The organism is Shewanella phaeophyticola (assembly GCF_025398315.1).
Lineage (GTDB): Bacteria > Pseudomonadota > Gammaproteobacteria > Enterobacterales > Shewanellaceae > Shewanella > Shewanella phaeophyticola.
The window spans coordinates 1211100-1441785 of record NZ_JAODOQ010000001.1; the positions used below are offsets into that span (position 1 = coordinate 1211100).

General features: G+C 42.2%; 184 protein-coding genes, 8 tRNA genes, 39 pseudogenes, 1 riboswitch and 1 other annotated feature (2 of these 233 only partly in view). Of the genes and pseudogenes, 139 read left to right on the forward strand and 92 right to left on the reverse strand.

Features of this window, described 5'->3' with window-relative positions; all coding sequences use genetic code 11:
- Positions 1-1596, forward strand: partial view of a type I DNA topoisomerase gene (topA, locus tag N4T56_RS05655; protein WP_261732527.1) — the 3' portion only. It extends 1044 nt beyond the left edge of the window; the window shows 1596 of its 2640 coding nt (coding positions 1045-2640); its start codon lies off the left edge, out of view; its stop codon occupies positions 1594-1596.
- 334 nt (positions 1597-1930) lie between these two features.
- Here the strand turns inward: topA and N4T56_RS05660 are convergent, their stop codons facing one another.
- From N4T56_RS05660 to N4T56_RS05670, 3 genes are all read right to left on the reverse strand, one after another.
- Positions 1931-3187, reverse strand: a complete 1257-nt coding sequence (locus N4T56_RS05660; protein ID WP_261732528.1) for a Y-family DNA polymerase — start codon at positions 3185-3187, stop codon at positions 1931-1933.
- On the reverse strand, positions 3175-3582 hold the full coding sequence (locus tag N4T56_RS05665; RefSeq protein WP_261732529.1) for a LexA family protein: 408 nt from the start codon (positions 3580-3582) through the stop codon (positions 3175-3177). The genes N4T56_RS05660 and N4T56_RS05665 overlap by 13 nt, the downstream gene beginning before the upstream one ends.
- A gap of 216 nt (positions 3583-3798) precedes the next feature.
- Positions 3799-4578 (reverse strand): hypothetical protein, encoded by a 780-nt coding sequence (locus N4T56_RS05670; RefSeq protein ID WP_188920454.1) that lies wholly within the window; start codon positions 4576-4578, stop codon positions 3799-3801.
- 383 nt (positions 4579-4961) lie between these two features.
- Here N4T56_RS05670 and cysB point away from each other — a divergent pair, with 383 nt between their 5' ends.
- Positions 4962-5936: an HTH-type transcriptional regulator CysB gene (cysB, locus tag N4T56_RS05675; RefSeq protein WP_261732530.1), complete on the forward strand. Its 975-nt coding sequence runs from the start codon at positions 4962-4964 to the stop codon at positions 5934-5936.
- A gap of 68 nt (positions 5937-6004) precedes the next feature.
- Here the strand turns inward: cysB and purN are convergent, their stop codons facing one another.
- Complete coding sequence (gene purN / locus N4T56_RS05680; RefSeq protein WP_261732531.1) at positions 6005-6649, reverse strand: phosphoribosylglycinamide formyltransferase; 645 nt, start codon at positions 6647-6649, stop codon at positions 6005-6007.
- Positions 6649-7692 carry a phosphoribosylformylglycinamidine cyclo-ligase gene (gene purM, locus N4T56_RS05685; RefSeq protein WP_261734753.1) on the reverse strand — a complete coding sequence of 348 codons (1044 nt, stop codon included), beginning with the start codon at positions 7690-7692 and terminating at the stop codon, positions 6649-6651. Before purM ends, purN begins: the two co-directional genes overlap by 1 nt.
- Before the next feature lie 233 nt (positions 7693-7925).
- On the opposite strand from purM, the gene upp reads away from it, so the two are divergent.
- Positions 7926-8552 carry a uracil phosphoribosyltransferase gene (gene upp, locus N4T56_RS05690; RefSeq protein WP_188920446.1) on the forward strand — a complete coding sequence of 209 codons (627 nt, stop codon included), beginning with the start codon at positions 7926-7928 and terminating at the stop codon, positions 8550-8552.
- A 75-nt stretch (positions 8553-8627) separates the two neighbouring features.
- On the opposite strand, the gene N4T56_RS05695 is transcribed toward upp, so the two are convergent.
- Complete coding sequence (locus tag N4T56_RS05695; protein ID WP_261732532.1) at positions 8628-9950, reverse strand: Na+/H+ antiporter family protein; 1323 nt, start codon at positions 9948-9950, stop codon at positions 8628-8630.
- Positions 9951-10390: 440 nt separating this feature from the next.
- Here N4T56_RS05695 and N4T56_RS05700 point away from each other — a divergent pair, with 440 nt between their 5' ends.
- Positions 10391-10996: a peroxiredoxin gene (locus tag N4T56_RS05700; RefSeq protein WP_188923326.1), complete on the forward strand. Its 606-nt coding sequence runs from the start codon at positions 10391-10393 to the stop codon at positions 10994-10996.
- 167 nt (positions 10997-11163) lie between these two features.
- Here N4T56_RS05700 and rnt read toward each other — a convergent pair whose 3' ends face one another.
- Positions 11164-11826: a ribonuclease T gene (gene rnt / locus N4T56_RS05705; protein WP_261732533.1), complete on the reverse strand. Its 663-nt coding sequence runs from the start codon at positions 11824-11826 to the stop codon at positions 11164-11166.
- A gap of 184 nt (positions 11827-12010) precedes the next feature.
- Between rnt and N4T56_RS05710 the strand changes: the two genes are divergently transcribed.
- From N4T56_RS05710 to N4T56_RS05790, 17 genes and pseudogenes are all read left to right on the forward strand, one after another.
- Positions 12011-12880, forward strand: a complete 870-nt coding sequence (locus N4T56_RS05710; RefSeq protein ID WP_188923259.1) for a flagellar protein MotY — start codon at positions 12011-12013, stop codon at positions 12878-12880.
- A 1763-nt stretch (positions 12881-14643) separates the two neighbouring features.
- Positions 14644-15044, forward strand: a pseudogene (gene ybgC, locus N4T56_RS05715) (tol-pal system-associated acyl-CoA thioesterase).
- Positions 15034-15723: a protein TolQ gene (tolQ, locus tag N4T56_RS05720; protein WP_261732534.1), complete on the forward strand. Its 690-nt coding sequence runs from the start codon at positions 15034-15036 to the stop codon at positions 15721-15723. Before ybgC ends, tolQ begins: the two are co-directional and overlap by 11 nt.
- A complete protein-coding gene (gene tolR, locus N4T56_RS05725; protein WP_261732535.1) occupies positions 15723-16151 on the forward strand; it encodes a protein TolR in 429 nt (142 codons plus the stop codon). Before tolQ ends, tolR begins: the two co-directional genes overlap by 1 nt.
- Entirely contained in the window at positions 16152-17132 is a 981-nt protein-coding gene (gene tolA, locus N4T56_RS05730; protein WP_261732536.1) for a cell envelope integrity protein TolA, read from the forward strand.
- A gap of 42 nt (positions 17133-17174) precedes the next feature.
- Positions 17175-18506, forward strand: coding sequence for a Tol-Pal system beta propeller repeat protein TolB (gene tolB / locus N4T56_RS05735; protein WP_261732537.1), 1332 nt, complete (start codon positions 17175-17177; stop codon positions 18504-18506).
- Between the two features lie 23 nt (positions 18507-18529).
- The gene (gene pal, locus N4T56_RS05740) at positions 18530-19066 is read left to right on the forward strand and encodes a peptidoglycan-associated lipoprotein Pal (RefSeq protein ID WP_188923264.1); all 537 of its coding nucleotides are present in this window, start codon (positions 18530-18532) and stop codon (positions 19064-19066) included.
- 56 nt (positions 19067-19122) lie between these two features.
- Positions 19123-19866: a tol-pal system protein YbgF gene (gene ybgF, locus N4T56_RS05745; RefSeq protein ID WP_261732538.1), complete on the forward strand. Its 744-nt coding sequence runs from the start codon at positions 19123-19125 to the stop codon at positions 19864-19866.
- Between the two features lie 277 nt (positions 19867-20143).
- Positions 20144-20219: transfer RNA gene (locus tag N4T56_RS05750), tRNA-Lys, on the forward strand.
- A 43-nt stretch (positions 20220-20262) separates the two neighbouring features.
- A tRNA-Lys gene (locus N4T56_RS05755) sits at positions 20263-20338 on the forward strand.
- Between the two features lie 123 nt (positions 20339-20461).
- Positions 20462-20537, forward strand: a tRNA-Lys gene (locus N4T56_RS05760).
- A gap of 203 nt (positions 20538-20740) precedes the next feature.
- Positions 20741-20816, forward strand: a tRNA-Lys gene (locus tag N4T56_RS05765).
- 283 nt (positions 20817-21099) lie between these two features.
- Positions 21100-21175, forward strand: a tRNA-Lys gene (locus N4T56_RS05770).
- 123 nt (positions 21176-21298) lie between these two features.
- A tRNA-Lys gene (locus tag N4T56_RS05775) sits at positions 21299-21374 on the forward strand.
- An 89-nt stretch (positions 21375-21463) separates the two neighbouring features.
- A tRNA-Lys gene (locus tag N4T56_RS05780) sits at positions 21464-21555 on the forward strand.
- A gap of 89 nt (positions 21556-21644) precedes the next feature.
- Positions 21645-21736: transfer RNA gene (locus N4T56_RS05785), tRNA-Lys, on the forward strand.
- A gap of 194 nt (positions 21737-21930) precedes the next feature.
- Entirely contained in the window at positions 21931-23082 is a 1152-nt protein-coding gene (locus tag N4T56_RS05790; protein WP_261732539.1) for a DcaP family trimeric outer membrane transporter, read from the forward strand.
- Between the two features lie 65 nt (positions 23083-23147).
- On the opposite strand, the gene N4T56_RS05795 is transcribed toward N4T56_RS05790, so the two are convergent.
- Positions 23148-23408, reverse strand: coding sequence for a GrxA family glutaredoxin (locus N4T56_RS05795; RefSeq protein WP_261732540.1), 261 nt, complete (start codon positions 23406-23408; stop codon positions 23148-23150).
- A 78-nt stretch (positions 23409-23486) separates the two neighbouring features.
- Positions 23487-25214, reverse strand: a complete 1728-nt coding sequence (locus N4T56_RS05800) for a DEAD/DEAH box helicase (RefSeq protein WP_261732541.1) — start codon at positions 25212-25214, stop codon at positions 23487-23489.
- A gap of 262 nt (positions 25215-25476) precedes the next feature.
- Here N4T56_RS05800 and N4T56_RS05805 point away from each other — a divergent pair, with 262 nt between their 5' ends.
- Entirely contained in the window at positions 25477-25872 is a 396-nt protein-coding gene (locus N4T56_RS05805) for a hypothetical protein (protein WP_261732542.1), read from the forward strand.
- A 123-nt stretch (positions 25873-25995) separates the two neighbouring features.
- Here the strand turns inward: N4T56_RS05805 and acs are convergent, their stop codons facing one another.
- The gene (acs, locus tag N4T56_RS05810) at positions 25996-27948 is read right to left on the reverse strand and encodes an acetate--CoA ligase (protein WP_261732543.1); all 1953 of its coding nucleotides are present in this window, start codon (positions 27946-27948) and stop codon (positions 25996-25998) included.
- A gap of 256 nt (positions 27949-28204) precedes the next feature.
- On the opposite strand from acs, the gene N4T56_RS05815 reads away from it, so the two are divergent.
- The 3 genes from N4T56_RS05815 to N4T56_RS05825 all read left to right on the forward strand — a co-directional run bounded on the left by N4T56_RS05815 (position 28205) and on the right by N4T56_RS05825 (position 32163).
- Positions 28205-31624 (forward strand): hybrid sensor histidine kinase/response regulator, encoded by a 3420-nt coding sequence (locus N4T56_RS05815; protein ID WP_261732544.1) that lies wholly within the window; start codon positions 28205-28207, stop codon positions 31622-31624.
- 24 nt (positions 31625-31648) lie between these two features.
- Entirely contained in the window at positions 31649-31846 is a 198-nt protein-coding gene (locus N4T56_RS05820; protein WP_261732545.1) for a glutathione S-transferase N-terminal domain-containing protein, read from the forward strand.
- A gap of 74 nt (positions 31847-31920) precedes the next feature.
- The gene (locus N4T56_RS05825; RefSeq protein WP_261732546.1) at positions 31921-32163 is read left to right on the forward strand and encodes a glutathione binding-like protein; all 243 of its coding nucleotides are present in this window, start codon (positions 31921-31923) and stop codon (positions 32161-32163) included.
- 386 nt (positions 32164-32549) lie between these two features.
- On the opposite strand, the gene N4T56_RS05830 is transcribed toward N4T56_RS05825, so the two are convergent.
- From N4T56_RS05830 to N4T56_RS05840, 3 genes are all read right to left on the reverse strand, one after another.
- Positions 32550-33683, reverse strand: a complete 1134-nt coding sequence (locus N4T56_RS05830; RefSeq protein ID WP_261732547.1) for a DUF917 domain-containing protein — start codon at positions 33681-33683, stop codon at positions 32550-32552.
- Between the two features lie 54 nt (positions 33684-33737).
- On the reverse strand, positions 33738-35054 hold the full coding sequence (locus N4T56_RS05835; protein ID WP_261732548.1) for a cytosine permease: 1317 nt from the start codon (positions 35052-35054) through the stop codon (positions 33738-33740).
- A gap of 209 nt (positions 35055-35263) precedes the next feature.
- Positions 35264-37270 carry a TonB-dependent receptor gene (locus N4T56_RS05840; RefSeq protein WP_261732549.1) on the reverse strand — a complete coding sequence of 669 codons (2007 nt, stop codon included), beginning with the start codon at positions 37268-37270 and terminating at the stop codon, positions 35264-35266.
- A gap of 221 nt (positions 37271-37491) precedes the next feature.
- On the opposite strand from N4T56_RS05840, the gene N4T56_RS05845 reads away from it, so the two are divergent.
- On the forward strand, positions 37492-38031 hold the full coding sequence (locus N4T56_RS05845; RefSeq protein ID WP_261732550.1) for an Lrp/AsnC family transcriptional regulator: 540 nt from the start codon (positions 37492-37494) through the stop codon (positions 38029-38031).
- A 78-nt stretch (positions 38032-38109) separates the two neighbouring features.
- Here the strand turns inward: N4T56_RS05845 and N4T56_RS05850 are convergent, their stop codons facing one another.
- Positions 38110-38748, reverse strand: a complete 639-nt coding sequence (locus tag N4T56_RS05850; protein ID WP_261732551.1) for a LysE/ArgO family amino acid transporter — start codon at positions 38746-38748, stop codon at positions 38110-38112.
- A gap of 157 nt (positions 38749-38905) precedes the next feature.
- Here N4T56_RS05850 and N4T56_RS05855 point away from each other — a divergent pair, with 157 nt between their 5' ends.
- The gene (locus N4T56_RS05855; protein ID WP_261732552.1) at positions 38906-39808 is read left to right on the forward strand and encodes a LysR family transcriptional regulator ArgP; all 903 of its coding nucleotides are present in this window, start codon (positions 38906-38908) and stop codon (positions 39806-39808) included.
- Here the strand turns inward: N4T56_RS05855 and bioA are convergent.
- On the reverse strand, positions 39795-41129 hold the full coding sequence (bioA, locus tag N4T56_RS05860) for an adenosylmethionine--8-amino-7-oxononanoate transaminase (RefSeq protein ID WP_261732553.1): 1335 nt from the start codon (positions 41127-41129) through the stop codon (positions 39795-39797). The genes N4T56_RS05855 and bioA overlap by 14 nt on opposite strands.
- Positions 41130-41243: 114 nt before the next feature.
- Here bioA and bioB point away from each other — a divergent pair.
- From bioB to bioD, 5 genes and pseudogenes are all read left to right on the forward strand, one after another.
- A pseudogene (bioB, locus tag N4T56_RS05865) lies at positions 41244-42294 on the forward strand (biotin synthase BioB).
- Positions 42295-42300: 6 nt separating this feature from the next.
- Positions 42301-43467 (forward strand): aminotransferase class I/II-fold pyridoxal phosphate-dependent enzyme, encoded by a 1167-nt coding sequence (locus tag N4T56_RS05870; protein ID WP_261732554.1) that lies wholly within the window; start codon positions 42301-42303, stop codon positions 43465-43467.
- A 51-nt stretch (positions 43468-43518) separates the two neighbouring features.
- Positions 43519-43689 carry a hypothetical protein gene (locus N4T56_RS05875; RefSeq protein ID WP_261732555.1) on the forward strand — a complete coding sequence of 57 codons (171 nt, stop codon included), beginning with the start codon at positions 43519-43521 and terminating at the stop codon, positions 43687-43689.
- On the forward strand, positions 43655-44278 hold the full coding sequence (locus N4T56_RS05880; RefSeq protein ID WP_261732556.1) for a methyltransferase domain-containing protein: 624 nt from the start codon (positions 43655-43657) through the stop codon (positions 44276-44278). Before N4T56_RS05875 ends, N4T56_RS05880 begins: the two co-directional genes overlap by 35 nt.
- 7 nt (positions 44279-44285) lie before the next feature.
- Entirely contained in the window at positions 44286-45017 is a 732-nt protein-coding gene (gene bioD / locus N4T56_RS05885; protein WP_261734754.1) for a dethiobiotin synthase, read from the forward strand.
- A gap of 100 nt (positions 45018-45117) precedes the next feature.
- Here the strand turns inward: bioD and N4T56_RS05890 are convergent, their stop codons facing one another.
- From N4T56_RS05890 to N4T56_RS05900, 3 genes are all read right to left on the reverse strand, one after another.
- Positions 45118-46143, reverse strand: a complete 1026-nt coding sequence (locus N4T56_RS05890; RefSeq protein ID WP_261732557.1) for a GGDEF domain-containing protein — start codon at positions 46141-46143, stop codon at positions 45118-45120.
- 166 nt (positions 46144-46309) lie between these two features.
- The gene (locus N4T56_RS05895; protein WP_261732558.1) at positions 46310-47191 is read right to left on the reverse strand and encodes a DUF481 domain-containing protein; all 882 of its coding nucleotides are present in this window, start codon (positions 47189-47191) and stop codon (positions 46310-46312) included.
- Positions 47192-47638: 447 nt separating this feature from the next.
- Entirely contained in the window at positions 47639-48067 is a 429-nt protein-coding gene (locus tag N4T56_RS05900) for a DUF413 domain-containing protein (RefSeq protein WP_261732559.1), read from the reverse strand.
- 108 nt (positions 48068-48175) lie between these two features.
- Here N4T56_RS05900 and hdfR point away from each other — a divergent pair.
- The 4 genes and pseudogenes from hdfR (at position 48176) to N4T56_RS05920 (ending at position 50798) form a co-directional block, all read left to right on the forward strand.
- Positions 48176-49034: pseudogene (hdfR, locus tag N4T56_RS05905) on the forward strand (HTH-type transcriptional regulator HdfR).
- Positions 49035-49367: 333 nt separating this feature from the next.
- Positions 49368-49661, forward strand: a complete 294-nt coding sequence (locus N4T56_RS05910; RefSeq protein ID WP_261732560.1) for a hypothetical protein — start codon at positions 49368-49370, stop codon at positions 49659-49661.
- A gap of 4 nt (positions 49662-49665) precedes the next feature.
- Positions 49666-50217 carry a DNA ligase gene (locus N4T56_RS05915; RefSeq protein WP_261734755.1) on the forward strand — a complete coding sequence of 184 codons (552 nt, stop codon included), beginning with the start codon at positions 49666-49668 and terminating at the stop codon, positions 50215-50217.
- A gap of 86 nt (positions 50218-50303) precedes the next feature.
- Positions 50304-50798 (forward strand): low molecular weight protein-tyrosine-phosphatase, encoded by a 495-nt coding sequence (locus N4T56_RS05920; RefSeq protein ID WP_261732561.1) that lies wholly within the window; start codon positions 50304-50306, stop codon positions 50796-50798.
- Between the two features lie 41 nt (positions 50799-50839).
- Here N4T56_RS05920 and ylqF read toward each other — a convergent pair whose 3' ends face one another.
- Both ylqF and N4T56_RS05930 read right to left on the reverse strand, forming a co-directional pair.
- Positions 50840-51781, reverse strand: a complete 942-nt coding sequence (gene ylqF / locus N4T56_RS05925; RefSeq protein ID WP_261732562.1) for a ribosome biogenesis GTPase YlqF — start codon at positions 51779-51781, stop codon at positions 50840-50842.
- 140 nt (positions 51782-51921) lie between these two features.
- Positions 51922-52761, reverse strand: a pseudogene (locus N4T56_RS05930) (isopenicillin N synthase family dioxygenase).
- A 157-nt stretch (positions 52762-52918) separates the two neighbouring features.
- On the opposite strand from N4T56_RS05930, the gene N4T56_RS05935 reads away from it, so the two are divergent.
- On the forward strand, positions 52919-53830 hold the full coding sequence (locus N4T56_RS05935; protein WP_261732563.1) for a bifunctional methionine sulfoxide reductase B/A protein: 912 nt from the start codon (positions 52919-52921) through the stop codon (positions 53828-53830).
- A 244-nt stretch (positions 53831-54074) separates the two neighbouring features.
- Here the strand turns inward: N4T56_RS05935 and rne are convergent.
- Positions 54075-57523, reverse strand: a pseudogene (rne, locus tag N4T56_RS05940) (ribonuclease E).
- Between the two features lie 626 nt (positions 57524-58149).
- Here rne and rluC point away from each other — a divergent pair.
- Together rluC and N4T56_RS05950 are read left to right on the forward strand one after the other, a co-directional pair.
- Positions 58150-59106: a 23S rRNA pseudouridine(955/2504/2580) synthase RluC gene (gene rluC / locus N4T56_RS05945; RefSeq protein ID WP_261732564.1), complete on the forward strand. Its 957-nt coding sequence runs from the start codon at positions 58150-58152 to the stop codon at positions 59104-59106.
- Positions 59107-59154: 48 nt separating this feature from the next.
- Positions 59155-59808: an HAD-IA family hydrolase gene (locus tag N4T56_RS05950; protein WP_261732565.1), complete on the forward strand. Its 654-nt coding sequence runs from the start codon at positions 59155-59157 to the stop codon at positions 59806-59808.
- 53 nt (positions 59809-59861) lie between these two features.
- Here N4T56_RS05950 and N4T56_RS05955 read toward each other — a convergent pair whose 3' ends face one another.
- Positions 59862-60464 (reverse strand): Maf family protein, encoded by a 603-nt coding sequence (locus N4T56_RS05955; RefSeq protein WP_261732566.1) that lies wholly within the window; start codon positions 60462-60464, stop codon positions 59862-59864.
- 249 nt (positions 60465-60713) lie between these two features.
- Here N4T56_RS05955 and yceD point away from each other — a divergent pair, with 249 nt between their 5' ends.
- The 27 genes and pseudogenes from yceD (at position 60714) to N4T56_RS06090 (ending at position 86584) form a co-directional block, all read left to right on the forward strand.
- On the forward strand, positions 60714-61238 hold the full coding sequence (gene yceD, locus N4T56_RS05960) for a 23S rRNA accumulation protein YceD (protein WP_261732567.1): 525 nt from the start codon (positions 60714-60716) through the stop codon (positions 61236-61238).
- An 18-nt stretch (positions 61239-61256) separates the two neighbouring features.
- Positions 61257-61427: a 50S ribosomal protein L32 gene (gene rpmF, locus N4T56_RS05965; protein ID WP_011496728.1), complete on the forward strand. Its 171-nt coding sequence runs from the start codon at positions 61257-61259 to the stop codon at positions 61425-61427.
- 15 nt (positions 61428-61442) lie between these two features.
- A pseudogene (gene plsX / locus N4T56_RS05970) lies at positions 61443-62473 on the forward strand (phosphate acyltransferase PlsX).
- An 8-nt stretch (positions 62474-62481) separates the two neighbouring features.
- Complete coding sequence (locus N4T56_RS05975) at positions 62482-63441, forward strand: beta-ketoacyl-ACP synthase III (RefSeq protein ID WP_261732568.1); 960 nt, start codon at positions 62482-62484, stop codon at positions 63439-63441.
- A 30-nt stretch (positions 63442-63471) separates the two neighbouring features.
- Positions 63472-64400: pseudogene (gene fabD, locus N4T56_RS05980) on the forward strand (ACP S-malonyltransferase).
- Positions 64401-64410: 10 nt separating this feature from the next.
- Positions 64411-65157: a 3-oxoacyl-ACP reductase FabG gene (gene fabG / locus N4T56_RS05985; protein ID WP_261732569.1), complete on the forward strand. Its 747-nt coding sequence runs from the start codon at positions 64411-64413 to the stop codon at positions 65155-65157.
- Between the two features lie 163 nt (positions 65158-65320).
- Entirely contained in the window at positions 65321-65554 is a 234-nt protein-coding gene (acpP, locus tag N4T56_RS05990; RefSeq protein ID WP_011496723.1) for an acyl carrier protein, read from the forward strand.
- 165 nt (positions 65555-65719) lie between these two features.
- A pseudogene (gene fabF, locus N4T56_RS05995) lies at positions 65720-66962 on the forward strand (beta-ketoacyl-ACP synthase II).
- 111 nt (positions 66963-67073) lie between these two features.
- Positions 67074-67562: an acyl-CoA thioesterase gene (locus tag N4T56_RS06000; protein ID WP_188920384.1), complete on the forward strand. Its 489-nt coding sequence runs from the start codon at positions 67074-67076 to the stop codon at positions 67560-67562.
- A 14-nt stretch (positions 67563-67576) separates the two neighbouring features.
- Positions 67577-68452: pseudogene (locus tag N4T56_RS06005) on the forward strand (NAD(P)-dependent oxidoreductase).
- Between the two features lie 420 nt (positions 68453-68872).
- Positions 68873-69205, forward strand: coding sequence for a tetraheme c-type cytochrome CctA (cctA, locus tag N4T56_RS06010; RefSeq protein WP_261732570.1), 333 nt, complete (start codon positions 68873-68875; stop codon positions 69203-69205).
- Positions 69206-69506: 301 nt separating this feature from the next.
- Positions 69507-71189 (forward strand): molybdopterin-dependent oxidoreductase, encoded by a 1683-nt coding sequence (locus tag N4T56_RS06015; RefSeq protein ID WP_261732571.1) that lies wholly within the window; start codon positions 69507-69509, stop codon positions 71187-71189.
- A 7-nt stretch (positions 71190-71196) separates the two neighbouring features.
- Complete coding sequence (locus N4T56_RS06020; protein WP_261732572.1) at positions 71197-71577, forward strand: molybdopterin dinucleotide binding domain-containing protein; 381 nt, start codon at positions 71197-71199, stop codon at positions 71575-71577.
- A complete protein-coding gene (locus N4T56_RS06025) occupies positions 71570-72286 on the forward strand; it encodes a (2Fe-2S)-binding protein (protein ID WP_261732573.1) in 717 nt (238 codons plus the stop codon). Before N4T56_RS06020 ends, N4T56_RS06025 begins: the two co-directional genes overlap by 8 nt.
- The gene (gene cobA, locus N4T56_RS06030; protein WP_261732574.1) at positions 72286-73143 is read left to right on the forward strand and encodes a uroporphyrinogen-III C-methyltransferase; all 858 of its coding nucleotides are present in this window, start codon (positions 72286-72288) and stop codon (positions 73141-73143) included. The genes N4T56_RS06025 and cobA overlap by 1 nt, the downstream gene beginning before the upstream one ends.
- Complete coding sequence (locus N4T56_RS06035) at positions 73136-74299, forward strand: glycosyl transferase (RefSeq protein WP_261732575.1); 1164 nt, start codon at positions 73136-73138, stop codon at positions 74297-74299. The genes cobA and N4T56_RS06035 overlap by 8 nt, the downstream gene beginning before the upstream one ends.
- Entirely contained in the window at positions 74287-74988 is a 702-nt protein-coding gene (locus N4T56_RS06040) for an ANTAR domain-containing response regulator (protein ID WP_261732576.1), read from the forward strand. The genes N4T56_RS06035 and N4T56_RS06040 overlap by 13 nt, the downstream gene beginning before the upstream one ends.
- 218 nt (positions 74989-75206) lie before the next feature.
- Positions 75207-77823, forward strand: a pseudogene (gene nirB / locus N4T56_RS06045) (nitrite reductase large subunit NirB).
- Positions 77820-78146, forward strand: a complete 327-nt coding sequence (gene nirD / locus N4T56_RS06050) for a nitrite reductase small subunit NirD (RefSeq protein ID WP_261732577.1) — start codon at positions 77820-77822, stop codon at positions 78144-78146. The pseudogene nirB and the gene nirD overlap by 4 nt, the downstream one beginning before the upstream one ends.
- Positions 78147-78157: 11 nt before the next feature.
- A complete protein-coding gene (locus N4T56_RS06055) occupies positions 78158-79624 on the forward strand; it encodes a NarK family nitrate/nitrite MFS transporter (RefSeq protein WP_261732578.1) in 1467 nt (488 codons plus the stop codon).
- 41 nt (positions 79625-79665) lie between these two features.
- Entirely contained in the window at positions 79666-81453 is a 1788-nt protein-coding gene (locus tag N4T56_RS06060; RefSeq protein ID WP_261732579.1) for a bifunctional protein-serine/threonine kinase/phosphatase, read from the forward strand.
- Positions 81454-81743: 290 nt separating this feature from the next.
- Positions 81744-82280 (forward strand): curlin, encoded by a 537-nt coding sequence (locus tag N4T56_RS06065; RefSeq protein WP_261732580.1) that lies wholly within the window; start codon positions 81744-81746, stop codon positions 82278-82280.
- A 20-nt stretch (positions 82281-82300) separates the two neighbouring features.
- Positions 82301-83974 (forward strand): curlin, encoded by a 1674-nt coding sequence (locus N4T56_RS06070; protein ID WP_261732581.1) that lies wholly within the window; start codon positions 82301-82303, stop codon positions 83972-83974.
- A gap of 131 nt (positions 83975-84105) precedes the next feature.
- Positions 84106-84738 carry a LuxR C-terminal-related transcriptional regulator gene (locus N4T56_RS06075; protein WP_261732582.1) on the forward strand — a complete coding sequence of 211 codons (633 nt, stop codon included), beginning with the start codon at positions 84106-84108 and terminating at the stop codon, positions 84736-84738.
- Complete coding sequence (locus N4T56_RS06080) at positions 84735-85316, forward strand: curli production assembly/transport protein CsgE (RefSeq protein ID WP_261732583.1); 582 nt, start codon at positions 84735-84737, stop codon at positions 85314-85316. Before N4T56_RS06075 ends, N4T56_RS06080 begins: the two co-directional genes overlap by 4 nt.
- 12 nt (positions 85317-85328) lie before the next feature.
- Positions 85329-85730: a curli assembly protein CsgF gene (locus N4T56_RS06085; RefSeq protein WP_188920411.1), complete on the forward strand. Its 402-nt coding sequence runs from the start codon at positions 85329-85331 to the stop codon at positions 85728-85730.
- A gap of 2 nt (positions 85731-85732) precedes the next feature.
- Entirely contained in the window at positions 85733-86584 is an 852-nt protein-coding gene (locus N4T56_RS06090) for a CsgG/HfaB family protein (RefSeq protein WP_261732584.1), read from the forward strand.
- A 109-nt stretch (positions 86585-86693) separates the two neighbouring features.
- Here N4T56_RS06090 and N4T56_RS06095 read toward each other — a convergent pair whose 3' ends face one another.
- A complete protein-coding gene (locus N4T56_RS06095; protein WP_261732585.1) occupies positions 86694-88448 on the reverse strand; it encodes a M61 family metallopeptidase in 1755 nt (584 codons plus the stop codon).
- Between the two features lie 202 nt (positions 88449-88650).
- On the opposite strand from N4T56_RS06095, the pseudogene hinT reads away from it, so the two are divergent.
- From hinT to N4T56_RS06185, 19 genes and pseudogenes are all read left to right on the forward strand, one after another.
- Positions 88651-89008: pseudogene (hinT, locus tag N4T56_RS06100) on the forward strand (purine nucleoside phosphoramidase).
- Positions 89005-89517, forward strand: a complete 513-nt coding sequence (locus tag N4T56_RS06105; RefSeq protein WP_261734756.1) for a PaaI family thioesterase — start codon at positions 89005-89007, stop codon at positions 89515-89517. Before hinT ends, N4T56_RS06105 begins: the two are co-directional and overlap by 4 nt.
- Positions 89510-89978: pseudogene (locus N4T56_RS06110) on the forward strand (PaaI family thioesterase). The gene N4T56_RS06105 and the pseudogene N4T56_RS06110 overlap by 8 nt, the downstream one beginning before the upstream one ends.
- Before the next feature lie 37 nt (positions 89979-90015).
- Positions 90016-90408 (forward strand): YcfL family protein, encoded by a 393-nt coding sequence (locus N4T56_RS06115; protein ID WP_390904018.1) that lies wholly within the window; start codon positions 90016-90018, stop codon positions 90406-90408.
- 147 nt (positions 90409-90555) lie between these two features.
- Positions 90556-90661, forward strand: a riboswitch (TPP riboswitch).
- A gap of 56 nt (positions 90662-90717) precedes the next feature.
- Positions 90718-92920 (forward strand): annotated as a pseudogene (locus tag N4T56_RS06120) (TonB-dependent receptor).
- A gap of 49 nt (positions 92921-92969) precedes the next feature.
- Positions 92970-93230, forward strand: a complete 261-nt coding sequence (locus N4T56_RS06125) for a hypothetical protein (RefSeq protein WP_261732586.1) — start codon at positions 92970-92972, stop codon at positions 93228-93230.
- A 5-nt stretch (positions 93231-93235) separates the two neighbouring features.
- Positions 93236-93913 (forward strand): nicotinamide riboside transporter PnuC, encoded by a 678-nt coding sequence (gene pnuC, locus N4T56_RS06130; protein WP_261732587.1) that lies wholly within the window; start codon positions 93236-93238, stop codon positions 93911-93913.
- A gap of 36 nt (positions 93914-93949) precedes the next feature.
- On the forward strand, positions 93950-94978 hold the full coding sequence (locus tag N4T56_RS06135) for an aminoglycoside phosphotransferase family protein (RefSeq protein WP_261732588.1): 1029 nt from the start codon (positions 93950-93952) through the stop codon (positions 94976-94978).
- A gap of 137 nt (positions 94979-95115) precedes the next feature.
- The gene (locus N4T56_RS06140; protein WP_315903083.1) at positions 95116-95871 is read left to right on the forward strand and encodes a DUF6279 family lipoprotein; all 756 of its coding nucleotides are present in this window, start codon (positions 95116-95118) and stop codon (positions 95869-95871) included.
- A gap of 68 nt (positions 95872-95939) precedes the next feature.
- A complete protein-coding gene (locus tag N4T56_RS06145) occupies positions 95940-96533 on the forward strand; it encodes an HvfX family Cu-binding RiPP maturation protein (RefSeq protein WP_261732589.1) in 594 nt (197 codons plus the stop codon).
- Positions 96534-96632: 99 nt separating this feature from the next.
- Positions 96633-97181 (forward strand): NAD(P)H nitroreductase, encoded by a 549-nt coding sequence (locus N4T56_RS06150; protein WP_261732590.1) that lies wholly within the window; start codon positions 96633-96635, stop codon positions 97179-97181.
- 496 nt (positions 97182-97677) lie between these two features.
- Positions 97678-97983 (forward strand): hypothetical protein, encoded by a 306-nt coding sequence (locus tag N4T56_RS06155; RefSeq protein ID WP_261732591.1) that lies wholly within the window; start codon positions 97678-97680, stop codon positions 97981-97983.
- Between the two features lie 70 nt (positions 97984-98053).
- A complete protein-coding gene (locus N4T56_RS06160; RefSeq protein WP_261732592.1) occupies positions 98054-98395 on the forward strand; it encodes a hypothetical protein in 342 nt (113 codons plus the stop codon).
- Between the two features lie 95 nt (positions 98396-98490).
- A complete protein-coding gene (locus N4T56_RS06165; RefSeq protein WP_182683224.1) occupies positions 98491-98727 on the forward strand; it encodes an ECs_2282 family putative zinc-binding protein in 237 nt (78 codons plus the stop codon).
- Positions 98724-99194 carry a hypothetical protein gene (locus tag N4T56_RS06170; protein WP_261732593.1) on the forward strand — a complete coding sequence of 157 codons (471 nt, stop codon included), beginning with the start codon at positions 98724-98726 and terminating at the stop codon, positions 99192-99194. The genes N4T56_RS06165 and N4T56_RS06170 overlap by 4 nt, the downstream gene beginning before the upstream one ends.
- 146 nt (positions 99195-99340) lie before the next feature.
- A pseudogene (locus N4T56_RS22925) lies at positions 99341-99541 on the forward strand (IS91 family transposase); the annotation flags it as partial.
- Positions 99542-99885: 344 nt separating this feature from the next.
- Entirely contained in the window at positions 99886-100593 is a 708-nt protein-coding gene (locus tag N4T56_RS06175) for a hypothetical protein (protein ID WP_261732594.1), read from the forward strand.
- Between the two features lie 399 nt (positions 100594-100992).
- The gene (locus N4T56_RS06180; RefSeq protein WP_261732595.1) at positions 100993-101997 is read left to right on the forward strand and encodes an MFS transporter; all 1005 of its coding nucleotides are present in this window, start codon (positions 100993-100995) and stop codon (positions 101995-101997) included.
- A 213-nt stretch (positions 101998-102210) separates the two neighbouring features.
- Positions 102211-102582 carry a VOC family protein gene (locus N4T56_RS06185; RefSeq protein ID WP_261732596.1) on the forward strand — a complete coding sequence of 124 codons (372 nt, stop codon included), beginning with the start codon at positions 102211-102213 and terminating at the stop codon, positions 102580-102582.
- Between the two features lie 788 nt (positions 102583-103370).
- On the opposite strand, the gene N4T56_RS06190 is transcribed toward N4T56_RS06185, so the two are convergent.
- On the reverse strand, positions 103371-104060 hold the full coding sequence (locus tag N4T56_RS06190) for a glutathione S-transferase (protein WP_261732597.1): 690 nt from the start codon (positions 104058-104060) through the stop codon (positions 103371-103373).
- A gap of 228 nt (positions 104061-104288) precedes the next feature.
- Between N4T56_RS06190 and trhO the strand changes: the two genes are divergently transcribed.
- Positions 104289-105302, forward strand: a complete 1014-nt coding sequence (gene trhO, locus N4T56_RS06195) for an oxygen-dependent tRNA uridine(34) hydroxylase TrhO (RefSeq protein WP_261732598.1) — start codon at positions 104289-104291, stop codon at positions 105300-105302.
- 58 nt (positions 105303-105360) lie between these two features.
- On the opposite strand, the gene N4T56_RS06200 is transcribed toward trhO, so the two are convergent.
- The 3 genes from N4T56_RS06200 to ppk1 are packed head-to-tail and all read right to left on the reverse strand — an operon-like array spanning position 105361 to position 109007.
- Positions 105361-105945: a hypothetical protein gene (locus N4T56_RS06200; protein ID WP_261732599.1), complete on the reverse strand. Its 585-nt coding sequence runs from the start codon at positions 105943-105945 to the stop codon at positions 105361-105363.
- Positions 105900-106850 (reverse strand): Ppx/GppA family phosphatase, encoded by a 951-nt coding sequence (locus N4T56_RS06205; protein ID WP_261732600.1) that lies wholly within the window; start codon positions 106848-106850, stop codon positions 105900-105902. Before N4T56_RS06205 ends, N4T56_RS06200 begins: the two co-directional genes overlap by 46 nt.
- A gap of 6 nt (positions 106851-106856) precedes the next feature.
- Positions 106857-109007 (reverse strand): polyphosphate kinase 1, encoded by a 2151-nt coding sequence (gene ppk1 / locus N4T56_RS06210; RefSeq protein WP_261732601.1) that lies wholly within the window; start codon positions 109005-109007, stop codon positions 106857-106859.
- Between the two features lie 228 nt (positions 109008-109235).
- Here ppk1 and yegD point away from each other — a divergent pair, with 228 nt between their 5' ends.
- Together yegD and N4T56_RS06220 are read left to right on the forward strand one after the other, a co-directional pair.
- The gene (yegD, locus tag N4T56_RS06215) at positions 109236-110642 is read left to right on the forward strand and encodes a molecular chaperone (protein ID WP_261732602.1); all 1407 of its coding nucleotides are present in this window, start codon (positions 109236-109238) and stop codon (positions 110640-110642) included.
- Positions 110643-110687: 45 nt separating this feature from the next.
- On the forward strand, positions 110688-111170 hold the full coding sequence (locus N4T56_RS06220; protein WP_261734758.1) for a CreA family protein: 483 nt from the start codon (positions 110688-110690) through the stop codon (positions 111168-111170).
- Between the two features lie 58 nt (positions 111171-111228).
- Here the strand turns inward: N4T56_RS06220 and N4T56_RS06225 are convergent, their stop codons facing one another.
- The 4 genes and pseudogenes from N4T56_RS06225 to pdsR all read right to left on the reverse strand — a co-directional run bounded on the left by N4T56_RS06225 (position 111229) and on the right by pdsR (position 115911).
- The gene (locus tag N4T56_RS06225) at positions 111229-111654 is read right to left on the reverse strand and encodes a hypothetical protein (RefSeq protein ID WP_261732603.1); all 426 of its coding nucleotides are present in this window, start codon (positions 111652-111654) and stop codon (positions 111229-111231) included.
- 30 nt (positions 111655-111684) lie between these two features.
- A complete protein-coding gene (locus N4T56_RS06230; protein ID WP_261732604.1) occupies positions 111685-112875 on the reverse strand; it encodes a cystathionine beta-lyase in 1191 nt (396 codons plus the stop codon).
- A gap of 170 nt (positions 112876-113045) precedes the next feature.
- Positions 113046-115218, reverse strand: a pseudogene (pdsS, locus tag N4T56_RS06235) (proteobacterial dedicated sortase system histidine kinase).
- Positions 115219-115221: 3 nt separating this feature from the next.
- On the reverse strand, positions 115222-115911 hold the full coding sequence (gene pdsR / locus N4T56_RS06240) for a proteobacterial dedicated sortase system response regulator (protein WP_261732605.1): 690 nt from the start codon (positions 115909-115911) through the stop codon (positions 115222-115224).
- A 239-nt stretch (positions 115912-116150) separates the two neighbouring features.
- Here pdsR and pdsO point away from each other — a divergent pair, with 239 nt between their 5' ends.
- The 4 genes from pdsO (at position 116151) to N4T56_RS06260 (ending at position 119784) form a co-directional block, all read left to right on the forward strand.
- Positions 116151-116912, forward strand: a complete 762-nt coding sequence (pdsO, locus tag N4T56_RS06245) for a sortase-associated OmpA-like protein PdsO (protein ID WP_261732606.1) — start codon at positions 116151-116153, stop codon at positions 116910-116912.
- Between the two features lie 86 nt (positions 116913-116998).
- Positions 116999-118168, forward strand: a complete 1170-nt coding sequence (locus tag N4T56_RS06250; RefSeq protein WP_261732607.1) for a VIT domain-containing protein — start codon at positions 116999-117001, stop codon at positions 118166-118168.
- The gene (locus N4T56_RS06255; protein WP_261732608.1) at positions 118081-119163 is read left to right on the forward strand and encodes a hypothetical protein; all 1083 of its coding nucleotides are present in this window, start codon (positions 118081-118083) and stop codon (positions 119161-119163) included. Before N4T56_RS06250 ends, N4T56_RS06255 begins: the two co-directional genes overlap by 88 nt.
- Positions 119164-119265: 102 nt before the next feature.
- Positions 119266-119784, forward strand: coding sequence for a class GN sortase (locus N4T56_RS06260; protein ID WP_261732609.1), 519 nt, complete (start codon positions 119266-119268; stop codon positions 119782-119784).
- Between the two features lie 60 nt (positions 119785-119844).
- Here N4T56_RS06260 and N4T56_RS06265 read toward each other — a convergent pair.
- The 3 genes and pseudogenes from N4T56_RS06265 to N4T56_RS06275 all read right to left on the reverse strand — a co-directional run bounded on the left by N4T56_RS06265 (position 119845) and on the right by N4T56_RS06275 (position 123262).
- Positions 119845-120739, reverse strand: a pseudogene (locus tag N4T56_RS06265) (LysR family transcriptional regulator).
- Positions 120740-120775: 36 nt separating this feature from the next.
- A complete protein-coding gene (locus N4T56_RS06270) occupies positions 120776-122131 on the reverse strand; it encodes an MATE family efflux transporter (protein ID WP_261732610.1) in 1356 nt (451 codons plus the stop codon).
- 141 nt (positions 122132-122272) lie between these two features.
- Entirely contained in the window at positions 122273-123262 is a 990-nt protein-coding gene (locus tag N4T56_RS06275; RefSeq protein ID WP_261732611.1) for a zinc-dependent alcohol dehydrogenase family protein, read from the reverse strand.
- 323 nt (positions 123263-123585) lie between these two features.
- Between N4T56_RS06275 and N4T56_RS06280 the strand changes: the two are divergent.
- The 6 genes and pseudogenes from N4T56_RS06280 to N4T56_RS06305 all read left to right on the forward strand — a co-directional run bounded on the left by N4T56_RS06280 (position 123586) and on the right by N4T56_RS06305 (position 129190).
- Positions 123586-124430, forward strand: a pseudogene (locus tag N4T56_RS06280) (enoyl-CoA hydratase/isomerase family protein).
- 80 nt (positions 124431-124510) lie between these two features.
- Positions 124511-125327: pseudogene (locus tag N4T56_RS06285) on the forward strand (SDR family NAD(P)-dependent oxidoreductase).
- A 10-nt stretch (positions 125328-125337) separates the two neighbouring features.
- The gene (locus N4T56_RS06290) at positions 125338-125586 is read left to right on the forward strand and encodes a YdcH family protein (protein WP_261732613.1); all 249 of its coding nucleotides are present in this window, start codon (positions 125338-125340) and stop codon (positions 125584-125586) included.
- A gap of 240 nt (positions 125587-125826) precedes the next feature.
- Positions 125827-126702, forward strand: a complete 876-nt coding sequence (locus N4T56_RS06295) for a radical SAM protein (protein WP_261732614.1) — start codon at positions 125827-125829, stop codon at positions 126700-126702.
- 106 nt (positions 126703-126808) lie between these two features.
- Positions 126809-127333 carry an NAD(P)H-dependent oxidoreductase gene (locus N4T56_RS06300; protein ID WP_390904112.1) on the forward strand — a complete coding sequence of 175 codons (525 nt, stop codon included), beginning with the start codon at positions 126809-126811 and terminating at the stop codon, positions 127331-127333.
- 3 nt (positions 127334-127336) lie between these two features.
- Complete coding sequence (locus tag N4T56_RS06305) at positions 127337-129190, forward strand: monovalent cation:proton antiporter-2 (CPA2) family protein (protein WP_261732616.1); 1854 nt, start codon at positions 127337-127339, stop codon at positions 129188-129190.
- A 75-nt stretch (positions 129191-129265) separates the two neighbouring features.
- Here the strand turns inward: N4T56_RS06305 and ilvN are convergent, their stop codons facing one another.
- The 3 genes and pseudogenes from ilvN to N4T56_RS06320 all read right to left on the reverse strand — a co-directional run bounded on the left by ilvN (position 129266) and on the right by N4T56_RS06320 (position 133010).
- Entirely contained in the window at positions 129266-129760 is a 495-nt protein-coding gene (gene ilvN, locus N4T56_RS06310; protein WP_261732617.1) for an acetolactate synthase small subunit, read from the reverse strand.
- Positions 129760-131482: pseudogene (locus N4T56_RS06315) on the reverse strand (acetolactate synthase 3 large subunit). Before N4T56_RS06315 ends, ilvN begins: the two are co-directional and overlap by 1 nt.
- Before the next feature lie 349 nt (positions 131483-131831).
- A pseudogene (locus N4T56_RS06320) lies at positions 131832-133010 on the reverse strand (multidrug effflux MFS transporter).
- 594 nt (positions 133011-133604) lie between these two features.
- Here N4T56_RS06320 and N4T56_RS22390 point away from each other — a divergent pair.
- The 4 genes and pseudogenes from N4T56_RS22390 (at position 133605) to N4T56_RS06350 (ending at position 139049) form a co-directional block, all read left to right on the forward strand.
- A pseudogene (locus N4T56_RS22390) lies at positions 133605-135528 on the forward strand (choice-of-anchor I family protein).
- A 187-nt stretch (positions 135529-135715) separates the two neighbouring features.
- Positions 135716-137453 (forward strand): annotated as a pseudogene (locus tag N4T56_RS06340) (SulP family inorganic anion transporter).
- A gap of 207 nt (positions 137454-137660) precedes the next feature.
- Positions 137661-138284 (forward strand): 2OG-Fe(II) oxygenase, encoded by a 624-nt coding sequence (locus N4T56_RS06345; protein WP_261732621.1) that lies wholly within the window; start codon positions 137661-137663, stop codon positions 138282-138284.
- Positions 138285-138644: 360 nt separating this feature from the next.
- Positions 138645-139049: a hypothetical protein gene (locus N4T56_RS06350; RefSeq protein WP_261732622.1), complete on the forward strand. Its 405-nt coding sequence runs from the start codon at positions 138645-138647 to the stop codon at positions 139047-139049.
- An 81-nt stretch (positions 139050-139130) separates the two neighbouring features.
- On the opposite strand, the gene N4T56_RS06355 is transcribed toward N4T56_RS06350, so the two are convergent.
- The 6 genes from N4T56_RS06355 to sbcB form a co-directional block, all read right to left on the reverse strand.
- The gene (locus tag N4T56_RS06355; RefSeq protein WP_315903010.1) at positions 139131-139463 is read right to left on the reverse strand and encodes a YdbL family protein; all 333 of its coding nucleotides are present in this window, start codon (positions 139461-139463) and stop codon (positions 139131-139133) included.
- Between the two features lie 9 nt (positions 139464-139472).
- Positions 139473-139673, reverse strand: coding sequence for a YnbE family lipoprotein (locus N4T56_RS06360; protein ID WP_390904019.1), 201 nt, complete (start codon positions 139671-139673; stop codon positions 139473-139475).
- A 47-nt stretch (positions 139674-139720) separates the two neighbouring features.
- Positions 139721-141010, reverse strand: a complete 1290-nt coding sequence (locus N4T56_RS06365) for a YdbH domain-containing protein (protein WP_261732623.1) — start codon at positions 141008-141010, stop codon at positions 139721-139723.
- A gap of 92 nt (positions 141011-141102) precedes the next feature.
- Positions 141103-142749 carry a hypothetical protein gene (locus N4T56_RS06370; RefSeq protein WP_261732624.1) on the reverse strand — a complete coding sequence of 549 codons (1647 nt, stop codon included), beginning with the start codon at positions 142747-142749 and terminating at the stop codon, positions 141103-141105.
- Between the two features lie 330 nt (positions 142750-143079).
- Positions 143080-143976: a cytidine deaminase gene (gene cdd / locus N4T56_RS06375; RefSeq protein WP_261732625.1), complete on the reverse strand. Its 897-nt coding sequence runs from the start codon at positions 143974-143976 to the stop codon at positions 143080-143082.
- Positions 143977-144020: 44 nt separating this feature from the next.
- Positions 144021-145436: an exodeoxyribonuclease I gene (gene sbcB / locus N4T56_RS06380; protein WP_261732626.1), complete on the reverse strand. Its 1416-nt coding sequence runs from the start codon at positions 145434-145436 to the stop codon at positions 144021-144023.
- Positions 145437-145634: 198 nt separating this feature from the next.
- On the opposite strand from sbcB, the gene N4T56_RS06385 reads away from it, so the two are divergent.
- The 3 genes and pseudogenes from N4T56_RS06385 (at position 145635) to N4T56_RS06395 (ending at position 147755) form a co-directional block, all read left to right on the forward strand.
- Positions 145635-146441: a hypothetical protein gene (locus N4T56_RS06385; RefSeq protein ID WP_261732627.1), complete on the forward strand. Its 807-nt coding sequence runs from the start codon at positions 145635-145637 to the stop codon at positions 146439-146441.
- Between the two features lie 21 nt (positions 146442-146462).
- Positions 146463-147297: pseudogene (gene rlmA / locus N4T56_RS06390) on the forward strand (23S rRNA (guanine(745)-N(1))-methyltransferase).
- 248 nt (positions 147298-147545) lie between these two features.
- On the forward strand, positions 147546-147755 hold the full coding sequence (locus N4T56_RS06395; RefSeq protein ID WP_011496716.1) for a cold-shock protein: 210 nt from the start codon (positions 147546-147548) through the stop codon (positions 147753-147755).
- Between the two features lie 576 nt (positions 147756-148331).
- Here the strand turns inward: N4T56_RS06395 and N4T56_RS06400 are convergent.
- From N4T56_RS06400 to N4T56_RS06420, 5 genes and pseudogenes are all read right to left on the reverse strand, one after another.
- Positions 148332-149351: an IS110 family transposase gene (locus N4T56_RS06400; RefSeq protein ID WP_261732628.1), complete on the reverse strand. Its 1020-nt coding sequence runs from the start codon at positions 149349-149351 to the stop codon at positions 148332-148334.
- A 554-nt stretch (positions 149352-149905) separates the two neighbouring features.
- Positions 149906-150805 carry an ABC transporter ATP-binding protein gene (locus tag N4T56_RS06405; protein WP_261732629.1) on the reverse strand — a complete coding sequence of 300 codons (900 nt, stop codon included), beginning with the start codon at positions 150803-150805 and terminating at the stop codon, positions 149906-149908.
- A pseudogene (locus tag N4T56_RS06410) lies at positions 150802-151634 on the reverse strand (ABC transporter permease). The gene N4T56_RS06405 and the pseudogene N4T56_RS06410 overlap by 4 nt, the downstream one beginning before the upstream one ends.
- A 93-nt stretch (positions 151635-151727) precedes the next feature.
- Positions 151728-152382 (reverse strand): annotated as a pseudogene (locus N4T56_RS06415) (YceH family protein).
- A gap of 117 nt (positions 152383-152499) precedes the next feature.
- Positions 152500-153334 (reverse strand): annotated as a pseudogene (locus N4T56_RS06420) (CvfB family protein).
- A 569-nt stretch (positions 153335-153903) separates the two neighbouring features.
- Here N4T56_RS06420 and speA point away from each other — a divergent pair.
- The 13 genes and pseudogenes from speA (at position 153904) to N4T56_RS06485 (ending at position 167016) form a co-directional block, all read left to right on the forward strand.
- On the forward strand, positions 153904-155814 hold the full coding sequence (speA, locus tag N4T56_RS06425; protein ID WP_261732630.1) for a biosynthetic arginine decarboxylase: 1911 nt from the start codon (positions 153904-153906) through the stop codon (positions 155812-155814).
- Between the two features lie 187 nt (positions 155815-156001).
- The gene (locus tag N4T56_RS06430) at positions 156002-156871 is read left to right on the forward strand and encodes an adenosylmethionine decarboxylase (protein ID WP_315903011.1); all 870 of its coding nucleotides are present in this window, start codon (positions 156002-156004) and stop codon (positions 156869-156871) included.
- 175 nt (positions 156872-157046) lie between these two features.
- Positions 157047-157685, forward strand: coding sequence for a pyridoxamine 5'-phosphate oxidase (pdxH, locus tag N4T56_RS06435; RefSeq protein ID WP_261732631.1), 639 nt, complete (start codon positions 157047-157049; stop codon positions 157683-157685).
- A gap of 29 nt (positions 157686-157714) precedes the next feature.
- The gene (locus N4T56_RS06440) at positions 157715-158170 is read left to right on the forward strand and encodes a YaiI/YqxD family protein (RefSeq protein ID WP_261732632.1); all 456 of its coding nucleotides are present in this window, start codon (positions 157715-157717) and stop codon (positions 158168-158170) included.
- Between the two features lie 87 nt (positions 158171-158257).
- A complete protein-coding gene (locus tag N4T56_RS06445; RefSeq protein ID WP_261732633.1) occupies positions 158258-158833 on the forward strand; it encodes a YceI family protein in 576 nt (191 codons plus the stop codon).
- Between the two features lie 81 nt (positions 158834-158914).
- Positions 158915-159265, forward strand: coding sequence for a DUF3802 family protein (locus N4T56_RS06450; RefSeq protein ID WP_188919796.1), 351 nt, complete (start codon positions 158915-158917; stop codon positions 159263-159265).
- A 50-nt stretch (positions 159266-159315) separates the two neighbouring features.
- Positions 159316-160203 (forward strand): putative ATP-dependent zinc protease, encoded by an 888-nt coding sequence (locus tag N4T56_RS06455; RefSeq protein WP_261732634.1) that lies wholly within the window; start codon positions 159316-159318, stop codon positions 160201-160203.
- Between the two features lie 642 nt (positions 160204-160845).
- A complete protein-coding gene (pheS, locus tag N4T56_RS06460; RefSeq protein WP_188923747.1) occupies positions 160846-161829 on the forward strand; it encodes a phenylalanine--tRNA ligase subunit alpha in 984 nt (327 codons plus the stop codon).
- A gap of 15 nt (positions 161830-161844) precedes the next feature.
- Positions 161845-164232: a phenylalanine--tRNA ligase subunit beta gene (gene pheT / locus N4T56_RS06465; RefSeq protein ID WP_261732635.1), complete on the forward strand. Its 2388-nt coding sequence runs from the start codon at positions 161845-161847 to the stop codon at positions 164230-164232.
- Positions 164233-164235: 3 nt separating this feature from the next.
- Complete coding sequence (ihfA, locus tag N4T56_RS06470; RefSeq protein WP_160052251.1) at positions 164236-164535, forward strand: integration host factor subunit alpha; 300 nt, start codon at positions 164236-164238, stop codon at positions 164533-164535.
- Between the two features lie 331 nt (positions 164536-164866).
- Complete coding sequence (lpxM, locus tag N4T56_RS06475) at positions 164867-165802, forward strand: lauroyl-Kdo(2)-lipid IV(A) myristoyltransferase (RefSeq protein ID WP_261732636.1); 936 nt, start codon at positions 164867-164869, stop codon at positions 165800-165802.
- A gap of 87 nt (positions 165803-165889) precedes the next feature.
- Positions 165890-166105: pseudogene (locus N4T56_RS22700) on the forward strand (hypothetical protein); the annotation flags it as partial.
- Positions 166106-166143: 38 nt separating this feature from the next.
- Positions 166144-167016 carry a mechanosensitive ion channel family protein gene (locus N4T56_RS06485; RefSeq protein ID WP_261732637.1) on the forward strand — a complete coding sequence of 291 codons (873 nt, stop codon included), beginning with the start codon at positions 166144-166146 and terminating at the stop codon, positions 167014-167016.
- Between the two features lie 76 nt (positions 167017-167092).
- Here the strand turns inward: N4T56_RS06485 and hisIE are convergent.
- From hisIE to N4T56_RS06530, 9 genes and pseudogenes are all read right to left on the reverse strand, one after another.
- Positions 167093-167718: pseudogene (gene hisIE / locus N4T56_RS06490) on the reverse strand (bifunctional phosphoribosyl-AMP cyclohydrolase/phosphoribosyl-ATP diphosphatase HisIE).
- Between the two features lie 23 nt (positions 167719-167741).
- Entirely contained in the window at positions 167742-168515 is a 774-nt protein-coding gene (gene hisF, locus N4T56_RS06495) for an imidazole glycerol phosphate synthase subunit HisF (protein WP_261732638.1), read from the reverse strand.
- Positions 168497-169234 (reverse strand): 1-(5-phosphoribosyl)-5-[(5-phosphoribosylamino)methylideneamino]imidazole-4-carboxamide isomerase, encoded by a 738-nt coding sequence (hisA, locus tag N4T56_RS06500; protein ID WP_261732639.1) that lies wholly within the window; start codon positions 169232-169234, stop codon positions 168497-168499. Before hisA ends, hisF begins: the two co-directional genes overlap by 19 nt.
- Positions 169231-169893, reverse strand: a complete 663-nt coding sequence (gene hisH / locus N4T56_RS06505) for an imidazole glycerol phosphate synthase subunit HisH (RefSeq protein ID WP_261732640.1) — start codon at positions 169891-169893, stop codon at positions 169231-169233. Before hisH ends, hisA begins: the two co-directional genes overlap by 4 nt.
- A 9-nt stretch (positions 169894-169902) precedes the next feature.
- Positions 169903-170970: a bifunctional histidinol-phosphatase/imidazoleglycerol-phosphate dehydratase HisB gene (gene hisB, locus N4T56_RS06510; RefSeq protein ID WP_261732641.1), complete on the reverse strand. Its 1068-nt coding sequence runs from the start codon at positions 170968-170970 to the stop codon at positions 169903-169905.
- A 61-nt stretch (positions 170971-171031) separates the two neighbouring features.
- Positions 171032-172093 (reverse strand): histidinol-phosphate transaminase, encoded by a 1062-nt coding sequence (hisC, locus tag N4T56_RS06515; RefSeq protein ID WP_261732642.1) that lies wholly within the window; start codon positions 172091-172093, stop codon positions 171032-171034.
- 60 nt (positions 172094-172153) lie between these two features.
- Positions 172154-173443, reverse strand: coding sequence for a histidinol dehydrogenase (hisD, locus tag N4T56_RS06520; protein WP_261732643.1), 1290 nt, complete (start codon positions 173441-173443; stop codon positions 172154-172156).
- A 5-nt stretch (positions 173444-173448) separates the two neighbouring features.
- A complete protein-coding gene (gene hisG, locus N4T56_RS06525; RefSeq protein WP_261732644.1) occupies positions 173449-174348 on the reverse strand; it encodes an ATP phosphoribosyltransferase in 900 nt (299 codons plus the stop codon).
- 87 nt (positions 174349-174435) lie between these two features.
- Positions 174436-174551 (reverse strand) — a sequence feature (His leader region).
- A gap of 255 nt (positions 174552-174806) precedes the next feature.
- Positions 174807-176150 (reverse strand): hypothetical protein, encoded by a 1344-nt coding sequence (locus N4T56_RS06530; protein WP_261732645.1) that lies wholly within the window; start codon positions 176148-176150, stop codon positions 174807-174809.
- Positions 176151-176341: 191 nt separating this feature from the next.
- Between N4T56_RS06530 and N4T56_RS06535 the strand changes: the two genes are divergently transcribed.
- On the forward strand, positions 176342-176707 hold the full coding sequence (locus N4T56_RS06535; RefSeq protein WP_261732646.1) for a Fis family transcriptional regulator: 366 nt from the start codon (positions 176342-176344) through the stop codon (positions 176705-176707).
- Between the two features lie 13 nt (positions 176708-176720).
- Here N4T56_RS06535 and N4T56_RS06540 read toward each other — a convergent pair whose 3' ends face one another.
- Together N4T56_RS06540 and N4T56_RS06545 are read right to left on the reverse strand one after the other, a co-directional pair.
- Positions 176721-177272, reverse strand: a complete 552-nt coding sequence (locus N4T56_RS06540) for a DUF1569 domain-containing protein (RefSeq protein WP_261732647.1) — start codon at positions 177270-177272, stop codon at positions 176721-176723.
- On the reverse strand, positions 177272-177742 hold the full coding sequence (locus N4T56_RS06545; protein ID WP_261732648.1) for a DUF6265 family protein: 471 nt from the start codon (positions 177740-177742) through the stop codon (positions 177272-177274). Before N4T56_RS06545 ends, N4T56_RS06540 begins: the two co-directional genes overlap by 1 nt.
- Before the next feature lie 168 nt (positions 177743-177910).
- On the opposite strand from N4T56_RS06545, the gene N4T56_RS06550 reads away from it, so the two are divergent.
- From N4T56_RS06550 to rnd, 8 genes and pseudogenes are all read left to right on the forward strand, one after another.
- Positions 177911-179836, forward strand: coding sequence for an ATP-dependent DNA helicase (locus N4T56_RS06550; RefSeq protein WP_261732649.1), 1926 nt, complete (start codon positions 177911-177913; stop codon positions 179834-179836).
- A gap of 73 nt (positions 179837-179909) precedes the next feature.
- Positions 179910-180611, forward strand: a complete 702-nt coding sequence (tsaB, locus tag N4T56_RS06555; RefSeq protein WP_261732650.1) for a tRNA (adenosine(37)-N6)-threonylcarbamoyltransferase complex dimerization subunit type 1 TsaB — start codon at positions 179910-179912, stop codon at positions 180609-180611.
- A 119-nt stretch (positions 180612-180730) separates the two neighbouring features.
- Positions 180731-181012: a hypothetical protein gene (locus tag N4T56_RS06560; protein ID WP_261732651.1), complete on the forward strand. Its 282-nt coding sequence runs from the start codon at positions 180731-180733 to the stop codon at positions 181010-181012.
- A 34-nt stretch (positions 181013-181046) separates the two neighbouring features.
- Positions 181047-181579 (forward strand): annotated as a pseudogene (locus N4T56_RS06565) (M50 family metallopeptidase); the annotation flags it as partial.
- 95 nt (positions 181580-181674) lie between these two features.
- Entirely contained in the window at positions 181675-182538 is an 864-nt protein-coding gene (locus N4T56_RS06570) for a class I SAM-dependent methyltransferase (protein WP_390904020.1), read from the forward strand.
- 434 nt (positions 182539-182972) lie between these two features.
- Entirely contained in the window at positions 182973-183860 is an 888-nt protein-coding gene (locus N4T56_RS06575) for an alpha/beta hydrolase (protein WP_261732652.1), read from the forward strand.
- Between the two features lie 214 nt (positions 183861-184074).
- Positions 184075-185747, forward strand: a pseudogene (gene fadD / locus N4T56_RS06580) (long-chain-fatty-acid--CoA ligase FadD).
- Positions 185748-185819: 72 nt separating this feature from the next.
- Positions 185820-186932, forward strand: coding sequence for a ribonuclease D (gene rnd / locus N4T56_RS06585; protein ID WP_261732653.1), 1113 nt, complete (start codon positions 185820-185822; stop codon positions 186930-186932).
- Between the two features lie 112 nt (positions 186933-187044).
- Here rnd and minE read toward each other — a convergent pair whose 3' ends face one another.
- The 3 genes and pseudogenes from minE to minC form a co-directional block, all read right to left on the reverse strand.
- On the reverse strand, positions 187045-187305 hold the full coding sequence (gene minE / locus N4T56_RS06590) for a cell division topological specificity factor MinE (RefSeq protein WP_188919744.1): 261 nt from the start codon (positions 187303-187305) through the stop codon (positions 187045-187047).
- A 2-nt stretch (positions 187306-187307) separates the two neighbouring features.
- A pseudogene (gene minD / locus N4T56_RS06595) lies at positions 187308-188116 on the reverse strand (septum site-determining protein MinD).
- Positions 188117-188143: 27 nt separating this feature from the next.
- Positions 188144-188809: a septum site-determining protein MinC gene (gene minC, locus N4T56_RS06600; protein WP_261732654.1), complete on the reverse strand. Its 666-nt coding sequence runs from the start codon at positions 188807-188809 to the stop codon at positions 188144-188146.
- A 119-nt stretch (positions 188810-188928) separates the two neighbouring features.
- Between minC and N4T56_RS06605 the strand changes: the two genes are divergently transcribed.
- The 3 genes from N4T56_RS06605 (at position 188929) to N4T56_RS06615 (ending at position 190711) form a co-directional block, all read left to right on the forward strand.
- Positions 188929-189207 (forward strand): YcgL domain-containing protein, encoded by a 279-nt coding sequence (locus tag N4T56_RS06605; RefSeq protein ID WP_261734762.1) that lies wholly within the window; start codon positions 188929-188931, stop codon positions 189205-189207.
- Between the two features lie 32 nt (positions 189208-189239).
- The gene (locus N4T56_RS06610; RefSeq protein WP_261732655.1) at positions 189240-190118 is read left to right on the forward strand and encodes a lytic murein transglycosylase; all 879 of its coding nucleotides are present in this window, start codon (positions 189240-189242) and stop codon (positions 190116-190118) included.
- Positions 190119-190264: 146 nt separating this feature from the next.
- The gene (locus N4T56_RS06615; RefSeq protein WP_261732656.1) at positions 190265-190711 is read left to right on the forward strand and encodes a YcgN family cysteine cluster protein; all 447 of its coding nucleotides are present in this window, start codon (positions 190265-190267) and stop codon (positions 190709-190711) included.
- A gap of 68 nt (positions 190712-190779) precedes the next feature.
- Here the strand turns inward: N4T56_RS06615 and dsbB are convergent.
- Together dsbB and nhaB are read right to left on the reverse strand one after the other, a co-directional pair.
- Positions 190780-191288 (reverse strand): annotated as a pseudogene (gene dsbB, locus N4T56_RS06620) (disulfide bond formation protein DsbB).
- A gap of 122 nt (positions 191289-191410) precedes the next feature.
- Positions 191411-193003 (reverse strand): sodium/proton antiporter NhaB, encoded by a 1593-nt coding sequence (nhaB, locus tag N4T56_RS06625; RefSeq protein ID WP_261732657.1) that lies wholly within the window; start codon positions 193001-193003, stop codon positions 191411-191413.
- A 589-nt stretch (positions 193004-193592) separates the two neighbouring features.
- Here nhaB and fadR point away from each other — a divergent pair.
- Positions 193593-194312, forward strand: coding sequence for a fatty acid metabolism transcriptional regulator FadR (fadR, locus tag N4T56_RS06630; RefSeq protein WP_261732658.1), 720 nt, complete (start codon positions 193593-193595; stop codon positions 194310-194312).
- Positions 194313-194396: 84 nt separating this feature from the next.
- On the opposite strand, the gene N4T56_RS06635 is transcribed toward fadR, so the two are convergent.
- The 4 genes and pseudogenes from N4T56_RS06635 to sodB form a co-directional block, all read right to left on the reverse strand.
- Entirely contained in the window at positions 194397-195944 is a 1548-nt protein-coding gene (locus N4T56_RS06635; RefSeq protein WP_261732659.1) for a SpoVR family protein, read from the reverse strand.
- Between the two features lie 9 nt (positions 195945-195953).
- Positions 195954-197219 (reverse strand): annotated as a pseudogene (locus tag N4T56_RS06640) (YeaH/YhbH family protein).
- 56 nt (positions 197220-197275) lie between these two features.
- Positions 197276-199210 carry a PrkA family serine protein kinase gene (locus N4T56_RS06645; RefSeq protein WP_261732660.1) on the reverse strand — a complete coding sequence of 645 codons (1935 nt, stop codon included), beginning with the start codon at positions 199208-199210 and terminating at the stop codon, positions 197276-197278.
- 297 nt (positions 199211-199507) lie between these two features.
- A complete protein-coding gene (sodB, locus tag N4T56_RS06650; RefSeq protein ID WP_188739133.1) occupies positions 199508-200092 on the reverse strand; it encodes a superoxide dismutase [Fe] in 585 nt (194 codons plus the stop codon).
- Positions 200093-200513: 421 nt separating this feature from the next.
- Here sodB and grxD point away from each other — a divergent pair, with 421 nt between their 5' ends.
- Positions 200514-200855 (forward strand): Grx4 family monothiol glutaredoxin, encoded by a 342-nt coding sequence (gene grxD / locus N4T56_RS06655; RefSeq protein WP_261732661.1) that lies wholly within the window; start codon positions 200514-200516, stop codon positions 200853-200855.
- Positions 200856-200952: 97 nt separating this feature from the next.
- On the opposite strand, the gene N4T56_RS06660 is transcribed toward grxD, so the two are convergent.
- Positions 200953-202182, reverse strand: a complete 1230-nt coding sequence (locus N4T56_RS06660) for a uracil-xanthine permease family protein (RefSeq protein ID WP_261732662.1) — start codon at positions 202180-202182, stop codon at positions 200953-200955.
- A 233-nt stretch (positions 202183-202415) separates the two neighbouring features.
- On the opposite strand from N4T56_RS06660, the gene N4T56_RS06665 reads away from it, so the two are divergent.
- Both N4T56_RS06665 and hda read left to right on the forward strand, forming a co-directional pair.
- On the forward strand, positions 202416-203513 hold the full coding sequence (locus N4T56_RS06665; RefSeq protein ID WP_261732663.1) for a DUF2066 domain-containing protein: 1098 nt from the start codon (positions 202416-202418) through the stop codon (positions 203511-203513).
- Positions 203514-203599: 86 nt separating this feature from the next.
- The gene (gene hda / locus N4T56_RS06670) at positions 203600-204310 is read left to right on the forward strand and encodes a DnaA inactivator Hda (protein ID WP_261732664.1); all 711 of its coding nucleotides are present in this window, start codon (positions 203600-203602) and stop codon (positions 204308-204310) included.
- 460 nt (positions 204311-204770) lie between these two features.
- On the opposite strand, the gene N4T56_RS06675 is transcribed toward hda, so the two are convergent.
- From N4T56_RS06675 to bepA, 7 genes and pseudogenes are all read right to left on the reverse strand, one after another.
- Positions 204771-204941 carry a hypothetical protein gene (locus N4T56_RS06675; protein ID WP_261732665.1) on the reverse strand — a complete coding sequence of 57 codons (171 nt, stop codon included), beginning with the start codon at positions 204939-204941 and terminating at the stop codon, positions 204771-204773.
- Complete coding sequence (locus N4T56_RS06680; protein ID WP_261732666.1) at positions 204911-205336, reverse strand: hypothetical protein; 426 nt, start codon at positions 205334-205336, stop codon at positions 204911-204913. The genes N4T56_RS06675 and N4T56_RS06680 overlap by 31 nt, the downstream gene beginning before the upstream one ends.
- A 42-nt stretch (positions 205337-205378) precedes the next feature.
- Entirely contained in the window at positions 205379-206413 is a 1035-nt protein-coding gene (locus tag N4T56_RS06685; RefSeq protein WP_261732667.1) for a hypothetical protein, read from the reverse strand.
- Between the two features lie 16 nt (positions 206414-206429).
- Positions 206430-206717, reverse strand: coding sequence for a hypothetical protein (locus N4T56_RS06690; protein WP_261732668.1), 288 nt, complete (start codon positions 206715-206717; stop codon positions 206430-206432).
- Positions 206718-206876: 159 nt separating this feature from the next.
- Positions 206877-207255 (reverse strand): annotated as a pseudogene (locus N4T56_RS06695) (DUF2069 domain-containing protein).
- A gap of 11 nt (positions 207256-207266) precedes the next feature.
- Positions 207267-207623 carry an arsenate reductase (glutaredoxin) gene (arsC, locus tag N4T56_RS06700; RefSeq protein WP_261732669.1) on the reverse strand — a complete coding sequence of 119 codons (357 nt, stop codon included), beginning with the start codon at positions 207621-207623 and terminating at the stop codon, positions 207267-207269.
- Between the two features lie 84 nt (positions 207624-207707).
- A complete protein-coding gene (bepA, locus tag N4T56_RS06705; RefSeq protein ID WP_261732670.1) occupies positions 207708-209177 on the reverse strand; it encodes a beta-barrel assembly-enhancing protease in 1470 nt (489 codons plus the stop codon).
- Positions 209178-209304: 127 nt separating this feature from the next.
- On the opposite strand from bepA, the gene N4T56_RS06710 reads away from it, so the two are divergent.
- A complete protein-coding gene (locus tag N4T56_RS06710) occupies positions 209305-209526 on the forward strand; it encodes a sulfurtransferase TusA family protein (RefSeq protein WP_188921610.1) in 222 nt (73 codons plus the stop codon).
- Positions 209527-209554: 28 nt separating this feature from the next.
- Positions 209555-210634, forward strand: a complete 1080-nt coding sequence (locus N4T56_RS06715) for an AI-2E family transporter (RefSeq protein ID WP_261732671.1) — start codon at positions 209555-209557, stop codon at positions 210632-210634.
- Between the two features lie 120 nt (positions 210635-210754).
- On the opposite strand, the gene N4T56_RS06720 is transcribed toward N4T56_RS06715, so the two are convergent.
- The 12 genes and pseudogenes from N4T56_RS06720 to N4T56_RS06775 form a co-directional block, all read right to left on the reverse strand.
- On the reverse strand, positions 210755-211006 hold the full coding sequence (locus N4T56_RS06720; RefSeq protein ID WP_261732672.1) for a DUF2897 family protein: 252 nt from the start codon (positions 211004-211006) through the stop codon (positions 210755-210757).
- 57 nt (positions 211007-211063) lie between these two features.
- Entirely contained in the window at positions 211064-211801 is a 738-nt protein-coding gene (gene kdsB, locus N4T56_RS06725; RefSeq protein WP_261732673.1) for a 3-deoxy-manno-octulosonate cytidylyltransferase, read from the reverse strand.
- Positions 211802-212116: 315 nt separating this feature from the next.
- On the reverse strand, positions 212117-212731 hold the full coding sequence (can, locus tag N4T56_RS06730; protein ID WP_261732674.1) for a carbonate dehydratase: 615 nt from the start codon (positions 212729-212731) through the stop codon (positions 212117-212119).
- A gap of 109 nt (positions 212732-212840) precedes the next feature.
- The gene (locus N4T56_RS06735) at positions 212841-213689 is read right to left on the reverse strand and encodes an alpha/beta fold hydrolase (protein WP_261732675.1); all 849 of its coding nucleotides are present in this window, start codon (positions 213687-213689) and stop codon (positions 212841-212843) included.
- A 37-nt stretch (positions 213690-213726) separates the two neighbouring features.
- On the reverse strand, positions 213727-213984 hold the full coding sequence (locus N4T56_RS06740) for a D-alanyl-D-alanine carboxypeptidase family protein (protein WP_261732676.1): 258 nt from the start codon (positions 213982-213984) through the stop codon (positions 213727-213729).
- The gene (locus tag N4T56_RS06745) at positions 213909-214433 is read right to left on the reverse strand and encodes a M15 family metallopeptidase (RefSeq protein WP_261732677.1); all 525 of its coding nucleotides are present in this window, start codon (positions 214431-214433) and stop codon (positions 213909-213911) included. Before N4T56_RS06745 ends, N4T56_RS06740 begins: the two co-directional genes overlap by 76 nt.
- Positions 214424-215556, reverse strand: a pseudogene (dapE, locus tag N4T56_RS06750) (succinyl-diaminopimelate desuccinylase). Before dapE ends, N4T56_RS06745 begins: the two are co-directional and overlap by 10 nt.
- Positions 215556-216044, reverse strand: coding sequence for an ArsC family reductase (locus N4T56_RS06755; RefSeq protein ID WP_315903012.1), 489 nt, complete (start codon positions 216042-216044; stop codon positions 215556-215558). The pseudogene dapE and the gene N4T56_RS06755 overlap by 1 nt, the downstream one beginning before the upstream one ends.
- A gap of 64 nt (positions 216045-216108) precedes the next feature.
- Positions 216109-216618 (reverse strand): PTS glucose transporter subunit IIA, encoded by a 510-nt coding sequence (gene crr / locus N4T56_RS06760; RefSeq protein WP_188921628.1) that lies wholly within the window; start codon positions 216616-216618, stop codon positions 216109-216111.
- Positions 216619-216687: 69 nt separating this feature from the next.
- Positions 216688-218403, reverse strand: a complete 1716-nt coding sequence (gene ptsP / locus N4T56_RS06765; protein ID WP_261732678.1) for a phosphoenolpyruvate--protein phosphotransferase — start codon at positions 218401-218403, stop codon at positions 216688-216690.
- Between the two features lie 11 nt (positions 218404-218414).
- On the reverse strand, positions 218415-218672 hold the full coding sequence (locus N4T56_RS06770) for an HPr family phosphocarrier protein (RefSeq protein ID WP_188921632.1): 258 nt from the start codon (positions 218670-218672) through the stop codon (positions 218415-218417).
- Positions 218673-218939: 267 nt separating this feature from the next.
- Entirely contained in the window at positions 218940-220544 is a 1605-nt protein-coding gene (locus tag N4T56_RS06775; RefSeq protein WP_261732679.1) for a methyl-accepting chemotaxis protein, read from the reverse strand.
- Between the two features lie 274 nt (positions 220545-220818).
- Here N4T56_RS06775 and N4T56_RS06780 point away from each other — a divergent pair, with 274 nt between their 5' ends.
- From N4T56_RS06780 to N4T56_RS06790, 3 genes and pseudogenes are all read left to right on the forward strand, one after another.
- Positions 220819-221526, forward strand: a complete 708-nt coding sequence (locus N4T56_RS06780) for a DUF3334 family protein (RefSeq protein WP_261732680.1) — start codon at positions 220819-220821, stop codon at positions 221524-221526.
- 101 nt (positions 221527-221627) lie between these two features.
- Entirely contained in the window at positions 221628-222659 is a 1032-nt protein-coding gene (locus N4T56_RS06785; protein WP_261732681.1) for a LacI family DNA-binding transcriptional regulator, read from the forward strand.
- A 163-nt stretch (positions 222660-222822) separates the two neighbouring features.
- Positions 222823-223756 (forward strand): annotated as a pseudogene (locus N4T56_RS06790) (DUF808 domain-containing protein).
- A 113-nt stretch (positions 223757-223869) separates the two neighbouring features.
- On the opposite strand, the gene N4T56_RS06795 reads toward N4T56_RS06790, so the two are convergent.
- The 4 genes and pseudogenes from N4T56_RS06795 to N4T56_RS06810 all read right to left on the reverse strand — a co-directional run.
- Positions 223870-224265 (reverse strand): DUF805 domain-containing protein, encoded by a 396-nt coding sequence (locus tag N4T56_RS06795; protein ID WP_261732682.1) that lies wholly within the window; start codon positions 224263-224265, stop codon positions 223870-223872.
- A 184-nt stretch (positions 224266-224449) separates the two neighbouring features.
- A pseudogene (locus N4T56_RS06800) lies at positions 224450-226926 on the reverse strand (glycoside hydrolase family 15 protein).
- A gap of 65 nt (positions 226927-226991) precedes the next feature.
- Positions 226992-228533: pseudogene (locus N4T56_RS06805) on the reverse strand (MFS transporter).
- A 398-nt stretch (positions 228534-228931) separates the two neighbouring features.
- Positions 228932-230686, reverse strand: a pseudogene (locus tag N4T56_RS06810) (glycoside hydrolase family 97 protein); it runs 230 nt beyond the window's last position.

A 230686-nucleotide genomic window follows, 5' to 3' on the forward strand; every position in this document is an offset into this window, starting at 1 on the left:
TCTGAGTTTGGTGCTAAGTATTTGCCTGCCGATCCTATTCGTTATGGCAGCAAAGAAGGTGCGCAAGAGGCGCACGAAGCGATTAGACCGTCAAACGTTGCGGTGCATTCTGCATCACTGACCGATATGGAACGTGACGCTCAGCGCCTATATGAGCTGATTTGGCGTCAGTTTGTTGCTTGTCAAATGACACCAGCACAATACGATGCGACGCGATTAACGGTTACCGCAGGTGATTATGAGTTAAAAGCCAGTGGCCGTACGTTACGTTTTGATGGTTGGACTCGTGTGCAGCCACCAATGGGTAAGAAAAACGATGATGATAACACCTTGCCAGTGGTTGAAAAGGGCGACAAGCTAACACTTGATAAGTTACTGCCAAAGCAGCACTTTACCAAGCCGCCAGCACGTTACAGCGAAGCCTCATTAGTTAAAGAGCTTGAAAAACGTGGCATTGGTCGTCCATCAACTTATGCAACAATTATTTCGACCATTCAAGACCGTGGCTATGTGAAAGTGGATAACCGTCGCTTCTTCGCCGAGAAAATGGGTGAGATTGTCAGTGAACGTTTAGTTGACAGCTTTAAAGATTTAATGAGCTACGACTTTACCGCCAGCATGGAGCAAACATTAGATGATGTTGCTCAAGGTAAGTTGGATTGGAAAAAAGTACTCGACGGTTTTTACGGTGACTTTACCAAACAACTGTTGTTGGCTGAGTTAGACCCAAGTGAAGGCGGTATGCGCCCGAATGAGATGGTACTAACAGAAGACATTAAATGCCCAACATGTGGTCGTCCAATGGGGATCCGCACCGGTTCTACAGGGGTATTCTTAGGCTGTTCAGGTTATGCATTGCCGCCTAAAGAGCGTTGTAAAACCACGCTTAACTTAACCCCAGGTGAAGAAGCAGTTAGCGATAACGAAGATGGTGAAACAGAAGCATTACGCGCTAAACATCGTTGTGGCAAATGTGGTACAGCAATGGACAGTTACCTCATTGATGAGTCTCGTAAATTGCATGTGTGTGGTAATAACCCATCATGTGACGGTTACGAAGTCGAAGCTGGCCAGTTTAAGATTAAAGGCTATGAAGGCTCTATCATTGAGTGCGATCGTTGCGGCAATGATATGGAACTTAAAAATGGCCGTTTTGGTAAGTATTTTGGTTGCACGAATAGCGAGTGTAAAAACACCCGCAAACTGTTGAAAAACGGTGAAGCTGCGCCTCCAAAAGAAGATCCTATTTACCTGCCAGAATTAAAATGTACTAAATCAGATGCCCATTTTGTGTTAAGAGATGGTGCAGCAGGTATATTTTTAGCGGCAAGTACTTTCCCCAAATCACGCGAAACACGTGCGCCATTAGTGGAAGAGCTGGTTAAGTATCGCGAACTGTTATGGCCTAAGTACGCTTACCTTGCAGATGCACCTGTTGAAGATGATGACGGTAACAAAGCCGCTGTTAAATTCAGCCGTAAAACTAAAGAGCAATATGTTGCGACAGAAGTTGATGGCAAAGCGACAGGCTGGTCTTCTAAGTTTGTTAATGGCAAATGGGTGAGTGAAACGACCAAGAAAAAAGCCAAGAAGTAATTTTTACTTCAATCAAAATAGCGTTACCTGCGGGTAGCGCTTTTTTATGCCTGCTATTTAATACCATTTCCATTAATTATGTGACCAATCAGAGTCGCTCAGACTGTTCAGTTTGAGGCGCATTGTTGAAATAATGGTTATTCCCTTCTAAGGCAATGCAACAAAGAAATGGACTGTCTGAGCGTCTCCTGCAAGGCGGGTTTCTGTACCTTCTATGCTGCTTAATAGTATTTTGACGTAGAGCAACTATGCCTACAATCCTATTACTTGCCTAGAAGGTACAGAATTCCCGCTGAATGACCAGATAATTAGTGGAATTGGTATAATCAATTAACTAACAACGAATAATTGGAATATGGCGCCAATCAGTGGTGTACTGTGGCGTTAAAAAATCGCGATGCATTGCCCATTTCTGTTGTGTTCCTTGCGCACCTAAAAATAAGGTGTTGCTGCCATAGCGGTGATTGATGTTATCGAGTACCTGCATCAATTGTGGTTTGGCTTTGCTGACATTGAATAAGTCGAGTTGTTGATGTTGACTGTTGACTAAATCAAGTAAGCCGACGCCCACTTTGTAATAATGAACACCGGGACGGTATAGCTGTTGGATTACTGTTGATGCGGCATGGGTCATTTCAGCGCTACAGTGCGTGGCACAGGTAAAGTTAACATTCACTTTAAAACTTTGCGGGTAGCTATCGTGAGGAGAGTTATGCGCGAATAACATCATTACCTTGCATAATGATTGCTGTTTTCTGGCTTTGGCTGCCGCGATAGAGATATGCATACATAAGGCTTGGTGTAAGCTGTCGATATCGGTAATGCGCTCGCCGACGCTGCGGGTTGAAAATATTTGCTGTTTGTCGGCCTTTGCTTCATCCCATTGTTTACATACTATGCCATTAAGCTCACGAATGGTACGCTCTATTTCAATGCTAAATTGTTTGCGCATTATCGACGGTGAGGTGTTTGCTAGCTCCCAGGCTGTATGAATATTCATTAGATCTAACTTGGCCGCTGTTTTACGGCCAATTCCCCACACATCGCTTACAGATTGCGAGGCTAGTGTTGCTTGGCGCACGACGTCATTATCGATAACGCAAACCCCACCCGATGAGGCTGATAATTTAGCGGCTTTGTTGGCGATTTTTGCGAGGGTTAATGTTGGCTCTATGCCCACACACACCGGCAGCCGAGTATATTGCCAAACCGTTTGCCTAATTAGTCTTGCATGAGTGGCCAAGCAGGGAATAGCTTGTTGGCAATGTTGAAAAGATAAAAAGGACTCATCAATACTATAAATATGTTGCTCTGGGGCAAAGCGGCCAATCACTTGCATCATTTTGGCGGATAGGTCAGCGTACAACTCATAATTGCTGGATAGCACGACCACTTGATGCTGGCGACAAAGATTGGCAATTTGAAAATAAGGCGTAAATTTGGGTATTCCTAACTCAATTGCGAGGCGATTTGCGGCTACAACGCAACCATCATTGTTAGACAATACAATCACCGGACGATGACGCCATTCAGGCCTAAATACCTGTTCTGCACTGCAATAGTATGAGGTTGCATCGACTAGCGCGAACATAAGTTAATAGCCTCATCATGGCACCGTATAGAGTAAATGACGCTGCCTTCGATACTAAAATCATCATATTGATTAATCACAACATCGGGGTAAGCATCGTTTGAGGAGAGCAATAATCGCCGCTTAAGGTCGATCATTTTACACACGAATTCGCCATTAAGATTGGCGACAATCACTTGGCCATTTTTAACAGAGCAACTGCGGTCAACAATCACTAAGTCACCATCAAAAATACCAACCCCTATCATCGAATCGCCCTGAACCTTGCCAATAAACGTTGCACTTGGGTGCGTAATCAGTAGCTCATCTAGGCTTAATGGTCGCTGTTGATACTCTGCTGCAGGCGACTCAAAACCGCTAATGCCGCCAGCTATGTATATCGGGATCACTTTCATATCTGCACCAAGCCATCACATAATTGCATTGTGTAAATAAACTGAACTGTACAAATAAATAGTACTGTTTAAATATACAGTATTCTAGCAGTGAAACAGAAATGATCAAATAATGATTGCGAAAGATTGTTGTGAAGGACGATGAACGCGAACAGTGGACACAAAAAAAGCCTCTTGACGAGGCTTTTTGTGATCAACAGATTAAGACGAACAGTACTACCATTTCTTTTTAGGCTGAAACAGCATGTCGATATCATCACCTTCTTTTTTCGGTGCTGGCGTACTTGGTTCTGTACGACGTTGTGCGCCCATAATTTCATCGAGCAATTGCTTTGCTTCATCAACTTTACGGGCAATAAATGGATCGTTTGGGGTTTGCGCTTTAATGGTGTGTAAGGTGTTTAATGCTTTGGTCACCATTTGTTTACTCGAGCCATATTGCTTCATAAAGCAGGCGGCTCGAGCACGGCTTATCATTGACTCAACGTTAATTCGTAGTTGCAAATTATCGATGCGCATTTCTTCTTCGGCAAACACCGTAGGGTCAACTTTTCCTTTATTATGCTCAGCACGCAATATTGCTTTCAGCTTTTTAAGCGTTTTGACTAATTCAAGGATTTGTCTGTCGTTATCGGGCAAGCGAAAGTTTTCGACTGCTGGAACTTGGCTTGGTGAATTTGACACTGTGGTGACTTGTGCTTTGATATCACCTAGGCGACGTTCATAGTCTGATTTTAATTGACCGCTAGCATGAGTTAATGATTGTTCCAGTGCGTCTTGAATGCGGCGGTAAAGTACTAACATGATATGGCTGGAGCAAGGTGCCATACCTGTGTTAGACAAGACAGCGTCGGTTTCGTCAATAATGGCACGTTGACGAGATACTTCAATACGGCGTTCAGCTTCTGCACGCTCTTTTTGTTGTTGGACAATACTAAAACCAATGATGAGTAATAGCAGTGCACCAATAAGAATTAATACTACAATTAAGGACATAAAGGTTCCATTCTATCTTTCATATCACATTGTAAAAACAGCCAATAATCATGGCTAAAAAGGCATTTTAATGGGTAATCAGATTGATTAGCAAATGCCATCAAAATTACCCTATATCTTAGCGTATGTAATTACAGCTGTCGTTGAATAATAAGTCGTTTTGGTGATAATTCATTAAACAGATCAATTAAACCTTTTATCTAATATCGATATCGCATTTTTGCACGGCTTTTTACTTGCTCGTTATTACTGTTTATATTATATTTCACATTAAGTATAACGTTTCGTCATAGTTGAACAGTGGTTCTACTTTGGTGAACCCGAACGATTGAATACTATTCCAATATTGTGTGAATAGCTAAAGGTCAATCAAGGATAAAACCATGAAGCTGCAGCAGCTAAGATATATTGCAGAAGTCGTTAAACATAATCTTAATGTATCTACGACCGCTGAAAACCTTTATACCTCACAACCTGGTATAAGCAAGCAAGTGCGTATGTTGGAAGATGAGCTCGGGATCCAGATATTTGGTCGAAGTGGCAAACATTTAACCCATGTGACACCTGCAGGTCAGCAAGTTATTGATATAGCAAATGACATATTAAGCAAAGTTGACAGTATTAAAAAGGTATCTGAAGAGTACACCAAGCCAAATCAAGGCGAGTTGAATATTGCTACTACAGATACACAAGCGCGTTACGCATTGCCGCAAATCATTCGTGAATTTATTAAGCGTTATCCCAAAGTCAATTTACATATGCATCAGGGTACGCCGTCGCAGATCAGCGAGCAAGCAGCCAGAGGGGATGCAGACTTTGCGATTGCAACAGAAGCGATGCATCTGTATACCGATTTAATTATGCTGCCTTGTTATCACTGGAATCGCTCTATTGTGGTTAAGCGCGATCACCCGCTTGCAAGCAGAACAACAATCAGCATAGAAGATTTAGCTGAACACCCGTTAGTGACGTATGTATTTGGTTTTGACAAAGCCTCTGAAATTGAAAAGTCATTTAATCGCGCAAATTTAGATCCTCGAGTGGTGTTTAGTGCGACTAGCGCAGATGTTCTTAAAACCTATGTCAGACTAGGACTTGGAGTCGGGGTGATTGCTTCTATGGCGATTGATCCCGCCGTTGATACAGATTTAGTTGCGATTGATGCCAGTCATTTATTTGCTCACAGTACCACTAAGATTGGTTTTAGGCGGGGCAGTTTTTTACGCAGTTACATGTATGACTTTATGCTGCATTTTGCGCCTCATTTAACCCGTGATGTAGTCGAAAAGGCGGTCGCATTGCGCGATCAGCAATTGATTGACGAGATGTTTGCCGATATCACTTTGCCAGTACGTTAATCCTGACGTAATAAAAAACCTCGCCGCGGCGAGGTTTTTTATGTCTGAGTCGTGCTGGTTAATTAAAGTTAGTCAGGTGCAAAGCCTGAAGGATCAATTAACTCACCATCTAAAAACGCGTTACCGTCAGTCATTGTTAATCGACCTAAGCTGAACCACTTTACCACTAGTGGGTATATAGCGTGTTCTTGCTCGTGCACACGTTCCGCTAATACAGAAGCATCTTCACCAGGGTAAACAGGGACTTTAGCCTGTAATATCACAGAGCCTGAGTCTAACTCTGGGATCACAAAATGCACACTGGCACCGTGTTCACTATCACCAGCATCAATGGCGCGTTGATGGGTATTTAATCCGGTGTATTTTGGTAATAATGATGGATGGATATTGATCATCTTACCAAGAAAACGGCTGACAAACTCATCAGTTAAAATACGCATAAATCCAGCGAGTACAATTAAATCTGGCTGGTATTTGTCTATCGCCGCCAACAAACGAGCATCGTATTCGCTACGTGACTCGTTTTTGTAAGCAATAACGCAGCTGGTATCAATTTCGCTATGGTGAGCGCGAATTAAACCATAAGCATCCGGTTTGTTACTGATCACTCCGACAACATCAGCGTTTACGTTATCGTCACAGCCATCAATAATGGCTTGAAGATTACCGCCAGCGCCAGAAATAAGCACAACAACACGACAGCTTTGGCTCATTAGATGATCTCCACTTGCTCTTCGTCATCTTGACGAGTCGCAATTTCACCAATTAACCATGCGTTTTCACCTTCAGCTTTAAGCAATGCTAATGCCGCATCAACTTTGTCTGCTGGCAGCGCGATTATCATGCCAACACCACAGTTAAAGGTTAGGTACATTTCGTGTTGAGCGATGTTACCGTTTTGCATTAACCAGTCAAATACTACAGGCCATTTCCAAGAATCACCTTTGACGATTGCTTTACAATTTTCTGGTAATACGCGAGGGATGTTTTCCCAAAAGCCACCGCCAGTGATGTGCGCCATGGCATGGATTTCTGATTGCTCAATCAGTTTTAATAATGGCTTAACATAAATTTTTGTTGGCTCAAGTAAGTGGTCAATTAGTGGCTTACCCGCAAGATCTTGTTTAGGATCAGCTTGGCTAACTTCTAACACTTTACGAATTAACGAGTAACCGTTTGAGTGAGGATCACTAGAACCTAGTGCAATTAGCGCATCGCCCGCGTTTACTTTAGTGCCATCGATAATGTCTGCTTTTTCAGCGACACCAACACAAAAACCTGCCAGATCGTAATCTTCGCCTTCGTACATGCCTGGCATTTCAGCGGTTTCACCACCAATTAATGCACAACCAGACTGGAAACAACCTTCAGCAATACCATTAACCACAGAGGTTGCTGTATCAACGTCAAGTTTGCCTGTGGCGTAGTAGTCAAGGAAGAACAATGGCTCTGCACCAGATACGATTAAGTCATTAACGCACATAGCAACTAAATCAACACCAACTGTGTCGTGCTTTTTATAATCAATGGCTAAACGTAACTTAGTACCAACACCATCAGTACCAGAAACTAATACAGGGTGTTTGTATTTAGTAGGTAATTCGCAGAGTGCGCCAAAACCGCCTAAATTGCCCATAACTTCTGGACGGCGAGTGCGTTTTACCGCAGATTTAATGTTGCTGACTAACGCATTACCTGCATTGATATCAACGCCGGCGTCTTTGTAACTTAGGGGGTAGGAGTGCTCACGGAGGATCCTCTAGGGTACATCGTTTTATGGAATTTTATGCGGCAGTATTCTATCAGTTTGTCTCATTGGTCGAAAGCCATGTTTTTACTTTATCCTCAAAAGAAAACGATGAATTGCCTATTTTTTATTGGTTTAGCTCACGATTTACTGCAATTTTGAAACTTTATGTTTTATAGATGGGATAAATCGACTAACATTTGTCAAATTTGCCTGAAAAGTCGGAAATCTAGGAGAAAGAAATGAAAGTCGTTGAAGTTAAGCATCCTCTGGTTCGTCATAAAGTCGGTTTGATGCGTGAAGCGGATATCAGCACCAAACGATTTCGTGAATTGGCCACAGAAGTGGGCAGTTTATTAACCTATGAAGCAACAGCTGATTTTGAAACTGAAACAGTAACCATTGATGGTTGGAATGGTCCAGTCAGTATTGAGCAACTAAAAGGTAAAAAAGTCACTGTAGTGCCTATTTTACGTGCGGGTCTCGGCATGATGGACGGCGTATTAGAGCATATTCCGAGTGCACGTATTTCAGTTGTAGGTATTTACCGTGACGAAGAAACACTGCAACCTGTGCCTTACTTTGAAAAAATCGTTAGTAATGTAGAAGAGCGTATCGCATTAGTGGTTGATCCAATGCTTGCCACTGGGGGGTCAATGATTGCGACTATTGATTTGTTGAAAAAGCGCGGTTGTACTTCAATTAAAGCATTAGTGCTTGTCGCTGCTCCTGAAGGGATTAAAGCGTTAGAAGAGGCGCACCCTGATATTGAGCTTTACACAGCAGCAATCGATGAATGCCTTAACGAACAAGGTTATATTTTACCTGGTTTAGGTGATGCGGGTGATAAGATATTTGGTACTAAATAGCACCATTACGATGCGGTAAAAAAATGGGAGCCAGTTGGCTCCCATTTTTTATGAGTGAAAGTTATGAGTGAGTGGTTACAACACCATTGCGGCTATCCAGCCAAATACAAGTAACGGGATGTTGTAATGCACAAATGTAGGGATAACACTGTCGCGAATATGATCATGTTGGCCATCAGCATTAAGACCCGCAGTCGACCCTAAGGTCGAGTCTGATGCTGGCGAGCCGGCGTCACCCAATGCTGCAGCTGTTCCTACCAACGCAATCGTTGCTGCAACCGAAAACCCAAAGTTGAGCGCTAATGGCACGTAAATAGTCGCAATAATCGGAATCGTCGAAAACGAAGAACCAATGCCCATGGTAATCAGTAAGCCCACAATCAACATTAGCAGAGCAGCTAAGGCTTTATTGTCGCCAATAATGTCACCTAAAGATGTCACTAAGGTGCTGACTTCACCGGTAGATTTCACCACTGCGGCAAACCCTGCAGCGGCAATCATAATAAAGCCAATGCTAGCCATCATATGAACGCCTTGATTAAACAAGTCTTTACTAATGTCTTGTTTAATAATGCCTGAAAAACGAAAGATGATAAATCCGCTTAAGGCACCAAAAATCATTGAGTCGGTTTGCAGTTGAACAATTAAGGTCACTACAATGGCCGATATTGAAATGATAATACTTTTGCGGCTAATAACCGGTGTTTCTGTGTCACTCATCACCGGCTGCTCAATCATGTATTGTCTTGGTTTACGGTAACTAATAAATATGGCCGTTAATAAACCACATACCATGCCTAATGCCGGGAGTAACATGGCTTGGGGGATCTGTGAGTTGACAGCATTTAAGCCGTTGGTATTTAAGTTAGCCAACAAGATATCGTTTAAGAAAATACCACCAAAACCTATTGGTAAAATCATGTAGGTAGTAACCAAACCAAAGGTTAAAATGCACGCAATAAGACGACGGTCGATATTGAGTTTAGAAATAACGTGCAATAACGGTGGAATGAGAATGGGTATAAAAGCGATATGGATCGGTAAAATATTTTGCGAAGACACCGCCATCGCTAAAATCGCCACCAATAATAGCCAACGTACCATTTGGGTATTGTTATTATTAGGCTCTTTACCCAGTTTTTTAATAATAGAATGCGAGATTAACGTCGTTAAACCTGAGTGTGACAGTGCGGCAGCAAAAGCGCCTAATAATGCGTAACTTAACGCGATTTGTGCACCGCCCCCTAAACCATCATTAAAGGCTGCAATGGTTTGATGGATATCTAATCCACCGACTAAACCCGCAACAACTGCACTGATGGTTAATGCTACCACCACATTGATGCGAATAAAGCTTAAAAACAACATTAAGCAAACCGCGATAACAACCGCATTCATAATCGTAATTCTTTAAAGTAAATGAGACGGCTATTTTTGACCGCTCGATAGTATTTGTCCAGCGCAGATGAAATTTTTAATCGTTGGTGCAGGTTTTTAATGAATAGCTGAATGTTTTTAATACAACTGAGTCAGTAATCAATGATGATTATTGGGCGTTATCAGTAGAATGTCGCACTTGTGTATTAATAGGTCTACATAGATTTTGAAGCTCTTGATAATGATTTTGTCACACGGCACTATTATATTAGTGACTCTGCATGTTTCATTTTTCAGCAGGTAAACTATTTTCAGATGAAATAGCTTATAAGTCTGTGAAATTAACTGTATGGTATATGACTGAATAAGTACCAAAGGTATAAATATTTGAGTAATGGATGACTATGAAAGAATCTTTGTGCCTTTGTAGCATGTAAAAAGCCATTAAATGGAGATTGATAATGAGCGTATTAGTAGGCCGTCCAGCCCCAGATTTTACAGCCGCAGCCGTTCTTGGTTCTGGTGAAATTGTTGACACATTTAACCTCGCTACCGCAATTAAAGGTAAGCCAGCGGTTATTTTCTTCTATCCACTTGATTTTACTTTTGTATGCCCATCAGAGCTTATTGCTTTTGATCACCGCATGGAAGAGTTCACTAAGCGTGGCGTAGAAGTGATTGGTGTTTCTATTGATTCCCAGTTTACTCATAACGCATGGCGTAACACTCCAGTAGACAAAGGTGGTATTGGCCAAGTTAAATACACCCTAGTTGCTGACGTTAAGCATGAAATCTGTAAAGCGTACGATGTTGAACATCCAGAAGCGGGTGTTGCTTTCCGTGGTTCTTTCTTAGTAGATAAAGAAGGCCAAGTACGTCACCAAGTGATTAACGATTTGCCATTAGGTCGTAACGTTGATGAAATGATCCGTATGATCGACGCGCTTCAATTCCATGAAGAGCACGGTGAAGTTTGTCCAGCAGGCTGGTCAAAAGGCGAAGAAGGTATGACTGCAAGCACTGAAGGTGTTGCTGCATACTTAAAAGATAACTCTGCAAAGCTGTAATGTTAAGAGTTTGAGCCAATAAAAAAAGCTGCTTCGGCAGCTTTTTTATTGGGTGTATATTTCAATTCTACTCATTTTAATACAGGCCGTAATAAACATTGGCTGAAATCGATGGATACCCATTTTAAAATTGGTTGGTATAGGTATTTTTCTTGAGTTCAGGCTGTTTACTCTGTTTCAGTATTTTCGGCATCAGCACCGATAAGTGGCCAGCCACCCAGCGCTTTCCAACGATTAACGATATGACAAAATAACTCTGCAGTACGTTCGGTATCGTAAAGGGCAGAGTGGGCTTCTTTATTATCAAAATCAATACCCGCCATCTTACAGGCTTTGGCCAGTACGGTATGGCCAATAGCTAGTCCTGCTAATGTTGCGGTATCAAAGCTTGCAAATGGGTGGAACGGTGAACGTTTTAAGTTATTACGCTCAATTGCCTGGTTCACAAAACCCAAATCAAATGCAGCGTTATGAGCCACGATAATACTGCGATGGCAATCAGCGGCTTTTTGGGCTTTTTTGACTTCTTTAAATATTTCTAAAAAAGCCACTTTTTCACCAACAGCCCCCCGAAGCGGGTTAGTAGGATCGATACCGTTGAACGCTAAGGCTTCGGGCTCTAGGTTTGCACCTTCAAAAGGCTCAATATGAAAATGTAAGGTTTTGTCGAGTTCAATAACCCCATCACTGTTCATTCTCAACATTGTGACGGCAATTTCGAGCAACGCATCGGTTTTGGCGTTAAAACCTGCGGTTTCAACATCAATAACCACAGGGAAGTAACCACGAAAGCGGTGTTTAAACTTGTTAGCGTCACAAATATCAGTCATTACAGTCTTTATCCTCAATTGATATCATTTTCAGAGCAAATGATATAAGCCGAGTATTATGCGCAAACTGACGCGCAGTGTCATGTTTGATTGTGTTTTTTATCGGCGATTAACATGATTGTTTGCTAAAGAAAGCCTTAAACAGGCCGATAGTTACTATGTAATCGGTATAAAGGGTGTTTTTATGTGGCGAAAACTGATGGTTCTCACAAGTTTGTGTCTTTGCTCAACGGCTCATGCCGATTTGAGACATTATGTTGCGTCTCTTGAAAACTCAGCATGGCGTGTGGGTGAAAATAACCCAATCGAATGTCGTTTAGAGCATGACATTCCTGATTACGGTCGCGCCGTGTTTACCAGCATTGCAGGAAAAGAACTCAATTTACAATTTACTTTAGATATGTGGTTAAAGCCTGATTCTGTGACTAATGCAACGCTAATCAGTCGAGCGCCTAGTTGGCGACCTGGGCATAATTCTAAAGAAATTACTCAATTAGCTTACCAGAAGCAATTTAATGGTGAAGTACCAAAAAAGGCTGCGTGGTCAATGTTGACAGAGTTAAGCCAAGGTATGGAGCCAACATTTTATTATGCCGATTGGTACAACCCTAATTCTAAAATTGCGGTGGGGCTGTCATCTGCCAACTTTGGTGGCAAGTATCGTGAGTTTCGTTCTTGTTTAGCTAATTTATTACCCTACAGTTTTGATGATATTGCGTTTACGGTACTTAATTACCAAGAGGGGGGCGTGGAGTTAACTCGCTTCTCAAAAATGCAATTACAAAAAGTACAGCGTTACTTGTCATTTGACCCTGAAGTGGAACTTGTCCTGATTGATGCTTACACCGATAGTTATGGTGGCCGCTCAGTAAACCAAAGGGTGTCAGATAAGCGTGCTGACTCCGTTAAAGATATTCTTATTGCCAGTGGTATTCCTCAAGAGCGTATTCACACCGAAGGCCATGGTGAAAAACGCCATGTGGCGGCCAACGATCTCGAGCAGGAACGCCAAATAAACCGTCGTGTGGTGATTAAGATAACGAAACCGATATAGCTACGCTTAACGGCAGATGTAAAAGCGATATACATAAACCCAAGCAGTTTACTGCTTGGGTATTATTTTGCCTGTTGACCAAGGTGTTATACCAACACGCATTATACCATTTCCATTAATTATGTGACCAATCAGAGTCGCTCAGACTGTTCAGTTTGAGGCGCATTGCTGAAATAATGGTTATTCCCTTCTAAGGCAATGCAACAAAGAAATGGACTGTCTGAGCGCCTCCTGCAAGGCGGGTTTCTGTGCCTTCTATGCTGCTTAATAGTATTTTGACGTAGAGCAACTATGCCTACAATCCTATTACTTGCCTAGAAGGCACAGAATTACCGCTGAATGACCAGATAATTAGTGGAATTGGTATTAAAATTTGCTCTTTTAGCGAAAATGATCAGTGAGGTATTCGAGGCAGCCTTTTGAAGACATAGTCGTTCTCGGCAACTGCTCCTGCGTTGCTCTATCTCCTGCATCCATGCAGTCGTCGGCAACTGCTCCTGCGTTGCTCTATCTCCTGCATCCATGCAAGTCGTACGTTAAGAAAGGCAAACAAAGAAGACCACTCTGATAAATTCGCCCTTTGGGGCTGTGTCACTCCCCCATTACTGCTTCAAATGACTTTGATGTAGAGGACTACACCTACAGTCATTTTCATTGTACAGACCCTCTGTAACCATCCCTTATGTAGATCATATTCTAATAAGGATTAATGGAATGCACCCTCTCTATCTAATCGGCTTCAAATTAGCCATGTTGGTTGATGATAAAGTAACCAACAACAGTACAACCAATAACAGTAAGAGAGAGTATTAAATGGAGGGCGACAAAAAAAAGACAAAAAAAACCCACTTAATCCAAGTGGGCTAAATAATTTGCAATCAACAAATTTAAGGAAGGAAGTCAAGCATAAGAACTAGGGTAAACTGAGGTATTGGGTTACATCAGTTTGGCGTTCTTGGTTTTCAACATCTGAATCGGATGTGTCCTGAAAACAAGGCTATATTAGAATTAAAAAGTGGATTCAACAAACTAGAAAAATTATGACTTAGCATTAGTAAAACTAATGCTTGTTGTGGGGTGGTAGTTTAGTGAATCATGCTTAATCGCTTGTTATAGTGGTTTGTTAGATTGTTATACATATCTTGTGCATAATTAGTCGGATTAATAAATTGAGGTTAGTGATAATATTTAACAATTGACGAGTTAGCTATTTGTGGTTGCGCTATTTTATTTAAAATACACTCTGAAAAGCCAACGTCCTTGTTGTATTGCTCTATAAAAAATGGGATAGAATTGATTAATATCTCATTGATGCATTGATGCTGTTATTACTGCAGGTTTATCTATTGTGAACGGTTAAACTGTCGCTGTACGATTAACTGAGGTTGATTGTCATTAGTATGAAAAAAGAAATGAGGAATATAGGAGGATATTGGCCATTAGCATGCGGAATGAATTGCCTTATATCGCCTTAGTGTTGGCTTACCCCAATCGATGATGAAAATGGCAATTACACCCAAATATTGTTACTGAGTTATTGGTTATAACATGAGGTTTAATCGTACTTTTTTGTGTAAACTTTTGTTAATGGTTTGGGGGAATACATTAATAAAGCTTCATCTATTACCGTTCCTGAGGTTTTTTGTGTGTTTTAGCGCATTTTGAGCAAAATAAAGTCCTTTTTTCCCCTTAGGCATTATTCACAAGCGTACATCTACTCGGTATAGTAAGCCAACTTTTGTCTGTTAAGAATTCGTATTCTGATTATGTTTGTTTTACCCATATCAATTTACTATGAAGATACCGATGCCGGTGGTGTTGTGTACCATTCAAACTACTTGAACTTTTTGAAAGGGCACGGACACAATGGTTAAAAGCGATGGGTATTCGCCAAGCGCAATTGTTGGTGGAAGATATTGCTTTTGTCGTTAAACATGCCGATATCGATTTTCGTAAAGCAGCAAAATTTGAACAAGACTTATTGGTTGAATCCAAAGTCGTCGAATTAAAAAAAGCGTCTTTGGTGTTTCACCAACGCTTAGTTGATCATCAAGGTGATTGCTATTGTGAAGCGACAGTCGTTGTCGCGTGTATATCTTTGTCACGAATGCGTCCCCGCGCTATTCCCCTAAATATCGTTCAGGAGTTTGACAGTGCACGCTGAAATTTCATTTATTGGTTTGTTTTTAGAAGCCAGTGTGTTGGTAAAATTGGTCATGTTGACCTTGTTGGCATTATCAATTGCCTCTTGGGCTGTCATTATCCAACGCAACAAATTGCTCAGCTCAGCAAGAGTTAAAGCATTACGCTTTGAAGATACCTTTTGGTCTGGTGTTGATTTAAACCGTCTTTATAAAGAACTCATTGCCCGTGGTAATGCAATATCAGGCTTAGAGGCGATGTTTGTTGCTGGGTTTAAAGAATATACCCGCTTGAGTAAAGTTAACAGCAAATCACCAGAAGCGGTGATGGACGGTACTTCGCGTGCTATGCGTGTGAGCTTGTCACGTGAGATGGAAAAATTAGAACATCATTTACCTTTATTGGCCACGATTGGCTCAACCAGCCCATATATTGGTTTATTTGGAACGGTATGGGGGATCATGAATTCGTTTATCGCATTAGGTGCAGTTGAAAACGCGACGCTAGCAATGGTTGCTCCTGGTATTGCAGAGGCGCTAATTGCCACAGCAATGGGCTTGTTTGCGGCCATTCCTGCCGTTATTGGTTACAACAGATTCTCGACTCAAGTTGAAAAGCTTGAGAGCTCATACGCCAACTTTATGGAAGAATTCTCAAACATATTGCAACGTCAAGCGTATAGCGAGAAGGAAGCTGTTTAATGTATCAGCGTAAACGTCGTCGTCCGGTTGCAGAAATCAACGTGGTGCCTTATATCGACGTGATGTTGGTGTTGTTAATTATTTTTATGGTTACAGCGCCAATCGTATCGCAAGGTGTCAAAGTAGAGTTGCCGCAAGGTAATGCAGAAACCCTGCCACCAGACAGTAAGCCGCCTATTGTTGCCTCTATTGATGCTGCAGGTGAATACTTTTTAAACGTAGGCAGTAGCTCAAACTCTGTCGCGATGGATTTAGAGCAAGTGTCTACTGAAGTTGGTGCGCTTATCATGCTGGAACCGCAAAGGCCGGTAGTGGTAAAAGCGGATCGATCTATACCATATGAAAGCGTGATCCAATTAATGATAAGCCTACAAGGTGCTGGCGTCCCTGCGGTTGGGCTTATGACCGATTCACCGAAGGAGAAATAGGTGGCTGGAAAATCAGATTTAACCGTACCAGTCTCTATTTCTGCTGGTATTCATATTGGCTTTATTGTCATTCTTGCCTTAGGGGTAAGCTTTGATGATAAACCTAAACAAATGCAAACGGCAGCCAGCGCACCTGCCGTTCAAGCTATTGTGATTGATCAACAAAAAGTAAATGAGCGAGTTGAGCAATTAAAGAAACAAAAGCAAGATGCATTGCAGCAAGAAAAAACTCGCCAGGCAGAGCTCGAGCGTAAAGCCTTAGAAGCAAAGCGAGAGCGTGAACGTGAACAAGAGAAAATTAAAACATTAGAGATCCAGCGCAAACAGAAAGAAGCTGAAACTCAAAAAGCGAATGATGCCGCTAAAGCCGCACAGGTAAAACAGCAACAAGAGAAAGAACGTGCTTTAAAAGCTGAAGAAGTGCGTAAGCAAAAAGAGCGAGAACAAAAAGCGTCTGAAGAAGCCGCCAAACAAGCCGCTGAAAAACGTAAGCAAGAAGAAGCTGCGGCTAAAAAAGCACAAGAAGAGCGCCAACGTGCTGAAGATGAGCGTAAGCGTAAAGAGGAAGCCGAGCGTAAACTACGCGAAGAAGCGGAGAAAAAACGCCAAGCAGCTGAAACCAAAGCACGCCAAGAGCGTGAAATGGCCGAAGCCATGGCTGCAGAACAAGACTCGTTGTCAAAAACACGTAATAGACAAGTGTTGTCTGAAGTTGATAAATACAAAGCGATGATCATTGCCACGATTCAACGTAACTTAGTGGTTGATGAATCAATGCGTGGTAAAAGTTGCCGAGTCTTTATTCGCTTAGCCGCAGACGGGTTTGTGACCACGGCGCAGACACTAGAAGGTGACCAGGTCGTTTGCCGCGCGGCAAAAGTGTCGATAAATAAAGCGAGCCGTTTACCTGTTTCACCGGAACCTGCTGTTTATCAACAATTAAAAGAAATTAATTTAACGGTTTCACCAGAATTTAATTAGTATTAAACGTAATGAGTGATGGAATTGAGTAAAAGGAGTCGCATGAAGAATTTGGCTAAATGGTTAACACTAGTACTTATTGTGTTAACGGCACCTGCTCGCGCAGCGTTAGATATTGTGATTACAGAAGGTGTGGATGCCGCAAGACCCATTGCTGTAGTGCCTTTTGTTTGGCAAGGTGCAAGGCCTGCTCCTGCGTCTATTTCTGATGTAGTGACCTCTGACCTTGCTCGCAGCGGTACTTTTAAGTCGTTAGACGTAAGAGCATTGCCACAAACGAGTTTGTCATCAGTGAACGGTTTTGCTGCGCAAGATTGGGCTAATGTCGAAGCGGAAGCGGTTGTTGTGGGGGCTGTAAAGCCTTATGGGACAGACCAGTATTTAGTGAGCTTTGAACTGATTGATTTAGTGAAAGCGCAGAATGTGATCACTAAAGGCACTTCCGTCAATAACAGTGAACTTCTACTCGAAAGCCGTGAAACGGTCATTAGTGCTAACCAATTTAGACAATACGGTCATCGTATTAGCGATATTGTTTATGAAAAATTGACGGGCATTCGTGGTGCATTTTTAACTCGCATTGCTTATGTTGTTGTTAAGCAAGGTCAAAAAGCGCCTTATCATTTGATGATTGCTGATTATGACGGTTACAATGAGCAAATGTTATTACGTTCGCCAGAACCATTAATGTCACCAACATGGTCGCCGGACGGTCGTCGTTTAGCGTATGTCAGTTTTGAGAACAGAAAAGCTGAAATTTTTGTACAAGACATCTACAGTCAAACGCGTACTATGGTGAGTAGCTTCAATGGGATTAATGGTGCCCCGTCATTTTCTCCTGATGGAAAAAAGTTAGCCATCACGTTATCTAAAGACGGTCAACCTGAAGTTTATGTGGTCGATATTGCGAGCAAAAGTTCACAACGCATCACAGATCATTATGCGATTGATACTGAGCCTTCATGGTTCCCAGATGGTAAATCATTGTTATTTACCTCTGAGCGTGGTGGTCGACCACAGTTATATCGCGTGAGTTTAGATACAAAAAAAGTCTCTCGTATGACATTTGAAGGCGAATGGAACCTTGGTGGTTCAATTACTCCTGACGGTCGTAGTATGATTTTTGTAAACCGTACTAATGGTAAGTTCCACATTGCTAGAATGGATTTAGCGACACGCTTTATGCAGGTGCTTTCATCAACTCAGCTTGATGAATCGCCAAGTGTTGCTCCCAATGGCACTATGGTTATCTATGGTACAACCCATCAAGGTAAACAAGTATTAGCTGCTGTTTCTATGGACGGCAGATTTAAAGCAAGATTGCCTGTCGGCCAGGGCGAGGTGAAATCACCAGCATGGTCTCCGTTTCTCTAAATAGATATTGATAAGGATTTAAAATGGATCTGAATAAGTTGTTTAAAGCTATGCTGGTTGCAGTTCCGCTTATGGCACTGGGTGCCTGTAGCTCAACTTCAGACTCTGAAACAGACGCTAGCGGTTCTATGAGTGGTACTGGTAGTGAATATGGTACTGGTGGTATTGAAACTGGTGGTGCTGGCGCAGTGTTAAGCCCGGTTGAACAGCAGCGTTTAAAAGAACAAGAATTACGTCGTCAAAACATTATTTACTTTGATTTTGACCGCAGTGAAGTTCAAAGCGAAAACGCTGAAATTCTTCAAGCTCACGGTAACTATTTAGTAGAAAACCCAAATGTTCGCGTATTGATTGAAGGTCATGCTGACGAACGTGGTACGCCAGAGTACAACATTGCACTAGGTGAACGTCGTGCTAAAGCGATCGCTAAGTACTTACAAGGTATGGGTGTACAACCTAGCCAAATGAGTATCGTAAGTTATGGTGAAGAGAAACCATTAGATTATTCTCGCACAGACACTGGTTTCGGTTTAAACCGTCGTGGCGTGTTAGTTTACTAAGCGTTAAAAATGTAAGGCCAACCGCCAGCGGTTGGCCTTTTTTAGGAGTGGACAAAATGAAACGAGCCATTTTAATTGCGGCTATGTTCTTTACTACTGCGAGTGCTTTTGCAGCCCCAGCCCCTGTGTCAGATGTGTCTGGTGGTTCGAATGATGATCGAATTGCAAAACTAGAGCGTATTATTAAAGCCAAGCAACAAGTTGAGTTTGACATGCAACGCCGTATGGATGCACTACAAAATGAAGTGCTGGATTTACGTGGCATTACTGAGCAACAAAATTATCAAATGAATCAAATGTTGCAGCGTCAGCGTCAACTGTATGAGGAAATTGCTAATCTTACTGCTAAGTCATCAACACCTGCTGCGCCAACAGAAACTCAAGTTGACCCAACTACCGTTGCTGCGACAAGTTCAACGTTAGGTGAAACTGGCAGCTACGAAGCTGCGGTCAATTTAGTGTTGAAAGAGCGTAAATATGACGATGCTATCCCTGCATTTCGTGACTTTATTACTCAATACCCAGATTCTAGCTACGCAGCCAATGCCAATTATTGGTTAGGGCAACTGCTATACAATAAGGGTGATAATACTGCAGCGAAGCAAGCCTTTAGCACTGTTGTAAGTAAATTTACCGATTCTAATAAGCGTGGTGATAGCTTGGTTAAACTCGGCATGATCGCTGAGAAAGAAAACGACTCGGCAGGTGCTAGAGCGCTTTATAACAAAGTACTGAAAGAATATGCTGATAGTGCCTCTGCGCGCCTAGCACAGCAGCAATTATCAGCATTGAAAGGCTAATTAAGCCAAAAAACAGCCTCTTAGTCTGTTTTTCATGCAAACAACAAGAAATTATAAATTTGCGCTTGCATGAGAAATTGAAAAAGGTATTATAGGCGCCCTCAGAACGGCACAGCCTTCTGAGGGGTTTAAAGCGTCAATCATCTCTATGTAGTTTCTGCATCACTAGTGATTAAAGTTTTCAAACTTAACAAGATGGGTCGTTAGCTCAGTCGGTCTTGAAACATAGACAGTTGGCTTTTGTTCCAGTAAGCAATAAAGCTTATAAAACCCAGATGGGTCGTTAGCTCAGTCGGTAGAGCAGTTGGCTTTTAACCAATTGGTCGAAGGTTCGAATCCTTCACGACCCACCACTTTCTAAATCGTGGCTAAAGAATTTAAGTGTTTTATCCAGATGGGTCGTTAGCTCAGTCGGTAGAGCAGTTGGCTTTTAACCAATTGGTCGAAGGTTCGAATCCTTCACGACCCACCACTTTCTAAATCGTGGCTAAAGAATTTAAGTGTTTTATCCAGATGGGTCGTTAGCTCAGCGGGTCTTGAAACATAGACAGTTGGCTTTTGTTCCAGTAAGCAATAAAGCTTATAAAACCCAGATGGGTCGTTAGCTCAGTCGGTAGAGCAGTTGGCTTTTAACCAATTGGTCGAAGGTTCGAATCCTTCACGACCCACCACTTTCTAAATCGTGGCTAAAGAATTTAAGTGTTTTATCCAGATGGGTCGTTAGCTCAGCGGGTCTTGAAACATAGACAGTTGGCTTTTGTTCCAGTAAGCAATAAAGCTTATAAAACCAAAATGGGTCGTTAGCTCAGTCGGTCTTGAAACATAGACAGTTGGCTTTTGTTCCAGTAAGCAATAAAGCTTATAAAACCCAGATGGGTCGTTAGCTCAGTCGGTAGAGCAGTTGGCTTTTAACCAATTGGTCGAAGGTTCGAATCCTTCACGACCCACCACTTTCTAAATCGTGGCTAAAGAATTTAAGTGTTTTATCCAGATGGGACGTTAGCTCAGCGGGTCTTGAAACATAGACAGTTGGCTTTTGCTCCAGTAAGCAATAAAGCTTATAAAACCAAAATGGGTCGTTAGCTCAGTCGGTCTTGAAACATAGACAGTTGGCTTTTGTTCCAGTAAGCAATAAAGCTTATAAAACCAAGATGGGTCGTTAGTTCAGCGGGTCTTGAAACATAGACAGTTGGCTTTTGTTCCAGTAAGCAATAAAGCTTATAAAACCCAGATGGGTCGTTAGCTCAGTCGGTAGAGCAGTTGGCTTTTAACCAATTGGTCGAAGGTTCGAATCCTTCACGACCCACCACTTTCTAAATCGTGGCTAAAGAATTTAAGTGTTTTATCAAGATGGGTCGCTAGCTCAGTCGGTCTTGAAACATAGACAGTTGGCTTTTGTTCCAGTAAGCAATAAAGCTTATAAAACCCAGATGGGTCGTTAGCTCAGTCGGTAGAGCAGTTGGCTTTTAACCAATTGGTCGAAGGTTCGAATCCTTCACGACCCACCACTTCTTGATTTCTCTTCATATTTATTTTTCGTTAGTTTAAATTTCTGTCAGTTTTATAATCACTTTTTCGTTTATACCTAAACCAAGATGGGTTGTTAGCTCAGTCACTTTGGTTTAAATCAACCACTGCAGTTGGCTTTTAACCCATTGGTCGAAGGTTCGAATCCTTCACGACCCACCAGTTCTTGACTTCTCTTCATATTTATTTTTCGTTAGTTTAAATTTCTGTCAGTTTTATAATCACTTTTTCGTTTATACCTAAACCAAGATGGGTCGTTAGCTCAGTCACTTTGGTTTAGATCAATAACAGCAGTTGGCTTTTAACCCATTGGTCGAAGGTTCGAATCCTTCACGACCCACCACTTCTTGATTTCTCCTCATTATTTACCTCCGTTTATCCATTACTGTTTACCTGCAATGTTCAAATGCAATGTACAAACCAAGTATTAGCTTTTGCTTGTATACTTTTGTCTCATAGACTTATTGCTAATGTTACTTGATTGTTAATTGTTCGATATTGCATAGGATTAGAAAAAAAATGATAAGGGAGAAAGCAATGAAACAAGCAAAACTGAGTTTATATGTTGCAGGTGCGATATTAGCGATGAGTGGGGGAGCTCAAGCTGCAACGGATATGACATTTGGTGGCTACATTAAAGCTGATGTTATGTTTAGTGATTATGGCAATGGCGCACCAGATTCTGGAGCGCTTTCAAGGCAGTTTTATGTACCTGGTACTATCTATGGTAGTGAAGGTAATGGCGAGCAAGTTGTTGATTTTCAGGCAAGAGAATCACGCTTTAATTTTAAAACTGTCACTGATTTAGATGGCCATACATTAACGGGGTTCATTGAGTTAGATTTTATGACTCATGCTGATGGTAATGAGCGTGTCTCAAATAGTTACTCACCACGTATTCGTCATGCGTTTGTAAGCTATGATGAATGGACTATTGGTCAAACGTGGACTACGTTTCAAAACCCGGGAGCATTACCTGAGAATCTAGATTTTGTTGGCGCAGCAGAAGGCACGCCATTTGTGAGACAGTCGCAAATTCGTTATAGCACAGGCAATTGGCAATTTTCGATAGAAAACCCTGAAACCACAGTGACGCCTTATGGTGGTGGTTCTCGGATAACTAGTGGTAGCGGTGTCGTACCTGATTTTGTAGGTCGCTATAACTTTAAGACTTCAAATGGCTCGTCGTTTTCTGCTGCGGCCATTGTACGCCAATTGAATGTAGAGCAAACCATTGGTGGTACAGCTTATGACACCTCTGAGATGGGTTACGGCGCAAGTTTTGCGGGTGTGATCCCTGTCGGTAAAGATGATTTTAAATTTACCGCGACTTATGGTGAAGGTCTGGGGCGTTACATGGCATTAAATTATGCCAATGCGGGTGTTATTGATGCTAATGGCGATATTGAAGCGATTAAATCATTTGGCGGCTTTGTGTCATATCGTCATTGGTGGACAGAGCAGTGGCGTTCAAGTGTGACTTTCTCTGGATTTTCAGCTGACAACGATGTTGCATTGACGGGGGAAGCGGTGAACAAGTCTGCTTATTCAGCTTACGTTAATTTATTGTACTCACCATCAAAACCCGTCACTTTTGGTGTTGAATTTATGCATGCATTAAATGAGCTTGAAAATGGTTTTGAAGGCGATTTAAATCGCGTGATTTTTTCAGCCAAATATGTACTGTAGTTTGCTGTCGTAAAACAAAAGGCAACCATCTGGTTGCCTTTTTTGTGAGCATCAAATTTAGTAAGTTACTTTAATAAATTGTTTTGACGAACATAAGCTTCAAATTCAGTACAACCACCGATTGGCTTCTCATCAATAAAGATTTGAGGCACAGTTTCTACGGTTTTACCCACACTCTTAGAAAGATCCGCTTTAGAAATCCCTTCTGCGTGAATATCAATATACTTAAATTTAAAATCTTCACTTTGAGCGGCTAATTTCTCAGACAGTTCAACAGCGCGAACGCAAAATGGGCAAGCTGGGCGGCCAAAAATAACTACAAACATGGTGACTCCTGTTTAATGATATGGGCAATTTATACCATATGCGCTTTTTTTTCATAATGCATCGCGATTAATTTTGTTTTAACTCATATCGATTTTATATTTGCCTTGATAATCAAAAAATGAATCAACTAAATCCCAACGGTGTTTGTTTTTCTTTAACAGCAATAAATCGGGCTGCCTAAAGCGGGCTTTATCGGCTAAGACATCGTTGGCTCGGTTATATTTGGGGGGTAATAAACCTGGCGTACGAGTGTGACTTAACACAAACACAGCATAAAATGCTCGGCGTTGAGCCGGTGTAGAAAATTGGAAAGTTTGTTTGAAGTCGTTACCTTCAATGTCAATGTATTGAACGACTAGCTTTTCATCTTGGCAAAGTAACAACATTTCTTGGCATTTAAATAAATGGTGATGCTGGGCATTTAACACTTGTTTAAGGCGTTTATCTGGATCAATTAAGGTTGACTGACAGGTTTGGCAGATACGCGCTGCTATGTCATTTTCAACGCCGCAGTCAGGACACGACTTTGAACGAAATCGAAAATCACATTGTTTAGTGTCATCAATCAATCCTTGGCAGCGTCGGCCAAAGTGTTCGATGATGTCGCCATCAGCATCAACGAGCCCCCAAAAGGTGTTGGCGAATTGGCAAACAGGGCAGTGCACTTGCACTGGAACTGATTTACTGTTTGGTTTAGCCTGGCCAACTTCGGGGTAAAATAAGTCGTAACCATTGGCAGCATAGTCGATCACTAAGCAATCGGTTTTGTTGGGGGAGAGCCGTAAGCCCCGGCCAATCATTTGTTGAAATAGGCTGACAGATGCTGTGAGTCGTAATATCGCAATTAAATCGACATGAGGAGCATCGAAGCCTGTGGTTAATACCGCAACGTTAACAATAAACTTAAGTTGCTTTGATTTAAAATGGTCAATAATTTCATCACGTTCACCATGGGGGGTTTTTGCGGTAATCAATGCGGCATCATCGTCCATTAATGCCATTATTTCATTAGCATGGCGTACGGTAGCCGCAAAAATGAGCACACCTTGCCGATGTTGAGCAAGCTGTTTTACTTGTTTAATAATGGCTGTGGTTGCGCGGCCTTGATGATGGAGTAAGTTGTCCACTTCAGCTTGCGAATATTCATCGCTTTGTGGTGTCGCTAAGTTGCTAAAATCATATTGCGCACTCAGTCCATCAAAAATAGTGGGTTGGGTTAAATAGCCTTTTTTGATTAATGGCCGCATGGGTAACTCGAAAATGCATTTTTCGAATATGGGTTTATCTGTATTGCCCACTTTTCCATGATAATGAAGGCGATATATCCAGCCTAATCCAAGCCGATAAGGCGTTGCTGTAAGCCCAAGTAACTTGATATTAGGATTGTTAGTACGCAGGTGAGTCAGCAGTTGTTGATATTGGCTGGTTGACTCAGTACTAACGCGATGACACTCATCAATAATTACCAGTGAAAATGCTTGATCAAATTGATTGAGCGCGCGAGAAGCAGACTGAACACTGGCGACAACGGTTTTACCATTGGCTTTTTTTTGCTTAAGCCCAGCAGAATAAATATTGGCTTCTTGGGTCAACAATCCGACTTTTTCGGCATTTTGTGCCACTAACTCTTTTACATGGGTGAGCACTAAAACATTACCATTGGCGATCCTTGCAAGCTCTGCAATCACAATGCTTTTGCCTGCACCGGTAGGAAGCACTAGCACTGCTGATTGCTGGCTGAGTTTAAAATGCGTTACAGCGGCGTCTACGGCTTGTTGTTGGTAGTCGCGAAGATTAATGAGCATACAATTGGCCGTTGGAGTTTACTGTTTTCAATGGGGTTCTGAGTTTGATTGCTCGGTTATATTCAGTCACATTTATTGATAGGGCATTATCACTATCTGATTTTATTTAAAGCCGTATCATTTATCGTTAATCGCAAGCTAACCACTGTTTTTTATTTTGACTTAGTGTAGATTTGATCTCAAAAATAGTAGGTTAAAGTTTGTTTTTGCTTGGACAGGTTAGCCATTAAAAATAAAAAACGTAATATTAGGAGTATCAACCATGAAGTATTTATCATTACTTGCCTTGTTTGTTGTCAGTCATTTTGCCATGGCAGAACAAGGATTGGTAGTCGGGTTTTCAATTGAAGAATATGTCACTGACTCTCAAGATACGACCTCATCAACGTCGAATATCCTTATGGGGTTAAATGACACTATTTCCATTGAGGTCGAAGGTGATTATGGAGTGACGATGACGTCAAAGCAGCTGCAGGCTGAAAATATTCAACTCACAGTGAGTTTGAGTGATTTGTCTGACGGCGCACCTAATATCGTCGATAAAGACAGAATATTAAATTTAGCTGTTGGTCAGGCAACCCGTTATAAATTAGCCCAAGCAGAACATGTTTATCAGGTGAGTATCGACACCGTCTATGGCGAGCTGCCAGCACACTAAGTTAACGATGAGTAGTTTGAGCCCTAGCACTAATTAAGACAAAAAAAGCCCCTCAAATGAGGGGCCGAAAGAGAAATTGGTCAGGATTTCTCATGGGTGGATAGAACACTAACTTGAGTATCGTTATTCCGTTTTATTTAAACGGGTTTCGATTAAGGTGTCGATTACTGCTGGATCTGCTAGCGTTGAAGAATCCCCTAAGTTGGTAACTTCATTGGCAGCAATTTTACGTAAGAAACGACGCATAATTTTACCTGAACGCGTTTTAGGTAGTCCGCTAGCCCATTGAATAAGATCTGGTGTCGCTAACGCGCCAATTTCTTTACGTACCCATTGGCGTAATTCTAGGCGTAACTCTTCAGTTGGTTCTGTTCCACGAGTTAAGGTTACATAAGCATAAATGCCTTGTCCTTTAATATCATGAGGGTAACCAACTACAGCTGCTTCAGCGACGAGATCATGCGACACTAACGCACTTTCTACTTCTGCTGTGCCTAAACGGTGGCCTGATACGTTAATCACATCGTCAACTCGACCTGTAATCCAGTAATAACCATCTTCATCACGACGGGCACCGTCACCGGTAAAGTACATGCCACGGAACGTTTTAAAGTAGGTTAGGGCAAATCTGTCATGGTCGCCGTATACCGTTCGCATTTGGCCAGGCCAAGAGTCAAGGATCACCAGGTTACCTTCTGTGGCGCCGTCAACGATATTGCCCATGTTGTCAACTAATGCAGGTTGTACACCAAAAAATGGACGGGTTGCAGAACCGGGTTTAGTGTCTGTTGCGCCCGGTAATGGACTAATGAGAATACCGCCGGTTTCGGTTTGCCACCAGGTATCTACAATCGGGCAGTTTTCATGACCGATCACCTCATGGTACCAACGCCAAGCTTCAGGGTTAATAGGTTCGCCAACTGAGCCCATAATGCGCAGAGAGTCACCTTTATAGCTGCTAAATTGTTCTTTACCTTCAGCCATTAATGCTCGGATTAATGTTGGCGCAGTATAAAGAATATTGACATTATGACGGTCAATCATTTCGCCAAGACGCGCAGGCGACGGATGATTTGGCACACCTTCATGTATTAATACCGTAGCAGCGTTAGCAAATGATCCATACACCATGTACGAGTGGCCGGTAATCCAACCAACGTCAGCAGTACACCAGTAAACTTCATCTGCTTTATAATCAAACACATATTCATGTGTCATCGAGGCATAAACCATGTATCCGCCAGTGGTATGTAACACACCTTTAGGGTTACCGGTTGAGCCTGAGGTATAGAGTAAAAATAATGGGTCTTCAGCATTCATCTCAACAGGTTGGCAATACTCAGAAGCGACTTCCATTAATGAATGCCACCACACATCACGACCTTCAACCCAATCAATATCGCCACCGGTACGCTTTAGAACAATGACTTTTTCAACCGAGGTGACATCAGGGTTGGCAATCGCTTCATCAACACTGCGTTTTAACGGAATTTTACGTCCACCACGTACGCCTTCATCAGAGGTAATTAGTACTTTAGATTTACCGTCAATGACTCTTGCTGCAATCGAATCTGGCGAGAAACCACCAAATACTACAGAGTGAACAGCACCAATTCGGGCGCAAGCAAGCATCGCTACAGCGGCTTCTGGCACCATAGGCATGTAAATTGTGACGATATCACCCTTGCCAACACCTTGGCCGCGTAATGCATTGGCAAATTTACAAACGTCAGCGTGTAATTCTGCATAGGTAATTTTACGCTGTTCATTTGCGTCATCACCTTCCCAAATAATGGCCAGTTTATCGCCGTGCTGTTCTAAATGACGGTCTAAACAGTTTGCTGAGGCATTTAATGTGCCGTCATAAAACCAGTTGATTGATAAATTGTGATCATCAAATGAGGTTTTTTTAATTTTAGTGTAAGGTTTAATCCAATCGATACGTTTGCCGTGTTCTCTCCAAAAACCTTCTGGATTAACGATGGACTCCTGGTACATTTTCTTATATTGATCGTTATTAACCAGTGCGTTGTCTGCAATGTCACTAGGAACTTTGTAAAGAGACTGCGAGCTCATAGGGGCTTCCCTTTCTAAAAAATGGCGTAGCTAAAGTATCATCTGCAACCGACTATCAAAACTATTAGACCTTGGTCTAGTTTTAAAATATCCTTAATATTTAGTCTGTTGCACGTGTTAAAGTGAGTGAAAAGTACAGCTGATAACAAGTAAAATCTCAAATTTAGCTAGGGTCGATTGTTTTATGTTCAACCTGCTTTGTTGGAGTAAGAATAAAATTGACTGTAAATAACAATGAAATGATAGCGGATGTCTGATGAATTTAACTCTTATTGTGGCCGTAATTGCGGTGTGCTATGTGTCACTTCTGTTTATTTTGGCATGGGGCGCTGAGCGCTGGTTTAGTAAAATTAGCCAAAAACTGCAAGTGTGGATTTACGGCTTAAGTTTGGCGGTGTATTGCTCTTCATGGAGCTTTTTGGGCACGGTTGGACAATCTGCCACTGATTTATGGTCTTTTTTACCTATTTTTGTTGGCTCCATTTTAGTGTTTACCCTTGGTTTTGGTATGTTGCGCAAAATGGTGGTGGTATCTAAAGCTCAAAATATCACCTCGGTGGCTGACTTTATTGCTGCCCGTTATGGCAAGTCACAATTATTAGCCGCAATTGTTACCCTTATTGCGCTCTTTGGCATCATGCCGTACATCGCGCTGCAATTAAAAGCGATGGTGTTTAGCCTTAATTTATTTCAGCCCGACGACAACCCGTTAAGCCCGGTGGCTGTGCCGCTGTTAATCACCATGTTATTAGCCGTATTTGCGATTTTATTTGGTACTCGAAAACTTGATGCCACCGAACATAATCCCGGAATGATGGTCGCTATTGCGTTTGAGTCTTTAGTTAAATTAGCCGCCTTTATTGTTGTTGGGGTTGTGATTAGCTTTGGTTTTTTTGATGGTTTTGGCGATATTTGGCAGCAAGCTTCAGCGAAGGGGTTAATAGAAAATAGCCACTTGCGTTTGGAATCATTTTTACCTGAGTTATTTGTGGGTATGGCGGCATTTTTATGTATGCCAAGGCAATTTCACGTCATGGTGGTGGAATGTGGCGGCGAGCATATATTAAAAAAATCACGTTGGATTTTTCCTATTTATTTGGCTTTATTCGGCATGTTTGTCGCCCCTTTAGCATTGGCTGGCAAAGTATTATTGGGTGACTCTGTTACCGCTGATACCTATGTCATCAACTTACCGCTGGCACTTGACCAACCCTTTTTAGCCGTGATTGCTTTACTTGGCACTTTGTCAGCAGCAACAGGCATGGTGATTGTTGCTGTTGTTACCATCAGTGTGATGGTAAGTAACGAATGGCTCGTGCCATTTTTATTGCGCACAGGACAAATTAAAGAAAAGAACTTTAGCCAGTTTTCGCAGTTATTACTTAATGTACGACGTTTAGCTATTGTGGTGATTTTAGGTTTTGGCTATTTAAGTTATTTAACGTTGGCTGACAGCGATTCGTTATCGCAATTGGGTATGTTGTCGTTTGGCGCGTTTTCACAATTGGCGCCAGCATTGGTGGGTGGATTGTATTGGAAACACGGTAATCGTACTGGGGTTTATCTTGGTCTCGCGGTGGGCTTTAGCTTATGGTGTTTTATATTGCTTCAAGGGGCTGGTGCACGCTTAATTGGTGGTGAATTTGACTTACTGAATTCGATAACGCCGAATGTCAGTGACACGTTAGTCGCGTTACTGGCTAATGTCGTGTGTTACGTATTGGGGTCTATTTGGTTTAGGGCAGGGGTTGCTGAGCGTATTCAAGCGAGTAACTTTGTTAAGCCTTGGTCATTAAAGCAAGACACAAATAAGCGCCAGAAGCGCATTTCACAACAAGATTTATTGATCCTTGCTAGTCGATTTGTCAGCCCGACTCGTGCCTATGAAAGTTTTAGTCGTTTTTCACCCGAGGCTGTAAAAAGTGACAGTTGGTATAAGGCTGCGCCAGAGGAGCTCATAGCCCATACTGAGCATATGTTGTCAGGAGTACTTGGAGCGTCTAGTGCTTCGCTGGTGATGGACTCGGTGCTGCAAGGTCGTGATTTAGCACTCGATGAAGTGTTCAGCTTGGTCGATGAAGCATCATCCAAAATCATTTTAAGCCAAGACATGTTGCGCGGCGCAATTGAGCATGCCTATGAAGGGATGAGCGTGGTGGATAAAGACCTGAATTTAGTCGCTTGGAATTATCGTTATGCCGATTTATATCAATATCCAGATGGTTTTTTACAGCAAGGCATGCCAATTGCTGACGTGATCCGCTTCAATGCCTCACGTGGATTTTGTGGTAAAGGTGATGTTGAGCAAAAAGTGGCCATTAGGGTGCAGCATATGCGCAACGGCACGCCGCATACTTCAGAGCGAGAACGTCGTGACGGTAAAGTGATTAAAATCCAGGGTAACCCAATGCCCGATGGCGGTTTTGTGATGACCTTTACTGATATCACTCAATATCGTTTACAAGAAAAAGCCTTACTTGAAGCCAATGAAACCCTAGAAAGTCGAGTGCAAGAACGTACTTATGAATTGGCGATGCTCAACAGCGAGTTACTTGAAGCCAAATCGCAAGAGGAGCTGGCTAATGCCTCTAAAACCCGATTTCTTGCTGCAGTCGGCCATGATTTAATGCAGCCGCTCAATGCCGCTAGGTTATTTACCGCGTCATTATCACAATACCCAAATTTAGATTTAGAAGCGCGCACCACATTAACCCACGTGAATAGCTCATTAAAAATTGCCGGTGAACTGCTGACCGACTTATTAGATATTTCTAAGCTTGATTCAGGCATGGTCGATGTTAATCGCCGCGACTTTTCAATTTCTGAGGTGATTAATGGCTTAGCCATTGAGTTTGAGGCTATGGCAGGTGATAACCAAATATCATTTGCGATGGTGCCATGTTCAGCAACCGTAAACTCTGATCCGTCTTTGCTTAGACGTATTTTACAAAATTTCTTAACCAATGCGTATCGATATGCCCGCGGCGGCGGGGTGTTATTAGGTTGTCGTCATCGTGGTGAGTTTATTGAAATCCAAGTACTTGATACTGGTTGCGGTATCGATGAGCACGAAACCCAAGAGATTTTTAAAGAGTTTAAACGCTTAAACCATCCTAGCAGCCGTAATGTGAGTGGTTTAGGCCTTGGTTTGGCCATTGCTGACCGAATAAGCAAAGTCCTTGATCATCCTATTCAAGTTCAGTCAGTGTTAGGCCAAGGCTCTATGTTTTCTATCATGGTGCCTTTAGGGGAAACGGTAAGCCAAGTCGTGACTAAACCGATATCTTCGCTAATGCAGCCTCTTGCTGGCGTCAAAGTGTTATGCATAGACAACGAAGAGGCGATTTTAGCAGGGCTTGATTCCCTTTTAAGCCGTTGGCAATGTGAGGTTATTTGTGCGACCGATATCGCTGATGCACGCATTAAGTTGGGGCTTAAGGGCGTTGCGCCAGACATTATTTTGGCTGATTATCATTTAGATGATGATAAAAATGGCGTTGATGCCATGGATGATATTCGCTCACGTTATGGTGCACACGTGCCCGGGATTTTAATCACCGCTAACACCAATAAAGATCTCGTTGATGACATTGAACGACGCGGTTATCACTATATGGCAAAAATGGTAAAACCTGCGGCGTTGCGCGCCCTGATCTCGAGTTTAGTTAAAAAATAGTGGCTACATTGGAGTTGACATAACATGTTAAAAGCATACGGCGACAGTGTGTCAGGCAATTGCTACAAGGTGCAACTGGTGTTACATATGCTCAATATTGAGCACCAATGGCAAGAGATGAGTATTGCTAAAGGTGACACACAGACCGCAGCCTATTTAGCTAAAAACCCGACAGGAAAAATACCGTTAATTGAACTTGATGATGGGGTATTTGGCGGCTAATTCTTCGCTCATTCCTGACGATCAGTTTAGCAAAGCGAAGATGTATCAGTGGTTGTTCTTTGAGCAATACAGTCATGAGCCTTATATTGCCGTGGCTTCGTTATATTCAACTGTATTTAGGCTTACCGGATGATCGTATAGCCGAGTACCATGCTTTACATGCTAAAGGCTATAAAGCGCTCAGCGTCATGGAATTTACACTTTCACAGCAGCCTTTTTTGTGTGGCGAGCAATTTACCTTAGCCGATATTGCGCTTTATGCTTATACCAATTCCACTAATTATCTGGTCATTCAGCGGGAATTCTGTACCTTCTAGGCAAGTAATAGGATTGTAGGCATAGTTGCTCTCGGCAACTGCTCCTGCGTTGCTCTACCTCCTGCATCCATGCAGTCGTACGTCAAAATACTATTAAGCAGCATAGAAGGCACAGAAACCCGCCTTGCAGGAGACGCTCAGACAGTCCATTTCTTTGTTGCATTGCCTTAGAAGGGAATAACCATTATTTCAACAATGCGCCTCAAACTGAACAGTCTGAGCGACTCTGATTGGTCACATAATTAATGGAAATGGTATTATACCCATGTGGCGCATCAAGGTGGTTTTGATTTAGTTGATTACCCACAGATAAGAGCTTGGTTAACCCGCATTACACAAATACCAGGCTTTGTTGCAATGCGGGCTTAGTACTTACATTGTGTTGTTTAAGCGGTTTGTTTACCCAGTTTGGCAAAATGTTTTGCTACAGCAGGCTCATAGGGCGTTGATAAGCCAACATAAGCTGGATCAAATGCTTGCAAGCCGCGCTGGGTAACAAACTCTTTTGGCGCCGGTAAAATCACAATAGCGACATTTAAGCCAACATGGTGATTCGGAGTCGTAATTGCAACTTGGTTGTCCATATCAATACAGCAAATCAAATCAGGGATAGTGACATCAACTTCACCATTACGTCGTGCTACAAGATGCTCATTTTTGATTTCTAATTGGTATTGCTCTTGCTGGTACTCACCACTGCCATCAATGGTGACAGTGCCAATGGTAAAGCCTTTTTCGGTGCTAAATTGTGAGTGTGAAACCTGACCTCTAAATGCAACATAGCCCTCACCGTGAATTGCTATGGTCTGTGCAATATCTTGACCTTGCTCTTTTGCAAGACGATAAGCTTTACCAATGGCCAGCGCCTTAGAAATTGTGCCTTTAATTACCGCACCTTTGACTTGTTCAATTGGCATCGCGTGATCGATAGCGGCAATATCATTACGGCTGATCACCGATAAAGCACGTACAACCGTTTCGGCGCGTAAATCATCAATAATATTTTCACAAATAAAACATTCGCCAAATTCATTCGCGGCCACAACTGGCGCTGCGGGGATATCATTAAAATAATAGGTAGAGTGGGTGATTTCAGGCACGGCGCGCCCTGCAACATCGGCATCAATAATATAGCCATCGGCCATCGCGGCCACATAAAAAGAAATTGCCGTATTTGAGCCGCCGAGTTCACAACAAATGGTGCCGTAAAACTTCTCTTTGGTGTATTGCTCAAGGCGTTTAAATGCGGTCATCATGGATGACATATCACTTTTAGGTAATCTGGCATAAACGGCTTCTTCGGCTTCAGATAGCGCCGATAATGCACCAAGCATATAAGGTGTGCAGATTTTTCTCCCCTCAGGGACCTCGTCGACATCCACAAGGGTAAAGGTTTTTCCTGCGGCCAATGCAGCATCAATGTAGGCAATACCTTCATCCATTTCGCCACCGCCACCTGTACCTAAAATAACACATCCGTGCAAAATATCTGTTAACTCTAAACGCGTTAATGACTTCATATGACTCTCTGGTATATATAATTTAAAATCAAAGGTTTAATTTTTTTGTTGGTTTTATAAGTTGTGTGTTGAACTTTGAAGCTTACTGTTTGCCATAAATTTTTTGAGGACAAAGTAAAGTGGGGCTGTGATTAACATGGCGTCGCATACTTCAATACCTGTCAGCGTTAGCCAGCCGTTATTGGCCATCATGGCAAACCCAATCCCGCCAACCCAAGCCACTAATGCGTGAAAATTAAACGTAGCAGTTTGATTTAAATGTTCAATTTGATAAATTTTTTGCTGTTGAATAAATAAGAAATCGACAATGTAAATTGAGGCAACAGGGCTAAAAAGAATCGATAAACTAAAAATGAATCCGGTAAAGTTATCGAGTAAATTGAGTGATGCCATCACGGCACCTAACACTCCGCCAGCAATGATGATTTTCCATTCTGACCAATGCGGTGTAATGGCATTAAAACCTAATGCGGCACTATAAAGGTTGACCACATTGGTCACGGCACTTGACGCAATTAATAACACAAAGGCAAACATCCCTAAGCCAAGGGTTAACATCACTACAAGTATGTCAGCGTTCACTACTGCTAAACCGGCAATTGCTGCTGCGATATAGACAAAATTGCTGATAAACATAAAAGGTAAAAAAGAGGCGATGACCGTGTCTTTTGGCTTGGCTGCAAAGCGGCTAAAATCTGGCATTAATACCACGCTTACAATAAAGCTGCCGACAACCGCTGATACCGCTTCACCAAAGGTGAAATCTATCCCTGTTAGGCTACCGGTAGAGGGCGTGTCGTTCACCACATAGCCCAAGCTTTGATAAAGCATGTAGGCCACCAGCAAAAACAAAATGGGCACAAAAAGGCTTGAGACGCGCTCAATAAACTTAAAGCCCCATAAGGTAGTTAAGGTGATCACTATGCTGGCAGCAATATCGAATATCCAAATAGGTGGCGCATAATCAAAAAGCTGCATTGAAAACTGAGCTGCCACCTCGCTAAACAAATTGATGTTAACACCGTACCAACCAAGTAATGACAATACAAAGGCCAAACTGACAATATTGGCACCTTGCAAGCCAAAGACAAATTTCATCGTCATACACGAGCTTAAGCGGTTTTTCATACCCACATAGCCTGTAATCGTGCCTAACACCGACAAGATAAACCCGCCGATTAAAAAGGCATATATGCTTTGCTCTAATCCTAACGCGGAGCCGATTTCTAGGCCGGTAATGAGTCCTGGTACCGCAAAGGCTAGGCCACCATTGACCATGCCAATACGCCAACCATTATGGGTTTTATTTTGCGGCACAGGTGTGGTTGCGTAGTCTTCTAGCAAGTCATCGATTGTGTGGGGCTCAGCCATATTGATTCCTAGTAAAGGCGCAGGTATTCGCGCCATTAACACCATGTTAAATTGCTTAGAAGTTGTAAATCGCTTCGATACCGAAGCTACGAGGTTTATTGGGTTGGCGTGCAAGATCGGTCACTCCGTCAGCCACAATAAACAAGTCTTCTATGCTTCGCTCATCAGTTAGGTTGTCAACATAAGCTTGAATTGTCCATTGCTCAGATTTAACCCCAACACCTAGATTTAATGTGGTTGAAGATGATGAACGAATGTCTGCGATATCGATTGAAAATGATTGTGGCTCCAACAACTTGCACGTCAGCACGTGACAATAACGCCCATTCGCCATTGAGTTGATAGTGGTGATTCATCGACAGTGCATAGTTGTAATCGGCGACATAAAATTGCGTGTAGCCGACCAATTCTGGCTGACGGTCAAACTCTTTGATTTCAGAATCGACAATCCCAGCACTGAAACGCAGATCTAAGTCATCGGTGATTGCAAGGTCGGCTTCAAGTTCAAGCCCTTTTGTTTCAACTTTGTCGATAGACAGGTTTTCTAGGGTATAGGTATCAATATTAAATTGAGTGATTTGTGCATTTGACTGATCTATCCAAAACAATGCGCCATTTAGGGTTAAGCGGTTATCAAATAAGCTCGATTTAAACCCTGTTTCATAACTGTCTGACACTTCTTGGTCAAATGAGCGGCTAATGCCTTCAGCGGGTTCATTAAAGCCGCCGCTTCTAAACCCTTTTGAGTAACCAGCATATAGCAATAAGTCGTTTGTTGCTTGATAGGCGAGCGTGGCTTTTGGTTGCCATTGGCTAAATGTTTTTTGAGCAAAAGTCTCTTCACGTGCACCAGGGTCATAGGATTCACGCTTGTCTTCGTCGTAACGTAATGCGGTGGTTAATTCAAGTTTGTCAGTAATATCGTAGTTTGTTTGCCCTGACAGTGCCCAGGCTTTACTGCTATTTTTATCGGCAATAGTAAAATAGAGGCTGTCGTCATTAAAGTCCGATCGAGATTGCGCCGTATCACCGGCAAAGTCATCAAAAAAGTTAATGGTGTTGTCACGTTGTTTATCTTGATAAAAAGCAGAAACAGCCCATCTTAATGCTTGATCGCCTCGCGAGGTAAAGCGTGACTCGAGGGTGAATGATTCAATGTCATAAAGCCCTTCTGTAGCAAATGGCGCTCTAAAAAAGCCGTCCTCATCAATGAATGTGGCATCAGCGGAGTAATCACCATCATAAAAGTGTTCGTTTTCAGAATTGCTATATGCAGTGATGAAGTCAAATATACCTAGTTCATACTCTTGGGTTAATTTGGCGCTTAACTCATAAACATCGCGTTGGTCATTGTTATCAATGTTTTGTGAAGTCTCTAGGTCATAGTCTTCTTTGCTGTCTTCTGATACGTTCTGGTAATAGGCAAAACCCGCATCTGAGGTGGTATAACGTCCTTTGAGGTTTAAGCTTGTCTCTTCAAACAAATCAAATTGAAGCTGTGCAAACGCTGAGTCTTCAGATAGATAGTCAGCCTCATCATTTAAAAAGACGTTATCAATTAATCCGTCGCTATGTTTGGTATACCCGCCGACACGGAAAAACGCGCTATCTTGTTCATTTAACGAGCCCGATACCACGCCACTGAAATTATAGGTGTTGCCATTGCCATAAGAGCCTTTGACTGAGCCTTCAATATCTTCGGTCGGTTTTTTGGTGGTAACAATTACGGCACCGCCAATCGCCCCTTTACCGTATAACGCACCTTGAGCCCCCCGCATCACTTCAATACGCTCAATGTCGACCAAATCTTGGTTGATAAATTCTAAATCTGGGGCGGTAACGCCATCAACCACAAAGGCCAGCGGTGCATCACCCACTTGAGGGGTAATTAATCCTCGGATAGTAATGCGAGCCAGTCCTGGGCGAAAGTTATCTAATTGGCTCAGGTTAGGCGTCATATCAGCGACATCACGAAAATTAGTAATGCGCTGGGTTTCAATCATATCTGCACTAAAAGCGGTAACGGAATCGGGCACGTTTTGTAAGGTTTCGACACGACCACGGGCGGTAATAGAGATCCTTTCTACGCCATTAGTATCAATTGCTTCTGCTTGGCTTTGGTTTTCCTCTGCTAATAATGGGGAACTTATCGCCATCGAAATCGCTGCAGCAACAAAAGATTTTTTTGTAAATAGAGTCTGGGTATATGGGGTCATGGCGTTCCCTCTTGAAGTTATATTAGTAGTGGGTAATCGTAATCAATTTGTTAAATAAATCGCTTGTAGTCATTTTGCGGCTTTGCCTGCAAAATAATATTTTGTAATTAGGGCTAAATTCGAAAAATTTGTAGCGCTTTTGCACAAAATTGTCTTGTTTTTGCAAATTAACGAACGATGATTCAATATAGAAAGTTGCATAAGCACGGTGGGTAGAGGCAATGAAGAAGAAATTGAAGATTGACAGTTACAATAAAAAAATATTATCCACATTGCACCTAGAGGGTGCGGTCACCAATATCGAATTAGCTGAAAAAGTAAACTTATCGCCCAGTGCTTGCTTTCAACGGGTCAAAGCATTAAAAGAAGCGGGTTACTTTCGTAATTTACATGCCGATATCAATCTGGATCAGCTGTGTGAACATGTGTTGGCTTACATTGAATTTACCTTAGAAGATAATAGTGCACCTTCTCAGCGTCGTTTTGTTAACCGGATTAATGACATCCCCGAAATAATGGACTGCATGCAGTTAAGTGGTGATGTGGACTATATTTCGTTAAGTTGCTTTCCTAACATTAAAGCATTAAATGAAGTATGCGCATATTTAAGCGATCAACCGGATTTAAGAATCAAACGCATTAACACCCGGATTGTCCTTGAGCGTACTAAATGGTTTTTAGGTTATCCATTAGCCAAATTAAAATGGTTAGACGATGAAGAATTTTCAGGGGCGATGGTGTCAGAGCGAATCGGGATGTGATTATTATACCTATTTGAAGCGGCTAAATATGCTCACCATAGTGTGCTTGTTTAGCCGTGACCGACTCTAATATCGAGGCTAATGTGGTAGGGTGGCACCATTATTGAGTAAGGTGTTAAATACTGAATAAGCAATGAATAGCATAATAGCGCCGACTAAAGCATCGACCATACGTTGTATTTGGGGTTTACCTAACCAGGGAGCCAATTTAGCGGCACCAAAAGCAAGGCTGTAAAACCATAAAACTGATGCCAATACTGTGCCTATGGCAAATGCCCATCGTTCATTACCCTCAAACATGCCGCCCACACTGCCTAAAATCATCACGGTATCGAGGTAAACGTGAGGATTAAGTAAAGTTACCGCTAATGTGGTGCCAATAATGTGTTTACGGCTATTAGTTGCGGCCTCATGAGTTGTAGTTTGATAATGATTTTTCCATACTTTAGTAAAAGAGATAGCGGCATAAACAATCAGAAAACTGATCCCTCCCCAAGCAATAATTAACATTAACCATTCGCTACTGGCGATGAGCTTACCGCCGCCAAAAATTCCTAAACCAATTAGAATAACATCACAAAGCATGCAAATGGTTGCTGCTAAAAAGTGATGATTACGTTTAATTCCTTGACTGAGTAAATAGGCGTTCTGTGCCCCAATGGGAATGATCATCCCTACGCCGAGAATTAAACCTTGCAGTAATGCTGAGATAGCCATAAGTGTCCTTATGATGAGCTTGTTTGTTAATAAGCCGCTAAAGTACTCATTGTTTGTGTATAAGTTAAATTAATAGTTTTACTTACTCATAAGTAAAATTAATGAAGATGCTAGATCGATCCGTTAAGATGACAGATTGAACCAAAAGGTGATTGCCATGAGTAAACTCGACTACAAATTACTGCAAGCATTGAGTTGTGTGATAAAAGAGCAAAGCTTTGAACGAGCTGCCAATGTATTGTGTTTGTCGCAATCAGCGGTGTCACAAAGGATTAAGCAGTTAGAACAGCAGCTGGCTCAATCTGTTGTAATCCGAAGTCATCCAATTCGCGCTACGGCGTTAGGTCAGCAACTTTTAAGGCATTATTATCAAGTCGTACAGCTTGAGGCAGAATTATTGCCAAGTGTAATGCCTAATGCGCCATTAACCCCGTTAACATTGCATATTGCCACCAATGCGGATTCTCTGGCGACCTGGCTTATTCCGGCGATTGCCCCTTTAATTAAAAAGCATCTATTAGAAGTCAATTTATTGATTGAAGATGAGGAACGCACTCTTGAACGGCTCAAAGATGGCCAATCATTTGGAGCGATAGCCGTACAAGATGTGGCGATAAAAGGGTGCCAGTTAACGCGATTAGGCAAGGTTAATTATATTGTTGTTGCGACGCCAGAGTTTGTTGAACGTTACTTTTATGATGGGATAAATGCGCAAACGTTAATGCGGGCACCAGGGATAGCCTTTGATCATAAAGACAATATGCACACCCGTTTTATTGAGCAACATTTTGGTTTAGAAGATGGCCAATACCCACTCCATGCCGTGCGGTCATCAGAAGCCTTCATTAATATGGCTAAACACGGCGCTGCTTATTGTTTAGCCCCACAGTTACAAGTGAGCAATGAGCTAGCCAGTGGAGAGTTAGTACAGATCTTGCCAGACAAAATCATTGAAGAGACACTGTATTGGCACCATTGGATTTTACTCAAGGGAGTTTATAAAGAAGTCTCTGACGCGATCATATCCTATGCCCAGCAAGTATTGGCTAACCATGACTAATAAATTGCTGTTTGTTGCCGCTATTTGCAATGCTGCCTGCAACGCTCACCATTGCTGAGGTGAGTTGCGTCAGTTGCGCTGCGCTAATCGTGTAAGGCGGCATAATATAAATGTATTTATTAAACGGCCTTACCCATACCCCAAGGTCAACAAATGCTTGTTGTAATTGTGCGGTATTGACACTGTTTATCATTTCTATCACCCCAACGGCGCCCAATACACGTACATCGTTAACTTGGGCTAAATCAATGACACTGGCGAGCTCTTGTTTTAGTTGGGCTTCAATGGCGTTGACTTGTTGTTTCCAGTCACCTTGAAGCAATAAATCTAAACTGGCAGTGGCAGCAGCGCAAGCCAAGGGGTTGCCCATGAATGTAGAGTCGTGCATAAACACGCCTGCAGGAGAGTCGCTAATGCCATTAGCGACTTCATCACTGCACAAGGTGGCGGCTAAACTGATGTAACCGCCTGTCAACGCCTTACCTACACATAAAATATCCGCTTCAATATTAGCGTGCTCATAAGCAAAACATGTTCCGGTGCGGCCAAAGCCGGTGGCAATTTCATCAAGTATTAATAGCACTTGGTATTCATCGCATAGGGCTCGCAGCTTAGCTAAATAGGCTGGCGAGTAAAAACGCATTGCGCCTGCACCTTGCATAATCGGCTCTATGATCACCGCGGCAATATCTTGGTGGTGTTGGCTAAATGCATATTCTAGAGCATCGCTATCGGTTTGATTGAGTGCTTCATTAAATTTCGATGTTGGCGCAGGGATAAACACCTGTTTAGTGACGTTATTGCCAAACATAGTGTGCATGCCGCCGTCTGGATCGCACACACTCATGGCGGCAAAAGTATCGCCGTGATAACCACTTTTTACCGTCATAATCCGCTGTTTCTGTGGTTTATTGAGGCCTTGCCAATACTGCAGCGCCATTTTTAGAGCCACTTCAACGGAAATAGAACCTGAGTCGGCCAAAAATACTTTGGTTAAATTGGCGCTGGTCATTTGCACTAGGCGTTTTGACACTTCAATAGCTGGCTGGTGGGTGATGCCGCCAAACATCACATGGCTTAGGCTTGAAAGTTGCTGTTGCATGGCCGCTAAAATGGTCGGATGACTATAACCATGCACACATGACCACCATGAACTGGTGCCATCAATTAACACTTCTCCACTGTCTAACGTCAGCTCGCAACCTTGAGCGGAAACCACACCATACACAGGCAGTGACTGGGTCATAGAGGTATAAGGATGCCAAATATGTTGCTGATCAAAAGTATAATCGATAGTGGTATTTGTGTTTGAAAGTGTCATAATTATAGGTGCTCGCTTTTTGACCGCTTGTAAAGGGCGAAGTGTTCGCTGCGTTGACAGTTTACGGGCTCAGGGTATCCTAGCCAACAGAAAGTCAAAATAAAGGAAAGATCCATGTCGTTAGCTGAAGTTCGTCACGATTGGCAAAAAGCAGAAATTGAAGCATTGTTTGCATTGCCGATGAATGATTTATTGTTTAAAGCACACAGTATTCATCGTGAAACGTTTGATCCTAACGAAGTGCAGATCAGTCGTCTTTTATCGATTAAAACCGGTGCATGCCCTGAGGATTGTAAATACTGTCCTCAAAGCGCGCGTTATGACACCGGGCTTGAGAAAGAACGTTTACTTGAAATTGAAAAAGTATTAACAGAGGCTAAAAGTGCTAAAGCTGCTGGCGCATCACGGTTTTGTATGGGTGCCGCTTGGCGTAACCCGCGCGATAAAGACATGCCGTATTTAACTCAAATGGTTAAAGATGTGCGTGCTTTAGGCATGGAAACCTGCATGACCTTAGGTATGTTGTCATCTGAACAAGCCGATCAACTTGCCGATGCGGGTTTAGACTATTACAACCACAACCTCGATACCTCGCCAGAATACTATGGCGATGTCATTACCACTCGTACCTACCAAAGCCGCTTAGATACCTTATCGAATGTACGCGCCTCAGGTATGAAAGTATGCTCTGGTGGTATAGTAGGTATGGGCGAGCAAGCCACTGATCGTGCCGGTTTGCTACAACAGTTAGCCAATTTAGAGCATCATCCAGATTCAGTGCCTATCAATATGTTAGTGAAAGTGGCAGGTACACCGTTTGAAAAGTTAGATGATCTTGACCCACTTGAGTTTGTGCGCACCATTGCGGTTGCACGTATTTTGATGCCTAAGTCGCGGGTACGTTTATCTGCTGGGCGTGAGAATATGAGCGATGAATTACAATCAATGTGTTTCTTTGCCGGTGCCAATTCAATTTTCTACGGTTGTAAGTTACTGACTACGCCAAACCCAGAAGAAAACGATGACATGAGCCTGTTCCGTCGTTTGGGCTTACACCCTGAGCAAGGCGCAAGCCAATATTGAATCCGACAGTGCATTACTTGCCAAAGCCAGTGCTAAGCAAGATAAGTCTACCAAGCAATTTTACGATGCCGCGGCACTGTAATTAGCCATGGCAAAATCAGATCTGTCAGTAACGGATAACCATCCACTCGCTCAGCGGATAAATACTACCTTGGAGCAATTACACACGACGGGTCTTTTGCGTCAAAGGCAGGTTAATGGGCTTGTTTCGCAAGCCAAGGTTATTGATTTTAGTCACAATGATTACCTTGGCTTATCTCAAGAGCCTGCGTTAGCTCAAGCCCTTTACCAAGGGGCGCAAACATACGGTGTAGGCAGTAGGGCATCGCCATTAGTCAGTGGTTACAGTGTTGCCCATCAACAACTTGAGCAACGCTTATGTGAGCTAACGGGTCACCAGGCGTGTATGCTATTTAGCTCAGGTTTTAGTGCCAATAGCGCCTTGATGAAAACACTATTTAATGCTGATGACACAGTGATTGCAGATAAGTTAGTCCATGCGTCGGTGATTGATGGTTTGAAAGACAGCCAATGCAAAATTAGCCGTTTTTTACATAATGATCTCAGTAGCGCTGCGCGGGCGATTGAGCGCAACCTAGGCAGCGCAGTGGTGACTGAAAGCGTATTCAGTATGGACGGTGATATCGCCCCCATCACTGAACTTTCAAGTTTATGTCGCGAGCATCACTGTTGGTTGATTGTTGATGATGCTCATGGCTTTGGTGTGTTACCCAGAGACTTGGTTAACGCAGACAAGGTCGATATTCAAGTGGTCACCTTTGGCAAAGCATTAGGTTGCCAGGGCGCGGCCATTTTAGCCTCTCAAAATGTCATTGATTATCTGGTGGCGACAACGCGGGAATATATCTACTCAACGGCGTTATCTCCTGCTAATGCTCATTTAGCATTAGCGGCGATTAATTGGCAATATTCGCATCCGCAATTGTTAACCCAACTGTTGGCCAATATCGCGCTGTTTAGACAGGTCGCTACACAAAATCAATTACCGTTAACTGAATCGTTAACGGCTATCCAACCGATTATGGTTGGTGATAATCAACGTGTGATTGCCATTGCAAAGCAGTTAACTCAACAAGGTTTTTTGGTGGGGGCAATACGCTCACCTACTGTGCCTAAGGGGCAAGCTCGATTACGGATCACCCTCAATGCACAGCATCAGGCTGACGATATTCGTGCCTTGGTGGCTGCACTCGCATCGCTGATGAATCACAATGATGCAGACACAAATACATGAGCACTTTTACACACATTGTAACGACATCAATTTGGATCACTGAGCAACCTCATGACGTTAGATAATCCACTGGCCAATAAGTTTTCAACTGCGGCAAGCCAATACAAACAGCATGATGTATTGCAACGCTTAAGTGCGCAAAAATTGTTACAGCAAGCAAATTTAACCGGTACGTTATTGGATGTGGGTGCTGGTGCAGGGTACCGATTTTGGTGCATTTAGTGCGGTTAATCAGGTTGTGGCAGTCGATATTGCCCATGGGATGCTCACTGAGTTAACCCAACAATTCACAGAGTATTTGCCTTTGTGTAGTGATGCCCAGTCCTTGGGGTTACAGCCTGCGTCTGTTGACAGTATTTATTCTAATTTGGCATTGCAGTGGTGCGCCAAATTGCCGCAAGCGTTTTGTGAATTTCAGCGCGTGTTACGCCCAAATGGTGAGTGCCATTTGAGTATTGTGGCAGATGGCAGTTTAGCCGAGTTGAAAACCTTAGGTTTTCATGTCAATCAATTCAACTCCGTTTCGGCGTTAAAACAAGCATTTATGTCATCGCAAACTCAAAATAATACATGGCAAAGTATTGATATCAAACTTGAAAGTATTCAAGTCTATTTTGATGATTTACGTAGCTTGCTGTACTCCATTAAAGGGGTTGGGGCGTCATTTGCTCAGCATCAACATAACCCGAACAGACCGTTGTTAACAAAGCAGCAATGGCAACAGCGTGTTGAATTATCCAACACGCTGCGTACAGAAAAAGGCATTCCTTTAACATATCAAATCGCGTTTATCCGCGCTAAACGGGGCTAACAGTATGTTGTATTTTGTCACCGGAACCGACACCGATAGCGGTAAAACCTTAATCTCCGCCGCATTGCTGGCCAAAGCACAAGGGCATAAATGCGGTTTTAAACCCATCGCGTCTGGCTGTGAGATGAGTGACAGTGGTTTACGCAACAGCGATGCCTTGATGTTAATGGCGCAATCAAACATGGGCTTAGCGTATCATGAGATTAATCCAATCAGTTTTGCCCCCGCAATTGCGCCTCATATTGCAGCATTGCAGGTCAGTACTGCGTTAAGTGCACAAGGTGTGCTTGAAGCTATGTTCCATCCGGCAATGGTCAATGCCGACTTTGCTTTGATTGAAGGGGCTGGTGGCTGGCGTTTACCGTTAGGCAATGGCGAGTACCTATCTGATACGGTTAAATTATTGCAGACTCAGCTTCAACAAGAGACATCCACTTATGGCAATAGTGTTCAGTTAAGTCCTGCTGTAACGAAAAACACTAAAATTGAAGTCGTTCTGGTGGTGGGGATGAAACTCGGCTGCTTAAATCATGCGTTGTTAACACAAGAGGCGCTGCTAGCCGATGGTTTGAGTATTGCTGGTTGGGTGGCCAATCAGGTTGATGCCGACATGGCGTTTATTGACGAAAACTTGCAAAGTTTACAACAGATGATGCAAGCGCCATTTTTAGGCTATGTGCCACATCTTGCCCATCCTAGCGCCGAAAATGCGGCAGCTTATGTGCAATTACCTCAATAATGATTAAGTTAATAAAAAAGCTCAGCGTTGTCATCATAATGATTGATAACAACGCGGAGCTTTGAGCGTTAAAGAAGACTGTAACCGTCATCTTTATTGTTTAACTGGAAATTGGCATGACACGGTTCCGGCCAAGGCGTTTTGCCTCATACAATAATTTGTCAGTCGCTTCAATTAATTGAGCCACATTTTGTTTGGGTTTCCACTCTGCCACACCAAATGAAGCCGTAATCGAATCAATCACTTTGTCGCTACGACGGTCTTTCACACTGAGTTTTTCCAGTGCTCTGCGGATCCCTTCTGCTAGCTGCCTTGCCACCCTCAATTGGCTACTTGGCACAATAATGGCGAACTCTTCACCACCGAAACGATACAGCTTAATTCCATCGCGACAAGCTTCCTGGATTCTTTTGGCAACCGTTTTTAAGACCAAGTCTCCCAGCTGATGACCAAAGGTATCGTTAAAGACTTTAAAGTGATCTATATCGATGATAATCAAGCATGTGCCTGTTGGCGATAAATCAATTTGTGCTTCAATATCGTGATTAAATGCGCGTCGATTCAATACATTGGTTAAGGCATCAAATAACATGTCTTTTTCAGACTCTGCTAAACGAGTTTTTAATGTGTCAATTTCAGACTGAGCTTTAAGGAGTTGTTCTGTAAAGCTTTCAGTGCTTGAACGGATACTAGAAGATTCTTTTACAATACTTCTAACAACCCCAATAACTTGCTCAAGCGAAAAGCCTTTGGTTTCCAAATCACTTAATTTTTTAAAATCTTTGTCTATTTGGGTTTGAAATGTTTCAGTGTCTAAATTGGTGTCTATTAATGATTGAGACAGTTCACATACCATGGCATCTAAATTTTTACGCATTTCGCGTACATCTAACTCGACCGGATCTGCCACATGTTTTCGATATAACAATTCACTGGTAACAGGCGAGCATGTTTGATTCTGTTTTATAGCTGTATCGAGTTCTTGATTTAACAATGGGTTTTGCTCGCCAACATATGCATACCAAAGTGCGTAGTTTGTTGGCGTGGTCGGGATTTTATACTTGAGCATTAACGGAACCGCTCTTTTCAGATTGGCAGCAGCGGTTTGTAATAACGTATTAGACATTAAGTGCCTCATGAGCAGGGCTATGAACAGACATTAAAGTGATGGGGGTATAATAAAATGTATAGTAGGACATTATCATTTAACTGATCACAAAAAAAGCATTACAAGATGCTCATTAGTGCTAAAAGTGGGTGATTAGAATGCGTAAGAGACCGCAAACATAGGATCAGGTGAAACTGTAGTTGATATTATGATCAAAGGTTCTTAATTCGGCGTCGTTCAGTTTACGTTTTTTTTCAATGCTAATGTCGACATCATAATAATTATAGGCAAATTTTAATGACCAATTTTCACAAAATTTAGCTTGTACCCCTAAACGCACGTCAAGCAATGAACCGTCTACATCATCATACTCAATGGCAAAATATTGTGTATGGGCATAAAGCTCCCAACCAGAATACAACTCATAGGCAGCATACATTCCAATATTGGGAAGCGGGGCGGTAAAGCTATCGTCAACAACCTCAGGGGTGTCAGCAACATTACTGCATAAGCTGGTTAAGTCGGTGCCAGGAATACATGTACCAATCGTGCCTTTAAACGAGGCTTCGATGAACATTGTGTGTATCCCAACTGAAAACCCTACAGAGTAGTTGGTTCCTTGCCAAACATCATAGCCATAGCCAATACGTAAAATATCGATATTTAATTCGGTATTTAATTTGGCACCGACTTCTATTAGATAGTCTTTACCGTCAATATCTTCAAGAATAAAGTCTTGGCTGATGGAGTTGTTATCTGCTTGTCGATCTAACGATTTCCAATCAATGTATAGATTATGGCGTTGGTTAAAGGCATATTTGAATTCAAAATAAGGTAAGTATTGTTCTTCTGCGAGTAAAAATTCATCTTCAAAATCAATGGGGAAGGTGCCGCCATTTTGAGGGTTAGTGACAATAATGTTTGAATCGGAATTAGCATAAAATACACCTATGTCGAAGGTGTATGTATCGGTTTCTGTTGATGTATGGTTATTGTAGTTACTGGCTGCGTATGCAACCGGACTCCACAAAACCAACATAACAAAATAAAAAAAGGGTCTAATCATTGAAACTCCGCATTTAATTTTTATGTCACAAGATATGCGTCTTCATATGATGCTGCTACCGTATTTGAGACTGAATGTATCTATTTGCAACAATAGCCAAAGGGTGGTAGCCATCAAATTGTGTTGTCATAAACATCAAGCAAAATAAACACGGTAATCTGTTCAGCCAACATATTAGCAGTTTGTCATTAAATGTGAAGTAATTGTGTCTAAACATTGCGTTAAATCATACTTTACCGTAATAGTTTGACCTTAAGGGTTTAAAAGTAACATTTATCGACTGAAAGTAGAGAGAATGAGGGTGTCAGAGCATTGGCGGATTGAGTCTCATAGACGGTTTTATGACAAAAATAAAAAAGTAGAGCAAAAATGACTCTACTTTTTCATTTTAGATGTTAAGGTTATGTTGCAACTTGTAAGAGGTTGTTTTAGACAGTTAAATCCAATTTATTCTGATTCATCGTTGTCAGCTGAATCGTCTTCTACATCGTCAAATTCAATTTCAACCTTTGGGCTTGTTGGAGTATGTACCGTCCCGACTACAGCATAAAAGGGCTTACCTTTGGCTAGGCGACAGTATTTAGCCCATAACAATTCCATCGGGGTTGATGGTGCCATTTTACCTTGTAAAACCTGTACAAATTGGTCTTCATCTACATTACAAGGCAACTGAGTAGCGTCAGCTAAATTTTTCATTGCTTGACCGTGTTGTTCAAGCAAGTCGGCTTCCTTACTGGTAAAATCACCGCAGCGCTTAAAGCCTTTAGGGAAATTAGCGTCATCATAGAAGCGTTTAGTCGATCGGAAACTGTCGCTTGATCCATTGGCTTGAGCTTCAATAGCTTGTTTAGCATTGACAAATGATTGCTGAGACATGGCTAATACCTTCTAGATTATGAGATATAAAGATTTTCAACTGGAGTATTGGCTAGTATTATCATTTTTAAAATCAAAATATTTTGCCCTTAATGGTGAACAATTTTTATGGATACGGATTTATTAAAAACTTTTTTAGAAGTCTCCCGCACGCGCCACTTTGGCAAAGCGGCAGAAAATCTCTATCTCACCCGCAGCGCCGTTAGCTTTCGAATTAAGCAACTAGAGGGTATTTTGGGCGTCGAGTTATTTGAAAGGTTACGCAACAATATTCAACCAACTCCCGCAGGTGAAAGGATGTTAGGCCATGCTGAGGCAGTACTGAATGCGTGGGAAAGGGCAAAACAAGATATTATTTTAAACCAACAGCACAGTACTCAGTTGACTATTTCAGCAGGTTACAACATTTGGGATGCGTACTTACAACCTTATCTACAACCGTTGCATTTGGGGTTGGATGGTGTGTCATTAAGGACCGAAGTCTTATCTGAGTCTGTAATGACCAGGCAATTGATTGAACGCAGTTTAGATATTGCCATTACCTTTGATCCACCAAAACTAGACGAAATTGAGTTAGTTAAATTGGCGCAAATTAGATTATTTTTAGTCAGCAAGCAACAAGGGCTTAATATAGAGCAAGCATCAAATCAGGCTTACATTAAAGTCGATTGGGGCACGGCGTTTAACATTACCCATGCCCAAGCATTTACCATGTTGCCTGTGCCAATATTGCATACCAGTTCAGCAATAATGGCGTTAGACTTTTTGCTCAATAATGGGGGTGTGCTTTTTTACCCCAAGTGTTGATAGAACCTTATATTGCTAATAACACATTACATTATGTTGAAAATGCGCTGCCAATCACGCGTAATGTTTACGGCGCATATTGGTCGAGAATGAGAGGCTTGCCAATGTAGAACAAGCCATGGCCATTTTATCAGCAGGGTTTGCCAACGCCGTTGAATAGCACCTTGTGCTGCGCGGACGATAACAGTAATTAAATGGCATTTACCAGTATTAAATAGGCAGTATTAACAAAGCTAAACCGCTTCTTACCTACTTGCTGCTTCGTTTTTTTAGGCGGCTTTAATCCTTTAATTGAGAAGCCAATGGCTCTGGGTGTAAGTTTAAGGTTTTGTTTTTTTATGGTTTTTGTTGAAATTATTTATCTGTGTTAATGATATATTGATTGCAGCATTAGCCTTTCTGGCTTGCCGGATGTTAACTGAAATGCACGAGTAGCAACTTTATACTAGGCTTACCTTTGCCATGAGGCACACGTTATTGCCAAGGATTGACTATGTTGCGTTTACCCAGTGTTGTGTTTTTTATCTTTTTTATACTCTACAGTTCCCCTAGTGTTAGTGAGCGCCTACCGATCCCCGAAATACAGCTCGCCAGTCAGTATTCTGATGATCTAGCACTCGCTGATTATTTGGTCAGTGAAAAGCTTGATGGTGTAAGAGGTTACTGGGACGGTCAACAAATGCTGACTCGAAGCGGCCGTAAAATCGATTTACCTGTCTGGTTTACTCAACACTTTCCGCGTTATGCCCTAGACGGCGAATTGTGGATGAAGCTATGGTTTATTTGAACAAATTTCTGCACTCGTTCGCACCAAACATACTGAAGATGATGAATGGCAGCAGGTGAAATACATGTTGTTCGATTTACCTTCGCACAAAGGGACGTTTGAAGCCCGTTATCAGGCCATGCAACAACTTGTTGCACAGTTAAACGTAAAACAGTTGCAGGTGATTAAGCAGCAAACGATACCCAGCACCGAAGCATTATTTGCCGAGCGAGATAAGGTGGTTGCCGCTGGCGGTGAGGGGCTAATGTTACATTATCGACAAGCGTTTTATACGGTAGGACGAAGCCCATTTATTGTAAAACTTAAGCCTAAGTATGATGCTGAGGCGGTGGTTATTGGCCATAGTGCTGGTAAAGGCAAGTATCATGGTATGGTGGGGGCGCTAACGGTAAAAAACCAACAAGGGATTATTTTTAAGATTGGCAGTGGTTTAACTGATAAACAAAGACAGGATCCGCCAGTCATTGGCTCGATTATCACTTATCAGTATTTAGGTTATACCCAAAAAGGCACGCCACGATTTGCCACATTTTTACGTGAGCGTCCGCCGCAATAAATTGAGGTCACAATTAGCTCAAACTGTCATTCTTTTTAACAACAAACCGTTTAAACAACAAGAACATCTAATAATAGGTAAGCGACATGATTGATAATGCATATTTAGCTAAGGTTTCTTCGGTATTATTTGTGTGTATGGGTAATATTTGCCGTTCACCTACAGCTGAGGCAGTATTTAAACAACAAGTTAAGTTGCACGGATTGTCGTTAAGGGTCGATTCAGCTGGCACTATTGCTTACCATAAAGGTAACCCGCCAGACGGTCGTAGTGTTGCTGCAGGTACTCAGCGAGGCCTAGATTTTTCAGGGATGAAAGCAAGACAAGTGCGAGAAGATGATTTCGAACAGTTTGATCTTATATTGGCAGCTGATAACGATAATGTGCACGATTTACGTGAGCGCTGCCCAGCCAAATACCGTTATAAAATACACTTAATACTCGATTTTACACCAGGTGATGTGACAGAAGTTCCCGATCCCTATTATGGTGGAGAGCGAGGATTTGAACAGGTAATTGATTTGCTTGAAACCAGTCTTGCTGTATTAGCAACCCAACTGGTTTCAGCCAGAGTCAATTAATCATCGAACTTTTCTCAGCGAAAGGATTAACCTTAAATGGGTTAGTCGTTATGACGTTTACCAGAGCGTTTGAGTTTTTCCTGGGCGATTTTTTGCTGTTTAAGGGCTTCTTTTTCAGCAAGGAGTCGCGCGACTTCAACTTTTTCAATCTCAGCCATTTCTGGGGTTTCTAGGCTTAATAAGCCTATGCGTCCTGAGCGGTAATCGTGTAACAACAACTCTGATACTTTGTGGTAATCAATACGTCCGCCAGGACGAAGTGCGCCGCGAGAGCCCGCGATAGCTTCAAGCAAACCGATGTCGGTATCGGGTAATGAACTCAGCTTATAACGTTCAAGCATGGCTTCTGGATAGGCTTTTAAAAAGTATTCGGCGGCAAACATTGCAACATCTTCATATTCCATTGCCGTGTCTTTAATTGCGCCAGTAACGGCTAGGCGGTAGCTACTGGCTTCGTTGTCTACTTTTGGCCACAAAATACCTGGAGTGTCTGAAAGCACGATCCCATTTCGTAAATTAATCCGTTGTTGGGTTTTAGTCACCGCCGGTTCGTTGCCGGTTTTGGCAATGGTGCGCCCTGCAAGGGTGTTGATGATGGTCGATTTACCCACGTTCGGGATCCCCATAATCATGGTGCGGATGTCTTTTTCCATCACATCACGATGAGGAACTAATTTACGGCAAATATCAGGAATGCTTTTGACCATGCCTGGCTGTAAGGTGGTAATTGCAGAGGCCTTGACGCCTTGCTCACGTTCAAGGTATTCAATCCAACGCTCAGTTACCACAGGATCGGCTAAATCAGATTTATTCAGTAATTTAATACAAGGTTTATCGCCACGAAGTTGTGACACCATTGGGTTTTCACTGCTGTAGGGAATGCGAGCATCGAGCACTTCAATAACCAAATCGACCTGAGGCATGGCCTCTTCAATCTCTTTGCGTGCTTTATGCATGTGTCCTGGATACCACTGAATTGCCATGATGTTGCCTTATAACCGAATGCTTATTCGATTGATTAACTGAATAAACAATCGAATGTGATCAAAAGCGTTATTGTACCTTGTTAGTTTACTAAAAGCATAAAAAAAGCGCCCTAAGGCGCTTATCAAAAACTAATCGGTTAGATAACACCTAACTCACGTAGTCTTTCCATCAAGTAGCTGTCAGCGGTATAACGTTCAGACAAGACCACTTCAGGATTAGGGTGTAAAAATAATGGCAATGAGATACGCGACTTGGTTTTGTCGGTACCTTCAGGGTTAATGACCCGATGAGAGGTTGATGGGAAATAACCGCCCGAGGCTTCCTGGAGCATATCCCCGATATTGATAATAATGCTGCCGAAATCACTTGGCACATCAATCCATTCACCTGCTTTAGTTTTCACTTGTAAGCCAGGTTCATTGGCTGCAGGCAATAAAGTAATCAGATTAATATCTTCATGTGCAGCAGCACGGATAGCGCCCATTTCTTCATCCCCCTTCATTGGTGGGTAATGCAAAATACGCAGTAAGGTTTTTTCACTTTGAGCAATCATATCTGGCAGCGGGATTGAATATTTTGCTGCCACATCTGCTGGTGTGTATTGTTCAATCCAGCTCAGCAGTTCTGAAGCTAATGCATTTGCGTGCTCATAATACGCTAGGATATTCGCGCGCAGAGCATCAGGAATTCTACCCTAAGGATACACATGATAATATTCTTTGATATCTTTGACTGTGTTGCCTTTGGCGGTTTCTGATACTGATGCAGGGAAAAAGCCATCATGAGTTTCAGCTTTAAACAAAAAGTCATGCTTTTCTTCAGATTGAAAGAACGCGTACCATTCTTGGTAAATGTCTTCGACAAGTTGTTTCTGGATAGGGTGGTTAGATAATACCCCAAACCCCGTTTCTCGCAGTGACTCGACAAAACGTTCAGCACTATCGGGTGCTAAGTAATCAATTGTATTTAGTTTCATTATATATTTCTTATTAGTGTGTTGACCCGCGCTAATGGTAACCTTAGTCACACTTTGTCGCAATTATTTGCGCGTGTTCAAATGATGTGGGGTGAACTTGTGCCATCTATCACGCGTATTGTTTATTGATGAGGCAAAAAAATCAGTGAGAGTAGTAATGAATAACTTAACCGAATTTGAAAAATACGTGATTGAACAAAAAGGCACCGAGCGACCATTTAGTGGTGAGTATGTAGACTACGATGCTCAAGGGGTGTATTGCTGTAAAAAGTGCCTTGCACCTTTATATAAAAGTGAACATAAATTTAATGCACATTGCGGTTGGCCTGCCTTTGACGACGAAATCGCTGGCGCGGTAAAACGCACCCCTGATGCAGACGGACGCCGGGTCGAGATCACCTGTGATCAATGCGGTGGCCATTTAGGTCATGTGTTTGAAGGGGAGATGTTAACCGATAAAAATATCCGTCACTGTGTTAATTCAGTCTCTATGGTGTTTAAACCCGTGGAAGAACTAAATCAAGTAGCGAGTCAGACAAGCCCCCAGAAAGCCACTTTTGGGGCTGGATGTTTTTGGTGTGTTGAAGCTATTTTTGCTCAGCTAAACGGTGTGTTGAGTGTTCAGTCTGGTTATTGTGGCGGTGATGCCAGTGATGCTAATTACGATGCTGTATGCTCTGGTAGAACGGCTCATGCCGAAGTTGTACACATCACATTTGACCCAAACATCATTAGTTACGAGACATTATTAACGGTACTGTTTGAAAGCCACGATCCGACCACATTAAACCAGCAAGGCAATGACAAAGATTCACAATATCGTTCAGTGATTTTTGCTCACAATAGTCAGCAAGTCGATGCGGCAAATACGTTTATTGAATACTTAACTGCCCAGCGTATTTGGCCTAATCCGATCGTGACTCAAATAACAGCTTTTGATACTTTTTATGCTGCTGAAAGTTATCATGATGATTACTTTGCTAAACATGGTGAACAGCCTTATTGTCAGTTAGTGGTTAAACCCAAGTTTGACAAAGTCATGGCGAAGTTTGCAGATAAACGTAAGTAATCTGAGTTCGGGGTAATGGCTAATTTTTTGATTTTAAATAGTATAAGTTCATCTCTTATCCTGAGTTCAGGTTAAGCAGTAATACATGTCATTAGATGACACAAAAAGGGGCGATTGAATATCAATTGCCCCTTTTTTATTCAGCGATAATGTCCAACGTGTGACATTTTGCGAAAACACCCCATAAAAAAGCCATGCTAAGCATGGCTTTTTAAATCAACAAGTGTCATCACTTTTAGTGATATTACTTACCTGGGCGAGCCATACCTGATGATGCGCTGTTAGACATCACTGATTTTGGCGCACTGGTTTCAGCTTGTGCTTCATAAGCTCTACCTTGCGGTACAGCTTGCTGTTCACGAACTTCTACTGTCGGTTTAGTCATATCAGACGACACCATTGAACCAAAACGACTGGTTTTAGCTGGCGCTTTAGGAGCCGGCTCAACAGGGGCAACAGTATCGGCTGTCGTTTCAACTGAGCTTTGAACTACAGTTTCAGTTTTAACTTGGCGTGCAATTGGTGCAGGCTTTGCCATTGGCGCAGAAGCATTTGAGCCAGCCGCTTTAGGCGCTTCAACAGCTTGTTCAACAACCGCAGGCTCAGCCGCTTTAGGCGCTTCAACAGCTTGTTCAGCAACCGCCGGCTCAGCAACTTTAGGCGCTTCAACAGCTTGTTCTGCAACTGGCTCAGCGGCTTTAGGGGCTTCAACTGCTTGTTCTGCAACAGGCTCTGCAGCTTTAGGCGCTTCAACAGCTTGCTCAACAACAGGCTCAGCAGTTTTATGCGCTTCAACAGCTTGTTCAACAACAGGCTCTGCAGCTTTAGGGGCTTCAACGGCTTGTTCAACAACAGGCTCAGCGGCTTTAGGCGCTTCAACCGCTTGTTCTACAACAGGCTCAGCAGCTTTAGGCGCTTCAACAGATTGTTGTTCTGATTTTGCTTCAGTTGTTGTAACAGGTGCATCATCTTTAGACTGCTCAGCATTTAACTGTTTCTCTAATTCATCAACAGAGGTAAATACTGCTTGTTGAGTCGTGTCATTGTCATCACGGCGACGACGTTGACCTGCAGCTCGAAGGTGACGCGGGCTGCGACGACTACGACGTTGACCTTCACGGCCTTCACCTTTTGCGTCATCAGAAGCTTCGCTGTCGCTGTTTTCTGCTGATTCATCGTTCATTGCATCTTGTGTGGCAATCACTGCTTCATCTGTTGTTTCTGTTGCGGCTTCGTTTGGCGTTGAGTTTGTTTGCTCAGTGTTAACGGTTTCTGCTTCAGTTTCAACTTTAACATCTTTAGTTACAGCGTCAGTGGCTTCTTCAACCACTTTAGCTGGTGCAGTGCTTTCAGAGTCAACAGCAGATTTCTTCACTTGCTTGTCTGTTTGTTCACTTCTGTCTTTACGTGGCTGGCGACGACCGCGTGCAGGTCTCGTATCTACTTTTTCTTCAGTAGCTTTAGGTGCAGCGGTTTTAACTTCAGGCGCATCAACTACTACAGGTTTGTTAGTTGCAGTGATATTGGTTGCATCAGTGTCTTCAGCTTTAGCGACAACAGCTTCGGTTTGCTCGTTTTCAATACGAACTTTACGACGTAAATTGCGACGTTGACGACGCTCACGAGCGGCTTCTTGCTTTGGAGACTTCTCAGTGCTTGTTTTGGCCTCTGCAGCTTTTGGCTCATTGGTCTGTTGTAGCGCTTTGTCAGTCTTCTCATTACGTGGCTTGTTTTTAGCGTTGTCGTCTTGTGCATTGTTTTTGCTGTTACGATCATTACGCTTATTACGAGTACGCGGCTCGTTGCTGTCTTTCGCTTTGTCGCTGTCATTACGCTGACGACGGTTGTCGTTTCGGCTTGAATTGCGATTGCTGTTTTCGTTGCGGTTGTCATTACGACGAGGACGACGATTATTAGTCTGTGACGTCTGTTTGGCTGGTGCCGCTGGTTTAGTTTCTTTCGTTTCGCTATCGCTAGATGAAAATAATGCACTAATTGCCGACACGATACGGGCAAAAAATCCTGGTTGAGACGGCGTTGCCGCAACAGGAGTTTTAGCCGCAGGCACTGTGTTGGAGCTGCTTCAACTGGTGTGGCTTTTTGTGGTGCGGCAAAGCCTTTTAATGCTGGCTCTGGAGCGGCAGCACGTTCAAGTTTACGAGGTTCGTATAACTTTGACGATGGCTTTTCAACGCGCTTGTAGCTTGACTCGCTGACTTCATCATCGCTCTTACGACGAACAACACGATACTCAGGTGTTTGCATGTGAGCATCAGGAATGATGTAGACTTCAACGTCATGACGTTCTTCAGTTATACGGATAGCTTTACGTTTTTCGTTTAATAAGAATGCCGCTACATCGACCGGTACAATCGCTTCGATTTGGGTGGTATTTTCTTTAATCGATTCTTCTTCAATTAGACGCAAAATTGATAATGCTAAAGATTCGGTACTACGGATTGTGCCTTGACCATGACAGCGTGGGCATAAATGCGCGGCCGATTCTTCTAATGAAGGACGCAGACGTTGACGTGACATTTCCATTAAGCCAAAACGAGAAATACGGCCTAATTGTACACGTGCACGATCATGATGTACTGCATCACGCATACGGTTTTCAACTTCACGTTGATGACGAACAGGCGTCATGTCAATAAAGTCGATAACCACTAATCCACCTAAATCGCGAAGACGTAATTGACGGGCAATTTCATCAGCGGCTTCTAGGTTCGTGTTTAATGCGGTTTCCTCGATGTCGCCACCTTTTGTGGCGCGCGCCGAGTTAATATCAATCGAGGTTAATGCTTCTGTAGGGTCGATAACAATTGAGCCCCCAGAAGGTAAGCGCACTTCACGTTGGAAGGCCGATTCGATTTGTGATTCGATTTGGAAGTGAGTAAATAGCGGTACTTCAGATTCGTATTGTTTTACACGTTCAACAAAATCTGGACGAACGAGGCCAATGTGTTGCTTAGCATCTTCGTAAATACGTGGGTGGTCGATAAGGATTTCACCCACATCACGGCGTAAGTAATCACGGATAGCACGGACAATCACGTTGCTTTCTTGATGAATTAAGAAAGGTGCAGCTTTACTTTGAGCCGCTTCTTGAATGGCGTCCCAGTGGTGTTGTAGAACTTTTAAGTCCCACTTTAACTCAGCAGACTCTTTACCCACACCAGCAGTACGCACGATTAAGCCCATGCCATTTGGCACTTGAAGCTCAGACATTGCTTCTTTTAATTCTGTACGCTCATCACCTTCGATACGGCGAGAAATACCACCTGCACGAGGGTTGTTAGGCATTAAAACTAAGTAAGAACCGGCAAGGCTGATAAAGGTAGTTAGTGCAGCCCCTTTGTTGCCACGTTCTTCTTTATCAATCTGCACGATAACTTCTTGGCCTTCCTGCACCACTTCTTTGATGTTAGGGCGACCTTGGAATGAATACCCTTTAGGGAAGTATTCACGGGCGATTTCTTTAAGGGGTAAAAAACCATGGCGATCAGCGCCATAATCAACAAAGGCCGCTTCGAGTGAGGGCTCTACGCGAGTGATTTTACCTTTATAGATGTTTGATTTTTTTTGTTCATGACCAGGACTTTCGATATCTAGATCATACAGTTGTTGCCCATCTACTAGGGCAACACGCAACTCTTCTGATTGAGTTGCATTAATTAACATACGTTTCATGATGACGTGATTCTTCTAAATGAGGTCATCAAACAACACGATCTTTTTGCATTACGAGCCTGAATTAATCGGTATAACCTCACGGTTAGATCCAGGCAATAAGGTGCTCATTGCTGTAAAACGCAGTCGCTGCGTGTCGCATCCTATTTATGGCTTATTTTCTAATATTTACAAAAACAAGGAATTCGTTGAATTACAACCAACCCCATAAATTATGGTATTTAATCCGTTAATGCCCAAGTCGAATCGGTTTGTTTGATAACAAGCTAAAATATTGTTCGAATTTGGGGCGATTTACTGCAGTTAAATTGAAATCTTTACTGAAAACTTACGGTTTAATTGTCGAAACGTTTTTTGTCGTTTTTTATTTAAATACAATTTGCAAATCAATGGTTTGCTACCGATAAAGCTCATTTTCTTAATTGCAGTTTATTCGCTTTTGGTGAAAGTTGTGAACACTTTATCCACTGTTTACTCTCATCCTGAGCGCAAATATAGCAACAAACGCTATTTTCATCAATCAAAAGCCCATATTCTTTATTGTATTTATTTCAAGTCAGTGATGGCAATAGCCAATCATTTGCAAGATAAGGTACACTATTACGGTTACTACTATATGGCGCATCATGAAAACAGAAACTACCCCTCAAGTTGAATACGTGACTATCGACGAAGATCATTTTGAACAACGAATCGATAATTTTTTGCTGACAAAATTAAAAGGTGTCCCTAAAAGTATGATCTACCGGATCGTACGTAAGGGAGAGGTGCGGGTTAATAAAAAACGCATTAAGCCTGAATACAAATTACAAATCGGTGACATTGTGCGTGTGCCACCGGTTCGTATCGCTGAAAAAGACTATCGCACAGCGCCATCGGCAAATTTATCGCGAGTATCACAGCTCGAAGCTAGGATTATCCATGAAGACACTCATCTTATCGTGTTAAATAAACCCGCAGGTATTGCTGTGCATGGTGGCAGTGGTGTTGATTACGGTGTGATTGAAGGATTACGCTCTTTACGTCCTCAACAAAAGTTTTTAGAGCTAGTACATCGCCTCGATAAAGATACCTCGGGTGTGTTGTTGGTGGCTAAAAAGCGCAGTGCACTAAAACATTTACATGAGCAATTACGCAGCAAAACTATGCAAAAAGATTATTTAGCCTTGGTGCGTGGTGATTGGCAAGCCAGCGATAAAGTGGTTAAAGCACCTTTGCTTAAAATTACCCTAAAGTCGGGTGAGCGCATGGTACGAGTAAATAAAGAAGGCAAAGAGTCTGAGACTCGCTATAAAATCATGCAGCGCTATCAAGGTTGCACCTTAGTTAAAGCAAGCCCGGTAACAGGGCGTACCCATCAAATTCGTGTGCATTGTCAATATACTGGCCATGCGATTGCGTGCGATGACAAATATAGCGAACAGCAATTTGATGACAGTATGCGGGCATTAGGTTTAGACCGCCTGTTTTTACACGCGGCGGAGCTGAAATTTACCCATCCTGAAAACAATGAAATCATGCAAGTTAAAGCACCATTAGATGATGTATTGCTTAATACATTAAATAAGCTAAAAAGAGCTTAGGTTTGTGCAACTTGACATTGATTTAGGTTAAATTTGATAAACTAGGGCATGAGTGTGAACACAAACGATAAAGCATTTGAGTTAGTTATTTTTGATTGGGATGGCACCTTAATGGATACCGTAGGCAAAATTGTCTCTTGTATGCAAGGTGTCGCTCATGAACTCAATTTACCCGTGCCAACAGAGCAGCAGGTACGCGATGTTATTGGGTTGTCCTTGCCTAACATCATGCCTATTTTGTTTAACGAGCATCAAAACCCACAACAGATTATTGATTGTTATCGCCGCCATCATTTAGCCAGTGATCACCCAACACCGCTTTTTGATGGTGTGGAGTTATTGGTTAAACAACTTCATGAGGCTGGCTATCTATTAGCCATTGCTACAGGTAAAGCTCGCGAAGGGTTAGATAAAGTGCTTGAACTGACCGGATTGGATCAGTATTTTCATGCTTCTCGTTGTGCCAGTGACGCACAAAGTAAACCGCATCCAGAAATGCTCAATGCTTTGCTAAGTCATTTTGATGTGAGTGCGGATAAAGCCATAATGATTGGTGATTCCATTCATGACTTAACCATGGCTAATAATGCTCAGATGGCCAGTATTGGGGTGAGTTATGGCGCCCATGATGAATCGCGCTTACTCGGTTTAAAGCCTTTAGCTGTTGTTGATCAACCTAGCGCAATTCGTCATTATTTGTAAAACGTTCTGAGCCTTCTCTATCACAACTTGAAGGCGCTTATTTACCCTTGTGATTATGTTATCTCTAACACATCCATTCCGTGTTGCTGCAATAAATCAATCAGCTTAATAAGGGGTAATCCAATCAGTGTATTGGGGTCATCACCTTCTAAACGGCTAAACAGGGCTATGCCTAATCCTTCGCTTTTAAAACTGCCAGAGCAATATAAAGGTTGCTCTTTGTCGATGTAACTGCGGATCTGCGCTTGCGACAAGGTTTTAAAATGGACAGTAAAGGGCTCAATACACGACAGCATTTGTTGATTTGCGCTGTTGTAAACCGCAAGGCCAGTATAAAAAGTAATGGCTTGACCCGATGCCGCAGTGAGTTGTGCAATGGCGTTTTCTACTGTGTGAGGTTTACCTATTATTGCGCCATTGATCATCGCTACCTGATCTGAGCCTATAATCAGTTGGCTTGTCTTTGTGTCAGCGGTTAATTTAGCCCCAGCCAATGCTTTTTGCTCAGCTAAACGTAGTACTAATTGTTGAGCGCTTTCATTGTTGAGTGGCGATTCATCAATATCGGGACTGACGCAGTCAAAAGGGCACATTAGTTTTTGCATTAATTGTTGTCGAAAAGGCGATGTCGAAGCGAGTATAAGTTTGTATTTCATCAGGTTTATTTATTTTTACTGTTTGTCATGAGCGATTATCTGTCAGTTTACTGTAATCAGTGAATCAAATGGAGTATTTTTCACCGAGTAATGCTTGTGTGATGGGGTTGGGTTCGGTAAAATTTGCCAACTTTCAAATTCAATGCCGGATAAAAGAGTACCTAAATTTTCAATGTTAGGTGAGGTTGCCGTATTTTTACGGAAATTTTCTTTGACTCCAGCGTTTTCAAACTATAATATGCGCGCCTTATGCAAACAGTAAAGATACCGGTTTCAATTGATCCTATACGCGCTGCCTCAAGCGGCCTTCGTTATGAAGGTTATGTGCCAGGTAAGCAACTAAAGCGATTAAGCGAGTTATGTGCCGGCGACTGTTCCGACGTAGTTGTGTCGTTGGAATGTGGCGTCGATTTACAGGGGATAGTCTACCTTCGCGGGAAGGCTGTGACGGAGCTCACTCTGCTATGTCAACGTTGCATGACACAATTTACTACTGAGGTTACGGTCGACTTTTGTTTTAGTCCTTGTCGGACTGAGGCAGAAATCGATGAGCTCCCGGATGCGTATGATCCAATTGAGTGTAATGATATTGGTGAAGTACGTCTGCATCAATTGATTGAAGATGAATTGATAGTCGCTATGCCTATCATCCCTATGCATGAAGATACTGATTGCAGCCAGGGATCGAAAGATGTAGTTGTAGGCGAGATCGACCCCGCTCAAGAGGAGCGTCCAAATCCGTTTGCAGTGTTAGAAAAACTGAAGAGCAAGTAATCGTAGGAGACAGGTCAAATGGCTGTACAACAGAATAAAAAATCACGTTCAAAGCGCGGCATGCGTCGTTCACATGATGCATTGAGCACTGCTCAATTATCAGTTGACGCAACTAGCGGTGAATTACATCTACGTCACAACGTGACTGCTGATGGTTTCTACCGCGGTAAAAAGGTTATCAACAAGTAATTTGTTGCTGATCTGATGATAAATCTGACGCTTGCGTTAGATGCGATGGGGGGCGATCATGAGTCCACACGTGACAGTGCCTGCAGCAATGCAGGCATTGAAATTTCATAGCACCCTCAAAATTATTTTGGTTGGTAATCAAACCGAAATACAAAAATATCTACCTGAAACTCCTTCTACTTATCTTGATCGTATCGAAATAATCCACACTACCGAAGTTGTCACCATGTGTGATCGGCTCCATTCATGCTTTGCGTTCGCGTAAAAATAGCTCAATGAGACTTGCGCTTGAATTAGTACGTGACGGAAAAGCGGCCGCCTGTGTGAGTGCAGGGAACACTGGCGCGTTAATGGCAATGGCTAAGGTGTTATTAAAAACCTTACCAGGCATTGATAGACCTGCATTAGTGTCTTGTTTACCCGCAATGACGGGGAAGCCGGTTTATTTACTTGATTTAGGCGCAAATGTGTCTTGCGATTCAGAAGCCTTATTTCAATTTGCCATTATGGGATCAGTATTGTGTGAAGCTGTCCATAAAAAAGCCCGTCCTAAAGTGGCATTATTAAATGTGGGCATTGAAGAGGTAAAAGGTAACGATCAAGTTCAACAAGCAGGTCAGTTGCTTCAGCATACTGATCAAATCAATTACATTGGTTTTGTTGAAGGTGATGAAATTTATACCGGTAACGTGGATGTGATTGTCTGTGATGGTTTTGTGGGCAACATTACCCTAAAAACCTCTGAAGGCATTGCCAAGTTATTAGTGCATCAATTAAAGCGCGGTTTAAAAGACGGCTTTTTTGTTCGTTTACTCTCCAAACTCATCTCTCCACACATACAAGCTGTTCTCAGTAAGATGAACCCCGACCACTATAATGGTGCAAGTCTGATAGGATTGCGCGGAATAGTAGTAAAGAGTCATGGTAACGCGGATGAAGCTGCATTTTTACAAGCATTAAATTTAGCAGCAACAGAAGCAAAACGTCGTCTTCCTGAAATGATTAAAGATCGTTTGGAGTCGATTCTTTTAGACATCAATAGCTGATCTCATATATGCACACAAAAATTCTCGGAACAGGCAGCTACCTGCCTGTGCAAGTACGTAGCAATCAAGATCTCGAAAAAATGGTTGAAACCAGTGACCAATGGATTGTTGATAGAACCGGTATTTCTGAGCGGCGCATTGCTGCAACAGATGAATCGGTGTCAACAATGGGCTATCAGGCTGCATTAAAAGCACTTGAAATGGCCGGCATTGACGCGAGCGAGCTCGATATGATTGTTTGCGGCACAACAAGTGCAACCAACGCATTCCCTGCCGCTGCCTGCGAAATCCAAGCTTTACTAGGCGTTAAGAACATTCCAGCCTTTGATATTGCTGCTGCGTGTTCTGGTTTTGTCTATGCATTGTCAGTTGCAGACCAGTTTGTGAAAAACGGTGCAGCCAAAAAAGTATTAGTCATAGGTGCAGATGTGCTGTCGCGTATGTGCGACCCCGCCGATAGAACAACCGTTATATTATTTGGTGATGGTGCAGGTGCAGCAGTGATTGGCGCAAGTGATAGCCCTGGTATTATTGCAACTCACATTTATGCCGATGGCAGTCAAGGCGACTTATTAAAGTGCGCTTTTCCTCCTCGCTCAAGTGAAAGCTCTGAAGCAGTCAGTTTTATGACGATGAAAGGCAATGACGTATTTAAAGTGGCGGTGACGCAATTATCGAATGTAGTCACTGAAACGTTACGCCTTAATAATGTCGATAAATCTGAAATTGATTGGTTAGTGCCACACCAAGCCAATTTCCGTATTATTAATGCCACCGCTAAAAAACTCAGCATGAGTTTAGATAAAGTCGTGCTTACTCTTGCTAAGCACGGTAATACCTCAGCAGCTTCAGTGCCTATCGCGCTTGATGAAGCTGTACGAGATGGTCGTATTCAACGCGGACAACTATTATTACTCGAAGCCTTTGGTGGCGGTTTTGCCTGGGGCAGTGCGTTAATTCGTTTTTAATTATTCATTTATTTATACAGGTAAGCGTTTATGGAAAATGTTGCTTTTGTATTTCCAGGTCAAGGTTCTCAGGCCGTAGGAATGTTAGCTGAACTGGCACAATCTCACGAGATTATTGGGCAAACTTTTGCAGAGGCGAGTGACGCACTAGGCTACAGTTTATGGGATCTTGTGGCAAATGGCACCAGTAGAAACCTTAAATGAAACAGACAAAACTCAACCAGCGTTGTTAACGGCAAGTGTTGCTATTTGGCGCGCTTATCAAGCATCAAACAAACCGATGCCTTCATTACTTGCAGGTCACAGCTTAGGTGAATACTCAGCGTTAGTGTGTGCGGGTGTGATTGAGTTTACTGACGCGGTTAAATTAGTTGAACTACGCGGTAAATTAATGCAACAAGCTGTGCCAGCTGGCTCTGGTGCGATGTTTGCCATTATTGGCCTTGCGGATGATGCCATAGCAGCCGCATGTGAAGAAGCTGCTGAAGGTGCCGTTGTTAGCCCTGTAAATTACAACAGCCCTGGACAAGTCGTGATTGCTGGTGAAAAAGCCGCAGTAGAACGCGCTGCCGCAGCGTGTAAAGCCGCTGGCGCTAAAATGGCTGTTGCCTTGCCTGTTAGTGTGCCGTCTCACTGTGCGTTAATGAAGCCCGCTGCTGATGAATTAGCCAAAGCGTTAACTGAAGTGACCTTCTCAACACCTAAAATTAACGTGATTAATAATGTTGATGTGGCAATGCCAACAGAAGGCGAGGAGATTAAAGACGCTTTAGTACGCCAATTATATTGTCCTGTGCGCTGGAGTGAGACGGTTGAGTTCATGGCGACACAAGGTGTTACAAATTTAGTTGAGTGTAGCTACAGGTAAAGTGTTAACGGGTTTAACAAAAAGAATTAATAAATCAATATCCGCTCAAGCAGTCAATGATGTTGCTTCATTTGCAGCATTAACCGAATAAAGGAGTTTTTATGAGCTTTAGCATCAATTTAGACGGTAAGGTAGCGCTTGTTACCGGCGCCAGTCGTGGCATTGGCCGTGCAATTGCTGAATCGCTACAACAAGCTGGCGCAGTCGTCATTGGTACCGCTACCAGTGAAAAGGGTGCAGCTGCAATTCAACAATACTTAGGTGACAAAGGCTTTGGGATGGTGTTAAATGTCACTGATACTCAATCGGTTGCCGATTTATATAGCCAGATCAAAGAAAAAACGGGTGATGTTGATATTCTCATCAACAACGCAGGTATTACCCGCGACAATTTATTGATGCGAATGAAAGACGATGAATGGCAAGACATTATCGACACAAACTTGACGTCGTTATTTAAATTGTCTAAACCAGTAATGCGATCTATGATGAAAAAACGTTTCGGACGTATTATCAGTATCGGTTCAGTAGTGGGTACAATGGGTAATGCTGGCCAAGTAAATTACTCGGCAGCAAAAGCTGGTTTGATTGGATTTACAAAATCTCTTGCAAGAGAGGTTGCATCTCGTCAAATAACAGTGAATGCTATTGCGCCTGGATTTATTCAGACAGATATGACAGATGAGCTGACACCGGAGCAGCAACAAGCTATTATGTCGCAAGTTCCGATGGAACGTTTAGGGCAAGCACAAGAAATTGCCAATGCAGTATTGTTTTTGGCCTCAGATTCAGCCGCTTACATCACAGGCGAGACATTGCATGTGAATGGCGGTATGTACATGGTTTAAGGGCGATAGGTAGGAAACTACCTTCATTTGAGTCAGGGTTAGTGATAATTCAATGTTAATTTTTGTGGTTAGACCACAAAATCTATGCTTGCATTGTTATCTAATTCGAATAAACTACTCGCAATCTTACGCAAGTGCGTAATTTGAATAGGAAAGAAAACTAATGAGCAACATCGAAGAACGTGTAAAGAAAATCATCATCGAACAACTTGGCGTTAAAGAAGAAGACGTTAAATCAGCTGCTTCTTTTGTAGACGATTTAGGCGCTGATTCTCTAGACACGGTTGAATTGGTTATGGCTCTAGAAGAAGAGTTTGATACCGAGATCCCTGACGAAGAAGCTGAAAAGATCACTACTGTTCAAGCAGCGATCGATTACGTTTCTAAGAATCAGTAATCAAGAATTCACATTAACAGGCGGCATTTATGCCGCCTGTTTTTTGTTTAAAGCATTTGTAAACGCTCGTTCCATTTAATTGCACTAGAATATCCCCCCTTATATCTCTTTTTAGCGTTATCGCAATAATGGCATCGTGGCAGATTTTATTTAAAGGTGAATATCATGTCTAAACGTCGTGTCGTCATCACAGGTCTTGGGCTTGTGACTCCAGTAGGTAATGATGTCGAGTCTTCTTGGAATGCCTTATTGGCAGGTCAGAGTGGTATTGCGCCAATCACTAAGTTTGATGCCAGCGAATTTGGCACCCGTTTCAGTGGTTCGGTGAAAGATTTTGACGTCGAACAATATTTGTCAAAAAAAGATGCCCGTAAAATGGATTTATTTATCCAATACGGTATGGCAGCAGGCATTCAAGCCGTTAAAGACTCAGGTCTTGATATGAGCCAAGAAAACCCAGCTCGTGTTGGCACTGCAATTGGTGCTGGCATGGGCGGTATGTGGTTAATTGAACAAGGCCACTCAGCGTTACTTAATGGTGAATCACGTAAAGTGTCTCCCTTCTTTGTACCAAGCACCATTATTAACATGATTGCCGGGCATTTATCGATTATGTATGGCATGACAGGCACCTAACTTTGCTGTGACCACTGCTTGTACTACCGGTGTGCATAATATTGGTTTTGCTGCCCGCACAATTGCTTACGGCGATGCCGATGTGATGGTTGCTGGTGGTGCAGAAGATGTGACCAGTCCGTTGGGTGTAGCTGGTTTTAGTGCCGCTAAAGCATTGTCGACACGCAATGATGATCCAACTGCGGCAAGTCGTCCATGGGACAAAGACCGTGACGGCTTTGTGATTGGCGATGGCGCGGGTGTGATTGTGATGGAAGAGTACGAACGTGCTAAAGCGCGTGGTGCCAAAATTTACGGTGAATTAGTTGGCTTTGGCATGAGTGGCGATGCATTTCACATGACCTCGCCGCCAAGTGATGGCGCAGGTGCTGCCGCGGCAATGGTTAACGCGATTAACGATGCACAAATTCAAAAAGAGCAAGTGGGTTATATTAATGCCCATGGCACTTCAACTAATGCAGGTGATAAAGCAGAAGCAGCCGCGGTTAAAGCGGTCTTTGGTCCTCACGCTTATGACTTGTTAGTGAGCTCAACTAAGTCAATGACCGGACATTTACTGGGCGCGGCTGGTGCAATTGAAGCCATCATTACCTTGCTTGCGCTGCGTGACCAACATGTGCCGCCAACGATTAACTTAGATAATCCTGATGAAGGTTGCGATTTAGACTTTGTTGCGCACACCTCTCGTCGTCATCAATTTGATTACGCTTTATGTAACTCATTTGGATTTGGTGGCACAAACGGCTCATTATTGTTCAAAAAAGTTGACTAATGTACGTCCTTCAAAAAAAGCGCCTAGTGCGCTTTTTTTGTAAAAGTACTCAGTGTATCGTTAATCGATTTGAATGACGTGCGGTACACCATCGAATGAATTGGAGGCTTTATGGCCGGTAAAGATAGACAGCTTACATTGCGTTTTTTGGCCGAACCTGCAGATGTTAATTTCGGCGGTAAGGTGCACGGTGGTGCGGTGATGAAATGGATCGATTTAGCGGCCTATGCCGCCGCCGCAGGTTGGAGTGGTAAGTATTGTATTACTGTTTATGCTGGCGGTATTCGTTTTGTTAAACCCATCCATGTAGGTAATATTGTTGAAGTGACAGGTAAAGTTATTTATACCGGCACAACATCGATGCATATTGGCATCGATGTTAAAGCGGGCGATCCTAAAGATTCAGAGCGTCATTTAACCACTCATTGTATTGTGATTATGGTCGCTGTCGATGATGATGGTAAACCGACGTCAGTACCTGAATGGATCCCAGCTAATGCCGATGACATTCGCTTACGCGATAGTGCATTGCGCTTGATGGATATGCGCAAGCGTATTGGCGCAGAAATGGAAGCTCACGTTAAACCTTCAGTTGAATAAATAAGGAAAACATCATGGCCAAGGTTGCATTTATTGGTTTAGGCGTTATGGGATACCCGATGGCGGGGCATTTAGTTAACAGTGGTCATGAGGTCACCGTTTACAACCGTACTGCGGCAAAAGCTGCTAAGTGGGTTGAGCAATATGGTGGTCAATCTGCCGCTACACCAAAAGATGCAGCCAAAGGCCAGGATATTGTGTTTACCTGTGTCGGTAATGATGATGATCTTCGCCAAGTGGTGTTGGGGGAGCAAGGTGTTATTCACGGCATGCATGGTGGCTCAGTATTGGTTGATCACACAACGGCTTCTGCGGATGTTGCTCGTGAGATAGCTGCGCGTATTAAGCCGCTTAATATTGCTTTTTTAGATGCGCCAGTGTCTGGTGGTCAAGCCGGGGCAGAAAATGGTGTGTTAACGGTGATGATGGGCGGCGAACCGGCTGACTTTGATGCCGTTAAACCTGTAATCGCAGCGTATAGCCGCTGCGCTGAGCTTTAGGTGCCGGTGGGCTCAGGGCAATTGACCAAAATGGTTAATCAAATTTGTATTGCTGGTGTGGTTCAAGGTTTAGCTGAAGGGCTCCACTTTGCAAAAAGTGCCGGTTTAGATGGTCTTAAAGTGATTGAGGTTATCAGTAAAGGTGCAGCGCAAAGCTGGCAGATGGAAAACCGCTATCAAACCATGTGGCAAGGTAAATACGATTTTGGTTTTGCGATTGATTGGATGCGCAAAGATTTAGGCATTGCATTAGATGAAGCGCGCCGAAATGGCAGTCATTTACCCGTAGCGGCATTAGTTGATCAATTCTACTCGGAAGTGCAAGCGATGAAAGGTAACCGTTGGGACACATCGAGCTTACTCGCCCGCCTCGAAAAGACACGCGATTAATACCAGCTATATTTATAATCATGACTTTAGCCCCAATATTTTGGGGCTTTTTATTGTGCTAATTTTGATGCAGGACAAATGTATTAAATCGATATATTTCACGCATCGTAGTCGTGTTTGATCGAGTGTTAACGGCACAACGCAACTAGTTTGATTGTGGTTAACTTGAATTTATTGAATAAAAACCATCGAGTTACATGATGTAGCGCACATATTCTAATGGATAATGCTGCTATTATTACTTAATCTAAATTAATTTTGCTTAAAGCTAATTGGTTAACTACTTTTATATAGTCTAAAGATTTGGATTGATGTTACCTAAAGAGTTGGGCTTTTTTTAAGTGAAGTATCGTGCTGCTGTGTTTGTTCCGCATCGATTAAAAAGAATGCGAATATGCACACATAATGGAGGAATATAAGATGAGCAATAAGCTACTTAGTGCGTTGTTTGCCGCTGGTTTTGCTGTAATGATGTCTTCAGCGTCATTCGCTGCTGATGAAACTCTTGCTGAGTTTCACGTTGAAATGGGTGGCTGTGAAAACTGTCACGCAGATGGCGAGCCATCAGCTGATGGAGAGTTTGAATTTGAACAATGTCAAAGTTGTCACGGTTCTCTTGAAGAAATGGACGAGACTCACCAAGCGCATGATGGCATGTTAATGTGTGCTGATTGTCACGCGCCTCACGAAGCTACTGTAGGTGAAAAACCAACTTGTGATACATGTCACGATGATGGTCGTACTGCAGAATAAGCCGTTCGAATAAATTAAAAATACCGACATTCGTGTCGGTATTTTTGTTTCTGCCTCCCCCTTTAATACCATATATGAACCCCTTGCAGATGACTGGTATACCTCTTTGTAGGTATATAAAATCTATTGTTTTCAAATAGATACGCACTTTAATTGTGCCGCCTTGCACTTTTGTTGCGCAAATGTTGGGGTAAACATCATATTATAATTTCTAATTCTACGTTAAATCAGTAAGTTAATTTTTTGGCACAGCTTTCGCAGTACTAACATCAATAAATGATGAATGCGAAAGGGTCAAAGTATGTCAGCTATCCTATCAAGTTGTGCTTATTGTGGTGTCGGATGCGGAATTAGTGTGTCCTCAACTCAAGCTGATTGGGAAAATGTTGATCGCTCAAATTTAACACTTACTGGTGACATTAATCATCCTGCCAACCATGGACATTTATGTGCTAAAGGTGAGCGACTCCTCGATAGTTTAGCCCAACCTAATGTGCTTCGGTATCCGATATTACGCTCTGGAAAGCCAATAAACTGGGATGACGCAAGCAGCTTAATTGCCGATAAGTTTGCTAATACCATTGCCGAATTTGGCCCAGATTCAGTCGCACTGTACCTTTCTGGTCAGTTACTCACCGAAGATTATTATGTCGCAAACAAATTTGCTAAAGGCTATTTAAAGACCGCTAATGTTGACACTAATTCACGCCTTTGTATGTCATCTGCGGTGAGCGCTATGCAGGGGAGCTTTGGTGAGGATGTGGTGCCAGGTTGTTACGATGATATTGAACATGCGGACGTTATAGTATTGATTGGTGCAAATACAGCATGGACCCACCCAGTATTGTTTCAACGCATTTTAGCGGCCAAAAAGGCTAATCACAGCCAATTAGTGGTTATCGATCCCATTGCAACAGCTACAGCAAAACAAGCGGATATTCATTTAGCCATTAAACCAGGTGCTGATTTAGCCTTGTTTCATGGTTTGCTCGGTTTTTTAGCCGACAGTAACAGTGTAAATCATGATTATATTACTGCACACACTCAGGGCTATGACGACATTATTGAAAGCGCCCAGCAATTAAGTTGCAATCTAGCAAGCCTTGCTAAAATAGTTGGCGTGTCTTTAGCAACATTAACTCAATTTTATCAGCTGTTTATTGATGGCAATAAAGTGCTTAGCGCCTCATGCCAGGGAGTGAATCAGTCGGTTATTGGTACTGAAATAACCCAGGCGATTATTCATTGTCATCTTGCACTAGGCCACATCGGCCAAGCAGGATGCGGTTTTTTCTCATTGACAGGGCAGCCCAATGCTATGGGCGGTCGTGAGGTGGGCGGCTTAGCAACGCAATTAGCTTGCCATATGGGGTTTTCTGCGCCAGAACAACAATTGTTAACTAACTTCTGGCAAGTCGATGGCGTAGCAAACAAAAAAGGGTTAGCCGCTGTTGATATGTTTGATGCGCTTGCTGAAGGTAAAATAAAAGCTATCTGGATCATGGGGACTAATCCTGTGGTGTCGTTGCCAAACAGTAATAAAGTTGCCCTGGCTTTGGCTGATTGCCCCTTTGTGGTGGTGTCAGAAATCAGCCCCGATTCAGATACTGCAAAACTTGCTGATGTATTATTACCTGCACAAGGTTGGTCGGAAAAGTGTGGCACAGTAACCAATAGTGAACGCACAATAAGCCGCCAACGTGGTTTTATGATGCCTAAAGGCCAAAGCAAACCTGATTGGTGGGCGATAAGCCAGGTTGCACAAAAAATGGGTTTTCAGGGATTTGAATTTAAAACTAATGCCAGTGTGTTTAATGAATTTGCCCGTTTGTCTGCTCAAGTTAAGCAAACTTTTGCCGGTAAAGTATTCGACATCAGTGGATTAGCGAATTTAACTCAGCAAGAATATGACCATTTAGCTCCGACTCAACTGACCTATCGCTTCAGCAGAGCACATTGGCCAAAGCGGTTTACGTTTATTTAGCCAAGGTGTGTTTGCCACGCCAAGTGCTAAAGCGCAATTTATTGTGCCTAAGGGGATCAATAATGCACATACGGCCAATTCAGCTGAAACACAGGTTTTACTCAACAGTGGCCGCAGTCGCGATCAATGGCATACCATGACGCGCACTGGTCATATTGCCAGCTTACGTGCGAGTATCCCTGAACCAATAATCCAGCTTCACCCAAACAAACTAGCTTCTTTGTCACTAAATGACGGTGATTTAGTCCGTATTAATGTCCTTGATGATATGCAGGCCGATAGCGCAGCGCAGAATAAGGCAATGGCTAGAGTCGTCTCCGATGAAGATATGCCTGCGAATATCGCTTTTATGTCAATGCATTGGTCTGCACCAGTTTTCATTGGGTAAAGGAGTTAACCAGGCTATTGATAACCGTGTCGATCCTTTATCACAACAACCTGGCTTTAAATGCCAACCGGTGAGCTTAACGCGAATCGAACTGGCATTGCAGGGCGTGGTATTTGGGTTGCATGATCCTGCTGCAGATGGCCTATGCTGGCAAGTTGCACAAACCTTGTCGAGTGGTGTTTGTCATCATGTGGGCTTTAGTTACTCTGAAAAAAGCTTTACATATCAGGCAACACCTCACTCATTGTCATGGTCATTTACCTACAATAATCAATGTTTTTATATTCAATGTAACATGGTTGAAAACAGTGTTACCGCGCTTAAAATCCTGTCTTCAAGCCAAATCGCATTGGCTTTAGAGCCGCTAAATGGATTTATTGGTAAGCAACTAGACTCTGCATTTATCAAGCAGTTACACCAACAAATTCAAGCGGGTAATAGTCCACTCGTCTGTGCTTGTACTGGGGTGACTCAAGCACAAATTGCAGATGAGATTAACGCGCAATTTGATCAACAAATGTTTAATGGCGGCCTGCAAAATATGAGCTTTGCCAACGCTTTGGATATTACTCAATCCACACTGGGTTGTGGTCGTCAATGCGGCAGCTGCAATAGTGAAGTAAAGCAATGTGCGCAAGCACATTGGCAACAGGCTTTATCGTATACCGAGTTTCAATACCCTACCGTAACAGAAGAGGATGTTGCCTAATGAATACTGTTGATCGATTAATCCAAAGTGTTGAGCCTATTGGCGGCGATTCTGTTACTGAGTTAGAGGCAGGGGAGGTTGCCATTGTTGGCGCTGGGTGTGGTCAGCTCGATTTAATGACGATTAAGGCGGCGCGCATTGTCGCACAAGCTGATGCATTAGTTTACGACAGCTTAGTGAGCAGTGACATTTTGACCTTAGTTAGTGTCAACTGTCAGCGCCATTTTGTTGGTAAACGTTGCGGCCAACCGAGCATTAAACAAGAAGATATTAACGCGTTATTACTTAAGCTTGCTAAGCAAGGGCGTAAAGTGGTGCGCTTAAAAGGTGGTGACCCACATATTTTCGGCCGTGGAGCTGAAGAGGCACTGTATTTAGCTGAGCACAATGTACGATCGCAATTTATTGCTGGAGTAACAGCGGCGCTTGGGAGTGCATCGAGCACAGGGATCCCGCTGACATATCGTGGTATCGCGCGCAGCGTCACTTTAATTACTGGCACAAAAATGACGGATGACGACAACGCAGGTATTGCGACGCAATGGCATGCATTGTTAGCCGCGCAATCGACTTTAGTGTTTTATATGGGTAAAGAACAAGCCAATCGCATCGCAATGGGATTGCTCGAGGCCAATTGTCAGGGCTCATTGCCGGTCGCATTTGTAACTAACGGCGGTCGTACGAATCAAATCATCACGTATGCAACGGTATCGACAATGTCTCAAGCTGCGATGTCGATACACGATGCGGGGCCAACATTGATTATTATTGGTGAGGTTGTCAGCGTCGGACAACAATTAGCCACATTATTGGCTGATATTGATGACTCTACTCAGTATGAGGCTATGTATGCCTAAAATTGGTGAGTTAGCATTAACCTCAGTGGCTGAATTTGACTTTAGATTACTGATCAAAGCCTTAGGTAAAGGTGAAAAAGGTTCACGCAGTTTAACGTACGCCGAGGCAAGTTTGCTGATACAAGGCTTTGCGCAAGCGAAAGTGACGCCGGTGCAAATGGCCAGTGCGATGATGTTAATGCGGGTACGCGGCGAAACAGTGGCAGAAGTTGCGGGTGTGGTCGCTGGACTACGTCACACCATCGATATGAGGTGGAGCCAATTAAACGTTGAAATTGACTGGCCAGTCTATGCCGGTAAACGTGAGCAATTACCCTGGTTATTACTGGTGGCAAAATTACTGGCTAATCATGGTGTCCGAGTCTTACTGCACGGAGATAGCCAAGCGCTACCGCATCGTCGGCATGTTGAGTCATGCATTGATTCACTTGATATTGTGCGCTGTAAAGATCCATTAACCGCTAAATCTGAATTAGACCGTTCAGGCATAGTGTATGTGCGAGCAGGTGATATAGCGCCTGTGCTTGATGAATGTCGTCAATTACATCAAGAGCTTGGATTACGCAGTTTAATTCAAACTGCTGTTCGTTGTATTAATCCAGCTAATGCGCCACTGAGTTTACGCAGTTATTTTCATCCTGGAATCGATAAAATTCATCAAGGCGTGAGCCAAATACTATTTGAGCAACACAGTTATCAACCAGGTGTTATAGCCATTTTTAAAGGCTTGCAAGGCGAAACCGAACTGAATCCACGTGTAGAAACTTCAATCAGTATTATTAATGGTTTGCAAAGTGATATCGCGATGTCGAATGTCGATATTGCCACATTCTTAACGGCTTTTTCTGGTGCAAAAGTCGGCCAGGCAGAGCTGTCTTCGCAAGCACTTGCACTGTTGTGGCGCGAAACGGCGCCTTTTGACAGTAAAGCGATGAAGGCATTGATGTCATGTTCGATGATTGAGCAAGCCTTGAGCAGCGTACAAGCGACTTTGATGGCTATTTTATATTTATTACATTACAAATCAGAAGATTACATATCTGATTTAACAGCCGAACAATTAAAAAAATTGAGTCTACAATATTGGTCGACGCGATTAATCGTCACAGATAAAACTGATTCAATGGTTAATAAGGAGTGGTTATGCGCAGTTTAATTTTTTGTGACACTAGTTTTACGGCAGTGCCGGTTGCCGATTGCGACATAGCACAATATCAAGCTTGTTTAACCGCCTTTGGCTCTGTCACAGTATTGAATTCAGTCACAAAAATTGAACAGCGTTTGCAGCAGCAACATTTTGATACCTTATTGGTGCTCACGGATTCTTTACAAGGTCATATTTTAGGACTGATCCAACGTATTTTAGCCATTAAGCCTTTAGTGATAATTGTTAACGCTAAAACATGGCAACAAACCGAACTGACTCATTTACTTGACTGTGGACGCATCACATTTATACCTGAAATGTTAACGGTTAACCGGTTAACCAGCGTGGTGAGTTTAGCGCAAGCCCGTTTTAGTGCGGCAAGCAAAACGATTGCAGAATTCAAAAAACTAGATGAAGAAATTCGCGGTATAAAATTACTCAGTCAAGCAAAGTTAATTGTAATGCAACAAGGTTTTGATGAAACAAAAGCACATCAAATTATTCAACAACAAGCAATGCAAAAAGGCGTCACATTGGCGCAAATGTCAGCACAAATTATTGCTGTTGTGAGTGGTGCTACACCATCAACAACCCAAGTAAAACAAGCTAATTCAGCAGTGAGAAAAAGTGGTGCACCTCATTATGGTGCGGCTGCGTCTAAGGTGGACATGTCGATCATGCCACATAAAGGTTGTTGATTAATTTTTATATATAAATCAGGTTATTATGTTTTATCTGTTGTTGGCATGGTGCCTGCAACAGCTTATTAAGATACTGAGTAAGGATAGGGTTAACAGCCGTATATTCTTAAGCAGTGTAATTTAACATTCGGATTGTAACTGGCAATGGCGCCAACTCTTTAAGTGGAGTTGGCGCCTTTTGTTTTTTTACAGGATAAGGCGTGAAGGAGTTAGATATGGCAGTCTCAAAACCCAAATTAATGGTTGTTGGTAATGGCATGGTAGGTCATCACTTTATTGAGCAGGTGTGTAGTTTAGGGCTTAATAAAATATTTGATGTACATGTGTTTGGTGAAGAGCCTCGTCCTGCATATGACCGGGTGCAGTTATCTAAATATTTTGAGACTGGCAGTGCCGATCCGTTAATGCTAACCAGTGCGCAGGATTATCAAGATTGGGGGATTACCCTGCATTTAAATACGCTGATCACAGCGATTGATACGGCGAATAAAACCCTCACGAGCGCAAAAGGGCAACGCTACGTATACGAACAATTGGTGTTGGCAACGGGTTCATTTCCTTTTGTGCCGCCGATTAACGGCAACGAACGCGATCAATGTTTGGTTTATCGTACCATTGAAGATTTACAGGCCATTCAAGCCGCTGCAGCAAACAGTAAAGTTGGAGTCGTTGTTGGTGGTGGATTGCTGGGACTAGAAGCCGCCAATGCGATGAAACAACTGGGTGTTAAAACCCATGTTGTTGAGTTTGCGCCACAATTGATGCCCGTTCAGCTAAATGATAAAGCCGGTGAATTGCTGTGCAGTAAAATAGAACAATTAGGCGTCAGTGTTCATACTTCTAAAGCCACAACGGCCATTATTGATGGCGAAGCCGCATTGCACCGCATGACATTTAATGATGAGTCGTTTCTTGAAACTGACATGATTGTCTTTTCCGCCGGTATTCGCCCACAAGATCAGCTTGCAAGAGTGTCAAACATTAACATTGGAGAACGGGGAGGGATTGAAATTGACAATTGGTGTTTAACCTCGGCACCCGATGTGTATGCCATTGGTGAATGTGCGTTATGGCAACAAAAAATATTTGGTTTAGTGGCGCCTGGTTATCAAATGGCTCGTGTGGCGGCATCTCACATCGCATCAAGCGTGTCAGATACCAAAGCCCAAACATTTACAGGTGCTGATATGAGCACCAAATTAAAGCTATTGGGTGTTGATGTGGCCGCAATTGGCGCAAGCAGAGGTTTTGATAACGCCCAATTTGTTGAATTGTCTGATAACCAAACCGGCATTTACAAAAAGCTTTGGCTAGATGAAAGTGGTACGTTATTAAAGGGGGCGGTGCTGATTGGCGACAACAGTGATTACAGCCGACTACTTGATTTGTATTTATCTCAGGATGAAATTGCAGGCACGGCAGTTGAACTATTGCTTGCTGGTGCTGAAGATGAGGCTGATTTAAAAGACACTTCTATTGTGTGTTCTTGTCATCAAGTGACTAAAGGTGACATTGTTGATGCGGTTAAAGCAGGCAGCCACAAAATGGCAGAAATTAAGTCCTGTACTCGAGCCGCTTCTGGATGTGGTGGTTGTGCGCCTGTCGTGCAAAAAATTATTGATCAAACATTACAAGCTGCTGGGCTTGATTTTAATGCCGGGATTTGTGCCCACTTTGAGCATGACAGACAAGCTTTGTACCACCTATGCCAAGTGGAAGGTATTAATGATTTTGACTCCTTAATGCGTCAACACGGCAAGCCTTCAGCAAGTGGCCACACGTATGGGTGCGATATTTGTAAACCTGCAGCCGCCTCGATTTTTGCCAGCTTACAAAACCAATATGTATTAAACCAAGACAGCGGCCATGTGCAGCTGCAAGACACCAATGATGCGTATTTAGGCAATATCCAAAAGGACGGCACTTACTCAGTTGTGCCAAGGGTTGCGGGTGGCGAAATTACTCCTGCCAAGTTAATTGCAATGGGCCAAATTGCTCAGGATTATGATTTATATACCAAGATCACTGGTGGTCAACGTATCGATATGTTTGGTGCAACCTTGTCACAATTACCTGAAATTTGGAAAAAGCTCATTGATGCAGGCTTTGAAACAGGCCATGCCTACGGTAAGTCATTGCGAACGGTAAAATCGTGTGTTGGTAGTACTTGGTGTCGCTACGGAGTGCAAGATGCGGTGGGTTTCGCTATTGATTTAGAGAATCGTTACAAAGGTTTACGTAGCCCTCACAAATTAAAATTTGCCGTATCGGGATGTACCCGCAGAATGTGCAGAAGCACAAAGTAAGGATATTGGCATTATCGCAACCGACAAAGGTTGGAACCTCTATGTAGCAGGCAACGGTGGCATGCGTCCACGCCATGGTGATTTGTTTGCTACCGATTTATCGATCGAAACGCTTTATAAATACATAGATCGTATTTTGATGTTTTATGTCAAAACGGCAGATAAGTTACAGCGGACATCAACCTGGATGGAGTCGTTAGACGGTGGCTTAGCCTACTTAAAATCAGTGGTCATTGACGATGCCCTAGGGATCAATTCAACCTTAGAACAACAAATGGATTTGATTGCTGCAACATATCAGTGTGAATGGAAAACCAGTCTTGAGAAACCAGAGTTTCTCGCGCGATTTAATGAGTTTGTGAACCCAAATGAGGCGCCAGGAACTGATAACAATGCCTATCAACGCGTTCGCGAACAGCGTTTCCCTAATATCAAAGATGTCGGTGCAGGCACCATTGCCATTAAAGACATTACCGAGCAACAAACTACTGAGCAACAAACAACAGCAGATGAGGTAGTAGCATGAGTTGGATTAATGTGTGTGAAGAAACAAGCTTACCCATAGGCACAGGTGTTGCAGCTTGGGTATCCGGAAAAGCCGTGGCTATTTTTAACCTAGGTAAAGACGGCTTGTATGCCATAGATAATGTCGACCCTGCTACAGGTGTTGGCTTGTTGGCCCGCGGATTAATTTGCGAAATGGATGGAGAGCTGTGCGTCGCATCGCCGTTATACAAACAACATTATCGATTAACGACAGGCGTGTGCATTGAAGATACATCATTAGTTGCCAGTCCATTTGATATCAAAACTGAGCAGGGACATGTCCTTGTATTCGCTAAAGCATAAGGAGTATTGTCATGAGCGCTGAAAAATTTAAGCTATTTTCTTTCAACGGCAAAATGAAAATTATGCATTTAAGCTGGATGGCCTTTTTTATCACCTTCGTTGTGTGGTTTAACGCAGCCCCGCTGGTCAGTGTGATTGCTGATAGCTTGGGACTGACTACTGCGCAAATTAAAACCTTGCTGATCCTCAATGTGGCATTAACGATTCCGGCTCGAATCATCATTGGGATGGTGACCGATAAATATAGCTCGCGTATTACGTATTCTGCATTATTGGCGATTTGTTCAATCCCGTGCTTTATGTTTGCCGTTGCCGATTCATTTGAGCAACTCGCATTAGCCCGTTTTTTAATTGGTTTTATTGGTGCTGGCTTTGTGATTGGTATCCGTATGGTCAGTGAATGGTTTCCTGCCAAAGAGTTAGGCACCGCAGAGGGCATTTACGGTGGGTGGGGTAACTTTGGCTCTGCCGCTGCAGCTTTTTCGTTACCGGCCATCGCACTGGCATTTGGTGGCGCTGATGGTTGGCGCTATGCTATTGGGTTAACAGGTTTAATGAGCTTAATATTTGCTTTTGTTTATTATTTTAACGTAACAGATACTCCAAAGGGGTCGACCTATTTTAAGCCAAAAAAAGGCGGTGGTTTAGAAGTCACCAGTAAAAGTGATTTAGTGTTATTAATTGTGATGAAAGTGCCTATGTACGCAACGTTAGCGCTATTGGGCTGGAAGCTGTCGCCAGCGGGTGTCAGCATGTTTACTCAAGATGTCACAAACTTGATTTATGCAGCTTTAGTGTTTGTATTTTTGATTGATTTTTATCAAACATATCAAGTTAATAAGCATCTTTTTTCTGTTGAAGTACCAGCGTTTGAGCGCTACGAGTTTAAACAGGTGGCGGTATTAAATGTGCTGTACTTTACAACGTTTGGTTCTGAGCTGGCTGTGGTGTCAATGTTGCCATTATTTTTTGCCGAAACCTTTGCTCTAGGTATGGCGCAAGCGGGTATGGTTGCGTCCAGTTATGCCTTTATGAACCTGATGTCTCGACCTGGTGGTGGCTGGTTAAGTGATAAATTTGGCCGTAAAACCACATTGCTGATTTTAACCGCAGGTTTGGCGATTGGGTATTTATCGGTAGCACAAATAGACTCAAGTTGGTCATTACCTCTTGCTGTAGTGGTTGTGATGGCGTGTTCTTTCTTTGTTCAAGGTGGTGAGGGCGCAGTATTTGCCGCCGTTCCACTCATTAAACGCCGCTTAACTGGCCAAATTGCGGGTATGACAGGCGCTTACGGTAATGTCGGTGCGGTATTCTTTTTAACAGTATATTCTATGGTGACGACACAAACGTTCTTCTATGTCATTGCTGTCAGTGCTGTATTTGGCTTTATTACCTTATTCTTTATGAATGAACCTAAAGGTCATATCGCTGAAGTGAATGAAGACGGTGAAGTCACCTTGATCAGTGTCAGCTAGGCAATCTCTATGAGTGAGATTGTTATTACAGCAGGAACCCTATGCCTCCAAAGTTAGAAACCAATGTAAGCCCTGTGATAGATGACACACTACCTTTTGCAACAAGTTTGCAATTGGTAGTAGGGCAAGCCTCTGAAAAAGGTCATAAATCGCAAAACGAAGATGCGATAGGCATACGTATCCCTAGCGGTGTATCGCTCATGACCAAAGGCATAGTTAGTGTGATTAGTGATGGTGTCAGTACGGCAGAGGGAGGCGCACAAGCTTCAGCCATTAGCGTGAGTAATTTTTTAGCTGATTATTATTCCACCCCTGATAGCTGGAGTGTTCAAACTTCAAGTGCCAAAGTATTAACTGCATTAAACCGTTGGCTTTATGGGTTAGGGCAAGATTATCGTGATGCACGGCGAGGTTATGTGTGTACCTTTAGTGCATTAGTATTTAAGTCATGCACTGTGCACATGTTACATGTGGGTGATTCACGTATTTATCGTTTTCGCCGCGCAGAATTAAGCCAATTAACCCATGACCACAGCACAAAAATAAACTCATCACATCAATATCTTACCCGAGCATTGGGGATGGACGTTAAACTCGATGTTGATTACAAAGCGCTAAGTGTAGAGCTAGACGATCTGTATTTATTAACCACAGACGGTATACACGATCAATTGACAGAGTTTGAATTACAACAAAAATTAGCCGCTTTTTGTCAGCAACACCCCAAATTATCAGATGAACTGTGCGAACAGTTTTGCCAATTATTAATAAAAAAAGCTTATGATTTAGGCAGTAAAGACAACCTCAGTGCGCAACTTTTGTGTGTTAGTCACTTACCTAAGCAAGCAATCGATGATGTGTACTTAAGTTTGTCTCAGCGGCCATTTCCGCCTCCCCTGAGTGTAGGGATGAAGCTTGATGGTTACACGGTCACGCATATTATTCATCAGTCGCAACGAAGCCAGGTTTATCGTGTTGTTAATGAGCAAGAGCAGTCTTTTTGCATGAAAACCCCCTCAGTAAATTACATTGATGATGCCGCTTACATTGAACGTTTTATGCTTGAAAGCTGGATTGGCCAACGGATCAATAGTGCCCATGTGGTTAACGTGGTTGAACAACATAAACCTAAATCGGCATTGTATTATTTGACTGAATTCCTTCCTGGGGTGAGCATAGCGCAATGGTTGGTTCAGCATAAAAGAGCCCCGGTAGAAGAGGTGTTATTATTGCTTAAACAAATCGAATTAGGCGTAAGGGCATTTCATCGCCGAGAAACACTTCATCAAGATTTAAAACCGGATAATATTTTTATTACCCGTGATGGCGTGGTTAAAATTATCGATTTTGGTTCATGCTTTATCAAAGGTGTTGCTGAAATTAGTACCCCATTAACCCGAGATCATATTTTAGGTACCGCCGATTACACCGCTCCCGAAGTGATATTAGGGTATCAAGCTGACGGTAGAGCCGACTTATTTTCTTTGGCGGTGATTGCCTATGAAATGTTAGCCGGGGAGTTACCTTTTAACGGTAAATTGGCTAAATGTAATACGAGACAAGCTTTTTTACGCCTAGAGTATGTTAATGCTCATAAACTTAATCCCATGGTGCCCACCTGGATTGATGATGTCTTAAAAAAAGCCTTAAACATTGAACCTAATCTTCGCCAAGCTGACACGTGTGAACTTATCCACCAATTAACCACGCCAAGCGCTCATCAACGCCCACAACATTTTGTCCCCCTTATTAGCCGCAACCCAGTTAGGTTTTGGCAAATTACGTCGATAGTCCTACTCTTGGCATTAATGACGAGCTTATTGGTTTAATACAATTTCCTATGAGCCAAGATTAAAATCATTCCTTTTGTCTTTAAAACCCAAAATCATTAAGGGTCTATATTGTTAGTTTTATTTAACACGTTGTTAAGTAAGGCTATTTTATGGTCGTAGTAAAAAGGTAGGGGGGGCTACGCTTTTAGCCAGAATGTCTATTATCGTTTAATACTGTGGAGTGACGTTTTATTGCTATTGAAGTGTCATAGTTTTGATAATGTCAAAGGAAAGAGGTTTTGAAAAACTATTGTTGATAGTGATTTCAAAACACAAGGGGTTTATGCATGATCTTCAAAAAGCGCACAAAGCAAAATCATTTTTCGGTTAAGGCAGCCATAATTGCGTTAACAGTGTGCGCTTTATCCTTTCCAAGTTTGAGCCAAGATATAAGTGAAATTGATGAATTAATGGTTGTTGGCAATACTGCAAACATTAATCAATCTGGTGATGCACTCTTGCTCAGCTTAACGCAACAAGGTGTCAATAATCATTATATCTCGACTCAATCAGGTTTTAATAATCAAATTTCCGCGATACAGCAAGGCACAAATAATTCTGTAATTGCTAATCAATCGGGGAGTGATATTGAAGCCAATATTCTTCAAGCTGGTTTTAATAATGTTCTGCTAATGAATCAATTAGGTTCAAGTTTGATGGTTGATGTCGATCAAATTGGATTTGATAACTTGGCTGTTGTAAATCAGACCGGTAATGAGAATGCGATTTGGATCCAGCAGTACGGTTCCGGAAATGCTGTAGGCGTGACCCAATGGGGTGTATCACAACATGTTGTTGTGACCCAGGGAAACTTATCTAACTAAGAGTAAAGGGAAATACGAAGATGAAATATTCTAAATTAGCGTTATTAGTCGCTTCAACAATATTTGCAACAGCAAATGTTTATGCAAGTGATGAAAATTTAGCAACGGTAAACCAAACCGGTGAAGAAAACAAAACAACTATCACTCAACAAGTTAATAGTTCTAACAACAATGCAATGGTAAACCAGAATCAAAATTTAAATGAAGCAACCATTGAACAGTCGAACACATCTAATACAAGTGCATATATTGACCAAGATGGGACTCACAACATTGCTGGTATTAGTCAACATGACGCAACTGAAACTTCTTTAGCTACAATCAACACCGTAGGTTCAGAAAATATGGCAAATATTGAGCAAAGGTTAAATAATCGAGCCAGTGCAAATGCAGCAGTTAATCAATTTGGTAATAATAATGAAGCGCAAATGCTTCAAGATAATGCCGATGGTGCTATGTCTGTAATTAATCAAAATGGTAATAGTGATTTTGCTAGAGTTCGGAATTATTTGTCTGACTTTGCAAATGCTGAAATAAATCAGAATGGTGGCTCTGGAGATAACAATGCTTTTATCAATCAGAACCACTCAGATGGTGCAACTGCAGCAATTAACCAGTTTGGGGAATTAAATGATGCTGATATTGAGCAAAATACTCAAAACCTTGGCTATTCAGCTACGGCAAGCACTACAATAGCGACAATGAATCAAGAAGGTATAAGTAATACCGGTTATATTAGGCAGATAGCTGATTCTAATACTGCGGACTTATTTCAATTAGGTAACGATAACTACGCGAAAATACAACAAAAAGATGTTAATAATACTGCCGATGTTGATCAATTAGGTAATAGTGATAAAGCCGTAGTGGAACAAACCGGACAAGATGGCTCGGCGACAATTATGCAAAATGGCAATACTAATAACGAGTCTTATGTATACCAAGGTGGTTTTTCCAATGTTGTAACAGTTGATCAAGTTGGTTCTGGGTTAATTGCAACGGTTACCCAATCTGATTTTGAAAACTTTGCCGATGTAGATCAAGTCGGTATTAACAATACCGCTGATGTTAATCAGAGCGGCTCAGCATCTGGCTCAGCCAATAGTGCAATTGTTGATCAAGCTGGTGATGGGGATAGCGCGACGATAGTTCAAGTTGGTAACTTGAATAATGCTATTGTTGAACAAGATTCAGGTAGTTATGGCAACATAATATCCATTTCACAGACTGGTTATAATAACTATGCGGGCGCATCAACAGAGGTTGGAGATAATAGTTCTATTACAGTCGTCCAGCAAGGTGACAATAACTCTGTAGGTAATTTATCCGGGGCGGCTAATTATTATGGTGCTAATGTTGGCGCGGGTACATTTGGTTCAGATAACATACTTACTATCGATCAGATTGGTAATGATAATAAAGCTTACGCTGACTCTTCAGATACTTCATCCGTGGTTGATATTGATCAAAATGGCGATATCAATACCGCGGTTGCAGAATCTTGGCTTGGTACGGATAATGATATTATGATTTCTCAAACTGGCACATTACATAATGCAGATGTTTTTGTGAATGGTGCTGGTGGTAATATGGTCTCAATTACCCAAACAGATATGAGTAATACTGCTAACGTTACCTCGATAGGCTCAGGTAATACAGCCACAATTGTACAAGGAACTGTCCTTTTACCATAGTACAAAAGTATACCAAAGGGTGCCTAAGCACCCTTTTGGCTAATTGTCATGCAAAAGTCGTCTTGCTAAGCTGAATACATCACTTGCAGTTTATTTCAACTTGGTTAAAACAAATCACATGGAGTGTAATTATGTTTAAAGTCGTAAATTGGATGATTGTATCCCGTTCTCAAATGCTGACGGATTTACTTGAGTGTCGCTGGCCACAGGAGTTTTTAGTTAAACTCACCAATGCACACCCTTGCGAAATGGCCAAGCTACTTTCAACATCACCCAATTCCATGGTCATTTTTGATTTAGCCACTGTTGATGTTCAACAAGCTTATCAGTTACAACGTATCGTTGAGCGCGAACATTGCGGAGTAAGAACCGTATTTGTAAATTTTCCAAAACAAGTTGATGCAAAGTTTCTTATTCATCCTTCCACCACAGCAGGTGTTTTTTACGTTGATGCCAGCTTAAAGGACATTGGGATTGGGTTAAATGAGATTTTAAAAGGCAGAAGTGCGATTCCTCAAATATTGTATCAGTCGTTGATGAATGTAGACAATGACGATGACAGTGATCAACTGACCATTCGTGAGCGAGAAGTGTTACACGCATTATTAGCTGGAAGTACTAACCTTGATATTGCTAACCAGTTATTTGTTAGTGAATCAACTATTAAAACTCATCTCTACCGAGCATTTCGTAAGATCGGTGTATCTAGTCGCGGGCAGGCTATTGCATGGGCGCAAACACATATGCATGAGGTTAGAGTGTGAAACTCTCAACAGCGTTATTAGCTTATTTATTGTTAAGTTCGGTGACGTTCGTTGCTGAAGTTATTGCAGTAGAACAACAAAACACAGATGTGAATATTGAAAAGTTTAATAAAGCAGACATTCCTATATCAACAGATAACGTAAAACTTGAGTCAAGTAAATCTAAAGCTCAAGAAAGCGCATTACAAAATTCCAAACAACAAAAGGTCGATGTCAGTGATGCTAAGCCAAAGCGGGAAGATGATTTAATTGATGGTTTAATATTAAACAGGGCAATGACAAGGTTTGGTCATCGTTTTTATCGGGAGTTTGTAAGTGCATATCGTGATATTAACGGTATGAATAATCACAATGGTTTGACTGTAGTTGAGCAAGCGACTGCAAGAAGTGGTAGTAAAATTTTAGTTTTACATAATAGAAAGCCAATATTTATTACTTTTGTTTCTCCAGCATCACGAAGTTTGGATGCACAGGCCGATGTGGCAGCTAGAAGAGTTAATGATTTATTGCTGCAATATCAACAACAGTCAAAGTGGAGTGCATTTTCAGATCCAGATCTTGCCTCCGATGAGTTTTAGCAGGATAAGCATATGAAAAAAATAATAGCTGTAATGTCTATCTCATTTATAAGTTTACCGATTTTTGCTACTGAATTGGTATATACCCCTGTTAACCCTTCTTTTGGAGGCAGTTACCTTAATGGAAGTTATTTACTTTCCAATGCAGCGGCTCAAAATAAATACCAGGGAGGGTCTTCTTATGTCGCTCCTACAGCACTTGATCGGCTTGCTAGTTCATTAGAGTCTAGATTAATGAGCCAATTGTTTAATGATGCAGCTAATGGTGCTGAAGGATACTTAAAAACCGATGATTTTGAAATTAATGTTGTTAATGAAGACGGCTCATTATTAGTCCATATTACCGATTTATTAACCGGTGAGACGACCATTATTGAAGTGGGTGGCATTGTCGGTTCTTCAACTGGGGGCTAATTATGAATAAACTACTACTTAGTTTTATATTGGTATTATTAACAGCATGTACCTCAGTGAAAAGCGAATTTGATGGCATAGAAGCATCTACCAGCTTAATGCCAAAAAGTGAGACTTATTACGATCTCGTTAGCTTACCTTCACCGCAAGGAAGTATGGTTGCTGCTGTTTACGATTTTCGCGATCAAACTGGTCAGTATAAGCCTATTCCTTCAAGCAACTTTTCGACAGCAGTTCCGCAATCTGGTACTGCATTTTTAGCCCAGGCATTGAATGATTCAGCTTGGTTTGTACCTGTTGAGCGTGAAGGCTTGCAAAATCTACTGACGGAACGAAAAATTGTTCGTGCGGGTTTAAATGGTGAGTCAAGCAAGTTACCTCAATTAAGCAGCGCGCAGATTTTAATGGAAGGTGGCATAGTTGCGTATGATACCAATATTAAAACCGGTGGTGCTGGTGCTAGATATCTTGGAATTGGTGCATCTGGGCAGTATCGCGTAGACAGCATAACTGTTAATTTACGAGCAGTTGATATCCGAACTGGTCGGTTACTCAGTAGCGTTACAACAACAAAATCCGTTATCTCAAAAGAGATGACTGCCGGTGTATTTAAATTTATCGATGCACAAGAGTTATTAGAAGCTGAAGCAGGATATACTTCTAATGAACCGGTAAGCTTATGTATTGCTGCTGCGATTGAAAGTGCAGTTGTCCACATGATTGCTGATGGAATTTGGAAACGCGCATGGAATTTACGAGACCCTGTATCAGGAGTCAATAGTCCGGTATTACAAAAATATTGGCTTGAAGCTCATACCGTCAATCAAGTAAAAGAGCGTATTTCTCAAAGTTAATTGCTGCTCTAACTAAACAAAATAAAAATGGGTATCAGTTGATACCCATTTTTGTGTCAGCTGGTCGTGATTAACCACAATTAATAAGACACTATATGTTAAGCCGCTGTTAGTTAAACCAAAGTGCGGTTTTACTGGCATCGCTAATGGTTAATGAAATCGTGTCAGCAACAGCTTCTCGCACTGGCAATTGGCCTTGCATCAATTCATCGCGTCTAAACCAATGTAGATTTAGTTTTTTGCCTACGCTGTAGCTTTGTAACTGTTGTTCAAATTGAGCGGTAACTTGTAACTTATCAGCGGCAATCAGCAAATCACCAGCACTTAATCCCGCTTGATGCGCAGGGCTGTTTTGGCTAACCGTTAACACTTTTAACCCAAGCGATTCAGGTTTTGTTTTTGCACCAAAAGCAATTCTATAACCTTTAGCCTCTCCCCCTAAATCATTGGCTCCTTCGCTTGGGCGCACAGTCATGTTAATGCCGACCTGTTCAAGTAAGCTGCTTAATGGTAAGTCTTGGGTGTTGTCTAAATAAGCAAAAATATCATCGCAGGGGCGTTTTAGCAGTTTTTCAACAATCTGTTGGTGGCTCATGTTATTGGTGCCAATTTGCGTTAGGCCATACTGTTGCCATAACGTGCGCATTACATCATCAAGGCTGTGCTTGCCTTGGGTTTCTATGCGGATGGTTAAGTCTAGATACAACGCAAATAAGGCACCTTTGGTGTAATAACTGACAATGGCATTAGCCGCATTTTCATCTTGCTTGTAAAACTTAGTCCAAGCATTAAAGCTCGATTGTTTTAGGGTTTGTTTAAATCGGCCTTCACCGCGATACACTCGAGTCATAATTTGACTCAGCAGGGTTAAATAACCTTTTTCATCGATACATTTTGATTTAAAGGTAATTAAATCATCGTAGTATGAGGTAATCCCTTCATAAGCCCATAACTGCTCAGTGTACGACTCTTGCGATAAATCAAACGGGGTAAACTCAGCGGGTTTAATACGTTTGACGTTCCATGAATGGAAGTATTCGTGGCTGCACAGCGACAAATAGGTGCGATAGCCTTTATCGACAGGCCCATCGAGTGACAAGGGGAGGTCGTTACGTGAGCACATTAACGCGGTTGAGGCTTTATGTTCTAATCCACCAAAGCCGTTATCTAAAACCGTGGTCATAAACACATAACGCTCAAACGGTGCTGGCGTGCCAAATAAGTTAATTTGATATTCGCAAATGGCGGTTAAATCCTTAGCCAAGCGAGCCATATTGGCGCGGTGCTTACCACTGAGTACGATGTCGTGTGGCACGCCTGCGGCGTAAAATGTTTCAATGCTGAGCTCGCCCATTTCAACGGGATGATCGATTAAGTCGTCGTAGTTTGGAGCATTAAAGTCGCCAAAGCCAAATGGCTCACCTGCGGTTCTGTGCATGCTGGTGGCCAGAGTCCAGTGGCTTAACTCGGCTAAAGCGGGTTTGGCAATGGTGACCTGATGCGAGTGTGACTCAAGCCCTTTGGCGGCTAAAAAGACACTACTGCCGTTAAAGAAACCGTGGTTTGTATCAAGGTGGGCGGTACGTACTGATAAATCCCAGGCGTAAATTTGATAGCACAATACGATGTCGCTACCCTGGTTATTTACCTGCCAGGTTTGCTTATCGAGTTGGGTGACAGTTAGTGCTTGTTGATTTTCTGTGGCATCAATTTCAATAATGTTTTTGGCAAAATCACGGATCATATAACTGCCAGGTAACCAAGCGGGTAAACAAAATACTTGTGATGGTGAAGCTTGGCTGACGGTGAGAGTGACTTCAAATAAGTGCGCTTTAGGATCGATCGCATGGATATGATAATGCATAAAGAATTCCAAATAGTAGAAGCGTTGCAATCAAAAGGATTGAGCTATAATCGACAATGCTGCCAAAATTGACTCAGTTAAGCAAACGAATCGCATTTTCTGTAAAAGATTGATGATTAAATGCGTTTTTTCTGGAGTCAGAGATCAAAGACTTGTTACTATTATCAGTAGCAAAATGCTGTCATTCATTGAGGATCGTAAAATGGCCGAAGAAACCATATTCAGTAAAATTATTCGTCGTGAAATTCCAGCCGATATTTTATATCAAGATGAACTTGTCACTGCATTTCGTGATATTGCTCCTCAAGCGCCAACGCACATACTTATTATTCCTAATCATTTAATTGCGACTGCAAATGATGTCAAAGCATCAGATGAAAAAGCGCTAGGGCGTATGATGACCGTTGCAGCAAAATTAGCCGATGAAGCAGGTATTGCAGACGATGGTTATCGATTAATTATGAATTGTAATAAACATGGTGGCCAAGAGGTATACCATATTCATATGCATCTTTTAGGCGGTAAGCCATTAGGTACCAATGCTGAGCCGCGACGAATGATAATTAACAGTGATTATTTCCCATTAACTGAAGTGGCTACACGCTTTGTCAACCAGCTTGCTCAGTGTCGCCGTTTAGGGTTAAGTGTTAAAGAAGCCAGTGAGCATCACGTATTAATTGAGTTGCCATACAGCCAAGATATTATTGGTTACCCTGACACGAGTGTGATCCATGGTGGGGTAATTACCACATTAATTGACACCGCCTGTGGCACCGCAGTGGTGTGCGCTATTTTAAAAAAATATCAATCGCTTGAGTTATCGCCAACGTTAGATTTACGGGTTGATTACATGAAGCCCGCCGAACCGCTCAAACCGGTCTATGCCTTTGCAGAGTGTTACCGTTTATCGTCAAGTGTTGCCTTTACCCGTGCGATTGCTTATCAAGAAAGTATTGATGAGCCTATTGCCCATGCGGTAGGTTCGTTTATGCGTATTAGCCCAGAAATGGTTGGTGAAGAGTTTCGTCAAGCATTAATGGGTAATTTGCCGGAGAGTCAGCATGACTGAGCAAACAACCCCAGAGGTATCAAATGAGTTGGATGTTCAAGATGTGGTAAAGCGTGCCATTGAGTTAAATGATTACAGTTATTTACTCGAAAAAGTGCCGTACTCACAATTTATAGGTATGTCAGTAGCTCGTTTCGGCGATGAAATGGTATTTAGATTACCCGCAAAAGATGACAATATCGGTAATCCAATTTTACCGGCCATTCATGGCGGGGTGATTGCAGGTTTTATGGAAATGTCGGCTATTGTGCAATTAATGGTGTTTATGCAAGCTAAAAAGGTGCCTAAAATAGTTGATTTTTCAATTGACTATTTACGTGCAGGCTTACATCAAGACTCGTTTGCGGAATGTAAAATTACCCGTCAAGGGCGCCGCGTGGCCAATGTCAGCATTAATTGTTGGCAAACTAACCGTAAACAATTGATTGCGACAGCTAGTGTCACACTTTTTGCTAGATTAATAACCCAAAACCGCCAGTAACATTTAAGGAAAAGATTATGAAACTCGCATCGATTATCGTATTCACATCAACGTTGTTACTTGGCGCTTGTGCTCACAATACCGCGGGTATTGCCGTTGACTCTAATGGGCAAGTGCGAGTGGATAGCAGCTCTTTTGCCAGTGATGTCAATGTCACCGATATAACCTCAATGATGGTGGGTGACTTAGTGAAAGCCTCGGCGTTAATTCAAAGTAAATCGAGCTATGACCAACGCGTGCAATACAAATTCAACTGGTTTGATGCCAACGGCTATACCATTGAAGATGAAGCAACAAGTTGGAAGTCGCTTAAATTACATGGCATGCAACAACTGCAAGTGAGTGCAGTAGCGCCTAATACTCAAGTCAGTCATTTTGAAATATACGTGCGCGAAACCTACTCTGATTAATCGCTGTTGATATGTGATAACTCAATACAGAGCAAGGCTTTGTTGACTTGAATGCAACGAAACCTACAGGTTGATATCGACTGGCTATTTTTGTGTTATCAAATTGTATGAAGGATCGTGTAATCAAATTTTAGATAGTTTATACTCGTGATCGCCAAGGGGTGTTCAGCACGACTGAACTGAGATGTCTTAAGACGAACCCTTAGAACCTGATCCGGCTTATACCGGCGTAGGAATGGCTACACTATCTATAAGTGCACCTCTTATTCGCTACTCTTGCCGGATCTCAAAATAACTATTTGAGGTCCTATGTTCACGAAAAAATCTATCGGGTTATCCCACACGCCAATTGCTTTAGCGGTTATTACAGCATTGAGCTCGCCTATTGTCATGGCTAAAACTGCTGATGTTGAGCAGGTCACGCCAGAATATGAAAAAATGGAAGTGATTGTTGTTAATGCTGACTTTAGTAATATCAGCCTTGATAAAATGCCATCAAGTGTCACTGTTATTGATGTGCAGCAATTAGAAGATGAAGGCGCACAACATTTTGAAGACGTGCTTAATTCCATCGCCAATTTTAACTGGTCAGGTGGCAGCTCACGTCCTAAGTATTTCCAAATTCGCGGTGTCGGTGAGCAAGAACAATACCAAGGCGCACCAAACTCATCAGTTGGCTTTGTGGTCGATGACATTGATTTATCAGGGCTTGGCATGGTGTCGAGCATGTATGATATGCAGCAAGTTGAAGTGCTGCGTGAATCGCAAGGGACGCAATACGGTGCCAATGCACTAGCTGGGTTAATTTACCTCAAAAGTAATGATCCGACTGATTCTTTTGAGCATGGCATTAAAGTCAGCTTGGGCGATGACGACTTACGCACTTTTTCAGGTTTTAGCTCTGGAGCCATTAAATGATACAGGCAAGTTGTTATATCGCGTGTCTATAGAGCAACATAATCAAAATGGTTACCGTGATAATGTATACCTAAACAGCGACGACACCAATCAACGTGATGAACTAAGCGCCCGTGCTAAATTACGTTGGTATGCCAGCGACGATTTACAAATTGATTTAACCTTACTACATGCCAATTTTGATAATGGCTACGATGCCTGGACACTCGATAACAACAGCAGTAATACTTTAACCGACCAACCGGGTATCGACACTCAAGAAACCACCGGCGCAGGGCTTAAATTTATTTATACTGGCGCAAAGGGATTTGACCTTACCTCGCTAACATCAATAGCACAAACAGACCATCATCATGCTTATGACGGTGACTGGGCAAATCCAGATTACTGGGCAAGCAAAGAATGTACAGCCTATGACGATGATTATAATGTCACTGGCAGCGAACCGTGTGAATATGATTATATCTGGGATAAAGAAGGCGATCGTCAAACGCTTACCCAAGAGTTTCGTTTATCGTCAAAAGATGCTGGGCGGATTTTTGCAGGCTCAACGGATTGGTTAGTTGGGGTATATATGATGAACCTCAATGAAGATAATGACTTGTATTCAGAGTACAACACTTGGCCAGACGAAGTGTTGCAGTCGAGCTACGAAGCTACAAATTATGCCGTCTTTGCTCAGTTAGACAGCCAGTTAGGCAATGACTATTTGTTATCTACCGGTTTGCGATTTGAGCGCCGTGACAGCGAGTACCGCGACAGCAATAACGACGATTTTGACCCGTCAGAAAACATGTGGGGAGGCCATGTTGCTTTATCAAAAGCGATGAATAGCAACCATAATGCTTATGCCCGTATTGCGCGAGGTTATAAAGCGGGTGGCTTTAATATGACGTTGCCCACTGAGCTTGCCAACAAAAAAGAGTTTGATACTGAGATTTTGTATAACTATGAAATCGGCATGAAGTCGACTTGGTTAAACGGTCAGGTTGATTCTACGCTAGCGATATTCTTTATGGATCGTGAAGATCAACAAGTGTCTGCGTCTTTACAAGATCCTGATAACCCACAACGATTTATTTTATTTACTGAAAATGCCGGTAGTTCGCAAAATTACGGTGCAGAGCTGGATGCTAAGTGGTACGTTACAGAAAACATCGAGTTTTATGGCAGTGTAGGTTGGTTAGAAACCGAATACGGTCAGTATGAATACAGCGACAAATACGGCTCAGTTGTGGATTTATCTGGCCGCGAACTCGCTCATTCGCCGCAATTTACCTACAGTGCTGGCGTGACTTATGTTGCCGACTCAGGTTGGTTTGCTAACCTTAATGCCAGTGGTAAAAGTGAGTTTTATTACTCAGACAGCAATGAATCAACCTCAGACGCCTACACCATTTATAATGCTCGTATCGGCTATGAAACCGTAACGTGGTCTGCTTATTTATGGGGCAGAAACTTATTTGATAAAGAATACGGTGTGCGCGGGTTCTACTTTGGTAACGAACCCGATTTAGATTGGGCCGACAAGCAATACATACGTTATGGCGATCCTCGTCAGGTGGGCGTTACATTCGATTATAAGTTTATGTAAGTTCAACAGCGGTACCACCCGGTGCCGCATACTTTTTAGGATATGAGCAATGAAATTAACCGCTGAAATTAGTATGTATCCCTTTAATGAAAACTATCTTGACCCGATAAAATGGTTTATTGGTCGTGTTGATAGTTACAACAATATTGAGCGTGTCACCAACGCCATGGCAACACAAATATGTGGTGAATACGCTGATGTGATGTCAATGCTGGCCATTGAAATGCAAGCTGCTCACGATAAGTGGGGCAAAGCCGTGTTTGTATGCAAATTTATTGGCGGCGAACTTAACCTAAGCCATAGCGAATAACCCTAATGAACGAGATGATTTTAGCCTTTCAGCAAGCTTTTAACGAAGCATCGGTAATGACCTTCTGGGAGGCTATCGCGGTCATGCTTGCGTTGGCTTATCTTATTTTGGCAATGCGCACTAATATTTGGTGTTGGTCGGCCGCTTTTCTGAGCACAGCAATTTATACCGTTCTATTTTGGAATGTGTCGTTACTGATGGAGTCGGTGCTCAATATTTATTATATGGGCATGGCCGTTTATGGTTATTGGTTGTGGTTGCATGTGCCGACTACGCAACAATCTCAGCAATACAGCGTTAGTTCTCAACTTATGATTACCAGTTGGTCACTTAAAACCCATAGCATCGTCATTGCCGTGACATCCTTGGTGTCTGTTATTGTTGGCTACGCAATGGCAAATTATACTTCTGCGGCTTTTCCTTATATTGACGCAGCAACAACCTGTTTTGCAGTGGTCACTACCTATTTAGTCGCCAAAAAGGTGCTCGAGAACTGGCTCTATTGGGTGATTATCGATGTAGTATCCATCTACCTTTACTTCCAAAAAGGGTTAATGTTAACTTCAGGTTTGTTTATTTTATATGTCGCGATGGCCGTAGCAGGTTACCTGATGTGGCGTAAAAAATACCAACACACGGTGGTAGAGCAAGATAAGGTTTCTCAACAAGCAATTAGTGTATAATCACAGCATTATCAGATTGTTATTTCGGTTAAGTTTATGCCATCACCCTTACTCACGTTACCGAGTGAGTTAATTAATACTTTGCAGCAGGCCATGCCCGCTGCAAAGTATCACTCATTATTAACCCAATGCCGCGCTGTTAGCTTATTAAATACTGGGTTAAGTAACCAAAACTATCTACTGTCTTACCTCACTGGCGACAAGGTGTTACGGGTTAATCAACGCCACAGTCATTGGTGTAATAGGGTGTTAGAAGTTGAATGTTGGCGTTCTGCTATCGCGGCAAAAATCGCGCCGAAATTAGAATGGGTGAGTGACGACCACCAATTTTACTTAAGCGAATTTGTCGCTCAACCACAAGGTGATTGGAGCCAATTCTCATCAATGTTTGGCCACTCATCTGCTCGGCCATTGGCAGCGATGTCTCACCCCGATGTGGATGCGGTTACTTTGCTGACACAATTGTTTGCCTCGCTGAGTCAATTACCTGTACCGTCTAAAAGTATCACCGTTAGCGCCCAATGGCAGGAGTATGCCCTGCAACTTGCGCAATACAGTGCAGAACAAACTCAACCGCAGTGGCAACAAGCATGGCAACAACTGCAACGATTAAATGCCCGCGTAAGGCAGTGGTTATCACAACTAGAGTCTTGCATGTTATTGCCTATATTCTGTCATCGTGACGTAACACCGCACAATTTACTATTAAGCTCTCCGTTGAGCTCGCAAAATAATCCAGGCCATATTGGCCAAGCTAAATTGTATTGTATTGATTACGAATACGCAGTTGCTAGCCATCCGTTATTTGATTTAGCCAGTGCCATAGCAACACATCAGTTAACAAATGAACAAGTAAATCAATTGACCCACAAGGTTATTGTGCAATATTGTCAGATGGCGAGCTTAACTGACGTGGCAGCAGCCAAGGCGGCATTACCCGCAGCAATCAATTGTTTTTGGTTGTTTTCGGCAATGTGGGCGTTATTAATGGCGGCGCAAGACACTGAACAGTCAACCCAATATATAGACTATTTTAATGATTATTTGGGGTATATTACCTTTTAAGGTTCACTCTGCTACTAACTGGATTAGATTTTATTGAGGGATTCAATGTGACCAAAAAGTTGCTTTTAGTACTGCTCTGTTCGCTGTTTTTTGTGGGGTGTTCAACAAAAGTCAGTTACTTCTTCTTAGACTGAGCCATCGAATGGGAAGTCGAAGAATATGTCGATTTAAATGCTGCTCAACAAGATAAATTCGACGAGGTAATAGAGCATTTTTTAGTGTGGCATAGAGAGCAAGAGCTACCACGCTATCGCGATCAATTGCAGTTGTTATCAGTACAAGCCAAGCAAAATACCTTAACGCCTGAGCTTTGGCAGCAACAAGTGACAATGGCTAAATCTCATTGGTATCGGATTTTTGATTTTGTCATGCCAGAACTGTTACCCATTATTGCCAGTTTTGATGATGACCAAGTGCAGCAAGTACTTAGTCAGCTTAAAAAAGAGCAACAAGAATTAGTGGATGAATATGCCGGTAAAGATCAGGCTGAGCTTATAAAAGACTCAAATAAGCGAATTGAAAAACAACTCAAAGAGTGGACTGGCAGTGTTAGTGAAGTACAAAAAAACATTATTCATCAAGCCACTACTGAACGACTCGCCACACTTGATATGTGGTTAGAATATCGTCATGAATGGCAACGCCAATTTGAACAAGCTTTGTTGCGACGCAGCGAAACCGAGTTCTTTACTGCGCAAATGACTCGTTTAATGACCGCTCCAGACGAACTTAAGTCCCTCGTTTACCGCGACAAAGTCAATGAAAATACCCATAAGTTTGGTTCCATGCTCATTGCACTAAATCAAACATTCACTGATAAGCAACGCCAACACTTTGATAAAAAATTAACCGAGCTTGTTGACGACCTCACCGAGCTTCACCTAGATAAATAGCCCTACTTGAAATGTTTTATTGATTTAGCGGGTCTTTTAAGACACTAGACAATCAAAATGGGATATTTATGCAGACGTTAATTGGGCTTTATCAACAATTTCTACAAGTGGTTAAGCATTCAGAAGGCTTAGCCGCTTTGGCGTTAAGGCTGTATCTCGCACCCGTATTAATGCAAGCAGGATACAATAAATTGTCGCATTTCGAAGACACTGCTGCTTGGTTTGGTAACCCTGATTGGGGTTTAGGTTTACCTATGCCAGAGGTGATGACGGCATTGGCCGCAGGCACAGAGCTCTTTGGTGGAGCCCTGTTATTAATTGGTCTTGCAACAAGATTAGTGGCTTTACCTATGATGATCACCATGCTGGTGGCTGCATTTGCGGTGCATTTACCTAATGGCTGGTTAGCGATTGCCGATGCTAGTTCATGGTTAGCGAACGAGAACGTGATTGCCTCAGCAGAAAAGTTAGCCGCGGCTAAATCTATTTTACAACAACACGGTAATTACGAATGGCTTACTAGTTCAGGTAATTTTGTCATTTTAAATAATGGGATTGAGTTTGCCATTACCTACTTATTTATGTTGTTAGCATTATTCGTAATAGGTGGTGGGCGTTACACCAGTGTGGATTATTTTTTTAGCCGTCGCTTACTTAAGTAATTTTATTAACTCGGTTGATTAAATCGCTTCAATTAATCCCACCAAACTGGTGGGATTTTTGTTAATATCGGTCACATCATTTTTTAAAGGATTGTGATCTTGGACGCAAAAGAATTGTTATTGACCCGTCAATCGACCCCACGTCTTGTCGCCCCAGCGCCAAATGCAGAACAACTGGCTTTTTTACTTGATGCTGGCGCAAGAGTGCCCGATCACGGCGCGCTAACTCCCTGGGAATTTATCATTGCGGTCGATGAGGGTTTAGCAAAACTGGCCGATATTTTTGTTGCCGCCGCCAAAGCACAGGGTGCAGATGAGGCCATGATAACTAAAGCTGGTAACATGCCATATCGTGCTCCTATGGTGATTACCGTTGTGGCCAAAACGCAACAGCATGACAAAGTGCCGGCCATTGAGCAGCACATCGCAGCAGGTTGCGCCACCATGGCCATGCAACAAGCCGCATTCGCTTTAGGCATTGGTGCTGTGTGGCGCAGTGGTGATTTTGCTTTTAATGCTAATGTGAATGCCGCATTAGGATTAACTGAAATTGATCAAATTGTGGGCTTTTTATATGTCGGCACCCCAGCGGTGGTCGCACCCACTAAACCGCTTAAAAGTGGCCAGCAATTTTCGCGTTATTTGTAAGCTATGTAAGGTCATTTCCGCTCGACGTTAGGAGCCTTGGTCATCTTCATGTTGATGGCCTGCGGCCAATAACGTCGTGGCGCTTCGTCTCGTTTCAAACAGCATCTTAACTGGCTACAAATGTCGAGTAGATATCCAGTTGCGGCTATGTCTCCCACCTTTATGCCGTTATAATTCCTTTGTGTAAAAAAGCCAGTCTTGGTCTCGTTATGTAATCACCAAAATTCTCGTTTTTATCCCAAGAACAAACTTAGTTTATTGAATTGGTTTATTTTTGTTCGAAAGTCATCTTTACATAAAGAGACCCAATCGTTCTCGGTTATTAACATTCTCGGTTTCACCTAGCCAAAAGGATGATTGATTCATGAAGGGTAAACTGATAAGTTGCTAAAATTATTAATAATTAAAGCTGTATGGATGTTGGGTTTTGGTGAGCTTCTCAGGATGTTTATCGGAATTCTCGCTAAAACGCTGTTAAAAGTCATTTGAGGTAAATATGGAAATCAAACTCGAAGAAGAATATGAGAATCTAGCTACGGAATGGCAATATCAGATGATCCTGCTTCTTAAAGAAAAGCTGAAGAAGAATGGTGTCAGCGATGAATCTGCAAAAGAAATAATTGGCGAATTTACTTTTGATTTATCCATGCTTCATGATCAAGGGGAAATAAGGGTAGACGGTAAATCGTTTAACCCTAGAATCTGCTTTGACGATTTCGCAGGGAATTTGATAGGACCTGACGAAGAAACGAATCTCCATGAATACGCTTTCGGTAGTATTAGTGAAGCATTTGGCGAGTAAACAGATTTTAACAAGTAAAGGTATTGGACGCGAAAAAGCCGCGCCCATGCTTTAAGCGTTAAGTGTCTAAATGAATTACGACGAATATATTGAAGAGGCGAGGAAATATTCAAGTGACGAAATAGTTGCTCGTCTAGAGTCGCATCTCATTAATTGGAAGTCTGATAATACGAATGCGGTAGAGCTAGCTGATTCAATCGAAAGGTTCTTCGGCAACTTTTGGATAACCAGTGAAGAAACTCATAGACGCCTTTATAAGCTCTGGTTTAGTTTCAAAGCAGAGGCAATTTCTTGCATCGGTGGCATGACTATGAACGAGAGGCTCTATTGGTTTGGGCTATTCGAGCGTTATGAAAGCGCCTCCGAAGCAGAACAACAGGTAATTTATGCAAAACTGTGTGCAAACACTTAACTAGTCAAGGCAGCAACGCCACTTCGTGGCTGGACGCGCTAACGCGCGCCGCTGCTTGAGGCGTTACACGTACAGGGAATATCGAGGTACACATCATGATCAAAACAACACATATATCAATCCAATGTCCAGAATGTGGTCATACTGAATTTGAGCAACCAGATAATGTTCAAGATGATGACTTCGTAAAGTGTGATGGTTGCGGATTTCAGATTATGCTTGCAGACTTAAAAGAAGTCGGTGTTGAGCAAGCAAAAGAAACCGTGATACCTGAAGCAAAGAAAGAAATTGAAAAAATGCTTAAAAAAGCATTCAAAGGCCGCTTGAAATGAGCAAGTATGAAATTCTAAGCTTATTTATCTCGATTTTAGCTGTCGTTGTATCAGCTGTTTCTCTTGTCAGAACCAGAAAAATAGCCAAAGAACAGCTTGAACTGGAAAAAGTTACAGCGGAATTATCACGATTACAAATTGATTCTCTCAACGAAGAAAAGTCTAATAAGGAAAGGCCAAGCTTCAATGTCACACTGACCAAGCTAGGTAAATCATATAATTTCTATATCTCCAACACAGGTCAAGGTAGTGCATATAACGTAAACTTCGAGTTAATTGATTGCGAAGATAGCCCTCTTTGTAGTGACGTTACAGACAAGTTTCCACATCCTGAAATGAAGCCAAACTCACGAGTTAAACTAATTGCTGCAATACACATGGGTAGCTCTCTGAAATATCAAGTAAGGGTTTCTTGGCAAAATAAAGAAGGTGAGAACTTCAATGAAATCCATTGGGTCACCATTTAATGTACGTATCAAGGCATTTAAGAGTGATTCCCAACGCTTGGCATTTTGGCTTCGCTCAAGTATAGCCAAGCGTTACTCACTCCTTAATGCGGCGTTGAACTAAATAACATGGCAACTAATAACATGGCCACCCACTCCAGCTGGTTTTAGCTAATAGTTGTCGACGTAAAAAGCTAAGCCAAATTCGACAACAAATACCAACCAAAACCCTTAAAGACATTAAAATCACTGAGCAGTTAGGGCACTGGTGTTGTCCACAATGTGCCAATGGACGGCTAATGTTTATGGGGCTGGTGCCACTGCTCACCATGTTAGCGCGTGAGGTAAAATTGAGTTTGTCAGGTTAATCCCAATCTGTGTGGGAGTGTCAGCAAATAAAGCGGGCTTAGCTAATATTAAATTAGGTGAGGCGACACCCCATAACCTGATAGTGGAAAATCAGTAAATAAGGCAATAATTGAGAAATAGAAAGGATGAAAACCAACAAAACCTACCTTAAAAGGTGTAATCAGAACAGACAATTAGCCGAAAGGTTGTACAAAATACCACTACCGCAAAAAAGCAAATTCCTATAGCATAAACTATACCGATTAATATGGATGTGGCATCGGCCAAGTCCAACAAGCGATTTATGCCTTGCAAACTGCGCAACGCATAAATACTAAAACGTTAGCAATACAAGGAGAGTCTGTTGAAGTATTTGATATTTATTCTATTCCTATATTCTTTTTCACTATCTGCGAATATCTTTCAAGATATTTCGTGTGGGGAATATGATGCTTCAATCTATCCTAGCAAAACAGAATTTAAAGGAAGTGTAGAAAGCGAAATAACAGAAATTGGGATTAAAGAGTTTTTTGATGAGGTAGACAAATTTGATCCATCAGAACCCCAATGGATATTCACATTAGTTGATCGAGAAACAGGAAAATATAAAAAATCATTTCCTAGAAAGCCACCAAACAATGATAGTGGTGTTGTGATTGAGCACCAAATTATTCAGCCTCATCTTATTTATCGCGTGGGAGATAATATTCTTGCTGGTAGTAATAATGGTGAGTTTGGTGGTTCATTGGTTTTAATCGACAAAAATAATAAAGTTACACTCATTGAAGAAATGAATATCGAAGATATTTATGAAATGCCTTTTGGTTTAGTCATTACATCCGGCTTAGCACATATGTCGTGGAATTACGGTGATATTCATTTAGTAAATAAAAACTTTAAACTTGAAAAGTTGTATAGCTTAGTCGGTATGCCACAGTCCTCTTGGTTATTAGAAAATGGTGATTTACTTATTAATAGTTACCCTTCAGGCTCTCAGGTTTTAACTAAAAGTGGTTATATGAAGCGTGTGCAATGTATTGCTAACACATATGAGCCTTCCGCCAGTCAATAGGCGCGCCCTTTTGCTACGGGAAAGTATTTGACTGCTTTTGCAGTCAAATACCTTTAGTATCCAAGATGGTCAATCAACAAATTCATTTACTTCGTCTGTCATTTAGCTGTCAAATCATCGTGCTCTTAGCAATAAAAGAATGCTGCCTGACGCTTTTCAATCCGTTGAAATATCAGGGGCACTACGACTAAATGGATTTAGGTGGTAGAGCGACGCAGGATGCTAAAGCCGAGACATTTATCGGCTAACCCTAAACTTTTTTACTGCTGAGCCGATTTTATCTATACATAAATCGTATTGATTCAAGGTTAAAATACTATTTTTGTTATTGATTGGTTCGCCCTACAATTTGTTTATCTACTCAGGCACCGAAATGATAAACAAAATTAAGGCGGGATTATGTCAACAACCCACAATGAAACATTAAGTCAAGGGCGCTTGTTACTGATGTCGAGCGCGGTCTCGGCAACGGCGGCAAACCTTTATTATAATCAACCCATTTTACCCAATATTGGAGCAGAGCTTGGGTTAACCGGTGGACAATTAGGCGTGGTGCCTGCGGCTGGACAAATTGGTTATGCCGCTGCGTTATTGTTTTTATCTCCTTTAGGTGACACCCTGCCACGCAAACGGCTCATTGCCATTTTATCCGTATTGTTAGTGCTATCATCACTGGTTGCGTTTTCTTCATCGGGTTTTATTGCTTTGGTTATTGCCTGTTTTATCATTGGCTTAAGTGCCAATATAACCCAGCAGTTGATCCCATTTGCTGCGTCGTTAAGCACGCCCGAAAACAAAGGTCGGGTCATAGGTACATTGATGACAGGTCTGACGGTGGGCATTTTACTTTCTCGAACACTCAGTGGTTTTGTGGGTGAGCAGTTTGGCTGGCGGGCTGTATTTCTTATGTCAGCTTGTATTGCAACCTTGTTTGGTGTGTTGTTAACCGTTTTTTTACCAACCAATACACCGACAATTAAGATCCCTTATTTTAAGCTTGTTGCGAGCATGGCAACATTATTTAAACAGCATGCCACACTGCGAACTTCGGCTTTTACTGGCGCACTTTGGTTTGCGTCCTTCAATGCGCTCTGGGCAACGTTAGCCTTACACGTTAGCGAGTCTCCCTTTCATTATAATGCTCAGCAAGCAGGGCTGTTTGGGGTGATTGCTCTTGCAGGTGTTATTGGTGCCAAAGTATCTGGCTCGTTAGTTAGTCGATTTGGTTCTCGTAACATGATAAGTATGGCATTGGTGATCATTGCGATTGGTTTTGTTATTTCTGGTCTATTTGCCGACACATTATTGGGGTTAATTGCCGGTATTATACTTATCGACCTTGGGGTGTTCAGTGCTCAGGTGTCTAATCAGGTACGAGTATTTTCAATCGATCCACAGGCCTAAAGCCGCATAAACGGTATTTATATGCTTGGTTATTATCTTGGTGGGGCACTGGGGTCATTTGTGGGCATTCAAGCGTTTGATCTGGCAGGATGGTTTGGTGTTGTTTGTCTGAGTATCACCTTGGTTGCATTGAGTTTTATTGTTAACAGAGCCAATAAACAGTAATGTTAATAAAGTCGTATTTGTTTTTATCAATCACCAAGGAGCAAGATAATGAAATTGGGCTGTTTTTCAATTAGCTTAGCGGTAAAAGACTTGAAAAAATCGAAAGCATTTTACGAGAAATTAGGCTTCGAAGTCTTCGCCGGCGAAGAGTCCCATGGTTTTTTAATTATGAAGCATGGGGACACCAATATCGGTTTGTTTCAGGGGATGTTTGAAAAAAATATACTGACCTTTAATCCTGGCTGGGATCAAAATGCTAAAAGTGTAGACGCATTTGATGATGTACGTCAGTTACTTGAGCAGTTTGAATCTAAAGGTATCGAAATAGTTGAAAATTCAATAACTGGAGACAGAGGCGCATCGAGTTTTGCAATTATTGATCCTGATGGAAACCCGATACTCATCGATCAGCATGTTTAAAAACAAGTGTCGGGTGCACCTATTTGAACTCTCTGCCAAGCAATGACAAGATTTGTTACAGGTTCAAATAATGGCATGGTTTCATTTAAGTACAATAAGCTGTAAGTGAAAAATTTCAGGGATCAGTGCTCGGGAAAGTCAGTTGAATCCATGCACTGAAGTACCTCTTGAAGGTTAACCACCATAACGAGCCCATAGCTCATTGTGGTGGACAGCCCAACGGATCTTGTACCAACATGTTCTACAAAGTTGGGTTTTCAAGTGTAGTGCGTACACAATGGATACGCTCGCCTGTTTATACCGTAAAGCCTTTTTAACCAAAGAGTTAACAATATATAGCCATTGGTATTACACCTAAACGTGTTGTCGCAATCTATTCGTAAAACTCAAGTGGTATAAGGTTTTGGTAGACGTAATACCCTAGTGGTCCATTAATAAACTGAGCATTGACCATAAGATGCGTTGGGAATTTTTGATATGTGCTTTCGAGGTAAATGCCCGATAGCAAAAGTGAATATGCAACATCAATAATGCGATAAGCATAAAGACTAATGTAATATCCATATTGTTCATGTCATGTTCCTTTGCATTACAGCAATGACGTTAATTTAAGTGTAAGCTTAAATTTAAAAGTTGCAGGTAAATTATCGAAAATCCGCTTTCAATACTGCTATTCATTCTTACACCCATAATTTACTGTAAAACTAAACAGAATAATAGTTAGTAAACTACTAAATATTCATAATTTTTTCATTTTTACACAAAGGTATGACTTTTACATTTTGTTATTATGAATATTTGAGCTTCATCATGTTTCTCTCTGGTAACCACAAAGAATACTTTTGCATGACAGCTAAAAAGAGTGGGCTATTGATTAAGTTGTTCAACCACTGGCTCACATTTGGGTAGGGTAATGCGTTAAACCATTGAGGTTCAACATTGGCAAACTGGCGAATAAACGGAAAAATGGCAAAGTCCGCTAACGTTGGAGTATGAGTGCACAAGTATCTATATTCAGAAGGTTGTTTCTGTAGCTCTTGTTCCAATAGTTGAATAAACTGCTCAGCCTGTTGTCTGTACCATGTCTGGCTTTGCTCGGGAAATCTATCTGCATATTTATACTTGTCTAACCACGGTTTAAAGTCATGATCGTTTGCATTTATGAGCGCAGTAGTTTGGGAGCTCGACATCCAGTCAAGTAATGTTTGGTAGGCATTTGGACTTAACCAAGGGGAGGTTAGATCTGGATGTTGTGTTAGCGCAAACTGCATAATTTCAATGCTCTCAGCTATTACATTTCCATCTGCCGTGATTAAAACCGGTACAGTGCCTTTTGCTGATACAGCAAGCATCTCTTGCGGTTTATTTTTAAGTTCAATTTCACGCACGGTAGGGTTTAACTGGCTTAAATGCAAGCCGATGCGAGCACGCATGGCATAAGGACAACGACGAAATGTATACAAAATAGCTGAATTCATAAAGCAACTTCTATAAGTAACGAAAACATTGAGTAAGGAATGAATGAGGTCATACTGCGGCTGCATTGTGCAGACAGTTTAAGGCTAAATTGGTGACAGATCGAATTTATGAGTGTGTTTTAATTGTGATTTAGGTATACTTTCCGCCGTTTTTTTGACTTGGCGCATAGTGTGCTGTGTCTATATATGCACTGGAAATTAAGTTCCAGCCAGCGGAGTTGTAATTGTATGCAAGACATTAATGTAGACCAAACATCCTCAGTTCAAGTGGTTGTGTGTGCCCTTTATAAGTTTGTTGCCTTACCGAATTTTGAGTCTATCCGTCAGCCGTTATTGTCGGTAATGGAACAAAACGAAGTGAAAGGCACATTGTTACTTGCTCAAGAAGGTATTAACGGTACGGTTGCGAGTACACAACAAGGTATCGATAACTTACTCGCTTGGTTAGGCACGCAACCAGGGTTAGATCATATTGTGACTAAAGTGTCGTTTGACACTGAAATGCCATTTTATCGCACCAAGGTGAAGCTGAAAAAAGAAATCGTCACTATGGGCGTTGAAGGCGTTAACCCTCGCGAAGTGGTTGGCACTTATGTTAAGCCTAAAGATTGGAATGCGCTGATTTCAGATCCTGATGTCATTTTGGTTGATACCCGTAATGATTACGAAGTGAAAATTGGTACCTTTAAAAATGCCGTTAACCCAGTGACAGAAACCTTCCGTGAGTTTCCTGAATACGTAAAACAAAACTTAGATCCTGCCAAACATAAAAAAGTGGCGATGTTTTGTACTGGCGGTATTCGCTGCGAAAAATCGACCGCATATTTAAAAGAGCAGGGCTTTGATGAGGTGTATCACCTTGAAGGCGGTATTTTAAAGTACCTTGAAGAAGTTGACCAAGAGCAAAGCTTGTGGGAAGGCGAGTGTTTTGTGTTTGATAATCGCGTGGCGGTTAATCATAACCTAGAGAAAGGTCAATATGACCAATGTAACGCATGTCGTATGCCGATCACCGAAGCTGAAAAACAATCTGAGGCTTATCTACAAGGTGTGAGTTGTCCGCATTGTATTGATAAAATCCCTGAAGAGCAGCGCCAACGTTTTATTGAGCGTGAACGCCAGGTGCAATTAGCTAAGCAACGCGGTGAAGCGCACATAGGTAGTGACGTTAACCAAGTGATTGCCGCACGTCGCCAACAAAAAGAAGCGCAGCGTAAAGCACAAGAAGAAATGAAAAAGTAAGCAGACTATCTATTAACTGCTGATGTTAGCAGCCCAGTAAAACTGGGCTGCTAACAGATTAAAAACGTAAACATATCCCTAGTAACGCCAGTTTTTTCTGCTCTTGAGCTAAATCTCGGCAAAGCAAATCATTTTGTAAACGTTGACCTTGTATTAACGATAATGTCACGGTTTGTTCATCTACTGTTATGCTAACCGGTTCGATACTGTTGCTTATCCGCCCCAGGTTCATGACCATTGCCAGTCTAAAAATAACTAATAATCGAATTAATATTATCTGTTCGTCGTCATCCAGTTCGTTAATGCCCTCGACATCAATGCGTTTACGTTGATTGGCTACGAGCAAGGCGAGTAGGTGCTGTTGTAATTGACTAAACCCTGGCAAGTCACTATTTTGAATAATGTAGCCGCCGTGTCGTTGATGAGCACGTGAATTGATTTGAATCCCGATTTCATGCAGCTTGGCGGCATCGTGAAGCAGCCATTGGTACTCACTAATGTGCCATTGCGAGGCCACTTGCGAAAATAAATGGTCGATAGTTGCTGTTACATTTGCAGCTTGATCAGGGTCGATATGATAAAGCTGCGCCAGGCTACTTACTGTACGTTGTTTGACGCCCTCAAGCTGCTCAATTTGAGGCACAGCTCATATAACACTCCCTCACGTAATGCACCTTGTGCTACTTGCATTTCATTGATAGATAAGCGTTTAAAAAAACTGATTAAAATACTGAGTCCAGGAGCCAGTAGGGGAATTCGTTTTGGGTCGAGGTTGTCTAGCTTAATGTTGTCGATGTGGCCAACACCAACAAGATAGTGCTTTAAGGATTTTAAATTTTCTAAGGTTAAACTTTGCTGGAGATCGGTTATGCATTGCAAGGCTTCTGAGATGGCTTTAACGGTACCTGAGCTACCTAATACCAGTGGCCACGACGATTTAAAATAAGCGTTGCTGAGTTGAGAAAATTGTTTGTCAGCGGCACTTTGCGCAGCTTTGAAGTTATCTTTAGTCAGTGCCCCATCATAAAAAAAACGCTGCTGATAACTAACACAACCACATTTTAAACTGGCTAAATGTGAGGTTGAGGTAGCTTTACCTACGATGACTTCGGTTGAGCCACCTCCAATATCAATCACCAGGTTTTGCTCGGTTAAGGTTTGGCTGTGCATGATGCCATTGTAGATTAGGCGTGCTTCTTCGTGGCCAGAAACGATTTCTATTGGATAAGGAATGATTTTCAACGCGGCTTTAATAAATTGATGACAATTAGTTGCTACGCGCAAAGTATGTGTGGCAACCAATCGTACGCGAGTTTGTTCTAAATCTGAAAACCGTTGATTAAACTCGGTTAAGCATGCCAAGCCACGCTCAATAGCATCATTGTCTAATGAGCTGTTAGCTCGTAATCCTTTGGCTAGTTGCACTTGACGTTTTTCTTTATGCAGTATTTGAATGCTGCCATGTTGCTCACGAGCAATAACTAAATGAAAGCTATTTGACCCCATGTCAATGGCGACAAAATGTAATGAGTGTTCAGTAGATGACACGTGATATTAAGCCTTTTTTTGTTGTGGTTGCTCAAGCCTATCTGTTGCGATTTCTGCTGTTTTATCAGCACTTGCATCGATTATTCGTTGAGCCTGCTTGGATTCATATTGGGATAAATAATGATGAATAGCAATCTGGCTGCGTACTTTTCGTTTATTACCTCTGGATTTGTAATGGTTTTGTTGTAAAGGGTCAATAATGCGCGACTTAGTATTGTCATTGAATTGGAGCTGTAAAATATCAGTGATCACTTTTTTCAGCTCACTATCATAAATTGGCGTACAGACCTCAATACGTTCATCTAAATTTCGTGACATCCAATCAGATGAGCCAATATAGATTTTGTCGGCGCCGTTAGCGTAAAATTGCATTACCCGAGAATGCTCTAAAAAACGGTCAATAATACTGAGCACTTCAATGTTATCGCTCATGCCTTTTACTTGCGGTAATAAGCTGCACATGCCGCGGATCAGCAATTTAATCTTTACGCCCGCTTGTGATGCTTCGTAGAGCTTGTTAACCATAATATCATCAACAAGATTGTTAATTTTAAGGGTTATGGCTGCAGGCTTTTTTTGCTTGGCGGCAATGATTTCATCATCGATAAGCGCTAACCAACGTTGACGAGAATTAAAGGGCGAAACAATAAGGTGTTCAAAGTTGTCTTTATGGTAAGGGCGCTTTAATAGTTCAAATACTTGTTTAACTTCTTGGGTGATGTTTTGGTCGGCAGTAAACAATGAAAAGTCGGTATAAAAGCGTGCGGTACCTTCATTAAAATTCCCTGAGCCGATATGCGCATACAATACTGTTTCATTGCTTTCTTTGCGGCTAATGAGGCATAGCTTAGAGTGGACTTTTAAACTAGGAATACCATGATGCACTTTTACGCCCGCCTCGGTTAAGCGTACGGTCCAGTCGATATTTGATTGCTCGTCAAAGCGTGCCAGCAGTTCAATAACGGCGGTGACTCGTTTACCGTTTTTAACTGCATCGATTAACGATTGCATAATGTGACTATTTTTAGCCACGCGGTATAAATTGATTTTTATCGCTGTAACCGCTGGGTCGTATGCCGCTTGACGGACTAACTCGGTAAAATGAGAAAACTTATGGTATGGATAATTTAATAAAATATCGTGCTGATGGATGGCTTCAAAGTTGTTGACGCAAGCGTTAAATTTCACACTACTTAATGCGGGTATTTTATCGTTTAACAGCTTTTTACGCCCAAGATTCGGGAAATTTATAAAGTCTTTAAAGCTATGATAACGCCCACCCGGAATAAGACATTCTGTTGAGCTAATGTTTAACTGTTTTTTCAATGTGTTGAGCATGTGCTTTGGCATTTCACGGTCAAACACCAGCCTAACAGGCTGTGCTCGTAAACGCTTTTTAAGGCCGTTAGACATTTGTTCTAGCTGGGTTTTGTCTAGCTCAACATCAATATCAAACTCAGCATCTCGAGTCATTTTCATTGAAAAGACTTCTATGTGATCATATTCAAAAAATGGTTTAAACAACTGGTCGATACAATGCCTAATAATATTGTCTAATAATATCAGATGTTTAATCTTTGTTTTGCGTTGTGATGGTAGTTCAATAAAGCGGGGTATATTAGCTGTTGGTACTTCGACAAAGGCGTATTGCTTATTCTCCCCCTGATGTAAACAAACACATAAATAAGTGGCATCGTCATTGATGTTTTTAATTAACTCACTGTGTTTTGTTAGCACAAAAGGGGCAATGTGGCGCATTAAGTTGTCATTAAAGTATTTACGTAACCAGTGACTATGAAACTCATGCAGTTGTAACTCATTGACTAAAAATATATTACAACGAACGAGTTCTTTCATCAGTTCAAGGTAAATGGCATCAAATCGTTCTTGTAAATCAATGACTTTTTGTTGAATTTGTCTCAGTAAAACACGGCTTGTACATGGTGCATCAGATAAACTCGACAGTAAGGTTGCTCTTCGGACTGAGGCAACTCGGACTTTAAAAAACTCATCCATATTGCTCGAAAAAATGCCTAAAAACCGGACTCGTTCAATTAATGGTACGTGTTTGTCATAGGCTTCTTGTAGCACTCGTTCATTAAAAGATAACCATGATAATTCTTTATCGATAAATAGCGCATTATTAACAGATGACATTGCTTGTCCTATCAACGAAATAGGCTGTTACAGATCCGAGACAACCTAGTTTATGCTTTATCTCGTTAGAGATAATTTAAGTTGCCGAACATATTATGTGATTGTTGTGACAGATTTATTTATTCGGCTTGAGCAAAACAGTGATAAAAGCCGTATAAATGGTTTAGCAAGCGCCACAAGTGTGTTATTTTGAGCGCTTTTTTCGATTAGACGACTGAAGGTAAGCCAATGTTTGTTGGATTTGATTATGGCAGTGCCAACTGTGCAATAGGGGTAATGATTGACGATGCGGTAACCTTACTGCCTTTATCGACGCACTCGGATTTTATGCCTTCAACCTTATATGCCATGGATCGAGAGTTAATTGTTGAAGCGGTATACCAAGGATTACCTGAAAGCTTAAAAGCGGAATATTCTCATATTCGCAGTTCACAATTAATGCGCGCTAAGCAAATGCGCCATGAATTAGATTTATTACCCAATGAGCAAGCCGTATTTGTCGGTCAAGCCGCCATTGATGCATACCTAGAAATGCCCGAAGAAGGGTTTTATGTTCGTTCGCCAAAATCATTTTTAGGCGCCAACGGCCTGCGTCCAGATCAGATAGGCTTGTTTGAAGACATCGTCACTTTAATGATGCAACACGTGAAAACGTTGGCGGATAAAGCACTTCAACAAAAATCATTGCCTGCATCGACTCATGCTGTAATAGGCCGACCGGTTAACTTTCAAGGCATAGGCGGTGAAGACAGTAACCAACAAGCAGAAACCATCTTGCGCCTTGCCGCATCACGCGCAGGCTTTACTGAAGTGACATTCTTGTTTGAACCGCTTGCGGCAGGAATGGATTTTGAGTCAACCTTAGACAGCGATAATACCGTATTAGTTGTTGATGTGGGCGGTGGTACAACGGATTGTTCTGTGGTGACCATGGGGCCTTCGCACAGTAACAATACCGATCGCACTCAAGATTGTTTAGGCCATTCTGGCCAACGTATTGGCGGTAATGATTTAGATATCGCCTTGGCCATGACAGGCTTAATGCCGAGTTTTGGCGCAGATAGCTTAATGACTAACGGTAAACCTATGCCCAGAGCACCTTTTTGGAATGCCGTGTCGGTGAACGACATTAGTGCCCAGCGCGATTTTGTTAGTTTAGCATCGCGTAAATTGGTTGAGTCAATGATAAAAGAGGCGGAACAGCCACAACTACTCAAACGCTTACAAACGGTGCAAAAAAATCAAATGAGTTACCAAGTGGTACGCCAGGCTGAAACGGCTAAAATCAGTTTGTCTGACGTTGAGACCACTCAGTGCTTACTTGATTTTATTGAAAAAGACTTATTTGTCACTCTCACGGCCGCTCAGTTTGAACAAGCTATTAGTGATCCACTCGCCAAAGTTGAAGCGTTAATGAAACAAGCGATGAAAACGGCAATTACAATTGCTCAACAACAAGATTGCGCAATGCCAAGCAGCCCTGATATTGTTTATGTTACGGGTGGTACAGCGCGTAGCCCAGCGATATATCAAAAAATTGCCAGTGTTTATCCTGCTGCAAAAGTGGTGGTTGGCGATCACTTTGGTTCGGTCACGGCTGGGTTAACCCGTTGTGCCCAACATGCTTTTAACTAAAAAAGAGTCAATACTATGCTGAGTCAATTAAGCTTTAAGTTTGCAATGGATGCGTCTAAAACGGCATCACTGTTATTAGCCACATTGCTAGGCAGTGTAGTACTGAGCGGCTGTAGCGATGATGTGGGTAAAGTCAGCTTAGGGTTGTTTACCACTAAAGATGTCATTATTGATGCTAAACACGATCCTAAAATCCCCGGAGTGACTTGTCATATTAGCCGTATTGAGGCTAATTTGGACTTAGCCGACCCATCGGATATGAGCATCAGTTGCCGTCAAACCGGCCCAATAAGCCATGCTGAATTAGCCGATATTGATAAGTCGAAAAATGGTGAAGTGGTGTTTAAAGAGTCTTTGAGTATTTTATTTAAAAGCTTAAAAGTGCGTCGTATTTTTGATGCTGAAAATCAAACCTTATTGTATTTATCGTATTCTACCAAAGAAACCAACGGCAGCCATAAACATGCGTTATCAACGGTGCCTTTATACGGTACAGGTGCGTGGCAAAAGCCATTAACCACAAAATAAACGCATAATAAAAAAGGCAATCAAAATAGATTGCCTTTTTTAATGATGAGCTAGCGAGTTATACCCGTGCCGCACGTTTTAATATCAATATCCACAATACGGGCAGTACGGTGATATAGAAAAACATCACAGTAGCGCCGATATCGCCCGACAACAAAGTGCTAAAAATAAACCTGACAATGCCCATCGGGTCCCACGGCATGTAATGCAGATTACCGTGTAATAACATGGTCGCTAAAATAACCACTGTTATTGCTAACCATTGTTTGCTTGGCTCATAGCTTTTAATCACAAATGCCGGAATAAACGTCACTAAACCTATCCCGACAAAGTGTTGAGCTAAATGGGTAATGGTAGGATAGCCACTTAAGTTAAACCACCAAAATACATTACCCGCAGCAGACTGTCCTATCGCTGCGATGCTTAACGCAAAATAAGTCACCCCAATACATAAGCTGAGTATGATTAATCTGATAAAGTTCATTTGTGTCCTTTTAAATGATTGTTAAAAAGCTTACTTGTTTAACACGGCATTGTAGCGTTCAAAAGCCGCGTCAAGATCGGCAATTAAATCATCGGTATCTTCTAAACCGATGTGCAATCTAATCAGTGGTTTACTGCTATCCCATTGGGTGGCAGTGCGAATATTATTAATACCAAATACGCCTAAGATCAAGCTTTCAAAGCCGCCCCATGAAAAACCCATTTTAAAGTGTGCCATGTTTTCAACAAATGCGGTAACAGATGCTAAGTCACCTTGCTTTAATACAAATGAAAACAGGCCGTTGCCACTGCTAAAGTCACGCTTAAAGTACTCATGGCCGGGGCAGGTTTCAAATGCAGGATGACGCACATGGTCGACTTCTGGGCGACTTGCTAACCAGTTAGCCACTTTGAGGGCATTTTTATTATGTTGCGCCATACGCACACCTAAAGTGCGTAAACCTCGGGCTGCAAGATAGACATCGTCTGGTGAGGTGGTTTGCCCCATTAAATAACTATTTTCGCGCAGTTGCTCCCAACATTTTTCATTGGCGGTTGCTGTGCCCATCATCACATCAGAATGGCCGACAATGTACTTGGTCGCGGCTTGGATCGATATATCGACTCCCATATCAAATGGACGCGAGTTAATCGGTGATGCCCAGGTATTATCGAGCATGACAATCATGTCGTGCTCGTGTGCGATGCGGCTTAATGTCGGTACATCTTGCACTTCCATGGTGATGGAACCAGGAGATTCTAAAAACAGCACCTTGGTATTGGGGCGAATAAGTTCTCGAATGCCTGCACCTATCATTGGATCATAATAGGTGGTTTCGATACCAAATCCGGCGAGCATTTTATTGCATAAATCGCGTGTGGGTTCATAAGCCGTGTCGACCATGAGCAAATGATCGCCACTTTTTAAAAACGATAATAATGCACTGCTAATCGCACCTGCTCCTGATGGGTATAATGCTGTGCCCACGCCACCTTCCAATTCACTAATGGCTTGTTGAAATGAAAAGTGGGTTGGGGTGCCACGGCGGCCATAAAACATCTCACCATTGGTTTTGTTTTTAATCGCAAAACGCATCTCATCCATGGTGTCGAACACCACTGTTGAGGCTCTAAATACTGGCGGGTTAATAATGCCTTTGGTGAACTTTTTCTCGCGGCCAACGCTGACGATTTGAGTCGCTAATTTGTCGTTTTTGCTCATGTTAATTTTTCCAGTTAAGGGCAGTGTTCATACTATTAATATAAGCGCTTACTAACACAATATAAGCGCTTACTAACACTATGACGAAATGCGCTGCAATAAATGATGTAATTCTTGTGCCATCCTAGCACCAAGTGGTTTAAATAAAAGCGCCTAATTGACAAGCTTGACTATTTTTCATCGATTAACGGTAGGCTCAAGCAGATCTCAACGCCGCTCATGTTGTTTTCGGTGATGTTACTGGCTTTAATGCTGCCGTGATGAAAGTCTGTGACTAATCGAGCAATGTATAACCCTAGGCCTAAATGGGGTTTGCCATTAACACCCTGTGGGCGAATAGATACCATTGACTCAAAAATTTGGCTGTTCATGTCTTTTGGCAATAATGGCTTCAATATTACTGACTTTAAGTATTGCTTGCTTGTTAAACTGTATCAGGCTGACGGTAACAGCTGTGCCTTTATCACTAAACTCGATAGCATTATTAATCAGCTTATCCATTAATTGGGCGATGTATTCCGGTACGCCTTGGCATTGCATGGCTTTGTCTTCTATATGCACATTAAAGGCCTGTTCGGGGAAGGTAATTTGATAACCTTGCATGCAGCCACTAATCACTTTTTTAAGCGAAAAACGACAACTTTCTGCTTGGGTTAAACTCGCTTCTAATCGTGTAGCTTCGCTTAAATTATTTAAGATTAAGTGCAGGCGATTCACCCCTTCTTGGGCGCGATTAACGTATTTTTGCGATGGCTCGTCAAGTTGTTGTAAACCTAAATGTTCAAGCGAGCTGCGTACCACTGCGACAGGCGTGCGTAACTCGTGCGACAAACGCGACGACATGTTTTCAAGGTAATGAGTGTATTGGCCTAAGCGACTGACAATATTTGAAAAACTACGTGATAAGTCACCAATCTCATCACGATTTTTAGACGCCTCAATTTGTTGGCGCACACGCCCCTGGCTGTCGATGGCTAGCTCTGCTTGATCGCGTAAACGGCGTATACGGCTCGAGATGCTCGAGGCAAAGATAAACAGCGCCAGTGTGCCCATACTCATAATGGTTAAAATTACGTTGAACAGCTTTTCAAGCGCGCGGTTTCGTAAACTGCGAATACCATGAGTGGTTTCTTCGGCAATAACAACGCCCATGACTTTATCGTCAATCCAAATGGGGCTGGCTGCGGCTAATACTACTGCTTTATTGTCGGGGGTTAAGCGCCAAGTGGAACCTTGTTTGCCGCGTAAGGCTTTTTCAATGTGGCTACCGGTCAGCTCGGTTGAGTCTTGCAATGAATCGATAAAGTCTTGCGGTGGGCGGGTGAGTATTTTGTAGTACAAGGGCAATATGTAGTTTTGCTTAACGCCTTGCCAAAATGAACTTGGCTGACTTACGTCTAAATCATCTGCCCAGGTGTTGGATGAAGTACGAATATCGCCCGATTTTGCTAATACACGACCATGATTATCGACTACCCAAATACGTGAACTGTTGTGGCTCATGCCTTTAATAATGCTTTCTATTTCAGGCGAGGGCACTAATACCGTGCCTAAACTGGCAACGGAATCGGTGGCAGAAGTGCCTATCACGTTAACCAGTTGACGGTTATTGACATCATTGACGTTATGAATGGCAAAGCCCAATTTACTGCCCACCATGGTCAGCGGCAGTCTAAATTCAATATTGTAACCCTGATCTGTTTTGAGCCATTGCCCCTGAATCCGCGATTCTGGCTCTACTGGCGTGGATTGCGTGGGATCGGTAGGCAGTTCAAATGCACTTAACCAACCACTTTTGGTATTGGCAATAATGTAACGCCTGAATTGACCATCAGGGGATTGAGTGGCCATCACCAAATGATCGTTTCTGTCTACGCGCAAACTTTTACGGCTACGAAACACCAATTGTGGGTCTTTAACCTTGAAATAACCATACAAGTAACCGCCATACTTACCCACCATATGCGTAAAACTGATATTGATTGGGTCTGACTCATTACGTTGATAAATCAGATGGTTATCTGCATAGCTTAACGTGCGATGTTGGTATAAATGCCAATCAGTTAACTTGCCGTCTAATTGAATAGAGCCTGCAATGGGATAGGCGTATAAGTCGCGGCCTTTTTCAACCTGCTTTAAAAAACTGGCCTGATTATCAAACAGTTTTGGCCGTTCGTGTAATGCGGTGGCTAATGCTTGGGTGGTGCCCTCAAGGGTTTTTTCTTGACCATGACGCAGGTATTTTTCCATTTCCCACACGTATTCGTACCCAAGCCAAGGCAGGCAGAGTAAAAATAATGACAAGATAACGACTTTGGCTCGCAGCCCTAAAGGTAAATACATAAATTAAATATTGTCCCAGCGATAACCCATGCCATAAACCGTGTCGATACAATCAAATTCATTATCGATGGCAATAAACTTTTTACGAATACGTTTTACGTGGGAGGTAATGGTACTGTCGTCGACGTAGATTTTGGCTTCTTGCATTAAATCTTGGCGGCTGCGCACATGTCCCGGGTGCTTGGCCATGGCATGGATCATCCAAAACTCGGTAACGGTGAGTTCAATCGGCTGGGTTTTCCAATACACCTGAATGCGGTTGCCATCGATGGTTAAATGGCCGCGTTCGAGTAGGTTGTCTTCAATGGGGCTTGAACCAATCAGCTCTGAACGACGAAACAATGCGGCAATCCGCGCAAGTAAATGCGGAAAACTCACATCTTTGGTTAAGTAATCATCGGCGCCTAAACGCAAGCCACACACAGTGTCGAAGTCACTGTCACGTGCGGTTAAAAAGATAATCGGTAAACTGCTCGACATGGCCCGAAGTGCTTGGCACAGGGTAAATCCACCATCAATTTCATGCTCTAAACCAATATCAATAATGGCTAAATCGGGCAGGCGTGCATTAAAGGCTAACATCGCAGCAGGGCGATTGGGATAAGCCTGGACACTGTAACCTTGTTGTTGCAATACATCTTTGTAGTTTTCGCGGATAGCCGCTTCGTCTTCAACAATGGCAATTCGTTTCATGGCGTGACTTCAATTAATAGGGATATAAATGGATACCATGCTGACTATACAGGATTTTATCCACCAAAAAAGCCGCCACCGCCAATTGCCATATTGTTGCCACATTTGATCGCAACATTGCCATTTTTGCTCCCCAATAAAGCCATTTATATTTTGTTTAATAACGGCATAAAGTTATTTGGTTGCACGTTAACTCAATGACTTTCACTTCACACATTATTGTTAAAAAGGGACTCATTATGAAAAAGCAACTTATCGCCGCCACTGTTATCAGCGCAATGTTATTACCACACACTGCTTGGGCTAATGCCGTTGAGCCACAAAATGAACGTGAACATACTGAAGAATTAGTCGGTTTAAGTTCGGGCATTTTACTTGGTGCTGTTGTCGCTGGCTCGGTAGGCGCCATCATTGGAGCGTTCACTGGCACCATTATTGGTAAAACAGTGGCTGATGAAGCTGAAATTGCCGATAAAAACCAACAACTCGTAAAACAAGAACATGAATTGGTTGAAACGCAGCAGCAACTCATTGCAATGGATCTGCAACAACAAGAGTTAGTGCAGGTGTCTGAGAAGTATTATGAATTACAAACTAACCTCGCAGAGTTACACGCTAACCAGCAGCAAACCCTCAATGAACTCACTATTGGTATGAACGTGCAATTTAAAACAGGCTCAAGCCAAATAGAGCCTTTATTTAAGCAGCAGTTAGACAATGTGGCGTACATGATGACCTTATCGCCAGAATTAACCATTGATTTAACGGGCTATGCTGACCGCCGTGGTGATGACCAATATAACCAGGCGTTATCTGAGCAGCGATTGGCTGAGGTTAGCCAGTATTTAGTCAATCAGGGTATTGATAAACAACGCTTACATGGCCAAGCCTACGGTGCGACATTGCCATTACATACAGAGCAAAATCATGAAAATGACTTTTTCGACCGCCGTGTGACATTGACCTTAATGTCAGCAGATGCCGAACTCGCAGCAAACTAATTTCTCGTTACTTCTTTTATGATTTGTTAAACAGTTACCCTGTTACGCTAGATGGCAGCATCAACGTAACAGGGTAAGGAGCTGCTATGTTTTGGTTATTTCGGTTTTCGTTTTTACCCGTACGTTTGAACCATCAAAATGGGGTTGTGGGTGTGTTGTTCTTGTTGATGCTGTCGGCTTCAGTGCAAGCGTCACCATCAACTATGACAAACGATGATATTACTCAAGGGACTTTGGTGTATTTTGCTAAAGACCAAGTGATACAAGCCTTTGCGATGGATACGAAAGTGAGTATGGATGTGTCAGGCTTACTTAACCGGGTCACCGTTAAGCAAGTGTTTATTAATGACTCAGACCAGTGGCTCAATGGTCGTTATGTGTTTCCGTTACCTGAAAATGCTGCAGTGGATAGCATGCAACTGCGTATTGGAGACAAGATTATTGCAGGGCAAATTCAACCTAAAAAGCAAGCAATTAAAACCTTTGAAACAGCCAAAAAGCAAGGTAAGCAAGCCAGCTTATTACAACAACAGCGCCGCAATATCTTTACCTCTGAAGTGGCCAACTTAGGCACACATGATCAGCTCGTGGTGGAGTTAAGTTACCAACAAACGGTTGAGTTTAATGATGGCCTGTTTAGTCTGCGCTTTCCCATGGCTATTACGCCGCGTTATCACCCTGAGCAAAGCAGCGACAAAGACAAGCAGGCTTTGGCGATTGCTTATATCGATCCAACGATTATTCCCAATCAACTGAGTGAAATCAGCAGTGCTCAGGGGATTAATGTCAGCATGAAAGTGAATATCGATGCGGGCTTTGCCCTTAATTCACTTGACAGTTTATACCACCCCATTAAGCAAAGTGTGAACGGCCAGCGCTACACAGTTAGCTTTAACGGTAAACAAATAGCCGACCGCGACTTTGTATTGCAATGGCAGGCAGATGTAGGCGCATTGCCGCAAGCGGCGACTTTTTATCAAACAGGTAAAACCCATAGTGCTGCGGATAATTCAACTGACAATATAAATTCGCCAATGATTGATCAAAGTGTGTATTCATTGGTGATGTTAATGCCGCCCAGTGTTGAAGTGAGCGAGCAGCATTTAATTGGCCGTGAATTAATTCTAGTGATTGATACCTCAGGCTCTATGTCTGAGTACAATCGATTGTGCAAGCCAAGCAGGCATTACAATTTGCCATTGCTGGGCTGCGTGATATCGATACCTTTAATATTATTGAGTTTAACCAACAAATAAGCATGTTATCGCCCGTGCCATTAACTGCCACTAGCCGTAATCTGGGCGTAGCGAACCGTTTTATAGCTTCACTTGAGGCGAATGGCGGCACTGAAATGGCGCCAGCGATTACCGCTGCATTGGTTGATACTCTTCAGGCCAATGCGGTTAATGTACGTGGTGAATCTATGTTACGCCAGGTGATTTTTATGACCGATGGCGCTGTAGGCAATGAGCAACAATTGTATCAGTTAATTAGCGATCAGCTCGGTGATAGCCGTTTATTTACTGTTGGCATTGGTTCGGCGCCCAATTCAGACTTTATGCGCCGTGCAGCCACTATGGTACGTGGCACTTTTACCAACATTGGCAAACAATCTGAGGTAAAAGATAAGGTTGAGCAACTGCTGACTAAAATAGAGCAACCGGTACTGACCAATATTGGCTTGTATTATCTTGATGGCAGTGTGCCTGATTACTGGCCATCAACCATTAGCGATTTATATCAAAACGAGCCATTGTGGGTCAGTATTAAATCTCCAAGCCAGTTACTTCAGCCCATTATTGTATCTGGCAATATTAATGGCCAATACTGGCAGCAACAACTTGATTTTACCGATAACCAACCCGCTAGAGGCATTGATTTGTTGTGGGCGAATGCGCAAATTACTGCACTTGAATTATATAAAAATGCCGCCAGTGGTCCAAGAGTCAATAAGCAGGTTGAGGCCTTAGGCATGCAGTATCACCTGGTTACCAGCCAAACCAGTTTAGTGGCGGTCGATGTGACGCCCGTAAACCCAATGAGTGATAAAACCATTGATGCCAATGTGCAATCGCATTTACCTCATGGCTTGCAGGTGGGTAATCAGGCACAAATTTTACCACAAACAGCCACCTCAAGCCGCTTATGGTTATTGATTGGATTTAGCTTACTTGGCTTGGGCATTTTGCACTATTTGTGGTTACGTCAACGTTTACCTGGGCAGGTATTGGTGCTTAAAGCCGATGCCTAAGGAGTTAAGAGATGAAGCCATCTGTATATACCACAACCCATTTATGGATTATGGCGCTGATAATATTGTTGGTGCCTTGGGCTCATTGTTCAAGGAGGATATATGCAAGCTAAAGCCCATTTTGCCCAGTTTTTAATTGAGCGAGCGTTTGAACAAACGCTGGTGGACAATCAGCCTCATAAGCCTTGGTCATGGGCTGACACGCATCCGGTAGCCAAAATGCGTTTGCTGCAAACCCATGCGCAAGGCACACAAGCATTAGGCTCAGATTTATATGTGCTGGCAGGGGCATCGGGTCGTAATCTTGCTTTTGGCTATAGTTTAATGCTCGGCGGCGCTGGCGTAGGTGAGCAGGGCAATACGATTATTGCTGGTCACCGCGACAGCCATTTTATGCGTTTACAGTATGTTAATGTCGGCGATATGATTGAGCTTTACAGTGCCACGGGAAAGTTACAGGTATACCAAATTACCGCCACGCAAGTGGTACACGAAACCGCCACCGAGGTGCTTAATCAAACCGAAAACAGCCAACTAACCTTAATTACCTGCTATCCATTTGATCAGCTTAGCGGTAATGCCGAATACCGCTATATTGTTGAGGCCAAACCTATGGTGTAGCCTTTGCTGCTAAAAGAAACAGCCCAAACTAGGTAAGTTTGGGCTGTGTTATTTAATGGGTTATTTATCCCAATAGGGCGGGCTGCCGTAATAATTGGAAAAGTAATCAATAAAAGCCCTGACTTTAGGAGCTAACAAGCGCGAGCTTGGGTAAACCGCCCAAATGGCTGCGTCATCGATTAAAGGAAACTCTTCAAGCACTTGTACCATTTCACCACGTTTTAAATGCTCATAAGCTATCCAAGTGGCGCATTTTGCAATGCCCATACCATTGGCACAAGCATCGCGAACAGCTTCTCCATGGTCGATACGAATTGAGCCTTTTATTTTCATGCTCAATGGTAGCATCTGGCGTGCTAAATATCCAGTTTTCAAGTCCTGCTTGATTAATACATTGATGATGATGTAAATCTTGCGGTGTTTCGGGTTTACCATATTGGGCGACATAATCAGCAGAGGCGCACATAATGCGTTTATCTACGGCCAACTTTTTAGCAATTAAACTCGAGTCTTGTAATTGTGCGTTACGAATGGCGACATCAAACCCGCCTTCAACTAAATCGACAATCGAATCGGTTAAGCGAATGTCGATATACAGAGCGGGGTATTGGGCAACAAATGCTTTAAAGGCTGGCATCAAATGCATACGGCCAAATGATGCCGGCGCCGTGATCCTTAATGTCCCCTGAGGCTGGGCATCGCCACTACCGACCGCCGCACGGGCGACCACTACACTTTGAATGATTTCTTCTGCATGGGGTAAAAAAGCCATGCCTTCTTCGGTTAATGAGACTTTACGTGTGGTTCGGTGAATTAAGCGCACCCCTAGGCTTTCTTCTAAACGGTTGATATGCATGCTGGCAACCGGAGGCGATAAGCCCAACTCTTGTCCTGCTTGGCTGATGTTGTGGGTTGACGCGACTCGGACAAACAGCTTTAGGTGTTCAAAATTCATCTTTTTAGCCTGTATTAAGTTAACGTCATAGTGTGTTTAAGTGCTTGCAACACAAGGTTGCACATGTTCTAGGGTGCTTTTTAGGTGATCTTTAAGCTTAAACCATGCAAAGGTGCCTGCCAATACATTCGCGATTGTGGCAGCGATGACAGTATTTAACATATCACCCGTTGCGGTGCCAATGGCAATGGCAGGAATATACAAGATAAACAGCCTGGTAAACGACACCATTAATGCTGTTTTTGGCGTACCTAATGCGTTAAATGCCGATACCACCACCATGCATAATCCTAGTGGCTCATAACTGATGGGCATAATCCATAGCGCTGCAGTTAACCACACACTTAATGACGGATCTTGGGTGATAAATGACAACATTAAATCAGCGCTCAGTGCTAATAGCACTGCGAGAACGGCGGTAAAACCAAGTAATAGTTTTGCCGTGGTGGTTAATAAATTGTCTATGGCATGGTATTGGCGCGTCCCGACATAATGGCCAACCATAGGTGGAATAGACATGGTGAGGGCTAAAGTGAATACCAGTAAAAAACTCTCAATACGCGCCAATAAACTCCAAAATGCAATGGCATCTGTACCCAGCTTAGCAATAAGCATCATGGCTAAAAATGCGCTAGCAGCCGGTAAAAATTGATTGGTAATGGTTGCAGAGGTGACATTGACCAGTTCGATACCATATTTAAAGGTACCGATATGACGCTGTAATCCAATAAACCATTGTTTTGGTGTAACATCAAACAGTACATAGATGGTGGCAATACCATAACCTAGGCTAGAGGCAATGGCTGCGCCTTTGATGCCCAAATCAAAATAGAATATTAATAGAGGGTCTAATATTAGGTTAATCATACTGGCTGTGACAAACATCGCTCCAGTGGTTTTGGTGTCGCCATGGGCACGGTAAACACTGGTGAGCAAGTACAGCACGGCCACGCTCAAGGCGCTAAATAACCAATATGGCCAGTAATTGATAAATAAACTGACTAATAAAAAATAGTGTGGGCTATCGGTATCTGAGCTGACAAACACATGCAATACAAACGTGTCGAGCTGCCATAACAGTAAGCAAACCAATGCCATAAATACAATTCCACCGTTGACTGATAACGTGGCAATAGCACGGGCTTTGTAATGTTTTTTGGCTTTAATCGCTTGAGATATAATTGCCGTTGCGCCAACGCCAATACCCACCTGAATGCCAATTAACAGCGTTTGAAACGGTAATGTCATACCATGTGCAGCAAGCTCATTTACGCCTAATAAGCCGATAAACACCGAATCAACTAATTGCACTGACATGATGGCAAATAAACCAATGCATAAAGGCAATGTTTTACTGATAAGGGTACGAAGTGTTGAGGATACAGCGAACATATACTTTCCGTACGATATGAGGGCGATGGTAATGATTAAGCCAAGATGAAACGCGGCTTAATATCGGATCAATTTGGGTAGTGTGACAACATCATGGTGAAAGGTTAGGGCTCACATAACCAATGTGAACCCTAAAGTGGTTTAGTTAATATCAATCACCACTTTACCAATGGCTTTACCGCTAGCTAAATGCTGATGTGCAGCAGTCACTTGTTCTAGGCTAAAGCGTTGTTCATCAACAACAGGTACTAATGCGCCAGCTTCAACAATGTTAGCCAGTTCAGCTAGAATATTGCCATGAACTTCACGACCTATGTTGTGCATCATTGGGATTAACATAAAGACCACATGCAATGACAACCCTTTCATGTGTACCATTGATAAATCTAATTCAATGAACGATAAGGTTGTGGCTATTTGTCCGTTTAATTTAGCGGCTTCAATCGAGTTGGTGAGGTTTGCACCGCCAACCGTATCTAAAATAACATCAAAGCCAGCACCGTCAGTGTGTTTAGCAACGTAATCGGCAACTGTTTCTGTCTTAAAGTTAATGGCTTTAGCGCCTAACTTTTCAATGAGCTCAGCTTGAGTGCCTTCAGCGCCAGTCGCAAAAACGTTGGCACCAAAATGTTTTGCAAGTTGTACTGCAACGTGACCCACACCACCGGCGCCACCATGGATAAGTACACTTTTACCTTCTGCAATACCTGCACGCGTTAAGCCTTCGTATGCGGTAATCCCCACCAAAGGCAATGCAGCCGCTTCACGCATAGAAAGGTTTTTAGGTTTACGAGCAATAAGCTTAGCGTCAGCCAACATGTATTGAGCAAGAGTACCTGGTAAGTCACCTAAACCGCCTGCGCAACCATAAATTTCATCGCCAACGTTAAATTCAGTGACGCCTTCACCGACGGCTTCAATGGTACCGGCAAAGTCCATTCCTAATACTGCAGGGGCTTTAGGTGAGAAAGGCAATGCTTCGCCCATTTCACGGATCATCATGTCAATGGTATTAACACTGGTTGCTGCTAAGCGGACTAATACATTACCCGCGCTTACTGTTGGCTTAAGAATGTCTGCTGACTCGAAAACATCAGCTGCACCAAATTCGCGAATTATCATAGCTTTCATTGTGTAAAACCTCGTTGTGTTTGTGTGAAGCTAGTATAGAGGCTTGAGGGGTAATGATAATGGCCAATAAACAACAATGTGTTTTAAGTTTTTATTAATAATCAGTGTCAAGGTGAATAAAAAACATCCAGAAGGCACGATAATTATTAATAAAAAATTAACCGAGAAGCATAAGAGACTGCTAATTATTAATAATTAATTAAAACTATTTATGTTGTAACGGCAATTATCAAATGTAGGCTTGCTTGTTAATCTGTTTATCGAAATTGACACATTATGCTAATAGCACTTCACAAAAAATACCAATAACAAGGAACAACCTAATGAAATATCAAGGTTATACAACATTTAAAGCAAGCCAAGAGGGCGCGATTTTAACGGTCACATTCGATTTTGGTACAGTGAATGTACAAGGCCAAGAGATGTTAGCGGATTTAAATGGCTTAGCCATGCGGCTTGAGCGTGATCGCGACGTTAAAGTGGTGGTGTTTCAATCTGCCAATCCTGAAGTGTGGGTATCGCACTACGACACCAACCTGTTAAAAGACATGTCAACAGAAGCCGTGTCTCGTGATGATGTTAAGTTGCTTGATTTACAAGTGATCCTTGAACGAATTAGCAAGTTACCGCAAGCGACCATCGCTAAATTAGAAGGTTTTGCGCGTGGCGGTGGGCATGAGTTTGCTTTAGCGTGCGACATGCGTTTTGCTGCTCGCGGTAAATATAAGTTTATGCAAATGGAAGTGGGCATGGGCATCTTACCTTGTGGTGGCGGAGCTTCTCGTATGGCACGTCAAACCGGTTTAGGCCGTGCATTAGAAATTATTTTAAGTGCTCGTGACTTTAGCGCCGATGAAGCAGAAGCTTACGGCACCATCAATAAAGCATTAGATCCTGACGAAATTGGCTTTATGTCGATGCATTAGCACAACGCATTGCTCAATTTCCTGCTGAATCAATTAATGCCTGTAAACAAGCCGTCTATGAGTCTACCGACAAACCGATTGAAGAAGCATTAAAAGCAGAAGCCTATTGGTTATATCAAGCAACCAGCAAAACCCCAGCCATTAAACGTTTTACCATTGCCGATGAGCAAGGGCTTGAGCATGACATCGACAATCAACGTCATTGGAATGAGCTAGTGATGAAGGTGCAAGAAATAAACTAACCTTAATCGCGTGCCATCATCAACGCTGATGCAGTTTGTCAGCGTGAATGACCCACTCAATTAAACGAGACAATATTATTATGAAAAAAATTATTTTAGTCACAGGTGCTACCGACGGTATTGGTTTAGCCACAGCCAAAATGTTGGTTGCACAAGGGCATCATGTCCTTATTCACGGGCGTAATGCACAAAAACTAAACCAGGTTGAGGCCGAGCTCAAAGCCATACCGGGTGCCGGCGAAATACAAAGCTACCGCGCTGATTTATCGAGCCTAGTTGATGTTGCTGCATTGGCTGATGCCATTAGTGCTCAGCACAATAAGCTTGATGTGATTATTAATAATGGCGGTGTGTACAAAGTGCCTCAAATTACCAGCATTGATAATTTAGATGTGCGTTTTGTGGTTAATACCATTGCGCCTTATCTATTAACTCAGCGCTTATTGCCCTTGCTAGACAGCACTGGTCGCGTGGTTAACTTATCTTCTACGGCTCAAGCTAGTGTTAATTTAGCTGCATTAGCCAGCGCCAATGCTGAAGCCTGCTGATGGTGCCGTCTACGCACAAAGCAAACTGGCAATCACTATGTGGTCAGTGCATTTAGCGACGACATTACAACATAGTGGACCGGCTTTTATTGCCGTTAATCCAGCGTCATTTTTGGGCAGCAAATTAGTCAAAGAAGCCTACGGAATGGCCGGTGCTGATTTAAATATTGGTGCAGATATTCTTTGCCGCGCGGCATTGTCTGATGAGTTTGCTCAAGCATCAGGACGTTATTTTGATAATGACCAGGGGCAATTTACTCAGCCCCATGCTGACGCGTTAAATAAGACAAAAAATCAACAGTTAGTGGCGGCGATTGAGTCAATTATTGCCCAAGTCAATGTAGGATAAAGAGGTTGTTATGTTAGGTGAAAACCATTGTTTAATTCTTGATTTCCCAGAATTTACCCAGCGTATTACTGAGCTAAATGCAGCCGACAGTCAATTTGCTGCAGATGCCAATCAGTATCATGAACTTGATCTAGAAATTCGCACCTTAGAGTTAGACGGTGCGCCAATTAATGACGAAGATATGCACCAGTTAAAGCATCGTCGTTCATTATTAAAAGATTCTTTATATCAGCGTATTACTAACGCGGTTAAACGTTAATTATCTTAGCAGGATTGACGTGCCCTCATAGGATGTTGAGGACCATCTTGCTCAATATTTTATGACTATTGATGTGTCAGGTGAAATTGTCAGTCGCTGACGATTTAGTTTGGCACAACAGCTTTGAGCTACATGGAAGGTAGAAAGGGTCATTATGTTGGTGACAGACCTAATCACTTAATGAGGCCTGTTGTCATCGCGACATTATAAACCGTCTAAAGAATGGTTAAGGATAGATCTATGCAATACCAGGGTAAAGTGTATCGTCCGTGGATGGAAGCAAACAGTTTGCTGATCCAAGCCACATTAGGTTGCAGTACTAATCATTGTACATTTTGCACCATGTTTGATGATAAGCGTTTTAAAATAAGAGATCTTGACGATATTTTTCGTGATATTGAGCAGGCAAGGCGTGTAAACCCTAGGGTTGAGTCGATATTTTTAATCGATGGAAATGTCATGGCGATCCGCACCGAAATACTGCTTAAAATTATCAATAAAGTGACTGCCACTTTCCCTGAGCTAACCCATTTAGCCTTGTATTCTGGCTTTAATGATTTTAGACGCAAGAGCATTGCAGATCTTAAGGCAATTAAAGACGCTGGAGTCACCACGGCTTATTCGGGTTTAGAGTCCGGCGATCCGCAGGTGCTCAAACAGGTGGATAAACGGATGACTCGCGAGCAAGCCATTGAAGGCATGGCTATGGCAAAAGAGGCGGGAATTAAAGTATTAGCCTCGTTTATTTTTGGCCTGGGCGGCCGTGACCGTTCTGTCGAGCATGCAATTAATACCACGAGTTTACTCAATATTATGCAGCCAGATGCCATTGCCCCTATGGTATTGGCTGTGCAACCCGGCTCGCAGCTTGAGCAACAAGTTAATCGCGGTGAGTTTATCTTGCCGACTCAGTTACAAGTATTGCAAGAAGAGAAGTACCTACTGGAAAACCTTGAAGATTTTGACTGCTATTACTGGGGCGACCATGGCAACAATGTGTCGCCGATGCGAGGTGAGTGGCCTGCTGTTCGTCAACCATTTTTACAACGAATAAATCAACATATTGAACATAATAACGCAGCCAATCAGAACATCATTCAAAGTTTTGCTTGGTAATTGAGTTTGCTCGGGAGCAAGACATGAAAAAAATATTGATAAATTTTGCCCATCCAGCGAAAGGGCGATCGAACATTAATGCCCAGTTGAGGCCGCGGTAGAAAACATTGAAGGCGTGACTATTAATGATTTGTACGCCAATTACCCTGATTTTTTAATTGATGTCGCTCGCGAGCAACAGCTGTGTGAAAGCCACGATGTGATTATATTTCAGCATCCATTTTACTGGTATTCAACGCCTGCAATTGTTAAAGAATGGCTAGATTTAGTGCTAGAGCACGGCTGGGCTTATGGTAAAACGGGCACGGCGTTAAAAGATAAATGGTGCTTTCAAGCTATTAGCGCGGGGGGCGATGCGACAACTTACCGACTTGATGGCGCCAATCAATTTACCATTGCCGAATTAACCTCGCCAATGCGTGCCACCGCCAATTTATGCTTAATGGAGTGGCTACCGCCATTTGCGGTGATGGGCGTGCACCGTGGCTTGCCTTTAGCGCAAGTTACAGGCCACGCAGAAGCGTATCGACGCCTTATTATCGCTATTCGTGATGGCGTATTAGATAAAGACAAAGCCCAACAAGCTGAGTTTTTAAACGCAAATCTTGACGACATCATGTTAAGGGCATAAACAATGGAATATTTTTTACTGCAGTTATTTATTTTCTTAGCCGCGTCAGCCATTGCCGTGCCAATAGCCAAACGTTTAGGCCTAGGTTCGGTGCTCGGTTACCTTATTGCCGGGATGATCATTGGTCCGTTTGGGATTTCACTGATTGGCGATGTTGAAGTCGTGATGCATTTGACTGAGTTTGGCGTTGTGATGATGCTATTTTTAGTGGGCTTAGAGTTAAGGCCTTCCATGTTATGGCAAATGCGTACCCCCATTTTAGGCATGGGCGGTATGCAAGTGGTGTTATCGAGTCTTGTCATGGCGGCTATTGCGCTATGGGCTTTGCCTTGGCAACAAGCGCTGGCGGTTGGGTTAATTTTGTCATTATCCTCAACGGCGATTGTGCTACAAACCCTCAAAGAAAAAGCCTTAATGAATACTGCGCCAGGCCGCTCGGTGTTTTCAGTGTTGTTATTTCAAGATTTAGCCGTGATCCCCATGTTAGCGTTTATGCCACTACTGGCCACGTTAACCTTAGGCGATGATGGACATCATGGCTCGGTGTTATTTGATATCAATACCTTACCAGCGTATTTACAAGTGATTGCGACCCTGCTGGCGGTTGTGGGGATTTTAGTCTTAGGGCGTTATGCCAGTAGACCCATATTTAGAGCTATTGCAGCCACTGGCGTTCGAGAAATTTTTGTCGCGGCGGCATTAGCGCTGGTGGTGGGAATTTCATTATTAATGACCGTAGTGGGCTTGTCGCCTGCGTTAGGGACATTTTTAGCCGGTGTGGTGTTAGCTGACAGTGAATACCGTCATGAACTTGAAAGCGATATTGAACCCTTTAAAGGCTTATTACTTGGGGTGTTCTTTATTTCAATTGGTGCCAGCCTTAACTTCAGTTTAATTGGCGATAATGTGGCGCTTATTGCAGGCTTAACCGCGGGCTTAATTGTGATTAAGTGGTTAATATTAGTCATTACAGGCAAGGTCTTTAAGGGGGCAAAAAAAGACAGAGCGTTATTTGCTGTTGCATTAGCACAAGGCGGCGAATTTGCGTTTGTGTTATTTCAATTTGCCAAGGTCAATGGCGTACTCGGCGCTGAGACAGTAGAGCCGTTAATCTCTGCGGTAGCGATTTCGATGTTTTTAACCCCATTGATGTTTATGGCCTATGAAAAACTCGCGATATCAAAAGACGATACTCAATTAAATACTCGAGAAGATGACAACATTGAGCACAGTGGTCATGAGGTGATTTTAGCTGGCTTTGGCCGTTTAGGTACTGATTTAGGCCGTTTTCTAATCTCTGCTGGGGTTAAGCCAGTGATTATTGACCATGACTCAACTAACGTTGATGTACTGCGTAAACTGGGTTATGAGGTGTATTATGGCGACATTACCCGCTTAGACTTGCTTGAAGCTGCTGGTGCTAAAGAAGCGAAATTATTAGTGATAACCATTGGTGACATTGAAAAATCAACGACCTTAATTGAGCTGGTAAGAAAGCATTATCCACACCTCAAAATTGTGGTTAATGCCGATGACCGTCAGGCAAGCTTTAAATTGATGGAATTAAATATTGAGCATATACGCCGTGAAACCTTTGGCAGTGCACTGGCATTAGGCCAAGATGCTTTGCAGCAATTAGGTGTTGACCCGTATGAGGCTTACCGTTTAGCGCGTATTTTCCGTAAGAAAGATGAAGAAATGATGCCAGATCTCTACAAGTGGCATTGTGAAGAAGAGCATTATATTTCTCACTATCAACAAAAGCATGCTGAGTTAGAAGCCTTAATGACGCGCGACTTACATGCCGACAATGATGAGCTAGACAAAGCCTGGATCGCTAAAAACCCGACGTTATGATGAGTTCTAATAAACAGTGATAAAAAAAACGCCTAGATATTACACTAGGCGGTTTTTATTTGTTCGGTTTAACGACTAAGCTTTCATTGCTTTTTCGCCGCGAGCTAAGCCGACAACACCTGAGCGAGAGATTTCGACCACTTTGGTCATGTCGCCTAATGCATGAATAAACGCATCGATTTTGTCGCTAGTTCCCACCATTTGTATGGTGTACAAATGGGTTGTAACATCGACAATCTGACCACGGAAAATATCCGTAATGCGTTTGACTTCTTCTCGTTGTTCACCCTGAGCTTTCACTTTCACTAATGCAATTTCACGCTCAATATGTGCCGCTTCAGTGATGTTAGCCACTTTTAAAATATCGATAAGCTTATGCAATTGCTTTTCGATTTGCTCTAAGACCGATTCGTCTGCGATAACCGTAATGTTAAGCCTTGAAAGCGTGGTGTCTTCTGTGGGAGCCACGGTTAAGCTTTCAATGTTATAACCACGCTGAGAAAACAGACCCACAACTCGTGACAATGCGCCTGGTTGGTTTTCAAGTAATACAGAAATAATACGACGCATTAGCTTTTCTCCGTTTTGCTTAACCACATTTCGTTCATCGCGCCGCCGCGGATGAGCATAGGGTAAACGTGTTCAGTTTCGTCTACGCTGATGTCCACAAACACTAACTTATCTTTCATTGCTAGGGCTTCAGCAAGTTTAGACTCAAGTTCATCGGGATGATTGATGTTCATGCCGACATGGCCATAAGCCTCAGCGATTTTGGCAAAATTAGGCACAGAATCCATATAAGATTGTGAATGGCGACCTGAGTAAATCATGTCTTGCCATTGTTTAACCATGCCAAGGAAACGGTTGTTTAAGTTAATAATTTTTACCGGAGTATCATATTGTAAAGCCGTTGATAGCTCTTGAATATTCATCTGAATCGAACCGTCACCCGTTACACAGACCACGGTTTCATCAGGAAACGCCATCTTAACGCCCATAGCCGCAGGTAAACCAAAGCCCATGGTGCCTAGACCACCAGAGTTAATCCAGCGGCGTGGCTTATCAAATGGATAATACAGGGCGGCAAACATTTGATGTTGCTACCACATCAGATGCAACATAGGCATCGCCATTGGTCAGCTTATGTAATGTTTCAATCACTTGTTGTGGTTTGATGCGGTCAGTAGTGCGATCAAATTCAAGGCTTTTACGTGAGCGCCAAATATCAATTTCACGCCACCAGTGGTTTAACGCTTCAGCGTCATTGGTGTCGCCGCTCTCATCTAACAACTCTAACATGCTGTCTAGAATATTATCGGCCGAACCGACAATCGGGATATCAACACGAACTGTTTTAGAGATAGAAGAAGGGTCGATGTCGATGTGTAAAATGGTTGCGTTAGGGCAGTATTTTTCAACATTGTTGGTGGTACGGTCGTCGAAACGTACCCCAATGCCAAAAATTAAATCGGTATTATGCATGGCCATATTGGCTTCATATTGCCCGTGCATTCCAAGCATACCTAAGCTTTGTGAATGGGTGCCAGGAAATGCACCAAGACTCCATTAACGTACTGATCACAGGAATATTCAAGCGTTCTGCTAGTTTAAGGATTTGTGCATCGCAACCCGATATTACCGCACCACCACCCACATACAAAACAGGTTTTTTTGCGGCTAGTAAGGTTTGTAATCCTCGGCGGATTTGGCCTTTATGCCCGGTAGTCGTCGGATTATAAGAACGCATTTTAACTGTTTTTGGATACACATAATCATGAAGCACATCTGGGCTTAGGCAATCTTTAGGAATATCGATAACCACGGTAGCCAGGGCGGCCTGATGCCGCAATATAAAATGCTTTTTTAACGATTTCAGGAATATCTTTTGCGTCTTTCACTAAAAAACTGTGTTTAACAACAGGGCGTGAAATACCAATCATGTCGCATTCTTGGAATGCGTCATTACCAATAAGGTTACTCGGTACCTGACCTGATAAAACAACTAACGGGATTGAATCCATGTAAGCGGTGGCAATACCGGTAATGGCGTTAGTTGCGCCTGTAGCCAGATGTGACAAGTACGACACCGACTTTACCCGTAGCGCGAGCGTATCCGTCTGCCATGTGCACAGCGGCTTGCTCGTGGCGCACAAGAATGTGCTCCATGCCGGGAATTTTATGAAGAGAATCATAGATGTCTAAAACTGAACCACCGGGATAACCGAATATGTGGCTTACGCCTTCATCGATTAGAGAGCGCACGATCATACTCGCGCCAGAAAGCTTTTCCATGAAATGAGTCCTTTTTAAGTTACCGTATGGTAAACAGTATCTTGTTATACAACGACGGTAATCGCTTTAAAAAATAAGTTTGAATGGTAATTCAAACCCGACGATTGAAATTAACAGTAGCTAAATTCAATGACTTGTTCACTCAGTGACTCAGCTGAATCACTGACCTCCATCTTATGTAAATTTATTTTTACTGCAAGTTCTTTCTCTAAATATTTTTCGAGGTTGAAATCATTTCATGTTTGTGATTTTTAAATTTCTATAGTAGGACGATTTATCACCAACACAAACACAATCAGGCCATCAATATTGATGGCCTGATTGTTTAATTTTAAGTATTTCTTACGGTTTAAGGTTGTGCCTCGATACTGGGTGTTTTCGGCAGTCGAGACTGTAAAAACTGACACACACCGACCAACAGTATTGAACTTAGCATCAGCATTGAAAAGGGCACAGCACTGCCATCATAAAAGTAGGCTAGTAATGGCCCTGCGGTTGCCCCAAAGCCAAAACGCAAGGTGCCGATTACCGCTGTAGCAGTACCAGTTTCTTGTTTAAATTTTAATAATACGATGGCATCGGCGTTAACAGACATGATCCCAAGTGACCCCATTAAGGGAATAAGCATCAACACAGTAAAGTGGTAACTCAAATCCAATAGGTTAACCAACAATAAACCACAAGCGGCGAGGGAGCCAAAAAACGTGGCAACATGGAGCATTCGTTTAGAACCATAACGCTCCACAATTCGTGAGTTAACAATATTAGCGAGCATTAATGCGCCCACGTTTGTGCTAAATAAAATGGCAAATAATGATTTGTCTAAGTTAAACACTTCCATATAAATAAACGGCGAAGCAGTTAAATAACAGAAAAAAGCGAATGAGGTTAATACTCCACTTGTGATGTTGAGTTTGACTCCACTGCGCGAAAATACCGTGTAATAAGCCCGAAAAAAGATTTTTGACTGCGACTATCGGCATCTTTATCACTGGGCATTTTTAATTTAAACAGCACGAGTGCTAATAAGGTAATGGCGTAACAACTTTGGCTTAAAAAGATCAGGTGCCAGTCACCAATTTCCATAATTAAGCTGCCAAGGGTGGGAGCTAACAATGGCGCTAACATCATAATTAGGCTGACATAAGACATACCTTTAGCGGTGTTATCACCATAAACTTCTTTGATATAGCCGGGCACCACAACCGTAGCAGCAGCACCAATAAATGCCTGGGCAAATCGCAACAGCAAAAACTGTTCAATACTACCACTTAGCGCAATAAGTAAACTGATGAGAGTAAAACCTGAAAGTCCAAAAATGACTAAAGGGCGGCGGCCAATTTTGTCGGCTAATGCTACCAAACGTCAGCATGCCAACGGCATAACCTGCCAAGTAAATACTTAATGATTGCTGCACCATGGTGATGTCGGTATCAAACCCTAGTGCCAGCACTGACATTGCCGGTAAATACATATCGATAGCTAAAGGGGTAATAGCCACAATCGCTGCCAGCATTGGGATTAACATTGCTAAATTAGGAATGCCTGCTGCCACGGTTGATGATGTTGATTTTACAGGCGTTACCACATAAACCTCGTGTACTTAATTAGACTTGAGCAGCTCATCGCTCAAAAGAACGCATAGTTTAGCATGTATTAATGGAAAGATTATCATACCACTTCCATTAATTATGTGACCAATCAGAGTCGCTCAGACTGTTCAGTTTGAGGCGCATTGTTGAAATAATGGTTATTCCCTTCTAAGGCAATGCAACAAAGAAATGGACTGTCTGAGCGCCTCTACAAGGCGGGTTTCTGTGCCTTCTATGCTGCTTAATAGTATTTTGACGTACGACTGCATGGATGCAGGAGGTAGAGCAACGCAGGAGCAGTTGCCGAGAGCAACTATGCCTACAATCCTATTACTTGCCTAGAATGCACAGAATTCCCGCTGAATGACCAGATAATTAGTGGAATTGGTATCATGGAATTGTTAGCGGATTTTACAACAAAACGCAGCACAGACTTGTTCATGTTTTATGCAACATTTTTATCATCAAATATTAACACTCACGCATTAGTTTATGGGTTTTAATCTGATGAAATGAATCCATTCAAAATGATGAAGTTTGCAAAATGTAAAGCCCCGCTATTAATTTCAGTACTCCTTTCTACTGTGTTACTTTCTGGTTGTGATGGCGATGATGGTCACGACGGCATCAATGGCATTGATGGTACAAATGGGGTAGATGGAACAAATGGCACGGATGGATCTAATGGTGTTTCTGCATTAGTTAATATTACTGAACTGTTGGCTGGTAATGCACAATGTCCATTTGGCGGTCAGCAAATTGAGACCGGTTTAGATACTAACAATAACAATGTGCTCGACGTTGCAGAAGTCGATGCTTCGCAAACGCAGGTGATTTGTAATGTGTCACAACGGCAATTGAGTGTTGAACTTGTCGGGCGCTATCAGTCAGATGTGTATGGATTAAGTGCTGCTGAAATTGTCGATTATCATGCGGCTAGCCAAACGGCATTTGTGGTTAATGCCCAAAGTGGCAAAGTGGATTTGCTCGACTTATCAACACTCACTCAAACACCTGTTATGGGGGAGGCGGGTTACACGCTAAACAATATCACCAAATTAGCCGAACTTGACCTTAATGCCGACACTGGACTTGCCCTGCTTGGCGCCGTTAATAGTGTTAGTGTGTCGGGTGATTTACTCGCGGCAGCGGTTGAGCGTGCCGATGCGAATGGTAATGCTACGCAAGGTAATGGCATTGTGGCATTTTATCGTTTATCTGCATCGTCTTTGCCACAGTATTTATCATCTGTAGATGTGGGGGCGCTACCCGATAATGTCACATTTAGCCCAGATGGCAGCGTGTTGTTAGTGGCTAATGAGGGTGAGCCTAATAGCGATTATTCAGTTGATCCAGAAGGTTCTGTTGCCATTATCGATATCATCAATAATTCGCCAGCAAACGTTGCAACGCTGGTGGGGTTTAGTGATTTTAACGTCGGGGCGGCGCGAGCTAGTGAGTTAAGTGTCGACATTAACATTACTGACCCGGTGCTACAGTCGCCCAAGATTTAGAACCCGAATACATAGCGGTGTCACCAGACAGCCAGTTTGCTTATGTCAGCCTGCAAGAAAATAACGCCATTGCCGTCATCGATATACAAGCAAAAACGGTCACGCGCATTAATGCCTTGGGAGTCAAAGACTTTGGTTTGGCAGACAACAAAATCGATGCCAGTGATAAAGACGATATGGTAAACCTGCAATCTTACGCTGGTGTTTATGGAATGTATCAACCCGATACTATCGTGAGTTACCGTTGGAATAACACTGACTTTATTGTGAGTGCCAATGAAGGTGATGCTCGTGATTATGATGGTTTTTCTGAAGAAGCGCGCGCCGAAGACTTAACCCTTGATACAAACCATCCGCAATTTGCATCTATTCAAGATGACACTCAACTGGCGCGTTTAAAAGTGACCACAAGCATAGGTGACGACAACAACGATGGCCTAGTTGATCGCATTATGGCGTACGGTGGACGTTCATTTTCGATTTGGACCGCACAAGGCCAACAAGTATATGACAGTGGTAGTGATTTTGAGCAGATCACCAGTGCGTTATTAGGGATGAATTTTAATAACAATAACGATGAAAACAAGGGGGATAGTCGCAGCGATGACAAAGGCCAGAGCCTGAGGCGTTAACCATTGGGCAACTTGGTGACAGTACTTATGCATTTATTGGTTTAGAGCGCACTTCAGGCTTTATGATTTATGATATTAGTAATCCTTTTGCAGTATCGTTTGTAGATTACGTGCATAACCGAGACTTTGCTGCAGACTTTGCTATTGATGACGGTGATATTGAAGGACAGGCAGCCCAAGCCGGTGACTTATGGCCAGAGGGAATGAAATTTATTACTGCAACCAATAGCCCAACTGGGTTGCCTTTATTGGTCATTGGCAATGAAGTTAGCGGCACCACAACCGTATACCAATTATCATTTAACTAATTGATATAATTTGAATTTTGTCAACAAAGCGCCAAGGCTAATATCCTTGGCTTTTTGATGTTAACCGACAAAAAAAATTATGATGACAACGATTGAATATGTCGTAATTAATTTGAAATAAAACTATGATAACCACCAAAGTAATTGCGGTGGAGTTGTTGTGATTTTAAGTCGATTGTATTCGTTTATGCCTGGTTTAGAGACCTTTGCTCGATATGAGAGAAGTTGGCTTAAAGACGATGTGACCGCAGCCTTATCTGTTGCGGCCGTGGCATTACCCGTTGCCATTGCGTATGCGCAACTCACTGGCGTGAACGCCGCTGTTGGTTTGTATTCTTGTGTGCTCCCCATGTTGGTTTACGCCTTGTTTGGCACCTCAAGACAACTTATTGTTGCACTTGATGCTGCCACCTGTGCTGTGATTGCTGCGGTTGTTACACCATTGGCTGCTGGTGATAGCTTAATGCATTGGCAGTTAGTGATGACCATGACGGTGATGACGGGTTTTTGGTGCTTAATTGCCAGTCGATTTAAATTAGGCGTGCTGGCTGATTTTTTGTCTAAACCCATTTTAATGGGGCTGTTAAACGGGGTTGCTGTTACCATTATTGTAGGGCAATTCTCCAAAATATTTGGTTTTACCTTTGATGAAAAATACCTTCTTGAGCGCTTAAGTGGTGCGCCGAGTTACTTGTCACAAACCCACATTCCCACGTTTTCGATGGCAGTATTAACCGTGATTGTTTATTTTGTGATGAAACGAATTAAACCCACTTGGCCAGCATCAATGTTTGCCATTGCAGTGGGGGCGTTGTTGGTGTGGGGATTTAAACTCACCGAGTACGATATTGCTGTGATTGGCTCTGTGGCTGGCGGTTTACCTTCGTTTCAAGCGCCTGCGTTTAATATTGGTATTGCCCGTGAGCTGGTGATGCCTGCACTAAACTTAGCCATGGTGAGCTTTGTGAGTATGATGCTCACAGCGCGCAGTTTTGCCGCTAAAAATGGTTATGATATTGATGCTGATAAAGAATTTAAAGCGTTAGGCCTCGCCAATATTGCCTCGGCATTATCGCAAGGTTTTGCGGTCAGTGGCGCTGACTCTCGCACTGCGGTTAATGATTCGAATGGCGGTAAAACTCAATTGGTATCGGTTATAGCAGCAGTGCTGATAGCCATAGTGGCGGTTTTTTTGACCGCGCCACTTGAATATATTCCCAGCGCAGCCTTAGGTGTTGTGTTGGTTATAGCATCAATTCACCTTATCGATTTTAAAGCAATTTGGGTGTTGCGCCTGCGCGATCGCCAAGCATTTTACTTAGCGCTGACAACGCTCTTTGCGGTGTTATTTATTGGGGTTATCCCTGGTATCACGCTTGCGGTATTGCTTGGATTATTTCAATTTTTACGCACGGTAATGCGGCCAACCGATCAAGTGTTAGGGCTGGACGTAAAAGGGATTATTCGCAGTATTGACGGCAGTGACAAGGCTGCGGCAGTTCCGGGAGTATTTATTTACCGGTTTAATTCACCGTTAACTTACTTTAATTCAACCTATTTTAAACGCAGGTTACTTGAACGGTTTGCTAGGCAAAAATCAGCTTGAACCCGTTGATTGTGTCATGATTGACGCCGTGCCGTGTTTTACACATTTAGATTTGAGTGTCATGGCGATGTTAACCGACATAGAGGCCTTGCTGCGTAAACGTGGTGTAAGCTTAGTGTTAGCTGGCAGAAAACGTCAGCTAATCAGTTGGTTTGAGCAAACGGATATGGTGGTAGGGGATGAGGGGATTATCATTCGCTCAGATTTATATTTAGCGCTCAAGTTACATCAAAGCCATTTAGCCGCCACGGCAGAATCAACAGAGAGTAATGACAGTGCAGATGATAAACAGTCAATCTTGATACACAGTCAAATTTAATGTGTCACAAGTTTTATTAAATTATTGATTTTTAATCATTTAATAATTGTTGTTTAGGGCGGCTTTATTCTATAGAATCGCCCGAAATAACTGAGGTATGGCAATCATACCTTTTAATGACGCCCCCTCGAAAATCTGGCTCTTAACTTCCTTTCTGAGCCCTTAAGTAAAGTACAAAGCGTAGTCTCCCTGTTGGATGTGGCATGTATGGTTTCGCAAGTAAGTGAAGCAATGCTGGATGTGATCGCAGATGCGTTAGTCGATAAAGGATACATTCTTTTATCTGACATCATTCCTGATTATGTAAGCTTAGCCTTGCTTGAAAAAATGCAAGTTGAGCAAAATATTAAATTTAAAAAAGCCGCCATTGGTAGAGGTGTTGAGCAACAAATCAACGCCAATATTCGCTCGGACAAAATTAGTTGGTTAGACAATCAAGATCATACCGATCGTGAATACCTTTCGATTATGGACCAATTAAAAGAGGGCTTAAATCGTCGCTTATTCATGGGATTATTTGATTTCGAAAGTCATTATGCTGTGTATGAACCAGGCGCATTTTATAAAAAGCATGTTGATGCATTGCACGGCAGTCAAAACCGTATTTTGTCGACCGTGTTTTTTCTCAATCCTGACTGGCAAGAATGTGATGGGGGCGAGCTGGTGATTTATGACGAGCGTGACCAAGCTTTAGCTGTGGTTAGTCCTAAAATGGGTACCCTGGTACTATTTTTAAGCGAACGCTTTCCCCATGAGGTGTGTCCAACGTTTAAAACCCGTAATAGTATTGCCGGTTGGTTTAGGGTCAGTAATGCTAACCATGGTTTTTAATCTCAAGGCCATGATTTACATTCAATAATTATGATATGTAAACACAGATAATGTTTTGACATTCCTTATCTGTGTTTTATTACATTTTCTTTTTAGCGCTATAAATTCCCATTACCTCAGTAAATTGCAGCCATTTCTACGTTTTCTTACAATAAAGTCGACAGTTTGGCGCAAGTGATACTTTTCAATTTAATCACTATTGATATACGATAATGTGATGCGTATCGTGTTTATCACCGGCTTGTGTTGCGGGAGTTCAAATTTTATTAACCGTAGCAAAGATCTAATGAGTTTGATTGTTTAGGTACTGGCGAACGAGACACTAAAAAACAAACTATTTTACATAAGGAAGACAATAGAATGTTCAAACCAGCAAAGTGGATTTTGGCTTCATCATTTGTGTGTTTCAGTTCGGCGTCATTTGCAGAAGATGCAGCCGAAAAAGCTTTTACTAATGAATTGATTGAATGTGCTGCGTATTACCAAATTAGCTCTGAAGCCATCGGCGCCATGAATGCACCGCAAATGAAGGCGGTCGGCGAGCGTTTAAAGACCTCAGCAAGCGATGCACAAGCACTTGCCAGCAAATATCGCGGCGCTGAACAAGTTGGAAAAGATGTGGCTGCAGCTAAGCAGGCGCAAGTGACTAAGTTAGCGGGTTCAAATAACCTTCGTGGTTTAATGGCCGAGTATAAAGACTCGTGTAAGACGTTAGTGGCTGACCCGCAAAAACGTTTAGATTACTGGACAATGGCAACAATGTAATATGCACTAATATAATGTAATAATATTGATGGTACTTCCATCAATGATGATAGCGCCGTAAGCGAAAGAATTAATTAACTCTCACTTAGTTAACCATTCTCCTTGCGGTGTTTGTATTATATGGCCTGTGTCTGCCGCGGCTATGGCTTTTTGCGCTGCAAGTTTAGCGACCGTATCAAGGGTAATGTGGTTACGATTGGCTATCGCTTGATAATATTGTTTGCGTTTAGCATTGACCGATAACACCAACTGTTGTGTTGCTGGTGTATCGACCACCACCCCTAAATAACCATTAGTTTGTTCACCTACCCATCCTGATGATTTAGCCTGTTGTAATGTCACAGCCCAAGCATTTGAGCACCACAGAATACTGGTGGCAAGAAGGATCACGATAGCGAATGAAGATTTCATCATGTTTTCCGCCTAAAATAACTCATCGTTCTCAATCAAGGTGTCTAACTCTTTATCGACTTTGATTTTAATTTCATGTTCTATTTTGACATTGAGATTAATGACAATCGGCTTGTCAGGTGGCTCAATCTTTACAGTCGGTGTACACGCTGACATCACCAACGAGGCAAGCAGGGCACTGATACTAAAAACGCAGAGCGACGAATGTTTCACGAGAGTTATCCTTATGATGTTACTAAACTTATGTTGCTGAACCTATGTTACTGAACTTTGGTTTCAATTTTGTTTTGCAATTGGTTGCCAATCTGAGTGCTTTTATATAATTGGAGCAGGTTTTCCTGGTGGTCGTAATTGAGGTGAACCGGGCGCTCGATATCACGGCTTTTGCCTTTAACTCCTACATAAATAGAGGCATCTCCATTTGGTGTCATATCAAAGGTGCTGGCTAATTCAGTGTAGTTAAGGTGTTCCAGTGCTGTAAATACCAACTCTAAATAAGGTTGTGATAAGGCTAATTGATCCATCGCAGGGTTGCCGGCCACTTCAATTAAGCCTCCCGGCGAGCGTGCTGCCAATTTTCCGCCAGCAATTGTGACTTGCCCATCCACAATCTCTGCCGGTAATACCCCATCAAATATGCCACTGGCTTTTACGCCTACTTGGGGTTGTTCTTCTAACAATGTGGCCAAACTTAACCCTTGCAATAGCATATAACCGTGCGATTTTTCGTGCAGTTTCAGCACAAACTCTGGTAATAAAAAGCGCCCATCGAGCATGTCTCCGCTGGCCGTTAGGCTGACATTGGTTTCACTTAATCCGGTTAATTGTTGCAACCAGTTGGTCGGCACTTTGTTACCGTCTTTATTTAACTCAATATTGGCGTTCATGTTGAGGTTCGTGAGCAAAATACCAACGTTGGCCTTCTCTACACTGATCGCGGTTTGCGGACACACCAGTTGGCTTTGGGCAAAATGCTGCTCAGCCAATGGCGTGCCAGGTTTGTCATATTGTTGCTGCCAGTTAAATTGGCATTGAGCAAACACATCACCACCGATAAAAGACTTGTCGGCTAAGCGCCCGCTTAATGATGACAGCTGTTGCTGAATTTTCATTTCGAACTGGCTGGCGTTATTCAGTTCGCTTAAGGCAAACCCGGCGATTATGCGACTGTGTCCGTGTAGGCTAAAGTTTGTGGGTAATGGTTGAACTTTTCTCAGAGTGGCAAGTGCGGTGTCGATATCAGAATCAAATGTCCATTGGCCTGCTAGCGACAATGGGCTTTTTTCATCAGCGAATTTCAGTAAATGGTAACTGCTCAGGGCGAGGGTATCTAATTGCCATTGTTCACTGCCGACAAGTAAGCCCTTTGATAAATTGAGTGCTTGATTGACTGTGACTTTATTGAGTGCGACAAGTGGTTGCTTACGGCTTTTACCAATTTGTTTGGCGGCATCGAGTTGGTTTATTTTCCAGGTGACATTATTGGTCGCAGGGGACTGCAACCACCGCTGCAGTGTTTGCGCTGCGGTTTCTTGATCCTTAATGGACACTAAGGTGGGTTGTTCAACCTCAATACTGGCATTTTTGGCTGTTGCGTATGTGGTAACCGATTTTACACCTGTTTGATTGACGAGTTGCTGGCCTATAAATTCACGGCCACCAATGAGAAAGGCGCCAAATTGACTTCAATATTTTGCTGTAAGCTTATTGTCGAACTCTGGTCAAGGTTAAGCGTTAAATGGGCTAATTGTACGCCGATATTTTTTTGAATTTTATGAGTGCTTTTGTCGCCTTGTTGATCAGAGTAAATGATTTTATCAATGGCGAGCGTAGAGTTGGGGTTAATGCTGATAGCAATGCTGTCGACTTGGGGCGTATTCACTTCACCGTTTAAGTTGAGCGCTGCTTTTTCTAGGCTAAATTGTTCGATTTCGAGTTCGGGCATCCAAGTTGTTAAGTCAAATGCGGGGGCGTTGTTATCGATTTTTGACGGGGTTAATTCCACATTCCATTCAAACTGACTGCGCCATTGCAGGTCGGTATTTGCTTGCAAATGATGCAATGTGAGCAAGCTTTGTAAATGATGCCCATCAAGTTGTAAGCTAACTTTGGGTATACTCACTAATGTCGCGATAGCGCTATTGTTCAGTGGTAAACGCACTTCAATGGGCTTTGGTACAGTAATGGATAATTGTGGTGGTTTATGGGGCGGAGACAGTTGTGCTAATAGATTGTGTATTTGCGCATGAGTTGATGTGTCTGATACCAGTAGATCGATTAATTGCTCAAAATCCGCTTTATTGGGCGCTAACTGATATTCAAATGGCGCAAGGTTGAGTGTTAATCCTAAAAATGTTGAGGTTTCAGTTTGGGTATCGTTTGCAGCAAAAGGATTGCTAACAGGATATTGATCCATGTTGAGCATAAAATTGATGGGATTTTCTGGGGCGAAATACACACTTGGCCAACGTGCTGATCGTAATGAAAAGTCACTAATTGATTGTTGGCTACTAAGCGTTGCACTGACTAAATCAAGAGTGGTATGTGTGCGCCATTGCCCCTCAATGGTTAATTTTTGCTCGTTAATCGGCTGTAAAATAGATGACAATTGCGAGTGTAACCCTTTCAGTAAATTAGGGTTATTGTTCGGCTCATTTTGCGGTGAGCTTAATTGATTGTCATTGAGTAAATTTAAATATTGTTGCAAAGACTCAAGCCCCTGGTAACTCAAGCCTAAATCTACTTGAGTGTCAAACTCCCATGTTCGTTTGCCTAAGGTGGCATTGACACTGAATAGTGGGTAATCATCAAAGCGCCATAAGGTATCGAGTTGACCGGCTTTAGATAAGGTTAAATTATCCATAGTTAGACGATGTTGAGTCGCTTGATTATCATTTAACGCGGGTAATCTAATGTCTATTTGCCCTAAGGTTACTTTGGGTAATTTAGTCAGATTTAATTGCAATGTTGCTGGAGAGTCTTCGGTTTGTTGTGATTGACGAATAAAAAAACTTTCACCTAAATCAACATACACGCTTTGGGTGTCAATGCTGACAATGTCGTCGGCATTGAACTGTTGATTTCTTAGTATTTTAATACTGTCACGTAATTCAAGATTAAACTCTTGTACGGCAATATGGCTGTCTTCAATTTTCAGAATAAGCCTTGGAATACGGATATGATTTAATGAGACATATTCAGCATCAAAGTTAAGCACTTCAATGTGGTTATCGGCCAGTAAATTATTAAGTAATTTAACGGTAAGAGGTTTAGCTTGTTCGATTATCACCCACACCAAACCTACTGTGCATAACAGTATAAAAACCATAATCCGTTTGATGGTGAATATGCGCAATAGTATCTCGCTTTTTGCCGCGGTAACGATATTAAAAATGGCTAAGTATTGATGAGCTTAGCATGTTAATACTGTGATTGACGAAACCCTAAAAGATAATTAATTAGGCTTAATGTCAAGATGGTTTTCATTATGACTTGGTCTGCATCTAATACCATATATGGTATAAGGCCTGAAGAGGTCTATAATCTTGTGTGATACAACCCTTTCAAAAACCAATAAAAAAGGCGCAATTAAGCGCCTTTTAGGTATATTGTGGATATATTAAGCTGGCATAGGTTCAACAACAATATGTTCTAATTCGACCGCGGCAATTGTGTGCAATGCATCCATAGTTGCGCCCACTAAGCTAATCTTACCCTCAGATGACTCAATCAATACTGCTCGTTTAATTTCGTTGTATTGACGGTTGTGTCTAATCAAATTCGATAACGCCATTTGCATCGGTTGCATTGATGGGTTAAATGCAGCGTTTTCTGCATAACGGCCACAGAAGGTTGCACCATCTGTAGTCTCTAGTACTACAGCGGCATTAGTATTGGTGTATGGTGCGTAGCTTAATCCCATTTGGTCTAGTGCTTCGATGATCATTGGGTCATCAGAATTTAAACTAAATTCTTTTACACGTTTGCACAGTAGCGGCATGGTGACATTTAAGTCAGCAGGACTGAACCCATAAGGTAAGTAATAAGATAAGGTATGAGTTTCTTGCTGTGGAAGATGGATTTTAATGTTACTACCGTTGAACAATTCATTCATAAATTGACGACAGTGGCCACACGGGCTGTAATTAACAATAATATCTACAATTTCTGTTTCGCCGCTCAACCATGCGTGACTAATGGCGCTTTGTTCAGCGTGAACACTGTGAAATAACGCTTCACCAGGTAACTCAAGATTGTCACCCATATATAAGTCGCCACTTTTACCTTTGGCGATGGCACCTACATAAAACTCACTAATTGGAGGGTTGGCTAGTGCTGCAGCAATAGGCAATAGCTCCATTAACACTTGCTCTTCTTTTTTACCACTTGCTTCGACAAGCATTGCAAATTGATTGGCATCAATGTGACCACAAAATTGCTCGTGTAATAATGGTGCTAACGCTGTCGCTAATGGTTTGTCTAGCATGGTTATGCTGTCTAAAAATCGATTTTGCATTCCCTTAATCCTTAAATGAAATAACTGGGCAAAGTGATGATTCACTATAATGACTGTAAGTATTGATATAGGGCTTTGAGTAACTTTTGTTTGTGTTCATTCTCGCTGGTTTCTTCGACCAAGTTTTCGAGATTAATCACATAATCGGTATCCGATAAGCGTTGATGGCAAAACTCACGCCAGCGCCGGCTTTCATTGTCGGATAATGTTTCTGGGTAATTACGTGCCCGAAAACGAAAGAGCATTTCATTAATCCTAGGGTCATCAAATTGCAAGTCCAAGGCGGCTAAGTTGCGCGGCTCGGTGTGGCATATGATGTCCATTTTTGTTTTGTCTGCATGACTAAAAAATCCACCGCTGTACAACATAAGATCTGGATCGGTTATTGGTTTACGATCTGATTCTAATTCAAATACTTGGTTAAGTTTTTCTCGTAATTCTGGGTGGTTTCTTAAGCGTTTATATTGCTCGCGAGCAAAGTCTTTATCAAACTGTAATTTTGTGGCTACATCGTCGTCAAGTAATTTTGGCGATCCAATGAAAGGGCATTTATTTAAATGGATTTGTTTGAGCGGAATGGCCAGTTCATTTTCGGTTAATTCATGACGAGGTGTATACATGCGGTCACTGATCTCTTGAGCGGTTAACTCAAGTATCGGTGAGATGTCCATTGCTAAATTGATGCAAATAACGGCGTTTTTGTTGGTCGGGTGGTAAGCTACAGGTGCGATTAAGGTTGTACAACCCTGTGCCGCGCTAATTTTTGAGCTGACGTGCACTAATGGCTGCATTTTTAATACATCGATATGATCTGCTACAGCTTGTTTGCGGCGTAAATTGAAATAATAGTCATATAATTTAGGTTGCTTTTCTTTGATAAGCTTAGCCATGGCGATGGTGGCGTATACATCTGACATAGCGTCGTGGGCTTTTTCATGACTTAAGCCATTGGCTTGCGTTAACTGCTCTAACTTAAAGCTAGGCGTACCATCTTCTTTTAAAGGCCAATTTATTCCTTCAGGTCTAAAGGCGTAACAGGCTCTGACTAAATCGATAATGTCCCAGCGTGAATTTCCGTTTTGCCATTCCCGGCCATAAGGGTCAATAAAGTTACGATAAAAACCATATCGGCTGACTTCATCATCAAAACGTAATGAGTTATAGCCGACAACACAAGTGTTAGGTTGGCTAAATAAGTTGTTGATACGGCGCATAAACTCGGCTTCAGGTACGCCTTTCATGTTGGCGAGTTGCGGGGTGATGCCGGTAATTAAAATCGCTTCGGGTGACGGCAGGTAATCTGGGGCCTGTTTACAGTAAAAAGTTTCTGGCTCACTAATAATGTTTAACTCGAGATCGGTTCTAATCCCTGCAAATTGCGACGGACGATCTTTGGCTGGGTTAGCACCAAAGGTTTCGTAATCGTGCCAGAATAGTGTTGGTTGAATTGCATTAGCCATAATAAAGTTAAGATCCTTTTCGCGATTATCTGCATATTAACATTTATGCGCATCAAATTGATAATGACGTTAACGTTTAAAACTTTCACTATGAACTTAATAGAGTTGCTGGTTACAATTTGCTAACGAACAAGTAAGATAATTCATCTAATAAGTAATACACCTAATATAAGTGATATAGATATAAAAGGATATTGAATGCATCAACATATATTTACTCAACCGATTGTCAGTGAAATTAAGCAACCTACGTTATTAACGCTGCGGTTGTTAGACTCGGTGAGTGATTTGTTGGTGTTATCGGCAATGAGCAACCCATTAATTGAGTTCGTCATCAGCCAGGTCAATGTCACCGAGGCCACTTTCATTGTTCGCCATCAACCTTTCATTAGCTTAGTGTATGAAAACAGCCAGCAAGCTGTTGAAAAATATGATCAATCTAGATTGATCGGTCAAGGTTCTCGTTTATATCCAATGATGGGTATTGCGCCAAGAGTGTGTATCGATCAACTGAGAAATGGCTTAACCCTGAATATTCAGGTAGACCAAAGCGTTTATTTTAGCCTGGAGAAAAATGCACGATTTGAATTAATTTCTCTTGAACAAGACTTACGTATTTTAAGCGAGCCTCATGCGCTGGTGATGGCAAAAGCAATATTAGGGCGTAAGTTTGACTATGATGAACCGTCTTCAATGTTGGCGGTTCATATTAGTGAATTAGATCAAGTACGCCGAGATTTACGGGAGTATTTAAAAGGGGAGTCGGGCAAAATTCATCCAGGTGTGTCGACAGAACTATTAAAACTCGACCATTTATTGCAAAATAAACATCAATGGTTGCTCAGAACTTATCATCAATCATTAGAGCGCCCAAGCTTGGGTCGTTCGTCAAACGAGCAAATGTCTAATATTGAACAATTGCAGCGTAAACTTGATTGTTTTGAATTACTCGCGCCCCAAGATGTATCAGACATGGTGAATAAACTGTCTGATGACGAAATTTAAAATCTTATTTAGAGTCTCCCGATGTCTTATATTTGCCCCATTTGTTCTGCGCCTTTAACACTAAGCGATAAAAGTTGGGTATGCCCCAAACGTCATCAGTTTGATTGTGCCAAAGAAGGGTATGTTAATTTATTACCGGTACAAAAGAAAAAAACCAAAGACCCTGGCGACAATAAAGAGATGATGATTGCCCGTCGTGAGTTTCTGAATAAAGGGTTTTATCAACCGCTAAGTGACAAGGTTAATCAATTAGCGGTTGATTACGCGGCTAATGTTGAAACGATATTGGACATTGGTTGTGGTGAAGGGTATTACAGCCATCGTTTGTTTGAAACACTTCATCAATCAATGCCAAAGCCGTGCGCGCTTTATGGCTTAGATATCTCTAAATCTGCTATTCGTTCTGCAGCAAAACGTTATGCTGGTTTACACTTTTGTGTGGCAAGTGTGTTTGAAATGCCATTTGCTGATGACAGCATTGATTTAGCCATTCGTATTTATGCCCCGTCAAAAGTAGAAGAGCTACAACGGGTTATGAAACCCGGGAGTATATTAATTACTGTATCACCAGGTGCCAATGCATCATTTTGCATTAAAGGAAAAAATTTACAGTAGTCCGCGGTTACACCCGCAAGAATCATTGTTCTTAGAAGGCTTTAATTACCTTGCGCATGAGGCGTTAACTTACCCGCTCAACTTGACCCAAGCGGATGATATCGAACACTTCCTTAATATGACGCCATACGCTTGGAAGTTAAGTGATATGCAAAAGCGGCAAATAATAGAGCAAGGGCTCGAATGTGAGATCGATTTTAAAATTGAAATTCATCAACGCGAACAATTGTTGGTGGATTAAATGATGCAAATAACTATCTGATGCTCAAAGATAAACCGAATGGTTGATTCGTCAAAAAATTCTGAGCTATGACTTGATGTTTGTTGACTTATTCTGAGAATGGTTTATAGTCTACTTAGCTTGAAGGTTGGGCTTATATTTATGTGTTTCAATACGACCAGTTTCGTCCTGTGAACATAAGTAATACCGGCATTTTCCAGCTTTACCGCCGTTAAGGCTTTAATTATATATTTTACAGGATTTATATCATGTCTCAAGTTACTGGTGTTGTTAAGTGGTTCAACTCTGACAAAGGTTTCGGATTTATCGAGCAAGAGTCTGGTCCAGACGTATTTGTTCACTTCCGTGCTATCAACTCTGACGGTTTCAAAACTCTTGACGAAGGTCAGAAAGTATCTTTCACTGTGACTCAAGGTCAGAAAGGTCCTCAAGCTGAAAACGTTTCAGTAGTTGGCTAATATTTCTATCTAGTTTCGACTAGATATTGATAATAAGACTGTAGCATTTATGCTGCAGTTTTTTTTTGCAAATTTTAAATGACTAGTTTAATTCTATAGACTAGATCGGCGTCTAAAGGACATAAGCCACGCCTATATCAGTGTTTTTTTGGTTCGATTTCATTTATCTCTCCATTTTTACCACTCAGTAGTTAAGATTCAATACCTCGAAGATACATTTCTACATCGATTGTTCAGTGTTATATTCAGCGCTGCCAGTAAATTGAATCATTACGGCATTGCATCGGTTATCCTTTTCATCGCTCAACTTATACCATATATGAATCCTCTCTTATTGCAAGAGACAATAACGACAATTTCTGATACTCAATTGCTCCCATATATTCGGCTTTGGGTATCAGATTTACCCGCCATGATGGATATCCGCACCTAGTTATCATATCAATCGTGACGGCTTCAATGAGCCTTTGGTATAAACTGATTTGAACTAGGTGGCTATGAGCCTTCAATCATCATATTGTTTCTTTAGCAATTTGGTGAAAAGGTACCTCTATTGTAATTGTGATTTAACGCTAGTTAGACAGCTTGTACTTTGTATTTTTCTTGCTTAATGACCATAGCCCAAGCCATTCTCGCCATCTTATTAGCGAGCGCTACACAGGCTTTGTTGAATCCGGCTCTAGCTTCTAAGTTGACAGCCCAAACACTTAATCTGTCATCTTTATTTTTGGCATGCTTCAAAGCGCTTCTCGCGCCATTAATGAGCTGAGTTCGTAAGTAGGCATTTCCTCGTTTACTTATTCCTAATAAGCGAGCTTTATCACCCGTAGAGTGCTGTTTTGGTACTAGACCACACCAAGCAGCAAAATGACGGCCATTTTCAAAATTTTTACCGTCTCCAAGTGCCACCCAAAGAATACTCGAAATCAATGGCCCAATCCCTGTCATGGTTTGAAGACTTTGACACTGTTCATTATCTCGAGCCTGCTTAACAAAAAGCTTATCGATGTTTTTTATTTTTTCATCCCAGGTGATGAGCTCGTTCATCAGCTCATCGAGCATCATTCGAACAAGAGAACTCAGCTCATTCTCTGAGTCTTCTAAGGCAAAAGGTAAGGCCTTTTTTAGAGAAGAAATCCCTCTGGGGATAACGACACCATACTCAGCCAATAAACCTCTGATTTGATTGCCTAGCGCCGTTCTTTGCTTCACATATCGCTCTCTTACTCGGTGTAACAGTTGCGCATCTTGTTGCTCAATACTCTTTGCCGGAACGATTCTCACATCTTCGCGTTGAGCGACATCGGCAAGTGCTTGTGCATCATTGAAATCATTTTTGTTGCCAATACGATGCTGCGCAACATATTGAGGTGCAATTATCATGACCGAATGTCCGAGTTGGCTAAAAACCCGACTCCAATAGTGGCAAGCACCGCAAGCTTCGATGGCAATGGTACAAGTCTCCTTATTGGCGAAGTAAGCGACCAATTTACTTCTAGGGAGCTTGACCTTTTTTAGTATTCGACCAGAGATATTTTTCTCTACAACATGAAAAATAGATTTGGCTGTATCTAAACCGACTGTTACGCTTGTCATAGGATCCTCTCTTACTGTTGTTGGTTGCTTTTTCATCAATCAATATGGCTCATTTGAAGCCGATTTGGTAGAGAGGATTGCATTCCATTAATCAGCACAAGAATGTGATCATTCTTGCTGGTTAACATCGCTTATAACGTCGTTAGAAATGTTGAAGATAGAACACCTAACTCGTTGCAATTTCTACCTCATGTTAAGCGATATTTTTTACGCAACCTCTGGTCACTTATTTATCCTGATTGGTATTGTCCTGATGGGGATTAAGTGGTTTCTTACTGACTAATCTTGATTTAACACCGCGCAATAGAACATCTCAAATCAATTAATGATATTAGAAATCAAGTCCATACATTAAACCTTGCGCAGGTTCAAAGGGGATTGATTCTCGATTTACTATCATGAATCGCGTACAAAATAGTCATGTTTACTGGCGTGATTTGGTCTGGCTTAGAGCTGAAAATGCGCCAATTTTAATTTGATACAACAACTAAAATCATGACAAAGCCCATAAAAAGGCCAGTGTTAACGAGCCTGTACTGACATATTGCAATGGCTTATGAGAAGAGGGTTTCTTCTAGTGTTCGACCTTTAAGTATGGCTTTGTATCGCCATTGCTTTTCTGCTAACAAGCCTAGGATTTGTTGTTCTAGCTCAAAATTACTTTGTTTTTGATACTCAATAACATACTGCTCATCACCACTGCGTTTAACTTCAATGACCTGGGCTAATCCGAGTAATTGTTGATGTAAGTTGTCCATATCACACACTTGCATCGTCAAAGTAATAAAGTCAGTTGCCTGACTGGCTTTAATTGAAACAGATTGCTGTACCTTACCTTGTTCAAGATACACCACCTGATCACACAGTTTTTCAAGTTCATCTAAATTATGTGAGCTAATTAAAAAAGTGGTGTCACTTGATAAATCTTTAACGATTTGGCGTATCTTTTTAGCATTGGCAGGATCGAGCCCTGCGGTAGGCTCATCGAGTAATACAATGGTCGGTGACCCAATTAACGCTTGGGCAATCGATACTCTTTTACTCATGCCATGGCTAAGGCTTTTAGGTTTTGCTTGTGCTGACTCAGCTAAATCGACTAGCGCTAATACACGTAATGCTTCTTGCTTGGCATCGGCTTGACTGAAGCCTTGGAGCGTGGCAAAAAATTGTAGCTGTGATGCTATGGTAAAATGAGGGTCAAGTTCTGCATCCTGCGGTAGCGCAGATAACACCCCTTGAAGCGCTTTACTGCCTGGAGCATGGCCAAGGATCGTCACGCTGCCTTGAGTTGGCTGAATGTAGCCACAAAGTAAGCTAAACAGTGTCGTTTTACCCGCACCATTTGGTCCTACTAACGCAATAGGTGTACCTGCATCTAAGCTTAGATTAACGTTGTCCAGAGCTAATTTATTAGGGTAGTTTTTCGATAGGTTATTGCATTGAATTAGGCTCATAGGGCACTCCGTTTCATCAATAAATTCCCCAAACCTAAAATGACGACAGTTTGCAGTAAGGGAATTGGCGTGTAAGCCAGTGACCCAAAGCCCTGAGTATTTATCATACTTGAAATTTGAGAACCCGGTAAAATCATGTTCAACCCACTCAGTTGCGGGAATTTGAAATTAATTAACCCGATAATAATTGAGACTAATGCCCAAAGAATAATTGCAAAAATACTCGCTTGTCTTGCAGAGTTAGCATGTAATGACAAGAGTGCCATTGCAGCAGTGTAGGGTAATACCACAATAAAAAGATTAACCATTACCAGTAGGCTAGTGGTGACTGACGGTACTAATAAACTCATATCGCGAGTGAGCACCATGGCGATAGTGGCCAGCAGGGTTAGTATAATTAACGACAATTGGATCAGCATTTGGCCGGCAAAACGGCCAAAGAAAAGACTGCTTCGGCTTACTCGCAAGGTTAAAAAACGTAAACTTCCGCGCTGCTTGTCTGAACTGAACTGATCTGCGGCGATAAAGATGCTAAACATAGGAAATAAATATAAGGCAGCGAGCCAGAACACGGCAAACTCAGCGACAGGCCATTCAAATAAATGTTGTAAACTGTCTGATCCAAATAGTGCTTCAGTAAAGCTTCTAAAATTAGGCCCATAATAAATTCAGAGGCACTTTTGATTGGGTAAAGTAATAAAATCGCCCAAATAAGCATAAAAGCGATAAGGGCGACCATGCCACTTTTATTGGTAAAGCGCTTGCTGAGTTCGTATTTGGCCAATAACCAAATATGTGACAGCCCCGACGGGGGAGAGACGTGTTGCATAATAGTAATCCTTGAATAAACTGTAATGATTTAGATAGCAGAGGCGATGCTCGTTATCGCTACCAGTCTGAGTTTACAGTGGTGTTCAATGTGCTAGTCGAGTAACGTTTCTAACCGAGCCATTTTTTGCTCTAGTACGTCAACTCTCTCAGTTAATTCTGCGATGCGATCTTGTTGGGTCAAACTGTGTTGCGTTTGGACTGAGACTTGAATGCTGTCACTACTGTTAACCTGATGCTCGTCAATATTACCGCTAAAGCATTCTAAAAAACGGCAATCCCGTTTATTTGGCTCACGAGCTAACTGGACTACAAGCGGTGTTTCACGTTTGCTTAAGTTCAACAATGTTGCCTCTACTTGGCTCACGTCGCCAAACTCATGTAAACGCGGTGTGCGCGTTTTAAGTTCGCCAGGTGTTTGTGAATGCACGTAAAAGTAATACACAAATGATCGCAACTTCAGCACTGCTGAGTTGTAATTCACTAAATTCGGTATTACAAAAACGATGTTTGTATTTAACAACGCGACTGCCAAACCCTGTTTGCTCACTGATTAAGCGTTTTTTAGTTAGGTCATCAATGAGGGCTTGTACTTCGGGTTCACTTAATGACATTACAGGTTCGCGGCTACTTTTTTGATTGCAGGCGAGGGTTAACGAATTAAGTGACAGAGGGTATTGGTCGGGGGTGGTGAGTTCTTTTTCGAGTAAGCAACCGATAACGCGGGCTTCTAATGACGTCAATTCCATACACTGTCCTTATAAAAAATCGATGTAATACTTGTTGTTATTTTGCGTTGGCAGAAGGATAAATACTATGATGAGTGGCTAAAGGCACACTCATCATGTTTATGTGACAATATCGATTTACATGGTTAGACGAATACCATCGCTGTCGATACTGATGTCACCTGCTTTAAATAAACCGCCAATTGATTTTTTAAAGGCTTTTTTGCTCATGCCCAATTGGTCATAAATGATGTCGGCATCGGTTTTATCATGCAAAGGTAAAAAACCGTTAGCGCTTCGCAGCTTGTTGATAATAAGGCGAGCGTTTTTGTCTAAATCTTCTTTACCGCTTTTTTGTAAAACCAAATCAATTTTACCATCACTGCGCATGGTTTTAATAAACCCGGTTAGCTTTTGGCCAAAGCGAAGCTTTTGGAAAACTTCATTAGTGTAAATAACACCCCAATGTGTGTTGTTAATAATGGCTTTGTAACCTAAATCGGTGGTTCCACCGATGATTAAGTTAACTTGTTCGCCAGGGGTGTAGTGAGCTTCAGTTTTGTCGACAAACTTATCCACTTTCGATGACGCCATAATGCGCTCATCGGCATGGTTGGCATGGACATAAACTAAATATGAACGGCCTTCTTCTGCTGGTTTGTGCTGTTCACCAAAAGGCAACAGGAGATCTTTGTCTAAGCCCCAGTCTAAAAATGCGCCGTATGGGCACGGTGGCCACAACTTTTAGGTAAGCAAACTCGCCAACTTGCGCCAGCGCTTTTTGGGTAGTTGCAATCACAATGTCTTCAGAGTCGAGATACAGAAATACATCGACCATATCACCGACATTACACCCGGTAGGGACAAATTTATTAGGAAGCAAGACCTGTCCTAGCTCTTGAGCATTTAAGTAAACTCCAAAGTTCACTTGCTTAACCACTTCTAATGAATAACGTTTACCGATTTGTATCATGAATGACTCTACTTAATAAAAAATGAAAAGGTGTTTTCAATCGGTTAATTATACACGTAAATCAACACTAAGTTGTGTCATTTACTGTGAGTTGAAATTGATTTATTTGCTCAGTGCGTTATTGAACTTGGCTGAAGATAAAAAATCAGGTTTTTTGCAGTAATTAATGGGTAATTTACTTGCATTACACTGCATTGCAGGTTTTAATTGCGCCGATTTTAGCAAGCAGGCTTGACCTTGATAAAGTGATCTTATTTTTGCTTTAAGCAGTAAAACACTCGTTACAGAAATTGAGTGATGTTGGATCAGCAATATTTGCAAGCTATACAGATGTGTGACTAAGATGTGTTGTGCCTTTAGTTAAAGCATCAACAAGTTAACAAAGAGGGCTTCTATAAATTTGATGTTTGTGAGCATTAAACTTATTCCCCCCAGAGAGCTCAACGCATCAGAGTACGGCACATAACATGGCAACTTATATCAGTGATAGCGCTTAGTCGTTATCTGGATTTTAACAAGCAGTCGCATAAAAGTACTGCTTAACTTTGATACAAATACGGAAAATAATTATGTCTGATTGGTCTATCGAAGATGCTCGCGCGGGTTATAACGTGACTCACTGGAGCCAAGGCTTTTACGGTATTCGTGAAGATGGCGAAGTCACAGTGTCACCTGATCCACAAAACCCAGCTCATAAAGTCGGTTTAAATGAATTGGCTAGAGATATGGTTAAAGCGGGCGTTTCGTTACCGGTACTGGTCCGTTTCCCACAGATTTTGCACCATAGAGTGGAAAGTTTATGTGAAGCCTTTAATGATGCGATTACTAAGTACGAATATCAAAATGATTATTTGTTAGTTTATCCGATTAAAGTTAACCAACAACAAACCGTTGTTGAAGAGATTTTGGCGAGCCAAAAATCCAAAGAAGTACCGCAATTAGGCCTTGAAGCAGGCAGTAAGCCAGAATTAATGGCGGTATTGGCCATGGCTCAAAAAGCCAGTTCTGTGATTGTGTGTAATGGTTATAAAGACAAAGAATACGTGCGTTTAGCCTTAATCGGCGAGAAGTTAGGCCATAAAGTTTACATCGTACTTGAAAAGATGTCTGAGCTTAAAATGGTATTGGCAGAAGCTGAGAAACTCGGTGTGACACCTCGTTTAGGTTTACGGGTGCGTTTAGCTTTCCAAGGCAAAGGTAAATGGCAAGCAAGTGGTGGCGAAAAGTCTAAATTTGGTTTGTCTGCTGCCCAAGTATTAAAAGTGGTTGAGCAATTACAACAAGCCAACATGCTTGAGTCATTACAGTTATTGCACTTCCATTTAGGCTCACAAATTGCCAACATTCGCGATATTCGCCAAGGTGTTGGTGAGGCGGGGCGTTTTTACTGTGAGCTACGCCAACTCGGCGCTAAAATTGAATGTTTTGACGTTGGCGGTGGTTTAGCGGTCGATTATGATGGCACTCGTAGTCAAAGCAACAACTCAATGAACTATGGTTTGAATGAGTATGCTAACAATATTGTTAATGTGTTAACCGATTTATGTAATGAATACGAGCAGCCAATGCCACGTATTATTTCGGAATCTGGCCGTCATTTGACAGCACATCACGCGGTATTGATTACCGATGTTATTGGCACTGAAGCGTACATGCCTGAAGTGATTGAAGCACCAGCGGACGATGCGCCGCAACTGTTGCATAACATGTGGCAGTCTTGGGAAGAAATCAGTGGCGGACACGACCAACGTGCCATTATTGAAATTTATCACGATACCCAAAGTGATATTGCAGAAGCACATTCATTGTTCGCCGTTGGCCAATTTAGTTTGGCGCATCGTGCTTGGGCTGAACAAGCTCACTTACGTGTATGTCACGAAGTGAAAGGCTTACTGAGCAATAATAACCGCTACCATCGTCCTATTATTGACGAATTGAACGAAAAACTGGCTGATAAGTTCTTTGTTAACTTTTCGTTGTTTCAGTCATTACCTGATGCCTGGGGTATTGACCAAGTGTTCCCTGTGTTGCCGTTATCGGGTTTAGATAAAGCACCAGAGCGCCGTGCTGTAATGCTTGATATTACCTGTGACTCAGACGGTATTGTTGACCAATACGTAGATGGCCAAGGTATTGAAACCACGCTACCTGTACCAGCTTGGAGCGCAGAAAGCCCATATCTAATCGGCTTCTTTATGGTTGGTGCATACCAGGAAATCTTAGGTGATATGCATAACCTATTTGGCGACACTAACTCGGCCGTAGTACGTTTAGATAAAGCCGGTTCGGCCAATATTGAATCGGTACTTCAAGGCGATACTGTGGCTGACGTATTGCGTTATGTAAACCTAGATGCTGACGAGTTTATGCGCACGTTCGAAGAGTTAGTGACTCAACATATTGTTGAAGACGAACGCGCCAGCATTTTAGAAGAGTTACAAGTCGGTCTTGACGGTTACACTTACTTAGAAGATTTCTAAATGTAAGCGTAAAACAAACGGCGACAGATGAGAGGCTTAGTTATGTATAATAACTAAGCCTTTATTTATTGCTAAGGCTTACTTTATGATATTAACGATATAACGTTGCTTGAGGGTTAACTACACTGATGTTTTTTGAAGGTTCTGAAAAAAAATTGAGCTCATAACCGCATCGACTCATGGTTCATTGCGTGCACTTAGTTCTAATTTTTGGACTCAAATAGTCAGCCTCGCCAAAGCGGATATTATCTCGGTTATTGATAATCAACATTGCGATGCGTATTTATTAAGCGAGTCGAGTTTGTTTGTCTGGGATAACCGCATCGTCATGCTAACGTGCGGCTTGTCGACCTTGATAGACAGTTTATTGGCCATGCTCGAACATATCGGTGTCGACCATGTGGCGTTTGTGAGTTATCAACGTAAAAATGAATATTTAGCGCATTTGCAAGTCTCAACGTTTGCCGATGACATTGCCCGTTTACGTCAGTACATACCTGGTACAGCGTGCCGAATTGGTCACTTAGACAGTCATCATCATTTTATTTTTACCAGTGACAAGCCTTGTTTATTAACGGTACAAGATAACACCAGCGAACTATTGATGTACCACATTAGTGGACCAGTCGCACAGTATTTAACCTCAACTGAACAAACAGTAGAGCATATTTGTGCATTATTAGGCTTAAGCAAATTGTTTGAGGGGTTTGACTACGATGCCCACTTATTTACTCCGTTAGGGTTTTCAGTTAACGGCATAAAAGGTGAGCAATATTTTACCATTCACATTACCCCGCAAGAGCAGAGCTCTTATGTCAGTGTTGAAACCAATGTCGATGTTAACTCGCCCGCTAACTCCATCGCTGCGCAATTATTAGCTTTATTGCAGCCGATTAGTTGGGACACTATCGGATTTAATGCACCAGTTATGGCATCTGCTAAGCCTAAAAATATATGCCTCGCCCAATGTTCATACCCTATTAAGCCAGATTATCATGTCCACTTTGGCCACTTTCAGCAGCTTGACTCAGAAGTACTGAGTCCAGAATTTATGTAACTCGGCGAGTGCAATGTTAAGCCGTTAAATGCTAAACCTTTTGATAACAGGTAAAGTCTTAATTAAAAAGTCGTTGATATTGCCAGTTTAAATGCCCAAGCCAACGTTTAGGCGTTGGCTTTTTTGTGCTTGCTCAGCGTAAAATAGTGTGAATAAGCATAAACAAGGAAGCGCAATGAGTGATTTAAGTGATATTCGTCGAGAGTACACCCAAGGTGGCTTAAGACGTGGTGATTTACCTGCTAATCCAATGGATTTATTTGAAAAATGGATGCAGCAAGCTAAAGATGCGCAATTAACCGATCCAACGGCTATGTGTATCGCAACGGTTGACGAGCAAGGGCAGCCTTTTCAGCGTATTGTGTTACTCAAGCGTTTTGACGATATCGGCTTTGTGTTTTTTACCAACCTTGAAAGCCGCAAAGCCAAACAAATTGAAGTGAATAACAAAATCAGTTTGTTGTTTCCCTGGCATCCATTAGAGCGGCAAGTAGCCGTCATCGGTGAAGCTGAACCTTTATCGATGTTAGATGTGGCTAAATACTTTATGAGCCGTCCCAAAGAGAGCCAAATCGCTGCATGGGTATCAAAACAGTCGAGTAAAATTTCAGCGCGCCAAGCGTTAGAAGGCAAGTTTGCTGAAATGAAAGCCAAATATGCTCAAGGCGAAGTGCCTTTACCTAAATTTTGGGGCGGTTATTTAGTACGACCAAGCAGTATTGAATTTTGGCAAGGTGGAGAACATCGCCTGCATGACAGATTTATGTACAGTAAAACGGATAGCGATTGGCAAATAGATCGTTTAGCACCTTAATCTGTGTTAATAAATGGGAGTAATATCGCGTGATAAGCAATAAAATTTGGGTCGATGCCGATGCCTGTCCAAATGCAGTAAAAGACATGTTATTTCGTGCCTCAGAGCGCAAGTCGATTCAATTAGTATTGGTGGCTAATCAATTGATTAAAGTACCGATTTCGCCATTGGTTTCGATGATTAGAGTGAGCTCGGGCTTTGATGAAGCCGACAATTATATCGTTGAGCAAGTGGACTCGGGTGATTTGGTTATCACAGCTGACATTCCATTGGCGGCAGAGGCCGTTGAAAAAGGCGCGTTGGTGTTAAACCCAAGAGGGACTGTGTACACCACAGAAAACATCAAACAAACCTTGACCATGCGAGATTTTATGGAAGAAATGCGCAGCAGTGGGATCCACACTGGTAGCTATAATAGTTTTTCTCAGGCAGACAAGCACGCTTTTGCCCAGGCATTAGATAAATGGCTTGCGAAAGTAAAATAACGGTTTTTACCTAATTGATAAAAGACTTATCTATACTCAAGTTGTATTGTTTCATAACGTGTTAATGTTAATTAAAAGGAGTCAACAATGAAAATAGCATTACCTTTGTTCGCAGCTGGGTTGTTAAGTTTTCAAGCCATGGCAGGCGATTGGCAGATTAACCAAGATCACTCGCGTGTTAGCTTTATCTCAGTAAAGAAAAATGACATTGCTGAAGTGCACCACTTTAAGCAAGTTGCGGGCTCATTGACCGAGGCGGGCGCTTTTGCGTTATCGATAGATTTAAATTCGGTTGATACCGGAATTAAAATTCGTGATGATCGCATGCAAACCGTGTTGTTTGAAGTTGCACAATTTCCGCAGTTGAAAGTCAATGCCGTGATTAACCCTCAGTTATTGATGGGAATGAAAGTCGGTGACACCTTAACAACAAAAATTGATGCCACTGTTGAGTTACATGGTAAAAAACAGCAAAAAAGCGTTGAAGTTCTTGTGGCTAAATTATCTGATGACAAATTAGTTGTCAGCAGCTTTGCACCTTTATTGGTTCAAGCTGACGAGTTTAATTTAGTGACAGGTGTTGAAAAGTTAAGAGAAATCGCTGGTTTGCCAAGCATCAGCTTAGCGGTGCCTGTATCGTTTGTGCTAACCTTAGCACAATAATTAAACAGTATGGTGCAATGGCTTTGGGTTACGTAAACCTAAGCCATTGCCCATTAAATAATCGTGAAAAAAGGTGAAAAAATGGTTACCGATAAAGACGGATACATGCATTTAATTCAGTATTTAACTGAACATTTAGGCTTGTTTGAAGCGCCTGAACAGAATGCGGCCGCGACGGAGACCGTAATGGAATTATTTGAAGAACAATTATCTGCACAAATTATCATGGTATGTGGTCAAAACCCACAACTGTCATTTGCGCAGCGTAATATGGTGATCCGTGAAATCGACGCGATTGTGTACGATCTAGAAGAGATTTTAGCGTCAGTGGCCAACCAACAGGCCACACCTGAACAAAGTATTTTTATTACTGAGTTTTCAGGCTTAATTAAAAATTTATTCGATCAAGAAATCGCTCATTTATTAGCTTAACTGCACAGTAAGCTTGGTTGTTTTAGGCGTGGTAGTTTTTGGAATTGAACATGTTTAGAAAAGTCGTCATTTCTGCTGTTTTATGTGTTTTATCATTATCTGTTTTTGCCAATAGTCAAGCCATTGTAGTGAGTCAAATAGAAACCATGACCGTAGCCGATTCAGGCTTATTGTTTAAGGCTCGTATTGATACTGGCGCAGGAAATACCTCTTTGCATGCTGTCGACCTTGAAGTGATGGGAGGAGAATCTGCCAATATGAAACAAAACATTGGCAAAACTATCGCCTTCACCACTGTCAACGAGCAAGGTGACAAGAAACGGATGCAAGCGGAAATTGTCAGTACTTCAACCGTCAGAAACTCACAAGGAAGAGAAACCCGCTATATGGTAAAGCTCGACGTTGGCTTTCCTGACAGTCTGCATAATGTGTATGTTAATTTACGCGACCGCAGCCACATGAACTACAAACTTCTCATCGGGCGTAACTTTTTAAAGAAAGGCTACCTGGTTGATGTGTCTCGAAAAAAGATCATTGGCCCAGTGGCAGAACTTAGTATCAAACAAACTGGTTTGTTGTTCAATACTCGAATTGATACCGGCGCGGTAGAAAACTCATTGCATGCGGTCGACATGCGTATTGAAGATGAAGATCTTAACGATAAGACCAATAACGTCGGTAAAATGATCACCTTTACCACCGAAAATGACAAAGGCGAAACGGTCGATGTGCGGACTAAAATTCGTGGCACTTCTTTTATTCGTAATGCTCAGGGAACTGAAGTTCGTTACATGGTCAGGCTCAGTGTCGGCGAACCCAGGAAAGAGTATTTAGTGGATGTTAACTTAAAAGATCGTACCAAAATGGGTTACAAATTGTTGATTGGACGCAATTGGCTGCAAGGGCATTATGTTGTTGATGTGTCGCAAGAGCATTGACTCCAACTGAATATAGCGCCCCAACTAACAGACTGGAACAATATCGCTAACAAAAAGCGCTATTGTTAGTATATTTCCCGAGTTTTTCAGTGCATCGTCATCGGCTATAACGTTTATCAATCTCGCTTTATATAATGGCATCTAGAAATGGATGTTATTAATTAACTTTTATTTATTATCAATTGCTTGGGCGCATTTGGTGGAGCGTAAAGTGAGATTGCGAATTACGATTGTTTAGGGCTTTAGCGTTTCTGGGTATTATCGTTTTTCATATTTGAGTTGATAAATTCAATGCTTAATTCACTCGTTAATTATTCTGTTAATTATTCTGTTAATTATAGTTTGTCGGTAAAAAAGCGGTGTAGTTAATTAAGATTACTGACGATGAGCTATCACGATGAGCCTAGAAAGCTAAATTGCAGTTAAATACAGCTATTTGCCACTAAAAAGTCCAATAATGACTAGTAAAATTGCGGCCTCTCACGTAAAATTTCACTCTTTTATTTTAACCCTAGCTTTGGCTCGTTGAGCAAATAACACGAGTTAAACTATCGCGTCGGCACTATCAAATTAGTTGATTTATTTGATAGTCGAAGCAGACGCCCAATCGCATTGATATGCACAAATGCAGTGGATGATAACATGCAGCAGTTAACCGAGATCGTAGAACAAGCCTTAGAGGTCATTGACAAGGCCAGTGATCTAAAGACATTGGATGATATCCGTGTCGATTACCTTGGTAAAAAAGGTAAAATCACTGACATGATGAAAATGATGGGATCATTAAGCGCAGAAGAAAAACCTGCCTTTGGTCAAGCCGTCAACCAAGCTAAACAAGCCGTACAGCAAAAGCTGACTGAGCGTATCGATGGATTGAAAGCGTCGGAGTTAGAAGCGAAATTAATTGCTGAAAAAATCGATGTTACTCTACCAGGGCGTACCTTAGAAATCGGTGGCTTACATCCGGTTACGCGTACAATCGAACGTATTGAAACCTTTTTTGGTGAATTAGGCTTTGTTGTTAAGGAAGGTCCTGAAATTGAAGATGATTTTCATAACTTCGACGCCTTAAATATTTCTGAGCACCATCCAGCTCGTGCCGATCACGATACCTTTTACTTTAATCCCAAAGTGATGTTGCGTACCCAAACATCAGGTGTGCAAATCCGTACTATGGAACATGAAAAACCACCGTTGCGTATCATTTCTCCTGGCCGTGTTTACCGTAATGATTACGACCAAACTCACACGCCAATGTTCCACCAAGTGGAAGGGTTGATGGTGGCTGAGAATGTTAATTTTGCAGAGCTAAAAGGCATTTTGCATGACTTTTTACGCAACTTCTTTGAAGAAGATTTAGAAGTGCGTTTCCGTCCATCTTACTTCCCATTTACTGAGCCTTCAGCTGAAGTAGACGTAATGGGTAAAAACGGTAAATGGTTAGAGGTTTTAGGCTGCGGTATGGTGCACCCAAATGTACTGCGCAGTGTGGGCATTGACCCTGAAAAATACTCTGGTTTTGCTTTTGGTATGGGCGTAGAGCGTTTAACCATGTTGCGCTACGGCGTAAATGATTTACGTGCCTTCTTCGAAAACGATTTACGTTTTCTTAAGCAATTCAAATAACGGAGCAATAATTAGATGAAATTCAGTGAATCTTGGCTTCGTGAATGGGTAAACCCTTCAGTAAGTCGTGACGAGTTATCACACCAAATTACCATGGCCGGCCTTGAAGTCGACGGCGTAGACCCAGTAGCAGCTGATTTTAGCGGCGTGATTATTGGTGAAGTGGTTGAATGTGGTCAGCACCCTGATGCCGACAAATTACGTGTAACCAAAATCAATGTGGGTGGTGATGAGCTAATTGATATCGTTTGTGGTGCCCCTAACTGTCGTTTAGGTTTAAAAGTGGCTGTGGCTATGGTTGGTGCAGTATTACCTGGCGATTTTAAAATCAAAAAAGCCAAATTACGTGGTCAACCCTCAATGGGCATGTTGTGTTCATACGGTGAACTTGGCATCGACATCGAAAGCGATGGCATTATTGAGCTGCCACAAGATGCACCATTAGGCGTTAATGTTCGTGAGTTTTTGCAATTAGATGACGTCATTATCGACGTTGACTTAACTGCTAACCGCGCTGATTGCCTAGGTATGGCCGGTCTTGCGCGCGAAGTGGGCGTATTAAACCGTCAAGCAGTAACTGAGCCTACATGGCAAGCTGTTGATGCAACAATTGATGCACCATTTAGTATTAATGTGGTTGCGCCAGATTTATGCCCACGTTATTTAGGCCGAGTGGTTAAAAACATCAATGTTAAAGCCGCTACGCCGTTATGGATGCAAGAAAAGTTACGTCGCAGTGGTATTCGTTCAATTGACCCGATTGTCGACATTACCAATTATGTGTTGATCGAGTTTGGTCAACCTATGCATGCGTTTGACTTAAACACCTTAAACGGCGGGATTAACGTCCGTTTAGCCGACGGCGTTGAAACGTTAACCTTGCTTGACGGTAACGAAATTACCGTGCCAAACGACACTTTAGTGATTGCAGACGACAAACAAGCCGTTGCACTTGCAGGTGTATTCGGCGGCGAAAGCACTGGCGTGAATGAAAATACCCAAGACATCTTATTAGAGTGTGCATTTTTTGCTCCACTTGCCATTATGGGTAAATCACGTCGTTTAGGCTTACACACAGATGCCTCACACCGTTTTGAGCGTGGCGTAGACCCTGAGCTACAGCATAAGGTGATGGATCGTGCTACACGTCTTGTATTGGATATTTGTGGTGGTGAAGCCGGCCAGGTGGTTGAAGCAGTATCAGCTGAACATTTACCAAAAGCAGCCACTATTACCTTACGTCGTAACAAGTTAGACAAAACATTAGGTCACCATATTCCTGATACTGATGTTGTTGAGATTTTACAACGTTTAGGCTTTAACGTTGAAACAGCAAATGATGCATGGCAGGTTACAACCGCAACTTACCGTTTTGATATGGCGATTGAAGAAGATTTAATCGAAGAAGTGGCACGTATTTACGGTTACAACAACATCCCTAACACAGCGCCACAAGCTGCGTTAACCATGCCAGATCACAAAGAAGCGGACATTTCGCTTAAGCGTGTTCGTAGCATTTTTGTTGCTCGCGGTTTTCAAGAAGCAGTGACCTACAGCTTTGTTGACCCTAAAATGCAAAATTTAGTTCATCCTGGTCAAGAAGCGATGGTGTTACCAAACCCAATTTCAATCGAAATGTCAGCAATGCGCTTGTCGATGTTCACAGGGCTATTAACTGCTGTTGGCTACAATCAAAGCCGTCAACAAGGTCGTGTAAGATTATTTGAGACCGGTTTACGCTTTGTTCCTGATGCACAAGCAGATTCTGGCGTTCGCCAACAAGCCATGCTGGGCGCGGTCATTTCAGGGGTGCAAAACGAAGAACATTGGTCAATGGAATCGAAAACAGTCGACTTCTTTGATTTAAAAGGTGATTTAGAAGCTATTCTAGGCTTGACAGTTGCCGCTTCTGAATTTAGTTTTAAAGGGGCAACTCATCCTGCGCTGCATCCAGGACAATGTGCTGAAATATTAAGAAATAATCGAGTCATTGGTTACATCGGCGCTATCCATCCTAGCTTGGAAAAGCCGTTTGGACTCAATGGAAAAACAATTGTTTTTGAGTTAGAACTGGATGCATTATTGCACGCCCGTTTGCCGCTAGCCCAAGCTGTATCTAAGTTTCCTGCTAACCGTCGTGACATCGCGCTAGTAGTAGATGAAACAGTTTCTGCCACTGATGTTATGAATTTGATAAGAAAAGTTGGCGAAAATCAGTTGGTTGGCTTAAACTTGTTCGATGTATACCAAGGTAAAGGTGTTGAGCCTGGCAAAAAGAGCCTCGCCATCGCACTTACATTACAAGACACTACTCGTACACTTGAAGAAAAAGACATTACCGAAACTATGGATTCAGTAATATCTGCTCTTAAGACCGAGTTCAACGCATCGTTGAGGGATTAAAGTATGGCACTTACCAAAGCCGAAATGGCAGAACATCTTTTTGAAACGTTAGGCATTAACAAACGTGTAGCCAAAGAGATGGTTGAGTCTTTTTTTGAAGAGATTCGTGAAGCACTCGAAAATGGTGAGCAGGTCAAGCTATCTGGCTTTGGCAACTTTGACCTTAGGGACAAGAATCAAAGACCGGGAAGGAACCCGAAAACTGGTGAAGATATTCCCATTTCTGCTCGCCGTGTTGTTACCTTCCGTCCTGGACAGAAGTTAAAATCACGTGTTGAAGCGGCAAACTCGGGTAAAAAATAGATCACTGGTTAATACGCCAATTCAGATTTTGATCTGTATTACGAAGAGCCACTCTTAATTGAGTGGCTCTTTTGTTTTTGAGTTTACCAAACCCTTGGTATAATCCCAATCAGCACAAGAATGTGATCATTCTTACTGGTTAAAATCGCTTATGACGTCGTTAGAAATTTTGAAGGTAGAACAACTAGTTCTCTGCAATTTCTGCCTTATTCTAAGCTGTTTTTCCTACGCAATCTCTGATCACCTATTTATCCTGATTGGTATAATAAAATTTTATCGAACGTTAACATTGAGAGTTAATTGTTCGTACACGTTTATTTGGAGTGTTCTTTTGTCTCGAGAAGCAAAACATTTTGATACCCGCTTTAAAATGGCGTTATTACACCCGCGTTTTTGGCTGACATGGTTAGCCATAGCGGTATTGGTTATATTTGGTATTTTACCCGCCAGTGTGCGTGATCCTATTGCCAGATTTTTAGCGGTTATTGTGATGAAAATAGCCAAAAAGCCAATCAATATCGCTAGAATTAACATCAGTCATTGTTTTCCTGACATGTCGAAAACAGAGGTCGAAACGTTAGTTAAGCAAAATGTGAAGATGTTTGTATTGGTGCTGCTTTCACAAGCCGAATTACTGTTTAGATCAACGGATCATTTAAAGCGTCGTATCCAAATGAATGGTTATGAGCATGTTAAAGCTGCCAGAGATGCCGGCCAACCAATTATTTTTATTATGCCTCATGTGTGGCCAATGGAGTATGCCGGGTTGCGTGTGAACATAGAAATCCCCATCGTGACCATGGCAAAAGCACACCGGAATGACTTGTTTAACTGGTTTAGTAATCGCATGCGCACCAGCCAAAATGGTCGTGTGTACATGCGTGAAGCAGGGATCCGCGCGTTATTAGCTGAACTTAAAAAAGATAACAGCTTCTTTTATTTACCAGATGAAGATTTAGGGCCAGATAAAAGCGTATTTACGCCGTTTTTAGGCACAGTAAAAGCGACATTACCCGTAGTGGGTCGCCTTGCTCAAGCGGGCAACGCTCAAGTGATGCCAGTTAACATTGGCTATAATGAACAAGCTAAGCAATTTGTTATGACGATAATGCCCGCCATTAGTCCACAAGAGATGGCAGGTAAAGAAAACGAAGCCTTGGCATTAAACAAAGCGGTTGAGCAGGTGATTAAAGCCTATCCAGAACAATACATGTGGTTTTTAAAACTACTCAAAACCCGCCCACCAGGTGAGAAGAGGTTTTACTAATACTCACAACAGACCTTAGGGTCTGTTGATCTTTGCTGTTTGAATGTTGTTCGAGTTAAAAACGTTTTAATCGAGGCGAATGGATTGATGCCTAGCAATCTAAGCAACTCTTTATTTGCGAAGAATCATTTAACAAAGAGTAAAACGTTTTTAGCCGAACCCTTCGGGCAGCGTTTATTGGCCATTTTTACTGCGTTATCGACTTTTTATGTAGAATAACTACACCTCAAAGTCTCTGCCTTGTATAAAAGACCAACAATTCGCTGCAAAAACAATCTTGAAAGATCAACAGACCCTAGTAAGAACAACATCATTGATTATAAGAATAAAAAGAGGTTTATATGGATTTTAACGAATTGTTATCTGCCTTGTCGTTTGTGGTATTCACTTATGACAACAGCCCAATTACCTTGCTGCAATTGTTGCAAGTACCGTTATACCTCTTTTTAGCCTGGTTTATTATTACTCGAGTCGGTCGGCTCATTGTCAAAGCGTTAAAGCGACGTCATGTTGGCGCAGACGCGATTCATTTATTTACCCGCATGTACTTTATTATCAGTATTGCGGTGCTGGTGTTTACCAGTATGGAGATTTTAAATATTCCATTAACCGCGTTTGCGTTTGTGTCGGGTGCGATTGCAATCGGTGTTGGTTTTGGTGCGCAAAATATCATTAACAACTTTATCAGTGGTTGGATTTTGATGTGGGAGCGGCCAATCCGTATTGGCGATTTTTTAGAGGTCGGCGAAGCGCGAGGTGTGGTTGAGTGTATTAATACTCGATCGACCTTAATCCGTCGTAATGATGGGGTGCACATGTTAGTGCCCAACAGCCAACTACTTGAAAATACCGTAACCAACTGGACTTTAATTGATAAAAATGCCCGTACTTTTATTCGTGTCGGGGTGGCTTATGGTTCTGATGTGATAAAAGTCCGCGATTTGATTTATCAAGTGATTGGTGAACGCGATGATATTTTACAGCAACCCAAGCCAGTGGTTTTATTTGAAGACTTTGGTGATAACGCACTTGTTTTTGACTTAATTTTTTGGGTGAGTGCGGTATCTGAAACCGATATTCGCCGTCGACGCAGTGAGATTCGCTTTCGAATGTATGAGCTGTTTAATGAGCATCAAGTGGTCATCGCCTACCCACAACGTGATTTACATGTGGATGGTAATTTGACGATTACTCAAAGTCATAAAAACTCATAATTCACCATTTTAGATCAACAAAAAAGACGCCTCGGCGTCTTTTTTATAAATCCTATTCAGTAGAGCTGAGTGAATTCTATTTACTGGCTTTAGTGTGGCGATCCAATAAATTTTTATTGATATCAGCCATTGATAGTCCTTGGTCTTCAAGTAGCACGATTAAGTGATACATCAGATCAGAGGCCTCATTGACCAGCTCTTCTTTGTCGTGAGTGGCTGCGGCAAGGGCGGTTTCTAAACCTTCTTCACCAACTTTTTGGGCAATACGCTTAGTACCACGCTCAAATAATGATGCGGTATAGCTTGATTCAGCACTTTGGCCTTTACGTGAAATAATCAAGTTTGTCAGATTATCAATAAAAGGATGCGCGTTACCGTCTTTCCAGCAGCTTTCTGTGCCTTTGTGGCAGGTTGGTAGCCGTTCGGGATGACTTGCACTAAAAAGCTGTCGTTGTCGCAATCTTTGTCGATAGCAACTAAATCTAGGGTATTACCTGAGGTTTCACCTTTGATCCATAAACGCTGCTTAGAGCGGCTAAAAAAGGTGACTTGCTTAGTGGCTAGGGTTTTTTCTAGCGCGGCCTGATCCATGTAGCCAAGCATGAGCACTTTGCCTGTTAGGTGATGTTGAACAACCGCAGGAATAAGCCCCTGTTGTTTGTCCCAATCTACAGTTGTACTGTCAAATACGATATCAGTCATTGATGTTCTCTTTTTCGGCAAGGTTATAAACGAATGGCGATGTGATTGGCGTGTAAATATTGCTTTAATTCGCCAATATCAATAATGCCTTTGTGAAATACGCTTGCAGCTAATGCGGCGTCGACTTTGGCAAGTTCAAACACGTCTTTAAAGTGTTCCATGGTGCCCGCACCACCTGAAGCAATTAATGGCACGTCACAAATAGCGCGTACCATGCTGAGTTGTTTGATGTCGTAACCGCCACGCACGCCGTCTTGATTCATGACATTAAGCACAATTTCACCACAACCGCGTTTTTGCACTTCTTCCACCCAGTCTTGAGTATACCATTGGGTGTCTTTGGTGGCGGCTTCATCGCCGGTAAACTGTTTCACTTTGTAACTATCAGTTTCGGCGTCGTAGTATGAGTCAATCCCAATCACAATACATTGGCGACCAAATTCATCTTGCAAGCGCGAGATTAAACTTGGGTCGGTTAATGCAGGCGAGTTAATCGAGATTTTATCGGCACCAAAAGCCAGTTTCTCGCGCGCTTGCTCAATGGTTTTAATGCCACCGGCAACACAAAAGGGGATATCAATTTGTTCCGCGACGCGGCTCACCCAGGACTTATCGATAACCCGGTCGTGGGCACTGGCAGTAATGTCATAAAACACTAACTCATCAGCGCCTTCGTCGGCATAACGGGCGGCGAGGGGAACGATGTCGCCGACAATTTCATGGTTGCGAAATTGCACGCCTTTAACCACTTTACCTTCACGGACGTCAAGACACGGAACTATGCGTTTGGCCAGCATTGTATTGCCTCCTCAACGGTAAATTGATTAATGAGCAAGGCTTTACCAATAATAATGCCCGATGCTTTACTGTCACGCACTGCAGCAACGTTATCAAGGGTGGCGATACCGCCTGATGCTTGCCATAAAATGTGAGGGTAAGCAGATGCCAGCTCTGTATAAAGCTCGGAATTGGCACCGGTTAAGGTGCCATCACGGCTAATGTCAGTAACTAAAGCATGTTTAAGGCCAACGGTTTCAAACTCGGCGACTAATGATTCTAGTGACTTACCGCCACCTGATTGCCAGCCAGAAACGGCGACAATTTTTTCGCCTGCGTCGTTGATGTTGACATCAAGCGCTAAGCAGATGGCATCGCTGCCGTATTTTACAAACCAGCTTTTAACCAGTTCAGGTTCTTTGACGGCAAGCGAGCCAATCACCACACGTTTAACGCCAATCTTTAGCAGCTCTGCGACTTGTTCTTCACTTCGAATTCCGCCGCCAACTTGAATATCAACCTCAAGCCCTGCGGCTAATTCGCTAATAAGCTGGGTTTGACGCTTGTGAGGATCTTTTGCGCCTGTGAGGTCAACTATATGCAGCAACTTAGCACCTTGTGCTTGATACGATTGCAGTTGTGCAAGCGGGCTTAAGTCAAAGGTGGTTTGTTTATCGTAGTCACCTTGGTATAAACGCACCACTTGGCCGTCAATTAAATCAATGGCTGGAATAATCACTGTGATGTCTCCATGTTTAATCCCATCTGTAAAAAGTTCTGTAAAATCTGCGCACCGACTTTGGCGCTTTTTTCAGGGTGGAATTGCACCCCGAAAAAGTTATCTTTACCAATGGCCGCACTAAATGATTCGCCATAAGTGCTGCTGGCTAAGGTGTACTCACTGATGGGCGCGCGGTAGCTGTGAACAAAGTATACATAGCTGCCATTTTCAATCCCGGTAAATAACGGGTGGTTGCCAACGTTTATTTGGTTCCAACCCATGTGCGGTAATGGCAAGCCTTTGCTGTCAAGTTCGCCAATGTCAGTCGGTACAAGGCCTAAACAGCTAATATCTTGCTCGCTACGTCCGCCATGCTCGTTAGATAAACTGGCGAGCATTTGCATGCCAAGACACACGCCCATCACTGGCTGAGTTAAACTTTTAATCAACTCGATTAAGTTTTTTTGCTTTAACGCATCCATTGCAGCGCCAGCGGTGCCCACACCGGGTAGCACTACGCGCGCAGCACTGCGAATCACATCAAAGTCTGCACTGACAACGACATTGGCGTTAAGACGTTCAAAAGCAAAACGTACAGAGCTTAAATTGGCACAGCCAGTGTCGATAATCACCGTGAGATCACTGGTATTGCTTGAAGAAACAGATTGTTGTGTCACGCTAACTCCTTACAGTACGCCTTTGCTTGATGGCAGTATGTCGCCTTCGACTTTCACCGCCTGGCGAAGTGTGCGGCCTAATACTTTAAATAGTGCTTCCACTTTGTGGTGGTCGTTATCGCCTGTTGAGCCAATGTGCAATGTACAACGAAGGCCATCAGCGAATGAGCGGAAGAAATGCGGTACCATTTCAGTGGCCATTTCACCGACCATTTCACGGTCAAAATCAGCGGTGAATTTAATGAATGGACGACCAGAAATGTCCATTAAGCATTCGCCGCTAGCTTCATCCATTGGTAAGCTAAAACCAAAACGCGCAATACCACGTTTGTCGCCTAGAGCCTGGCGGATAGCATCACCAATAGCTAGGGCGGTGTCTTCAACACTGTGGTGGTCGTCAATTTCTAAGTCGCCGTCGACGTGGACGTCCATTTTGAAATTACCGTGGGTTTGAATTTGGTCAAGCATGTGGTCAAAAAAGCCGATGCCAGTTTCAATTGAACCTTTGGTTTGGCTGTCTAAGTCGATAGTGACGTTAATGTTGGTTTCTTTGGTCGTACGCACGACATTCGCGATACGACCTTTGCTTAATAGGGCATTGGCAATGTCGTCCCAGTTAAGACTTTGACGGTCGTATTTAAAGCTTTTAATGCCCATGGCATTGGCAAGCTCGGCGTCTGTGTCACGATCACCAATCACGGCTGAAGTAGTAAAGTCGATTTTACCTTGAGTTAAGTAGTCTTTAACCAGGCCTAGTTTGGGCTTGCGACAGCTACAGTTTTCGTCATTGAAGTGTGGGCAAATGACCACATCGTCAAATTTAACACCTTGGCTAGAAAAGATTTGCATCATCATATTGTGCGGGGCGTCAAAGTCTTCTTTTGGAAATGAAGGTGTGCCTAAACCGTCTTGATTACTCACCATCACTAAGCGAAAGCCGGCTTTTTGTAACTTGAGTAATGCCGGGATAACCTGCGGCTCAAAAAACAATTTTTCTAAGCGGTCTAATTGCTTATCGATTGCTGGCTCTTCGACTAATGTGCCATCGCGGTCGATGAATAATATGTTCTGTTTCATGTGACTACCTTAACAATAGGGTGTAATTTTTATAGTTAACTTTTACAAGTTTAAATTTGGTTTATGCCGCAGAGCTGTCAAACAACGCAATAATGGCATTGGTTTGTGGTTCGTTGGTAAAGCTAAAACGGATAGCATCAGCTAAGCGTGGATCTTTGTATGCACGGGCAACAATGCCTGCCTCACGTAAGCGCTCAGCTACGCTGGCAACATCGTCAAATTTAGCTAACACGTAGTTACCGTTTGCTGGCAGTACGGTAGCGCCAAATGAGCTTAAAGCTGCACTTAACCGCTGGCCTTGTTCGATTAAACTCGCCACCTGGGTTTGCATGGTATTAAGACCTTGCGCGCTCAAGGCTTTAGTGGCTAATTCAGACACGGGGAGTGGCACTGGATAAGGCGCAATCACTAACATGACTAAATCGATAATGGCATCATTGGCTAACATAAAGCCACAACGCGCGCCGGCCAATGCAAATGCTTTTGATAATGTGCGCAGCACCACAAGGTTAGGGTAGGTGCTGAGTAAATCTGCCACGCTATACTCTGGGCAAAACTCAATATAGGCTTCGTCAACGACCACAATAGCCTTAGGCGCAGCTTGAATGGCTTGCTCGATGTTCTCTTTTGATATCACCGTACCCGTTGGGTTATTTGGGTTACAAATAAACACAATTTTAGCGGCACCAATTTGAGTTGGCCATGCCTGTGGCAGTTGATAATCATCGGTTAAACTTAAAGTGGTCACCGCAACATTAAACGTGGCAGCGCTAATGGCGTACATGCCATAAGTAGCACCAAAACAAGCAATGCTGTCGACACCTGGCACACAAAAGGTGCGGATTAACAGTTCAATAGCCTCATCCGCGCCGCGACTGGCAATAATGTTACTGGCCTTTACGCCTGAATAGTTGCTATATGCATTAATCAGCTCAGGAGGTTGGCACTCTGGGTAACGATTTACTTTATCTAAGTCACTGTTGTTAAAAGGTGATTCATTAGCATTGATCCAAATATCACCACGCCCACCAATACGTCTGGCACTTTGATACGGGGTTAACTTTAGCAATTCTGGTCTCGCTAATTGCTTTGGATCAAAAGTCGTTGCTAGGGTTTGGCTCATGGTTTTGCTCTCTACTTTCTACACGTTTTAGGTGTTAACTGATCTTTTGTTATTGTGATCTTAGCGTAAACTGGCTAAACGAATTGCGATGGCATTTTTATGGGCATCTAGCAGCTCATTTTCGGCCAGTACCATGACACTTTGACCTAAGGTTTGTAAGCCTGTTTGACTGAGCTCTTGCACAGTAAAGCGGCGGCTGAAATCAGCGAGTGATAAACTTGAAACCGAGCGGCTGTAACCATAGGTTGGTAATACATGGTTAGTGCCACTGGCGTAATCACCAACCGACTCTGGTGTATATGCGCCTAAGAATACTGAGCCGGCACCGCGTACTTGCTTAAGCACATCACGTGGTGAATTGGTTTGAATAATCAAGTGTTCTGGGCCATATAAGTTAGAGACTTTAGCGGCTTCATTCATGTCACTGACAATAATACTGCGGCTGCATTCTAGTGCTTTTGCTGCAATGTCTTTACGGCTCAATTGTGCAAGTTGTTCAGTTAACGCTTGGTTGACAGCTTCAGCTAAGTCAACTGAGTCAGTCACTAGCATCACTTGTGAATCAACGCCATGCTCTGCTTGTGACAGTAAATCAGAGGCCACAAATGCTGGGTTTGCGTCTTTGTCGGCAATCACCAGCACTTCTGACGACGCCGCTGGCATATCTATCGACACACTGACACGACTATCTTGCGATACAAGGCGTTTTGCTTCGGTTACGTAGCGATTACCTGAGCCAAAAATTTTGTCTACATTGGGTACTGATTCGGTACCAAACGCTAATGCAGCTATGGCTTGAGCGCCACCCACTTGGAATATGTCGGTAATACCACACACATTGGCGGCATATACAATGGCATCATTGATGGGGGGAGGGCTGACTAATACACGTTTTTCACAGCCGGCGATCTTTGCGGGTAACGCCAGCATCATCACTGTTGAAATTAATGGTGCTGTACCACCAGGAATGTATAAGCCAACACGTTCAATTGGCTCACTTCGAAGTTCACAGCGCACTCCCGCTTGGGTTTCTATATCGACACCATTGAACACTTGGGCGTTATGGAAAGTCTCAATATTACTCACGGCTTGCGCCACCGCTTGTTTTACATCGTCACTGACACGAGCACATGCGGCACTAATTTGCTCAGCAGTTAACGCGAGCTCGGTCAGTTCAACATCATCAAAACGCTTGTTAAAGTTAATTAACGCCGCATCACCCTGGCCGCTCACTTGTTCAATAATATCGCGAACACCTTGCTCAACGCTGGCATCACCGATTAATGGCGAACGCGCTAACGTTTGTTGTTGCTCAGCTTTAGATAAAGACGCCCAATCGAGAATTTGCATGTGTGTTACCCCATCATTTTTTCAATTGGCATTACAAGAATTGAACTTGCACCTAGAGCGGTTAATTCTTCCATGGTATCCCAGAATAAATCTTCACTGCTAACGGCGTGAATTGCCACACGGTTAGTGTCATCATTTAATGGCAGTACAGTTGGATTTTCAGCTCCTGGAAGTAAGGCAACGATTTGATCTAATGTTTCTGTTGGTGCGTGTAATAAGATGTACTTGCTTTCACGAGCGCGGATAACGCCATTCATGCGAGATAAAATTTTGTCGATGAGTGCTTGTTTTTCTGGCGTTTGCTCTTCGATTGACTGAATGATGCAAGCCATTGAGCGATAAATCACTTCCGTTTCATATAAGCCGTTAGCTTCGAGTGTGGCACCAGTAGAGACTAGGTCACAAATACCATCAGACAAACCTGCTCGTGGGGCAACTTCTACTGAACCTTTTAACATACAGTCGCTGTAGTTAATGCCTTTTTCTTGCATAAAACGACGTAGCAGATTTGGGTAAGAGGTGGCAATACGAAGGCCTTCAAGTGACGCCGCATCTTTATAGGCAAACTCATTTGGTACGGCAAGTGATAAACGACAAGAACCAAAATCTAAATCTCGTAATTTAGTGCATCCAGCTGGTTTACCAGCTAGTTGACGCTCGATTTGTTCTTCTTCTAGTACGTTTTCACCAATGATGCCTAGGTCAACAACGCCGTCCATTACCAAACCTGGAATGTCATCATCACGAACGCGTAATAAGTCAATTGGCATATTATCAGCGTGAGCGATAAGGCGTTGTTCATTGACGTTGAATTTTACGCCACAGCTTTTAAGTAGCTGTTGTGACTCTTTTGATAAACGACCTGATTTTTGAATGGCGATGCGTAAACGCTTTGACTGACTCATGAGATACTTCCTTAAAATGTTTAATTAAAATATTGCAAAATTAAAAGCTTAAATAAAAATATTATTTCTAAAAACAAATAGCAGAAAACAAAAAACCCCTGAAATTCCTTCCAGGGGTTTATGTGAAATATGTTCACCACCAGAAGGATAATGTCCTCCGGCAGTAAGCATCCGAAGGCTACCGCATATGGTGATGATGATGGATTGTAGTCACTTGGATGTTCATAATTGTTCTCTTGGTGTTGTCTTAAATAATCACGTTAAGTGAGGACATATTCACTCACTTTATGTCGTGTAAAACGACTTGCAGTTAACTTAACCGCATTTATGCTTGTTTGCAATAGTGAACAAAGCATTTCTGTCATTTAATTTCTAAATTTATTGCATAAGTTATGCATTGCACCGTCATGATGATTTTTACTCATGATGCGTGCATGAATTTTAATCACGTCATGGGTTTATGGATAAATCATATTGGATGAGGTCAGCTGCAGTTGCATTTGATTACTGATATCAGCTTTTTGGCTAGCAGTTAATTGTGTTGAGTTATCGATGGCAATCAATGCATTTTTTTTATCGAAAGCGCTCCACACATTAACCGTAGTGATAATGGAATCTAAACGGACGCTGGTGTCGCTGATCCGCTCAGCAATATTAAAAGCTTGTTGCGGATCGGTTTGGGTTAACTGGCCTGCTCTTTGGCGATAGGCAATATTTTGATTGTCTTCAGAGAGCATGGCAACAACTTGTAAAAATTGGGATTCAGTATAGTCTGCAAGGGCATAACTGGCGTTAATGATAATGTCGTGCTGCACATTAATCTCGTAATCGTCAATGCGCGCAAGCATCATATCTGGCTCGACACTGGCAATTTCTGCCACCGCACTGTTGTAATAATCCTCGTTGAGATCGTACGTTTGTTTTTGGTTATTTAAAAATACTAAAGCTGCTTCAGGATCGGTTTCTGCCATTTTACGCGATATAATAAACACGCCGCTGGCGCGCTGCTCTGTGGCAATACTGTCGAGCCAGTCGACAGCCTCTTGAACGTTTTTGTCAACTAATTGATAAACCATCGAAGTGATAAGGTAATTAGTCGACTCATTTAATGGTAATGATGATATTAAGCTAGCCGCTTCGGTAGGGGACTGCTCGATATAGTAGTACATGGTATTTAAATACATTTTGAGCGTAGAGGGACTCTCTGGTTGTTGCTTTAGCCACTCAAATGCAGCCATAGCATCAGTACTTGCCCAAGAGTCTACAATCGACATGGTGACTGAGGTTTTCATCGGCTCCACCGTCAATAAGTCTACATCGCTTAATGCTTGTTGAGGGTTCACCGAGGCCAACCCGCGTAAGTAACTGTCGACTAACGACTCGTAATCGTCGCCGGTATTTTGCTCGATTATCCATGAAATAACATTCGAAAATTGATTTTTGCCAGCAATTTCTAAAATAAAGCCATACAAGTCTTCGTGTTGTGTTTCTTGGGCAATTAATAGGGCTTCTAAAGGGTCTTGTTCTGCAAGTTGCAATATCCTAAAAATCGACATGTAAGGCGTGTCATCTTGCGCTATTGAAGCTTTCATTGCTTCTCGGTCTTGGCCTGAGTCATCATATTGCTGTGGTGTGCTAGCATTCGTATTAGATGAAACTGCCACATCAGTGGGCTGAAATATTGCTGCATGAGTCCTGACCGTTTGCTGGTCTTGGTGATTATCAGCATCATTTTGCCAAAGAAGCGGGTAGCTTATAAAGCCAATGCCCCAACTGAGTACCACCACAATTAACCATTTCATTTTAGCTTTTCCTTAAGCACAATTCGTATTGGAGTTGTTAACGCTATTTTCAACATCGGCGAAGGGTAACGTTATTATGATGCATTACCAATTGCAATAATGCGTGACATTTAGCGCCATTGTGGCATGGATATTAAAACCTGAATAGAACCTTGTATAGGTAGAATCATAGAACATTAGAGAGCAGTATCATGCGTAAAAGCGATAAAAAAATAGATAATCAATTGAGGTTGGCGTTAACCGATGTGTGTCAACATGCTATTGAGCTTTATGCTGGATTTGAGTGGATCACTCATACCGTAGATTATGGCGCGTTTCCTAAAAGTTTACGGATTGTGTGCGTGTTTGATACTGAGCAGCAGTTAAGACAATTTAATCATCAAGGCCATAAAACTGCTTTGCTAGCTCACATTAAACGCTGCCTGGCAGACGGTGGCATTGAAATTAACAATCTAGATAAACAGGTCAGTTTTGATTCTGAAACCGCTTGCCAACAACAGCATAACGGTAACTGGGCATTACGTTTAAAAGCAGCCAACATTAATAAGTTGCATTAATGATGACGCTGATCTAACTAAACGAGTTAAACGTGTCTAGGTGATTGTAAAAATGTAAAACATGAGCAAGTTCATAATCTGCTTTGTTTAATTCTCCGTAAGCAAAATGGGGTGCCAACGATTCTTGGTACTGTTCAAAGTCTGTTACAGAGTTTAACAATCTTGTCAGAGCTTGTTTTACATCAACATTAGGGTCAAGTGCAGGCGCTGCTGGTATAGCTTCGCTAAGGTTGTGAGTCATTGCACCTTTAGTGGCAAATGCTGCAAAGGCTAGCGCGCCTAAAGAGTGCTTAAATACAGCTGATTTATGTTGCGGAAATCCGCTCATTGAAAATTCGATACTTTGCGCACAATGGCTAAACACCTGGGCGCTATTCCACTCACCACGACTTAAGCTTGTCAGTTGCTCTGTAGGAAGAGTGAGCATTAGATTAAGTTTGGCTTTTAAGTTATTGAAGTTGAGCAAATGTGGGTCGTTGCCTTCGCTTAACCATAATACGCTTGCCCTGGTGACTCCCGCAGCGACTCCGATTAGCCCCAATGTTATAAATTGTCTGCGCTGCATTATTCATCCTTATAATTGGTTTCGTTCATCCGAGTAAACTTGATCTCAAAGCCTTGATTATCTTGTCCACTCACGGCAACGCGGATATGCTCATTGTCGATAAAGTGATATTCAATTTTATTAGGAAAGTCATGGTCATGATTTTCAAACACTGCTAAGGCATCTTTACAATGGGTTAGTTTAAAGGCCACAGGCAATGGGTTATGTGTTACTTTCGCGAGATAGTAAATCCCTTCGGGCATGCTTAACAAACGCAGCGATTCATTATGTTGCCATTGGTCGGTGTAAGTTTCACCACTGCCTTCGAATGTGTTGTCACTAACTCGGTGCCATTGCTCTTGTAATGTACTGTGCGCTTGCACGCTTTGCCATTTTCCTAACAGACCACTTAGCTGATTGAGGTTATCGCATGGCTTAGCTATGGTGCTAAACGAGGATATGAGCATTAGCATTACCAGTAATAATTTCATGGGGAACTCGTCTTTTTTTATTTGTTAAGCTTACGTGGTTTTGGGGCATAAACCAGCTCAGATAACCAATTACATATTTATGTTGTGATTAATAGTTGGAACAAAAGCGTGTTATCAGCATAATGCTTAACAATTTCAGTCAGTATTTGTTGACCATTTGAGGGCATTTTGAGCTCAAGACTTACTCAAACCGTGATTCACCAATTTAGCCAGCAAGGCGCCTTAGCTAAAAATGTGCACAGCTATCATCATCGTCAAAGTCAAACCGACATGGCGGTGGCGGTGAGTGAGGCGATTAGCCAAAAACAAAATGTCATCCTTGAGGCCGGCACCGGTGTCGGAAAAACCTTTGCGTATTTAATCCCAGCGATTCTCAGCGGCAAACAAGTGGTGGTCAGTACTGGCAGTAAAAACTTGCAAGAGCAGCTATTTTTAAAAGACTTACCTGCGTTGCTAACCATGTTAGACATGCACGTACCCATCGCATTACTTAAGGGGCGTAATAACTATTTATGCCAGTTACGTCTTGAAAAACAAATGCAAAATGCGGTTCATTTTAGTGATTCTTACATCGACGATTTACTCAAAATTAATCAATGGGCAAATTTAAGTAAAGACGGCGACATAGGCAATTTAACCTCGGTTGCTGAACATTCAGAGGTGTTACCCAGTGTGGTAAGCACCAAAGAAACTTGTACCGGTAAAAAGTGCGAACATTATGATGTGTGTTTTACTGGTAAAGCGCGGGTGCGAGCTATGGACGCTAAAGTGGTGGTGGTGAATCATCATTTGTTTTTTGCCGATCGATTACTCAAAGACACCGGATTTGCCGAGTTACTCCCCGATCCCGATGTGGTTATTTTTGATGAAGCCCATTTAGTCCCCGATATTTGCATTAATTACTTTGGCAGCCATATTTCCAGCCGCGAAATTGACACCTTACTCAACGGGATCATCAAACTTCATCGAGAAGTGATCCGCGACAGCATTCAAATAGAGCAATTAGCCTTGCGTGGTTTGTTGGCGCTAAGTGATTGGCATAATGCCATGTACGACAATCAAGTGTCGGACTGGCGTAAAGTATTGGCTAACAAACAATTAGCTACAGTGTCGTGGATCTTGCAACAAGCATTAGCTGACTTGGCAAAACTCATGACCCATCATCTTGGTCGCGATGATCAGCTTGATTTAGCGTTTGAGCAACTTCATGAGCTCGCTGAAAAACTACAAGACTATTTTGAATGTAAAGACATGCAAGCGGCTTACAGCGTTGAATTAGGTGCAAGGTTTGTCATGTTAAGGCTAAGCCCAATTAATGTGGCTAAACAATGTCAGCAATTATTTGATGACAATACTCGCTGGATATTTACGTCAGCAACCTTACAGGTCAATCGCAGTTTAGCGCACTTTGCCACCGAGTTAGGCTTAACCTCGGCCAAACAAGTCATTTTAGACAGCCCGTTTGATTACCCCAATCAAGCGATGTTTTGTGTACCGAGACATTTAGGCAAGGTAGGGCAATCACAACATACGGTGAAACAATTGGTTGATGTGTGTATTCAAGCCATTAATGCCGCGCAGGGAAGAACATTTATATTATTTACTAGCCATCAAATGCTTGAGCAAGTTGCCTCATCATTGCAAGGGCGTACAACTTATCCGTTATTGGTTCAGGGACAGGCGAGTAAACAAAGCTTATTAAATAAATTTAGGCAACTTGGTAATGCGGTGCTGCTCGGCACCAGTAGTTTTTGGGAAGGGGTTGATGTGCGCGGTAAATTACTCAGTTGTGTCATCATCGATAAGTTACCGTTTGTGTCGCCTGATGATGCGCTTTATAAGACTCGTGCAGCCAATGCTGAGCGCCAAGGGGTAGATCCTTTTAGTCACATATCGTTACCCCAGGCGGTGATTAGCTTAAAGCAAGGTGTTGGCCGGCTTATTCGTGATGAGAAAGATCGTGGCGTGTTGATTTTATGCGACAACCGCATTGTAAATCGCGCTTATGGGCAAGCTTTTATTAATTCATTGCCGCCAATGCAGCGCACACGTGATTTAGACAAAGCGTTGCAGTTTTTAAAACACATCCCTTAAGCTTTTTAAAACGCGGCGCATCAGTTATCATACTCGGCTTATTTGATGCTTTTTTACCGGGTACTTTTTTATAATGTCACAGCTGTTAACCATCCTTGCGCTTGATACCTGCACCGAAACCTGTTCTGCTGCACTTACTGTCAATGGCAAGGTGTTTGCCCAGATTGCTGATGCCCCACGTGAGCACAGCCAGCGTTTATTACCTATGGTTGATGACGTATTAGCACAAGCTCAAGTGACATTAGCCGATGTTGATTTAATTGCATATGGCCGTGGTCCTGGCAGTTTTACCGGAATACGTATTTGCACCAGCATGACTCAAGGTTTAGCACTAGGTCTTGATTTACCCGTGATTGGTATCTCAACTCTTGCGGCAATGGCACAAGCTGCCATTACTGAAACCGGCGCAACTCAAGTGCTTTGTTGTATTGATGCGCGCATGAATGAAGTGTACTGGGGACAATATATTGCTAAAGATGGCATTGCGATATTAGTGGGTGAGGAGCATGTGAGTGCGCCTGAGTCGATTGAATTGTTGCTTGATCCCAGCCAAAATATTCATGCTTGTGGCACCGGATTTGATGCTTATCCACAACTGTTAACACTGGCGTCTCAAACGGTGCCCTGTACCGCATCCCGTTATCCCGATGCCAAGTACATGCTTATTTTGGCTCAGCAAGGTCAACAACAGGGCTTGCATACCAGCGTTGATGAGCTTGCACCGGTTTATTTGCGTGATACCGTCACTTGGAAAAAACTTCCCGGTCGAGAATAGCCATTGGCGATATTTTGGCATATTATTTATATAGACATAGTAATCACGATATAAGGTAAGTGAATCGTTAATGGCGATTAATCCAGCACTATCAACAGCGCATAATCAATCAGGCTACAGTGAGCCTGAGTCAAGCTGTTGCCGGAAATCGTCCTATTGCGCCAGCCCGTGACCCTATTGTTGTTAACCCTATTCCTGCAGATGCTGCTCAGCAAAATAATGAGAATCAAAAGCTTACCATCGTCGATGATGTAACTTTATCAGCAAAGCAACAAGCTCGTGTTGAATATGATCGTGACACCACGAGCCAACGTGGCGCGATAGCCCAATATTTGTCTACTCAACACTCAGCTAAGCGTGACGAAATTCAACAAATGGTTGGTATCGACTTATATGCCTAGTGCGGTATCGGCAACACCTAGTCGCAGTCGTTTTATGCTTGAACTGCTGGTGGCCTTTTTACTGACACGTTTACCTTTTATTTCTATCCCTTTCAAATGGCTCGAAAGCTACTTTCATGAGTTGTCACATGGTATTGCCGCCTTATTAACCGGTGGCATTGTAAGCCATATTCAGCTATTTCCTAATGGTGCCGGTTTATGCTTCAGCCAAGGTGGGATAAGTATGGTCATTGCTTATGCGGGCTATTTCGGTGCGGCATTATGGGGTTATGTGATTTTTTTATTAGCGACGAAAAGAAGCAGTATTCGCTTTACACTCGGATTACTCGGGTTAACTGTCGCAGCATCATTAGTGTTTTGGGTCGCGATATTCTCACCATCGCTATTTTGTTGGTACTCACAATACTTTTTTTGTTACCACTTAAATTAAAAAACAGTAGTGTGTTAAACACCTTACTGCGTATATTAGGGATCATGATAATTTTGAATGCCATGGCGAGTCCAATGGTGCTATTAGGGTTAAGCGGCCAGGGCGATGCAGTTATGCTAGCGCAATTGACCTGGATACCTGCATGGATATGGGTCATGACATGGCTATTATTCAGCGGATTAATGCTGTGGCTATGTTGGCAGAAAGTCGATTACAACAAGGGAGTAAGTAAATGAAACGTAACATGATGTTAGGTGCCTTAATGGGTTTGTCGAGCCTAGGGTTAACAACAAATGTACTTGCAGCAGATGCAGTACCCGTTGAACAAATGATGGCACCTCAAGTGAATGCCGCGTTAGCCAAAGCTGTGGCAAGTGAGTTCCGTACTCCAGAAAATAAGCTGCGTGATAAATATCGTCATCCAGCAGAAACCTTAGCGTTTTTTGATATTAAACCCGATCAAACTGTGATTGAACTATGGCCGGGCGGTGGTTGGTATGCTGAGATTTTAGCCCCCTATTTAGCCGTGAAAGGTCAGTATGTTGCGGCAAATTTTGAAACAAAACCGACTACAGACACCAAGCAAGCTGCTTATTATAAATCGGCAGGGTTACGATTTGAAAAGTGGGTCAGTGACAACAAAGCCAGTGTCGGGAATGTCCAATTTGTGACGTTAGATCCACCGGCTAAATTTTCATTAGGTAAAGATAACTCCGCTGATCACGTGCTGACATTCCGTAACTTGCATAATTGGGCAATGAAAGGCGAGTTAGAAGGTGTGTTTAAAGCAGCCCATGATGTGTTGAAAGTCGGTGGTTCATTTGGCGTTGTTGAGCACCGTGCCAATGTTGGTATGGCTGCAGAAAGCGGCTATATGGATGAAAACCAAATGGTCGAATTGGCTAAAAAATATGGTTTTGAGTTAACCGCTAGCTCAGAAGTTAACGCCAATCCAAAAGACAGCAAAGATTATCCAAAAGGCGTGTGGACGCTTCCTCCACGTTTAGCCATGGGCGATCAAGATAAACAAAAGTACATCGACATTGGTGAAAGTGATCGTATGACACTGAAATTCACCAAAACAGCGGCTAAATAAGCGGCTAAGGGGTAATCTACTGAGTGTTTACAGTGGGTTACCTCTGTTATTTATATGTTCTCTCATTGAGCATTTACTAGGGTCTGTTGATCTTTGCTGTTTGAATTTTGTTCGAGTTAAAAACGTGTTAATCGAGGCGAATGGATTGATGCCTAGCAATCTAAGCAAAATCCATTTAACAAAGAGTAAAACGTTTTTAGCCGAACCCTTCGGGCAGCGTTTGTTGGCCATTTTTACTGTGTTATCGACTTTTTATGTAGAATAACTACATCTCAAAGTCTCTGCCGCGCAGTTGTAAATGTGAGTAATGTCCAACAATTCGCTGCAAAAACAATCTTGAAAGATCAACAGACCCTAGGGTCTGTAAATGTGCTGTCTCTGTCACAATCCTTATCTCCATACAATGTCGTTATACAATAAAAAGTGGGTAAAGCATGCTGACACTGAACTCAACCGAATTTCAAATACCATTGGCGCATATTACTCTTGCAGCAAAGCGTTATGGCAAAATCGATAAACCAATCATTTTGGCATTGCACGGGTGGTTAGACAACGTAGACAGTTTTATTCCTTTGGCTGATGCGTTTGAACAGCAAGGCATACTAAACTCATTTCAATTGATTTGCATTGATTGGCCAGGACATGGTTTATCAGACCACCGTCCAGGGCATTATCCGCTGCATTGGATTGATTACATTTATGACTTACATGCTGTTATTCAATCGCTTAGCCAAGAAAAACAACCCATCACTGTGATAGGTCATTCGTTAGGGGGCATTGTCGCATCGGCTTATAATGCGTGTATGGGAGACAATATTGAAAAGTTGATTTTAATTGAAGCCATAGCACCATTATTTGAGTCTGCTACTAATGCTAAAACTCGGCTACATAAGGGGTTACAGCAACAGCAACGTTTTAATCAGCAATTGTCTCGACTCACTCCAACGTATTCTTCGATGGATGTTGCCATTCAGGCCCGCCATCAATTAACTGGGCTGGCACTGCCTTGGTGCGAAATGATTACTGCGCGAAATATGCAACTCGTTGCTGGGAAATGCGCCTGGCGAAGTGACCCTAGATTAAAGTTAGATTCATTAAATCGTTTTACTTTTGAACAGGTTGACGGATTAATGACCATCAGTAATACCCCAACGTTATTTATCGCTGCCCAAGATGGCTATAAACAGCTTACCCTGACAGAACAACATGCAAATACCTGGTTTAGCGACATTAAAATGGTAACATTAGCTGGCGATCATCACCTACATATGGGGAATGCTAACCAGGTCGCAGAAACGATTGGAGCTTTTGTTCTAAATTAGTGCTTATGGCTACTGAAATCGCTGTTATTTTGATTTCATTTATGTGATTATGGTCAAAAATTAAAACGCTTGTATGATTTTTATCACAACAATTTATCATTACAAGTAACATAAAAGCCTGCGATAACAATATTAATGATATGCAGTCGCTACAAATTTTACCACTGACGGGGAATGCACGTCTTAGCACAGTGGGATTTATTAGGAGACACCTGTGGACCAGCCTTGGATTAATCACTTGCCTGAACAAGTTCCGGCCGAAATCGACCCATCTCAATATAGTTCTTTAGTACACATGTTTGAAGATTCAGTGGCAAAATATGCCGATCAAGCTGCATTTATCAACATGGGTGCGACGATGACTTATCGCAAACTTGAAGAGCGCAGTCGCGCATTTGCGGCCTATTTACAAAATGATTTACACTTAAATAAAGGTGATCGTGTTGCCATTATGATGCCCAATTTGCTGCAATACCCAATTGCATTATTTGGCATTTTACGCGCCGGCATGGTGGTGGTGAATGTTAATCCACTTTATACACCTCGTGAGCTAAAGCATCAATTAATCGACTCGGGCGCAAAAGCCATTGTGGTGGTATCAAACTTTGCTAACACTTTAGAAGAAGTGGTTGATCAAACCCCAGTAGAATCGGTCATCATTACCAGTTTAGGCGATCAGCTCAGTGCTCCTAAACGTACTCTGGTTAACTTTGTCGTTAAGTACATCAAAAGGTTAGTACCTAAATACCATTTGCCACATGCCTTATCGTTTCGACAATCATTAAGCAAAGGTCGCCGTTTGCAATACATTAAAGCAGACATCAATGGTGATGATTTAGCATTTTTACAGTACACCGGCGGCACCACAGGTGTGTCAAAAGGGGCGATGCTCAGCCATAAAAATGTGGTCAGCAACGTATTACAAGCCAATGGCGCCTATTCACCGGCATTAAATGACGGTGTTGAATTTGTGGTTACAGCATTGCCGCTTTATCATATTTTTGCGTTAACAGTGAACTGCTTACTGTTTTTACACAAAGGTAGCAAAAACCTGTTAATCACCAACCCACGTGATATTCCTGCGTTTGTCAGCGAACTGAAAAAATACCCATTTACAGCCTTAACTGGAGTGAACACGTTATTTAATGCCTTAGTGAACAATGAGGAGTTTACCCAGTTAGACTTTTCACGGTTAAAGTTTTCAATTGGTGGCGGTATGGCCGTGCAGCGTGCAGTGGCTGACAAATGGCAAAAAATTACTCAAACCCGTTTACTTGAAGGTTATGGTTTAACTGAGGCATCACCGCTTGTGACTTGCTGCCCTTATAATTTAGACGGTTATAATGGTTCAATTGGTTTCCCTGCTCCATCAACCTTTATTCAAGTACGTGATGATGATGGTAATGTATTAGCGCAAGGTGAAACCGGCGAGTTATTCGCAAAAGACCGCAAATTATGCAAGGCTACTGGCAACGTCCTGAAGAATCATCGAAAGTTATCGACAAAGACGGATGGCTAGCTACGGGCGACATTGGTTACATGGACGAAAAGGGCTTTTTCTTTATTGTTGACCGTAAAAAAGACATGATTTTAGTGTCTGGCTTTAACGTATTCCCAAATGAAGTTGAAGAGGTCGTTGCGTTGCATCCTAAGGTGATTGAAGTGGCCGCAGTAGGCGTACCTCATGAAGCAAGTGGTGAATTAGTCAAAGTGTTTGTGGTTGCCAATGATAAATCTTTGACCGAAGAAGATCTAATTAAGCATTGCCGACATCATTTAACGGGATATAAAGTACCTAAGCTGGTAGAATTTAGGGACGAATTACCAAAAACGAATGTGGGTAAAATTTTACGCCGACAACTTCGAGATGAAGTTAACAAAGCATAAAATGATAGCCGGCAATTGAGCCGGCTTTTTTATTGGTGTTTTTCCCCATTTGTATTTTTAGCGGAGCTTATTTTGTTAACGTTTGAATATATCAGTGATGATGCCAGCCTTTTATCATTAGTTGAGCAGTACCAACAAAGCACCTTGTTGGTACTTGATACTGAATTTGTCCGCACTCGAACCTACTATGCCAAATTAGGGCTTATTCAAGCTTATGACGGTAAAACTTTAGCGTTAATCGACCCTGTTGCAATTACCGATCTCAGTCCCTTTTGGCAATTACTCACCAACCAACAGATTGTGAAGTTAGTGCATTCTTGTAGCGAAGATCTTGAAGTTTTTGCCCATTACGGTGAGTGTCAGCCAAGCCCGCTATTTGACAGCCAAATTGCAGCTAGTCTTGCTGGATTAGGCCACGGTTTAGGGTATGCCAAGCTCGTTGACGCTTGTTTGCAAGTTGAAATTGATAAAGGCGAATCTCGTACTGATTGGATGAAACGCCCATTGACTGAGGCGCAGTTGCAGTACGCTGCAAACGATGTGTATTATTTATATAAGCTCTATCCACAACTTCAACAAAAGCTCGCTGAAAGCCAACGTGAAGCCTGGCTGTTTGAAGAAGGGCAGCGCATGACCGAAGGACGGATGTCATTACCTGACGGCGACACAATTTATCTGAAAGTTAAAAATGCTTTTCAATTAAATAGCCAGCAATTGGCTTATTTAAAAGTGTTAGCAAAGTGGCGTTTAAATAAAGCCGTTAATCGTAATTTAGCTTTGGGTTTTGTGGTTAAAGATCATGCATTAATTGCGTTAGCCAAAAAACAACCAACAACCCTAAGTGAGTTAAACCGTTTAACCGATTTAACTGAGCAAGAAAAACGGATACATGGCAAAGAGTTGTTGAGTGTAATGGCAACCGCCGACTTAACTCACTTACCAGAGGTTGTTGACATTGTTGCTCTTAAATCAGGATACAAGTCGGCCTTTAAAGACGTTAAAAATCGTTTAACGGAATTATGCGAGCGTGAGGCCGTACCACTTGAGTTTGTTGGGTCAAAACGTCATATACATGAATATTTACTTTGGCTTTATCATAACAAGCAAACAGCAACCCCATTATTGTTAAGTGGTTGGCGCGGTCAGCTTGTGAATGATCTATTGGCCGATGTACGCTTTAACTAATTAGGCTAATAACGATAAAAAAGGATACTCGCATTATGCCAGTATCCTTTTTCTGAAACGAATTTTGAGGGATTAATGACCCAATGTTTAGGTGACTTATTTTGAACTTAAATTACTTAGATTCGGGTAACGTTACGTTAAGTTCTAATACCGATAAATTATCATCGTTTTGGTCGAGTTGCACAGACACTTGGTCATCTGAGATCTGCACATATTTACGGATCACTTCAATGATTTCTTGTTTCATCTTTGGGAAGTAATCGGGGGCACCGCGCTCTCCACGCTGATGAGCCACAATAATTTGCAATCTTTCCTTCGCCAACGATGCGGTATTGGTTTTTTTATTGCTTCTGAAATAATCAAGTATCGACATAGTTAGCTACCAAATATCCTTTTAAGGAATCCCTTTTTTCTTCTGTTATAAATCGAACCGGTACATCTTCGCCCAATAAACGTGCGACAGTATCACTGTATGCTAAACCGGCATCGCTCTCTTGATCAATAATAACCGGCACACCAGAGTTTGACGCTTTGAGTACTGATTGTGACTCAGGAATAACCCCAAGCAGTTCAATCGCTAAAATTTCTTTCACATCTTCAACGCCGAGCATCTCGCCTGTTTTTACTCTAGCAGGAGAATAACGCGTCAGCAGTAAATATTCTTTAATCGGCTCAAGAGATTGTTCTGCACGGCGAGAACGGCTTTGTAACATGCCTAAAATACGGTCTGAATCGCGCACAGAGCTGACTTCTGGGTTAGTTGTTACAATGGCTATATCGGCAAAATACAGTGCCATCATCGCGCCTTGTTCAATCCCAGCAGGTGAGTCACACACAATGTAGTCAAAATCTTTGGCTAAATCGTCTAATACACGGCCAACACCTTCTTTGGTTAAGGCATCTTTGTCTCGTGTTTGCGAGGCGGGTAAGATAAACAATTTATCGCAGCGTTTATCTTTAATTAACGCTTGGTTTAAATTGGCTTCGCCATTAATTACGTTAACAAAGTCATATACTACCCGACGTTCGCAACCCATAATTAAATCAAGATTTCGTAAGCCAATATCAAAGTCGATAACGACGGTCTTTTTGCCTTTTAAGGCTAACCCGGTGGCAATTGCTGCACTGGATGTTGTTTTCCCCACACCGCCTTTACCTGATGTGACAACAATAATTTGCGCCATTTTGTTTTATATCCTTTTATTTGCCAATTATTGGGGCAATGATTCTACTGTGAGAGACTCGCCATCAAGGCGGACACAACCTCTTTGATTGAGAGTGTATTGTTGTAAATGTTCTGTTAACCAATACTGTCCTGCAATCGACACTAATTCTGCTTCTAGCGAGTTCGCAATAATCACACTTTGATTATCACCCGCAGCACCTGCCATGGCTTTGCCACGCAAGGCTCCATAAATATGAATGCTACCATCAGCAATGACTTCAGCGCCATTACCAACTGCACCAAAAATGATTAAATCAGCATTTTGTGCGTATATTTGTTGGCCAGAACGCACATTTTGCTTAACAATTTTAGTGGCGCGTTTGGGTAACTCAGCTTTTGGCGCTTGTTTGCCAGACTTTACCACCGCAATCGCCATCTCTTTGGCTTGTTCTATTTGCTCTTTGCTGGCATCGGTTATGCCAACAATAATTAAATTTCGGTCAGTTAATAATTGCTTGAGGGCGTAAAAATCAATTTGAGTATGCTGGATGGCAGACAGGTTTAAAACCAGAGGAGCACCCAGAAAAAATTGAGGCGCTTGAGCCAGTTTGTTATCTAATTCAGCTGCGACAAGGTCGAGATCGTGATGATTAATATGCAGTACTGATAATGTAAAAGACGTGGCTTTTAATTCGAGATTTTGTTTAGCCATCCCGGCATTGTTCTCCAAAACATCAGCTAGAAGCTGATTTACAATTATTTTATTGAGTCACCATGTTATAGTGTGCTTAGTTGACTATCAAGTTTGAACCTTTGGAAATTTACACTAAAATGATCTGTGCAGTATATAAAAGTAGTAGAAAAGCCGATACATACCTTTTTGTCAAAAAACGTGATGTTTTTGATGATGTTCCAGAGCCGTTAATGGAAATGTTTGGCACACCGATGTTAGTAATGGTTTTCCCGTTATCTAAGCGTGATCATCTTGGTATTGCTGACATAAACAAAGTTAAAAGCGCATTAGAAGAAAAGGGCTTTTATTTACAAATACCGCCACCAATCGTTAATTTGCTTGAACAACATAAACAAGAGATAGGTTTTAAACAATAAACAGAATCTCTTGAGGAGTAAACAGGACTCATATGATTCTAAAAATCATTTTAAGCGCAATTATTTACTTCTTCACCTCTCATTTGGTGGTTGCTAACAATAGCCATCACCAATTTGAAGATTATTTACTTTCTCTACAACAGCAAGCCATCAGTGCAGGTGTATCGCCTCTGTTAGCCGAGCGATTAATTGGTGACATCAAAATATTTAAAAAAGCTAACATCGATAACGATTCACAACACACCCTTGAAACCTACATACCGCAAATGGTACCTGAAATAAGTGTCAGTACCGCCAGCGCCATGCTTCAACAGCATGAAACCTTACTTAACAACATGAGCCAACAATACCAAGTACAACCTCGATTTATTATTGCATTGTGGGGAATAAACTCGCGCTTTGGCGAGCGTCCGGGTCGGTTTCCTGCTTTATCGGTATTGGCATCGTTAGCCTTTAATGGTGAAAATCAGCTCTTTTATGTTAATGAGTTTATTGCTGCACTTAAGCTCATAGAACAAAAAAAGTTTGAAGTGAATGCACTCAAAAGCTCATCGACAGGGGCTATGGGCCAAATGCAAATGATGCCATCACAACTGCTGAGTTACCTTGTAGATGGCGATAACGATGGTCAGTTTGATATTTGGAACAGCGCAGAAGATGCCTTTGCAAGTGCTGCAAATATGCTTAACCAACAAGGGTGGCAGTTTGATGCAACCTGGGGCAGGCAAGTTAAAGCGACAATGATGTTAGATCCTAATTTGTTAGGGCTTGCCAGCACGCATACCTTTTCGCAATGGCAGGCATACGGGATCAGGCGCTATAATGGCAATACCCTACCGCAACGAGATGACATTCACGCATCACTTATTGCTCCCGATGGCACCTCAAGGACGTTTTTATTTGGTGTATGAAAACTTTCGGCTATTAGATCAATTTACTGCGTCATTTCATGACACGTTAGCGTTAACTTATCTTTCTGAAAAAATTAAGCAGTAACCACAAGGGTTTTAGGTGTAAAATAACGGAAAATTTAAATCAATAGCCAGTTAAATAGACAATGATGACACAGTTTTGGACAACCACTCCGCTTGAAAAAATGACACCTGTACAATGGGAATCACTTTGTGATGGCTGCGGAAAATGTTGTTTAAATAAAATAATCGATGATGAAACCGACGAGCTTTATTACACCAATGCTGCCTGCCACTTATTAGACAGTGAGAGTTGTGGCTGTCGACGTTACATTGAGCGTTTTAAATATGTACCAGAATGTACCGCAATTACACCAGAGAATATCAGTGAATTAACCTGGTTACCTAATAGCTGTGCTTATCGTCGTCTCCATTTAGGTAAAGGTTTACCTAGTTGGCATCCTCTGTTAACCGGGAGTAAAGAGGCGATGCATGCTGCGGGCATTTCTGTGCAAGGTAAAACGGTTAACGAGATGAAAGTTAAATACCTAGAAGACTGCATTGTGTTGTGGCCATTGCTCGACGTTGAATAGGTCAATCATGGGTAATCATTGCATGGCAATAAACAAAAAAGACCTCATATGAGGTCTTTTTTGTTTATTTACTTTGCCGGTTTTAAACACGGAACAAGCATGGTTAACCAAATCAGCGCATAAATAACAAAACACACCATCATCCATTGTGCCATGCTCACCGACAGCCAAGTCCAGGGTAAATCACTGCACATACCTGTAGGTGAAAATACTGAAGGTAACCACACATCTAATGGCATAAAGCTTGGAAACTCAGGGTAAAAAGAACATGTCGCAAAAGGTGACGGGTTTACCTGCATGTCGTTAAGCTCAGAGGCTAATCGAAATCCCCATACAGAAGAGATAGCCCAACTCACTAACCCTAAAAAGCGAAAAATCCACAGTTTAGGTTGTAGCATGCCAATCAACCCAGCCAATATTAGACCCAGAACGGCGACTCGGACATAAATACACATGACGCAGGGAGCCAAATCCATTACGTACTGAAAAAAAGTGCTGCAAGTTCTAACACGACACCTGATAGGGCAAGCAACCCCCAAGATAAACGGCCACGACAAAAAAGTTGTAACGTTGACAAGTGTTGCTCCTAATACATTTTACAGATAAAAAAACACCCTCAATTGAGGGTGTTCAAATGGGTTGTGTCGACTTTAAGATAATTTATCTATTAAGTCCATTCCACTAGGGTGTTCAACCGTATTAATGGCCGCTAACCATACCACCCAAATCTTTCGCCGAATGGTGAATAATTAAGTGGGAATCATATAGTGATTGGGTCATATCGGTTAAGAAACCGGTTTCAATTGCCAATACACCGACGATTGATAATACAATGGTGTAAGGTAATGCCATCCACACCATACGACCATAAGAGAGTCGAATAAGTGGTGCAATTGCAGACGTTAACAAGAATAAAAATGCTGCTTGACCATTAGGCGTGGCAACCGATGGTAGGTTAGTACCTGTGTTAATTGCGACAGCAAGTAAGTCAAACTGATCGCGAGTAATTTGACCGCTTAATAGTGCCGATTTAACTTCATTAATGTAAACCGTACCCACAAACACGTTGTCACTCACCATAGACAATAAACCGTTAGCGATATAGAAAATCACTAATTGCATATTACCTTCATAACTTAGTGCCCATTGAATCACTGGCGCGAACAAGCCTTGGTCAATGATCACACCAACAACGGCGAAGAACACTGCTAAAAGTGCGGTAAATGGCATAGCCTCTTCAAATGCTTTACCTAATGCGTGTTCATCCGTTACACCATTAAACGCAGTGGCTAAAATGATGACAGATAAGCCGATTAAGCCAACAGACGCTAAATGCAATGCTAAGCCGACAATTAACCACACACCAATTAATGCTTGAATCACCAATTTCATTTTATCTTGGTTGGTTCTGTGCGAGTCTTCATGCGCAGCATAATCAGTTAAAATACGATGCACCGCATCAGGAAGTTGTGCGCCGTAGCCAAACCATTTGAATTTTTCAACAAGGAAACAAGTTAAAATACCGGCAGCCAAAACGGGCATTGTTACTGGTGACATACGTAAGAAGAACTCACCAAACTGCCAATGTGCTTGCGCTGCAATGATTAGGTTTTGCGGTTCGCCCACCATGGTACATACACCACCTAAGGCAGTTCCAATACCAGAGTGCATTAATAAGTTACGTAAAAAGGCTCTAAATGCTTCTAATTCATCATCATTGAGTTGCCCTGATGATTCTGATGTATGGTCATGACCATCGTTATCACTAAAGCTCTTGCCTGAGGCCACTTTGTGATAGATAGAGTAGAAACCCACCGCGACCGCAATAATCACTGCTATAACCGTTAATGCATCTAAGAATGCAGATAGAAATGCTGATGCGGTACAAAACATCAATGACACGACAATTTTTGAGCGTACTTTCGTGATCATTTTGGTAAACACGAACAGCAAAAGCTGTTTCATGAAGTAAATACCCGCAACCATAAACACTAAGAGTAAAAGTACTTCTAGGTTGGCTTCAATTTCATGCAGTACTTGTGTGGGGGAAGTCATTCCAATCATGACCGCTTCAATAGCGAGTAATCCACCCGGTTGTAATGGATAGCATTTCAATGCCATCGCGAGGGTGAAAATAAATTCTACGACCAAAACCCATCCTGCGACGAATGGGCTCACGTAAAAGAACAGCAGGGGATTGATGACTAAAAATGCCAAAATTGCATATTTGTACCACTTAGGCGAATTGCCTAAAAAGTTAACAAACAGCGCCTGACTCTTGGTTGCCTGCATTGCAGCCTCTCCAGTATTGTTAATGTGACAGTATTGGTACCATTTTTGATAACAAACAACACATCGTTAATTTCAACAAGTTTGGGAGAATAGAGGCAAGTTCATATTTAAAACTTGATGAAAATCAATATTTCATTAATTTTCATTAAAACCCTAGGCACGTCATTGGTATAAAACAGCCTGTTTTTTTGTTGTAAAATAGCGAAGTATTGCCTTAACAAACAATGCGTTAATTCACCTATTAAATTGGTGTACGCGATATGGCCATTAAATTTGCCGTTAGTGTAGCGTAAGTAAAATCGAATTGTAATCTCGTTGCTTAGGCAAATAATCATACATCGCACTAACAAAACAGCTACATGAGTATATACTAAACTTGATCGATTTTATCGAGTAAAATCGCCATATTACGATGATTCTAGTGGCGTAATGTGAGCTTTATTCAATAAATTAAATTAGAGTGATTTTCTGCAGGTTAAAAATTGTGCTTTAAAAGTATTGTGAATAAACAATGGTTTTTATTTTCTACCGCTCTGGTATGATCAGTGCAATAGTTTCGCCATTGTTTAGCAATAGGATATGAAGGCTAATGATCATCAATGCCAAAGGCCCAGCAAGTTTTGCTGAGAAATACATTGTTCGTTCCATTTGGGAAAATAAGTTTCCACCCGGATCCATTTTACCGGCAGAACGTGAGCTTTCTGAACTCATCGGTGTCACTCGTACTACGTTACGTGAAGTACTTCAGCGTTTAGCGCGCGATGGTTGGTTGAAAATTCAACATGGTAAACCAACCCAAGTGAATAACTTCTGGGAAACTTCCGGACTTAATATTCTTGAAACCATTGCCGATTTAAACCCTGATGGTTTTCCATTATTGGTTGATCAGCTTATGTCTGCACGTGGCAATGTCAGTAATATTTATTTCCGAGCATCTATCCGGCATAACCCTGAAAAAGTGGTTGAGGTACTTGCGGGTATTCATCGCTTAGAAAACGATGCAGAAGCTTATGCTGAATTTGATTATCAATTACATCACACCTTGGCTTTTGCCTCAGGTAATCCTTTATATGTATTGATATTAAATGGTTTTAAAGGTTTGTATAACCGAGTCGGTCGTTTCTACTTTTCAAGCCAAGAAGCGCGGGAGTTAACCATGCGCTTTTACGTTAAACTCGAACAACTCGCCAAAGATAAAAACTACAGCGATGTGCCTGCGTTAATGCGAAATAATGGCATTGAAAGTGGTAAGTTATGGCAAAAATTGCGTGATGACATGCCTGCTGAAATTGGTCACGACAATAGCTAATGACTTAGCTTAAGTCATGGATTTTGATTTAGACATTGTTCAGTGAAATATAAAAGCCAATCGTTGAGTGATTGGCTTTTTGATTTACGCGATGGCGATACCACCTTGTAAAGGCGTTTCTTGTTCAGCAGTGTTAGGACAACTTGAAATGACTTTTATCATGCCCAGTTCGTCCACTTGCTCTAAGCTCACATTAAAACCCCATAAGCGATGTAAGTGCTTGAGCACTTCTTGATGATTGTCGGCCAACGGAATGTTATCAAATGGAATGTAACGTAACGTAATAGAGCGGTCACCATTAACTTGCACTTGTTGCACCTGAATATTGGGCTCAATATTGGATAAGTTATACTGCTGCGACATGATATTACGAATGTCTTGATAACCTTGTTCGTCATGAATCGCTGAAACTGCTAAGTGACTGCGTTTTTCATCGTCTAGTATGCCGAATAATTTAAAATCTCTAATGACTTTAGGGGATAAATATTGGCTAATAAAACTCTCATCTTTAAAGTTTTGCATCGCAAAATGCACCGTTGTTAACCAATCACTTCCGGCGATATCAGGAAACCAATGACGATCTTCATCCGTTGGGTGTTCACAAATACGTCTGATATCGACAAACATGGCAAAACCAAGAGCATAAGGGTTAATACCATTGTAATACGGGCTGTTATAAGGTGGTTGAGCAACTACAGCCGTGTGACTTTGCAAAAACTCGAGTATAAAGCGATCGCTGACTTTGCCTGTATCGTACAGGTGATTCAAAATGGTGTAATGCCAAAATGTAGCCCAGCCTTCATTCATGACCTGAGTTTGTTTTTGTGGGTAAAAATACTGCGCCATTTTGCGTACAATTCTAACCAGCTCACGTTGCCAAGGGGCTAATAATGGAGCATTTTTTTCGATAAAGTACAATATGTTCTCTTGCGGCTCACCAGGGAAGACCTTGTCACTCTTTTGCGGTGCCTGTTGTGGTTGAGTGGGTATCGTGCGCCACAGATCGTTCACTTGGGTTTGCAGGTAATCTTCACGCTCTTTTTGTCGAGCCTGTTCTTCTTTAAATGACACTTCAGCAGGGCGTTTATAGCGGTCCACGCCATAGTTCATTAGGGCATGACACGAGTCGAGAGTTAATTCTACTTGTTCAATACCGTATTTGACCTCACATTCCCGAATGTAATTTTTGGCAAACACTAAATAATCAATAATGGAGCTGGCGTCGGTCCAAGTTTTAAATAGATAGTTATTTTTAAAAAAGCTGTTATGCCCATAACATGCATGAGCCATCACAAGTGCTTGCATGGTGATGGTGTTTTCTTCCATTAAGTAGGCAATACAAGGGTCTGAATTAATTACAATCTCATATGCAAGGCCCATTTGACCGCGCTTATACCCTTGCTCGGTTTCAATAAAACGTTTACCAAAAGACCAATGTGTGTAACCAATGGGCATACCAATACCGGCATAGGCATCCATCATTTGTTCGGCCGTAATGATCTCTATTTGATTAGGGTATGTGTCTAATTTAAAAAACTCAGCCGCGTTGGCAATTTCGTGTTGATACTTTTCCAGTAAGTCGAATGTCCATTCGGATTCATCATCCAACGGTTTACGGGTTGCTTTAACCATGATTGCCCCCTATACAGCTTGTTTTTTAAAGAGTTCGCGAAATACCGGGTAAATGTCTTCGACTTCACGAATGTGTTGCACAGCAATATTATCAAATTGTTGCTGCAGGTCCTGGTATTGATTCCATAAGGTTTGATGGGCTCGGTGGGTGATTTCGATATAACTGAAATAACGCACTTTGGGTAAAATATGGTTTGCCAATAAGTCATGGCAATGGGGCGAATCATCGGATCAATTATCACCATCAGATGCTTGAGCTGCGTAAATATTCCACTCGTTTTCAGGATAGCGAGCTTGTTGAATTTCATTCATCAGTTTTAATGCGCTTGATACAATGGTACCGCCGGTTTCTTGTGAGTAAAAAAACTCATGCTCGTCAACTTCTTTGGCTTGGGTATGATGACGGATATATACCACTTCAAGATTTTTATAGCTGCGAGTTAAAAACAAATACAACAATATATAGAAACGTTTGGCGATATCTTTGGTGGCTTGATCCATCGAGCCTGACACATCCATCAAGCAAAACATCACAGCCTGACTGGACGGTTTTTCTCGTTTTGCATAATTGTTGTAACGTAAGTCGAAGGTGTCGATAAACGGCACATTGGCGATTTGTTTTTTGAGCTGTTCAATTTCCTCTTTCAACGCGAGTATCTTTTCAGCTTGGGATCCCGGCATATCTTGTAACTGCTCAAGCTCAGCCTCTAATGCTTTAAGCGCGCGTTTTTTACTGCCTGACATCGCAATACGGCGGGCTAGGGACGATCGCAGTGAACGAACAATATTAATATTGGCTGGCACGCCGTCATTGGTAAAACCCGCTCGATAGGTTTGATACTCAACCAACTTATTAAGGCGATTATTTTGTAAGTTAGGTAGCTCTAAGTCTTCAAATAGCAGTTCTAAGTATTCATCTTTTGAAATATTAAAGACAAAATCGTCATTACCTTCGCCGCTGTCTGAAGCATCACCTTGACCCGCACCGCCTTGCCCACCTCGTGGGCGTTGTATTTGGTCGCCACGATTAAACTGATCATTACCCGGATGGACACGATTACGTTTACCACCTTGACCTTGTCTAAACAGTGGTTCACTTATATCACGGGTAGGGATACTAATTTTTTCGCCTTTATCAATATCGGTGACACTGCGACGCGTCACCGCATCACTGACTGCCTTTTTGATTTGTTTTTTATAGCGTTCAATGAACCGCTGACGATTAACAGTGCTTTTTCCTTTAGCGTTGAGTCGTCTATCAATAAAATTTGCCATACGCCCCCCAAGTCAAGGATCTGGCTGAATAAGTCTCAGCCAGGGCTGGGTGTTGATTACGATGATTTTCGAACGCGTAAATACCATTCAGACAATAATCGGACTTGTTTCTTGGTATAGCCTTTTTCCATCATCCGATTGACGAAATCATCGTGTTTACGCTGATCATCATTTGAGGTTTTGGCATTGAACGAAATAACAGGTAATAAATCTTCCGTATTAGAAAACATTTTCTTTTCAATCACTGTGCGCAGTTTTTCGTAACTGGTCCACAATGGATTATTACCTTCGTTGTTGGCTCTGGCACGTAAAACGAAGTTAACGATTTCGTTACGGAAGTCTTTAGGATTACTGATCCCGGCGGGTTTTTCTATTTTCTCTAACTCAGCATTTAATGCACCACGGTCAAATAACTGACCGGTTTCAGGATCGCGATATTCTTGATCTTGGATCCAAAAGTCTGCGTAGGTGACATAACGGTCGAAAATGTTTTGGCCATATTCAGAATAAGACTCAAGATAGGCGGTTTGAATTTCTTTACCAATAAATTCAACATACTTAGGGATAAGGTAACCTTTTAAAAACTCAAGGTACCTCTCGCCGGTTTCGCTAGGGAATTGCTCTTGCTCAATTTGCTTTTCGAGTACGTAAAAAAGATGTACTGGATTAGCGGCAATTTCAGCGCTGTCAAAGTTAAACACCCGCGATAAAATCTTAAAGGCAAAACGGGTCGATAGCCCTTCCATACCTTCATCAACACCGGCGTAATCACGATACTCTTGGTACGATTTTGCTTTAGGATCGGTGTCCTTTAAGCTCTCGCCGTTATACACCCGCATTTTAGAATAAATAGATGAGTTTTCTGGGACTTTTAAACGCGACAACACACTAAATTGCGCTAATGTCTCCAGCGTTCCTGGCGCACACGGTGCCATCGATAATTCAGAGTTGGCCAATAGCTTTTGATAAATGGCCATTTCTTCTGAAACGCGCAAACAATAAGGCACTTTGACAATATATACCCGGTCTAAAAACGCTTCGTTGTTTTTGTTGTTTCTAAAGGTAGACCATTCCGACTCGTTGGAGTGAGCCAAAATAATTCCATTGTAGGGCAGTGCAGATAAGCCCTCGGTACCGTTATAGTTACCTTCCTGAGTGGCAGTTAATAATGGGTGCAGCACCTTAATAGGGGCTTTAAACATCTCAACAAACTCCATTAACCCCTGGTTAGCACGACACAGTGCGCCTGAATAGGCGTAAGCATCGGCGTCATCTTGTGAGAAATGTTCAAGTTGTCGAATATCGACCTTACCGACAAGGGCAGAAATATCCTGATTGTTTTCATCACCGGGTTCGGTTTTGGCGATACCGATTTGGTCTAATACTGACGGATAGACTTTAACCACCCTAAATTTTGAAATATCACCGCCATATTGATGCAAGCGTTTTACTGCCCACGGCGACATGATGGTTTTGAGGTAACGCACTGGGATGTTGTATTCGTTTTGCAACAACTCGCTGTCTTCTTCAGCATCAAATAAACAAAACGGATGATCGTTAACCGGGCTGCGCATACCATCGGCACTGAGAATATAAATGGGCACTTGTTGCATTAATGCTTTGAGTTTTTCTGCCAGCGATGATTTACCGCCCCCCACAGAGCCTAGTAAATAGAGGATTTGTTTTGATTCTTCTAAGCCTTGAGCTGAATGCTTAAGGTAAGCCACAATTTGTTCAATGGAGTCTTCCATACCAAAGAAATCTTTGAAAGCCGGGTAGCTGGCAACAAGTCGGTTGGAAAAGATACGACTTAAGACGGGGTTTTTGGCGGTGTCGACCATTTGGGCTTCACCAATTGCCATTAATAATCGTTCAGCAGCAGACACATAAGCGCTTCTGTCTTGCTTACAAATATCAAGAAATTGCTCTAAGGTGTATTCCTCGTCGAGTTTTTTCTCATAACGTTGTTGATAATGTTCAAAAATGCCCATGGTAACCCCCTCAAAACATACTATAGTCTCACTTTTAAAAGCCAGAGTGATGGGTGAGGATCTAGGTAATCAAGATGCTAGACCTATCCAGCTTATATTAGGCTTTACGACTAAAGTGTAGGACAGGCTAAAAGACTTCGCGAAGTTTTATTTAAAATAAATTAAATAAAAACAATGACAAACAGTAGCATTTGCAACAGTTGCAAAAATAGGAGTAGTAAGAAAGTTTTATTTTTAATGAATGACGCACATAAAAAGGAGCCATATAGGCTCCTTAAGTTTGACTGTTAATTAAGATTAAGCAGCAAAATTCTTGTTAACAAATTCCCAGTTAACAAGTTGCCAGAAGTGAGCTAAATACTCTGGACGTGCGTTACGGTAATCAACGTAATAAGCATGTTCCCATACGTCTACAGTTAATAGTGGAGTAACCGTTTCGTCAGTTAACGGAGTAGCTGCATTGCTAGTGTTAACGATAGCTAAAGAACCGTCAGCTTTTTTCACAAGCCAAGTCCACGCGCTACCAAAGTTGTTTACTGCAGAGTCAGTAAATTTAGCTTTGAATTCTTCAAAAGAACCGAAAGAAGCGTTAATCGCAGCAGCGATATCGCCAGTGGCTTCGCCGCCAGCGTTAGGCGCTAAACAGTTCCAGTAAAAAGTGTGGTTCCAAACTTGAGCTGCGTTATTGAACATGCCACCTGTTGAAGTTTTAACTACTTCTTCTAGCGTTTTGCCAGCAAATTCAGTTCCTTCAACTAAACCATTTAGTTTTACCACGTAAGTATTGTGGTGCTTACCGTAATGGTATTCGATAGTTTCTTGTGAAATGTGCGGTTCAAGTGCGTTCTTTGCATAAGGTAATGCTGGTAGTTCGAAAGCCATTATATCTCTCCATGGATTCAGGTTATCGTTTTTGTTTACCCATCAGGTAACATTGCTCTAGTGCTATTGTACTGATTATTTTTGTGATGTGAATCATTGTTTAGGGAATTAACGTTAGCGTGAGGTCAAAATTACATAGCAAATGGCTCATAGTGTTTAAACTAACGCTTTTGTTACATTTTTTAGGGGTTAATGTGTTCTTTTTAACCGTTTTAATGCTTAAACGGTTAATTAGCATATGATGACGTTAGTTTATGTGACAATTATTTCAGTGTTGATTATGTTTAAGGTATTTTTCTCTATGATATAGCCATTGATTTTATGGATTTTAAATAAACCTTACAATCTGTGGGATTTTGTTATTGGCTTAGGTGTCGTACAATAGGTATTAAATGTTCAGTCGTCGTACTTAGGAAATCAAATGGAAACTGTAGAAAAGATTAAACAGCAAATTAGTGAAAACCCAATTATTGTGTACATGAAAGGTTCGCCTAAATTACCAAGCTGTGGATTTTCATCTCAAGTGGCTCAGGTGATGATCAACTGTGGTGAACAATTTGCATTTGTAGATATTTTACAGCACCCAGATATCCGTGCTGAATTACCTAAATTTGCTAACTGGCCAACATTCCCACAATTATGGGTAGAAGGCGAGTTGATTGGTGGTTGTGACATCATCACTGAGATGTTCCAAAAAGGTGAGCTTCAACCAATCATCAAAGCGACAGCTGACAAGTATCGAACTGAAGACGCTGCAGAATAACCGTTTTTAAGTGCGTGTTTATTTACACACAATCAAAAGCCCCAATCGCAACGTGCCATTGGGGCTTTTTGTTAGCCTTTTGTTGCTCAAGCAATGTTTAGGCGTCTGCGTTATGCTTTTTAGCTGCGGGTAAAATCAAGTTCATTAAAATAGCAACAATACCGCACAAGCTGATGCCAGTTAAGCTGAACGAACCGATACCAAATGCCATACCGCCAATGCCAAACACTAACGTCACCCCAACAATGCTGAGGTTACGCGCTTCGCTCAGGTCTACTTGATGGCGGATTAACGTATTTAAGCCTACTGCTGCAATCGAGCCAAACAACAAGCACATAATGCCACCCATGACCGGCACCGGGATGGTTTGCATTAATGCCCCCAGTTTACCGACAAACGCTAAAGTAATCGCCGTTACAGCGGTCCAGGTCATAATGCGCGGATCAAAACTTTTGGTTAATGTGACCGCGCCTGTCACTTCACTGTAGGTGGTATTAGGTGATCCGCCTAAAGCTGATGCAGCGATAGTGGCAATACCATCTCCGGTTAAGGTGCGATGTAAACCAGGCTTTTTAAGGTAGTCTTTACCGGTCACATTAGAAATCGCCAAAATATCACCAATATGCTCAACCGCAGGGGCAATGGCGACGGGGATCATAAATAAAATGGCGTGCCAGTTAAACTCTGGCGCAACAAAGTTAGGTACGGCCAACCAAGCAGCTTGACTGACTGGCGAAAAGTCAATAATCCCAAACGCTAAACTTACGCCATAACCCACTAAAATACCCGCAAGAATGGGCATTAAGCGTACTAAGCCTTTGGCAAATACTGCCACCATTACCGTTGTCGCTAACGCAGCCAATGAGATAAATAGAGCGGTATTTTGTTCAACAATAACAAGGCTACCATCACCACTTTTCCCTAATGCCATATTGACCGCAACAGGGGCTAAGCCCAAGCCAATGATCATAATCACTGGGCCAACAACCACAGGCGGCAATAAGGTATGAATAAAGTCAGTGCCACGTAACTTAACCGTTAGGCCAAGTAACATGTATACAACCCCAGCAGCCATTAATCCACCCATAGTGGCAGGGATCCCCCAAGTTTGTACGCCATATAAAATAGGGGCGATAAAGGCAAATGAAGAAGCAAGAAATATGGGGACTTGGCGTTTGGTGACGAGTTGAAACAGAAGGGTACCGAAACCGGCAGTAAATAGGGCGACGCTAGTGTCTAAGCCTGTGAGCAGTGGCATTAACACCAACGCACCAAAAGCGACAAATAACATTTGTGCGCCTTGAAGCGGAATTAACACGCGTTTCATATTTTTCTCCATCATTATTTAGCGTGTGATTAAACGGCGCGAATTGTCACATAAAACCGGTTAATTTCATAACCTGTATTAGGCCTGTGTGGCGATTATAGTTATTTGATATCGCTACAATACTTGGTCAAATTGACCTTAGTGTTATCGTGCTGCCAAAAAGAGTTTTCGTTATCCATTTTTTATTATGATATAATTTTTATTACTTATATTTGCTGCGTTTATGTTATCAGATGCTGAAAAAACTAATTAATCTCATTGTGTTACCTCTTATTATGTTAACTTCAATTTCAATTGTGCAAGCTGCTGAAGTCGGCAAGCTCAATGAAGCTGATATTGCGGTGAGTTCACGTGCAAACGATGTTAAAAGCAATGCATTAAAAGAAGCCCTTGCCGCGGTGTTTTTAAAAAACTCGGGTAGCCCAAGTGTGGTGTTAAATCCGTTGATTAAAGCGCAGATAGATGAGCCAGAAGTCATTTTGACTCAATATGGGTATTTTGAACAAAACGGTGACTTGATGCTTAAAGCCAGCTTTGATCATCAACGCGTTATTGAAAAACTCCGCCAAGCAGGATTACCCGTGTGGGGAAGTCAACGTCCATTGACCTTGATGTGGATTTCTGTTGATGATAACAACGAGCCAACTATTCTTGCCGATGCGACCTTATCTGATATTCGTGATGATTTAGGCCAGCAATCTGCCAATAAAGGCATACCCGTTATGTTGCCGGTGATGGATTTAGATGATGTGATGGCCGTTACAGTCAATGACGTTCGTGGCCGTTTTACTGACAGTGTTTTTATTGCTTCTGCACGTTACCAATCTGATTATTTTGCTATCGCCAATATTGAAAACCAAGGCTCTAGGGTGATGTTTTCAATTAGCCTATTCAACAAAGTGAGAACTAATGGCGTGCTTCAACCCTTGGTCGCACAACAAGGTGAAGTGAGTGATAATCAACAAGCAATAAAACGGATGATGAATATTTTAGCTGATTATTTCATTAGCCAATATGCTATTGCATCAACGGGCAGTAATGCTGCAACAGAGGTGAGTTTTAGCGGGTTAAGTAATATGACTCAAGTGGTTAATGTTGAGGATTATTTACGTCAGTTAAGTGCGGTTAAATCAATTAGTTTAAGGCAATTTAAAGGCAGTACAGCAACCTATAGTATCGCGTTGTTCAGTAATGTTGATGATTTACAGCGTTTATTGAATATTGATAACCGTTTATCACAAATTGATACTATGGGTAGCGTTGAGTCATTTTATCAACAACAAACAGAAGCTACCCAACCTACACTCATGTATCAGTGGTTGGTGCAATAAACCTTATCAATGGTGGCGCTTTGTATTTACAGAGCGCTTACATGTATAATAACTTTAGTTCGTTTTTGATTTTGAGACCTATCTGAGTGACACAAAACTCACCGAGACAATTATCTTTACCCGTTTATTTACCTGACGATGAAACCTTTCAAAGTTATTACCCTGCGTCGGGTAATGATGAGCTGATCCAAAAGCTTCAAGCTAGTGCTGAAGGTAAATTAACTTCTTCGTTGTATGTCTATGATCCTGAAAAATCAGGTCGTACCCATTTAATGCATGCCGCTTGTGCCCATGCAAATGATTTAGAACGTCGCACTTTATATATTCCACTTGGGATCCACGCCAGTATTTCGCCTGCCTTATTTGAAGGGCTCGAATCACTAGAGCTTATCTGCATAGATGATGTTGAAGCCATTGCCGGACATCCTGTGTGGGAAGAAGCTATTTTTCATCTGTATAATCGTATTGCAGAGCAGCAAGATTGTCGTTTGATTGTCAGTGGCAATGCATCGCCGTCAGAGGCGGGTTTTGTTCTACCGGATTTAGTCTCGCGTATGCAATGGGGATTAATTTATCAATTACAGCCAATGGCAGATGATGAAAAGCTCGCCGCATTACAACGCCGCGCCGCAATGCGAGGTTTACAGTTATCCGATGAAGTAGGGCGCTTTTTGCTCACCCGTATGGCACGTGATTTACGTACCTTATTTGATGTACTTGATAAGCTTGATAAAGCCTCGATGGTGCATCAGCGTAAACTGACGATTCCGTTCATTAAAGAAATGCTGAGGCTATAAATCACGCTTATCCATGCCGCTAACATGCAGTCATTAAAAATGACAATAAAAAAACGCCAAATGAATTCATTTGGCGTTTTTGTTTATCTAAGAGTGATACCAATCTACACAAGAATGTGATCATTCTTAGTAGTTAACATCGCTTATAACGTCGTGAGAAATTTTGACGTTAGAACAACTCGCTTGCTGCAATTTCTGCCATATTCTAAGCGATTTTTCCTACGTAATATCTGATTAACCTCAACTCTGGTTAAGAGATGAATAAATAACCTTGATTCTAACAATAACTCCATGCGATACATTCAAACTTGAAATTTGCGCTGATAACTAGGCAAATTTACTTGCAATAGACTCGCTATTGACGCGTAAATTTAACAACGTGATCAGTGCAAAGAGCTGTTTGAAATGCATTTATTATCCAGAATTGAGGTTGATTACTTATTTATCCTGATTGGTATGATTAATGCGCATGTTGGTCGCCACTAAACTGTAAAGGCTGATTATCAATCAAAACGCTGTCAGTTTGGCTAGAGACTTTTTGTGGTGATTCAGACTGATCTGCTGTTAAGACTAAATTCTGCGCCCAGGTTTGGCCTTTCACTAACGCAACGGGCTCTGGTAAACCGTCCATAACGAGTTGGGTGTCAATGCCGGGCAGCATTTGGCCGAGAACGTAGCTGGCGCGATCGCGCAATTCAGCCTGTCCAACTCGGCCTCGTTGGCCCATTCAACGGTAATGGTTGAACTGGTTTGTACTTCGGGTTTATCTGTAATGGCGATATCGCGCAGAATGCTATAGCGATGACTCATCATTATTTCTTCAAACAGCATGGCAACATCTTCACGCGTTGATGAATACGCATAATCATCATTAGCTAAATCATTGGCAAAAAACTCAGCAACATCGTTGGGAATATAGGCTTTTTGGGTACTGTTTGCTGATTCTCCAGCGTAATTAACCTCTGCTAGTCCATACATTTCATCACTGAGTAATGGGTAACGCATTTGAAGTTGTGTTGATGGCATGTCATCTGAAGCAAATCGACGATCAAACTCTTCTCTTAGGCTTTACGCTTGAAGCGTGGCATGAATACTTTGCGGGTAATAGTCATTGGCATGAGCCAGTTCATGGTACATGAGCCTAGCAAAATTAGCAGACATGTTCTCCATGGTGCGGTTGATTCGGTTATCTTTTTCGATGTACTCGCTGGCATAATCGTTATCTTTAACATAACGATAAGGTGAAAGGTAATTCAGTTCTTCACCATAGTTACTGCGATAGTCTGGGGTTTCGTTAATGGTGTCTCTCTGAGTTGGTGTTAGCCATAAATATTCTGGATCAATATAAATTGCACCTATGTAACCACTGTAAAAGGATGGTCTGATATCGTAACTGATGATAATCGCCGTTACTGATTGTAATAGTTCGACAAAATCATTGTTTGTTTGTGCACGAAGGTAAGTTTCAAAATTCTGTCCCATCCAGTCGTGCGACACTACGACTCTGTCCATAATAGTATCAATCGGGTCTGACTGACTGTCTTGGCTAATAAATGGCAGTTCGTTGAGTATATTACATGAAGCGACTTGTTGGTTAGAATATGTGCAGTTGACGAGATTATTTGCATAAGCTGAATCTGCTTTGTAAGGATATACCCGAGCAAGTGAATTTGTGAAGTATGCTTTTGATGGGATGGCTTGCTCTTTTGTGACAAGCAAATGCACATCATCAGTGATTGTTTGGCCGTCAAAGATCGCACTGGCTTTTAGGCTAATGAGTCGGTCGCTGTTTACACCTGGCGCGTTAAACAGTGGTCGATTAGTGTCAGTTAAATCGACACTATTAAAACCTACGTTGTCGATGTTGGGGTACATGCACCAACTGATATCTGTGGGCTCTTGGCCATTTATATTTTGAATTCTTAAACTTGCGTCTGTATTGGCCACCATTTGATGGTCATTGTTAATCCGTAAAATATTATCAGTAGAGTCAGCGGTTATTGACACCACCTCTTCATAATTGCTCGTACCGTCTGTTACCGTTACTTTGAAGCTGTAGTTATCGTTACTGCTGGGGGTAAAGGCGAATACTGGGCTATTCACTGAGGCTAACTCAAGGCTATGGACCTGAGACTTGTTGCCATAAAAACGTACGACCGGCACTATCTTGATCGGCAATAGATGCAGTAATACTGCCAGGTCTATTGGCGGCATAATCCTGTTCAACGATAAAAACCAGTTCAGAATCGGTGGATACTAAGCTTGTGCTTGAATCATCATTGCAGATCTCAAAAGCTGAAGAGGATGGTATAGCCGAGTTATCATCGGAAGAGTCACCGCCACAGGCTGTGAGTAATATGGTACTGGTTAGAAGGCTGTAAAGGCTTACATTACGCGGTACATTCATTAAATGACTCCATGTCTATTGTTTGAGGTTATTGTTTATAGTTATTTTTATACAACATCTTGTTAACAAACAAATGTAGTATGCCGTATTGTGGCAACGCAATAAACAAAAAAAGCACCATAAGGCGCTTTCTTATAAAACAATTTAAATGCTAGAACTCTATTTTTGTTCAGATTTTTTCTTTAATCCTAAGCCTAATTCACGGCCGCGTTTGCGGGCATAGAAAGGAAAGGTAACCAATAAAATACAAATCAACACAGATTCAATCAGCGCAAAGGCAAACGCGTCAGTGGTGATATACGCTAGGGTTAAACCATGTAGCAAATACACACATAAAATAAAGCTGTACTCAGGCATAGGTGTAAGGGTTACCGCTAATAATGCCTTTTAGCGGAAAGAGTAATGGCACAATCCAAATTAAACTAAAACCAAGAGAATAAGTGCCATTTATGCCTTGTTGTATAAACCAGCCGCTAAGCAGCAGGAGTAAAGCAAGGTAACCAATACGGCTGAGTTGAAACAAGGTTTGTGTGGTCATTATGTTACTCGTTACAGAATAGATAAAACATTTTCAGGTGGACGGCCAATGGCTGCTTGATTATTAGCCAGTACGATTGGGCGCTCAATTAACTTTGGTGTGGCGACCATAGCACTAATCAGTTGCTCTTCTGTTAGTGCAGGGTCTGCTAAATTTTGGGCTTTATATTCATCTTCTTTGGTGCGCATCATTTGGCGAGCGCTCACACCGAGTAACGATAAAATATTATTAATTTCAGCTTCACTAGGCGGTTGCTTTAAGTATTCAACTACAGTGATGTCAGCTCCGTTCGCTTCTAGTAATGCGAGTGTTTCACGACTTTTTGAGCAGCGAGGATTGTGTAAAATTGTTGTTTTAGTTTTAGTCATTGGACATTCCGTCATAAAAAATGGCAAACAATACGTTTGCCATTATTCTATCAAAAATTTACGCGTAAAGAGATACAGTTATATCTACTTAAACTGATCCATTTCTCTGTCAGCTTGTCTAAACTGGCGGATCCTGGCTTCAATTCGGGCTAATTGCAAGGTATTGCCTTCTGAGTAACGATAAGCGTAGTTAAGTTGGTCAATCGCACCTTGATAGTTTGCAGTAAGTGCCATTATTTCAGCATTGCTATAATACTCTAATGCTTTGTTATCAAGCTTGCGGTAAGCATCGGACATAATTTGATACGGCAGCATGTTTTGCTTGTCTAAAAAGATTGTTTCTTCCAGTAATGGAATAGCTTTAGTAGGTTGATTTGCTTCAACATAAATATTGGCAAGGTTAATATTAATCACTTGTGACGTGGGCTTTAACTTGCGCTGTGATTCTAATAGTGCAATAGCTTGTGGATATGCCTTTTTTTGTGCCAATAAATCCGTTTTAGTGTCGATATAAAACAAATTATTGTCGTCTTTTTTCAGTAGCTCATCAATGATGACTTCTGCCTGTTCAAACTTTTCTAAGCGAAACAATGCCAAGGCTTTACCGTAAAGCGCAGCATCTTTATGGGTATATTCACGTTTTTTTAATTGCTGTTCAAATAGAGACAATGCCGCATCATCACTAAAGCTTGAAAATCGAACTTGAATTCGCGCCTTAGCCAATTGGTACAGTAAACTATCTGGAACATGCCGTTCGGGATATTGAGCCGCACGGTTACGGGCTTCTGTTATCCGAGATTCAGGTAATGGGTGAGTTAATAGCATTTGTGGCGGAGTGGTTGAAAAACGGTAACGTACGGCCAATTGCCCAAAGAATGTCGCCGCAGCATTAGGGTCAAAACCTGCATCAACTAAAATTTGCATACCAATGCGGTCGGCTTCTTTTTCGTGGAGCCGGGTGTAGTTAATTGACGATTGTGTCGCAAGGGCTTGGGTGGTTGCCAGCGCAGCAATACCCACTTGTGGCGCCGCAATCGTCAGTAATATCGCGCCTAGCATCCCTGCAATAGTTGCTGTTGAGCTTTTTTGTTGTGCTTCAAGTGAGCGCGCTAAGTGTCGCTGTGTCACATGGCTAATTTCGTGGGCTAATACTGAGGCGAGTTCACTTTCATTATCAGCATTTAAAAATAATCCGGTATGCACACCAACATGGCCACCAAAAAAGGCAAACGCGTTAATTTCATCATTACGCAACAAGAAGAAATAAAACGGGGTTTTAACGCCTGTTGCGTTAGCCACCAGTTTATTGCCGAGCTCGGATAAATATTGGCTTAACACCGGATCGTTTAATACTGGTGTACTTGAACGGATAACTCGCATGTAGGCGTCGCCATACACACTTTCTTTTTCTAGACTGAAGGTATTAACGGCTGCGGTGCCAAGATCTGGAAGGTCGTTATTGGCAAAGCTATGGGCAATACTACCCGCCAACACAATACTGATCGCTGTGGCTGTTAATGCTTTAGAAAAACTTGATAATGATAATTTACGCAAGCGAAACCTATAATGCTAAATGAGTCGTAAGTTCTTGGCTTAACGCACAAGTTGGTTTTGCAACATCGCTTGTGGTTTAGTGTTCAAGCTAGGATAATAGCCCTAGAATGATTAAAGCAAGTTCATAATGATTTTTATTGATTTAACCCCATATTCTTGCCCTTATCCTCTAGTGAAAGTGAAACTTTTACTAAAGCAGATGCAAGTGGGTGAAACCTTACATGTTTTACTCTCTGACCACGGCTCACGCCGAGATGTTCCCTTGTTAATGAAAAAAATGGGTTTTGGTATTGAAATAGTCACTGATGAGTCGCATTGTTTATCCGTGATTATCACCAAAACAAACTAATTTAGCGTTTTAATATAAAGGTTGTTCAATGCTGTCATTTTTAACTGAATGGTACAAAAACCGTTTTAGCGATCCCCATGCCATTACGTTGATGTTTATTATTGTTGGTATTGGTTTGGCGTTGTACTTTGGTGCAGGGCTTCTTGCGCCTTTATTGATTGCGCTAGTATTGGCCTTTTTACTTGAATGGCCTGTGGCGCAGATGTCTCGTTTAGGGATTAGCCGAACCGCTGCAGCCAGTATTGTATTAGTTGCATTTTTAGGGTTAATGCTGATTTTAATGTTAGGACTGACTTCAAGCATTTGGCGTCAAGGTGTATCATTAGTGGCTGATTTACCCACGATGATTGATAAAGGCATGTCTATTGTCAAAGGGTTAAGTGCTGAATACCCGCAATTTATCAGTGCTGCACAGCTTGATTCAATGATGGAAGAAATCAATAAAATGCTCGATACCCAGCATTTACTTGATTTGGGTAAACAAATTTTAGGATATTCAGCGTCATTATTAGTGCTGATGGTTTACGCGATTTTAGTGCCTTTGTTAGTGTTTTTCTTTTTAAAAGACAAAGAGCAATTATTAAAAGGCAGTAAGCGCTTTTTTCCGGATAATCGTGATTTAGCCAGAAAAGTATGGCTTGAAATGGATCAACAAATTTTCAATTATATTCGTGGCAAGGTCATTGAGATTGTGATTATTGGCGTAGTTAGCTATGTGGTTTTTGCATTGATGGGCTTACGATATTCAGCCTTATTAGGTGTATTAACTGGTTTGTCTGTACTTATTCCGTATGTAGGGGCAACCTTAGTGACCCTTCCTATTGCGTTAGTGGCGTTCTTTCAATGGGGGTTTAGCCCTGAATTTGGCTATTTGATGCTGAGTTACGGCGTTATTCAAGCGCTCGATGGTAATGTGTTGGTGCCATTGCTGTTTTCAGATGCGGTAGATTTGCACCCTGTGGTTATCATTGCCGCAGTGTTAGTGTTTGGCGGTCTGTGGGGTGTATGGGGCGTCTTTTTTGCCATACCGTTAGCCTCGTTAGTTAAAGCGGTTTTAAATGCCTGGCCTAACGCTGAGACACCTAAAATGACCCTCGACAGTGAATAAGCACCAAGCAAGCTTCTAACTCCAACAAATAGTCGGTTACAAATAATCGCGAATAAATAAAAAACGCTAGCAAGTTAACTTGCTAGCGTTTTTTATGGCCTATTTTTCGTGAATATTTATCTATTCACGTTTAGATGTACTGTCTGTGATATCAGTGTTGTTACCACTTGTGGAATCATCTGGGCCTGCCGGAATGGTTGAATCATCTTGCGCTTCATCTTTGGGTTTTGCTGATGATGATTTATCATCTTTTGGATCGCCAAATTGCGGCATTTTAAATTTAGCCGAGTACTTAAGCACTGCAAGATTACTGGCAATCACTCCTAAGACTAAAATGATTATCAGCCAAACTTCATAACCTTCTAAACTCATGTGTCACTCCAGTCATTTTGCGCTAGCTTGTCTAATCTCAGCAGCGCGGTAATGGATTTAGCTTGTTGCTAAGATGCGTTCACACTTTTCAATATCATCAGGTACGTCAACTTCAGGTGCATTGTAGTGACTGATCACGACTTTAATTTTGTGTCCATTTTCTAAGGCACGTAATTGCTCAAGTTTTTCAATGTCTTCTAGTCTGCCTACCGGTAACTTGGCAAAGGCATTAATAAAGCGCTTAGTATAAGCATAGACGCCAATGTGTTTGTAAACAGGGTGGTCTTTAATATCACGACCAAATGGAATACACGCTCGCGAGAAGTACAATGCATTGTAGTCATTATCAAATACCACTTTAACGTGCATTGGGTCGTCTAATTCTTTTTCTTCGGTAATTTGGAAGCCCAGTGTCGCCATTTCAAATTCACCTGGGTGCTGTTGAAACAAGCTTACCATTTGTTCAATTGAGCTTGGGTCGATCAGCGGTTGATCGCCTTGTAAATTAATGACTAAGTCGTCTTCACCTAAACCTAAACGTTCAATGGCATCGTTAATACGGTCGGTACCTGATGCGGCATCAGGATCGGTCATGACCGCTTTACCCCCAAAGGCTTCGACTGCATTTTTAATTCGGTCGTCATCAGTGGCAACAAAGATATTGTCGATACCTTTTGCCAATGCAGCACGTTCATACACGCGTTGGATCATAGGCTTACCCGCAATGAGGGCGAGGGGTTTGCCAGGAAAACGGCTTGAGCCATAACGTGCTGGAATAATAAGAGTAACGTTCATTAAATTAGCCCTACTGGTTGTAGACGATATCTATTGAGGATAAACGACACCTCAATAACAGAATATATTGTGAGTTAACCGCAACTTGGGTTAGATGATGAGGTTTATTATATACCCAATCAACCTGACGATGCATGTTTCGCGAAATCATCTCGATATAAAGCATCGTTTGTTTAAAAAGTTCGCGTTTAATAAAGGTTATTGCACATAATTTAACACGATATATTTTTTGATTTGCTCACATAAACAAAAGCCTGCTAAATATCCGTTTAATGAGATACTGCAGGCCAGTGTTAGATTATTTTACACGGGTATTTACGGAATATCTCTACCATGGACACGGTCAACAGTCACATCTAAGTCTGTCAGTAAACCGTTGTCGATACCGTAAATCCAGCCGTGAATGGCTACATCTTGGCCGCGGTCCCATGCTTCTTGAATAATATTGGTCGAAACCACGTTTGATACTTGTTCCATGACGTTGAGTTCGCATAAACGATCAAAACGCTGTTGCTCTGTCATCGGTTCAAGATCAGTATAGTGAATACGATGAATGTCACGCAGGTGTCCTAGCCAATTATCAATTAAGCCAAAGCGTTCTTTACCCATTGCGGCACGCACACCACCACATCCATAGTGACCTACCACCATAATGTGCTTTACTTTGAGTACATCGACGGCATATTGCAGCACCGATAAGCAGTTTAAGTCGGTATGAATCACCATGTTGGCAATATTACGGTGAACAAAAACTTCACCGGGTAATAAGTCGATAATTTGGTTTGATGGTACCCGGCTATCCGAACATCCAATCCACAAGTATTCCGGGGTTTGTTGTTTAGCGAGCTGTTCAAAAAAAGTAGGATCTTCTTTATTGATCCGTTCAGCCCACCGGCGATTATTATCAAATAATGGTTTAAGAAGTTTCATTGGCGCTCTGATTTTTGACTAGGTTGCCGGTGAAGGTTCACAGGCAATATGAAAATTTGTAACGAGTATATCAGCAATGTAGATGGATCTGGTCTATCCATCTTGTTGATTAATTAAAATTCACTTTACACAAAAAATCAATAAGATGCTGGTTGAAAAACTCGGCTTGCTCAATATTAGCCAAATGCCCAGCTTGATCAATATGCAACAATTGACTGCCATCAATACAGTCATGCATTAAATAGCTTTCTAATGCTGTACGTAAGTAACCATTTAAGCCAACTGCAATTAAGGCGGGCAAAGTTAATGCCTCAACAGACTCTAAGGTGTCGCGTTTAAAAATTGCCATATTAGCAAACTTTAATAATGGCGTTATTTGCGATGGGCTGATGTCGGTTAGTTGTTGATTAAATTCTTTAATTGCTTGAGCTAATGCCGCATTGTACTGACTCGTCTGTATCGCATCTTTACTGAAAAACAATTCAGTTAAGCTTGTTGCTAATGCGGCTGGCATTGCCTGAGCATTGGCCACTTGTGCCATAAAACCTTGATACTTTGCGCAGTTGACTTGTGGCTCAAAGCCGACAAAACTGTTGAGCATGACAAGGCCTTGTACACGAACGGGAGCCATTAGCACCATTTCTGTAGCAATAGCGCCACCACTACCATGGCCAATGACAGCAAAGTTGCTCACTTCAAGAGTATTCATTAAGTCGAGTAAGTCTTTGGCAACATCTTGAAGATTATCGCAACTTTCTGGCAGGGTTGTGCTTTGGCCATGTCCCCAAAAGTCCACGGCAATACAGCGATATTGCGTGCTTAACTCGGTTATTTGAGCTTGCCACATCTGGCTGCTGGCCAACAAACCATGACAAAAAAGTAAGGTAGACCTTGTGCCTTGGTCAACATAGTGAAGAGGGTGTTGATTGATGGTTTTACTGGTTAATTGTAATGACATTTAGCTGGCTCATTAAATAAAAAGTAGCACGCAGGCATTAAGCCGGAGAGGGCGCGACATAAAAAACATAGTGATCGACTAATTCGGTTAATCGCTCGAGTAGCGACGATTGTAATGCTATTTCGGCACCAGACAATACTTTAGCTAATTCGATAGGGTTAAATTGAGCTAAATAGGTATCGGCGATAGGGTAATAGCTTAAATGCCAGGGTTCAGGGCTTACACCACTTTGTTGTGGCTGATACGGGAAGTAAAACCCATATTGGCTTGCATGTTGTTGTAACCATTGGTGCATTGTCGCGCACGGCCAGAGTCTTGATATTCGGCGGTAACCAATTGCAGTGACGCTTTACTGGTTTGTTTGGCATCAAACACGTCAATATCGGTGCCCCAATGGTGTCTCGACGCGCCCGGTAAGGCAGACCAAATCAAAATAGTGTCGATAAGTTGCGGCTCTGATAACGCGTCATAGTTTACTGGTTGCGAGGCTTTATCTAACAGAGGCCGAGCGCCTGAGGCTTTAGCATTCCAAATAAGCGCTTGGCGTTCAAAAGGTCGATAAGCTGAGCAAATCTGCAAGTCTATACCACTATCTGCGGCGGCGAGTTGCATATTGGCAAAAGCCGCTGCCGTGTGCTGCTCAAGTAAAAAATCCCCAATGGTAACTAATTGCTGACTGTCTAAGCCATACAATTTAGCTTGCTGTTGAGGAATATCAACATTGAGCGTTGGAGTTAGTCGCACAACAGTTTTTCCAAAATGCGCTCATAACAATTCGCTAAGACTTCTAAATCTGACACTTTAACGCATTCATTCACTTTATGAATGGTGGCATTGACAGTAGCCAAGCTCAATGACTTGGGCGCCGGTTGGGGCAATAAAACGCCCATCAGAGGTGCCGCCAGAGGTTTGTGGGTCGGTATCATATCCAGTGACTTCACGAATGGCGTCACGGGTTGCATCAAGCAATGCATCGTCACCGGTTAAAAACGGCAATCCATTAAACACCCAGTCAATATTGTAGTCGAGCCCGTGAGCATCAAGAATGTTAACCACACGGGTAATTAATTCTTCGGCGGTCACTTCAGTCGAGTAACGGAAGTTAAACATGACCTTAAGATCCCCTGGGATTACATTCGATGCACCTGTTCCGCCATTGATGTTGGCAATTTGAAAGCTGGTTGGCGGAAAAAATTCGTTACCATTGTCCCAATGCATTTGCGCAAGCTCAGCTAGTGCAGGCGAGGCTTTGTGGATTGGGTTGTCTGCAAGGTGAGGGTAAGCCACATGGCCTTGAATACCATTAACCGTTAAGTTGCCAGTTAAGCTGCCACGACGACCATTTTTTACCACATCACCAAGTTTGTGAGTTGATGATGGCTCGCCGACTAATGACCAGGTGATCTTTTCATTACGGGCTTCTAAGGTGTCAATTACCCGAGTGGTACCGTTAATAAAAGGGCCTTCTTCATCACTGGTAATGAGGTAAGCAATGGAACCATTATGATCGGGATGTTTTGCTACAAAACGTTCTGTTGCGATAATCATTGCTGCTAACGAGCCTTTCATATCAGCTGCGCCGCGCCCATGGATATAATCATCAATGATGGTTGGCTCAAACGGTGGGGTATGCCAGCGGTTTAAGTCACCTGCGGGGATTCACATCGGTATGGCCGGCAAAACAAAATACCGGTTGGCCTTTACCGCGTCTTGCCCACATATTAGTGGTGTCTTCGAACACCATAGCTTCAATCTCAAAACCAATGGCCTCAAGGCGATTAGCCATTAATGTCTGACAGCCTTCATCCAGCGGCGTGACCGACGGGCGTGAGATTAAGTCTTTTGTTAACTCAATAACGTCATTCATTATGCAAACCACGCTTGATATTGTTCTGCTTTAAAGCCGATAAGAATGCTGTCTTGTTTAACTAGGACAGGGCGTTTTACTAGGGTTGGATATTGCACCATTAACGCAATGGCTTTTTCTTGAGTGATGTCAGACTTTTCAGCATCGGTTAACCCGCGAAAACTGGTGCTGCGCTTATTAAATAGAACTTCCCAACCAACAATGTCTACCCACTGTTTTACGGTATCAGCGGTTAAGCCATTTTCACGAAAATCATGAAAGGTGAAATCAATGTTTTCGGCTTCTAACCATTTGCGCGCTTTACGCACGGTATCGCAATTTTTAATGCCGTATAAAGTCAAAAGAAAACTCCCTTTTGTCGGTGAGGTTATAAATGGGCTTAGCGGCTGTTTTTCAGGCAAGGCCGTTGTTGCTAAAGATAATGCTGATATTGTGGCATTGAGTCGCAGCTTGAACAAGGTTATTGCGGGCTTTTGAATAGATTTCATAAAATGCAAGCTAAAAGCACTTGCATTTTATTTGTTAGGAAGAGTATGAGGTTAGGCGTTAACGCTACATTTGCACAGTAAAAATCACGTCTTTGCCTGCAACCACACTGCCTTGGGCTTTGTCGAGTTGTTTAACATCTTCCATATTGGCAAGTACTACAGGGGTTAATAAGCTCTCAACATTGTCTCGTAAGAAAGCCAAATCAAATGACAGGATAGGTTGCCCCGCTTTAACTTGTTGGCCTTCTTCTGCTAACCGTTTAAAGCCATTACCTCTTAGCTCAACAGTGCCAACGCCAAAGTGCACAAATAGCTCAAGCCCTTGTGGAGACTCAATACTAAAGGCGTGATTGGTTTCAAATATTTTACCAATGGTGCCATCGATAGGGGCAAGGATAAACTCGCCTTTAGGGTCGATTGCTATCCCATCACCGACTATTTTTTCGGCAAAAACAACATCGGGTACTTTTTCGATGGCAACAATGTCACCAGATACCGGTGCTAAAATAGCAATACCGCCAGTTAATTGCGGTTGGCCTGAAATGAGTCGTCTAATGCGGCTTAAAAATCCCATAAGGAAAGGCACCTTTTATTAATATTTTTATGTGTTTAATTGTAAACAGCTCTGATAACTTTACCAGTTTTAATTACAATTAACAGTGTTTATAGCTGTGCGTATTTCGTCAATGCGTGTTAGGCGCTTGACGTTTTGCGCATGTGTTACAAAATCTTGATATCGGCCGTTGATGAGTGCGGCTTTGACTTCGAGCAGACTCGTTGGATTAATACTGATTTCATCTAAACCCAGGCCGACTAATAAGGGTAAAACTTGCGGGTCGCTACCCAGTTCTCCACACAAAGAGACCTTAACCTTAGCTTGTTTACAGTGGGCTATGGTCATTGAGATTAACTCAATCACTGCCGGTGATAATGCGGGATACTGTTTGGCTAAATGTGGATTTGTACGATCTGCGGCCAAGGTATATTGGGTTAAATCATTGGTGCCGATACTGACAAAGTCCAGTAATGGCAACATGCTGGGTAAGTTAAACACTGCTGCAGGTGTTTCAACTACAATACCGTAACTGAGCTCACCAAAACTTTTTTCTTGCTCAATCAATTGTGCCTTGGCGTGGTCAATTAATGCCATTGCACTTTCAAGTTCTTCTATTTGGCTCACCATTGGGAACATTAACCTCACCTGACCGTGAATGGCGGCGCGAAGCACTGCTTTCACCTGGTTAATAAAAGTGTCTGGATGAGCCAAACTATAACGGATCCCACGAATGCCCAGTGCGGGATTATCTTCTGCCGATTGCTGTAAGTAAGGGATTTCTTTGTCGGCACCAATATCAAAGGTGCGTACCGACAATACCTGCCCTTGGAGACTGTGTAATGCATCGGAGTATAATTTGTATTGTTGTTGCTCATTAGGCAACGCCTTGGCATTCATCAATAAAAATTCTGTTCTAAATAAACCTATGCCTTGCGCACCAACGTCGGTGACATGAGATACCTCACTTAAATTGCCTACGTTGGCCAATAAAGTGATGCTATGGCCATCTTGAGTGATGCTAGGTTTATCTTTATAAGCAGTGAGAGCTTGGCGCCGCTGGAGCTCTTGTTGCTGCTTTTGTTGCAATTGACTCAATAAGGCGGCAGTAGGAGCCGTGTGTAGCTCGCCAGAGATAGCATCTAAAATTAATGGTTCGCCGTCTTTTATGGCCTGATGGTGCTCTGAAAACTGATAATTTAACAGCGCAGGTATGCCCGCAGCGCGAGCTAAAATTGCGGTGTGACTGGTTAATCCACCAGACGCTAACACAATGCCTTTGATGTGTTTTAGAGGCAAAATGGCAAATTCTGCCGGGGTTAAATCATCGGCCAGTACTATGGTGTCTTCAATGAGTGTTGATAAATCCCATTGTAAATGACCATGCAAGGCACTGATGAGCCGCTTAGCTAAACAGAGAATATCATTACTGCGGTTAGCAAGGTATGGGTCGTCTAGCTCCGCTAATTGTGCCGCTTGTTGATTAAATATGCGATCAATCGCCACCGCTGCACATACTTTAAATTGTTTAATATGTTGTTGTAATTCTTGCTGTAACTCTTCATCTTCAAGCAGCATGATATCGGCATCGATAAGCTGAAAGTTTTCACATTCTTGACAAAGGTGACGCTGGCAATGTTGCAAATGGCTGATGAGCAGTTCAATGGCATGGGTTAATTGTTGTTGCTGAAGCTTAATTTGCTCTGCATTTAGGAGCTTAAAATCCAGCGGCGGCATTTGCGAGGTCATGGTTAATGCTTTACCAAACGCGATGCCCGTGGAAACAACAATTCCATTGAATGACATAAAGTGTCCTTTTAACTGAGAGTGATCAGCAATGAGGCAATTTTGTCGACTGCCGCTTGCGCTTGCTCCCCAGTGGCAAATACTGTTACAGAAACACCTTGGTATAAACCTAATGTTTGTAATTTAAATAAACTTTTGGCACTGGCTTGCTTGCCATTGCACTCTACCATAACGTCACAGCTAAATGCTTTAGCTTCTTTGACTAATAAAGCTGCTGGGCGAGTGTGGATACCATGCGGAGCAACAATCGTAACCGTTTTTTGATACATAGAGAAAATACTCATTAATGAATGACAACTAAATACTCATTTATCGCTATATTTCAGCTGTTTATAATGTGGCCAACTCATTGATACACAGTAATAAGCAAGGTTGAAATACTCAGGTATTCAATCTGAAGCGCCTAATATACCTTAAAGTATGCAGGGCTAAAAGTGATGCTAAGGGCAAACCCTAGAGCAAAAAGACATTAGGTAAGTAAAGTAAAGCCAGCAATAACAATTGCTGGCTTTAGCGGTGGGTCAATTCGCGTGGGCTTAAATCTTAAATTGTCCCAAGGTTTGGCTTATGTCTTGACTCACCGTTTGCAATGATTGCGCAGCATGAGAATGGGTTTCGTTGGCGCTTAAAGATAATTCCGTTAATTCTGAAATGGTAGTGACATTGCGATTAATGTCTTCAGTGACCAAGGCTTGTTCTTCTGTGGCGCTGGCAAGTTGTGCAGTCATGTTACTGATGTTTTCAATTAGCGCTAAAATCTCAATAATGGCTTCGCTAGATTGAACGGCTTTTGACTGTAATTGAGATGATTGCTGCTGAGTATGAGTATTGCTGTCGATTACCGATTGAATACCTTTCTGAATTTGCCCTACAATTTTATTGATTTCGTTGGTTGAAGATTGGGTTCTTGTTGCTAAAGCACGTACTTCATCTGCCACTACCGCAAACCCACGACCGTGCTCGCCCGCTCTTGCCGCTTCAATGGCCGCATTTAATGCTAACAAGTTAGTTTGGTCTGCAATACTGCCTATGACATCTAGAATGCTGCCAATTTCAGCAGAGGACTGACTCAAACTCACAGAGACTTGCTCAGACTGTTTTAACTCACTGACTAAGTTTTCAGTATGCTCAACGGTTTGTTGCATTAATTGCTGATTTTGTTCAGCCTGATGTTTAACGTTATTAGCGCCTTGTGCTGCATCTTGAGTATTACGAGCCATTTCTTGGCTGGTTGATAGCATTTGATTAATCGCGGTGGCCACGCTTTGGGTTTCATTGTTGACCTGATTGGCACTCTCATTTGATTGCTTAACGGTTTCAAATAAGTGATGAGCTTCATCGTTTAAGCTGTGTCCTAACGGTTGTAAATGCGCCACCATGTCGGCTATTTTTATTACAAATTGATTGAAGCCATCGGCAAGTTTGGTGACTTCATCATCACCGATAGTCGATAAGCGTTGGGTGAGGTCGCCTTCACCTTTGGCAATTTGCTCCATTGCATTAGTCGCATCTTTTAACGGCTGAGTAATAGAGTGATTGAGCAATAAAAAGAACGCAAAAATGGGCACAGAAATAAACAGCATAATGATTAAGTAATCAATAATAATACCGGTCATGCTTTGGTTGATTTGATCTAAATTAGCTTGGGTAATGAAGGTCAATTGATTTGCTGGTAAATAAGCTGCTGCGGCTAATACGGTTTGTGCTTCATTGCCACTCACCTTGAGTGATAATTGTGCTTGTGTTGTTGCTTGTTTCACACCACTGATTAATTGGCTGTAAGTTGTGTCACTATTAGCGGTTAGTGCACTAATGGTTTGGCCTGTTGTACCTTTAATCGTGCTAAAAAGCACTTTGCTTTGATTATCAACCACCAGTAAATCCATATACTGACTTAATTGAATGTCTGCGACAAAGGTGAGTAAGTCGTCTTGAGATAATTGCTGCTGTTGTTGCAGTACCTTCAGCATGTTGACCATTAAGCTTGCTTGCTCACTGACTTGTTTTTGCTGCTCATCGACTAAATGAGAGTATTGTTCTTTTACTGAAAAAGATCCAAACACAACCGTGCCGATCGCTGCCAAGATAAGCATGATAAACAAACGCTTTAAAATAGTTAAACGTCTCAATAATTCAATCATTTACAGTCCCAAAAAAAATGTCCATATTAAGGTGATGTGATTATAGTCGATTAAGTATAAATGATAACCGCGAGACTGCATTTATGTGAACAAAGCATAAGATTTAACATTTTTATTGTGTGGTAGCTAAAGTAATAAAACTACCAATATATCATACGGTTAAACACATTTTGAGCTCGTTTGGTTATTTTACATGCTAATCAATTGTTTTAATTTTGATTTTTTTGCGTTTTACCCGCAAGATTAGCTTAAATAATGAAAAGGTACCTAAGCCATGACCCCGAATACAGTTAACAACGACGACATTCTTTTAAAACTGTGCCATTCCGTTTCTCATGTACTATCAAGCACCAGTGCCAGTCAAATTAGTCACGCAGGTATGGTGCAAAGCATTTCCCGTACCCGTTTAAAACCAGATTTGGGTTGTTTTTCAATTTTCGATGGCGGCTTTTCTGGTTTAGTCGTGATTAACTTTTCGGCCGATGCGGCAATCGAAATTTATCGCCGTTACATGATAAATATGGGCATGCCGGAGTCTGAATTGGCGTTTTCACACACATCTGATGATGTGGGTAATGTGATGGGCGAGTTAATGAATCAAATTTTGGGCGACTTTATTGGCAAGATTTCAACAGAATTACAAACCTCTATCAGTCAAAGTCAGCCGAAAATGTTAACTATTAATAAAGAGTTAACGATATCGGTAGATACTAACCTTGATGATGCCGTGGCAAGACGGGTGTCATTTAAAACCGAAAATAACCACATCTTCTATCTTGAATTTGCCATGGACAAAACGGAGTTTATTCGTTCAGCTGACTTTGAAGTAGATGAAGAGTTTGACCTAGATTCATTGATAGAAACTCATGGTAAACAAACATCCAAAAAATCAGAAACTAAACCAGATATGTTAGGTGATCCTAACGTAAAAGGGTTAGTCGCTGATGATGCCGATGATTTATTGAGTGAGCTTGGGTTATAATTTTTCGTCGTAAATGATATAAAAAACAGCCAAATAAAGTAATTTATCTTGGTTGTTTTTGTATGTGGCAACGACGATAACGATTAAGGGTAAAAATAATAATGACCTCAAAAGCGACCTCTATTGATATCGCGTACCGTGCCGGTGTGTCGCAGTCGACAGTCTCGCGTGCGTTACGAAACAGTCCGTTGGTGAACTTAGAAACGCGTCAGCGCATCCAGGCTATTGCCAAAGAGATGAATTACAAAGTTGATAAGAATGCCAGTAATTTACGAACTCAAAATAGCCTGACATTGGCCTTGTTAATTTGTGAAGATCCCACAAATGACGACTCCATGATCAATCCATTTTTCTTATCTATGTTGGGATCGATAACCCGTGCAACAGCACGTCAAGGCTATGACTTATTGGTGTCGTTTCAACAATTATCGTCAGATTGGCACGCGGATTATGAAGACAGCAACAAAGCCGATGGCATTATTTTACTAGGCTATGGCGATTACGTGGACTACGCCCATAAGCTAGAAACCTTAATTGAAAAAAACACCCACTTTGTCATTTGGGGAGCAGAGCACAACAATAAAGCTGTATTATCAATTGGTTGTGACAACCACCAAGGTGGTTATATTGCCACCGAACACTTATTAAGTTTAGGCCATAAAAAAATTGCCTTTTTAGGTGACTCATCTAGCCATAGCCCTGAATTTCGCGACCGCTATCTTGGCCACGTTGAAGCCTTAAACAAAGCGGATATTCAAGCAGATGAGCAGTTACAGCATGATGCATTTAATACCGAAGCATCAGGTTATGAAGCCGCTAACGCACTGCTTGACAGTAGCGTGCCATTTGAAGCCATTTTTACCGCCAGTGATTTGATTGCTATTGGGGCAATAAGGGCATTAAAAAAGCGTGGTGTGTTAGTTCCAGAACACATTGCAGTGGTGGGGTATGATGATATTCCAGTCGCCAGCTTTGCCAACCCAGCGCTCACCACGGTAAAGCAAGATACCCAATTTGCAGGAGAGATTTTAGTCGAAAGTGTGCTTAAGCAAATACGCGGCGAAGAAGTGAGTCAACAATTACTTAAAACCAGTTTGGTTGTTCGTAATTCATGCGGTGCTAATATTGACTAGCGATTGATAGTCGAATTGTTGGCCATAGTGCATTTACTCAAAGAATGTATTTATACCCAAGAATGCATTTACACCGAATATAGGTGACATGCTAGCCAGCTTAAAGGCCAGCAAACATCAACATATTCACTCAATTTTTGATTGATAAAGGATACAAGCAATTATGGCAGGCGCCAGTTTATTAACCTTGTTAGATGACATTGCGACGATTTTGGATGACGTAGCAGCAATGAGTAAAGTGGCGGCGCGTAAAACAGCAGGAGTGCTGGGCGATGATTTAGCCTTAAATGCCCAACAAGTGTCTGGCGTCGCCTCTGAACGTGAATTACCTGTGGTATACGCGGTTGCCAAAGGCTCATTTCGTAATAAATTGATTCTGGTGCCGTTGGCGTTATTAATCAGTGCTTTTATTCCCTGGGCAATTACGCCGCTGTTGATGTTTGGTGGCTTGTTTTTATGTTATGAAGGCTTTGAGAAAGTCTATCACTCGATGACGCATAAAAAGGCCGCGCTAACTGACGATGAAACCATTGTTGCTAAAGGCAAAGCTGACATTGATGATTTGGCTGCATTTGAAAAAGACAAAATCAAAGGCGCTATTCGTACCGATTTTGTGTTGTCAGCTGAAATTATTGCCATTAGCTTAGGTGTTGCCGCACACATGGATTTAATGAGCACAATTTTTAACCTTGTCGGTTATTGCTATTATCATGACGGTTGGCGTATATGGCCTAGTGGCTGGCATTGTTAAAATTGACGATTTAGGTTTATACCTTGCCAAACGTAAAGCCGAAGGCTTAGGCCACAATATTGGTTTAATGCTGGTCTCTGCTGCGCCTTATTTAATGAAAATACTCACCGTTGTGGGCACCATTGCCATGTTTATGGTGGGCGGTGGCATTTTAACTCACGGCATCCATGTGGTGTTTGAATGGATAGAACATGCGGCCGTGGTGGTTGAGCAAATTAATGTTGTAGGTGGCGTTTTAGGGCTGTTAACGCCCAGTGTGCTTAATGCCGTATTTGGTGTGGTTGCCGGTGGCTTAGCAGTGCTATTAATGAATGGCGTGATGAAATTAATACCATCAAAAAGCTAACGTAGCAGTATTAAAGCGCTCTTTATAGCATGATACAAATTATCGCCGTAAACGAATTATATAAAAAAGAGCAAGGTCATCGACCTTGCTCTTTTTTTGTTTTAACCCATTAATTAAAGCGCTAAATTGTCGTTATCGGTAAAGCTTGGCTGGGCTTTTGGGTTTGGGCCGTATTCGTTGTCATCTTTACTGTTAAAACACAGCACAACCAAAATAATCAGCGCGCCAATCAACGGGATAAGCAATAAAAATAACCACCAGCCCGAATGATCTGTATCGTGTAAGCGACGCACACTGACCGCAATACTTGGAATCAATACTGCTAACGAATAAAGCGAGCTCAACAAACCTGTGCCGTAGATGTCACTGTACAGGCCAGTACCCATGTCAACTAACGTCAGTATCACACTGAAAATGGTGTTAATTAATACAAACATCCAATATTCTTTACGACGAGCGCGTCCTTTAAAATCAAAATATTGTTTTAAAACCTTTAAATACCAATCCATTCGTTAGTCCTTAACGTTAATTTTTATTAATCTTAATCATTTTTACAAAATAGTGTTTAATTATCAATATTATATTTTGATTTGGTCAAAAAAAGCCATTGCATTTAGCAACAGCTTTTTAGTAGGGAGGTACATACTCATCATTTAAAATAAGCGTTTAGCTATTATTCGTTGTCTCAAAACATTATTGAGCTAGTTGTTTCACCACAGGATAAAAGTCCCATACTTGCTCATCGGTCATTGAGCGGACTAATTTAACGTATTCAGCATGAGTCCACGCTAACGGTGTTGCTGAGTTGGTACCATCACCCATTTTGTAATTATAGCGCGTTGGGTTACCAACACCGTCCCAGGCTTGCTCTGGTAACATTAACCCTTGGTTGGCAAAGGTTTCCATGCCCTGAACATAGGTATTTATTAACCCTTGCTTAGTGTCTGGGGTTAAGCTGCCATTGGCTTTAGCAAGCGCTAATTCGTAATGGCCACGCTCGCCAGTAAAGAAGAGCCATACTCGGCCGCGTTGATCTTCGGTATTGCCATTTTCAGCATAGCTAAAACCTGTAACCGTATCTTCACCGTAGCCGTCGTTACCATAGCGGCGATACCCCGGTACTTTACTGCCATCTTTAGCGGTAAACTCGTACTTAACCCGTAAGTTATCTTCAAGTTGCTGATTATCGATCAGCATTACGCTGTTTTTAATAACAGGGTCTTGCGCATCCACTACGCCATAACGCACTAGCTCTAAAAAGCCGCCGTCTAAAATCAGTCGTTGATCTAAGCCTGGCTTACCATTGTTATCGAGTAGTTTGTCTGCGGTGTTGGGGTTGCCATTAGGACTAATGCGAACGTAATAAGGCGCCGCGTTACCCTCTGTTTGTGCCGCCTCAGTTGCACTGAGTAAGCCGCTAGTGGTGACTATGCTTGTTTCAAGCTGGCTTTGCAGTGTTTGAGCTAGCGCAAGGTATGTGCTGGCATCAGCATCTTTTGCCAGTGTCGCGATGTCACTGGCTGCGACTAAACCGGCAATAATTGCTGCTGTAGTCGACGGAGAAAATCCTGCTTGTTCTTCCCAGCGCTCTTGCTGTGTATTGGGTGGGGTAATGTTTGTCTCATTCCAGTCAAGCTTCACTTTGCCACCAGTGACTAGAAAGTCGGCGGCAGGTTTTAACATGTCCTGATACCAGTTGGTGATCTCTGCATCGGTTAACACGCCCGCCTGCCACATTTTCCAGCCGAGCATAATGGGCATGGCAGTTTGGTCTAGCTGTACGCCAACCCATTCAATTTCACCGTCAACATGGGTTTTTTGTAAAAACCAACCGGGTGTGCCAGCAAAACCTGGGGTTTGTTGATTAACCTGAACTTTCTTTAAATACTCAAACGCCACTTTAGGTGTTTGCGTATCGCCCATGGCTAAAAATGCCATCGCACATTGGTAAAAATCCCGCGGCCAAACTGCTTTATAGCCTGTACTGCCGACTTTGGCTGACACGGTATCGCCCCATGGGTTTGATAAGGATGCGATTAACGCACCCGCATGGGTTTTATCTTCTTGTGCTTTTAACACTAATGCACTGGTATAAAGCAGTTTGCCGTTATCTGTAGTGTTAGCACTCATGCTGGGCAATGGTGTGAGTGAGGCGAGGTAGTCTTTCCAACCAATATGTTGTTCATCGCCTAAATAAGCCTGCTTTACCACATCGTAACCGGCATCTAATGTGGCCTGTGCTGTTGCTAAACTGCTGGCTTTGTCTTGAGCGAATCCGATGGCTAAGTTAAAGCTTAGGCTGTCATTGGCTTTGGCTAACGTTGGGTATTGCACCGTTAAGGCAGCATTGCCACCTTGATTGTTATCACTGGTGGTTTGATAGTGTGAGTCTAGCTTACCATTATCTTGTAAGTCGATAATGCCGTCTGATGTACCCACAAAACCTGCACTTGCGTGGACAAAATCAACATCGGTTTTAATGGTCATAACGGTTGAGTTTGTATCACTGGTGTGCGCCACAAGTGCTTGGCCGTCAACAAAAGCAATATCATTTGCCCCGCTGTTATCAATATGCGGGTTAACGTATAGGTGAGGAGTAATGCCGGCTTCAAAAGCAGTAAAGGTCACGTTCATCATTAAGCTATTTCTATCAGGATCGGTAAAAATATGCTTTTCGATTTGGTATTTACCTTCAATATCTTTGTTGATGATTTTATAAGCCAATGATTGTGGACGGCCTTGGTCGTCCGTATCGAGATATTCTATAGTGCTAATGGTGTTGTCTTTTTCTGTATCAACAAAGCCATTACCGCTAATAATAAATTGCAGCTCTTTTAATTGCGCATTATGAATAAGACCAAACATGGTTTCGGTGAGTATGCCCTGGGCAACAGAAAACCATACTTTACTGACAGGATTTGTGGCCTGGTCTTGATATTGACCATTGAGATACGGCTCGTAAGATGTGCCAATGCCTGTTTTGCCCGAAAAGGCCATGTAGGTTCAACACCTGGTGCACCGGGGGCGACAACACTCAACGGTGCAGTTGTTGGTAATACTTCAATCTTTGATGACGTGTCAGTAGGTGAACAGCCAGTGAATAACAGGCCTAGTAAGCTTGCCGTTACGGCACTCGAAATTGCACTACGATGTGAGTGTGGCTTAAACATAAACTTCCCCAAAATATTGTCTGTGACGATGACAGAACACTGTTATTGTTTTGTATTTAATTGATTTAGTTATCTTGGTTTACAAACAGTACGGCAATGCCCGACACCATCATAAAAACACCGCCCAATACCAAGGCATAAATTGGCTGACTGTCAAAAAAGACTTTTAACAGCAAGCCTAAAATGCTGGCGGCAAGTAGCTGAGGGATAACAATGAAAAAGTTGAAAATACCTAAATACACGCCCATTTTCTTTGCCGGTAATGCAGACGACAACATGGCGTAAGGCACAGATAAAATAGAGGCTCAGGCAAAACCAACTCCAATCATTGGGATCCATAACTGATTAGGATCTTCAATAAACATAAAGCTGATTAACCCCATGCCACCTAAAAACATATTGATGGTGTGAGTGAATTTAATGCCGACCGCTTTGGCTAAAAACGGAATGATGATAGCGGCGATGGCGGCAAAACCGTTGTATGAGGCAAATAACATTCCGACCCAATCGGCGCCGTCGTTATACGCTTGGCTAAGTACATCGCTGGTGGCGTAATGGTGTGAGGTCACGGCCGCGGTGGTGTAAATCCACATGGCAAAGAGGGCAAACCAGGCAAAAAACTGCACAACGGCTAATTGCTGCATGGCTTTTGGCATATGAAATAAATCGTCAACCACATTAAACAACATGCCATTGTTGTCACGCTGTTTGTTCGCTGCTTGGGTTGTTAGAGTCAGTTTTCGGGCGCAAAACAATTGCAGTGGCTCAAAAGCAAAAATGCCAATACTAAGGATATAAAGCTGTTTATCAAGCTCTTGCGTTAAAATTGTCGCAGTAAATATGGCGCCAACTAGCATCCAAATGATGCCACCGGTTTGGTACTGTTTACTGGTACGGCTGTTGGTATTTTCTGAGGTGTTAACATGATTAACGTGTTGCTCAAATGAGGCTAACTCTTGTGGCGAATACTCTTTACTTGAAACAATCGTCCAGCCCACAGCGACAAATAACACCGCGCCACCAAAGTAGAATGAATATCGTACAGAGTCGGCAATCTCACCTGCTGCAGCGGTATTTGCCACATCAAATACATTGGTTAATATATAAGGCATGGCAGAGGCAATAACGGCGCCAACACCGATAAAGAAGCTTTGCATGGCGTACCCTTGGGTACGTTGGCTTTTAGGTAAATTATCGCCCACAAAAGCACGAAACGGTTCCATGGCAATGTTAATTGACGCATCCATGATCCATAACATACCTGCGGCAATCCACAGGGTAGGTGAGTGAGGCATAATAAATAATGACAATGTGGTTAGCACGGCACCAATTAAAAAGTAGGGGCGGCGGCGGCCAAGGGCGTTCCAGGTGTTGTCACTCATGTAACCAATAATGGGCTGTACGATTAGGCCTGTCAGTGGTGCGGCAATCCATAAAATAGGAATGTCGTCGATGGCAGCGCCTAGGGTTTGAAAAATACGACTGACGTTGGCATTTTGCAGAGCAAAACCAAATTGAATCCCCAAAAAACCAAAGCACATATTAAAGATTTGCCAAAAGCTCAGTTGTGGCTGTTGCGTAACATTATTATGATTATCCGCAGACATGTTTTATCCTTTTTTATCAGTCGCTATGCTGACTTTTTATTATGACTTTTAATGATGCTATGTGGCTCTTAAGTTTGTCAGATACAAACTTGAGACAAGGGTGTCGATAAAAAAATGGCGAATACGCATCTCCCTAAGACAAGTATTCGCCAAGACCTAAGCTTTATCTATGGTTTATTTATCCGAATAAACTATCGATAAAGTCAATGGAGGAACTTTAAAGCTGGTGGTCACAAAGGTTAACACACCAGAAACGACCTAGCCCTTCTCATCCTCTAGTCCAGAACGAAATAGCTGGTTTTATAGTAGCCTCGAGCCTGTTCTTGGTACAACTTACTACATACGTATTCATGCCATTCAAGCAACGTAATCAGTACATTTATGCAACATTAAGTCGGTTACAGTGCTTTAAAGCGGATCGCGGTACCGCCACTGGCTGCAAGTGACAAACTTAAGCTGTCATTCGCCGTGACAACCTGGGTTTCAATGGCATAATCATACGGGTTTGTTAGCCAATCTGCGTTTTTGCCATCACGGTATATTTGTGCTTCATAACGTTTTTCTGGCGTTAAAAAGTCAAGTTTAACGGTTAATTTACGTGGCTTTTCGTCTGTAAGTGCACCTAAATACCAATCTTCTGCGCCACGTTGTTTACGGGCAAACGCCACATAATCACCTACTTCACCAGCCACAGCGATACTGTCACTCCAATCGGTTGGGACATCTTGTATAAACTGAAACGCATCGAGCCTTTGCACATAATTACGCGGCAAGTCAGCCGCCATCTGGATTGGGCTGTATAACACAACATAAAGCGCCAATTGTTTTGTTAATGTGGTTTGTACACGGTTTTCGGCATCTAACCCTTGTGGGGCTAAGTTGAAAATGCCCGGGGTAAAGTCCATTAGCCCCGCTAGCATCCGGGTAAAGGGCAATATGGCGGTGTGCTCAGGATTATTTGGTGGGCTGCCCCAGGCATTAAACTCCTGGCCTCTGGCGCCTTCGCGGGCAATCCAGTTAGGGTAGGTGCGGCGTAAACCTGTGTCTTTAATCGGCTCATGTGTATTAATACTAATACCCCGTTTTGCCGCTTCGGTTACGCTGTGCAAATACTCATTGACCATAAACTGGCCGTCATGCCATTCGTGTCTTATTATGCCGTTTTCATCAACGCGTTTTATGTCGCCTCCATCGGCCACATAACCGGTTTTGACTTGAGTGACGCCATGCTTTTTATACAAGTCGTAAGCGTCGTTCATTTGTTTACGGTAGTTAGTGACAGATCCTGATGTTTCATGGTGACCAATTAAGCGAACGTTTTTACTCTTGCCGTATTGGCTAATCGCGTTTATATCAAAGTCAGGATAAGCTTGAGTAAAGCTAAATACATCGCCATTGTGAAACCAGCTGCCGTCCCAGCCTTCATTCCAACCTTCAACTAATACGCCATCAAAGCCATATTGTGCTGCAAAGTCCATGTAGCGTTTGGTTTCGCTGGTGGTTGCGCCGTGTTTGTACCGCTACCCCAGGTGTTTTCGTTGAGGTGCATACCCCACCAAATACCCACGTATTTACCCGGTTGTACCCAAGACACATCGCCAAGTTTGTTTGGTTCGTTTAGATTAAGGATTAAATCTGAATTTAATAATCCAGGAGCATCGTTAGCGATTTGAATGGTGCGCCAAGGTGTTGAAAATCCCGGTTGGGTTTTTACTCTAATACCATCTGACCACGGAGTTAAATCTGCGCGTAATGTGCCATCGCGGCCTTGATTTAATACCATGGCGGCATAATCGGTTAGCGCGGCTTCATGGATGCTCATGTGCACGCCATCAGCTGTTCTGAATGTCATAGGTGTATGGGCGCGATCAATTTTGTCTAGCGTCGTGGTGCGATATAAATACTCGTAGCGGTTCCAACCACGTCCGGGGATCCACCATGCAGTGGTCTGCTGTGGATTGGGGATAACAAACTCGGTGAGTTCGTCTGTAATATCCAGTTTGGGTGTGCTCGTCAAGCCGGCTTGTTTGGGTACCACGTAGCGAAAACCGATCCCGTCGTTAAAGGCTTTAAATTCAATGTCAAATTCAAGTTTTCCGTTAGATAACGTCGCGACAATGCTGTTGTAATGATCGCGTATGTTTTCTCGTTCG

What these genes read in the sequence shown, in the direction of transcription:
- N4T56_RS05975 (WP_261732568.1), top strand. Translation starts at nt 62,482, where the DNA reads ATGCACACAAAAATTCTCGGAACAGGCAGCTACCTGCCTGTGCAAGTA.
- N4T56_RS06775 (WP_261732679.1), bottom strand. Translation starts at nt 220,544, where the DNA reads ATGATTGAATTATTGAGACGTTTAACTATTTTAAAGCGTTTGTTTATC.
- N4T56_RS06710 (WP_188921610.1), top strand. Translation starts at nt 209,305, where the DNA reads ATGATTTTTATTGATTTAACCCCATATTCTTGCCCTTATCCTCTAGTG.
- N4T56_RS06720 (WP_261732672.1), bottom strand. Translation starts at nt 211,006, where the DNA reads ATGAGTTTAGAAGGTTATGAAGTTTGGCTGATAATCATTTTAGTCTTA.
- tolB (WP_261732537.1), top strand. Translation starts at nt 17,175, where the DNA reads ATGAAGAATTTGGCTAAATGGTTAACACTAGTACTTATTGTGTTAACG.
- N4T56_RS06635 (WP_261732659.1), bottom strand. Translation starts at nt 195,944, where the DNA reads ATGGTTAAAGCAACCCGTAAACCGTTGGATGATGAATCCGAATGGACA.
- purN (WP_261732531.1), bottom strand. Translation starts at nt 6,649, where the DNA reads ATGAGCCAAAGCTGTCGTGTTGTTGTGCTTATTTCTGGCGCTGGCGGT.
- N4T56_RS06350 (WP_261732622.1), top strand. Translation starts at nt 138,645, where the DNA reads ATGTTCAAACCAGCAAAGTGGATTTTGGCTTCATCATTTGTGTGTTTC.
- hisB (WP_261732641.1), bottom strand. Translation starts at nt 170,970, where the DNA reads ATGAAACAGAACATATTATTCATCGACCGCGATGGCACATTAGTCGAA.
- N4T56_RS06680 (WP_261732666.1), bottom strand. Translation starts at nt 205,336, where the DNA reads ATGCCATCAACACAACTTCAAATGCGTTACCCATTACTCAGTGATGAA.
- hisC (WP_261732642.1), bottom strand. Translation starts at nt 172,093, where the DNA reads ATGAGCCAAACCCTAGCAACGACTTTTGATCCAAAGCAATTAGCGAGA.
- ylqF (WP_261732562.1), bottom strand. Translation starts at nt 51,781, where the DNA reads ATGGCAATTCAGTGGTATCCAGGACACATGCATAAAGCACGCAAAGAG.
- N4T56_RS06715 (WP_261732671.1), top strand. Translation starts at nt 209,555, where the DNA reads ATGCTGTCATTTTTAACTGAATGGTACAAAAACCGTTTTAGCGATCCC.
- N4T56_RS06345 (WP_261732621.1), top strand. Translation starts at nt 137,661, where the DNA reads ATGGTTTCGCAAGTAAGTGAAGCAATGCTGGATGTGATCGCAGATGCG.
- N4T56_RS06135 (WP_261732588.1), top strand. Translation starts at nt 93,950, where the DNA reads ATGCCATCACCCTTACTCACGTTACCGAGTGAGTTAATTAATACTTTG.
- N4T56_RS05850 (WP_261732551.1), bottom strand. Translation starts at nt 38,748, where the DNA reads ATGGCTATCTCAGCATTACTGCAAGGTTTAATTCTCGGCGTAGGGATG.
- N4T56_RS06690 (WP_261732668.1), bottom strand. Translation starts at nt 206,717, where the DNA reads ATGAATGTACCGCGTAATGTAAGCCTTTACAGCCTTCTAACCAGTACC.
- rluC (WP_261732564.1), top strand. Translation starts at nt 58,150, where the DNA reads ATGAAAACAGAAACTACCCCTCAAGTTGAATACGTGACTATCGACGAA.
- fadR (WP_261732658.1), top strand. Translation starts at nt 193,593, where the DNA reads ATGATCATCAATGCCAAAGGCCCAGCAAGTTTTGCTGAGAAATACATT.
- N4T56_RS06400 (WP_261732628.1), bottom strand. Translation starts at nt 149,351, where the DNA reads ATGACAAGCGTAACAGTCGGTTTAGATACAGCCAAATCTATTTTTCAT.
- N4T56_RS06450 (WP_188919796.1), top strand. Translation starts at nt 158,915, where the DNA reads ATGGTTACCGATAAAGACGGATACATGCATTTAATTCAGTATTTAACT.
- ilvN (WP_261732617.1), bottom strand. Translation starts at nt 129,760, where the DNA reads ATGCGTCGTATTATTTCTGTATTACTTGAAAACCAACCAGGCGCATTG.
- ppk1 (WP_261732601.1), bottom strand. Translation starts at nt 109,007, where the DNA reads ATGTCATCTGTTAATAATGCGCTATTTATCGATAAAGAATTATCATGG.
- kdsB (WP_261732673.1), bottom strand. Translation starts at nt 211,801, where the DNA reads ATGAACGTTACTCTTATTATTCCAGCACGTTATGGCTCAAGCCGTTTT.
- N4T56_RS05695 (WP_261732532.1), bottom strand. Translation starts at nt 9,950, where the DNA reads ATGAATGCGGTTGTTATCGCGGTTTGCTTAATGTTGTTTTTAAGCTTT.
- ihfA (WP_160052251.1), top strand. Translation starts at nt 164,236, where the DNA reads ATGGCACTTACCAAAGCCGAAATGGCAGAACATCTTTTTGAAACGTTA.
- N4T56_RS06785 (WP_261732681.1), top strand. Translation starts at nt 221,628, where the DNA reads ATGACCTCAAAAGCGACCTCTATTGATATCGCGTACCGTGCCGGTGTG.
- N4T56_RS06015 (WP_261732571.1), top strand. Translation starts at nt 69,507, where the DNA reads ATGTCAGCTATCCTATCAAGTTGTGCTTATTGTGGTGTCGGATGCGGA.
- N4T56_RS06445 (WP_261732633.1), top strand. Translation starts at nt 158,258, where the DNA reads ATGAAAATAGCATTACCTTTGTTCGCAGCTGGGTTGTTAAGTTTTCAA.
- N4T56_RS06155 (WP_261732591.1), top strand. Translation starts at nt 97,678, where the DNA reads ATGGAAATCAAACTCGAAGAAGAATATGAGAATCTAGCTACGGAATGG.
- acpP (WP_011496723.1), top strand. Translation starts at nt 65,321, where the DNA reads ATGAGCAACATCGAAGAACGTGTAAAGAAAATCATCATCGAACAACTT.
- N4T56_RS06665 (WP_261732663.1), top strand. Translation starts at nt 202,416, where the DNA reads ATGCTGAAAAAACTAATTAATCTCATTGTGTTACCTCTTATTATGTTA.
- rpmF (WP_011496728.1), top strand. Translation starts at nt 61,257, where the DNA reads ATGGCTGTACAACAGAATAAAAAATCACGTTCAAAGCGCGGCATGCGT.
- bioA (WP_261732553.1), bottom strand. Translation starts at nt 41,129, where the DNA reads ATGACACTTTCAAACACAAATACCACTATCGATTATACTTTTGATCAG.
- N4T56_RS06385 (WP_261732627.1), top strand. Translation starts at nt 145,635, where the DNA reads ATGCATCAACATATATTTACTCAACCGATTGTCAGTGAAATTAAGCAA.
- N4T56_RS06070 (WP_261732581.1), top strand. Translation starts at nt 82,301, where the DNA reads ATGAAATATTCTAAATTAGCGTTATTAGTCGCTTCAACAATATTTGCA.
- N4T56_RS06060 (WP_261732579.1), top strand. Translation starts at nt 79,666, where the DNA reads ATGCCTCCAAAGTTAGAAACCAATGTAAGCCCTGTGATAGATGACACA.
- N4T56_RS06735 (WP_261732675.1), bottom strand. Translation starts at nt 213,689, where the DNA reads ATGTCATTACAATTAACCAGTAAAACCATCAATCAACACCCTCTTCAC.
- N4T56_RS06115 (WP_390904018.1), top strand. Translation starts at nt 90,016, where the DNA reads ATGAAACTCGCATCGATTATCGTATTCACATCAACGTTGTTACTTGGC.
- yegD (WP_261732602.1), top strand. Translation starts at nt 109,236, where the DNA reads ATGTTTGTTGGATTTGATTATGGCAGTGCCAACTGTGCAATAGGGGTA.
- N4T56_RS05890 (WP_261732557.1), bottom strand. Translation starts at nt 46,143, where the DNA reads ATGTCTAATACGTTATTACAAACCGCTGCTGCCAATCTGAAAAGAGCG.
- N4T56_RS06225 (WP_261732603.1), bottom strand. Translation starts at nt 111,654, where the DNA reads ATGAACTTTATCAGATTAATCATACTCAGCTTATGTATTGGGGTGACT.
- tolR (WP_261732535.1), top strand. Translation starts at nt 15,723, where the DNA reads ATGTATCAGCGTAAACGTCGTCGTCCGGTTGCAGAAATCAACGTGGTG.
- N4T56_RS06095 (WP_261732585.1), bottom strand. Translation starts at nt 88,448, where the DNA reads ATGCATTATCATATCCATGCGATCGATCCTAAAGCGCACTTATTTGAA.
- pdsR (WP_261732605.1), bottom strand. Translation starts at nt 115,911, where the DNA reads ATGAAACGAATTGCCATTGTTGAAGACGAAGCGGCTATCCGCGAAAAC.
- N4T56_RS06125 (WP_261732586.1), top strand. Translation starts at nt 92,970, where the DNA reads ATGAAATTAACCGCTGAAATTAGTATGTATCCCTTTAATGAAAACTAT.
- minE (WP_188919744.1), bottom strand. Translation starts at nt 187,305, where the DNA reads ATGTCGATACTTGATTATTTCAGAAGCAATAAAAAAACCAATACCGCA.
- N4T56_RS06290 (WP_261732613.1), top strand. Translation starts at nt 125,338, where the DNA reads ATGTTAGGTGAAAACCATTGTTTAATTCTTGATTTCCCAGAATTTACC.
- N4T56_RS06260 (WP_261732609.1), top strand. Translation starts at nt 119,266, where the DNA reads ATGCAAGCTAAAGCCCATTTTGCCCAGTTTTTAATTGAGCGAGCGTTT.
- rnt (WP_261732533.1), bottom strand. Translation starts at nt 11,826, where the DNA reads ATGACTGATATTTGTGACGCTAACAAGTTTAAACACCGCTTTCGTGGT.
- N4T56_RS05870 (WP_261732554.1), top strand. Translation starts at nt 42,301, where the DNA reads ATGGCAAAATCAGATCTGTCAGTAACGGATAACCATCCACTCGCTCAG.
- N4T56_RS05950 (WP_261732565.1), top strand. Translation starts at nt 59,155, where the DNA reads ATGAGTGTGAACACAAACGATAAAGCATTTGAGTTAGTTATTTTTGAT.
- N4T56_RS06190 (WP_261732597.1), bottom strand. Translation starts at nt 104,060, where the DNA reads ATGAATTCAGCTATTTTGTATACATTTCGTCGTTGTCCTTATGCCATG.
- N4T56_RS05820 (WP_261732545.1), top strand. Translation starts at nt 31,649, where the DNA reads ATGTTAAAAGCATACGGCGACAGTGTGTCAGGCAATTGCTACAAGGTG.
- N4T56_RS06660 (WP_261732662.1), bottom strand. Translation starts at nt 202,182, where the DNA reads ATGAAACGCGTGTTAATTCCGCTTCAAGGCGCACAAATGTTATTTGTC.
- N4T56_RS05910 (WP_261732560.1), top strand. Translation starts at nt 49,368, where the DNA reads ATGTTGCGTTTACCCAGTGTTGTGTTTTTTATCTTTTTTATACTCTAC.
- N4T56_RS06270 (WP_261732610.1), bottom strand. Translation starts at nt 122,131, where the DNA reads ATGTTCGCTGTATCCTCAACACTTCGTACCCTTATCAGTAAAACATTG.
- can (WP_261732674.1), bottom strand. Translation starts at nt 212,731, where the DNA reads ATGAAACTTCTTAAACCATTATTTGATAATAATCGCCGGTGGGCTGAA.
- grxD (WP_261732661.1), top strand. Translation starts at nt 200,514, where the DNA reads ATGGAAACTGTAGAAAAGATTAAACAGCAAATTAGTGAAAACCCAATT.
- N4T56_RS05800 (WP_261732541.1), bottom strand. Translation starts at nt 25,214, where the DNA reads ATGCTCATTAATCTTCGCGACTACCAACAACAAGCCGTAGACGCCGCT.
- N4T56_RS06395 (WP_011496716.1), top strand. Translation starts at nt 147,546, where the DNA reads ATGTCTCAAGTTACTGGTGTTGTTAAGTGGTTCAACTCTGACAAAGGT.
- N4T56_RS06145 (WP_261732589.1), top strand. Translation starts at nt 95,940, where the DNA reads ATGCAGACGTTAATTGGGCTTTATCAACAATTTCTACAAGTGGTTAAG.
- N4T56_RS06740 (WP_261732676.1), bottom strand. Translation starts at nt 213,984, where the DNA reads ATGCACCAATGGTTACAACAACATGCAAGCCAATATGGGTTTTACTTC.
- hisG (WP_261732644.1), bottom strand. Translation starts at nt 174,348, where the DNA reads ATGAGTCAGTCAAAGCGTTTACGCATCGCCATTCAAAAATCAGGTCGT.
- pdxH (WP_261732631.1), top strand. Translation starts at nt 157,047, where the DNA reads ATGAGTGATTTAAGTGATATTCGTCGAGAGTACACCCAAGGTGGCTTA.
- N4T56_RS06540 (WP_261732647.1), bottom strand. Translation starts at nt 177,272, where the DNA reads ATGCAGCGCAGACAATTTATAACATTGGGGCTAATCGGAGTCGCTGCG.
- crr (WP_188921628.1), bottom strand. Translation starts at nt 216,618, where the DNA reads ATGGGATTTTTAAGCCGCATTAGACGACTCATTTCAGGCCAACCGCAA.
- N4T56_RS05845 (WP_261732550.1), top strand. Translation starts at nt 37,492, where the DNA reads ATGAAGAAGAAATTGAAGATTGACAGTTACAATAAAAAAATATTATCC.
- nirD (WP_261732577.1), top strand. Translation starts at nt 77,820, where the DNA reads ATGAGTTGGATTAATGTGTGTGAAGAAACAAGCTTACCCATAGGCACA.
- cctA (WP_261732570.1), top strand. Translation starts at nt 68,873, where the DNA reads ATGAGCAATAAGCTACTTAGTGCGTTGTTTGCCGCTGGTTTTGCTGTA.
- N4T56_RS06795 (WP_261732682.1), bottom strand. Translation starts at nt 224,265, where the DNA reads ATGGATTGGTATTTAAAGGTTTTAAAACAATATTTTGATTTTAAAGGA.
- N4T56_RS05700 (WP_188923326.1), top strand. Translation starts at nt 10,391, where the DNA reads ATGAGCGTATTAGTAGGCCGTCCAGCCCCAGATTTTACAGCCGCAGCC.
- speA (WP_261732630.1), top strand. Translation starts at nt 153,904, where the DNA reads ATGTCTGATTGGTCTATCGAAGATGCTCGCGCGGGTTATAACGTGACT.
- N4T56_RS05900 (WP_261732559.1), bottom strand. Translation starts at nt 48,067, where the DNA reads ATGTCTCAGCAATCATTTGTCAATGCTAAACAAGCTATTGAAGCTCAA.
- cysB (WP_261732530.1), top strand. Translation starts at nt 4,962, where the DNA reads ATGAAGCTGCAGCAGCTAAGATATATTGCAGAAGTCGTTAAACATAAT.
- N4T56_RS06040 (WP_261732576.1), top strand. Translation starts at nt 74,287, where the DNA reads ATGCGCAGTTTAATTTTTTGTGACACTAGTTTTACGGCAGTGCCGGTT.
- N4T56_RS06105 (WP_261734756.1), top strand. Translation starts at nt 89,005, where the DNA reads ATGATAATTAACAGTGATTATTTCCCATTAACTGAAGTGGCTACACGC.
- N4T56_RS06780 (WP_261732680.1), top strand. Translation starts at nt 220,819, where the DNA reads ATGACCCCGAATACAGTTAACAACGACGACATTCTTTTAAAACTGTGC.
- N4T56_RS05660 (WP_261732528.1), bottom strand. Translation starts at nt 3,187, where the DNA reads ATGTTCGCGCTAGTCGATGCAACCTCATACTATTGCAGTGCAGAACAG.
- N4T56_RS06065 (WP_261732580.1), top strand. Translation starts at nt 81,744, where the DNA reads ATGATCTTCAAAAAGCGCACAAAGCAAAATCATTTTTCGGTTAAGGCA.
- acs (WP_261732543.1), bottom strand. Translation starts at nt 27,948, where the DNA reads ATGAGCTCGCAGTCTCTTTACAAAGTTCCTAGTGACATTGCAGACAAC.
- N4T56_RS06035 (WP_261732575.1), top strand. Translation starts at nt 73,136, where the DNA reads ATGCCTAAAATTGGTGAGTTAGCATTAACCTCAGTGGCTGAATTTGAC.
- tsaB (WP_261732650.1), top strand. Translation starts at nt 179,910, where the DNA reads ATGTCACAGCTGTTAACCATCCTTGCGCTTGATACCTGCACCGAAACC.
- N4T56_RS05955 (WP_261732566.1), bottom strand. Translation starts at nt 60,464, where the DNA reads ATGAAATACAAACTTATACTCGCTTCGACATCGCCTTTTCGACAACAA.
- N4T56_RS05835 (WP_261732548.1), bottom strand. Translation starts at nt 35,054, where the DNA reads ATGGCTGAGCCCCACACAATCGATGACTTGCTAGAAGACTACGCAACC.
- N4T56_RS06645 (WP_261732660.1), bottom strand. Translation starts at nt 199,210, where the DNA reads ATGGGCATTTTTGAACATTATCAACAACGTTATGAGAAAAAACTCGAC.
- N4T56_RS06675 (WP_261732665.1), bottom strand. Translation starts at nt 204,941, where the DNA reads ATGGACGGTTTACCAGAGCCCGTTGCGTTAGTGAAAGGCCAAACCTGG.
- N4T56_RS05830 (WP_261732547.1), bottom strand. Translation starts at nt 33,683, where the DNA reads ATGAAGTCATTAACGCGTTTAGAGTTAACAGATATTTTGCACGGATGT.
- pdsO (WP_261732606.1), top strand. Translation starts at nt 116,151, where the DNA reads ATGAAAAAGCAACTTATCGCCGCCACTGTTATCAGCGCAATGTTATTA.
- N4T56_RS06055 (WP_261732578.1), top strand. Translation starts at nt 78,158, where the DNA reads ATGAGCGCTGAAAAATTTAAGCTATTTTCTTTCAACGGCAAAATGAAA.
- N4T56_RS06355 (WP_315903010.1), bottom strand. Translation starts at nt 139,463, where the DNA reads ATGATGAAATCTTCATTCGCTATCGTGATCCTTCTTGCCACCAGTATT.
- N4T56_RS05670 (WP_188920454.1), bottom strand. Translation starts at nt 4,578, where the DNA reads ATGTCCTTAATTGTAGTATTAATTCTTATTGGTGCACTGCTATTACTC.
- pheT (WP_261732635.1), top strand. Translation starts at nt 161,845, where the DNA reads ATGAAATTCAGTGAATCTTGGCTTCGTGAATGGGTAAACCCTTCAGTA.
- cdd (WP_261732625.1), bottom strand. Translation starts at nt 143,976, where the DNA reads ATGCAAAATCGATTTTTAGACAGCATAACCATGCTAGACAAACCATTA.
- N4T56_RS06535 (WP_261732646.1), top strand. Translation starts at nt 176,342, where the DNA reads ATGCGTAAAAGCGATAAAAAAATAGATAATCAATTGAGGTTGGCGTTA.
- N4T56_RS06090 (WP_261732584.1), top strand. Translation starts at nt 85,733, where the DNA reads ATGAATAAACTACTACTTAGTTTTATATTGGTATTATTAACAGCATGT.
- N4T56_RS05935 (WP_261732563.1), top strand. Translation starts at nt 52,919, where the DNA reads ATGAATAACTTAACCGAATTTGAAAAATACGTGATTGAACAAAAAGGC.
- N4T56_RS06605 (WP_261734762.1), top strand. Translation starts at nt 188,929, where the DNA reads ATGATCTGTGCAGTATATAAAAGTAGTAGAAAAGCCGATACATACCTT.
- N4T56_RS05795 (WP_261732540.1), bottom strand. Translation starts at nt 23,408, where the DNA reads ATGTTTGTAGTTATTTTTGGCCGCCCAGCTTGCCCATTTTGCGTTCGC.
- fabG (WP_261732569.1), top strand. Translation starts at nt 64,411, where the DNA reads ATGAGCTTTAGCATCAATTTAGACGGTAAGGTAGCGCTTGTTACCGGC.
- N4T56_RS05855 (WP_261732552.1), top strand. Translation starts at nt 38,906, where the DNA reads ATGAGTAAACTCGACTACAAATTACTGCAAGCATTGAGTTGTGTGATA.
- N4T56_RS06305 (WP_261732616.1), top strand. Translation starts at nt 127,337, where the DNA reads ATGGAATATTTTTTACTGCAGTTATTTATTTTCTTAGCCGCGTCAGCC.
- minC (WP_261732654.1), bottom strand. Translation starts at nt 188,809, where the DNA reads ATGGCTAAACAAAATCTCGAATTAAAAGCCACGTCTTTTACATTATCA.
- N4T56_RS05665 (WP_261732529.1), bottom strand. Translation starts at nt 3,582, where the DNA reads ATGAAAGTGATCCCGATATACATAGCTGGCGGCATTAGCGGTTTTGAG.
- N4T56_RS06170 (WP_261732593.1), top strand. Translation starts at nt 98,724, where the DNA reads ATGAGCAAGTATGAAATTCTAAGCTTATTTATCTCGATTTTAGCTGTC.
- pnuC (WP_261732587.1), top strand. Translation starts at nt 93,236, where the DNA reads ATGAACGAGATGATTTTAGCCTTTCAGCAAGCTTTTAACGAAGCATCG.
- N4T56_RS06075 (WP_261732582.1), top strand. Translation starts at nt 84,106, where the DNA reads ATGTTTAAAGTCGTAAATTGGATGATTGTATCCCGTTCTCAAATGCTG.
- N4T56_RS06615 (WP_261732656.1), top strand. Translation starts at nt 190,265, where the DNA reads ATGATGACACAGTTTTGGACAACCACTCCGCTTGAAAAAATGACACCT.
- N4T56_RS05805 (WP_261732542.1), top strand. Translation starts at nt 25,477, where the DNA reads ATGAAGTATTTATCATTACTTGCCTTGTTTGTTGTCAGTCATTTTGCC.
- N4T56_RS06275 (WP_261732611.1), bottom strand. Translation starts at nt 123,262, where the DNA reads ATGAAAGCTATGATAATTCGCGAATTTGGTGCAGCTGATGTTTTCGAG.
- trhO (WP_261732598.1), top strand. Translation starts at nt 104,289, where the DNA reads ATGCAAGACATTAATGTAGACCAAACATCCTCAGTTCAAGTGGTTGTG.
- sodB (WP_188739133.1), bottom strand. Translation starts at nt 200,092, where the DNA reads ATGGCTTTCGAACTACCAGCATTACCTTATGCAAAGAACGCACTTGAA.
- N4T56_RS06220 (WP_261734758.1), top strand. Translation starts at nt 110,688, where the DNA reads ATGGATGCGTCTAAAACGGCATCACTGTTATTAGCCACATTGCTAGGC.
- N4T56_RS06570 (WP_390904020.1), top strand. Translation starts at nt 181,675, where the DNA reads ATGAAACGTAACATGATGTTAGGTGCCTTAATGGGTTTGTCGAGCCTA.
- N4T56_RS05875 (WP_261732555.1), top strand. Translation starts at nt 43,519, where the DNA reads ATGACGTTAGATAATCCACTGGCCAATAAGTTTTCAACTGCGGCAAGC.
- N4T56_RS05815 (WP_261732544.1), top strand. Translation starts at nt 28,205, where the DNA reads ATGAATTTAACTCTTATTGTGGCCGTAATTGCGGTGTGCTATGTGTCA.
- N4T56_RS06545 (WP_261732648.1), bottom strand. Translation starts at nt 177,742, where the DNA reads ATGAAATTATTACTGGTAATGCTAATGCTCATATCCTCGTTTAGCACC.
- N4T56_RS05895 (WP_261732558.1), bottom strand. Translation starts at nt 47,191, where the DNA reads ATGATTAGACCCTTTTTTTATTTTGTTATGTTGGTTTTGTGGAGTCCG.
- N4T56_RS05710 (WP_188923259.1), top strand. Translation starts at nt 12,011, where the DNA reads ATGTGGCGAAAACTGATGGTTCTCACAAGTTTGTGTCTTTGCTCAACG.
- pheS (WP_188923747.1), top strand. Translation starts at nt 160,846, where the DNA reads ATGCAGCAGTTAACCGAGATCGTAGAACAAGCCTTAGAGGTCATTGAC.
- N4T56_RS06160 (WP_261732592.1), top strand. Translation starts at nt 98,054, where the DNA reads ATGAATTACGACGAATATATTGAAGAGGCGAGGAAATATTCAAGTGAC.
- arsC (WP_261732669.1), bottom strand. Translation starts at nt 207,623, where the DNA reads ATGACTAAAACTAAAACAACAATTTTACACAATCCTCGCTGCTCAAAA.
- N4T56_RS06085 (WP_188920411.1), top strand. Translation starts at nt 85,329, where the DNA reads ATGAAAAAAATAATAGCTGTAATGTCTATCTCATTTATAAGTTTACCG.
- upp (WP_188920446.1), top strand. Translation starts at nt 7,926, where the DNA reads ATGAAAGTCGTTGAAGTTAAGCATCCTCTGGTTCGTCATAAAGTCGGT.
- N4T56_RS06000 (WP_188920384.1), top strand. Translation starts at nt 67,074, where the DNA reads ATGGCCGGTAAAGATAGACAGCTTACATTGCGTTTTTTGGCCGAACCT.
- yceD (WP_261732567.1), top strand. Translation starts at nt 60,714, where the DNA reads ATGCAAACAGTAAAGATACCGGTTTCAATTGATCCTATACGCGCTGCC.
- N4T56_RS06250 (WP_261732607.1), top strand. Translation starts at nt 116,999, where the DNA reads ATGTTTTGGTTATTTCGGTTTTCGTTTTTACCCGTACGTTTGAACCAT.
- ptsP (WP_261732678.1), bottom strand. Translation starts at nt 218,403, where the DNA reads ATGTCATTCAATGGAATTGTTGTTTCCACGGGCATCGCGTTTGGTAAA.
- pal (WP_188923264.1), top strand. Translation starts at nt 18,530, where the DNA reads ATGGATCTGAATAAGTTGTTTAAAGCTATGCTGGTTGCAGTTCCGCTT.
- N4T56_RS06405 (WP_261732629.1), bottom strand. Translation starts at nt 150,805, where the DNA reads ATGAGCCTAATTCAATGCAATAACCTATCGAAAAACTACCCTAATAAA.
- N4T56_RS06575 (WP_261732652.1), top strand. Translation starts at nt 182,973, where the DNA reads ATGCTGACACTGAACTCAACCGAATTTCAAATACCATTGGCGCATATT.
- N4T56_RS06610 (WP_261732655.1), top strand. Translation starts at nt 189,240, where the DNA reads ATGATTCTAAAAATCATTTTAAGCGCAATTATTTACTTCTTCACCTCT.
- N4T56_RS06295 (WP_261732614.1), top strand. Translation starts at nt 125,827, where the DNA reads ATGCAATACCAGGGTAAAGTGTATCGTCCGTGGATGGAAGCAAACAGT.
- sbcB (WP_261732626.1), bottom strand. Translation starts at nt 145,436, where the DNA reads ATGGCTAATGCAATTCAACCAACACTATTCTGGCACGATTACGAAACC.
- N4T56_RS06530 (WP_261732645.1), bottom strand. Translation starts at nt 176,150, where the DNA reads ATGAAATGGTTAATTGTGGTGGTACTCAGTTGGGGCATTGGCTTTATA.
- N4T56_RS05840 (WP_261732549.1), bottom strand. Translation starts at nt 37,270, where the DNA reads ATGACCCCATATACCCAGACTCTATTTACAAAAAAATCTTTTGTTGCT.
- N4T56_RS06230 (WP_261732604.1), bottom strand. Translation starts at nt 112,875, where the DNA reads ATGAGCAAAAACGACAAATTAGCGACTCAAATCGTCAGCGTTGGCCGC.
- N4T56_RS05825 (WP_261732546.1), top strand. Translation starts at nt 31,921, where the DNA reads ATGAGCCTTATATTGCCGTGGCTTCGTTATATTCAACTGTATTTAGGC.
- N4T56_RS05920 (WP_261732561.1), top strand. Translation starts at nt 50,304, where the DNA reads ATGATTGATAATGCATATTTAGCTAAGGTTTCTTCGGTATTATTTGTG.
- N4T56_RS06180 (WP_261732595.1), top strand. Translation starts at nt 100,993, where the DNA reads ATGTCAACAACCCACAATGAAACATTAAGTCAAGGGCGCTTGTTACTG.
- N4T56_RS06755 (WP_315903012.1), bottom strand. Translation starts at nt 216,044, where the DNA reads ATGAAATCTATTCAAAAGCCCGCAATAACCTTGTTCAAGCTGCGACTC.
- N4T56_RS06485 (WP_261732637.1), top strand. Translation starts at nt 166,144, where the DNA reads ATGGATTTTAACGAATTGTTATCTGCCTTGTCGTTTGTGGTATTCACT.
- hisF (WP_261732638.1), bottom strand. Translation starts at nt 168,515, where the DNA reads ATGCTGGCCAAACGCATAGTTCCGTGTCTTGACGTCCGTGAAGGTAAA.
- N4T56_RS06770 (WP_188921632.1), bottom strand. Translation starts at nt 218,672, where the DNA reads ATGTATCAAAAAACGGTTACGATTGTTGCTCCGCATGGTATCCACACT.
- N4T56_RS05790 (WP_261732539.1), top strand. Translation starts at nt 21,931, where the DNA reads ATGAAACAAGCAAAACTGAGTTTATATGTTGCAGGTGCGATATTAGCG.
- cobA (WP_261732574.1), top strand. Translation starts at nt 72,286, where the DNA reads ATGAATACTGTTGATCGATTAATCCAAAGTGTTGAGCCTATTGGCGGC.
- hisD (WP_261732643.1), bottom strand. Translation starts at nt 173,443, where the DNA reads ATGCAAATTCTCGATTGGGCGTCTTTATCTAAAGCTGAGCAACAACAA.
- N4T56_RS06165 (WP_182683224.1), top strand. Translation starts at nt 98,491, where the DNA reads ATGATCAAAACAACACATATATCAATCCAATGTCCAGAATGTGGTCAT.
- ybgF (WP_261732538.1), top strand. Translation starts at nt 19,123, where the DNA reads ATGAAACGAGCCATTTTAATTGCGGCTATGTTCTTTACTACTGCGAGT.
- nhaB (WP_261732657.1), bottom strand. Translation starts at nt 193,003, where the DNA reads ATGCAGGCAACCAAGAGTCAGGCGCTGTTTGTTAACTTTTTAGGCAAT.
- N4T56_RS06455 (WP_261732634.1), top strand. Translation starts at nt 159,316, where the DNA reads ATGTTTAGAAAAGTCGTCATTTCTGCTGTTTTATGTGTTTTATCATTA.
- N4T56_RS06185 (WP_261732596.1), top strand. Translation starts at nt 102,211, where the DNA reads ATGAAATTGGGCTGTTTTTCAATTAGCTTAGCGGTAAAAGACTTGAAA.